The sequence below is a fragment of the Lacrimispora xylanisolvens genome, assembly GCF_002934545.1.
GTDB classification, from domain to species: Bacteria; Bacillota; Clostridia; order Lachnospirales; family Lachnospiraceae; genus Lacrimispora; species Lacrimispora xylanisolvens.
Map to the genome: position 1 here is coordinate 1 of NZ_PTJA01000005.1, position 230,686 is coordinate 230,686.

The 230,686-nt window shown below is 43.0% G+C and carries 200 protein-coding genes, 5 tRNA genes and 1 riboswitch; of the genes, 41 read left to right on the forward strand and 164 right to left on the reverse strand.

Annotated features, from left to right (window positions below):
* Positions 1–280 precede the first annotated feature (280 nt).
* The 7 genes from BXY41_RS10430 to BXY41_RS10460 form a co-directional block, all read right to left on the reverse strand.
* Complete coding sequence (locus tag BXY41_RS10430; RefSeq protein ID WP_104436789.1) at positions 281–1,753, reverse strand: LlaJI family restriction endonuclease; 1,473 nt, start codon at positions 1,751–1,753, stop codon at positions 281–283.
* On the reverse strand, positions 1,753–3,669 hold the full coding sequence (locus BXY41_RS10435) for an McrB family protein (protein WP_104436790.1): 1,917 nt from the start codon (positions 3,667–3,669) through the stop codon (positions 1,753–1,755). The genes BXY41_RS10430 and BXY41_RS10435 overlap by 1 nt, the downstream gene beginning before the upstream one ends.
* A 13-nt stretch (positions 3,670–3,682) precedes the next feature.
* Positions 3,683–3,922, reverse strand: coding sequence for a helix-turn-helix domain-containing protein (locus tag BXY41_RS10440; RefSeq protein WP_104436791.1), 240 nt, complete (start codon positions 3,920–3,922; stop codon positions 3,683–3,685).
* 67 nt (positions 3,923–3,989) lie between these two features.
* Positions 3,990–5,231 carry a DNA (cytosine-5-)-methyltransferase gene (gene dcm / locus BXY41_RS10445; RefSeq protein WP_104437093.1) on the reverse strand — a complete coding sequence of 414 codons (1,242 nt, stop codon included), beginning with the start codon at positions 5,229–5,231 and terminating at the stop codon, positions 3,990–3,992.
* Positions 5,232–5,323: 92 nt separating this feature from the next.
* The gene (locus tag BXY41_RS27005; protein WP_104436792.1) at positions 5,324–6,280 is read right to left on the reverse strand and encodes a group I intron-associated PD-(D/E)XK endonuclease; all 957 of its coding nucleotides are present in this window, start codon (positions 6,278–6,280) and stop codon (positions 5,324–5,326) included.
* A gap of 453 nt (positions 6,281–6,733) precedes the next feature.
* Positions 6,734–7,138 (reverse strand): hypothetical protein, encoded by a 405-nt coding sequence (locus tag BXY41_RS10455; RefSeq protein WP_104436793.1) that lies wholly within the window; start codon positions 7,136–7,138, stop codon positions 6,734–6,736.
* 541 nt (positions 7,139–7,679) lie between these two features.
* Positions 7,680–7,752: transfer RNA gene (locus tag BXY41_RS10460), tRNA-Ala, on the reverse strand.
* Positions 7,753–7,963: 211 nt separating this feature from the next.
* Positions 7,964–8,080: riboswitch (FMN riboswitch) on the forward strand.
* 84 nt (positions 8,081–8,164) lie between these two features.
* On the opposite strand from BXY41_RS10460, the gene BXY41_RS10465 reads away from it, so the two are divergent.
* Positions 8,165–8,833 (forward strand): ECF transporter S component, encoded by a 669-nt coding sequence (locus BXY41_RS10465; RefSeq protein WP_185140354.1) that lies wholly within the window; start codon positions 8,165–8,167, stop codon positions 8,831–8,833.
* A gap of 80 nt (positions 8,834–8,913) precedes the next feature.
* Here BXY41_RS10465 and BXY41_RS10470 read toward each other — a convergent pair whose 3' ends face one another.
* From BXY41_RS10470 to BXY41_RS10485, 4 genes are all read right to left on the reverse strand, one after another.
* Positions 8,914–9,885: a DUF4846 domain-containing protein gene (locus BXY41_RS10470; RefSeq protein WP_242980160.1), complete on the reverse strand. Its 972-nt coding sequence runs from the start codon at positions 9,883–9,885 to the stop codon at positions 8,914–8,916.
* A gap of 101 nt (positions 9,886–9,986) precedes the next feature.
* On the reverse strand, positions 9,987–10,862 hold the full coding sequence (locus BXY41_RS10475; protein WP_185140355.1) for a carbohydrate ABC transporter permease: 876 nt from the start codon (positions 10,860–10,862) through the stop codon (positions 9,987–9,989).
* 13 nt (positions 10,863–10,875) lie between these two features.
* Positions 10,876–11,805 carry a carbohydrate ABC transporter permease gene (locus BXY41_RS10480; RefSeq protein ID WP_104436795.1) on the reverse strand — a complete coding sequence of 310 codons (930 nt, stop codon included), beginning with the start codon at positions 11,803–11,805 and terminating at the stop codon, positions 10,876–10,878.
* 110 nt (positions 11,806–11,915) lie between these two features.
* Positions 11,916–13,361, reverse strand: a complete 1,446-nt coding sequence (locus tag BXY41_RS10485; RefSeq protein WP_170072312.1) for an ABC transporter substrate-binding protein — start codon at positions 13,359–13,361, stop codon at positions 11,916–11,918.
* A gap of 215 nt (positions 13,362–13,576) precedes the next feature.
* Between BXY41_RS10485 and BXY41_RS10490 the strand changes: the two genes are divergently transcribed.
* From BXY41_RS10490 to BXY41_RS10510, 5 genes are all read left to right on the forward strand, one after another.
* Positions 13,577–15,196, forward strand: a complete 1,620-nt coding sequence (locus tag BXY41_RS10490; RefSeq protein WP_104436797.1) for a response regulator transcription factor — start codon at positions 13,577–13,579, stop codon at positions 15,194–15,196.
* Complete coding sequence (locus BXY41_RS10495; RefSeq protein WP_104436798.1) at positions 15,196–16,983, forward strand: sensor histidine kinase; 1,788 nt, start codon at positions 15,196–15,198, stop codon at positions 16,981–16,983. The genes BXY41_RS10490 and BXY41_RS10495 overlap by 1 nt, the downstream gene beginning before the upstream one ends.
* A gap of 242 nt (positions 16,984–17,225) precedes the next feature.
* On the forward strand, positions 17,226–17,630 hold the full coding sequence (locus BXY41_RS10500) for a BlaI/MecI/CopY family transcriptional regulator (protein WP_104436799.1): 405 nt from the start codon (positions 17,226–17,228) through the stop codon (positions 17,628–17,630).
* A 1-nt stretch (position 17,631) separates the two neighbouring features.
* Positions 17,632–18,798 (forward strand): M56 family metallopeptidase, encoded by a 1,167-nt coding sequence (locus BXY41_RS10505; RefSeq protein WP_104436800.1) that lies wholly within the window; start codon positions 17,632–17,634, stop codon positions 18,796–18,798.
* Positions 18,782–19,042, forward strand: a complete 261-nt coding sequence (locus BXY41_RS10510; protein ID WP_104436801.1) for a hypothetical protein — start codon at positions 18,782–18,784, stop codon at positions 19,040–19,042. Before BXY41_RS10505 ends, BXY41_RS10510 begins: the two co-directional genes overlap by 17 nt.
* 61 nt (positions 19,043–19,103) lie before the next feature.
* Here BXY41_RS10510 and BXY41_RS10515 read toward each other — a convergent pair whose 3' ends face one another.
* Positions 19,104–19,529: a BlaI/MecI/CopY family transcriptional regulator gene (locus BXY41_RS10515; protein ID WP_104436802.1), complete on the reverse strand. Its 426-nt coding sequence runs from the start codon at positions 19,527–19,529 to the stop codon at positions 19,104–19,106.
* Between the two features lie 264 nt (positions 19,530–19,793).
* Between BXY41_RS10515 and BXY41_RS10520 the strand changes: the two genes are divergently transcribed.
* The 5 genes from BXY41_RS10520 (at position 19,794) to BXY41_RS10540 (ending at position 23,752) form a co-directional block, all read left to right on the forward strand.
* Positions 19,794–20,207: a hypothetical protein gene (locus BXY41_RS10520; RefSeq protein WP_104436803.1), complete on the forward strand. Its 414-nt coding sequence runs from the start codon at positions 19,794–19,796 to the stop codon at positions 20,205–20,207.
* 116 nt (positions 20,208–20,323) lie between these two features.
* Positions 20,324–21,469 carry a hypothetical protein gene (locus tag BXY41_RS10525; protein WP_104436804.1) on the forward strand — a complete coding sequence of 382 codons (1,146 nt, stop codon included), beginning with the start codon at positions 20,324–20,326 and terminating at the stop codon, positions 21,467–21,469.
* Positions 21,459–22,271, forward strand: coding sequence for a hypothetical protein (locus BXY41_RS10530; protein WP_104436805.1), 813 nt, complete (start codon positions 21,459–21,461; stop codon positions 22,269–22,271). Before BXY41_RS10525 ends, BXY41_RS10530 begins: the two co-directional genes overlap by 11 nt.
* A gap of 46 nt (positions 22,272–22,317) precedes the next feature.
* A complete protein-coding gene (locus tag BXY41_RS10535) occupies positions 22,318–23,118 on the forward strand; it encodes a hypothetical protein (RefSeq protein WP_146088570.1) in 801 nt (266 codons plus the stop codon).
* Positions 23,111–23,752 (forward strand): ABC transporter ATP-binding protein, encoded by a 642-nt coding sequence (locus BXY41_RS10540; RefSeq protein ID WP_104436807.1) that lies wholly within the window; start codon positions 23,111–23,113, stop codon positions 23,750–23,752. The genes BXY41_RS10535 and BXY41_RS10540 overlap by 8 nt, the downstream gene beginning before the upstream one ends.
* Positions 23,753–23,857: 105 nt before the next feature.
* Here the strand turns inward: BXY41_RS10540 and BXY41_RS10545 are convergent, their stop codons facing one another.
* Positions 23,858–25,147: an MFS transporter gene (locus BXY41_RS10545; protein WP_104436808.1), complete on the reverse strand. Its 1,290-nt coding sequence runs from the start codon at positions 25,145–25,147 to the stop codon at positions 23,858–23,860.
* A gap of 419 nt (positions 25,148–25,566) precedes the next feature.
* Positions 25,567–27,255 carry a BclA C-terminal domain-containing protein gene (locus BXY41_RS27480; RefSeq protein WP_104436810.1) on the reverse strand — a complete coding sequence of 563 codons (1,689 nt, stop codon included), beginning with the start codon at positions 27,253–27,255 and terminating at the stop codon, positions 25,567–25,569.
* A 352-nt stretch (positions 27,256–27,607) separates the two neighbouring features.
* Between BXY41_RS27480 and BXY41_RS10560 the strand changes: the two genes are divergently transcribed.
* Complete coding sequence (locus BXY41_RS10560; protein ID WP_104436811.1) at positions 27,608–28,060, forward strand: MarR family winged helix-turn-helix transcriptional regulator; 453 nt, start codon at positions 27,608–27,610, stop codon at positions 28,058–28,060.
* Between the two features lie 125 nt (positions 28,061–28,185).
* Positions 28,186–29,550, forward strand: a complete 1,365-nt coding sequence (locus tag BXY41_RS10565; RefSeq protein ID WP_104436812.1) for an MATE family efflux transporter — start codon at positions 28,186–28,188, stop codon at positions 29,548–29,550.
* Positions 29,551–29,662: 112 nt separating this feature from the next.
* On the opposite strand, the gene BXY41_RS27485 is transcribed toward BXY41_RS10565, so the two are convergent.
* From BXY41_RS27485 to BXY41_RS10595, 8 genes are all read right to left on the reverse strand, one after another.
* The gene (locus BXY41_RS27485; RefSeq protein ID WP_432765511.1) at positions 29,663–31,843 is read right to left on the reverse strand and encodes a BclA C-terminal domain-containing protein; all 2,181 of its coding nucleotides are present in this window, start codon (positions 31,841–31,843) and stop codon (positions 29,663–29,665) included.
* A gap of 306 nt (positions 31,844–32,149) precedes the next feature.
* Entirely contained in the window at positions 32,150–32,317 is a 168-nt protein-coding gene (locus BXY41_RS26735) for a hypothetical protein (protein WP_170072314.1), read from the reverse strand.
* Positions 32,318–32,329: 12 nt separating this feature from the next.
* Entirely contained in the window at positions 32,330–32,458 is a 129-nt protein-coding gene (locus BXY41_RS27335; RefSeq protein ID WP_278321419.1) for a hypothetical protein, read from the reverse strand.
* Between the two features lie 249 nt (positions 32,459–32,707).
* Positions 32,708–34,189 (reverse strand): L-fucose/L-arabinose isomerase family protein, encoded by a 1,482-nt coding sequence (locus BXY41_RS10575; protein ID WP_104436813.1) that lies wholly within the window; start codon positions 34,187–34,189, stop codon positions 32,708–32,710.
* A gap of 60 nt (positions 34,190–34,249) precedes the next feature.
* Positions 34,250–34,876 carry a DUF4867 family protein gene (locus BXY41_RS10580; protein ID WP_104436814.1) on the reverse strand — a complete coding sequence of 209 codons (627 nt, stop codon included), beginning with the start codon at positions 34,874–34,876 and terminating at the stop codon, positions 34,250–34,252.
* Positions 34,877–34,896: 20 nt separating this feature from the next.
* Positions 34,897–35,550, reverse strand: coding sequence for a fructose-6-phosphate aldolase (gene fsa, locus BXY41_RS10585; RefSeq protein WP_104436815.1), 654 nt, complete (start codon positions 35,548–35,550; stop codon positions 34,897–34,899).
* 38 nt (positions 35,551–35,588) lie between these two features.
* Positions 35,589–37,112 (reverse strand): xylulokinase, encoded by a 1,524-nt coding sequence (xylB, locus tag BXY41_RS10590; protein WP_104436816.1) that lies wholly within the window; start codon positions 37,110–37,112, stop codon positions 35,589–35,591.
* 101 nt (positions 37,113–37,213) lie between these two features.
* On the reverse strand, positions 37,214–39,070 hold the full coding sequence (locus BXY41_RS10595) for an ATP-dependent nuclease (protein WP_104436817.1): 1,857 nt from the start codon (positions 39,068–39,070) through the stop codon (positions 37,214–37,216).
* 128 nt (positions 39,071–39,198) lie between these two features.
* On the opposite strand from BXY41_RS10595, the gene BXY41_RS10600 reads away from it, so the two are divergent.
* The 3 genes from BXY41_RS10600 to BXY41_RS10610 all read left to right on the forward strand — a co-directional run bounded on the left by BXY41_RS10600 (position 39,199) and on the right by BXY41_RS10610 (position 43,347).
* Positions 39,199–40,569, forward strand: a complete 1,371-nt coding sequence (locus BXY41_RS10600; protein WP_104436818.1) for a citrate transporter — start codon at positions 39,199–39,201, stop codon at positions 40,567–40,569.
* A gap of 26 nt (positions 40,570–40,595) precedes the next feature.
* The gene (asnB, locus tag BXY41_RS10605) at positions 40,596–42,446 is read left to right on the forward strand and encodes an asparagine synthase (glutamine-hydrolyzing) (RefSeq protein ID WP_104436819.1); all 1,851 of its coding nucleotides are present in this window, start codon (positions 40,596–40,598) and stop codon (positions 42,444–42,446) included.
* 106 nt (positions 42,447–42,552) lie between these two features.
* Positions 42,553–43,347: a MerR family transcriptional regulator gene (locus BXY41_RS10610; RefSeq protein WP_104436820.1), complete on the forward strand. Its 795-nt coding sequence runs from the start codon at positions 42,553–42,555 to the stop codon at positions 43,345–43,347.
* A gap of 23 nt (positions 43,348–43,370) precedes the next feature.
* On the opposite strand, the gene BXY41_RS10615 is transcribed toward BXY41_RS10610, so the two are convergent.
* The 5 genes from BXY41_RS10615 to BXY41_RS10635 all read right to left on the reverse strand — a co-directional run bounded on the left by BXY41_RS10615 (position 43,371) and on the right by BXY41_RS10635 (position 50,477).
* Positions 43,371–45,263: a sialate O-acetylesterase gene (locus BXY41_RS10615; protein ID WP_104436821.1), complete on the reverse strand. Its 1,893-nt coding sequence runs from the start codon at positions 45,261–45,263 to the stop codon at positions 43,371–43,373.
* 6 nt (positions 45,264–45,269) lie between these two features.
* Positions 45,270–46,145, reverse strand: coding sequence for a carbohydrate ABC transporter permease (locus tag BXY41_RS10620; protein WP_104436822.1), 876 nt, complete (start codon positions 46,143–46,145; stop codon positions 45,270–45,272).
* Positions 46,146–46,156: 11 nt separating this feature from the next.
* Positions 46,157–47,029 carry a carbohydrate ABC transporter permease gene (locus tag BXY41_RS10625; protein ID WP_104436823.1) on the reverse strand — a complete coding sequence of 291 codons (873 nt, stop codon included), beginning with the start codon at positions 47,027–47,029 and terminating at the stop codon, positions 46,157–46,159.
* 80 nt (positions 47,030–47,109) lie between these two features.
* Positions 47,110–48,459 (reverse strand): ABC transporter substrate-binding protein, encoded by a 1,350-nt coding sequence (locus tag BXY41_RS10630; RefSeq protein WP_242980161.1) that lies wholly within the window; start codon positions 48,457–48,459, stop codon positions 47,110–47,112.
* A gap of 56 nt (positions 48,460–48,515) precedes the next feature.
* Entirely contained in the window at positions 48,516–50,477 is a 1,962-nt protein-coding gene (locus tag BXY41_RS10635) for a glycoside hydrolase family 20 zincin-like fold domain-containing protein (RefSeq protein ID WP_104436824.1), read from the reverse strand.
* Between the two features lie 299 nt (positions 50,478–50,776).
* Between BXY41_RS10635 and BXY41_RS10640 the strand changes: the two genes are divergently transcribed.
* Positions 50,777–51,586, forward strand: coding sequence for an AraC family transcriptional regulator (locus BXY41_RS10640; RefSeq protein ID WP_104436825.1), 810 nt, complete (start codon positions 50,777–50,779; stop codon positions 51,584–51,586).
* Between the two features lie 61 nt (positions 51,587–51,647).
* Here the strand turns inward: BXY41_RS10640 and BXY41_RS10645 are convergent, their stop codons facing one another.
* Together BXY41_RS10645 and BXY41_RS10650 are read right to left on the reverse strand one after the other, a co-directional pair.
* On the reverse strand, positions 51,648–55,397 hold the full coding sequence (locus tag BXY41_RS10645) for a phosphoribosylformylglycinamidine synthase (RefSeq protein WP_104436826.1): 3,750 nt from the start codon (positions 55,395–55,397) through the stop codon (positions 51,648–51,650).
* A gap of 173 nt (positions 55,398–55,570) precedes the next feature.
* Positions 55,571–56,818 (reverse strand): 6-phosphofructokinase, encoded by a 1,248-nt coding sequence (locus BXY41_RS10650; RefSeq protein WP_104436827.1) that lies wholly within the window; start codon positions 56,816–56,818, stop codon positions 55,571–55,573.
* A gap of 275 nt (positions 56,819–57,093) precedes the next feature.
* On the opposite strand from BXY41_RS10650, the gene BXY41_RS10655 reads away from it, so the two are divergent.
* On the forward strand, positions 57,094–57,411 hold the full coding sequence (locus BXY41_RS10655) for a hypothetical protein (RefSeq protein ID WP_104436828.1): 318 nt from the start codon (positions 57,094–57,096) through the stop codon (positions 57,409–57,411).
* 47 nt (positions 57,412–57,458) lie between these two features.
* Here the strand turns inward: BXY41_RS10655 and BXY41_RS10660 are convergent, their stop codons facing one another.
* Positions 57,459–58,073, reverse strand: a complete 615-nt coding sequence (locus BXY41_RS10660) for a histidine phosphatase family protein (protein WP_242980162.1) — start codon at positions 58,071–58,073, stop codon at positions 57,459–57,461.
* A gap of 15 nt (positions 58,074–58,088) precedes the next feature.
* Positions 58,089–58,688 (reverse strand): sigma-70 domain-containing protein, encoded by a 600-nt coding sequence (locus BXY41_RS10665; RefSeq protein WP_104436830.1) that lies wholly within the window; start codon positions 58,686–58,688, stop codon positions 58,089–58,091.
* A gap of 139 nt (positions 58,689–58,827) precedes the next feature.
* Between BXY41_RS10665 and BXY41_RS10670 the strand changes: the two genes are divergently transcribed.
* On the forward strand, positions 58,828–59,703 hold the full coding sequence (locus tag BXY41_RS10670; protein ID WP_104436831.1) for a LysR family transcriptional regulator: 876 nt from the start codon (positions 58,828–58,830) through the stop codon (positions 59,701–59,703).
* A gap of 45 nt (positions 59,704–59,748) precedes the next feature.
* Here the strand turns inward: BXY41_RS10670 and BXY41_RS10675 are convergent, their stop codons facing one another.
* From BXY41_RS10675 to BXY41_RS10685, 3 genes are all read right to left on the reverse strand, one after another.
* A complete protein-coding gene (locus BXY41_RS10675) occupies positions 59,749–60,258 on the reverse strand; it encodes a GNAT family N-acetyltransferase (RefSeq protein WP_104436832.1) in 510 nt (169 codons plus the stop codon).
* Positions 60,242–62,638 carry an ATP-dependent DNA helicase gene (locus tag BXY41_RS10680; protein ID WP_104436833.1) on the reverse strand — a complete coding sequence of 799 codons (2,397 nt, stop codon included), beginning with the start codon at positions 62,636–62,638 and terminating at the stop codon, positions 60,242–60,244. The genes BXY41_RS10675 and BXY41_RS10680 overlap by 17 nt, the downstream gene beginning before the upstream one ends.
* 100 nt (positions 62,639–62,738) lie before the next feature.
* The gene (locus tag BXY41_RS10685; RefSeq protein WP_104436834.1) at positions 62,739–62,981 is read right to left on the reverse strand and encodes an HPr family phosphocarrier protein; all 243 of its coding nucleotides are present in this window, start codon (positions 62,979–62,981) and stop codon (positions 62,739–62,741) included.
* A gap of 467 nt (positions 62,982–63,448) precedes the next feature.
* Here BXY41_RS10685 and BXY41_RS10695 point away from each other — a divergent pair.
* A tRNA-Trp gene (locus tag BXY41_RS10695) sits at positions 63,449–63,519 on the forward strand.
* Between the two features lie 162 nt (positions 63,520–63,681).
* Here BXY41_RS10695 and BXY41_RS10700 read toward each other — a convergent pair.
* The 5 genes from BXY41_RS10700 to BXY41_RS10720 form a co-directional block, all read right to left on the reverse strand.
* A complete protein-coding gene (locus BXY41_RS10700; protein ID WP_104436836.1) occupies positions 63,682–65,676 on the reverse strand; it encodes a glycoside hydrolase family 31 protein in 1,995 nt (664 codons plus the stop codon).
* A 37-nt stretch (positions 65,677–65,713) separates the two neighbouring features.
* On the reverse strand, positions 65,714–66,535 hold the full coding sequence (locus BXY41_RS10705) for a carbohydrate ABC transporter permease (RefSeq protein WP_104436837.1): 822 nt from the start codon (positions 66,533–66,535) through the stop codon (positions 65,714–65,716).
* Positions 66,532–67,407: a carbohydrate ABC transporter permease gene (locus tag BXY41_RS10710; RefSeq protein WP_104436838.1), complete on the reverse strand. Its 876-nt coding sequence runs from the start codon at positions 67,405–67,407 to the stop codon at positions 66,532–66,534. The genes BXY41_RS10705 and BXY41_RS10710 overlap by 4 nt, the downstream gene beginning before the upstream one ends.
* A gap of 16 nt (positions 67,408–67,423) precedes the next feature.
* Positions 67,424–68,677 (reverse strand): ABC transporter substrate-binding protein, encoded by a 1,254-nt coding sequence (locus BXY41_RS10715; protein WP_104436839.1) that lies wholly within the window; start codon positions 68,675–68,677, stop codon positions 67,424–67,426.
* Between the two features lie 145 nt (positions 68,678–68,822).
* Positions 68,823–69,833, reverse strand: a complete 1,011-nt coding sequence (locus BXY41_RS10720; RefSeq protein WP_104436840.1) for a LacI family DNA-binding transcriptional regulator — start codon at positions 69,831–69,833, stop codon at positions 68,823–68,825.
* A 245-nt stretch (positions 69,834–70,078) separates the two neighbouring features.
* Here BXY41_RS10720 and BXY41_RS10725 point away from each other — a divergent pair, with 245 nt between their 5' ends.
* Both BXY41_RS10725 and BXY41_RS10730 read left to right on the forward strand, forming a co-directional pair.
* On the forward strand, positions 70,079–71,863 hold the full coding sequence (locus BXY41_RS10725; RefSeq protein ID WP_170072316.1) for a sensor histidine kinase: 1,785 nt from the start codon (positions 70,079–70,081) through the stop codon (positions 71,861–71,863).
* 3 nt (positions 71,864–71,866) lie between these two features.
* Complete coding sequence (locus BXY41_RS10730) at positions 71,867–73,429, forward strand: response regulator (RefSeq protein ID WP_104436842.1); 1,563 nt, start codon at positions 71,867–71,869, stop codon at positions 73,427–73,429.
* Between the two features lie 8 nt (positions 73,430–73,437).
* On the opposite strand, the gene BXY41_RS10735 is transcribed toward BXY41_RS10730, so the two are convergent.
* The 23 genes from BXY41_RS10735 to BXY41_RS10840 form a co-directional block, all read right to left on the reverse strand.
* Complete coding sequence (locus tag BXY41_RS10735) at positions 73,438–75,195, reverse strand: extracellular solute-binding protein (protein ID WP_104436843.1); 1,758 nt, start codon at positions 75,193–75,195, stop codon at positions 73,438–73,440.
* A gap of 14 nt (positions 75,196–75,209) precedes the next feature.
* Positions 75,210–76,058 carry a carbohydrate ABC transporter permease gene (locus tag BXY41_RS27010; RefSeq protein ID WP_170072333.1) on the reverse strand — a complete coding sequence of 283 codons (849 nt, stop codon included), beginning with the start codon at positions 76,056–76,058 and terminating at the stop codon, positions 75,210–75,212.
* Between the two features lie 54 nt (positions 76,059–76,112).
* Positions 76,113–77,045, reverse strand: a complete 933-nt coding sequence (locus BXY41_RS27015) for an ABC transporter permease (RefSeq protein ID WP_207657067.1) — start codon at positions 77,043–77,045, stop codon at positions 76,113–76,115.
* Positions 77,046–77,214: 169 nt separating this feature from the next.
* Entirely contained in the window at positions 77,215–78,330 is a 1,116-nt protein-coding gene (locus BXY41_RS10745) for a glucuronyl esterase domain-containing protein (protein ID WP_242980163.1), read from the reverse strand.
* 23 nt (positions 78,331–78,353) lie between these two features.
* Entirely contained in the window at positions 78,354–79,127 is a 774-nt protein-coding gene (locus tag BXY41_RS10750) for a response regulator transcription factor (RefSeq protein WP_104436845.1), read from the reverse strand.
* A 19-nt stretch (positions 79,128–79,146) separates the two neighbouring features.
* Positions 79,147–80,883 carry a sensor histidine kinase gene (locus BXY41_RS10755; RefSeq protein ID WP_104436846.1) on the reverse strand — a complete coding sequence of 579 codons (1,737 nt, stop codon included), beginning with the start codon at positions 80,881–80,883 and terminating at the stop codon, positions 79,147–79,149.
* An 80-nt stretch (positions 80,884–80,963) separates the two neighbouring features.
* A complete protein-coding gene (locus BXY41_RS10760) occupies positions 80,964–81,788 on the reverse strand; it encodes a carbohydrate ABC transporter permease (protein WP_104436847.1) in 825 nt (274 codons plus the stop codon).
* Positions 81,788–82,642: a carbohydrate ABC transporter permease gene (locus BXY41_RS10765; protein WP_104436848.1), complete on the reverse strand. Its 855-nt coding sequence runs from the start codon at positions 82,640–82,642 to the stop codon at positions 81,788–81,790. Before BXY41_RS10765 ends, BXY41_RS10760 begins: the two co-directional genes overlap by 1 nt.
* Before the next feature lie 97 nt (positions 82,643–82,739).
* Positions 82,740–84,098, reverse strand: a complete 1,359-nt coding sequence (locus tag BXY41_RS10770; protein ID WP_104436849.1) for an ABC transporter substrate-binding protein — start codon at positions 84,096–84,098, stop codon at positions 82,740–82,742.
* Between the two features lie 199 nt (positions 84,099–84,297).
* Positions 84,298–85,689, reverse strand: a complete 1,392-nt coding sequence (gene radA, locus BXY41_RS10775) for a DNA repair protein RadA (protein ID WP_104436850.1) — start codon at positions 85,687–85,689, stop codon at positions 84,298–84,300.
* A 77-nt stretch (positions 85,690–85,766) separates the two neighbouring features.
* Positions 85,767–86,180 carry an endosialidase gene (locus BXY41_RS10780; protein WP_104436851.1) on the reverse strand — a complete coding sequence of 138 codons (414 nt, stop codon included), beginning with the start codon at positions 86,178–86,180 and terminating at the stop codon, positions 85,767–85,769.
* 96 nt (positions 86,181–86,276) lie between these two features.
* Positions 86,277–88,730 (reverse strand): ATP-dependent Clp protease ATP-binding subunit, encoded by a 2,454-nt coding sequence (locus BXY41_RS10785; protein WP_104436852.1) that lies wholly within the window; start codon positions 88,728–88,730, stop codon positions 86,277–86,279.
* A 16-nt stretch (positions 88,731–88,746) separates the two neighbouring features.
* Positions 88,747–89,781, reverse strand: a complete 1,035-nt coding sequence (locus BXY41_RS10790; RefSeq protein WP_104437098.1) for an ATP--guanido phosphotransferase — start codon at positions 89,779–89,781, stop codon at positions 88,747–88,749.
* Positions 89,774–90,334 (reverse strand): UvrB/UvrC motif-containing protein, encoded by a 561-nt coding sequence (locus BXY41_RS10795; protein WP_104436853.1) that lies wholly within the window; start codon positions 90,332–90,334, stop codon positions 89,774–89,776. Before BXY41_RS10795 ends, BXY41_RS10790 begins: the two co-directional genes overlap by 8 nt.
* Before the next feature lie 28 nt (positions 90,335–90,362).
* A complete protein-coding gene (locus tag BXY41_RS10800; protein ID WP_104437099.1) occupies positions 90,363–90,743 on the reverse strand; it encodes a GntR family transcriptional regulator in 381 nt (126 codons plus the stop codon).
* Positions 90,744–91,034: 291 nt separating this feature from the next.
* Positions 91,035–92,843, reverse strand: coding sequence for a cadherin-like beta sandwich domain-containing protein (locus BXY41_RS10805; RefSeq protein ID WP_104436854.1), 1,809 nt, complete (start codon positions 92,841–92,843; stop codon positions 91,035–91,037).
* A gap of 21 nt (positions 92,844–92,864) precedes the next feature.
* Complete coding sequence (locus BXY41_RS10810; RefSeq protein WP_104436855.1) at positions 92,865–95,222, reverse strand: dockerin type I domain-containing protein; 2,358 nt, start codon at positions 95,220–95,222, stop codon at positions 92,865–92,867.
* A 228-nt stretch (positions 95,223–95,450) separates the two neighbouring features.
* Positions 95,451–96,800, reverse strand: coding sequence for an aspartate aminotransferase family protein (locus BXY41_RS10815; RefSeq protein WP_104436856.1), 1,350 nt, complete (start codon positions 96,798–96,800; stop codon positions 95,451–95,453).
* A gap of 31 nt (positions 96,801–96,831) precedes the next feature.
* Complete coding sequence (locus BXY41_RS10820; protein WP_104436857.1) at positions 96,832–97,962, reverse strand: iron-containing alcohol dehydrogenase; 1,131 nt, start codon at positions 97,960–97,962, stop codon at positions 96,832–96,834.
* A 23-nt stretch (positions 97,963–97,985) separates the two neighbouring features.
* On the reverse strand, positions 97,986–98,894 hold the full coding sequence (locus tag BXY41_RS10825; protein ID WP_104436858.1) for a transporter substrate-binding domain-containing protein: 909 nt from the start codon (positions 98,892–98,894) through the stop codon (positions 97,986–97,988).
* Between the two features lie 42 nt (positions 98,895–98,936).
* Positions 98,937–99,632 carry an amino acid ABC transporter permease gene (locus BXY41_RS10830; protein WP_104436859.1) on the reverse strand — a complete coding sequence of 232 codons (696 nt, stop codon included), beginning with the start codon at positions 99,630–99,632 and terminating at the stop codon, positions 98,937–98,939.
* A gap of 12 nt (positions 99,633–99,644) precedes the next feature.
* Complete coding sequence (locus BXY41_RS10835; protein ID WP_104436860.1) at positions 99,645–100,367, reverse strand: amino acid ABC transporter ATP-binding protein; 723 nt, start codon at positions 100,365–100,367, stop codon at positions 99,645–99,647.
* 97 nt (positions 100,368–100,464) lie between these two features.
* The gene (locus BXY41_RS10840; protein ID WP_104436861.1) at positions 100,465–101,070 is read right to left on the reverse strand and encodes a cytidylate kinase-like family protein; all 606 of its coding nucleotides are present in this window, start codon (positions 101,068–101,070) and stop codon (positions 100,465–100,467) included.
* A 159-nt stretch (positions 101,071–101,229) separates the two neighbouring features.
* Here BXY41_RS10840 and BXY41_RS10845 point away from each other — a divergent pair, with 159 nt between their 5' ends.
* Positions 101,230–102,348 (forward strand): PucR family transcriptional regulator, encoded by a 1,119-nt coding sequence (locus tag BXY41_RS10845; protein ID WP_170072320.1) that lies wholly within the window; start codon positions 101,230–101,232, stop codon positions 102,346–102,348.
* 22 nt (positions 102,349–102,370) lie between these two features.
* Here BXY41_RS10845 and BXY41_RS10850 read toward each other — a convergent pair whose 3' ends face one another.
* The 12 genes from BXY41_RS10850 to BXY41_RS10905 all read right to left on the reverse strand — a co-directional run bounded on the left by BXY41_RS10850 (position 102,371) and on the right by BXY41_RS10905 (position 116,065).
* Complete coding sequence (locus BXY41_RS10850) at positions 102,371–102,820, reverse strand: MarR family winged helix-turn-helix transcriptional regulator (protein ID WP_104436863.1); 450 nt, start codon at positions 102,818–102,820, stop codon at positions 102,371–102,373.
* A 22-nt stretch (positions 102,821–102,842) separates the two neighbouring features.
* Positions 102,843–104,699 carry an ABC transporter ATP-binding protein gene (locus BXY41_RS10855; RefSeq protein ID WP_104436864.1) on the reverse strand — a complete coding sequence of 619 codons (1,857 nt, stop codon included), beginning with the start codon at positions 104,697–104,699 and terminating at the stop codon, positions 102,843–102,845.
* Positions 104,696–106,426, reverse strand: a complete 1,731-nt coding sequence (locus BXY41_RS10860) for an ABC transporter ATP-binding protein (RefSeq protein ID WP_104436865.1) — start codon at positions 106,424–106,426, stop codon at positions 104,696–104,698. Before BXY41_RS10860 ends, BXY41_RS10855 begins: the two co-directional genes overlap by 4 nt.
* Before the next feature lie 172 nt (positions 106,427–106,598).
* Positions 106,599–108,011 carry an oxaloacetate decarboxylase subunit alpha gene (locus BXY41_RS10865; protein WP_104436866.1) on the reverse strand — a complete coding sequence of 471 codons (1,413 nt, stop codon included), beginning with the start codon at positions 108,009–108,011 and terminating at the stop codon, positions 106,599–106,601.
* Between the two features lie 66 nt (positions 108,012–108,077).
* Positions 108,078–109,226, reverse strand: coding sequence for a sodium ion-translocating decarboxylase subunit beta (locus tag BXY41_RS10870; protein ID WP_104436867.1), 1,149 nt, complete (start codon positions 109,224–109,226; stop codon positions 108,078–108,080).
* Positions 109,227–109,282: 56 nt separating this feature from the next.
* A complete protein-coding gene (locus BXY41_RS10875; protein WP_104436868.1) occupies positions 109,283–109,675 on the reverse strand; it encodes a biotin/lipoyl-containing protein in 393 nt (130 codons plus the stop codon).
* 19 nt (positions 109,676–109,694) lie between these two features.
* On the reverse strand, positions 109,695–110,477 hold the full coding sequence (locus BXY41_RS10880) for an OadG family transporter subunit (RefSeq protein ID WP_104436869.1): 783 nt from the start codon (positions 110,475–110,477) through the stop codon (positions 109,695–109,697).
* Between the two features lie 17 nt (positions 110,478–110,494).
* Positions 110,495–111,949, reverse strand: a complete 1,455-nt coding sequence (locus tag BXY41_RS10885) for an acyl-CoA carboxylase subunit beta (protein WP_104436870.1) — start codon at positions 111,947–111,949, stop codon at positions 110,495–110,497.
* Positions 111,950–112,222: 273 nt separating this feature from the next.
* On the reverse strand, positions 112,223–112,807 hold the full coding sequence (locus BXY41_RS10890) for a hypothetical protein (protein ID WP_104436871.1): 585 nt from the start codon (positions 112,805–112,807) through the stop codon (positions 112,223–112,225).
* A gap of 136 nt (positions 112,808–112,943) precedes the next feature.
* Complete coding sequence (locus tag BXY41_RS10895) at positions 112,944–113,789, reverse strand: YitT family protein (RefSeq protein ID WP_104436872.1); 846 nt, start codon at positions 113,787–113,789, stop codon at positions 112,944–112,946.
* Positions 113,790–113,817: 28 nt separating this feature from the next.
* On the reverse strand, positions 113,818–114,660 hold the full coding sequence (locus tag BXY41_RS10900; RefSeq protein ID WP_104436873.1) for a tyrosine-protein phosphatase: 843 nt from the start codon (positions 114,658–114,660) through the stop codon (positions 113,818–113,820).
* Positions 114,661–114,742: 82 nt separating this feature from the next.
* Positions 114,743–116,065 carry a D-alanyl-D-alanine carboxypeptidase family protein gene (locus tag BXY41_RS10905; protein ID WP_104436874.1) on the reverse strand — a complete coding sequence of 441 codons (1,323 nt, stop codon included), beginning with the start codon at positions 116,063–116,065 and terminating at the stop codon, positions 114,743–114,745.
* 113 nt (positions 116,066–116,178) lie between these two features.
* Here BXY41_RS10905 and BXY41_RS10910 point away from each other — a divergent pair, with 113 nt between their 5' ends.
* On the forward strand, positions 116,179–117,423 hold the full coding sequence (locus BXY41_RS10910; protein ID WP_104436875.1) for a DNA polymerase Y family protein: 1,245 nt from the start codon (positions 116,179–116,181) through the stop codon (positions 117,421–117,423).
* A 30-nt stretch (positions 117,424–117,453) separates the two neighbouring features.
* On the opposite strand, the gene BXY41_RS10915 is transcribed toward BXY41_RS10910, so the two are convergent.
* Positions 117,454–118,332 (reverse strand): YitT family protein, encoded by an 879-nt coding sequence (locus tag BXY41_RS10915; RefSeq protein ID WP_104436876.1) that lies wholly within the window; start codon positions 118,330–118,332, stop codon positions 117,454–117,456.
* A 31-nt stretch (positions 118,333–118,363) separates the two neighbouring features.
* A complete protein-coding gene (locus tag BXY41_RS10920; RefSeq protein WP_104436877.1) occupies positions 118,364–118,633 on the reverse strand; it encodes a U-box domain-containing protein 56 in 270 nt (89 codons plus the stop codon).
* Between the two features lie 87 nt (positions 118,634–118,720).
* Here BXY41_RS10920 and BXY41_RS10925 point away from each other — a divergent pair, with 87 nt between their 5' ends.
* A complete protein-coding gene (locus tag BXY41_RS10925) occupies positions 118,721–119,644 on the forward strand; it encodes an RluA family pseudouridine synthase (protein ID WP_104436878.1) in 924 nt (307 codons plus the stop codon).
* Here BXY41_RS10925 and BXY41_RS10930 read toward each other — a convergent pair.
* Positions 119,607–121,010, reverse strand: coding sequence for an RsmB/NOP family class I SAM-dependent RNA methyltransferase (locus BXY41_RS10930; protein ID WP_104436879.1), 1,404 nt, complete (start codon positions 121,008–121,010; stop codon positions 119,607–119,609). The two genes, BXY41_RS10925 and BXY41_RS10930, sit on opposite strands and share 38 nt — an antisense overlap.
* Before the next feature lie 101 nt (positions 121,011–121,111).
* Here BXY41_RS10930 and BXY41_RS10935 point away from each other — a divergent pair, with 101 nt between their 5' ends.
* Positions 121,112–121,687, forward strand: a complete 576-nt coding sequence (locus tag BXY41_RS10935; protein ID WP_104436880.1) for a hypothetical protein — start codon at positions 121,112–121,114, stop codon at positions 121,685–121,687.
* A 12-nt stretch (positions 121,688–121,699) separates the two neighbouring features.
* On the opposite strand, the gene yedF is transcribed toward BXY41_RS10935, so the two are convergent.
* From yedF to BXY41_RS11035, 20 genes are all read right to left on the reverse strand, one after another.
* Positions 121,700–122,311 carry a sulfurtransferase-like selenium metabolism protein YedF gene (gene yedF / locus BXY41_RS10940; RefSeq protein WP_104436881.1) on the reverse strand — a complete coding sequence of 204 codons (612 nt, stop codon included), beginning with the start codon at positions 122,309–122,311 and terminating at the stop codon, positions 121,700–121,702.
* A gap of 95 nt (positions 122,312–122,406) precedes the next feature.
* Positions 122,407–122,745 (reverse strand): DUF1292 domain-containing protein, encoded by a 339-nt coding sequence (locus BXY41_RS10945; protein ID WP_104436882.1) that lies wholly within the window; start codon positions 122,743–122,745, stop codon positions 122,407–122,409.
* A 95-nt stretch (positions 122,746–122,840) separates the two neighbouring features.
* Positions 122,841–123,365 carry a cob(I)yrinic acid a,c-diamide adenosyltransferase gene (locus BXY41_RS10950; RefSeq protein WP_104436883.1) on the reverse strand — a complete coding sequence of 175 codons (525 nt, stop codon included), beginning with the start codon at positions 123,363–123,365 and terminating at the stop codon, positions 122,841–122,843.
* 13 nt (positions 123,366–123,378) lie between these two features.
* Complete coding sequence (locus tag BXY41_RS10955) at positions 123,379–125,211, reverse strand: ATP-dependent helicase (protein ID WP_185140357.1); 1,833 nt, start codon at positions 125,209–125,211, stop codon at positions 123,379–123,381.
* A gap of 81 nt (positions 125,212–125,292) precedes the next feature.
* Positions 125,293–126,753: a glutamate--tRNA ligase gene (gene gltX, locus BXY41_RS10960; RefSeq protein ID WP_104436884.1), complete on the reverse strand. Its 1,461-nt coding sequence runs from the start codon at positions 126,751–126,753 to the stop codon at positions 125,293–125,295.
* A gap of 95 nt (positions 126,754–126,848) precedes the next feature.
* Positions 126,849–129,398, reverse strand: a complete 2,550-nt coding sequence (locus BXY41_RS10965) for a transglycosylase domain-containing protein (protein WP_104436885.1) — start codon at positions 129,396–129,398, stop codon at positions 126,849–126,851.
* 79 nt (positions 129,399–129,477) lie between these two features.
* Positions 129,478–129,550: transfer RNA gene (locus BXY41_RS10970), tRNA-Thr, on the reverse strand.
* A gap of 193 nt (positions 129,551–129,743) precedes the next feature.
* Complete coding sequence (locus BXY41_RS10975) at positions 129,744–130,697, reverse strand: L-lactate dehydrogenase (protein WP_104436886.1); 954 nt, start codon at positions 130,695–130,697, stop codon at positions 129,744–129,746.
* Between the two features lie 56 nt (positions 130,698–130,753).
* Entirely contained in the window at positions 130,754–131,830 is a 1,077-nt protein-coding gene (locus BXY41_RS10980) for a type IV pilus twitching motility protein PilT (protein WP_104436887.1), read from the reverse strand.
* 19 nt (positions 131,831–131,849) lie between these two features.
* Entirely contained in the window at positions 131,850–132,272 is a 423-nt protein-coding gene (locus tag BXY41_RS10985; RefSeq protein ID WP_104436888.1) for a short-chain dehydrogenase, read from the reverse strand.
* A 16-nt stretch (positions 132,273–132,288) separates the two neighbouring features.
* Positions 132,289–132,696 (reverse strand): hypothetical protein, encoded by a 408-nt coding sequence (locus tag BXY41_RS10990; protein ID WP_104436889.1) that lies wholly within the window; start codon positions 132,694–132,696, stop codon positions 132,289–132,291.
* The gene (locus BXY41_RS10995; RefSeq protein WP_104436890.1) at positions 132,689–133,180 is read right to left on the reverse strand and encodes a DUF4860 domain-containing protein; all 492 of its coding nucleotides are present in this window, start codon (positions 133,178–133,180) and stop codon (positions 132,689–132,691) included. The genes BXY41_RS10990 and BXY41_RS10995 overlap by 8 nt, the downstream gene beginning before the upstream one ends.
* A 10-nt stretch (positions 133,181–133,190) precedes the next feature.
* A complete protein-coding gene (locus BXY41_RS11000) occupies positions 133,191–133,514 on the reverse strand; it encodes a hypothetical protein (protein WP_104436891.1) in 324 nt (107 codons plus the stop codon).
* A 9-nt stretch (positions 133,515–133,523) separates the two neighbouring features.
* Positions 133,524–134,576 (reverse strand): type II secretion system F family protein, encoded by a 1,053-nt coding sequence (locus BXY41_RS11005; protein ID WP_104437101.1) that lies wholly within the window; start codon positions 134,574–134,576, stop codon positions 133,524–133,526.
* A 29-nt stretch (positions 134,577–134,605) separates the two neighbouring features.
* On the reverse strand, positions 134,606–135,589 hold the full coding sequence (locus BXY41_RS11010) for a transglutaminase-like domain-containing protein (RefSeq protein WP_104436892.1): 984 nt from the start codon (positions 135,587–135,589) through the stop codon (positions 134,606–134,608).
* Between the two features lie 20 nt (positions 135,590–135,609).
* Positions 135,610–136,347 (reverse strand): 23S rRNA (guanosine(2251)-2'-O)-methyltransferase RlmB, encoded by a 738-nt coding sequence (gene rlmB / locus BXY41_RS11015; RefSeq protein WP_104436893.1) that lies wholly within the window; start codon positions 136,345–136,347, stop codon positions 135,610–135,612.
* The gene (locus tag BXY41_RS11020) at positions 136,344–136,802 is read right to left on the reverse strand and encodes a Mini-ribonuclease 3 (RefSeq protein WP_104436894.1); all 459 of its coding nucleotides are present in this window, start codon (positions 136,800–136,802) and stop codon (positions 136,344–136,346) included. Before BXY41_RS11020 ends, rlmB begins: the two co-directional genes overlap by 4 nt.
* The gene (gene cysS, locus BXY41_RS11025) at positions 136,787–138,190 is read right to left on the reverse strand and encodes a cysteine--tRNA ligase (protein ID WP_104436895.1); all 1,404 of its coding nucleotides are present in this window, start codon (positions 138,188–138,190) and stop codon (positions 136,787–136,789) included. The genes BXY41_RS11020 and cysS overlap by 16 nt, the downstream gene beginning before the upstream one ends.
* A gap of 21 nt (positions 138,191–138,211) precedes the next feature.
* Positions 138,212–138,763 (reverse strand): 2-C-methyl-D-erythritol 2,4-cyclodiphosphate synthase, encoded by a 552-nt coding sequence (gene ispF / locus BXY41_RS11030; protein WP_104436896.1) that lies wholly within the window; start codon positions 138,761–138,763, stop codon positions 138,212–138,214.
* Between the two features lie 34 nt (positions 138,764–138,797).
* Complete coding sequence (locus BXY41_RS11035; RefSeq protein ID WP_104436897.1) at positions 138,798–139,724, reverse strand: diacylglycerol/lipid kinase family protein; 927 nt, start codon at positions 139,722–139,724, stop codon at positions 138,798–138,800.
* Between the two features lie 243 nt (positions 139,725–139,967).
* On the opposite strand from BXY41_RS11035, the gene BXY41_RS11040 reads away from it, so the two are divergent.
* Positions 139,968–140,411, forward strand: a complete 444-nt coding sequence (locus BXY41_RS11040) for a hypothetical protein (protein ID WP_104436898.1) — start codon at positions 139,968–139,970, stop codon at positions 140,409–140,411.
* 122 nt (positions 140,412–140,533) lie between these two features.
* On the opposite strand, the gene BXY41_RS11045 is transcribed toward BXY41_RS11040, so the two are convergent.
* Both BXY41_RS11045 and BXY41_RS11050 read right to left on the reverse strand, forming a co-directional pair.
* Positions 140,534–140,607: transfer RNA gene (locus tag BXY41_RS11045), tRNA-Met, on the reverse strand.
* Positions 140,608–140,641: 34 nt separating this feature from the next.
* Positions 140,642–140,714 (reverse strand) — tRNA-Val (locus tag BXY41_RS11050).
* Between the two features lie 252 nt (positions 140,715–140,966).
* Between BXY41_RS11050 and BXY41_RS11055 the strand changes: the two genes are divergently transcribed.
* A complete protein-coding gene (locus BXY41_RS11055; RefSeq protein WP_104436899.1) occupies positions 140,967–141,956 on the forward strand; it encodes an FkbM family methyltransferase in 990 nt (329 codons plus the stop codon).
* A 106-nt stretch (positions 141,957–142,062) separates the two neighbouring features.
* On the opposite strand, the gene BXY41_RS11060 is transcribed toward BXY41_RS11055, so the two are convergent.
* Positions 142,063–142,977: an NYN domain-containing protein gene (locus BXY41_RS11060; protein WP_104436900.1), complete on the reverse strand. Its 915-nt coding sequence runs from the start codon at positions 142,975–142,977 to the stop codon at positions 142,063–142,065.
* A 196-nt stretch (positions 142,978–143,173) separates the two neighbouring features.
* Between BXY41_RS11060 and BXY41_RS11065 the strand changes: the two genes are divergently transcribed.
* From BXY41_RS11065 to BXY41_RS11075, 3 genes are read left to right on the forward strand one after another with little or no spacing between them, the layout of a single operon-like run.
* Positions 143,174–143,371: a spore coat associated protein CotJA gene (locus tag BXY41_RS11065; RefSeq protein WP_104436901.1), complete on the forward strand. Its 198-nt coding sequence runs from the start codon at positions 143,174–143,176 to the stop codon at positions 143,369–143,371.
* Positions 143,368–143,664 carry a spore coat protein CotJB gene (locus BXY41_RS11070; protein ID WP_104436902.1) on the forward strand — a complete coding sequence of 99 codons (297 nt, stop codon included), beginning with the start codon at positions 143,368–143,370 and terminating at the stop codon, positions 143,662–143,664. The genes BXY41_RS11065 and BXY41_RS11070 overlap by 4 nt, the downstream gene beginning before the upstream one ends.
* Entirely contained in the window at positions 143,664–144,281 is a 618-nt protein-coding gene (locus BXY41_RS11075) for a manganese catalase family protein (protein ID WP_104436903.1), read from the forward strand. The genes BXY41_RS11070 and BXY41_RS11075 overlap by 1 nt, the downstream gene beginning before the upstream one ends.
* A gap of 69 nt (positions 144,282–144,350) precedes the next feature.
* Here BXY41_RS11075 and BXY41_RS11080 read toward each other — a convergent pair whose 3' ends face one another.
* The 3 genes from BXY41_RS11080 to BXY41_RS11090 are packed head-to-tail and all read right to left on the reverse strand — an operon-like array spanning position 144,351 to position 148,949.
* Positions 144,351–144,659, reverse strand: coding sequence for a DUF3837 family protein (locus BXY41_RS11080; RefSeq protein WP_104436904.1), 309 nt, complete (start codon positions 144,657–144,659; stop codon positions 144,351–144,353).
* A gap of 14 nt (positions 144,660–144,673) precedes the next feature.
* On the reverse strand, positions 144,674–147,877 hold the full coding sequence (gene carB / locus BXY41_RS11085) for a carbamoyl-phosphate synthase large subunit (RefSeq protein WP_104436905.1): 3,204 nt from the start codon (positions 147,875–147,877) through the stop codon (positions 144,674–144,676).
* On the reverse strand, positions 147,870–148,949 hold the full coding sequence (locus BXY41_RS11090) for a carbamoyl phosphate synthase small subunit (protein ID WP_104436906.1): 1,080 nt from the start codon (positions 148,947–148,949) through the stop codon (positions 147,870–147,872). The genes carB and BXY41_RS11090 overlap by 8 nt, the downstream gene beginning before the upstream one ends.
* Positions 148,950–149,299: 350 nt before the next feature.
* On the opposite strand from BXY41_RS11090, the gene BXY41_RS11095 reads away from it, so the two are divergent.
* Positions 149,300–149,497, forward strand: a complete 198-nt coding sequence (locus tag BXY41_RS11095; protein WP_104436907.1) for a hypothetical protein — start codon at positions 149,300–149,302, stop codon at positions 149,495–149,497.
* Positions 149,498–149,602: 105 nt separating this feature from the next.
* Positions 149,603–150,865 carry a peptidoglycan-binding protein gene (locus BXY41_RS11100; protein WP_104436908.1) on the forward strand — a complete coding sequence of 421 codons (1,263 nt, stop codon included), beginning with the start codon at positions 149,603–149,605 and terminating at the stop codon, positions 150,863–150,865.
* A 79-nt stretch (positions 150,866–150,944) separates the two neighbouring features.
* Here the strand turns inward: BXY41_RS11100 and BXY41_RS11105 are convergent, their stop codons facing one another.
* The 11 genes from BXY41_RS11105 to BXY41_RS11155 all read right to left on the reverse strand — a co-directional run bounded on the left by BXY41_RS11105 (position 150,945) and on the right by BXY41_RS11155 (position 160,866).
* Entirely contained in the window at positions 150,945–151,847 is a 903-nt protein-coding gene (locus tag BXY41_RS11105) for a DUF368 domain-containing protein (protein ID WP_104436909.1), read from the reverse strand.
* A gap of 27 nt (positions 151,848–151,874) precedes the next feature.
* The gene (locus BXY41_RS11110) at positions 151,875–152,525 is read right to left on the reverse strand and encodes an HAD family hydrolase (RefSeq protein ID WP_104436910.1); all 651 of its coding nucleotides are present in this window, start codon (positions 152,523–152,525) and stop codon (positions 151,875–151,877) included.
* 129 nt (positions 152,526–152,654) lie between these two features.
* Positions 152,655–153,437, reverse strand: coding sequence for an N-acetylmuramoyl-L-alanine amidase (locus BXY41_RS11115; protein ID WP_104436911.1), 783 nt, complete (start codon positions 153,435–153,437; stop codon positions 152,655–152,657).
* Between the two features lie 80 nt (positions 153,438–153,517).
* Positions 153,518–153,973, reverse strand: coding sequence for an Lrp/AsnC family transcriptional regulator (locus BXY41_RS11120; protein ID WP_104436912.1), 456 nt, complete (start codon positions 153,971–153,973; stop codon positions 153,518–153,520).
* Between the two features lie 134 nt (positions 153,974–154,107).
* Complete coding sequence (locus BXY41_RS11125) at positions 154,108–155,337, reverse strand: LL-diaminopimelate aminotransferase (RefSeq protein WP_104436913.1); 1,230 nt, start codon at positions 155,335–155,337, stop codon at positions 154,108–154,110.
* A 15-nt stretch (positions 155,338–155,352) separates the two neighbouring features.
* Positions 155,353–156,165 (reverse strand): diaminopimelate epimerase, encoded by an 813-nt coding sequence (gene dapF, locus BXY41_RS11130; protein WP_104436914.1) that lies wholly within the window; start codon positions 156,163–156,165, stop codon positions 155,353–155,355.
* A gap of 15 nt (positions 156,166–156,180) precedes the next feature.
* A complete protein-coding gene (locus BXY41_RS11135) occupies positions 156,181–156,729 on the reverse strand; it encodes an ANTAR domain-containing response regulator (protein WP_104436915.1) in 549 nt (182 codons plus the stop codon).
* Positions 156,730–156,771: 42 nt separating this feature from the next.
* A complete protein-coding gene (glnA, locus tag BXY41_RS11140; protein ID WP_104436916.1) occupies positions 156,772–158,109 on the reverse strand; it encodes a type I glutamate--ammonia ligase in 1,338 nt (445 codons plus the stop codon).
* Positions 158,110–158,328: 219 nt separating this feature from the next.
* On the reverse strand, positions 158,329–160,206 hold the full coding sequence (locus BXY41_RS11145) for a heavy metal translocating P-type ATPase (protein WP_104436917.1): 1,878 nt from the start codon (positions 160,204–160,206) through the stop codon (positions 158,329–158,331).
* Positions 160,207–160,221: 15 nt separating this feature from the next.
* Positions 160,222–160,446, reverse strand: a complete 225-nt coding sequence (locus BXY41_RS11150; RefSeq protein WP_104436918.1) for a cation transporter — start codon at positions 160,444–160,446, stop codon at positions 160,222–160,224.
* 39 nt (positions 160,447–160,485) lie between these two features.
* Entirely contained in the window at positions 160,486–160,866 is a 381-nt protein-coding gene (locus BXY41_RS11155) for an ArsR/SmtB family transcription factor (protein ID WP_104436919.1), read from the reverse strand.
* Between the two features lie 362 nt (positions 160,867–161,228).
* On the opposite strand from BXY41_RS11155, the gene BXY41_RS11160 reads away from it, so the two are divergent.
* Genes BXY41_RS11160 through BXY41_RS11170 form a run of 3 tightly spaced genes read left to right on the forward strand, consistent with a single transcriptional unit; the run spans position 161,229 to position 163,642 of the window.
* On the forward strand, positions 161,229–162,029 hold the full coding sequence (locus BXY41_RS11160) for an ABC transporter ATP-binding protein (protein ID WP_104436920.1): 801 nt from the start codon (positions 161,229–161,231) through the stop codon (positions 162,027–162,029).
* A gap of 11 nt (positions 162,030–162,040) precedes the next feature.
* Entirely contained in the window at positions 162,041–162,844 is an 804-nt protein-coding gene (locus BXY41_RS11165; protein WP_104436921.1) for an ABC transporter permease, read from the forward strand.
* A 12-nt stretch (positions 162,845–162,856) separates the two neighbouring features.
* Positions 162,857–163,642, forward strand: a complete 786-nt coding sequence (locus BXY41_RS11170; RefSeq protein ID WP_104436922.1) for an ABC transporter permease — start codon at positions 162,857–162,859, stop codon at positions 163,640–163,642.
* A 75-nt stretch (positions 163,643–163,717) separates the two neighbouring features.
* On the opposite strand, the gene BXY41_RS11175 is transcribed toward BXY41_RS11170, so the two are convergent.
* The 9 genes from BXY41_RS11175 to BXY41_RS11215 all read right to left on the reverse strand — a co-directional run bounded on the left by BXY41_RS11175 (position 163,718) and on the right by BXY41_RS11215 (position 176,180).
* The gene (locus BXY41_RS11175) at positions 163,718–164,113 is read right to left on the reverse strand and encodes a NifB/NifX family molybdenum-iron cluster-binding protein (protein WP_104436923.1); all 396 of its coding nucleotides are present in this window, start codon (positions 164,111–164,113) and stop codon (positions 163,718–163,720) included.
* 59 nt (positions 164,114–164,172) lie between these two features.
* Complete coding sequence (locus BXY41_RS11180) at positions 164,173–165,540, reverse strand: MATE family efflux transporter (protein WP_104437102.1); 1,368 nt, start codon at positions 165,538–165,540, stop codon at positions 164,173–164,175.
* 11 nt (positions 165,541–165,551) lie between these two features.
* On the reverse strand, positions 165,552–166,511 hold the full coding sequence (locus BXY41_RS11185) for a glycoside hydrolase family 25 protein (protein WP_104436924.1): 960 nt from the start codon (positions 166,509–166,511) through the stop codon (positions 165,552–165,554).
* A 26-nt stretch (positions 166,512–166,537) separates the two neighbouring features.
* Entirely contained in the window at positions 166,538–167,668 is a 1,131-nt protein-coding gene (gene ytvI / locus BXY41_RS11190; RefSeq protein WP_104436925.1) for a sporulation integral membrane protein YtvI, read from the reverse strand.
* A gap of 54 nt (positions 167,669–167,722) precedes the next feature.
* Positions 167,723–168,775: a histidinol-phosphate transaminase gene (hisC, locus tag BXY41_RS11195; protein ID WP_104436926.1), complete on the reverse strand. Its 1,053-nt coding sequence runs from the start codon at positions 168,773–168,775 to the stop codon at positions 167,723–167,725.
* Positions 168,772–169,980, reverse strand: coding sequence for a pyridoxal phosphate-dependent aminotransferase (locus tag BXY41_RS11200; protein WP_104436927.1), 1,209 nt, complete (start codon positions 169,978–169,980; stop codon positions 168,772–168,774). Before BXY41_RS11200 ends, hisC begins: the two co-directional genes overlap by 4 nt.
* 76 nt (positions 169,981–170,056) lie before the next feature.
* Positions 170,057–173,872: an EAL domain-containing protein gene (locus tag BXY41_RS11205; RefSeq protein ID WP_104436928.1), complete on the reverse strand. Its 3,816-nt coding sequence runs from the start codon at positions 173,870–173,872 to the stop codon at positions 170,057–170,059.
* Between the two features lie 425 nt (positions 173,873–174,297).
* The gene (gene dapF / locus BXY41_RS11210; protein ID WP_104436929.1) at positions 174,298–175,158 is read right to left on the reverse strand and encodes a diaminopimelate epimerase; all 861 of its coding nucleotides are present in this window, start codon (positions 175,156–175,158) and stop codon (positions 174,298–174,300) included.
* Positions 175,155–176,180: a D-alanine--D-alanine ligase family protein gene (locus BXY41_RS11215; protein WP_242980166.1), complete on the reverse strand. Its 1,026-nt coding sequence runs from the start codon at positions 176,178–176,180 to the stop codon at positions 175,155–175,157. The genes dapF (BXY41_RS11210) and BXY41_RS11215 overlap by 4 nt, the downstream gene beginning before the upstream one ends.
* A 137-nt stretch (positions 176,181–176,317) precedes the next feature.
* On the opposite strand from BXY41_RS11215, the gene BXY41_RS11220 reads away from it, so the two are divergent.
* The gene (locus BXY41_RS11220; protein ID WP_104436931.1) at positions 176,318–177,172 is read left to right on the forward strand and encodes a helix-turn-helix transcriptional regulator; all 855 of its coding nucleotides are present in this window, start codon (positions 176,318–176,320) and stop codon (positions 177,170–177,172) included.
* A 78-nt stretch (positions 177,173–177,250) separates the two neighbouring features.
* On the opposite strand, the gene BXY41_RS11225 is transcribed toward BXY41_RS11220, so the two are convergent.
* The 22 genes from BXY41_RS11225 to BXY41_RS11330 form a co-directional block, all read right to left on the reverse strand.
* On the reverse strand, positions 177,251–178,543 hold the full coding sequence (locus BXY41_RS11225; RefSeq protein ID WP_104436932.1) for an O-antigen polymerase: 1,293 nt from the start codon (positions 178,541–178,543) through the stop codon (positions 177,251–177,253).
* A gap of 101 nt (positions 178,544–178,644) precedes the next feature.
* Entirely contained in the window at positions 178,645–180,360 is a 1,716-nt protein-coding gene (gene ptsP / locus BXY41_RS11230; RefSeq protein ID WP_104436933.1) for a phosphoenolpyruvate--protein phosphotransferase, read from the reverse strand.
* Between the two features lie 34 nt (positions 180,361–180,394).
* The gene (locus tag BXY41_RS11235) at positions 180,395–180,658 is read right to left on the reverse strand and encodes an HPr family phosphocarrier protein (protein WP_104436934.1); all 264 of its coding nucleotides are present in this window, start codon (positions 180,656–180,658) and stop codon (positions 180,395–180,397) included.
* A 46-nt stretch (positions 180,659–180,704) separates the two neighbouring features.
* Positions 180,705–182,015, reverse strand: a complete 1,311-nt coding sequence (locus tag BXY41_RS11240; RefSeq protein WP_104436935.1) for a CdaR family protein — start codon at positions 182,013–182,015, stop codon at positions 180,705–180,707.
* The gene (gene cdaA, locus BXY41_RS11245; protein WP_104436936.1) at positions 181,993–182,865 is read right to left on the reverse strand and encodes a diadenylate cyclase CdaA; all 873 of its coding nucleotides are present in this window, start codon (positions 182,863–182,865) and stop codon (positions 181,993–181,995) included. The genes BXY41_RS11240 and cdaA overlap by 23 nt, the downstream gene beginning before the upstream one ends.
* Positions 182,866–182,891: 26 nt before the next feature.
* Complete coding sequence (locus BXY41_RS11250; RefSeq protein ID WP_104436937.1) at positions 182,892–183,839, reverse strand: ABC transporter permease; 948 nt, start codon at positions 183,837–183,839, stop codon at positions 182,892–182,894.
* Positions 183,836–184,264, reverse strand: coding sequence for a hypothetical protein (locus BXY41_RS11255; RefSeq protein ID WP_104436938.1), 429 nt, complete (start codon positions 184,262–184,264; stop codon positions 183,836–183,838). The genes BXY41_RS11250 and BXY41_RS11255 overlap by 4 nt, the downstream gene beginning before the upstream one ends.
* Positions 184,265–184,384: 120 nt before the next feature.
* On the reverse strand, positions 184,385–185,596 hold the full coding sequence (locus tag BXY41_RS11260; RefSeq protein WP_104436939.1) for an ABC transporter permease: 1,212 nt from the start codon (positions 185,594–185,596) through the stop codon (positions 184,385–184,387).
* 9 nt (positions 185,597–185,605) lie between these two features.
* Positions 185,606–186,814 (reverse strand): ABC transporter permease, encoded by a 1,209-nt coding sequence (locus tag BXY41_RS11265; RefSeq protein ID WP_104436940.1) that lies wholly within the window; start codon positions 186,812–186,814, stop codon positions 185,606–185,608.
* Positions 186,808–187,626 carry an ABC transporter ATP-binding protein gene (locus BXY41_RS11270; protein WP_104436941.1) on the reverse strand — a complete coding sequence of 273 codons (819 nt, stop codon included), beginning with the start codon at positions 187,624–187,626 and terminating at the stop codon, positions 186,808–186,810. The genes BXY41_RS11265 and BXY41_RS11270 overlap by 7 nt, the downstream gene beginning before the upstream one ends.
* 12 nt (positions 187,627–187,638) lie before the next feature.
* The gene (locus BXY41_RS11275; RefSeq protein ID WP_104436942.1) at positions 187,639–189,018 is read right to left on the reverse strand and encodes an efflux RND transporter periplasmic adaptor subunit; all 1,380 of its coding nucleotides are present in this window, start codon (positions 189,016–189,018) and stop codon (positions 187,639–187,641) included.
* A gap of 156 nt (positions 189,019–189,174) precedes the next feature.
* Entirely contained in the window at positions 189,175–189,453 is a 279-nt protein-coding gene (locus tag BXY41_RS11280) for a hypothetical protein (protein WP_104436943.1), read from the reverse strand.
* Positions 189,450–191,015, reverse strand: a complete 1,566-nt coding sequence (locus BXY41_RS11285) for an ABC transporter permease/substrate-binding protein (protein ID WP_104436944.1) — start codon at positions 191,013–191,015, stop codon at positions 189,450–189,452. Before BXY41_RS11285 ends, BXY41_RS11280 begins: the two co-directional genes overlap by 4 nt.
* Complete coding sequence (locus BXY41_RS11290) at positions 191,016–192,149, reverse strand: ABC transporter ATP-binding protein (RefSeq protein WP_104436945.1); 1,134 nt, start codon at positions 192,147–192,149, stop codon at positions 191,016–191,018. It abuts the gene before it with no gap.
* 127 nt (positions 192,150–192,276) lie between these two features.
* The gene (locus BXY41_RS11295) at positions 192,277–197,889 is read right to left on the reverse strand and encodes an S-layer homology domain-containing protein (RefSeq protein ID WP_104436946.1); all 5,613 of its coding nucleotides are present in this window, start codon (positions 197,887–197,889) and stop codon (positions 192,277–192,279) included.
* Between the two features lie 174 nt (positions 197,890–198,063).
* On the reverse strand, positions 198,064–199,128 hold the full coding sequence (locus BXY41_RS11300; protein ID WP_104436947.1) for a response regulator: 1,065 nt from the start codon (positions 199,126–199,128) through the stop codon (positions 198,064–198,066).
* Positions 199,125–201,056, reverse strand: a complete 1,932-nt coding sequence (locus tag BXY41_RS11305) for a sensor histidine kinase (RefSeq protein WP_242980167.1) — start codon at positions 201,054–201,056, stop codon at positions 199,125–199,127. Before BXY41_RS11305 ends, BXY41_RS11300 begins: the two co-directional genes overlap by 4 nt.
* Before the next feature lie 78 nt (positions 201,057–201,134).
* Complete coding sequence (locus BXY41_RS11310; RefSeq protein WP_104436948.1) at positions 201,135–201,773, reverse strand: GntR family transcriptional regulator; 639 nt, start codon at positions 201,771–201,773, stop codon at positions 201,135–201,137.
* A gap of 79 nt (positions 201,774–201,852) precedes the next feature.
* A complete protein-coding gene (locus BXY41_RS11315) occupies positions 201,853–202,128 on the reverse strand; it encodes a hypothetical protein (protein WP_104436949.1) in 276 nt (91 codons plus the stop codon).
* A gap of 123 nt (positions 202,129–202,251) precedes the next feature.
* Entirely contained in the window at positions 202,252–202,839 is a 588-nt protein-coding gene (locus BXY41_RS11320; protein ID WP_104436950.1) for a flavodoxin family protein, read from the reverse strand.
* Positions 202,840–202,994: 155 nt separating this feature from the next.
* Positions 202,995–205,232 carry a glycoside hydrolase family 2 protein gene (locus BXY41_RS11325; protein ID WP_104436951.1) on the reverse strand — a complete coding sequence of 746 codons (2,238 nt, stop codon included), beginning with the start codon at positions 205,230–205,232 and terminating at the stop codon, positions 202,995–202,997.
* Positions 205,225–206,736, reverse strand: coding sequence for an MFS transporter (locus tag BXY41_RS11330; protein WP_104436952.1), 1,512 nt, complete (start codon positions 206,734–206,736; stop codon positions 205,225–205,227). Before BXY41_RS11330 ends, BXY41_RS11325 begins: the two co-directional genes overlap by 8 nt.
* Before the next feature lie 129 nt (positions 206,737–206,865).
* Here BXY41_RS11330 and BXY41_RS11335 point away from each other — a divergent pair, with 129 nt between their 5' ends.
* Positions 206,866–208,068: a helix-turn-helix transcriptional regulator gene (locus tag BXY41_RS11335; protein ID WP_104436953.1), complete on the forward strand. Its 1,203-nt coding sequence runs from the start codon at positions 206,866–206,868 to the stop codon at positions 208,066–208,068.
* Between the two features lie 91 nt (positions 208,069–208,159).
* On the opposite strand, the gene BXY41_RS11340 is transcribed toward BXY41_RS11335, so the two are convergent.
* The 10 genes from BXY41_RS11340 to BXY41_RS11385 form a co-directional block, all read right to left on the reverse strand.
* Positions 208,160–208,390, reverse strand: coding sequence for an oxaloacetate decarboxylase (locus BXY41_RS11340; RefSeq protein ID WP_104436954.1), 231 nt, complete (start codon positions 208,388–208,390; stop codon positions 208,160–208,162).
* Positions 208,391–208,504: 114 nt separating this feature from the next.
* Positions 208,505–209,536 (reverse strand): electron transfer flavoprotein subunit alpha/FixB family protein, encoded by a 1,032-nt coding sequence (locus tag BXY41_RS11345; RefSeq protein WP_104437104.1) that lies wholly within the window; start codon positions 209,534–209,536, stop codon positions 208,505–208,507.
* Positions 209,537–209,561: 25 nt separating this feature from the next.
* A complete protein-coding gene (locus BXY41_RS11350; RefSeq protein ID WP_104436955.1) occupies positions 209,562–210,344 on the reverse strand; it encodes an electron transfer flavoprotein subunit beta/FixA family protein in 783 nt (260 codons plus the stop codon).
* A gap of 12 nt (positions 210,345–210,356) precedes the next feature.
* Positions 210,357–211,508: an acyl-CoA dehydrogenase gene (locus BXY41_RS11355; protein ID WP_104436956.1), complete on the reverse strand. Its 1,152-nt coding sequence runs from the start codon at positions 211,506–211,508 to the stop codon at positions 210,357–210,359.
* A 37-nt stretch (positions 211,509–211,545) separates the two neighbouring features.
* Positions 211,546–212,985, reverse strand: a complete 1,440-nt coding sequence (locus tag BXY41_RS11360; protein WP_104436957.1) for an AMP-binding protein — start codon at positions 212,983–212,985, stop codon at positions 211,546–211,548.
* Positions 212,972–214,207, reverse strand: a complete 1,236-nt coding sequence (locus tag BXY41_RS11365) for an acyl-CoA reductase (RefSeq protein ID WP_104436958.1) — start codon at positions 214,205–214,207, stop codon at positions 212,972–212,974. The genes BXY41_RS11360 and BXY41_RS11365 overlap by 14 nt, the downstream gene beginning before the upstream one ends.
* Entirely contained in the window at positions 214,167–215,282 is a 1,116-nt protein-coding gene (locus tag BXY41_RS11370) for a LuxE/PaaK family acyltransferase (RefSeq protein WP_242980168.1), read from the reverse strand. Before BXY41_RS11370 ends, BXY41_RS11365 begins: the two co-directional genes overlap by 41 nt.
* 2 nt (positions 215,283–215,284) lie before the next feature.
* A complete protein-coding gene (locus BXY41_RS11375) occupies positions 215,285–215,521 on the reverse strand; it encodes an acyl carrier protein (protein ID WP_104436959.1) in 237 nt (78 codons plus the stop codon).
* A gap of 40 nt (positions 215,522–215,561) precedes the next feature.
* Complete coding sequence (locus BXY41_RS11380) at positions 215,562–216,284, reverse strand: MaoC family dehydratase (RefSeq protein WP_104436960.1); 723 nt, start codon at positions 216,282–216,284, stop codon at positions 215,562–215,564.
* A 20-nt stretch (positions 216,285–216,304) separates the two neighbouring features.
* Positions 216,305–217,195 carry a LysR family transcriptional regulator gene (locus tag BXY41_RS11385; RefSeq protein WP_104436961.1) on the reverse strand — a complete coding sequence of 297 codons (891 nt, stop codon included), beginning with the start codon at positions 217,193–217,195 and terminating at the stop codon, positions 216,305–216,307.
* A 114-nt stretch (positions 217,196–217,309) separates the two neighbouring features.
* On the opposite strand from BXY41_RS11385, the gene BXY41_RS11390 reads away from it, so the two are divergent.
* Complete coding sequence (locus tag BXY41_RS11390) at positions 217,310–217,597, forward strand: NifU family protein (RefSeq protein ID WP_104436962.1); 288 nt, start codon at positions 217,310–217,312, stop codon at positions 217,595–217,597.
* Positions 217,598–217,695: 98 nt separating this feature from the next.
* Here BXY41_RS11390 and BXY41_RS11395 read toward each other — a convergent pair whose 3' ends face one another.
* The 6 genes from BXY41_RS11395 to BXY41_RS11420 form a co-directional block, all read right to left on the reverse strand.
* Positions 217,696–218,028: a hypothetical protein gene (locus BXY41_RS11395; RefSeq protein WP_242980169.1), complete on the reverse strand. Its 333-nt coding sequence runs from the start codon at positions 218,026–218,028 to the stop codon at positions 217,696–217,698.
* A 21-nt stretch (positions 218,029–218,049) separates the two neighbouring features.
* Entirely contained in the window at positions 218,050–219,357 is a 1,308-nt protein-coding gene (locus BXY41_RS11400; protein WP_104436963.1) for an acetyl-CoA hydrolase/transferase family protein, read from the reverse strand.
* Positions 219,358–219,361: 4 nt separating this feature from the next.
* On the reverse strand, positions 219,362–220,678 hold the full coding sequence (locus BXY41_RS11405) for an acetyl-CoA hydrolase/transferase family protein (RefSeq protein ID WP_104436964.1): 1,317 nt from the start codon (positions 220,676–220,678) through the stop codon (positions 219,362–219,364).
* A 39-nt stretch (positions 220,679–220,717) separates the two neighbouring features.
* Entirely contained in the window at positions 220,718–222,166 is a 1,449-nt protein-coding gene (locus tag BXY41_RS11410; RefSeq protein ID WP_104436965.1) for a 4-hydroxyphenylacetate 3-hydroxylase family protein, read from the reverse strand.
* 81 nt (positions 222,167–222,247) lie between these two features.
* A complete protein-coding gene (locus BXY41_RS11415) occupies positions 222,248–223,363 on the reverse strand; it encodes a 4-hydroxybutyrate dehydrogenase (RefSeq protein ID WP_104436966.1) in 1,116 nt (371 codons plus the stop codon).
* Positions 223,364–223,374: 11 nt separating this feature from the next.
* Complete coding sequence (locus tag BXY41_RS11420) at positions 223,375–224,733, reverse strand: aldehyde dehydrogenase family protein (RefSeq protein ID WP_104436967.1); 1,359 nt, start codon at positions 224,731–224,733, stop codon at positions 223,375–223,377.
* 489 nt (positions 224,734–225,222) lie between these two features.
* Here BXY41_RS11420 and BXY41_RS11425 point away from each other — a divergent pair, with 489 nt between their 5' ends.
* Positions 225,223–226,116, forward strand: a complete 894-nt coding sequence (locus BXY41_RS11425; protein WP_104436968.1) for a LysR family transcriptional regulator — start codon at positions 225,223–225,225, stop codon at positions 226,114–226,116.
* Positions 226,117–226,312: 196 nt separating this feature from the next.
* Entirely contained in the window at positions 226,313–226,774 is a 462-nt protein-coding gene (locus tag BXY41_RS11430) for a DUF2798 domain-containing protein (protein ID WP_104436969.1), read from the forward strand.
* An 82-nt stretch (positions 226,775–226,856) separates the two neighbouring features.
* On the opposite strand, the gene BXY41_RS11435 is transcribed toward BXY41_RS11430, so the two are convergent.
* From BXY41_RS11435 to BXY41_RS11445, 3 genes are all read right to left on the reverse strand, one after another.
* Positions 226,857–228,311: a glycoside hydrolase family 1 protein gene (locus tag BXY41_RS11435; RefSeq protein ID WP_104436970.1), complete on the reverse strand. Its 1,455-nt coding sequence runs from the start codon at positions 228,309–228,311 to the stop codon at positions 226,857–226,859.
* Positions 228,312–228,323: 12 nt separating this feature from the next.
* On the reverse strand, positions 228,324–229,181 hold the full coding sequence (locus BXY41_RS11440) for an MBL fold metallo-hydrolase (protein ID WP_104436971.1): 858 nt from the start codon (positions 229,179–229,181) through the stop codon (positions 228,324–228,326).
* Positions 229,182–229,246: 65 nt separating this feature from the next.
* Positions 229,247–230,659: a PTS transporter subunit EIIC gene (locus BXY41_RS11445; protein ID WP_170072337.1), complete on the reverse strand. Its 1,413-nt coding sequence runs from the start codon at positions 230,657–230,659 to the stop codon at positions 229,247–229,249.
* Positions 230,660–230,686 lie beyond the last annotated feature (27 nt).

Sequence of the window (230,686 nt, forward strand, 5' to 3'; positions counted from 1 at the left end):
TTCTGTGTGAAAAGTTTGTTAGAAACTTTTCAACTTTACACCATTATCTCAATTTTATGAGGAATCCAAAAGTAGACGGGTTATTTACCATTTACCATCATAAGAACTTACCACCTTATATTTGATACTTTAATTATACCAAAAAATAGCTATAAAGTCTGTATCTAAAGAGACTTTATAGCTTCTAAAACAAATATCCAGGGCAAATGCCCAGGACTTTGTCTACATTCTGAATGGAAGCAAATATCCATTATTTGTTTCCACTGTTTTCCATACTTGTTTACAACTCTAGTAAAGCTATATCGATTTTTCGCTGTACAAGATAACAATCATATAACATCTTTGCCGGAATCTGCCTGATTTGAATATTCTCAAGACCAAGTGCCTCAAGCATAGGTATCTTTACTGTACCCTTCTTTATTATTTCATCTTTATCCGTAGGCATTAAGAAACAGTTCTTAACCACATCTATATTATGTGCCTTGATGAAGTCCTTGTATGCCAACTGATACAGATACTGTTTTGTTACATCACCAACACCCGGATTGCCTCGAAGGGACTTACCCTTTTCAAGCTGAATATTGTAATACTTGGCATCAAAAATAAAGAATTTATCCTCTGCACCTATCTGTAGAATACTTATAAGGTCAGGTATTAATGTATCTCCCGCCTCTTCAATTATATCATTACCTTCCCATATAGGCTTTTCTATAATATCTATTAAAGACTTATTCTTTCTGTCTTGGAATTTTTCTGCAAGTGGAACTGACATCTTAAGCTTACTAAGTTTGATATTAAGCTTATTATCAAATACCTCTGAACAGACTTCTTCCCAAACAGCATGGTAAGCGGTTGTTCCATACATACTGATGCCATTACTCTCCTCAAGCATTTTTCTATCCTGTGAAATATATGTATAGATTGTCTTAAGAAGAATCTGTCTGCGAGTATTAAATTGTATATTTAATTCTTTATGTATACGCTCAAGGATATAATCCTTATCCCCAAAATCCAACAGTGTCTCTTCCGTCAGTTCAAGAGTATCCATATCAAATATGGTATCTAACTGCGCATCATGAAGCTGCTTCGAACATTCTGTAAGAACACACTCATGTAATCTCTTGAAATAATCCATATCATCATCTACGGTCTTTTCAGTATACAACTCCATGTAATATGGACGATTCTCTTCGATAAGAGCAAAGCTCTCATCAATTGTCTTGCCCCAAAGGATTTCTCCGTCTCCATTTATTTCAATGATATCTTCACTGTTTGTATAAATATTATTTTCATAATAATCATTAAGCAGGAAAAGAATAACTGCCAGTATATTATAGCTACGGTTTTCGTCAACTCCGTTAAACACATTTATTATCTGCTCTTTGGAATGGCTATATTTCTCAAGTACCTTTACCACCTGTTTCATTTCTGTAAGTGGCTCATCCTTCTTGGATAACAGATACTTCGGATAAACTTTAATAATACGGCTACCATAAGTTAGGATTCCTACATATGTAAAGACATAAAAGCAATCACCACTCTCGGCTGTCTCATCCTTAATTTCAATATCATCGTCCATTAAATCAGACATTTCAAGCTGATCAATTTTGTTCTTTACACTCTTTAATACACCGTAGGATTTCAAACTCTTTATGAATTTTTCAACCCCTGCTTCATCATAGCGAAAGATACTCTTAAGGTCATTCTTGGTATAACGTTTCTGTTCTCTAATAAAGCTTGAAACTATCTTCATTATGCATCATCCCTTTGACTATCATAAAATGCTTCTCTGAAAGTTGTTCCAAAAATACCTATACCAATCTTATCGAAAGCCTCACATACGGATGAATACTTGCTACTGTCACAACCATCAAAGAATCTGTGTTTACCCTGTTTAACTGCATCTTCATAAAGATACATTATTACCTTACTCTTGAATGTATCAATAAATCCGGCTTTATCAATAATCATGCCATTCTCATTAGACGCAAACACCTTCTTTGCTAAGAAGAATGGTCCCATAAGCTTGTCTTCGTTAATCTTGAAATCACTTGAGGACATTTTTGCGTTGATAGCCTTACGGAGTACATTCCACTCAATCGGCTCATCTAATCCTGCAAGAATAATTTTTCCAATTCCGGCTATTTTATTATCGTTTTTATTTATTCCAAGATACTCAAAGTTCCACCTTCTTTTGAAAGCTGTATCCATAGGAAATACACCCTGATCTGCGCTGTTCATAGTTGCCCATATGAACATATTATTCGGTATTTTTATACATTCATAATTATTTGGATTTCCTCCTAACACATCCGGTCTTGAAAGATATCTTCTTATATCCTCCGATGCATGAATTTCATATACACTAACACCATCATCATCACGGTCTAGCAACTGAAAGACATCTCCAAAAACTACTGCCACTTTAGCTCTATTTATTTCTTCTATAAGGAGTAAATGTGGCTGGGGGCTTTGAGTTCGGCCGCTTTTAAGTGCATTAACTAAAATTCTTATGAAGGGTCCTGGAACAAAATCATATCTTATGTCTTTTCCGTTTGCATCCATCACTGGTTTATAAGTTCCAACAAACTGAGAGTAAGAATAATCCGGATAGAAAGTTACACGTTCATACGAACCACTTCTATCTTTCATCAACTGCTTACAATCGTCTTTCAACTGAAAACTTTTTCCTGTTCCCGGAGCACCAAAGACTATACGATTTCGTTCTTCTTTAATATCAATATCCGTATTAAACTTAATAGGAATATATTTATTCATTATAGTTTGTTCCACACCATTATTATTTTCTTCCAAATATTTGATATAAAGCTTTATTGCTGAACTCATTCTATTATGTGCTGTTTGGTTCACTTTAGCTTTTGTATCAACTTCTTCTAGTGTAGTAACTACATACATATCGGTTGTAGCAAAAATAGAATGTTCAACACCTTCTATATCAATTTTTATACTTGAAAGTGTTGAAACATAAGGTTCAACCGATTCATAAGATTCTCCGGCTCCAACTGTACCATTTGGTTTCTTTTGTTTACTCAACCATTTTTTAAATTGCTCTTTATTCTGTTTCTCAAATTCATTTATATTTTCTTTATTTTTACGATATTGTAAAACTTCTTCATATGTCATATTTTTCTCAAGCATACATGACATTTTTCCAAATATTTGATTGCAAATATTTTGTTCAAAAATTTCTTTTACCTTTTTTTCTAAATCATTCTGGTGCTCCACCATAGCACGAAGTATTGCATATGCTTGCTTATCTGTAAGTGATTTTATAGCTTGATTCTGCTCTCCTTTTGTGTTAGGCCCGATACCACCGGCATCATATGCATCAATGTAAAAGCGGAACTCTTCTCTTTTAATTACGCCTTTTAATACCAAAATCATCTTGAGTCCAAGTTTAAAGTTTCTTGCATTGTTTTCATCATAGCCTTTGTCAAAAGGGGGATTAATAATTTGTGCAAGACCAATCAAGCCTTTATCCCAACTTACCTTATCACCACCAAGCTGAATAAATACTTTTGTACCTACCGTTAATTCATTTTCAAGTTGATTAAGTTGTTGTACAACAAAATCTTCACTTCCATCTTTTATTATATTTACTAAATCCACAAATCCCGGATCTGATATTTTCAATGCAAAAAAGCTCATTTTTAGGTCCCTCCTAACTCATCTTAAATAAGACGTCCGGCTCTATTTCCAAAGCACGTGCTATATCAAAAATAACATCTAGTGAAACAGATGTAACTGTGTTCATTGCTTCTATATTACTAAGATGAGTTCTACTAATTCCAATTTTATCTGCTAAATCAGCCTGAGTCATCTTCTTAAGTTTTCTTTGCAGAGCTATATTCAATCCGAGTCGAACATAATAATTTGTTCGTTTTTCATTTTTCTCTCCCATTGATATTACCTCACATCTCCTTTAAACAAACAAAAGAGGATTGATCCCCTTTTCACAACACTTCTATTTACTGTATTATTTCAAGAATGGCTTGTGCTAACATCTGTATCATAGGTACTGAAACCGCATTACCTGCTTGTTTATATAAATGAGAATCAGAATATAATTTTCCGTTATATTTTGTTGGCAACTCATAACCATTTCCAATAGGAAAACCTTGAAGTTTAAAAGCCTCTTCTGGGGTGATCTTTCTTATTCCATCATTTACTCGAATAAGTGGTACGTTATGACCGCCGGTTCCCATATTAGCTGTTAATGTTGGACATACATCACTTTTATTTTTCCTAACATATTGTCCTCTTCTGCACTGATAAAACTGATACATTTCATCGACTTGTTCATCCAAGTTGACTCTAATCTCTTTATCAGAATGTGCAAACTCTTCTTCTGTCATAAAATAATGAGGATACTTCATTCTCGTATAATAGTACTTTTCAGAATCTGCCATAGTTCTTGTATAATCTATTATTCTTTGTACATCTACCGCACGTTCAGCAGACGTTTTATGTACTTTGTGAAGTGCCAATTGTTCCGGGTGAAAAAAAGTGAATCTTTCGGCATCAACCTTATCTCTAAATCCTACAATGTATATTCTTTCTCGATTTTGTGGTAAGTCAGAATAATCCATAGTATTAAGAACTTTTTCATAAATTGTATATCCGCATTCTTCCAGTCTTTGTCTTATAATCCTATACGTTCTTCCCCCATCATGATTCATAAGGTTTTTTACATTTTCTAGTAATAACACTCTTGGTATGTAATATCTTTCACCTAGTTGTTCAATCAAATTTACAATACTTAAGAATAGGTTGCCTCGTGGATCTCTAAAGCCTTGCTGCTCTCCAGCAATACTAAATGCTTGACATGGAAATCCTCCATTTAAGATATCTATCGGTTGAGCCAAAATCTGCTCATGCAGATTTGCATATCTTTCATATTCAATATCTCTGTTTTTGATAAGTATGCTAAGTTTATCCTCTAAAACTGATTTCTTGCTTTCAACTTTTTCCTTATCAATATTCAAATGCATATCAGCTATTTCTTCATCGATACGATTTGGACATAAAATTTTCTCTATATCACCTTGTAAAAGAAGATGGTTGAAATTAGTGCGATATGTTTCGCAAGCAAATTCATCAATTTCATTCGCCCATACTAAATCATAGTGTTCTCTATCTGTTTGTGCATTATGGAAACCTTCACAAATTCCACCAACGCCAGCAAATAAACTACCTACTGTAAATGGCATATTAATTATTCCTTTCTCTTTTTTCCTATTATACTTCATTTTTTTAACTTTTGCAATGATATAGTTTGCATACAAGGAATATTTATAATGAATTATGCATCTGCTTCCTCATCTGAATCTGCTTTTTCCATATAATCATATAATTCTGATACTATATTCCAATTTTCTCGGTACTTCTCCAATTGCGTAAGATTCACTGACTCAATACTTGCATCATCCCACGGATCAATATCCTTCATCGGAATGATGTAGCACATTCCAATCTGTTTGTCTACGGCAACATAAATATCACAATCTTCTGATGTAATTCTTTTACCAATATTCCTTTCATTATGACTATCTATTCCTTTTCCACCTCGGTCTCTATCTCTAAAACTAACTGTAGTTTTTGTAACGCCTTTAACTTGAACTCTAAATATTTTATTCTTATAATCAATAACAGCATCATATCTACTTGATCTAACATCAACATTCGAACAATTAAAACCAGCTAATATAGCTCTCGAAACGAATAAAAATTGTGCAGAGTCTCCTGCATTAGCTGTCATTACACCACTTTCAACATTGTTCAAATTTACAAGAAAACCGTTTTGCAAAAGCATATATAGAGATTTCTTTGTTATATTCTTAATTGAAGTTCTTAAGAATTTTTTTCTTTCATCTGATATACTTGTATTTTTAAAAATCGTCTCTACTACATTTTGTAACATCTTTTCTGAATATTCATCTTTTAATTCTGAAAAAACTATAGCTTCCAAAACTTCCGTCAAGTCCTTTTTGTAATAAATATAAGTGTTTGCTATATCTACAATTTTATTTTTTTTAAAATGGAAACTCTCAAAGTCTTTTACTAAGGAAATTTTGAAAGTTCCCAATTCTTCAAATAATTTATTTTTCAGATATGTTTTTATATCTGTATTATCAAAAATGGCCTTATTAGGATTATTTTGCGAATCTATTTTAAACTGATTAATTCTTGTATTTATTTCTTTAATATTATCTGCAACATATAATTTTAAGTTATCTTTGTTTGTATAATTTATAGCCATGGTAATTCCTTCCTTTATCTTAATTCTTCTACCTTCAAATTAAATATCAGCAAAATATGTTTGTTTATTTATTAAAAAATTTATACTTTCAATTGATTTATTACAACTATCTCTATCACAACCATATCTAGTTAGTAATTTTTTATCATATCATGAGGTAGTTTATATCATTTACAAACCACACCTAGCTAAAATTCACTTTATACCATGCTTTTAAGCTAAAACGTACCCGTAAAACCCAGAGATCCCTTTATCATTAATGATTATACACGCCACATTCTGCTAAAACTTTTTGTGCACAATACCACATTTCTCTTGTGTAGAATTATTAACTTCAAAAAAGAAGGTAGCATAAAAGTTACCTTCTCAGTAATTATGTTTAGTTTTTAATCTTGCTACAAGCATATTGTCTACATATTAAATTAGCCTGTGAATATTACTCTTAACGCACAATTAAAGTATTTCAATTTCAATTTCTGTTGGCGAAATCCATCTTACTTTAATGTTATCGCCTTCCACTACATCAATTTGAGAAAACCAAGTTCCTAATGATTTCAAATCCCCATCTCCTGAAAATTGTTTTGCATACTTATCTCCTGCCGTTCTACAACCTTGGGCTCTTAAAGTACCTTGAAATAAATTATCGGCTGACCGACACTTAAATATATTTTCACCTAATATATCTCTTGTTTTAGTTCCGTTACTATTTAACAATCCAAAACGATATGCATAAATTGACGGAATAGGGATATATCCTTCTCCATAAATCTGATCACGAGATCCCGTATAACGATGTGTACCCCATTCTAGATGTGTTTTACGCAATGTAACAATATAAAAATCTTCTGCTTTTGCCATATTAATAACCCCCACTTCATAAATTAATTGTATGGATATTAAACAAAAAAATTAATTAACATAAAAGCATTATATACCCAACCGACAATTTTCACAAGCGTATTATAAAGTTAATAATAATAGGACATCTAGACTGTTCCACGGTACATCTCTATAATATGAATCCTTCTTCTGGTGCTAATGATAAAGCTAGTAATTAGAATTTAAAATAATCATCCATCTGCCTAATCAATCAAAATATTGTGTCTTAATTAACGCCTGTTCTTTTCTTGTTAAAATATTTGCACTCCCCCATCTATATCGATTACCTTGCGCCTCTAAGATCGATTGAAAAAATAATGGTACTTGGATAGTAAAATTTTAATTAATAGATTAAGTGATTGATTTAATTTAATTTAATTAATATCTGCATAGAAAACTTTAAAAAGGCACATTCTCAAAACTGAAAATGTACCTTTTTGCCCTTGATTTACCAAGTGTCCCGTCCCTATAAGTTATAATTTAAGCCACAAGCATTCATGCCTGCGGCTTATTGTTTAAGTGGAGATAGTGGGATTCGAACCCATGACCTCTTGAATGCCATTCAAGCGCTCTCCCAGCTGAGCTATACCCCCATATGGTCGAAAACCCTTTATTTATCTGGGTTTCCAGCATTTTACTTCTTTAATTCTACTTCTTCTTTGAGGGGTCGCACACCCGACATCTCGCGCTCCCAGCTGAGCTATACCCCCATGACGGCTATTATAACAAAGAGTAAAAAAAATTGCAACTAGATATTGCATTTAATAAAAAAAATGTTATAATACATTCAGAACAACTGCATACAGATGTCTTCAGGGCAGGGTGAAATTCCCGACCGGCGGTAAAGTCCGCGAGCGCTCAGAGCGCAGAATTGGTTAGATTCCAATACCGACAGTAAAGTCTGGATGAAAGAAGATGTGTTAAATGATGATAATACACCTGTCTATTTTTAACACCTGAAAGACACTCTTTCAGGTGTTACTTATTTTTCAGGAGGTCTGTATCATGAATATGAGCAGAAAAGCAAACAAGTTAACTGTAATGGCAATGTTGTGCGCATTGGCATTTGTAGCCGTAGTGGCAATCCGGATTCCGTTAATCCCTATCGTTCCGTTTTTGGAATATGAGCCAAAAGATGTGATTATCCTGACCGGTGGATTCTTATTTGGTCCTATGTCCGCAGCTGTGATCTCCATCATCGTCTCTTTCATCGAAATGTTTACAATCAGCAGCACAGGAATCATCGGACTTATTATGAACATCCTTTCCACAGTAGCCTTTGTTTGTCCTGCTGCCTACCTCTATAAGAAACACCATTCCATGAAGGGTGCCTTCCTTGGTATGATTGCCGGAACACTTCTTATGACACTGATTATGGTACTGTGGAACTATTTAATCACACCGATTTATATGGGTTATCCCAGAGAAGCAGTTGCGAAGCTTCTGCTCCCTGCCTTCGTACCATTTAATATGTTAAAAGGCGGAATTAATACGGCACTTACATTATTAATCTATAAACCACTGGTTACCACACTGAGAAAATCAAATCTCTTAAACTTTACTGATACTGCAACCGAGAAAAAACGTAGTTTTAATCTTGGTATGACACTGATAGCCGGAGTCGTTTTAGCTACCTGCGTTATGATAATTATGGTAATGAAAGGCGCAATGTAAAGCAAAAAATATAAAGTAATAAATGAAAAAAGGTAAAAGGTCCGCCCGGTACAAACCGGCAGAATCTTTTACCTTTTTCTTTATCTGGTAAATTCTCTCCAACGCTTCAGACTGTCTGTGGAAAATGTATATTCCGGCGTTACAACAGTATCCTTAATCTCATTGCTATAATACCATGGATCTGAATCGTGAAGGGGATTATTGAGCACATGAAACTCCTGCGCCGGCATATACCCCTGTGCCAGTAAAAAGCACCGGTTTCCCAACTCATCTTCTGCCACATCCACAACCATAACGCAATGTCCGGGACTTCCTCCCCGAATGAGCAAATCACCTGCCAGCACCTGGTTTAAATCAGTTCTGGTACACTCTTTCTCAAGAGAAAGCGTTCCTGCATAAACCATAACCTGCCGTAAATATTTTACAAAGCTTTCTTTGCTGTCATCATAAGCTGCCTTTTGCACCCAGGATACCTTATTATTATCCACCAGCAGACGCTTTCCGGCTCTCCATGACGGATAGTCCATAAAAAAACCATTGGTCAAATGAAATGCGATACCATCATAGGCTCCCACCGACCATAAATATTCCCCGTACATTCGTATAACGCTATCAGCACATTGCTGTAAATCACCTTCTACCAAAGGCATGGAAAATACTGCAGCGTGGACATCCTGGCGTCTTTTCTCCTTGCCGTCATATAAAAGAACGGGACTCTTGTCCGGTTTCATGGAATACTGTCTTAAATATCCCTGTAAACTTCCAGCTGGTTTCTCCAGTCTTTTATACCCGGCGGGAACCAGAAAACGGCTCTCCAGCGTAGAACCGGCAGGATCTAAAAGCGAAACCTTACCGCCGGCCACAACGCTTTTAGCCATTGTATTTTCCTTTTGGCTCTCTTCCAGAGAAACCATAGAAAGATCTTGTTCAGGCGCAGACGCATGAGGCACAGGCAGCTCTTTCAGTACAATCCCCGAATGACCTGACTGCACCGAAACAGCTGCCATACAAAGTATCGCCCCGGTTATCAATAAACTGATGGTTCGCTTCATAATAAGACCCCCCTGCATACTGGTAGTGTTTCCCACACTCTTTTCTAACATTGTAGCATAGTCTTATTTTGATTACCAGAAGGAATCTTAATGCTTAACTCTTACCCCTTAACCGCACCTGCTGTCATTCCGCCCATAAACTGCTTGCTTGCTGCCATATATACCAGGATAATCGGAACAATGGCGATGGCAGAACCTGCGAACAGAATGTTCCACGCTGCCGCCCCGTCTCCGGCATTCTGAAGAGCAACCACTCCTACGGTCAGGGGACGAAGTTTTTCATTGGTCATGGTAAAGATTAAAGGAAGGATGTATTCGTTCCAGCCGCCGCGGAACGATAACAAGGCGACACTTGCCAACGCCGGTTTTATAACAGGTAAAATAACTCTGTAGTAAATTCCGAAAAAGCTGCAGCCATCTATTTTTGCTGCTTCATCCATTTCCTTAGGGATGCTGTTCATAAATCCATGGATCAGGAATACATACGTTGCCTGGCCGCCACCGGCTGAGATCAGTATAATGGAGATCAGTGACTTGTTCATGTGCAGTTTTACAGCCAGTTCAAACAAAGGACGGAGTGCAACGCTGCCCACATTGATAAACATGAACATTACCATGGAATTATAAATAAGGCTTTTCAGCTTGAATTCTTTTCTGGAAAATACATAACCTGCCATACTGCTTACGGTAAGGGAAACTGCCATTACTCCAAAGCTGAGTACGAGGCTGTTCATGGTGTATCTTGAGAAATTCGCCATTTGCCATGCCTGCTTGTAATTGTCCAGAATGAATTTCTGGGGAAGCAGATTTACGCCGCCGCGCACCAATTCGTTATTGGTTTTAAAGGAACCAAACAGGATATAAATAACCGGATAAACAGTGAAAAATGCCAGTGTTGCAAGAAGAAGAAAAATGACAACATTAATCATTTTAGTCTTTTGGGATTCTACGGAATGCCCTGTTCTTTCTTTTGCCATTGTCTTCTCCCTCCTATGAAATGTCATCCATTTTTTTGCTGATCTTCAGATATATGATGGTGATAACTCCTACGATAAGCGCTGAAACGATACTGAGAACGGAGCCGTATCCGATCTGCAGCGGGGTTTTTGCTCTTGAAGTGCCAAATACCATCTGGAAAATGTAGGAAAACATCACATGTGTCCGGTTATTGGGACCACCTGCCGTCAATACCAGTATGGATTCATAATCTTTAAATGCAGTGGTAATGGCAAGCATGATAACCACTTTTAATACAGGTCCAAGCATTGGGAGTGTGATCTTGAAAAAGGTCTGGATTCCGTTTGCCCCGTCAATCTGAGCACTTTCGTATACGTCTGAAGGAATGCCTGCCAGACCGGAAATCAGGAGGATCATGTAGTTACCAAAACCTCCCCAGACTGCTACTATGACCACTGCTGCCATGGCGGTCTTTCCGCTACCCAGCCAGTCAATTGGCTGCTGTATTACCCCTATGCGCTGCAGGAATGCATTTAAAACTCCGTTATAAGTTGCGAAGATAAAATACCAGATCAGACTGTATACCGCTGAGCTGATGACAGTCGGCAGGAAATAGATTCCCTGCATCAGTCCGCTTCCAAACCGTTTTCTCTGTAACAGTACTGCTGTCATCAGAGAAAGAGGCAGCAGAAAGACAAGCTTTAAAATAGCATATTCAAAGGTGTGAAGAACACTATTCCAGTATATTCCATCTCCGGTAATACGTTTGAAGTTTTCAAATCCTACAAAATATGCCTTAAAACCATTGTAATCATAAAAAACATATCGAATCAGCCATGTAAATGGATACACCGACATTACCAGGATAAAAAAGATGGTGGGAATCAGCATCAGCCACATGGGGATATCACCATGATCCCAGCTCTTTTTGAACCGGCTTCCCAAAGATTTGTTTGAATTCATTTCCTTCACTCCTTATTTTTATTCTATAATCGTTTTCCGCTCCTGCCCGCCCAGTGAAAGAAAGGCTGCTGCAAGACAGCAGTTCTGTTTGCAGCAGCCGTAATACCAATTTACTTATCCAGATATTCCACTGTGCCTGCGCCTGGATGAAGAGGATCATAATCCTTAATAACCACACGTTTTGTCTTGCCCATTTTTACTTCTTTTTCCAGAGCATCATTATAGGTCTGATTTAATTTTGCAATTGTTTCATCAATAGATGGTCCTTCCGGGAGACATGCATTCCAAAGTGCATCTCTGTAATTCTCGCCATCAGGTGTTACAGATGGAGCAACCGGATATACTGCTTCATAATCAGCACCTGCAAAATCTGCCATTCTTCCGGTTTTGCTCTTATCAATTTTTGAATCCATATAGTTAGAAATTGGCAGAGAATAACCGCCTTCTAAATAACCTTTTAATACTTTTTCAGAGCCAAAGTATTCAATAACTTCCCATGATTCCTTCGGATGCTCGGTAAATGCACTCATCATCCAGCCGGTATTTGGAGAGCAGGTTTCCGCGCCTTTGATCTGACCGTCTAAAGTTGGCAGCTGTGCAACGCCCCACTGAATCTTAGCCGGGAACTGCTCAGTTAAAACGGTTGCTTCCTGGGATGCATTGCCGTGGATTGCTGCATGACCTTCTGCAAACTGTACGCGGACCGGGTCAATCTTCATGGAAGCAGAACCTGGGAATACGCTCTGATCCTGGAACATCTGGCGTACTGTTTCAAGGTATGGTTTAAATCCGGTAAAATCAAATTTGCCTTCTTTGTAGTTATATAAAGTAACTCCGCTCATTTCGGCAGAATGCTCCAGCCAGCGTTCGAAGGGGCCGCTTGCTCCTGGGAAAATGATGCCGTAATAATCGCCTTTTCCAGCCTCTGTAATCTTCTTTGCAATTTCTGGAAGCTCACTGACTTTTGTTGGTGGTTTCAGTCCCAGTTTATCAAATACATCTTTGTTGTAGATCATTCTGGAACCACTTCTTTTGCCGCATGGTACCCAGTAAATTTTATCTCCTACTACGTTGCAGCCTTCGTATAAGTGCTGATCAACCTCATTTACCTTTTTGAATTCATCAGTCAGATAATCATTTAAAGGCTGGATAATTCCATTATCTACGAAGTTTCTGAAATCATCTCCGTTGATCTGAGAGAATATATCCGGTGACTGTCCGGAATTAGCCGCCATGGACAGTAAGTTTTCGTAGTTCTCTGTCTGTACCACATAATCCAGTACGATATGATCATTGGTTTTATTAAATTCATCAACTACCTTATTCATGTACTCCAGATCATGCCGGTTATCTGTCCAGATGGTGATTTTCACCTTATCTGAAGAAGCGGAATCCTTTTTTGTTTCTCCCCCCGCTGCTGCAGTTGTTGTTTCCTTCCCGCCTGATGCCGGTGCCGCAGTGGTTTGCTCTGCACTCTTTGCCCCACATGCTGTTAATGCAGATGCCGCCATCATACAGGCCATGCTCATTGCTGCCAGTCGTTTTGTTTTTCTCATAATTTCTGCTCCCTTCTTTTTGTTAACTATTACCTTCTTGTTGGTGATGTGCCTTAATAATAAATCATTTCCCCGAATGAAAACACCACTTTTTCTACTATGAATGTAACATTTTTTACGAAATATCCTACTCATGGCCTTTCGCCTTGATTTTCATTATGCACAATGCTATAATTGCCTTGCTTTTTAATACGAACTGAGGAAAGGATGCCGCTATGAACCCAATATCCATGATTACTTTGCTGATTGTAGACGATGAGGCGGAGATCCGTTCCGGTCTTAGGTCCATTATCCCCTGGGAAGATTATTCGATCACGCTGATCGGGACAGCTGCCAATGGTGCAGAGGCCCTGGATAAAATCCGCTATTATGAACCGGATATTGTAATAACTGATATTCAAATGCCAGGAATGAGCGGACTCGAGCTGGTACGGCGCGCAAAAGAGGAACAGTTTGACTGTTCTTTTGTTATATTAAGCGGTTATGATGAATTTGAATATGCGAGAAATGCGATTCGGTATGGGGTAAAGGAATATTTACTGAAACCCATTTCCATCAGGGATTTAACCGAACTAATCCAGAATTTAAAGGAAGAAATCTTAAGTAAACGGGACTATCACAGTGATCAGCTTTCCACACTGAGAAAACTGCGCAAAGCACAGGTTTCCCTGCGAAAACAAAACTTAATCCCCCAGCTTCTACGGGGAGAGCTTTCCGCCATGGAACTGAATAAGGTAATTGAGGAATATGGTCTTTCTATACGGGATAAGGAAAGCTGCGCCGTTTTAATCCAGGCATATTCCACGTATCAGTATGCAGAAGAAACGGCTGAACTGGCTAATACACTTGTCCCTTTAATGGAAGCTCTGGAAGAAGAATTAAGCGGGTTACCGGCACTGATCTCTGATTATCCTCCTGCAGGCCTTTTATTAATTGTTAACCTTCCGTTCCTGTCAGATCATTGGGAGTCTCTTCATAAAATGCTGGAACATTATATTAACAGAATAAACATTGACGGGATGGTCTGCGTTACAGCTGCCATTGGCAAACCCGTTTCTTCTCTCTGCGGGATCTCTGCCTCTATCCAGGATGCGAGGCATATCATTACCTGGCATATTTATCCGGAAGCTGGCGCCGTTCTTGATCTTGCTGTTCTTGAATCGGGACAGCCCCCGGTCATCATGCCTGGAGACGATCTTTTGGATGCCGTTTTAAAGGATGACAGAGATAACATACAGGCCCGTTTTAAACTTTATTTAGAGAAACTGACCACTCCTGTTCTTCCTCCGCCATCTTATCTTTACAGTATGTGCAATTATCTAATCATTACATTGCAAAGCCAGTTGTCCCGGTATCTTGACGGACCGCCGAAAAGCTATACCGGCAATTCCTTTGCGGCGTTGCAGAGTTTAAATTCTTTGGAGGATATTGAGATCTTTATGGTAAAGGTTCTCTCCGGATTTGCAGAGGAGCTGACCGTAAGCCAGGCTGCAAAGAACGATCCATTGATTCAGAAAGCCCTTGACTATATTAATAAGAATCTCTTAAAAAATCCCAGGACCGAAGATGTGTGCAATTATCTGGGACTGAGCAAAAGCTATTTCAGCACTTATTTTAAAAATAAAACACAGCTGAATTTTCGGGATTATACTCTGGATTTAAAAATCAACTATGCACAGGAACAGCTGAAATTTCAGGAACACACATCGGGAGAAGTCTCCCTGCTCCTTGGCTATGAAGATTACCGCTCCTTCAGCCGTGCCTTTAAGGCAAGAACCGGGCTTACACCTTCGGAATATCAAAAACAGTTTGCTGCCGGAGAAAGGAGCAGTTAATGATTAAATGGTTTGCCAATTTAAAATTCCGTTACCAGCTGGTGACCGGAATGATTTTTATTACATCGGCTGCTCTTTTTCTCATTGGACAGGTGTCTTATTTCTATTTTTACGAACGAAACACCAATGAAGTTTTAAGAAGGGCCAGAAGCTCCGTAGAAATGGCTGGAGAATCCCTTTCCTACCAGTTTAATTCTCTCTCGGCTGCTACCAATCATCTTCTGGTAAAGGAACCTTTCCCTCAGATGATCGCCGATATTAATAACTATAATTTTACTGGTTATGCCAGATATTTCACCACTGCCACTGCTGTTACAGATTCATTTCTGCAAAATCATGATCTTGTAACCAATGTACTGGTCTGCGGTGATGATCAAATACTGTTCAGCCCCACCTCCCTGGGTATCAGCAGTCATTTTGACAAGCTACTTCCAGAGAATATCTGGCAATATCCCCACATTACTGTCCTGCCCACCAGGTTCAGCAACATGTTTGGCAGAAAGGGAGTGATTCCGGTCTCCTATCCTGTCTCCAGTATTCTGTCGTCCAAGCATCTGGCTTATCAGGATATAACCAACTGCAGAAAAGTCCGGTTCATTCTTCTGGTTGACACGGAGCAGATCCGGGATTATTTTAACCGGATGTCCAACCGCTACACTTACTGTATGTATCTTGCAGATGAGAACGGACAGCCTCTGGATATTACGGAAAAAGAGTATCCCGATGCATTTCTGCCCCAAATCTGTAAGTGGGTCGCAGATGGTTCACCCGGACAGGAAGGGACGGTAAAAGCAGAGAACGAAGATCTGTTTCTAACCATGAACAAGATTAAATTTTGTAATTTAAATGTAGTTCACATGACAAAAAAATCGGCTCTTACAGGGGATATTAAAGAGATTCGTTCCTTTTTTATCCTTGTATGGATTGCCTGTTTTCTTGCGGCTGTTTTACTCAGCCTGGCTCTGTCCGGCCTTCTTACCAGAAATTTACGGGTGCTGGGAACAATTATTCGAAGCATTAACGACAAAACCTATACCAAACGAAAAGAATTTAATCATACAGACGAAATCAGCCTTTTGGGAGTCCAGTTAAACCAGATGTACGATACCATACAGCTGCAGCTTTTGCAGATTAAGGATGAGGAACAAAAAAAGGCAATGGCGGAAATACAGATGATGTCGGAGCAGATTAATCCTCATTTTCTTTACAATACCCTGGAATGTATTCATTTTCAGATATTAAATGGTCATTCGAAAACTGCAGAAGGAATGCTTGAAAGTCTGGGGAAATATTTACGGACCACTCTGAGTTTTGGAAAGACGATGATTTCAGTGGAAAAAGAAGTGGAACACGTCACTTCCTATATGGAAATCATGAACCGTCATTCTTCAAACGGGATTCAGATGGAAACACAAATTGATCCATTATTAAAAGACTGCCAAATCATGAAAATACTGCTTCAGCCCCTGGCGGAAAACTGCATACGCCACGGTTTCGACGGCTTCATAAGCGGACTTGAACCAGTTCCTCCCCGGATTGATATCCTGATATCACCAGCAGATCACAACAAAATCAGGATTGAAGTAACGGACAATGGCAGGGGAATTGATATAGAAGTGGCAAATGCCTGCATTACGGAGAATTCTTCAGAGTCACAGAAACATTTTGGATTATCCAATATACAAAAGAGACTGAAAGCGTGCTATGGGGATTCTTTTCGCATCACATTTCAAAGCATTCCTTATTTAAAAAACAGCGTTATTATTGAACTTCCCAGAGATATTTAAAAACCGGATCAGCGTGGTATTCCATGCTGATCCGGTTTTTTTACCAGTACGCCACGTATCTGGCAATTTTATTGTATTATATTACTATATCAATTAATTAAAATATTATATGTTTTATTATATTATAAAAATACATTTCTACATATATATCTTTATAATAGTTGACAACATTAATTATTACTTTTATAATCAATTTAACAATACTTCTAATTAAACATCCAGTTACTTCAAGGAGAGCCATTATGCCAAAACCAAAAAAAGTTTTAACTGACCGGGAAATGGATATATTAAATATACTTTGGTCATCAGAAAAACCCTTAATTGCATCTGAAATTGCAAGCAGCGATCCTTCTTTAACTATTAATACGATTCAGGTTGTTTTAAGGAATCTATTAAAAAAGAAACTGATTGAAGTAGCTGATATTGTGTATAGCGGTACTGTTCTATGCCGCAGTTACCGTCCCACAGCAGAATCTAAAGATTTTACACTGCAGAAATTCATTACAGAATTTAAAAATATGAAGAGCATTACTACCCCCAGACTGGTTGCATCACTTTTAGAGCATGAAAAGAATGAGGAAGCTGTTATCGCTGAACTTGAGAAATTATTAGAAGAAAGAAAACGTAATCTTAACAGGGAGGAGTAATATGGAATTCTCTATCCTTTCTCTTTTGACAATGACATTTTTCAGCAGTATCCTAATTGTCATAATTTATTTTGTCCTGAGAGATAATCGTATAATAGAACGGATTGGCATGGCTGCACTGACTCTGAGCATCGGTGCAACCATATTAAGATTATTTATTCCATTTGAACTGACCACATCAAGAAGCATGCCAATAGGAAAAATACTTCCTGCATTGATACATTTCCTTGAAATTCCGGTCATTCGATCAGGCGGTTTCTCCATAAGTCTGTTAGACGCCCTCTATGTAATTTGGATAACCGGCATCATCATACAGCTGGTAAAAACAATATTTATATACGCTCGTTTCACAAAGACAATAACAAATAGCCGTTCTGTTATAGATGAAGAAGTAAAAGAAGCTTTATATAAAATAAGTAAATATTATAATAAGCCTTCTTCAATACAAATTATACAAACTGATTTAGTATCTACGCCAATGGTATTTGGATTTTTCCGTCCCAGGATTATTCTGCCTGAGATTAAGCTTACAACCGATGAGTGGTACTGCATTTTAAAGCATGAAGTATCTCATTATATTTGTGGTGATTTATGGGTGAGGTTCCTGGTGGAATTTTTATGCTCCATCTATTGGTGGAACCCTTTTGTCTATTTGTTTAGAAATCAGATATCCAAAGCACAGGAAATACATATTGATCTTTTCGTTACTAAATCCATGAATGAGGCAGAACAAATAAAATATCTGGAATGTCTGATAAAAATAGCTAAGATTCCTGTCAGCAAGAAACTGAATAAATGGATTTTGTCTTTCAACGGAGACAGTGGAAATCTGTTATCCCAGCGTTTTAACATTATTTTAAATCGCCCTCTTTCATCGAATGAAACAAGGAGGAAGAAATTTTCAGCCTTATTATTACCGGTTTTAGTCCTGTTAGCCTTATCTTTCAGTATCGTTTTTGAACCCTATTCAATCAAACCACAGGATGCGGCTGATACAGTTGAATTGACAAATCAGAATACTTACTTAATACAAAATCCGGAAAGTGGCTACGATGTTTATTTAAATGGCCAGTTTTATGGACATATAAATGAAATCAAAGACTCATTTTCTGGTTTAGAAATTTATAAAAATATTACGGAGGTGTCCCAGATTGAAAAAAACAGGTAAAAAATTATTAGCTGCTATTGTAGTGAGTTTAAACCTTGCAGCGCTTGGTTCAGAGGTTGTATATGCAGAACCTTCTACCCAGCAGCCGGCTGTTCCACCAGTGTTAAGTACATATGATACCCAGTCTTACAGTCCATTATCAGATATCATTGGCTGGAGATACAAATCAGTAGATGGCCATGTATACCGGCGTCAATACAATTATTCCAAGGAAAAATGGATCGGTGATTGGGAAGCCTGCTAATGCTCAAAAAGCATCAAGAAACAGTCTTGATGCTTTTTCCTTTTATAAAAACCTTATCTGATCAGCTAATATCCGATTCATTCTTTTCATTAAGCAGCTTCTTTCTCTCTGCCAATAACAGTTCCAGTTCTTCTATCACTTCCTGCTCGTTTTTTTCATGTTTCAGTAAAGTAGCAACTAAATTAGGAATGGAAACCTTATCATTTTCCTGAAATTGCCCGATAAACCGCTGCACTGCCATCTCGTTTTTAGATAAAGCCGGCTTGTAACTGCGGGTTAAGACGGTACCGCTATAAACGATATCATCCACTTCAATGTATTTTTTATCCAACAGTTTTCGGATAACAGCCTGTACTGTGTTAATATTCAATGTTTCGTCGATTTTAGTAATCTCTGACGCAACCAATGGTCTGCTGCTTTCCCAAAGTATTGTCATTACATCCAATTCTCTCTTTGTTAATGATAGCTCCGTCTTTCTTCTGGGCATTTTAATTTATTACCTCCTGTTTGAAAAACCATATATATTTTAAAGATATACTTTTTTTTTTACTTTGTCAATATTCCTGCACTTATTCTTACTTTATCACTTGACAAATAATTTGTTTTTATGTTTTAATGGTATTGTAAAATAAATAATGAATCATTTTTTATTTTACAATAAAGCAAAGAAGGGGGGGGGGATTCCTTTGTTTGTTTAAAGTTTTACACAAAGATACCAATCGTTTAACACAAATTATTTGGAGGGTGAACAATGAAAACAGCTAAAAAAGGTAAAATACTGGTGGCATTGACATGTGCATTCCTGATGACGGCATCAGGATCTGCATTAGCAGCGAATCATGGCTTTACGTTTAAGTTTACTGATCTAACTAACAAGACTACATCCAGCTATGCAAAGAGTGATAATTCTCAAGTCTGGTATCTCTCATTGGATAATAGCGGATCTAACAACATGTCTTCTGCCAATATCTTTGGCTGCAAAATGAATCGTACAAGCAATAACAACGTAGATATATACCATACGTTTTCTAATTACGTAAGTGGTTATGGAATTAGTTACCAAAGTAAGGTATATAAAAACGATAATATGTACATGGGAGCAAAGAAAGATAGTGCCAGTACAAGTACTACGGCATTAACAATTTCCGGTAGATTTGCGCCGTAATACATACGAAATAGAATATCTGCAGGGAAAACCAGTGCTTTCAATATTTCAAGAAGCCGCCTACCATTGGGTGGCTTCTTGGTAGTGACGATTATGTAAGATAAGAGAGGTTAATTATGAAGAAAAAATTAAATACAATGGCAATATTATCGCTATTATTGCTTGTGACTGGCTGTTCACCAGTAACAAAACTGGCAGAAGAAAGCAATCAGCCATCCGATACCGTATCTGAGGATATCCAGAACAATAACACCGGTGGTATAAAACATATCAGCAAAAAATTATCCGATAATTTTTATATAGATGCAGATATTGAGGAGCCTGCAGCTAAAGAATATGGGATTTATTCTGTGAAAAATAAAGTATTTGATAAAGCTGCCTTAGACCTGTTTTTATTAAAAGATGATAACGACCGTACATTTACGGAGAATCCCAACAGGCCTCAGACGTTAATTGTAGATACCGGAAGAGGCAGCAGCCTTCTGATGGGGGACGGCAGTGTTAATTATCTGAAAAATAATGTAAGGGATTCAGAAATCCAATCATTGATTGAGAGTTATCTCCTAACCGGTGAAGTTAGCGAAGATACGAAAGAATTGGATTTCCAAAGCAAAGACGATGCAATTGCTTTGGGCATAAATAAGATCAAAGAGGTAGTGGATTGTCAGGCTGAGGCGGTAAGAGCCGTCGCAATCAGTCATGATCGCTTAGAACAGCTCCAGGACAGTTTATCTAAAAACGATATCTATCAGGCAGAGTTAAAGAACGGATCCTCGAATAAAATAGAGGAATTATCAGCTGCAGATGATTTGTACTACATCCAATATGCAATAAAGGTGGACGATTTGCCTCTGTATAATGCGATTCTGGAACCAGGCATATCCATGAATATTGATGCATTCTGGGACAATAAAGTTAATATCACAATTATGGCAGACCGTGATGGAATCCGCTATTTTAACTTCAACAACGTCTTTGACAGTTTTGATAAAATCAAGGAGAAAAAAGCAATTATTACCGCCGAAGAAGCATTACAAAAGGTGGAAGAAAAATATAATAATATGATTCTGACGGACAAAACTACCATATCAAAAATATGGCTGGAGTATATTCCCGTACCGGTAAGCTGGAAAGATCCGTCTGTTATTGAACTGAGACCATACTGGTGCATTCAGCTGGATATTACAGACAAAGACGGGCAGATAAGCAATGCGGAAAGAATAAACGCAGTAACAGGGGGAAATCTTGCCAATGGAGAATAAGCATAAATTATTCAGCATGGTTAGCCGGGGAATTGTAACTGCAATAAAAGAAGGGTTTTTACCGGCTGCAGCAGGGGTTGTTTTATGCATTTTTCTGGATACCTGGAATCAGCTTCCATTTCTCTGGAATGGTCGTGCTGACGTAAATTATTATTGGTTTAATTCCTTTTCATTTGGTGGGTTTTATAGCGTTTATATCATTCCCATGCTGGCTTGTATTCCTTATGCAGCCAGTTTTTGCGAGGAATACCGTTCTAACATGATAACCATTCTGGTGTCTAAAATAAATATTAAAACGTACTGTATGTCAAAAGTCATTACAACAGCAGTATCCGGCGGGCTATCATTAGCAGCCGGCGGAACTTTTTTTATTTTCCTTGCGTCAAGGTTCACAGTCCTGATAAACCAACAGACGTTGATAGAATTTCAGGGATTGCCATATTATGCCCTGATGAAGAACGGAAATGGTATTACATTTTTTGTAGTTGCTGTCTTTCTTCTATTCCTTTCCGGCGTATTGTGGTCAAGTGTTGCACTATTGGTATCGTCATATGTTTGTAACCGCTATATGATTTTTGTAACTCCGTTTATTTCATCATTTTTTCTGACGAGACTAAATGTGATTTTAAATGTACCTGCTATTTTTCGTTTAGATCTGCTGCTTCGCGCAAGAAGCAGCTTTGGAACAGATATGGAGACAATTTTTATTACGACTCTTATGGTCCTTGTCCTTGTTATTGCTTCTGGATTTTTATTCTGCAAAAGAGCAAAGAGGTTGATTAAAAATGAACAATTTATCTAAAGGATTTCGAATATTTTGGATACAGCTAAAACGGGAAGGGCTTCAAATGAGAGTTTTAAGTTTATTTATTATTATTGGGATTTTTATTTACTCTTACCTGGAGCCTGTAACAGTTTTTTCAAATACAGTAAATATAGGTATTGCGCCCTGGGCATTTTCTCATTTAACCAATGATTATATATGCCAGATTGTATTCATGAGTGGTGCTGTATATTTATTTTGTACAGCACCTTTTCAAGGTGAAAATTATTTCTATACCATATATCGTTCCGGCAGGATGTGGTGGCAGCTGGGTAATATTTTTTATATTATTTTTATGTCTTTTGCTTATGTTGGATTTATTCTGTTTACAAGTATGGTAAGCCTGCTTCCACACATCTGTTTTTCCAATGACTGGGGGAAAATATGGGGCACTCTGGCACAGACAAATGCAGCTGCGCAGTTTCAGATACCTTTTATCGTTGATCGTTATATTATAGGTGTCTTTTCTCCGGCGGAAGCAACCACCATAAGTTTTCTTCTGGAATTTGCCTGTGTGATATGGCTCGGATTAATTATTTATATTTTTAATTACATTACTCATAAACCTGTGGGTGTAATAATTGGAGCATTTTTTGTTCTTTTGGATGTAGTAATATCAAATTCATTTTCAGCTAAAACCTTTCTGATCTCTCCTGTAACACTGACTCAATTAAAAGCTCTATCCGGAGTTAATGTCCAATACGGTCTCACACTACGTTATGCTGCATTGTTTTTTGGTATATCACTAATTTGTCTGATTGGCATCTGCCTGACGCTTGGAACAGGAAAACGAAAGGTAGGGAGGAAGGGTAAAATCTATGGATAGATTTATACAAGTTATTGATGTCTGTAAGACACTGGAAGGTCAGGAAATATTAAAAAATATTAATCTGGAATTTGATTCTTCTAAAATACATGGAATTATTGGCAGAAATGGTTCCGGAAAAACTGTATTGATAAAATGCATCTGCGGATTCATGCCAGTTTCTTCAGGATCCATATTCGTAGATGAAAAGCGGATCGGTTACGATACCGAGTTCATTGAAAATACTGGATTCATAATTGAAAATCCAGGCTTTCTAAACAGATATTCCGGATTAAAGAACTTAAAATACCTGGCTTCTATCCGTAAGATTGCAGATGTTGACCGGCTACGTGAATGCATGAATATGGTTGGACTGGATCCGGATTCTAAAAAAACAGTTGGAAAATACTCACTGGGAATGCGTCAGCGACTTGGTATCGCCCAGGCGTTAATGGAATATCCGGATATTATTATATTAGACGAACCAATGAACGGACTGGATAATTCCGGAGTCATGGAAATACGGAAAATTCTTCTTCAGTTAAAGGCTGAAGGCAAACTTATCATTATAATCAGCCATAATCGGGAAGATATCAATTCATTATGTGATAAGGTATATGAGATGGATAAGGGCGAAATTAAGCAGGTCCTGTAATAATTAGTTTATTTTAGATAATCGTCAGCAGTCTTTCTTGTATAAGCGCTCAATAAGACCGGTACCCGCAGATACCGGTCTTATTTTATTTATGACCAATCAGATTTAAGTCGAGCTGGTTAAATTTCTCACAGACCGGTTCTTATAACCAAGCACCGAAGATAAGGCTCCCAGGAGACCTGTGCATAAAAACATAACTGCCATTCCACTTCCAGCACCTTTTCCAACGATATTTTGTAAGAAAACTGCTGCGGTGTAATCAGAGGCCATAAATGGCTCAAATACATAATCCGCCAGATATCCCCCAAGAAGCAGGCCGATGGGTACTGTGGAATATTGAATTCCATTTCGGATTGCAAAGATTCTTCCCTGAATGTTTTCTGGAACAGTGCGGTACAGCAGTGCGTTTTGACCTGCCATGATAAATGGTATAGGTAAGCTTGCAAAGATTCCGGCTGCAGACCACGCAAAAACATTCCTCCCTGCTCCCATGGTGAAATCTCCAAGTAAAAATGAAATTCCTGCTGAAAGATAAATCATCTTATAGGGGCTTTTTGTTTTTTTACCGGAAGCAACGATAATGCCTCCAATAATCCCTCCTGCTCCCATCATACTGTTTACCAGTCCAAAGACTCCTGCATTTCCTCCGCTTCTTGCCAAAATCATAGGATTAAGAATATTCTCATAGGTCAGTCTGGAGAAAAAGTTAATCAATGCAAGGCTGAGCATCAGATATAAAATACCTGGCTCTTTCTTTAAGAATTCTATATGCTCCCGATTTTTCCGTCCTGCATGTGTATGATGAGCTTTCGATCTTCCGGGGTTCTCCCTTGGCTTAACCAAAAACAGTGTAATCATACAAAACGTAAAGGTCAACAGATCAAGGGCAAGTACCAGCCGGACTCCAAAAAAGCCAACAAGTGTACCGGAAAGAACAGGTGCGGTAACCATGATTAAATTAGAAGAAAATGAATTCAGACCGCTTGCCTTTTCATAATTCCCATCTGTAATCAACTGCCCGGTGACAACAGCTGCAGCCGGTGACTGAAATGCATTCATAAACCCGATTACTGCATTTACAACATAAATCTGCGTCAATGCCAGGCTGCCCCGAAACAAACTAAAAAGTATACTGATTGTACAAACAGCTGCTATAGTATCAGAAATAATTAAAATTTTTTTCTTCGATGACCGATCAATAAATGCCCCCCAAAATATACTGACTAATATGTAAGGCAGATAATTACAGAAAGACATAAACGATACTGCCATTGCTGAATTGGTCTGTTGATAAGACCAGAAGGTCAGAGCCAGGGACGTCATAGAACTGCCCAGTTGGGATACTGCCTGCCCCAGCCAAAATATTTTATAATCTGTATTTATTTTTGATTTCATTGTATTCTCTCCTTATAAGTAAATTCCCTATAAGTACAAAATCCAATGAGGACGAGTTAATGATTAAATGTTATTCCTCTGTACAAGTCTCGTCCATTCATCAGACCTTGTACAGAGAAAAGTGCTCAAATCAATTGATTGATTTCCCATCATTTTTAGTTCCTCACTTTCCTGTTTTCAGAAACTGGTACATTGCTTATTGTAACATATGTTTTAATGCATGTGAAGCATTAAACGATCCGAATACACTGCTGAGAATTGAAGAAGCAGATTCCACGATCCAGACAGATTTACCCTGGCACAATTTATATTTGCTATTTTATACATACATGGTATCTTTATAACACCTTCTGACAGCAGTAGACGCCCCCACCCTTACTAATCAAAAGGGCGGGGGCGTTCTTTAGAAATATTTAAAATCAGATTACTCTTACAAGTGTCATATACGTGCTTGCGCCGCCCAGAAGCGTCGCCGCTCCCAGCAGGCCAAATAATTGCAGTGATAGCGTATCTCCAGCAGTCAGCGGTACAATAAATGTTGATTCCAGACTACTGGCAGCAACCGTCGGTGTAATAACAGAAGCTGCAATTGGTGCACCGTTCTGCGTGATCCGTGAGGATACCAGTAATGCCGCCGTTGTAGCAACAGCATAACTAATAAGATATTCTCCTGTGGCTGGTACCGTAAAAACAGTATTGGTTCCATCAACGGTAAACGTATTTAAGTTTTGGTTATCCGGAAGTGGTACATTGGTGCCGCCTAATACAACTGCTATTACTGTTGAAGTTGTATTAGCTGCCGACATACTGTCGCTAGTTACGGAAGTTCCTGTTGGGCCGGTTGGGCCAGTGGCTCCTGCAAGACCAGCGATTCCTGACGGACCCGTAGGACCGGTATCACCTGTTGGGCCAGTATCTCCGGTTGGGCCGATTGGGCCGGTTGGACCGGTATCTCCGGTTGGGCCAATCAGTCCTGCAATTCCTGTCGGACCCGTGGGACCAGTATCTCCAGTTGGTCCTATCAGTCCTGCAATTCCTGTCGGACCCGTGGGACCGGTATCTCCCGTTGGGCCGATTGGACCGGTATCTCCTGTCGGGCCGGTTGGGCCAGTATCTCCGGTTGGACCCGTGGGACCGGTATCTCCCGTTGGGCCGATTGGACCGGTATCTCCTGTCGGGCCGGTTGGGCCAGTATCTCCAGTTGGGCCGATTGGACCGGTATCTCCCGTTGGACCGGTTGGACCGGTATCTCCTGTCGGGCCGATTGGACCGGTATCTCCTGTCGGGCCGATTGGACCAGTATCTCCTGTCGGGCCGGTTGGACCGGTATCTCCTGTCGGGCCGATTGGACCAGTATCTCCCGTTGGGCCGATTGGACCAGTATCTCCTGTCGGGCCGGTTGGACCGGTATCTCCTGTCGGACCGATTGGACCGGTATCTCCAGTTGGGCCGATTGGACCGGTATCTCCTGTCGGACCGATTGGACCGGTATCTCCCGTTGGGCCGATTGGACCGGTATCTCCCGTTGGGCCGATTGGACCGGTATCTCCTGTCGGACCAGTAGCTCCGGTTGGACCGGTTAATCCTGCTGCTCCTGTTGGGCCGGTAGCTCCTGTCGGACCGGTATCTCCCGTTGGACCGGTTAATCCTGCCGCTCCTGTCGGGCCTGTCGGGCCAGTAGCTCCTGTTGGGCCAGTTGGACCAATATCATCTTGAACTATAACCAATGTTCCCTTTAATGGAACGATTAGAGAAAAGAATACAGTCGCTGTACTGATATTTACAAGAGATACCGTAACTGGAGCTGCAATTACATCAACAATTCCAATTCCATAAACTTCTCCTGTATTTATTGGTGAATTACCTTCCAGAAAATCTCCTTGTGAAGACGATAATGCAAAGGATGTCCCATTTGTCGATTGAGAAGATTGTGTTGCTAGCCACCAGTCGAGCACGTATCTGCCAGCCTCATTAAATGTAATTACCCCTGTAGCTGGATTGTAAGATATGGTTCCGGATGAATAGACTATAGTGTCAAAAAGGACATTGGCACCTGCAGCTACCGTTGTAGCTGTATTTAGTTCTATTTGCAAAGCATTATTAGCCATAAAAAAATCCTCCCATTTCTATATTGCAAGGCGCATCAGTCTGATAACGCCTATTAGTAATATATGTTGTGACAAGAATTTTCGATACTGAAGTTTTTCTTAGCTAATTACTGCAAAATATACTTTTGTAATTGTTTTAAAATAACCACATTATCATCATATATATTTCATTTACCATTTTATAAGTGAGCTTAGAACCATATTCTATTCCATATACCTACTATTTAACATTTACTTTAATCCACTTTTTCTTGTAAAAATAAATTACTAAACAAAAAATGAGATTGACAAAGTAGAAGTCTACTTATATAATAATAGATAGAAATCAACCTATTAGAAAGGAGTAAATAAGATGAACATAAATCGTCTACCGCCTCATGATTTTTATATTAAGAACATTGCTCATGTGTTGCGCTATAAAAATGACCAAAGATTGGCGGCATACGATATTACCGAGCCGCAAGTACGCCTTTTGGGTCACATAGACGGAGCTCACAAATCCAATCAGGAAATCAACCGCAGATATTTAAGCATGGCTATGCAAATATCCGGTCCGTCCGTGACAAGTTTGCTTAACAGTCTGGAAAGAAATGGATTTATAATACGCCGTTCAGGTAATGAAGACGGCAGGACAATAACCATTGAACTTACTGAAAAATCCCAAAAGCTTCTCAGTGAAATGTCTGGCATACTTAGCGAAATAACCGACGAGATGCTGACCGGATTTACCGAGGAAGAAAAAACTATTTATTTAAATTTTTTAAAACGGACATTTGAAAATTTAGGAGTAGAATCACATATATAAACCTTGTTTTATTTTAGGAAAATAGGTAGAACTTTACATAATTGTATTGACCTGTTTTCAGAGAACAAATAAAAGCTATCGGCAAATAGGTAGAAATCAACTTATATTTAACGGAGGTATTCCACATGGAAAACAAAGACGCAATGTACTATCTTGAAAAAGCACCAGTACCAAAAGCTATTGCACATATGGCTATTCCCATGATTTTAGGTATGGTTGTCAATATGATTTACAATATTACAGATGCTTATTTTATTGGAAGGTTGAACAACACATCCATGTTAGCGTCAATTACGCTTGCTCTGCCGTTTACAACTATTCTCATGGCGCTGGGAGAGTTATTTGGTACAGGTGGCAGCACATATATTTCAAGATTATTAGGAGAGAAAAAATTAGATTTCGTAAAAATAGTTTCATCTGTAACCTTGTATCTGTCATTAATTTCAGGGTTCTTATTTATGCTGATTTGTATTCCATTCCTATTTCCCCTATTAAAACTGCTGGGGGCTACGGGAGAAACTCTGCTGCATACACGTTCTTATATAATTGCATATACAATCGGAAGTCCGTTTGTAGTTGCTAATTTTGCTCTTGCCCAAATGGTTCGGAGCGAAGGTGCGTCCACCGAATCGATGATTGGAATGGTTATCAGCGTTATTGTAAATATTTTACTTGACCCGGTATTTATTTTTCTCTTCCACATGGATGTTATGGGGGCTTCTGTTGCCACTGTTATTGGTAATATAAGTGCCGTAGCCTACTATATATACTATCTGGAGAAGAAAAGTCCTGCTCAAAGCGTTCGTTTGAAATATTTTAAACCAAATCGAGTAATCCTTTTAAACATCTTTAAGATTGGTATCTCTGCGCTGCTGCTGTCTGGTTTTTTAATTGTTTCAAGTCTGATGTTTAATAACTATGCGGTCTTATATGGTGATCATGTTGTTGCGGCATTTGGCGTAGCAAATCGTGTATGTCAGATATCGGATTTTATCGGCATGGGTTTATATATGGGTGTTGTTCCGCTGATTGCATTTTCTTATGCCTCAAACAATATTGAACGATTAAATAAAGTTTTGAAAACAACAGCATTTTATCTTGTTACAATTATTTTTATGATTGCCGCTGTTTTGTTTGTGTTCCGGACACAGGTCCTTGAACTTTTTAGCTCCGATGAGACCGTGATAAAAGTTGGTGTCATTATTCTTACTGCACTATTGTTTTCCACCTTATTTGCAGGTATATCGGGACTTTTAACAAGTATGTTTCAAGCATTCGGAAAGAGCATTCAGTCTACTATAATGTCTGTATCCAGAGGCATTGCACTGATTCCCATTATCATTATTGGGAATAGTTTGTTTCAGCTAAATGGTGTAATATGGTCTATGACTGTTTCTGAAATATGTACCTGTTTCATTGGCCTTCTCCTGTGGTCTGGCTCTAAAAAAGAAATTTTAAACGGTAATTCGAAAGAATGTGCAGCCAGGTAAACTTATCATTATAATCAGGTGGAAATCAATTAATTAGGTGGTTTTATCCATAAAACGAATCCTGTGTGATTATTTAATATGGCCGGTATCCGAAGATACCGGCCATAGTTTATTAGCTTAACAGAATTGCATTAAATTGAGATCCTACACCAGGTGCCAAAGTCATTGTCAATGGTACGGCAGAGTTGTTTCTTAAAGTCAGCACATCTCCTCCTGCAAGCGTAAGCATTGCGGTCCCTGATATTTCTCCAGTAGCTACAAGAGCAGTAACATTAGTTGATGCCTGAACGGTTCCGTTTACTGCAATAGCAATCGCAGAACCTACGCCAGCCGTAATATCAATATAATAATCAATCTGATAAGTTCCGGGTAACGGTACTGTTATTGTAGTAGTGCCGGCAGTATGAGTTATTCCTGCTAATGGTCCATTATTGCTGAACGGTACATCTGCGCCACCCACTACGGTTGCATCAGCTAAAGTTGCAAGTTCATAAGCATATCCGAATGTTGTAACACCCACAGCTGGGCCGGTATCTCCTGTCGGACCGGTTGGGCCGGTATCTCCTGTCGGACCGGTTGGGCCGGTATCTCCTGTTGGACCGGTTGGGCCGGTATCTCCTGTTGGGCCGGTTGGGCCGGTATCTCCTGTTGGTCCGGTTGGGCCGGTATCTCCTGTTGGTCCGGTTGGGCCGGTATCTCCTGTTGGGCCGGTTGGGCCGGTATCTCCTGTTGGGCCGGTTGGGCCGGTATCTCCGGTTGGACCGGTTGGGCCGGTATCTCCTGTTGGGCCGGTTGGGCCGGTATCTCCGGTTGGGCCGGTTGGGCCGGTATCTCCGGTTGGGCCGGTTGGGCCGGTATCCCCTGTCGGACCGGTTGGGCCGGTATCTCCGGTTGGGCCGGTTGGGCCGGTATCTCCGGTTGGACCGGTTGGGCCGGTATCTCCGGTTGGGCCGGTTGGGCCGGTTGGGCCGGTTGGGCCGGTTGGGCCGGTATCTCCGGTTGGACCGGTTGGGCCGGTATCTCCGGTTGGGCCGGTATCTCCGGTTGGGCCGGTATCTCCGGTTGGGCCGGTATCTCCGGTTGGGCCAGTTGGGCCAGTATCTCCTGTAGGACCGGTATCTCCTGTTGGACCGGTGTCACCTGTCGGACCAGTATCTCCTGTCGGACCGGTATCTCCGGTTGGGCCGGTTGGGCCGGTGTCTCCTGTCGGACCGGTATCTCCGGTTGGACCGGTTGGGCCGGTGTCTCCTGTCGGACCGGTATCTCCTGTTGGACCGGTTGGGCCGGTGTCTCCTGTCGGACCAGTGTCTCCTGTCGGGCCGGTTGCCCCCGTTGGGCCAGTATCCCCTGTCGGGCCGGTATCTCCTGTTGGACCGGTTGGGCCGGTATCTCCTGTTGGACCGGTTGGGCCGGTATCTCCTGTCGGGCCGGTGTCTCCTGTCGGACCAGTATCTCCGGTTGGACCTGTCGGACCGGTGTCACCTGTTGGGCCGGTGTCACCTGTTGGACCGGTATCTCCCGTTGGACCTGTCGGACCGGTATCTCCCGTTGGACCGGTTGCTCCTGTCGGACCGGTATCTCCCGTTGGGCCTGTCGCTCCGGTTAGACCAGTTGCTCCTGTTGGACCGGTATCTCCCGTTGGACCAGTATCTCCCGTTGGACCGGTATCTCCCGTTGGGCCTGTCGCTCCTGTGGGACCAGTATCACCTGTCGGACCGGTTGCTCCTGTCGGACCGGTATCTCCTGTCGGACCGGTTGCTCCGGTCGGACCGGTATCTCCTGTTGGACCGGTTGCTCCTGTCGGACCGGTATCTCCCGTTGGACCGGTTGCTCCTGTCGGACCTGTCGCTCCCGTCGGGCCGGTATCTCCCGTTGGACCCGTTCCGCTAAAATCATCCTGAAAGACCACCAGGGTGCCTTTTAACGGAACTATCTGAGAAAAGAATACGGTAGCATTGCTGATATTCACGAGAGAAACCGTAACAGGGGCAACGGCTACTTCAATTATACTAACACCTACTACCTCTCCCGTTTTTATAGGGGAAGCTCCCTCTAAAACATCTCCCTGAGAAGAGGTTAAGGCAAAGGATGTCCCAATTGTTGATTGGGATGATTGTGTTGCCAACCACCAATCAAACACATATCTACCAGATTCAAGGAACGTAATGATTCCCGTAGCCGGATTGTAAGTGATATTGCCAGATAAATAAACAATTGTATCAAAAAGTACATTTGCACCGGAAGCTACGCTTATCGCTGCATTTAATTCTATCTGAAGAGCATTGTTAGCCATATAGAATCCTCCAATCGTATCAATAAGGCGTCCTATGGATTACGCCTATTAATAATGTATGTAGCTTAAATGCATTTCGATACTATTGGCATTGATTCTGCAAAAACATAAAAAGCAGAAAAATTCTATCCAAAACTGGGGGCTTTCCTGCTGCATTTTTATATTATTTATAACAATAAATAGACTTCGTCCAAATAATGGAGTAAACTGATTTTTTGCCATGTTACGCATTCTTTTTTAGTACCAAATAAACCCGTTTCATAGATGTAATTCTTAGATCTCCCTGAAAATAGCAGACGCCGTAATTTAAACTTCCGACTTTGTGACCATTGAGTAAATACCTAAAGGCAAAGTAATCAATATAACTGTCACATCACGCTCCTCCGGTGTTGTACCAGTCCATGCAAGTGCAATCACTGCAAAGGAGATAAGTATCAGGGTAAACCCTAAAAGTCGTTGTTTTATCGTTTTCATTGTCCGTCCTCCTTAGAGCATCATCATAGAGGGCGCCTGATCAATGAGCTTGTATGTAATCGTCCCTGCCATATTTCTCCATAATACGGAATGCATTGTAGAGTATGTGATGTTGATAATGTTATTTTTAGCTTGCTTCATATCCACTTAGCCTCCTATGTTTCGCGGATTTTCGCTATGAGAATACTCCTAAAAATACAAAAAATAAGCTTTTACACTTAAAAGACCCATTTTTACACTCAAAAAAGCGATTTAATTGAAATCAACCCTTGAACGTACCATATCAGAGGACACTACAACAATCAAAAACAGGAGGAAAGCCCTATCCGAAACGGATCGCTTTCCTCCTGCCTCTTTCTTCTTTATTATAACAAAATCGTTTCCGTCTGATTATAAAGAAAACGGATTTTCAGTCTTGTAAAGCATTCCCTTAGGCTGGTTAAATCCAATCTCTTCCACACCAAGGTATTTAAATATTTCAAATAAAGCTTTACCATAATGTCCAAATGCAACTGCTCCATGATGTGGGAAATTCTTTTCGATCAGCACATGGCGATAGAATCTTCCCATCTCTGGAATTGCAAAGATTCCAATGGAACCAAAGGAACGGGTTGCTACAGGAAGTACTTCACCCTGTGCAACATAAGCACGGAGAATATTATCTGCAGTGCTCTGTAAACGGAAGAACGTGATATCTCCTGGAAGAATATCTCCCTCCAATGTTCCCTGAGTCACCTCTTCTGGAAGGGTTCTTGCCATAATCATCTGATATTTCATGGAACAGGAGGAAAGCTTTCTGGAGCAGGTATTTCCGCAGTGGAATCCCATAAAAGTATCCTGGTGTGTATAGTTGTGCTTTCCTTTGATATCGCCTTCATACATATCATCCGGAACTGTATTGTTAATATCAAGAAGTGTTACGGCATCTAAGCTCACACAGGTACCGATAAACTCACTGAGTGCTCCGTAAATATCAACTTCACAGGATACAGGAATACCCATTCCGGTTAAACGGCTGTTTACATAGCAGGGAACGAATCCAAACTGAGTCTGGAATGCAGGCCAGCATTTTCCGGCAATGGCAACATACTTGCGATATCCTCTGTGCTGCTCTACCCAGTCTAATAAAGTAAGCTCATACTGAGCAAGCTTCGGAAGAATGTCAGGCTTTTTATTTCCTTCTCCTAATTCTGCTTCCATGTCTTTTACTACATCAGGAATTCTGGGATCTCCTGCATGCTTATTAAACGCTTCAAATAAATCAAGTTCTGAGTTTTCTTCAATCTCAACGCCCAGATTATAAAGCTGCTTGATTGGAGCATTGCAAGCCAGGAAGTTTAACGGACGCGGTCCAAAGCTGATGATCTTTAAGCTGGAAAGACCTACTAAAGATCTTGCGATTGGAAGGAATTCCTCTATCATGTCTGCACATTCTGCGGCTGTTCCAACCGGATATTCCGGGATATATGCTTTAATATTTCTCAGCTTTAAGTTGTAGCTTGCGTTTAACATTCCGCAGTAAGCATCTCCTCTGCCCTGGGTTAAACTGTCTCCGCTTTCCTCTGCAGCTGCAATAAACATAACCGGACCGTCAAAATGTTTTGCAAGAAGGGTTTCGGAAATCTCCGGTCCAAAGTTACCAAGATAAACAACCAGTGCATTACAGCCTGCATTTTTAACATCTTCCAATGCCTGTACCATATGTATTTCGCTTTCTACGATACATACTGGACACTCATAAATATTGGCTGCATCATACTTTGCTCCATAAGCTTCAACCAGAGCTTTCCTTCTGTTTACTGACAATGTTTCCGGGAAACAATCTCTGCTGACTGCAACGATACCTACTTTTAATTCCGGGATATTATTCATATTATGACTCCTCCTGTTATCTTAAGGCTTTCTTATAAGCCCAATCTTTTTTATCATTCTTTAAATAGTAAGATTTTCTCCTGTGATACCAATATAGGCTTCTTCTGGAAGACCGCCCTCTTCATGTCCGATCAGCCATTTGTTCTTTGCAAACAACAGCGTATCCTCTTTGTTTACTGTCTTATCAAGAGGTGATAGATCGGTATTGGTTCCCTGGGGGAGAATTACCACACAACGGAAACCGCCTTCCTCTGTATGGCAGGGTGCATAATGAAGGGTTGTCGCATAAACCTCCACTACCGTTCCCTTTGGAATAAGAAATGCTTCCATATTACCTGAATCATAGGTGTACTCCGGCGTAATATCCTGCTGTTTTCCAAGAATCAGCACCAGATCAGTGGCGGCAATGTTAATCTCGGAATTTCTGTGATACTCCGCAGCATTTAATTTCTTATTGTGACCGTTGCAAAACCCAACCTGGATCGGCATCTGTCCGTATAAATTCTTCTCCATCTCCTTGCAGACAGGAAGTGCTTCCAGTTCCTGTACGGAGGCAACGTAAGTCACATCATCGGGAAGGGGAGTATGCTCCATCTTCTCCAGAAGATCACTAATTTCATACCCCGTTACAATCTTTCCATAAGCACGAAAGGCCGGATCCGTTACTGGTTTTATGTCTAATCCCATAATAATCCCTCTCTTTTCATTTATTCTCCGAATACTGCCAGATAATCCTTCTTAAATTTCTCAATTCCCTGATCTGTCAACGGATGACCTGTCATCTGCAGAAGTACCTTATAAGGAACAGTCGCAATATCCGCCCCAGCCTTTGCACAGTCTATGACATGAATGGGGTTGCGCACACTGGCTGCGATGATCTCGGTTTCAATGCCATGAATCTGGAAGATCTCCATAATATCACTGATTAAATCAATTCCAGGCATGGAAATATCATCAAGACGGCCTAAAAATGGTGATACATAAGTAGCACCTGCTCTTGCAGCAAGAAGAGCCTGGGCGCAGGAAAATACAAGAGTAACATTGGTCTTGATTCCTTCGGAATGAAGAACCTTAACAGCCTTTAAGCCTTCCGGAGTCATGGGAATCTTCACCACCATATTGGGATGGATTGCCGCAATATCCCTTCCCTCATCGATCATACCCTTTGCATCCGTAGTTGTCGCTTTTACTTCCCCGCTGATGGGCCCATCTACGATAGAAGCAATTTCTCCGATTACTTCTTTAAAATTACGTCCTTCCTTTGCAATCAGGGATGGATTTGTGGTTACTCCGCATATAATTCCCATCTCATCTGCCATTCTGATCTCTTCCACATTTGCCGTATCAATAAAAAAACGCATATTCCAATCCTCCTGCTTTCTGTTGGTAAACCTATGATTTATAAACCTGCCAGTATCTTATAACTGCCTTTTAAATCCTCATAAAGCTTCTTGTAAAGCTGGTGATACTGTTTATATTTTTCTGATTTTTCTGCATCAGGCTCCGTTGACTTGTCTTCACAGATCAGCGCTTCACAGGCAGCTTCCACGCTCTCATATAAGCCGCACCCTACTCCGGCAAGAATCGCCACCCCTAAGGCCGGTCCTTCCGTCTGAGCCACTGTTTTTACACTGCACTCATACATATCTGCAAGCATCTGACGCCATACCGGACTTTTGCCTCCGCCTCCGCACGCCATCATCTGCTCCACATCGATTCCCATCTCTTTTAAAATGTCATTGCAGTCGCTTAAGGAATAGGAAACTCCCTCCATAACGGCACGCAGCATATTCGCTCTTGTGTGTATGGCAGAAAGACCGAAAAATACTCCTCTGCAGTCCGGATCAAGATGGGGTGTCCTCTCTCCCATCAGATAAGGAAGATATAAGAGCCGCCCGCTGCCGGCTTCCACCTGTGCAACTTCCTTATTGATAATGTCATAGACATCAATCTTCTCTTTCTCTGCTTCCTTCACATAATCCCCGCAGAACTGATCCTTAAACCACTTTAAAGAAAGACCCGCTCCCTGGGTAACCCCCATCACATGCCAGGCACCTGGTACGGCGCAGCAACAGGTATGAACTCTTCCCTTGGGATCAATGGTAACCTGGCTGCTGTGGGCAAATACCACACCAGAGGTTCCGATTGTCGTAAAGGCAGTTCCATCCTTAACCACTCCGGTTCCTACTGCCGCAGCCGCATTATCTCCAGCTCCGCCGACTACCTTGGTTTCCTCTGATAAACCGGTCTTCCCGGCAATCTCAGGAAGAACCGTGCCAGTCACTTCACAGGATTCATATACCTTACCCAAAAGTGCAGGATCAATATCCAGCTTTTCCAGCACTTCTTCTGACCAGCATCTGCCCGGTACATCTAAAAGCTGCATACCGCTGGCATCAGACACCTCTGTAGCGTAGTTCCCAGTGAGTACAAACCTTATGTAATCCTTGGGCAGAAGAATATGTCTGCACCGGCTGTAATTCTCCGGCTCATTCTTCTTAACCCACAAGATCTTGGCTGCTGTCCAGCCGGTTAGCGGCGGGTTTGCTGTAATCTCAATCCACCGTTCTCTGGGCATAATGGAAAGCATATCTTCTACCTCCGCACCAGTTCTCTGGTCGCACCAGATAATGGAGGGGCGAATCACTTCATTCTTCTCATCAAGCATGACAAGGCCATGCATCTGACCGGATAAACCAATTCCCTTAATGTCCTCTTTTGAAACTTTGGATTCCTTTACTACCTGGGAAATCGTCTCCAGAACTGCATCCCGCCAATCCTCCGGCTTTTGCTCCGCCCAGCCATTCTCCGGCTGGTAAAGCGGGTACTCTCTGGAGGCTGAAACCACTACCTGTCCCTTCTCATCAAACAGAACGGTCTTTGTTGCCGATGTTCCCACATCGATCCCTATCAGATAATTCATCCTCTTACCTCCTGGTAAAATCTCTTACCCTGATTATAATATAAATGACGTAAAAAAGCGTGCTTTTATTTGTCCAAGTAATAGCACTTTCTTGCCTTTTTTTATTTTTCCATTTTTCTGTTTTCAAAATATACGAACCGGTCCGTAGCATCCAGTATATCTTTAAAATCCTCTCTTGGAGCCAGATCAATATATCTTCTTAAAATCTCTCCCTCCTGTTTTTTATAGGGTCCGTAGAAGATGTCAAACAGATTGTGGCCGCGCATATATTGTTTGAATTCCTCCATATGCTCCTTTAATTCTTCCGGACTTTCCATGTTCTTTCCCACTGCCTCCAGAAACTGTTTCCCGCTTTTTAGCCGGTAAAGATACTCGTTCCATTTCTCAAATAATATCCGGTAAAATGCGTCCTCGCTCTCCACAATTCCCAGCTGTTCCATGATCTTTGGATTAAAGAAATAGTTTTCAAAGGAATAATATTTTAAAATAAGCACATTCCTTCTGGTCACCTTAGGCAGGCGGTCTATCTCATCCCTGCCTCTCTCATCGTAATACCGGCACAGTTCCCCGGCCAGCTCCTCCGGATCTTTTCCATCCCCATCCCGAATCATCAAAAACTGATCCCGTAAATAAACCTGATTCATGTATTTTAAATTGGCATAGGTTTTGATATTGGTGCAGCTGTTGGTGGTGATGATGGAAATTCTGGACAGATTCCCTTCTTTGTCATAGATCTCTGAATAATACTTCTCAAGCAATAGAGGAAGTCTGCTCTTGTCCTGCTTTCCTTCCACTATAAATACAAAACTAACACCTAAAAGATCGATAGCACCGTACCCCAGATCATCTAAAATTACATCAATATCCGTTTTCTCCTTTACCACCGAATATCCTCCCCGGTCAAGAACCACCTGCCGGATCTGCCGTCTGGTGAAATTAAAAAGCATATTGGGGGAATGAGTGGTGAAAATAACCTGATTCTTTTTGGACAAACGGTACAGGATCTCACTGGAAGCCTTCTGAAGCTGTGGGTGAAGAAAGATCTCCGGATCCTCTACAATGATAATATTGGGAATTCTCTTCCCATCCTCTGTATATGCTTCCAGAAGGGACAACATGTATAAACTTCGCATGCCGTTGCTTAAATTGCTGATGGGACTTGTTTTCTCCCGCTCCTCATGATAGGTTTCTGCCGTCACCTTAAACATTTCATTGGGGTCGCAGACCAGGGAAAACCGGATTTCCTCATACCCTCCGTTCTTTCTGTAATTTTCATTGACTCTGGCAGCAAAATCATTTAAATTCAGCTGGTACATCTTATACTCCAAAAGCTTGGCTGTTTCATACACTGCCAGTTCTTCCGGTTTCTTCTGATTAATCAGTCCGATACACTGAAAACACTGGCTGCACGCTCTGGCACTGTCAAAGATACAGACGTGATTTCGTAGCCTGGACAGCTGGTCATCTTCCTGGAAAAGCAGGAGATCATTCTGAAACTGATTCAGTTCTCTCTGGGAATCGATGTAGTACAGTCTGGGCATAACCTCTTTGATATACCGGTTGTTTTTATGATAACCATCAAAGAACCTGGTCTCTCCGTTCCAGCTGGCCTGAAAGGTAAAGGATAGTTTCCCTTCCTGATAAGAAGGAAGCTTCGTCATAAAATCGTGAAGCCAGGTATCAAACCGTTTATACTGACTGACAATTCCCGCGCGGTGAAATAATTCCAAATCTTCCTGGGTGATCGCAAGAGTCATAATAATCTCGATTTTCTGTTTTTTCTCGTTAAAATCCTCTTTTGTTACATCATACCCATTGGCTGCAGCCCTTATGGCATCCAGGATTCCTGTCTTTCCTGTATTGTTTTTGCCCACCAGAATCAGGGCATTTTCAATGTCCGTAATCTCCATGTCCTCAATTGACTTAAAATTCTTAATATGAACCGAAATAATCTGCATAAGATATCTCCTTTATAGAATCCAGTATAAAAGCCTGAACTGAAAAATTCAAGTTCCTCTTAAAAAATCACACTGGCCGTTGCCTTGCTTCATACAATAGATTATATTATTTCCCAGGAGTGATTCCTATGATTGATACCAATCTGGTTCTTACGCCCTTGCATTACCTTTACCTGGCAGGCGTTATTACAATACTCACAGTGATGATTTCACGGCGGGATACTCCTTTGGTCTGCATCGCCTTTTTATTCCTGATTGGCGTTGTAGGGCTCGGAACCATAACCGGCGGTATTATGACCGTATTTAAGGCCATTGTGTTTGCAGCAAAGGAATTTACGGAAATTATTGCAACCATTGCCTTAATTACCGCTTTGTCAAAATGCTTAAAGGATTTGGGCAGTGACTACATCATGATGATTCCCATGGCTAAAGTGATGAAATCTCCTTCTGTTACCTGGTGGATTCTGGGCTTTACCATGTTTCTTTTTTCCCTGTTCCTCTGGCCCTCTCCTTCCGTGGCTTTAATCGGCGCTATTATGCTTCCTTTTGCCTTAAAAGCCGGACTGGACCCTCTGGCTGCCGCCATGGCTATGAATTTATTCGGACACGGTTTTGCCTTAAGCTATGACCTGGTCATTCAGGGTGCTCCTTCCATTTCCGCAGGAGCTGCTTCTATCTCCGCTTCCGATATTTTAACAAAAGGCCGCCCCCTTTTCCTGGTTATGGGCATTGTCACCGCAGTCAGCGCATATCTGTTAAACAGGAAACAAATCTCCGCCTGCTGCAGCCAGGTAAGCATACAGGATACACAGCCTCAGCACATGCCCGGACTTTCCGGCATGATCATGGCATTTGTCACCCCCCTGCTCTTTGCTGCCGATATCATTCTGATGCTTGTCTTTGATCTGAAGGGAGGCGATGCTACCAGTCTGGTTTCAGGAACTGCAGTCCTTATTATGTGCATCGGCGCTTTCTCAGGTTTTGGAAGTCATGCACTGGAAAAGGTCACCCTCTATGTAACCGATGGTTTTCTTTTCGCTATACGGATATTTGCTCCCGTTATAATCATCGGGGCATTTTTCTTTTTAGGAGGAGACGGCATTTCTCAGATATTGGGTGATCAGTTCCAAAGGGGCATATTAAGTGACTGGGCAATCTGGCTGGCCCGCAATACACCTCTTAACAAATATATGGCAGCAGTCCTGCAGATGGCCGTTGGAAGCCTGACCGGTCTTGATGGATCCGGTTTTTCCGGTCTTCCCTTAACCGGCGCTCTTGCAGGAACTCTGGGCTCTGCTGTTCATGCCTCAGTGCCCATTTTAGCCTCTCTGGGACAGATCACAGCAATTTACGTTGGAGGCGGCACCATTGTTCCCTGGGGACTGATCCCGGTGGCGGCCATATGCAGCGTCAATCCTCTGGAACTTGCCAGAAAAAATCTGCTGCCCGTCTTCATCGGATTTGCCGCTACGTTCCTTGTTGCCTGTTTTCTCTTATAATCGATTCACCCAAAGGAGGAGTCATTATGTGTGGAATTTCCGGATTCTATAACTCAAACCGGGATTACTTAAAAGATAAATCCTATTACACCCACGTGCTGGAGGATATGGCTGCCATTCAAAGACACCGGGGACCGGATGCGTCCGGCACCTGGCTGTTTGAGCATGGAGGACTGTCCCATGCCCGTTTATCCATCATTGACTTAACAAATGGCAGCCAGCCCATGAAAAAAACGGAAGCAGGGAAAACGTTTTGCATTGTGTATAACGGAGAAATTTACAATACCGATGAGCTGCGCAATGATTTAATTAAAAAAGGCCACTCATTTGACACCACCTGCGACACGGAAGTCATCCTTACCGGCTACATGGAATATGGTCCTGACTTCGCCAGACAGCTAAATGGGATTTTCGCCTACGCCATACAGGATCCATACCGGGAATGCCTTTGCTTATGCAGGGACCGTGCCGGTGTAAAGCCCTTGTTTTATACCGTACGGGATGATGAAATTATCTTTGCATCAGAACTGAAGGGGATTTTTGCCTATCCGGGTATCCGTCCTTACCTGGATAAAAAGGGATTAAATGAAGTATTTTCCATCGGGCCTGCCCGCACTCCGGGCTGCGGAGTTTTCAAAGACATGAAGGAGCTGCTGCCGGGGCACATGCTGCTCTGCTCTCAGAAAGGCTTCCATTTAAAGTCCTATTGGAAACTGGAAAGCCATCCTCATGAGGACAGTTATGAGGAAACCATTGAAAAAACGTCATTTTTAGTCACAGATTCCATCAGACGGCAGATGGTTTCTGACGTGCCCATCTGCACCTTCTTATCGGGAGGCGTGGATTCCAGCATTGTCTCTGCAGTCTGTGCCGCAGAGCTGAAAAAACAGGGCAGAAGGCTAAATACCTTTTCCTTTGATTTTGTAAATAACGATCAGTATTTTAAAGCCAGTGCTTTTCAGCCCTCACAGGACCGGCCTTTTGTGGATCTGATGGTAAAATTTCTGGATTCTGACCATCACTATCTGGAGTGTGATAACCTAACCCAGGCAGACCGGCTTTACGATTCCGTTATGGCTCACGATTTGCCAGCTATGGGAGACATTGATTCCTCCATGCTTCATTTCTGTTCCATGGTGAAACCTCATAATAAGGTAACTTTGACAGGAGAATGCGCCGATGAAATCTTTGGCGGTTATCCATGGTTTCACAGAGAAGACTGCTTTAAGGCACATGCATTCCCCTGGACCATGGATTTGCAGCCCCGTAAATCACTGTTGAATGACGAATTTTTAAATTATTTAAATATGGATGAATATGTAATGGAAACCTATGAAAAATCAGTTGCTGAGACTCCCTTACTGGCGGAAGACAGTCCCACAGAAGCCAGAAGGCGGGAGATTTCCTATCTGAACCTGCGCTGGTTTATGCAGACACTGTTAAACCGTATGGACCGGGACAGCATGTATTCCGGGCTGGAAGCCAGAGTTCCCTTTGCAGATCACAGAATTATTGAATACGTCTGGAACGTTCCCTGGGATATGAAGACAAGAGACGGAGTGGTGAAGAACCTCCTGCGTCAGGCAGGCAAGGGACTTTTACCTGACGAAATTCTTTTCCGCAGAAAATCTCCTTACCCCAAAACCTATGATACCAATTACGAAGCCCTTCTTATAACCAGAGTCCGGGAAATGATGTCTGACAGCAAAGCGCCGGTCTTGGAATTCCTTGATAAGAATAAGCTGGAGCATTTTCTGGCAAAGCCTTCCGATTATGGAAAGCCCTGGTATGGGCAGTTAATGGCAGGACCCCAGATGCTTGCCTACCTTCTTCAGATTAATTACTGGCTGGAGATCTACTCCATTGGAATTGTATAGATTCTGTTAGTATTTTGTAAGCATAGAAAGAAAACCGTAAGGGAAATTTGTCACAATTTGTGGTAGAATAACAGTGGCAATAACAGACTGAACGCGAGGAATTAGCATGAAGAAGTACAGCATTGGAGAAGTCTCCCTTCGGTTAGGTTTAAGCCGCGATACCCTTCGCTTTTATGAAAAAAAGGGTATCATACAGCCGAAAAAAGAGGAAAATGGTTACCGAAGCTATACCTATGATGACATCAGCAGGCTGTTAAGCATTATGTATTACCGCAGACTTAATTTCAGCCTGGAAGACATTGAGCGGATTCTTTATAAAAGTTCCATTCATTCAAGCCGCTCCATGATTCAGAAGAAAATTACAGAAGAAAAACAACAGCTGGAACTTCACCGGCAGTCGCTGGTGCATTTAAACCTGTTGAAAATCACTTACGATAACGTGAAGCAGGGTCTGGATCAATACCAGACCAAACCGCTTCTCACCCATTACAGGATCAAGGACTGCGAAGAGATCAACCGTCTTGGAATCCCCGACTTATGTGCTCCATTCCAGGAATACATAATTAAGGGAAAACAAGCCAAACTCCGGGACGAATTCTTTCTTCTTTCAGAAGAAACTTCCTCAGTGATGAGGCTGAATCCTGATTTAAAACGCTTTCCTGTCCTGAAATGGGAAACCTGTGTTTACACCGTTCTTGCGTCCGATTCCCTTGTTCCTGATGAAGAGAAGATGCTAAAGGCAGCTGAGTGGGCTAAAGAACAGGGTTATTCTCTCACAGGAACTGCTTACTGCGGCCCTGTCATGGGCTGTGCTCCAGAACAGCAAAAAGAAGAGGAAGCAGAAGGGGATTCAGATAAAACCATTCATTATCTGGAACTGTATCTTCCTGTTTCTCAGTAATTCATACAAAAAGTCCCGTTTGGCTATTGGCCGGACCGGGACTTTCTGTATGATAACGTTGAAATTTCAAAAGGAGAAGCAGGCAGACCCGCTTCATTGTATAAAAGGCCCTTCTTTGGTGCATTGGACCAGCAGTACCGGAAGAAAACCGGCTGCTTTACCTCACTGCTGCGGATTCGGACCTGATTTTCGTTTATTTCTCCTGTCACAGGATAATAGACTCCGTCTGCACCTGCGATCTCAAACTCTTCCAGCCCTGTTCCTCCGCGGATAACAAGACCTTTTTTATCTTCTGTCTCAAAAATAAGAGTAATCCATTGCTCTGACACATCAAAATCCGAGAGCCATGGACCCCGAAAGATCACACGCTCCCCGTATATCATGGCTCTTACTGCCAGGGACATACGATAAGCTGCCTCCCGTTTATTAAGCGGGTGAAGGTCGTTATCTTCCCCTAAATCCAGATTTACCGTAACTGCCACATTCTTTAATCCGCCCGCTTTTCTCTGTGCTTCCCGGATTCTTGGCCAGGCATCGTTCTTATCATCCAGATCAATGGAAAAATTAGGGAGCTGGGCAATTACAAAGGGCAGACTCTCTTCCTTCCACATCTTTCTCCAAAGATGAATCATCTGTTGCAGCCGTCCCTCATAGGAATCCGGTCTCTCGTCATTGCTCTCTCCCTGATACCATAAAACGCCTTTAACCAGATAGGAAAAACAGGGCGCCAGCATCCCGTTATAAAGCCCGGTTGGTTTCTGGGACATTAAGTCCACTCTGGGCGCAGGTTCACCCACCGCCCTGCTTTGGTATTCCCATCTGCCATCTAAGACAAAGACCTCTTCCTCTGCAAATAAGGCGTAAATCTTATCAGGAGTGACTCTTCCTGCCCCATTTTCACACACCAGGCAGATACGGATCTCATTTTCCCCCGCTTTCAGCACACCTTCCGGAACGTTGTATTTCCTGGGCGGATACTGGTATCCGGTCTCTCCCACCAGAACGCCGTTTATATAAGTTCTGTCGCTGTCTACCATGGTTCCCAGCCAGAGTCTTGCCTTTTTCCCCTCCAGATGTCCGGGCAGCATAATCCGCTTTCGAAACCAGATGGTACCATAAAAATGATCCAGACCGAAATCCTTTAAAAATGCCGGAAGAGTTACTTCCTTCCAGCTGTTACCGTTCCAGTCCATGCTTTTTTCCAGATCTCTTACAGTCTCATACCAATCCTCATAAGCCTTTCTCTGCCCTGCCATTCTTTCCTCTAAAAGCTTCTGATTCTGACAAAGCTCCAGCTCTTTCCTCATATCGGGATACTGACTGACCTCTTCTTCTCCCATCCAGGCTTCAACAGAAGATCCTCCAAGGCTTACATTAATAAGACCAATGGGCACATTTCGATTCTCCCGCATGAATTTTCCGAAGAAATAAGAGACAGCGGAAAATTCTCCAATGGTATCAGGAGAACATTCCTTCCATGAAGCTTCCACGTGATCTTTTAAAGGCCCATGAAATTCATAGTTTTCTTTTACTTTATACAGCCGGAATCTGGCATCCCCCTGTTTTTCAAACTCTGTGGGATACCGGTCCTTTACCCGGTTCATGGGCAGTTCCATATTGGACTGGCCGCTGCAGATGAATACCTCCCCCAGATAAACATCTGCCACCCGAATTGTCTCACCGGATTCCCCGGACAATTCCAGGATAAAGGGTCCGCCTGGCTGTAGGTGATGAAAGTAAGCCTCCCAGTTTCCGTCCCCATCTGCCCTGCAGCTGATTTCCTGGTCCAAAAGACGCAAAGAGATGACTTCACCCGGAGCCGCAAGGCCCCAGATTCTTGTTCTCTCTCCAGTCTGCAGGACACAGCCGTGGCTGATCAGTTTGGGAAGCATAAGACGTTTTTCCTTATTTTGCATAGACACCTATCCTTTCGCACCGGTAGAAGTGATTCCTTCCACAAAATACTTCTGAGCTGCAAAAAACAGGATCAGAGCAGGAAGCAGAGCAAGAAATGACATGGCAAGAATCTGATTCCATTCCACAATTCCGCTGCTTTGATCGATAGACATCTTTAGTGCCAGCGCAACCGGATACTTGGATAAGCTGGTGACGTAAATAAGGGGTCCTAAAAAATCGTTAAAACTCCAGATAAACTGGAAAATGGTACAGCTGACAATTGCCGGTTTTAAGGCAGGCAGCAGAATGCGAATCAGGATCTCAAAGGAATTGCATCCATCCACTGTAGCCGCCTCATCAAGATAGGTGGGAATGGACCGGAGAAACTGAATCAGCATGAAAACAAAGAATGGTTCATTGGCAAATATAGTAGGTGCAATTAATGGAACATAGGTATCTAAAAGTCCAAGATTCTTCCAAAGCAGATAAAGAGGTATTCTTGTTACCACTGCAGGGAGAAACATGGTTGCCATAAGTAAAGAGAAGAAAAATTTCTTAAATGGAAACTGAAATCTGGCAAACCCATAAGCGACCAGGGTGCTGGATACCAGGCAGAACAGAATCTTTGGTATTACGTACTGAAACGTATTGAGAAAGAAGGTTGTAAATGTAAACTGGGTTCTCGTCTTCCAGCCTTCTATGTACGGAGTAAAGTCTATTCTTTTGGGAATAAAATTGACCGTCGTAAATATTTCATTATTGGTTTTAAAAGTCGCGCCTACCAGCCAGAGAATGGGATAGATCATGACAAGAGCCACTGCTGTCAATATCCCATAACGTATTAATGCACTGATTAAATTCCGACGGCGCCTGCGTCTTTCTAACTTACTTAACCCGTTCATATGTCCCCTCCTTAGTTCCCTTCGTCAGAATAAAATACCCATTTGTTCTGTGTGGCGAAGAGAATTGCTGTTACAGCCATGATAATGATAAATAAGAGCCAGCTGGCCGCACTTGCATACCCCATATTAAAAAACTTAAAGGCATTGTCATAAATATACATAGAGGTCAGATAAGTCGCATTTAGCGGACCTCTTCCGGTGACCAGATAGGGACCGTTAAATTCCTGGAAGGCATTTACCATCTGCATGACCAGATTAAAGAAAATAGTGGGTGTAATGAGGGGAATGGTAATCCGGAAAAAAGAGTAAAGCCGGGAAGATCCATCCACACTTGCTGCCTCGTACAGTTCCTGTGGCACATCTTTTAATGCCGCCAGAAAGATCAGCATAGAAGACCCAAACTGCCACACTTTCAATAAAACAATGACAGACATTGCTCCATTTGGTGAAGATAACCATGGTATGGGAGCCGCTCCAAAAATACCGATAAAACGGTTGATAAAACCATCTTGTTGAAATAAAAACCGCCAAAGCACTGCAACTGCAACATTTCCTCCCAATAAAGACGGAATATAATAAGCAGTACGATAAAAATTAATGCCCTTCAGCTGAAAATTCAGGATATAGGCAATAAACAAAGCAAAGGAAAGCTGAAGTGGTACGGTAAATATTGTGTACTTTATAGTGGCAGTCAGAGTTGACCGAAAATCAGCATTCCGGAACAGATCTATATAATTTCCAAATCCTACAAAGTTGGGTTTCCGTACAAGATTATAATCAGTAAAGCTGATAACAAGTGCATTCACAAAAGGATATAATGTTAAAAATATTATACCTGCCAGCCATGGAAGAATATATAACAATCCGATTTTACTATGTTTCAAAAAGCTCCCTCCTTCGATTCAGTCACGCAGAAGAATCTCATTCCTCTGCGTGACGACTTAACCAGCAGTTTTTTCTGCTATTATTTGTATTGCTCTTTCAGCTTGGCATTTTCCTCGCTGATAGCATCAAAGATTGCTTTTGCAGCATCATCTGCACTGCTCTGTCCAAATTCAAATTTCTCGTAATTTTTGTCGTATGCGTCTGTAAATTTGGCATTCTCAAAAATCGGAGAGTTATTGATTACTTTTGCGTTGGCAGTAAAGTCATAAGCATCTTTTACAACACCGGTAATCTGACCGTCTGCTTCCAGGGAGGCTTTTGCTGCCTTTGAAGCAACCATTCCTCTGGTGGAACCCATTAATTTTGTTCCTTCCGGATCGTTTAAAATGTACTGTAAGAATTCTGCGGCAGCCTTTGGATTCTTGGAATCCTTGGAAATTGCAAAGGTTAAAGATGGCTTTGCCATAGTTCCCTCAAATTTTGCACCATCAATTACTGGAAGCGGTGCAATTGCCAGCTGGTCGCCTTTATCTGATAAGGTCTTGGCATTGGAAGCAATTCCGCCGGTCCATTCTAAGACGCCGGCATAACCGCCGTTAATAAATTTAGCGTTCTGAGCGATACTAACAGGCTCATTGCCTACATTTTCAATGTAGTCTTTTCTGGAGCAGAATACATGGGCATCTGCCAGATCTTTATACCAGATCAGCGCATCTTTATAATCTTCCTGTGTATAATTCATGCTTAAATCATCGGCAAACTCTCCCTTGCCTGTCTTCTGCTGCAGATAGTAGATGGCAGCAAAACGGAATGTGGGGCTGACGATTAAATAAGAGTTGGGATCTGCTTTTGTAAATGCTTCTGCCGCTTTCTTATATTCGTCAAAGGTCTTTGGAAGCTCCTTGATTCCGGCTCTTTCAAATGCTGACTTGTTCAAATAAAATCCAAGGGTATTCTGACCGTATGGAATTGCCTGCATCTTGCCTGCTCTCTGACCAAATTTTAAAAACTCCGGATCATACTGGCTGAAATCAAAGATGTCCTTTACCTGATCCAGATCATAAAATCCTTTGCCGTCGGGGCTGTACTGAAGAACCCATGGATAGTTTACTGTCATGATGTCCGCTGCAGTCCCTCCTGCGTAACGGGTGGCAAATGTCTCTTCCAGATTACCAAAGCCGGATGGCTCTCCTGTTACTTTGATTTTTCCTGCATGAGCGGTATTAAACGCATCAATTGCTTTCTGAGTGGCCTGGTGACGGTCATCATTTCCCCACCAGGAAAAGTTTAAAGCCACCTCTCCCCCTGCATCTTTTCCTGCTGTTTCTCCTTTAGCCGGCTCTGCGGTCTTACTGCTGCATCCGGTAGCCAGCATACTGGCTGCAAGTAACGCAGCACACATCATACCTGTTGTTTTCCTCATACCCATTTCTAAACTCCTCCTTCTCATTAATCATTGATTTATTATGAAAAAACTAAGAACTGCTAATTGTAGATCGTTCTTCCTGCTTCATCCCCAATACCGGATTTCCGGAAGAAGTAAGTATTGACCTGATCCCGCCACTGCACTGCATTTTTAAGCTGCAGGTTCAGGCGTTCTCTTACGTTTTTATAACTGTCTTCATCAAGCACATCCCGAATGCTCTCCCACTTGGCCTGGTATTCCTTTACCTTCTCCACACCATCAAAATGGGTATCGTAGATATGCTGAATCACAGTCTTCCCTGAATGAAGCACATGGGTATAAGGTACATGATGAAAAAACAGCAATAACTGGTCAGGACATGTGTTAATATCTTCATACTCTTGAAATTTAAGAGGCGAATACTGCTTTGTATAACCAGTTCCGGTTGCTGCAGTCCGGTCTCTTCCCACTCCGTCCCTGTCGGCGTAGTGGTAAGTCCCCCAGCAGTCGTATTCATAGCCATCGATATCACATCCATAATGAATTCCCGGCTTACACATAAATCCTACAGCCAGAGGGCAGGTATAATCCTCGTACGTATCTCTGGAGGTAATGAGAATGGACAATGCTTTTTTCATTGCATCTTCCGTCAAATCAAAGCTTAAATGAAGCCACTCCTGGGCTATTTCCTCTGAAGTCAGATCGTTGTCCCATGCAAGCCGTCCATATCCGTACCAGTTGGCCTGTGCCATCTTATTTCCAGTCCAGTTCCGGTCCATTCCCACATTTCCCACTGCACAGATCCCGGAAAGCTTTTGATTGGGAGAATACTCCCTGACCGCATTTTTAACCAGACTTGATGCTCCATGCCTGGTGTCAAAATCCAGGACTTCCTTCCACATGGGAACCAGATAGCAGATATCTTTCTGGTGACCGGTGTACTCCTGGGTAATCTGGAACTCCAGTATCTGATTGGTCTCTTTTAAGGAGCCAAACAAAGGTGAGACCGGTTCCCTGATCTGGAAATCAATGGGACCGTTCTTAATCTGTAAAATAACATTTTCATCAAAACTTCCGTCTAATTCATGAAAGAGATCGTAAGCGGCCCGTGCCCGGTCAAGACTTCGGTCTCTCCAGTCCTGGGTGCAGTCATAAACAAAGCATCTCCAGATGATAATCCCTCCAAAAGGCCGGATTGCTTTTGCCAGCATATTGGCTCCATCTCCATGACTTCTTCCATATGTAAACGGACCCGGTTCATGTTCCGAATCGGCCTTTACAACAAATCCGCCAAAATCCGGGATTATGCTGTATAGTTCCTCTACCGTATGCCTCCACCAGGAAGCTACCTCCGGGCTCAGGGGATCTGCTGTAGAAAGCTTCCCTACTGAGATAGGTGCTGCAAAATCAATGGCAAGAAATATCCGGATTCCATATGCAGTAAAAATATCTCCTATTTTTTTTATTTCCTTTAAATTATCCCCAGTGATGAAAAAGCGTTCGTATTTCCTGACGTTTACGTTGTTGATGGAAACTGCATTAATTCCTACTGATGCCAGCAGTCTGGCATATTGACGGATCAGATCCATATCACCGCGAAACTTATTATGATCAAAAAAAATCGAGTTTCCAGAATACCCTCGTTCAATGGTTCCGTCAAAATTATCCCAGTGATTAATCATCCGGTAATTCTGATCCGGAATACTCTTATAAGGGAAGCTTTCTTTCTTACTCACCAGCAGACGATGTAAACCGAATATTCCGTAAAGGAGACCTTTTTGTGCGCTCCCTTTGATCTCATATCCCGCTTCTGTTTTATCTATGGAATATCCCTCATCTCCAAGGCCGGCTTCCTCTGCAAGGCTTAATACAATTGAGGCATCTTCCTTTTGTGAACGTGAAATTCCATCAAACAGAAGTGGCATCTCCCGTTCAATTGTCCGGGCTGTCACTGACGGGGCCCTGTCTTCCATAAACCAGGTTACAATTTGTTTTTTGCTTACCGGCTTGAGCAACCAGCATAAATCTCGTTTTTCAAACATCCCTATTCCTTCCTGCACTCAGTCCGACAATTATCATTTTTTACCATGTAAAACATTACAAACAAAGCTTCGTCCGATAGGTGTATCATAGCAAATTGCACAAAATATTAGAATGGAATGATTTAAGATTTTTGTAATTATTAAAGATTATTTTTTGATAAAATAGACTTGTATTGTAATTATCAATGCCCTATAATACGATTAAGCGCATAAATCGACAAATTTATAAAAATATTTACTTGTATTAATTTAATAATTATTTTAAATTGGGTTTTCCCATAGAAAAAGGAGCGTTTCAAATGACCGAGGAACTGGATTTTAACAATCTGATACCGGAACTTCATTACTACATTCACAGAAAACCTACTCCCGGCTGGAAGATTGAGCCCTGCATTACATCCTTTATTGATATCACCTATGTAATGGATGGGAAAGCCGAATATACCATTAATGATCAGACCTATATTGTGAATAAAGGCGATTTAATCTGCATTCCTCAAAACAGCTACCGGGCAGCCACCAGTATCCCTGATGATCTGATTGAGTGCTATGCCACAAACTTTCGTCTCCGCAACCAGACAGGTGAGTATGTTTCGCTGCCTCTGCCATTTATCAGCCACATCGGAAGCAATCCACAGCTGATCGCTCTTTATAATGAGATGCACAGTGAATGGCTGCAACAGAATTTTGGTTATATGCTAAAGGTAAGAGCCATTCTGTGCATGATACTTCACCTGATTTTAGACCAGCTGCTAAACAAAAATCACGCCAGCCAGGATGATCCCCGCATCAAAAGCAGCATTCACTATATGAGTGCTCATTACTGGGAGAACTTAACCACAGAGGAGATGGCAAAAAGATATCATCTTCATCCGGCATACTACGGGAATCTCTTTCAAAAAGTCACAGGAATGACCTTTAAACAGTATCTTATTTCAATACGATTGAACTATGCGGAAAATTTATTAAAAAGTGGGGAATACAGTGTGGGGGAAGTAGCTTTGCAATGCGGATTTTCTGATATTTTTTATTTCAGCAAGTTGTTTAAGGCAAAAAAGGGAATTCCACCTTCTGCCTGCTTTCTGGAAGAAAAGAATTCATTAAAATAAACCAAAAATCAGCCTGAACTGCGGGATCAATTCGCAGACCAGACTGATTTTTCTGACTCATTTATTTAAAATATTTTACTCCCGATTCAAAAACTAACATATCCTGTTCCCCATAGATATTCATGGCAACGCCGTCTCCCCGCCGCTCGGAATGCGCCATTTTACCAAGGATTCTTCCGTCAGGACTTGTAATACCTTCAATTGCCATATAAGAGCCGTTTGGATTCCAGTCCTCAGCCATGGTCGGGCAGCCAGATGCATCTACATACTGAGTTGCCACCTGACCGTTTTGAATCAGTTTCTCCAGCCATTCCTCATTGGCAACAAACCGTCCCTCGCCATGAGAAGCGGGATTGCAGTAAACGCCGCCTAATTGGGCGCCGGATAGCCATGGAGACTTGTTGGAAACCACTTTTGTATAAACCATCTTGGAAATATGGCGTCCGATGGTATTCATGGCAAGAGTGGGGGAATCCTCTCTCTGTTTTGTAACAGCGCCTTCCGGTACCAGCCCCAGCTTGATCAGAGCCTGGAAACCGTTACAAATGCCTAACATCAATCCGTCTCTTTCTTCCATAAGCTTTGTGATTTCTTCTTTGATTGCCTCATTTCTAAATACTGCTGCGAAGAATTTGGCAGAACCGTCAGGCTCATCACCGGCGGAAAATCCTCCGGGGAACATCACGATCTGGGATTTACTGATCTGCGTTTTGTAGCACTCGATTGATTCCCGGATATCACTGGCAGTTAAGTTTCTAAATACACGGGTAACTACATTGGCACCCGCTTTTTCAAAGGCTTTTGTGCTGTCGTATTCGCAGTTTGTTCCCGGAAATACCGGTATAAATACGATCGGCTTTGCAACCTTGTTTTTGCAGACATAGACATTTGATGCCTCATATAATTTCTCAGCAGCCGTTTCCTCTTTTGCACCGGAATTGGTTGGGAAAACCTCCTCAAGGGTCTTTGTCCATGCGTGAATTGCCTCCTCTACGGAGATTGCAACTGCTCCATATTCAAACACTCCCTGATCCGTTACATTACCGATTACGGTATGAGGAATTGAAAGCTCTGCCATCTTATCAGCTGGAATTTCACAGACCAGATTTCCCCAGCCTGCCTCAAAAAGCTGTTCTGGTTTCACAGTGTCTTCCAGCTTAACACCAAGCTTGTTTCCAAATGCCATCTTGCTTACTGCTTCGCAGATACCATTGCTTTCCACTGCATAGGCTGAAATTACCCGTTTAGCCTTAATATTTTCAAATAATTTTCCGTAAAGGCCCATCACCTGTTCATATACCGGAAGATCATATTGGTCCTTTTGAATTTCAATCAGAACAAGTCTATTTCCCGGCTGTTTCAATTCTGGCGTAATAATGTGCTTATGGCTGGCAATATCCACTGCAAAGGAAACAAGGGTTGGAGGAACATCCACATCCTGGAATGTACCCGACATACTGTCCTTTCCGCCGATAGACGGCAGACCAAATCCCATCTGGGCATGGTAAGCACCTAAAAGAGCTGCAAAGGGCTGACTCCAGCGTGCAGGATCTTCAGACATGCGGCGGAAATATTCCTGGAAGGTGAAACGGATCTTTTTGTAATCACCGCCTGCTGCCACGATTTTAGCTACTGATGACAAAACTGCATAGATTGCACCGTGATAAGGACTCCAGCTGGATAAATAGGGATCAAAGCCATAGCTCATCATGGTTACGGTATCGGTGGTTCCCTGTTCCACAGGAAGTTTGGCTACCATAGACTGCGTCTCAGTCAGCTGATATCTGCCTCCATAAGGCATAAAGACACTTCCTGCGCCGATGGAACCGTCAAACATCTCCACCAGCCCCTTCTGGGAGCATACATTTAAACCGGAAAGCAGATTAAGCCAGGTACTCTTTACATCTTCCACTTCCTTCTTACCAAACACACTGCCTTCTTTTGACGGAACTTCTACGATAACCGACGCTTCCTGATGAGCCCCGTTGGTGTCTAAAAACCCACGGCTGATATCAACAATGGTTTTGCCTCTCCAGCTCATCACCAGCCTTGGTTCTTCCGTTACAACCGCAACTTCAACCGCCTCTAAATTCTCCTCTGCTGCGTAGGAAAGGAACTGATCCACTTGTTTTGGATCAATCACCACTGCCATACGCTCCTGGGACTCAGAAATAGCGATTTCTGTGCCGTCAAGTCCGGCATACTTTTTGGGAACCTTGTCCAGATCAATTTTAAGTCCCTCTGCCAGCTCTCCGATTGCCACGGAAACACCACCTGCACCGAAGTCGTTACACTTTTTAATGATACGGCTGACTTCTGCCCTGCGGAATAACCTCTGGATCTTTCTCTCTGTAGGAGCATTTCCCTTCTGAACTTCTGCACCGCAGGTTTCAATGGAATCCTCTGTATGAACCTTGGAGGAACCGGTCGCACCTCCGCAGCCGTCACGTCCCGTTCTTCCACCAAGCAGGATAATAATATCTCCCGGATCGGAAGTTTCCCGGATCACGTTTTTTCTGGGAGCTGCACCCATAACCGCTCCGATTTCCATTCTCTTTGCCACATAATTGGGATGATAGATTTCCTTTACATAACCGGTTGCAAGACCGATCTGATTTCCATAAGAGCTGTATCCTCTGGCTGCTCCTGTCACGATCTTTCTCTGAGGCAGCTTTCCCTTTAATGTTTCCTTTAAGGATCTTGTAGGATCAGCAGCGCCGGTTACACGCATGGCCTGATACACATAGGTACGTCCGGAAAGGGGATCCCTGATGGCACCGCCAAGACAGGTTGCCGCTCCTCCGAAAGGCTCGATTTCAGTGGGATGGTTGTGGGTCTCATTTTTAAAGTTTACCAGCCACTCTTCTTCTTTTCCGTCAATCTCCACCGGAACTACAATGCTGCATGCATTGATTTCATCCGATACTTCCAGATCCTCAAGTTTTCCTTCCAGACGAAGCTTTTTCATAGCCATCAAAGCCAGATCCATGAGACAGACAAACTTTCCGCTCTTTCCCTTTAATACTTCCTCCCGGTCAGAAAGATAACGCTGGTAGGTTGCTTCCATTGGCTTTTTATAGTCCCCGTCCGTAAATACCACGTCCTTTAACTCGGTCTGGAACGTGGTATGGCGGCAATGATCGGACCAGTAAGTATCAAGTACCCGGATTTCCGTCATGGTCGGATCTCTGTGCTCTTCATCCCTGTAATAATTCTGAATGTGGAGGAAATCCTGAAATGTCATGGCAAGGTTTAAGGATTGATATAATTCCTTCAGCTTTGACTCTTCCAGACTTTCAAATCCTTCAAATACAATCACATCCGCTGGTATGTCAAATACAGTAACCAGCGTTTGTGGTTTTGTCTCTTCTGCCTGCCTGGAATCCACCGGATTAATACAAAAGGATTTCACTTCCTCGGTCTGAGCGGTTGTAAGAGCGCCGGAAATGACATAAGTAACAGCCGATTTAATTACTGGCTCCTCATCTTCTTTGAGAATTTTCACACACTGCTCTGCAGAATCTGCTCTCTGGTCAAACTGTCCGGGAAGATATTCCACGGTAAAAACGGTATCTCCTTCTTTAACCGGAACTTCCTCTTCATAAACCAGGTCAAGCGCAGGTTCTGAAAAAACGGTAGTGAGAGCCAGTTTATAGGTCTCCTCTGAAATATTTTCCACATCATACCGAATCAGAACCCGCACATCCGTTACTGTGCCGATTCCCAGATAATTTGCGATTTCCTCTTTCAGTTCTCCTGCTTTTACGGCATAAGCTGCTTTTTTCTCAACGTATACTCTTCTTACACTCATAATTTCCTCCTTGTAAAGAATCCTTATGATCTATCAGGTCAGACTTCCCTGTTATTATCGTACAAATATCATACCATAAAACATATCAATTAGAGAAATTAATATATCTTATGTCATTGATCACTTTTATTAATAAAACGACGCCGAAATCATCTGGTTTCGGCATCGTTTCTTTATTGATTCTTATTATTTTTGCAATACAGATGCCTTGGCAGGCCATCGGTCATGATAGGAGTCAGTTCTGCCTGAATCAGAGGCCGGAGATAGTTTAAAAATTCATCTGTCACATAATCACCTGCTTCATTGATCCACTCTCTTGGAACCTTTTTCTCAATGTTTGCAACCTTATGGACATCGTAAATATCGGTGACACAGATATAAGGATCATCCGAGATCCGTTTTAAAATTACCATTTTACCTGTCTCACCCTCAAATGCCGCTTTCACAGCTGCCCCGCCTACCTGATAGGCCTCGGTAATATCCACTCTGGACACCATATGGGAAGCACATCGCTGGAGAGAACTGAACTCAATGGCTCTGGTCTTACAGCCGGTTTCTCTTGCAATCCGGCTTGCAAGATATCTGGCTGCACCGGTAAGCTGCCGGTGTCCAAAGGCATCCACATAATCCACGTTATCGGTCAGTTCACAGACATATCTGCCGTCTTCCACCCGGATTCCTTCCGAAATGGCTGCTACCACTGATTTTTTCTGTTTGTGAAGCCCGGCTATCTTCTTCATAAACTCTTCGATATCAAAAGGAATCTCCGGAAGGAAGATCATATCCGGCCCCTCACAGTCCTCGCACTTAGCCAGTGCTGCTGCACCGGTAAGCCAGCCTGCATTCCGCCCCATAATCTCAATCAGGGTCACATTCTGCTGGTCATACACCAGGCCATCCCGGATTACTTCCTTTGTAATGGATCCGATATATTTTGCAGCGCTTCCATAGCCAGGCGTATGATCGGTGGCTGCCAGATCATTGTCAATGGTTTTCGGAACTCCCATAAAACGGATCCGGCTGCCATTTAAAATAGAGTAATCGGACAGCTTCTTAATGGTATCCATGGAATCATTGCCGCCTATGTAGAAGAAATATTCAATCTCCATGTCTTCAAGTATGTGAAATATCTTCTTGTAAATCTCCTGGTCTTCATGAATCTCCGGCAGTTTAAATCTGCAGGAACCAAGATAAGAGGAGGGCGTCCGCTTTAACAATTCAATATCCAGATCACTTTTTATGTGTTCAGACAAGTCCACCACCCGGTTTTCAAGCAATCCCTGGATTCCATGAAGCATTCCATATACAATCTTCGCTCCTCTGTCCCTGGCCGTTTTATAGACTCCCGCAAGGCTGGAATTAATCACTGCGGTGGGTCCTCCCGACTGACCAACAATCACATTACCCCTGATTTCCTTCATAATTAACAGTTTCCTCCCTGATACTCTTTTTTGTAAGTACTTACAATTTTCTGATAATCATATCATAATATAGAGGGGTCATAAAATCAACCTAAGATAAATGATTCACAATTTTTCATTGTCTTACAACAGGAACAAAATCTTCCATATCTTTTTGCAGAATTACAAAATGACATATTTCGACATTTATCGTCATTTTTCATAATACTGCTTGAAAAAAAACAGTTTTTACAATATAGTAGTAAAGGATTTTTTTACGAAGGAGCGTTAATTGAATGGAACTTGATCAGCAGTTAAAAGATTTATCCCAGAAATACTTATTTGAAAGCACTCAGTATCAGACCGACGGTCAGAGCCCTAATCTGGAAGTTTGCTTACAGCTCAGGGAAAGCCACATTGATACCTTTATCCAGAAAGCTGGACAGCTTAATTCCCTTGTGGAATCCTGCGCCAATATGGTTGGTATCTTTGATACCGCCGCAGCGAAGGAGGAAATGCTTAAGACGACCATCCGCTGCAGCGGACGTGATAAGCTTTTTATCCGCACTACCCCTTCCATGATGAAAATTCTGGTTGAAACATTGTTTGATTAAAGATCAGGGAAAGCTTTCAAAGGCTTCCCCTTTTTTTATAGGCAGTTTTATGACGTTAAATGGGATATATCATTCTTTTCCACCACAGTAAAAATTTCAGTGAGAGGACTGTAATGAACGGTGGTAATGCTGGCATTTTCCACTATAATGCTCTCATCTTCTTCATCCGGCCCCAGCATGACAGAAACCAGACAGGCAAGAGTCGCTCCATGGGAAACCACTGCAATATCCTCTCTTCCACCGGTTTGTGTTATGATCTCCCTGATTGCTGTCTTACATCGCCGGAAGATTTCTTTCTCGCTTTCTCCTCCAGGGGGTGCCGCATGAGAAGGATCCATGACCCAGTGTCTGTATTCGCTTGGATAATTTTCCTCAATCTCTTTCCATGTCAGGCCTTCCCATACACCAAACTCCACTTCCATAAGCCGGGGCATGGGGATAATTTCTGCCTCCTGTTTGTCCGCAAGCGCCTCTGCCGTTGCCATCGCACGTTTCAGTGTACTGGAAAATATTTTTTTTACCGGTCTGGATTCCATACCAGCTGCCAGTAACTTTGCCTGTCTCAGTCCTGTTTCATTGAGAGGGATGTCATGGCTTCCCTGAATCTTCCCCTGTATATTCCAATCTGTCTGCCCATGGCGTATCAGATATATCCTCATCATTTTTCTCCTGGTATATTAAACTTCGTAGTCGTAGTCCTCTGAGTCGGTAATTTCCATCTCACTCATCTCTGCCAATGCCTCTAAATCTGCATTTTCCGCATTCAGACTCACTGCATCCATAGCCATCTTCATAATTCCCCGAATCTCATCCACACTCATCTTCATCTTGTCCGCCAGTTCCTCTACCGTTGCCTCACGTCCAAGTTCTGCAGCAAGGGTCTGGGCGATTTGCTGAAGTACGTTCACTCTGGCTGCCAGTTCCTCACCGGTCTGATCTGCAGACGCTTCTTCTTCTACAGCCAGTTCCAGTGCCTTCTTTATCTTTTCAGCCACATAGCTGTCAAATCCGTTCTCTCCGCCTGCCTTTGCATATTCTTCCACTGCCATTAACAGTGCCATATTGGCTTCCTGAACAAGATCCGATAACAGCACGCCTTTTCCGTCATACTCCTTGGCATACTCCAGAGCGGCTCTTAAATTTCCTTCTATCAGTCTCTTTTTCGCTTCCTGATTTCCATCTCTTAATTCTGAAATCAGCGTTAACTGTTCTTCTCCGGTACAGGGAGTGATCTCTCCCATCTCGTCTAAATACATCTGGTAAAAATTATCATGCATATTTTTTTCACTCCTTTATTTATCCTCACTTAAATCCTGTGCCCGTTACTATACCGCAGTCCAATTAATTTGTCAATTTCCTTTACAAATCATTCAATATTGTGATAGAATATCCATATATTTATAAGGAGGGCTAATGATGGATATTAATTATGAACTGTACAAGGTTTTTTATCATGTTGCCGCAACACTTAGCTTTTCTGAAGCCTCAAAACAGCTCTTTATTTCCCAGTCTGCAGTCAGCCAGTCAGTCAAGGTACTGGAGAAGAAATTAAACCAGACGCTCTTTATCAGAAGCACCAAGAAGGTTCAGCTCACTCCCGAAGGGGAGATTCTTTTAAAACACATTGAACCTGCTATTAATCTGATCCAAAAGGGAGAAAATCAGCTGTTAGAAGCCAATACCTTAAACGGAGGCCAACTGCGTATCGGAGCCAGTGATACCATCTGCCGCTACTTCCTGGTTCCCTATTTAAACAGATTCCACAAAGCCTACCCCAATGTACACATTAAGGTTACAAACCAGACCTCCATTGAATGCGCTCATCTGCTGGCCAATGGTCAGGTAGATTTCATCATCACCAATTATCCCAACTCGGGTCTTCTCAGTTCCCAGAAGTTTCGGGTGATCAATGAATTTTCAGATGTATTTGTGGCAAATCAGGAATACTTTCCATTAAAAGGGGAGACGGTTAATCTTCAGAAACTTCAGACCTATCCCATTCTTATGCTGGACCGGAAAAGCACCACAAGTGAATTTCTCCACCATATGTTCCAGAAGGAGCAGCTGGATTTAGTTCCTGAAATTGAATTAAGCAGCAACGATCTGTTAATCGATCTGGCACGGATCGGACTTGGAATCGCTTTCGTTCCCGATTTCTGCATTCCAAATAACGACAGGGATTTATTTCAGGTAAGGCTGACAGAAAAACTTCCCATACGCCAGATGGTTGTGGCCTATAATGAAAATATACCCGTTTCTCAGGCTTCCAGACAATTTATGGACATGCTCTGATACAAAACCTGGCTGCCGGCTGAACCTTCCGGCAGCTTTTTATTTTCATTTATCATAAACCATCAGGTAGATCCCCCATTTTTCCTCTTCAAAGGCAAAATCTTCTTTCTTAAACTGTTCCTCATGAAATCCCACTTTCTCATAACATCGTTTTGCTCCGGGATTGCAGTCAAATACATTAAGCGTGATCCGTTCCATTCCCAGAAAATCTTTGGCGTAACCCACTGCAAGAGAAACCATCTGTCCGCCCAGTCCCTGGCCCCGCAAGCTCTGGTCAATGACGATGAAACCAAGGTGAACGCTCTTCTTTTCATAATCCACTCTGGACATGCGGAAACTTCCCACCGGAATTCCCTTTTCATTTAACGCGGTAAAACCAAAAGAACGGGAATCCTTTTCCAGATCCCTGTAATAACGGTCCAGCTGATCAGCAGACAGTGGAAATGCAAAATGATCTCTGCACCACATACCAAGCATCCGGCGGTCTGTGAGCCAGTTTAGCAGATACGTTCCATCCTCTCTTTTATACGGTCGTAATCTAAGTGTGTATTCCATCCTCTTTCTCCTCCACTAACCGGTTGTCCCAAAACTGTCTGGCAACCTCTTTGGCACTCTTTAATTTCACTTCATAAAAGCTGTCCCATTCCCGGGGAAATAACGCCTGATATTCAGGCCGGGTAAAACGTTCGTCTAAAAGGGCAATAATCCCCTCATCCCTTGCTGTTCGGATGACTCTTCCGGCAGCCTGCATGACCTTGTTCATGCCAGGATACTGATAGGCATAATCAAAACCCTTTGACGACTTTTCTTCAAAATAATTCTTTAAAATCTCCTGTTCCGTACAGACCATGGGGAGTCCGGTTCCCACAATGATCACACCAATCAGTCTCTCCTCCTTTAAATCAATTCCTTCGGAGAAAACACCTCCCATCACACACAGACCCACAAAGGAATCATCCCGCTCTTTTGAAAATTCCATTAAGAACGCCTCCCTTTCCTGCTCGTTCATATGGGATGCCTGTGCAGAGCAGGTAACCGAGTCTCCATGGCTGATCCGTTCCGGCAAAATGGTCTCGATTTCTTTTAAATACTGATAAGATGGAAGAAAAACCATATAATTTCCTTTTTTCGCAGATACGATCATACTGATGTAATCAGCTACTTTCCGGTATTCGTTGCGGTTTCTTCTTGTGTAACGGCTGCTTACATCTGTTCCTACCATCAATAGACGCTTATCCTGATCAAAAGGTGAATGAGCATAGACAGCATAATCCTCCTGATCTCCGCTTAGCAGTTCCTTATAATAGGAAACCGGAAGAAGGGTTGCAGAAAAAAACACGGTGCTGTTCCCTTTTTTCAGACACTCCTGCAGATTCTTAGACGGATTTACGCAAAAAAACCGTAGCATAAATCGCCCATCGGACATGAGTTCTGTATAAATCCGGTAATTCTCATCAAGACGGTCATAAATATTAAGAAGCTTCCTCAAATCAAAGAAGAAATCCAATACCAGATCCCTGTCTCCAAATTCGGAATTTTTCTCCATAAACAGTTCCATTTCCCCAAATAAACTCATGACACTGGTAATAAAGAAACGGACATCTTCCAAAATGTGATACCCCTCACACTGGCGTTTCATTTCCAGCAGCTCTTTGTTGCACCGGTCAAGTAAACGGCCTATTTTTTCGTTCATGGGCTTTATTATCTTTTTAATAAGAAGAAAGTCCTCTTTCCAGATGGATGCACTGTACATTTCCCTGGCTCTTGGAACCAGGTTATGGGCCTCATCCACCAAAAATAAATACTCTCCGGTAATCCCTTCTGAGAAATATCGTTTCAACCGGACATCAGGGTCAAAAACATAATTATAATCACAGATCACCCCATCCACCCAGTTGCTGATATCCAGGCACAACTCAAAAGGACAGACACGGAATTCTGTAGCATAACGCAATATTACATCTCTGGTAATGCCAAATTCGTTGTGAATGATATCATAGACACAATCACCTACACGGTCAAAATGTCCCTTGGCATAGGGGCATGCATCGGGATTGCAGTCCGGCTTATCCAGAAAACAGAGTTTTTCCTTGGCTGTAATGGTGACTGTACTGAAATAAAGGCCTTTTTCCCTAAGAATATCAAAGGATTCTTCCGCAACTCCCCTTGTAATGGTTTTTGCCGTTAAATAAAAGAGTTTATCCCCCAGTCCCTCTCCAATGGACTTTACAGCCGGAAAAACGGTGGAAAGGGTCTTCCCGATTCCGGTGGGAGCCTGAATAAATAAATTCCGTTTTCTTTGAATGCTGCGAAATACCGATACCGCCAATTCCCGCTGTCCCTGGCGGTAGGGATATGGAAACTCCAGTTCCCGGATTGATTCATCTCTTCTGATTCCATGGCTGTATAAATACCTGGCCCATTTCACATATTCATGAATCAGTCCCTGAAACCAGGCTTCCAGCTCATCAAAGGACTTCTCTGTCTGAAAGCGGCGGATCTCTTCTGTCTCTATATTGCAGTAGGTCACCTGCATCACTGCCCCGTCCCTCTGCTTATCAAAACAGTAAAAATATCCGTAACACATGACCTGGGCCAGATGAACAGGAAAGGGCTCCTCCAGATAAGACAAATCCAGATAGATTCCTTTGATTTCATCTATGATCAGCTCGTCCGGTTTATCAATGATCCCATCCGCTCTGCCTTCCACCAGAATCTGAAACTGATCTTCCTCTACCACATGTTTCAATGTTACCTCGGCTTTATAATCCGCTCCCATACGGCGCTGAATCTTTCTGTGAATCCGGCTGCCTTCCTGCATGGCATTCTTCTCCGCAGCAAAATTATGGCGGTTATCCAGGTCTCCGGAACGCAGCACAAATTCCACCAGATTCCTGACGGATATACTTAAGATCTTTTTTTCTTCCTGCTCCATTCCGGTTCCTCCTTCCTGCAATCCATACCCCGTTCACTGATGAAAAAAGGGAACTGCATACCATATGGCTGCAATTCCCTCTTTTTCGTTGCTTTATCGTTTATGCTGCTGAGCTGTTTTCCGGAGCTAATTTTTTTAAGTATTTTTCAAATTCTGCATCTGCTCCGTTTAACTGGACAGTAAGAATCTGGGATAAATCCAAGCTTAAAACACCTAATATAGACTTTGCGTCAATAATTACTCGATTGTAAAATACGTCTATGTCGAAATTACACCTGGAAGCAGCAGCAACAAACATTTTGGCCTCAGCAACTGTTGGCAATATAATCTTAAACTGTTTCATGAGCAGACTCCCTTTTCTATAATAGCTATGAAGTACTTATAACATGTTTGACGTCATTTGTCAAATTCTGTTTCATATAAGATTATATTGCATGTTTTTGTGCATTATTTGTAATTCGCACAAGAAAAACTTGTGAGAATTAAGCATCTTTTTACTAAGACAAATTATTTAGAAGGAATTTTCTTTGCATCGCCCTTTTTTCATAATTCAAATTCACTATTTTTATGTTATATTTTTATCAAAAACGCCAAACAAACCGCCTGGATTTAAGCGGATTAATAGATTCATTTTACCACAAACAATTATTTATGAACAGCAAAATTATTTTTTTATTCTCTTAATGAAAATGTGGAAAGTTAAGTTTGTTAAGTCTCAAATTTTTTATTTTTTTAAAAAAACTGTTGCAATATAAAATGTTCTATGCTATACTTTCAAAGTGCTCGAGTGAGCAGGTAATTCAACCATCTAGGGGAATAGTTCAATGGTAGAGCAACGGTCTCCAAAACCGTAAATGGGGGTTCGAGCCCCTCTTCCCCTGCTAAGTTATTATCGTAAAAAATCCTGAATCAATCATGGCAATAGCATTAAGTCAAGAAAATCCCACATCACAGTTTTGTGATGTGGGATTTTTTTGACTTAAAGATATTGATAGATAAATGAAAAAATGCGACATGGTTTAGAACTTCCGGTTAGTTGAAGCCTATGCCCGGATTAACCGGTAATTTTCCGGATTCTGATAATCCTTCCCGCAACCATCATCATGATAGTACTGATAAACTGCATCAGTCTTCACATAGGAAACCACCTGCAGATTTTCAAAATCAACTTCTTCTACATTTTCACCTCCTGTTGACAGCGGTAAGATATGATCCGGTCTAAGGAAAAACACAATGGAATCCATAGGAACATCAATATAATGCCAGCCTTTCTCTAAGACAGTACCATCAAGCTCTTCTCCTTCTCCCAGCGTAATCATCTTCATATCTTCGGGCAGATATACATTCCGGCCTTTCGCATTCTGTGTATAGACAGGCGCAATCATCACACTCTCTCCTACCATAAGCTGATCCTCAGATCGTACAGCCATCTCATCATCCGGGTAATCAAAGGACAACGGACGGAAGTAAAGCTCATCTTCTAGAGCTGCCTTCATATATTCACTGTAGAGATATGGAAGCAGCCGGTATCTTGCTTCAATTAGCTTTTTCATGCCTTCTGTCCCTATAAACTGATACAACTCCTGTTCTCTGGTCCCCTGGGCAGAATGATTTCTCATAAGCGGTGTGAATACACCAAATGCCAGCCAACGTTTAACCAGATCTTCTGTTGTATCCGATCCAAAGCCTCCTATATCTGCACCGGTATAAAGAATTCCGCACATATTTAAAGAAGGCATCATTTGAATATTCAAAAGCAGATGAGACCACCAGGACTTATTATCACCGGTCCATATACCGCCATAACGGTGCATCCCAATATAAGACGATCTGGAAAACATCAGAATCCGTTTGTCCGGTTCATACTTTTCAAAAGCTTCTCCGGCTGCTCTCGTCATATAATAGCCATACAGATTATGTACCTGGTCGTGTCGTACCTTTTTTCCATGAACGTTGTGGTAGAACCGTTTATAGTCCTCTTCACTGTTCGGAATTCCTTTGATCAGATCCTGGAATGCGAACCAATCGTTTAAATCCATATTATCGTTTTGCTTAAACAGCTCAATATCCTCAAAGACTTTTTTCAAATGCACATCGGTATAGAATATGGCAGGCTCATTCATATCATTCCAGAATCCCTCAATTCCCTGATCCATGAGATATTTGTATTTATCACCAAACCATTCTCTTGCTTTTTCATTGAGAACATCTGGAAAATGAGTCCTTCCCGGCCATACTGCCGTTACAAAATCATTGCCGTCTTCGTCCTTGCAAAAATAATTGTTGGCTGCCCCCTCTTCATAGACCTGGTATCCAGGCTCGATCTTTACACCTGCATCAATAATTGGAACCAGATGGATTTTCTGCTCCTTCATTTCTTTAACAAAGGCCGGGAAGTCTGCAAATGCCTTTTTATCTACCGTAAAATCTTTATATCGTTCCATATAGTCAATATCCAGATAGATACTGTCGATGGGGATGTTATTTTCCCTGTACCGTTTTGCCACAGTTCTTACCTCATCTGCCGTCTTATATCCCCAACGACTCTGACCGTATCCAAATGCCCATAATGGTGGAATATAACTCCGTCCGATCAGCTGACGAAATTCTTTTATTATAGAAGAAACAGATTCTCCATCTATTACATAGATATCCAGATCTGTTCTTTCCGGGATGATTCGGATTTCGTCCAGCCTGCTAAAACCAACATCGAAGGTTATTTTTCCTGGAAAATCCACAAAAATGCCAACAGCTCTTTTTCCCTTTAATACAAAAAAATTATGTGCTCCGTACAGACTATGTTTATCTTCCTGATGGAGCGGATCATCGTTGCAATTGCTGATATATTTCCAGCCCCGTTTATTGATACCCCGCACCTGCTCCCCAAGCCCGTAGACGATATCGTTTTCTTCCATATCAAAGCGAAAGATCAACGAATCCCCCTTCTGCTCATAAGGGCATAGTTCATTTTCTGAAATAATGTTCTTTACTACTGCTTCTGTCTGGAAAGGTGTTCCATATGTATATCTCTTTATCATATCCTTTACTCCTCATAATTCATTTGATATTCTGCACTTATTTTACTGCTCCTGCCACGACGCCGTTCATGATCCACTTTTGGCAGAACAGATACACAATTAAAATCGGCACGATCACCATCAGGTAGGAAGCAAATGCAAGATTGTAATTTACAGAGAACTGACTCTTAAACACAAACTGAGCCAGCTGCAAAGTCTGTTGATTCTTATCACTTAATAATACCAGGGGCATGGTGAAGTCATTCCACGTCCACATAAAGGAAAGGATGGCAACCGTAGCCGTAGTTGGTTTTAATACGGGAAAAATTACATAAGTGAATATTTGAAGCGGATTCGCTCCATCTATTTTTGCTGCTTCATCAAGGGCTTCAGGAATATTTTTTACTGCCCCGCTGTAAATAAAGGTATTCATTGGCAACCCAAATACAATATACAAAAATGTAATTCCAAAAATATTATCCAGGTGGAAATAATTAATCTGTACTACCAGAGGAAGCATTATGACACAGAAAGGGATAAACATGGCACTGACAAAATAGTAATACATGATGCCGAAAAACACATGTTTTTTTCTGTTTCGTGTTATGGCATACGCTACAAAAGAATTGGTAATCAACGTAAACATCAGGTTTATCAATGTGATAAATGAAGTATTAAAGAACTTACGCGGGTATTGTGTCATATTCCATGCATCAGAAAAATTCTGCAGTCTGATTTTCTTTGGCAGAGCCAGCACCTGATTCATATCTGACGGATCTTTAATTGCAATTATTAATGTCAGATAAAGGGGAAGCAGTATGATGATCAATGCGCCCACTAGCAACAGTACTGTTACGAAATCATTTGATTTACGCTTCATCCAATTTTATCCTCCCTTTTCTCCAGAATTCTTAATTGGAATACAGAAACGGCGACGACAACGAGGAATAATACGACTGCATTGGCCATCTGGTAGGAAAACTGACCTCCTCCAAATCCCTTTTTATAGATCAATACTGCGATTGAAGTAGTGGTAGTTCCCGGACCACCATCTGTCATTGCCATAATCTGATCGTATACCATCAGATAGCCTTTGGCCGCAAGAACCATATTAATGGTAAAGGATGGTGCCAGCAACGGAAACGTAATCCTGGAAAATCTTCGGAAACCATTCGCTCCGTCTAATGCTGCTGCCTCATATACATCTGTGTCAACAGATTGGAGACCGGATATGTAAATCAGCGTATTAAATGCACAGCCACTCCATATGGTGACTATAACGATTCCCCAGATTGCACTGGTGGTCCCCAGAATATTTACGCTAAGACATTCTATGCCCAGGGTCTGCCCCAGCGCCGGAATCAAATTTGCAAAAATAAAGTTGAAGATGAAGCCCACGATGATGCTTCCAAGCATATACGGTAGAAAGTAAACACCTTTTAAAAAGTCCTTGAACCGGATATTTGCATTTAAGGCACAGGCCAGAGCCAGGCTGATGACATTCACCAGTATGGTACAGATAATTGCAAATTGAAACGTAAATTCATACGCGTGAATGGTGTCACCATCCCGGAAAATCTGCAAATAATTGCGCAATCCAACAAAATTCCAGGCACCGTAACCCTTCCAGTCTGTAAAGCTGTAAAAAACGCCCTTCAGAAAGGATACGGTATGAAACAGGAAAAATAATCCTGCCATGACTCCTACGATGATAAAATATATTAGATCTACTGATATTTTTTCCTTTTTCATTTTAAGGCCTCATCTGCTATTCTACATTGGCTATATCATATTTTTTATCGCAATCAGCAAGAAAAGCCGCACTATTTTTTGCATCATCCATTCCATTTACATAGTTTAAAGAATATTCTGATAAAATGGCAGAAAGATTAAACGCCATTGGATAATAATGATCGGGGAAGTTTGCCACCTTTCCATTTTCGATATCCTTTTTCACACCTGCCACACGAGCATCAGTCTGTTCAATACCTTTTACTGCCGAGAATGCAAACTGATTCTCGATATAGGTTTGGGCATTTTTCTTCTCCAGTAAAAATGCCAGGAATTCCTTTGCAATATCCAGGTTTTTAGAATCTTTATTAACACAAAACAGCACATCTACACCGGAGGTCACATAATTCCTTGACTGATCATTGGAAGCAGGGAGGGCAAACATATCTACATGAAAACTGGAATTCGCATTGGTAAACTGATTAATCGCCCAGTTTCCATTGATCATCATAACACCTTTTCCATTGGCAAATGCCTTATTGCCATCATCATAGGTGGTTCCCATAAAATCCTTTTGTGCATGTTTTAACAATTCCAGATATTTTTCTGCAATTTCCTGATGGGTGGCTGCAAAGGTTGTTGTCCCTACACGCCGTTCATCGGTAAATCCTTTTGGCTGCAGGTCAGGTGCCATACTGTTCCATGGACAAAGTCCGGTCCAGGCATCTTTAAAGGTGAATAAAAACGGTTCCTCTCCGGCATCTTCAATCGTTTTGACCACCTTCATAAATTCATCCCAGGTCTTTGGTATCTCCAGATTCAGTTCTTTAAACTTATCTGTGTTATAGAGTACACCGGAGGCATTGGCCGCATAGGGGACTGCATAAGGGATTGCTTCTTTTCCCTTCTGTACATCGTAAACCATCTGCATATAAGATTCCTGAATGCCATCTATATAACTTTCACCGCTTAAATCTGCCAGCACACCAGCCGACTGTACCTCTGTATAATTATTATCACCGCCCAATGCCATGATATCCGGAACATCATTTTTCGCCAGCCTGGTCTTTAATACGGTTCCAGGATCGGCAGGTGTATTTAATACGATTTTTACACCACTGTCCGTATGCTCCTGATTGAACGTATCTACGAAGGATTGCAGGACAGCTGCATTTTCTGATTTGGATGAAAAAAATTCTATCTCTTTTTCTTTCTTCCCGCATCCGGCCAGTACCACAGAAGTTAAAGCCAACACAACCATAGTTCCCATTACAGTGATTTTACGTTTCATTTTGATAGTCCTCCCTTATATTTTAGTTATGCGCATAACCTACGGATATAAAATAACACAGGCATATTGCCTGTGTCAATAAGTTATGCGCATAACCATCAATTTAGCTTAATATACTATTTATATTTTGTGCACTTTTTTACAATTAAGGCTTAATGCGTTTCACGGACTCCCGCTCAATAAGCTGAACAGGAAGGATCCATTCCTGCCTTTCTTCCTGATTAATCAGGCTCAGCAGCGCCATAACCGCCATCTCTCCTTTTTTTTCTATGCTTTGATGCATTGTAGTGAGTCTGGGTTTTGCCAACCGTGCATATAAAAGATCATCAAATCCAGTTACTGAGATGTCTTCCGGAATCCGGAATCCCATATCCCGCAGAACCGAACAAGCTTCCAACGCATAGAAATCCGATGCAAAAAACAGTGCCGTGTGCTGTTGGAACAATGGCAGCATCTTTTCTATCTGTTCCATACGCTCCTGATAGATGGGGGATAAGATGATGTGCTGGTTCTGTAAAACCTCTATTGCGCTTTCCCGCAGCGCTTTCTTAAACCCAAGCCACCGGTAATGGTCTACTCCCCGGTCATTGTCAGCCAGCATTAGAATCTTTCGATGTCCCATTAAGGTCAGATATTTCCCTATCTGATAACCTCCATCAAAATCATCGGTCATGATATTAATATAATTGTTTTTTCTGTTAATATAGGTATCTACGGATACAATCGGCTTTTCACAGTGCTCATGAAGACTTATAAGAAAATCTTCCTGAAGATTACAGGCGATAAGACCATCCAGATTCCAGGCTATGGTCTGCCGGATAATTTCTTTTACATCCGGTACGGTAATCATCAACATGAAATGATGATTCAGTTTAATAAACTGATCCAGATATCCTACCAGTTCGCTATAATAAGGATCAGCCAGCGCAGGCCTGCTGTCCTCTTCTTTATTCTGAAGGATCACACCAATAATACCGGACCGTTCCTGTGCCAGCATCAGGGCGCTCATACTAGGCACATATCCCATCTTACTGACTGCTTCTTCAATTCTTTTTCTGGTTTTATCTGAAACTCTCTGTTCTTTTCCATGTATCACATTGGAAACGGTGGTGGTACTGACTCCCACGTACTCTGCTATATCCTTAATCCTGACCATAATAATTTCTCCAATTCTGCATTATGAGATTTATTCTTCAGATTGATCCCTCTTCCTGGTTTATAGAATCGTGCAACCAATACAGTTTCATTATAGAACAGAAGGTAAAATAAATAAATAACTTATATAACAATTTGTATTTTTTCCCAATATTCTATTCTTTCCTGGCAAATAGCGTTATAATATAATAATGGAGAAACATCGCAGGGGTTAAAGGATTGGAGTATATGACAGGGAAGCGGTTTATGGATATTTTTACTAAGGTGAGGGTACAGAAGCAACTGTATCTGTTCTTTTTTATTGCCATTTTTATTCCGGTTACAACGGTTGGCGGTTATCTGATCTGCCATACCCGAGCCCAGTTGTTCGATCACTATTCCAAGCAGACTTATTCCGATAATCTCCGTATAAAATCCCTAATCCTTGATCTGACAGGAAATATCTACAACAAGTCCCAGACACTGGTCTCTGACCAGAACTTAATCAAACTGCTAAGTACACAATACTCTACTCCAGACGAAAGCAGGACAGCTATTCATGCTTATAATGGGATTGAAACACTTCTTTCTGGTGACGCCTCACTCCGCAGCATTGACGTGTATACCTGGAATCCCACCATTGCAGACAGCACGCACATTCATCCCTTTACGGACACCAACCAGAAACAACCATGGTTTAAGCGTGCCTGTTCCTCCGTGACCCCTTTTTGGACAGAGGAACTGGAGAAAAGCAAGCGATATGGTACGGAGACGCAAAATCTATGCCTATATACCCGCATCTTTCTGCCAAAGAATCACAGCTATGCCATTTTAAAGCTTACAGTCAGCAGCAATCATATCCGAAACCGCATTGAAAACAGTTCCATGCATACCGTCATATGGCTTAATAACGAAGGCATATTCTATACCAGTGACAAGCAGGCAAAAACTGCCGGACTAGAGGGATACGGTTATGATACTGGAGGAACTGGCACGTATTCAGGGAATATTAAGTTGGATAATGAAATCGTCATCGGCACCATTTCATCACTCTCTGCGTTCTACTGTGAGGACAACTTTTATATGGCCTCCTTAAGCTATGAAGGTTATCCATATCTTAATCGGATTACCGGCATTTATATCGTAATACTGAGTATGGTCCTCATTATAACCAGTGTATTTATTTGTGTATTCTCTCATTATTTCAGCCTCCGTATTGTTACACTTCGGGAAAGCATGCATAAAGCCAGCCAGGGAGACTACGAAATTACAGACAGTTTCCACGGCACAGATGAAATCTCTGATGTATTTTTTGATCTGAAGCTGATGATACATGAGATTCTAAAAAAAGAGACTTCATTTTATCAGGCGCAGCTTAAAACTCAGGACTTAATTAATAAACAGCAGCAAATGGAATTTAAAATGCTCTCTTCACAGATCAATCCCCACTTTCTTTACAATACACTGGAAACCATACGCATGCGCTCACTGAAAGCCGGCAACACAGAAGTAGCAAATGGAATTAAACTCTTAGGTAAATCCATGCGCTATGTATTGGAAAATACCACTACTTCCGTCACTTCCCTTGCTGGGGAGCTGGATTACATCGAGACTTACCTGGGTATTCAGAAATTAAGATTTCATGACCGGGTCAATTATTTCCTGAAAAAACACCATGAATTAAATCTCCAGGATTACCAGATTATCCCCCTGCTCTTACAGCCAATTGTTGAAAATGCACTCCTTCATGGACTGGAGGATGTAGAACAGAACGGGAAAATCATTGTGAAGATCTGCCTGAGAGAGGAAAAACTGCGCATTCAGATATTTGATAACGGCTGCGGAATGACTGCAAAGGAACTGGAGCAGATCAACCTGGGGATCGGTCAGCCCCCCTGCGACTCTTCCCACGGGATCGGTCTTTATAATATCAATCAGAGAATCCAGCTTTACTATGGATCTGAATTTGGTCTGGACATCAAATCAAAGAAATCAATGGGAACCCTGGTAACAATGGTAATACCCGCACAAAAATATATGGGAGGGACTTAAATTATGAAGCTTCTAATTGCTGATGATGAAATAGATGTAAGAGAAGGCATTCGCTGCCTTCTAAACTGGTCCTTACTTGGCTTTACCATATGCGGCGAAGGAAAAAATGGTCAGGATACTCTGAATCAGATCCGCAGACTCAAGCCTGATATTGTGCTGATGGACATCCGCATGCCGCGTTTAAGCGGGCTGGAAGTAGTGAGGATTGCAAAAGAGGAGGGCTTTGCTGGTATATTTATCATTATCAGTGGTTTTTCAGATTTCACTTTTGCCCAGGAAGCCATGAGCTTTGGCGTTACCAGTTATCTCACAAAACCAATTGACGAAGAAGAGCTGGAAAAAGCAGTGCTGAACGCCAGAGCGCTTCTCACAGAGGAGCAAAAAAAACAAGAAAGGCTGGTTCAGTACCGAAATCGGGCGAGAGAATCTATTTTACATGACATTCTTAGTAATCAGGCCTCTTACCCACTGCCTGACTGCCATGATCTGCAATTAGAAGCCTCTGTTTATCAGGTTGTTCTCTATACCAGCTATCAGCAGGAATGCTCACAGTCCACCTGGGATTTTGCCGGAATCCTGCGTCTGGCAAACCATAACCACAATTCTCTGGACTATATCCGGATTGAAAACCATAACGTCATTCTTTTAAAGGGGGATTTTGCTCTTAAACGATTTGAAGAACTTGCAGACCGCTACATAAACCACCCCCAGAAAGGGTCTCCACTGGATGCCTTATTTCTTACGTACGGGCGTCCGGTCTGTTCCATTGAACAAATTCATATTTCTTACTATGATGCACAGCAGCTTATGAAAAGGCGCTTCTTTTGCAGTTTTAACCAGCATGTACTGTGTTATAAAGATATCCCCCACAGATTCCAGTCTCAGGAAACCGTTTTTAATACGGAAAATACATATTCACAACAGATTTCCAACTACATACAGTCTGGGAACCGCTGTATGATGCTGGAAGTTTTGGATCATCTCCGTCAGGTTTTCTACTGCTCTGACTTGGAAATATCCAGCATCAGACACTATCTGGCCGATATTATGATACAGGTAAAATCCAGTATTTTTTACGCTTATGGGAATCGTGAAACAATGTTTCCTAATAACGCAGCCATTATTAACACAATTGAAGAGAAATATTATCTTTATGAAATTCTGGATTACTTTGCTCTCCAGTTTGAGATGTGTATGAATGCCATTGGCTCTCCCACCCGGGACAGTATATTGGATAATATCCTTCAATATATCCGCAATAATTATAAGGAGAATTTAAAGCTGGGCATCATTGCAGAGCTGTTTGGCTACAACAGTTCCTATCTGGGAAAAGTCTTCACAAAAACCACAGGAAGGAGTTTTAACGCCTGGTTAGATGAAATACGTATCGAAAACTCAATGCGCCTTTTAATGGACGATCGTTATAAAGTCTATGAAATCGCCCAACTGGTGGGATACGGAAATGTGGATTATTTTCATAAAAAGTTCAGGAAATATACGGGTATCAGCCCAGCAGAATACCGGAGAACGCAAACCGGAGCAGACATAAAAATGTCCGCCCCGTGAACCATTTTTTAATTGCTGCGCCGGTTATACTCATCCATTGCGGTTTTTCTGGCAGCTGCCCGGTCTTTTGCATTCTTTAAATCCACTTCCAGCACCCGATCATAGCCCAGACCTCCCACTGTATCCTGCATATGCTGTAACGCAGAATCAAATTCGGCCTCATCTGCTGCAAAGACCATTTTCCAGGAATCATCCACAATTACTGCCTTGCACTGTCCCCGCAGCGTTGTGATGTCGGAGCTCTCCTTCGGCTGAATATAGGAAGTGCCTGGTGCTACCGCAAGAGCTCCTTTCTTTTCCAGTAATTCAATGGTTGTTTTTGCCCCTTGTGCATACGTCTGCCAGTCAGTATCCAGCGGTGTATCATTCATCTCAAGCACAGAACTCCACATCGTGGTTAAATAAGGCTCATTCGTCAGTGGGTCCGTATCCACCAATGCTAACGGTTTATAATTCAAAGCGCTCACACCGTCCTTCCAGCTGCCGCCTCCCCACTCTTCCGGCACGGGCACATCATTGTTAGGAAGAGCCTTCCAGCCATAATCCGTATAAACTGCCTTTTCGTCTTTCATCTCCCAGGTCAGTCCCTTGGGACCTGCGGCGCCGTTTGCCTGCCCTAACAGTTCCATTCCCTCCGGAGAATACATCCAATCGATAAAATCTGCTAGGCGCTCCGGGTCTTTCGTCTGACTGCCGATGGCAATAACGGCCTTACCGTTCCCCATAGAATAACAGCCATCGGTATAAGGTGCCATGTCTTCAATGAAAGCAGGCATGATGCCTTTTCCTTCTTCCTTTCGTTCCCGTGTATTATAGTAGCTCTGCCCCTGCCAGGACCATAAGGAGGTAAGCACCTGTCCATCACGGTATTTATCCGACAAAATATCATAGTTCTGAGTTGTGGATTCCGGATCGATCAGCCCTTCCTGATTGGCATTAAAGAGAAAATGCAGCGCTTTTACATAATAACTGTCTGAATCAACGATATTCTGGAAGTCACTTCCATCGTATTTTTCCATTACAAACCCTATTTCCTGATAACCATATAAAGAGGCATAATTCTTGGCAATCACCATCATGCTGTCATCCCAATCCTTAAACAGAGAAAGGGCATAAGTTTTCTTACCAGAATCACTCTTAGGTATCTGCTCCTGCAGCTGCTTCATCACAGGTATCATGTCTTCCAGTGTTTTCATTTCAGGGTAACCGATTGCCTTGTATCCGTCCCAGCGAAGGTAGGGTGCCACCAGCGGCTCAATTCCTTCTGCGGATACTTTGGGGGATTGACTGGAAATTTCACTGGGAATGGCATAAATGCCCTCCTTCACCAACCCCTTATTCATATTTAAAATTGCATCTTCATAATTTTTATATATATTTTTATCTTTTAAAAGCGGAGCCATATCCATTAAAAGTCCGGCTTTTACCATATTTTCAAAACGGCCGCTCTCGGTTTTAGTAATTATTAAATCTCCTAAATTGCCAGCTGCGGAACGTGTCTGGAACAAGGTATCTCCCCCGCCTGCCACATTGGGAGCAATGATATTTAATTCCATATTGAATTTATCTTTTACAACTTTTGCAAACCATCCGCTCTGGATTCCCTGATAATTTGCAAGCGTATCAAATACATCCACTGTAATTAATTTATCATAGCTGCTGTTGCCTGTCGTATTTTCTACAGACGCCTCTTTTTTGCACCCAGCTAATACAGCGATGACAGCCAGGACTGCACACAGGATCACACTGATCTGTTTCTTTCTCATCTTACCTCTCCTCCTTAACCTTTTATAGAACCAATCATAATTCCTTTTACAAAAAACCTTTGGAATATGGGATAAATAAATAAAATCGGAAGCACCACAATTACCGAAACCGTCATTCGTATGGAGGATGGCGTCTGCCTGCTGGCAAGAACTGCCCCGCTTATTGCACCTGTCCCTCCGCTTCTCACCATTGCCGCCAGGGAACTGGCCTGATTAATGTATGTATATAACAGATACTGCAGAGAATACAATCTTTGATCCGTTACATAGATTAGCGTATCCTGAAACGAATTCCATTGGGAAACCGCTGCAAAAATGGCCACAGTTGCCATAATCGGCTGAGCTGCTGGCAGAATAATTTTTGCAAAAACAGTAAGGATCCCAGCCCCGTCAATTTCCGCTGCTTCCTGCAGAGATTTTGGAATTGACTCAATATAAGTTTTAACCAGTATAATATAGAACGGCTGTATGATGGTGGGGATCACATACACCCAGAATGAATTGGTCAGATGGAGTGTCTTCATGGTAATAAACATGGGAATCAGACCTGCATTAAAGTACATGGTAATCACAAAAAAACGATACCAGAATTTCCGGTGCCACATTTTCTCCTGTGTAAACAGAAAGCCTAAATATGCCGAGGCGAACACGGTACATGCAGTTCCTAAAATCGTCCTGGCAACAGAAACCACAGCAGCTGCAGAAAGTCCACGCAGCCCCAGCACCTGTTTGTAGTTCTCCAGATGGAATCCTTTTGGCAGGAAATTAATGAATCCGTTGGCACTTAAATCATTGGCGCTGATGGTATTGATAATCATGTAATAAAACGGATATGCACAAATCAGTGTGATGATTCCGAACATCAGATAATTGACGATGTGAAAAATTCTTTCTCTTACTGTCACGGCTCTTCCCTCCTAAATAATGGCCTCACCTCTGGTTTTTTTGGAAACAAAATTCACAGTAAGCAGCAGGGTGACACTGACCAGACTCTTAAGCATACTGATGGCAGTTGCCAGTGATAAGCTGCTGCCTGTCATACCCACGTTATATACGTAAAGATCCAGTACCTGGATATGTGTCTTATTAAAAGAATTCTGAAATACGTAATACTGGTCCATACCGTTATTTAAAAAATTGGCGATTGACAGCATTAACAATACAAAGAACGTGGGAAGCAGACATGGAACCGTAATGCGTTTCATCAGCTGGAACCGATTGGCTCCATCCACACGGGCCGCATCGTAAAGCTCGGGGTCAATCCCTGCAATTGCAGCCAGATACATGATGGCTCCCCAGCCAAGCCCCTTCCAAAGATTCCACATCGTCATCCATAGATACGTATGGGCATCACTGTCAAGAAATTTAACCGGTGCCTGAATCATACCGTGGCTAAACAAAAAGTTATTGATCATTCCGCTGTCAGTAAACAGGCAAAACGCCACCGAGTATACTAGCACCCAGCTGATGAAATTCGGCAGAGTTGTCAGCGTCTGAACCAGATTTTTAAACCACTTGCATTGTATTTCGTTTAGAAAAACTGCAAATCCCATGGGCAGAATAGAAGTTGCAATACCAAGAAGACTCATTGCAAAGGTATTTTTCATAACCTGTATCATCTGCCCGATCTGCGTCTTGTTAGCAAACAGGGTCTTGAACCATTTCCAGCCAACAAAGTCACATTGTGACAGCTTTAACGGAGGCTTGTAGTCAAAAAATGCGTAAATCCAGCCATAAAGCGGGAAATAAGAAAATAGAAAACATAGAATGATAAATGGTAGAATGCAATAGAACAATCTGCGGCTCTGGACCGTGCTTCTTGGAGTTTTTCCAGATGGTAATGATCTCATAGTCCACATTTCCTCCTGCTTCTTACTTTAATAATACTATTATAGTAGAAGGGAGTCACTGGGTTAACCATCATAATCAGAGCAAAACTGCCCCACTTTTTAGAGGTTAAAAAAACAGAGTGAAAATCCATAGAATCAGATTTCCACTCTGTATTTTATTTACTGCTTATTAAAGATGAATGTCCGCATAATTCAAATAACAGTTCCAGTCATATTCATCCATATCGTGATCTCCTGTCTTATAATGATGCCCGATCCTTCCCTGATAAAGCGGCTGCTCCGGCAAAGGCTTTTTATTGGTCTCCAGTCCCTCAATTCCAAACAGGCGATATACCGGGTCTGCCTGCACCAGAGATTCAAACTGCCCCTCCGGGTCTGCCCATTTATCAAAGGTCTTGGAAGAGGTATAGATCAGCCTTGGGGCGATTAGCCCCAGCAGCATATGCTGGTCAAAAGGAAGTGTTTCTTCTTTATCTATGTACTTTTGATAATTCTTACTAAACCAGTATGGAAAGCGGGTTAAAATATCTTTAATCCTCTCCCCCTTTGCTCCTCTGGACAGCGCATCTCCGCTGTTTCCTGCACAGCTGCTGACAGCCATAGCAAAGCGTTCGTCCTGGGCAGCCCCCCAAAGAGCCGTTTTCCCGCCCCTGGAGTGTCCCACCAGTGCCACTCTTCTCTCATCGATCAAAGGCTCTGTTTCAAAGTAATCCATGATCCGGCTTGCTGCCCAGGACCAGGCAGTGATTGCCCCCCATGCATCGTCAGGCCTGTTGGTTACATACTCAGGAAACAGTCTTGAAAATCCAGTTGTAAAGCCTTCCTCATAATCAGGGGAGACCTCCTGGGTACGAAAGGCAGCACAGGCATATCCTCTGGAAATTATGGTCTCAACCGGATAAAAGGGGCTTAAAAAATGTCTTGCAGGGTCACTGTCCTTGATCCCGCGATTGCATACGGTCACAAATGCAGGCACTGGCTTTATGGCACCTGTAGGAATGAATACAACGAAACAGAAGCTAAAATGAATTCCCTTGCGGACAGCTAAAACCTCCACAGTTTTTCTCACCGCCCTACCCTGAAGAATCTCCTCAGACTGCCTGGAATCAGCAACCCGGATATGAAGTTCCATATCGCTTACATCTGGCAAACGACCGTATTCCTCGTTCTTAAACAGCTCAAGCAGCTCTGGTCTGCGTTTTGTCATCCAAATTTCCCAATCTGTCACCTCTGTTCCATCCATGCAAGTCAGAACAGAGGGTATATTTCTTTTATTTTCAGGCATATTCATTGAAATCTCCTTTTTTCTCACTTACTGTAAAGTTTGATATCACTAGGTGCATAGCCGAATTGTTTTTTAAACACCTGGAAAAAGTAGGAGTAATCCCGGTATCCCAGCATATGTGCCACCTCATTTACCCGGTTCTGTGGGTTCTTTAGAAGAATTCTGGCATTTTCCATTTTTACCATGGTGACGTAATTAACAAATCCAACCCCTGTCTCTTTCTTAAAACACTTGCTGAAATAAGAGGTGGATATTAACAGCTCACGGCAAATATTTCCCAGAGAAATATTATGGTTAATATGCTTATCAACGTAATCCAGTGCCTCTGATACTGCAGTTGAATACTCCTGGCTTTTCTGTCTGATAAAGCGGATCCGTTCCTCCAGAGTATCCGGCGTTTTTTCTGCTGCAAACCGTTCTTTCTTCATAATAGCCCCTACCGCTTTTTCAAGTGCCTGTTCCATCTCTTCCGTCATAACAGGCTTTAAGAGAAAATCGCTGGCTCCATACCGGATCGCCCGCTGCGCATACTCAAACTGATTGTATCCGGATATAATAATAAACTGCATGTCCTGTCTTTGCTGCTTGATCTTTTCTATAATATCCAGCCCGTTAAATCCCGGCATCTGTATGTCGATGATTACAATATCCGGATTCTTTTTATGAATCAGCTCCAGACCTGCAATCCCGTCATAAGCCACTCCCGTCACCTGGCAATGAAATGATTCCCAGTTGGTGGCTTTCACAATTGCTGTCACTGCTATTTTATTATCATCTATCACTACTACCGAGTACATAACGCTCCCCCTCCCCTTACTATACCAAAGGAATTTCCAGTCTGACTTCTGTATAATGAAGATACTCTGATTCGATCCATAAACCGTAATCAGGTCCGTACATCAGCTGAATCCGATCCTTTACATTCTTAATTCCAATCCGTTTTTTTTCTTCATTGCTCTCAAACAGTGTTACAAGCTTTTCCGGAGGAATGCCAAGCCCGTTATCCCAGACTTTTATGACAAGTCTTTCTTCCTCACTATAGACGGAAATACGGATTGTACAAAGTCCTATTTTGGGCTCCATCCCATGAACAAGTGAATTTTCTACAATCGGCTGTAAAATACAACTGGGCACCATCCTGTCAGGAAGTAAATCATCTACCTCCCACTCCACTTCCAGCCTGTCCGGATAAATATTTTTATAAAGTTCTGTATAATTTTTTATGTATTCCATCTCTGCATTTAACGTGCAGGTATTCTTGCTTCGCTCTATGTTTCTTCTGAAAAATCTCGCCAGCAGACCGATCAGCCTGCTCACCTGCTTATCTCCGTTAATTTGCGCGATTCCATGAATGGACTGAAGTATATTAAACAGGAAATGAGGATTGATCTGAGCCTGCAGCTCATGATATTGAAACTCCAGCAGCTTATATTCATTCTGCTGCTGTATCTCCTTTGCACTGCTGATCTGAGCCATTAATGACTGTATGTTGCCCGCCATCTCACTGATATGTTCAGAGATAAGGTCCATCTGGTCACCTTTTGAAAATGATGTGGGTTCCAGCTTAAAATCGCCTCTTGATACACGGGTAATGTTACGCAGCAGAATCCGGAGATTGCCTGCCATATTCCCAAACATCAGCCACAGAAAGATGATAATCAGCACAAAGATAAAGAGTCCGATGAACGATACAAAATAAAGTAAATCAGAAAACCGGCTGTTCTTTGCCTTTAAATCTACCTCGTGAGCAATTTTAATCCTTCCCCGGCTGACCTGATATTCGGCATATAAATAATTATTCTTTTCTTCTCTGTGGACTGTTCCTGCCTTTAAATGATCTCGTTCACTGGTGGTAAATAAAAGATTTCCGTTTATATCATAAAGTGCAAAATTTCCCACTTTACTGCTGTCTATATCCTGAAAAATCTCTTTTAACATTGTGTTTTTAAGTTCTGCAATCACACAGCCGCTGAATCTCATGGTAGTCTCATCAAATAAATAACGCATCAGAATGATACCATCATCACTGGCACTCCTGGTCCATATGGTATTGCCTGGGCGATGAGACACATCTTCTTTGTTATCATGATACAGCTTCAGAACAGATTCTTCACTGGGTCTTCCTTCCCTGGGTCTGCTGTCCCGGCATGCCAGATAAACGGTATCGGAAAGGTCGATTACAGATACCCAGTTGATGTCATAATTGGTACTGAGCATTTCTTCCAGCTGTTTTCTCAATCTGGGCTTTAAAAATGGGTCATCTGCTTTATCCGGTCCTGTAACCGTACGAAGCATGGGGGTCAGACGCTGATTCGTTGCCGTTAAAGGAATGGTACCCTCCATCAGTTCCGTCAGAGAGATGTCTACATTCCTGCAGATCTGTTCCGTTAATGTGTCGGACTGATAGGTCAGTTCTGTCTTAAACCATTTGCATGTCACGTGGTAAATACAAATGAGAGCAGCCAGAAATGTAAGTCCCAGCAGCGCCGTCACTGCAATCATTTTAAAATAAAGTGTCTTCCTGAACCGGATGCGTTCTTCTGCAGATTCCATAATATACCCCCTCGTCTTTTCCCACTATAGCAACTTGGCAAAAGAATGTCAACGCCCGATCAGGGGCAGATTTTTCCAGCTTAACCTTTCACCGCACCCTGGGTAATGCCACCGATAATATATTTTTGCAGCGTTAAATATAACGCTAATATGGGTATGACTGAAAGAATAAAGAGAGCAAATGCCAGCCCCAGCTCTATGCTGTTCTCACCAAAGAAGAAATACTGTGTCAGGGGGATGTTGCGTACCTGTTTCTGCTGAAGCAACGTCAAAGACATCTGAAAATCATTCCATACATTCAGTGCGTTTAATACAATAGAGGTCAAAACAATGGGTTTCATCAGAGGAAATACAATCTGAAAGAAAACTGAATACATGCCTGCACCGTCAATCGAAGCAGCTTCCTCTAATTCCTTTGGAATACTCTTTACAAAACCTGATACCAGCAGCACCGTAAATGCAATCTGAAAACCGATCTTTGCAAAGATAAAGCCGTGAAGGGTATTTAACAGCTTCCATCTGGTCATGTCAATGTAGAGCGGTGTCATAATTGACTGAAACGGAATAATCATGGCGCCTACAAAAAGGTAATAGATCAGATTATAAAAACGGTTGTTTTTTCTTGCAATAATATAAGAAGCCATGGTACAGATCAGTGTTATAAATATAACTGCAAGTACTGTTGTAACCAGACTGTTTTTCAGTGCCAGACCAAAATTAGAAGTTTCAATGGCTCTGGTAAAATTGTCCCAGTGGATGGTTTTTGGAAATGCCAGACGGTTTGTCACCATCTCCTGCTTGGATTTTACAGAATAGATCAGAGCAATATAAAATGGGCTGATCACAAGCAGTGTCATTGCAAGTTTTACAATCACAGACACATATTTCAATTGTTTCTTATTCATCAGATCTCCACCTCCCTGGCTCTTAAGGTTTTTGAAACCAGCGTGCTGACTACAAAAATGGATATGGTAAATACCACTGCAATCGCCTGTCCGTAGCCTGCTTTAAAGTATGTAAACAAGTTGTTGTAAATTAACATTGCCACTGTTTCCGACGCCCTTCCGGGACCGCCTGCCGTTGCTGCCATGGGATAATCAAATACCTTCATTCCCCATGCAAGTAAAAGAGTGAAATTAGCAGTGACTGCCGGAGCAATCATGGGGAACGTGATTGCTTTGAATTTCTGCCAGGATGTGGCTCCCTCCAACTCTGCCGCCTCGTAATAATCTTTTGATACTCCCTGAATTGCCGCGATGTAAACCACCATGCAGTATCCTGCATCCCGCCATACAGATATCACTGCAAGACCGATCATAACCCAGGTTGTGCTTCCAAGAGGGCTGGCAATTCCAAATTTATCATAAAACACATCACTGTACACATACCGCCAGATATAAGAGGAAAGCACAAGACTGAGGCAGTAGGGCATAAAGATGCAGGTTCTCAAAACATTATTCAGTTTTGATTTCTTTGATATCATCAGGGCAAACAGCAGACCGAGCAGATTGGAAAAAACCATTGTAACGGCCGTAAACAGCAATGTATTCTTAACGGCATTCATTACATTTGCATCCTGAAAAATTCTGATGTAATTTTTAAGTCCCACATATGCCTTGTTTGGACTCATTCCATCCCATTTGGTAAAAGAGATGGGAAACCCCTGCAGGAACGGATATGCGACAAAGATTGCAAACATAACCAGGGCTGGCATAATAAAAGTAAACTCCTGAAGCTGTTTTTTCATTTTTCGGTTCATACTGCCTCCAACTTGGATATAGAAAAGTCAGGGAGTCATATAGCTCCCGCTACACTGCCACCCTGACTTTCTGATTTTATGTCATCACTTCAAATAACTATTGTCGAATGGATGCGATCTCATAATCAATGTCCTGGAGCAGCTTGGTAACATCACGCTTACTGTCATCTAATGTGACAAATTCCTGAAGTTTGGTGCGGAACGCGGTGCTGTACTCAGATGTATAATCCGGAACCTGACTCTTAGATACTATCATATCGTTATCGATATAAGATTTGATTTCCTTAATGAATTCATCGGAATCATCCGTTGACACATTTACATTGCTTGTCATAAGCTTTGCTGTCTCCATCCAGATCTTGGAAGACTGCTCATTGGCGAAGAAGCTGAGTAACGCCATTACTTCGTCCTTATGCTCTGTCTGGGAAGATACAACGAATACATCGTCAATACCAACCCAAAGCTTATTATCTTCTGGCTTATCAGACCATGGAGTCGGGAACATACCAAATTCTCCGTCAGGGCTTGCAGCCATTACATCGCCCATAAGCCATCCGCCGTTCATGTACATCGGTCTCTGACCTGCTGCGAAGTTCTGAATTCCCTGTGTCTGGTCAACAGCGGTATCTCCCGCATCTTTATAGGATGCAAACTTGGAGAACATCTCCATTGCGTCTTTCACAACTGCATTATCAGATAATTCTTTGGTTCCCTCCTGGGAATCTTTCCAGACTGTCTTATTATCGGTACCAACAGCCATAGAAGTAAAGAAGGAATCTAACTCATGGAAGACTCCATGAATGAAATTGTATGGATGAATAAAGGGGTTAATTCCTTTTTCTTTAAAAGTATCCGCTACCTTAAAGAATTCTTCTCTGGTCTTTGGAACCTCAACACCCGCTTCTTTAAACATCTTTTTATTATAGAAGCATGCCTTTACCTGTGCATCCAGAGGGAAGCCGTAAACGCCACCGTTTACAGTACATTCATCTTTTAACATGGGAAGTACATTTTTCATGCACTCTTCATTGGAAAGGTCCATGAAATATCCGCCATCTACGAATTCTTTCATGGTCTGCGGTTTTCCAAACATGATGTCAGGAGCTTCTCCTGCTGCTATGTAGTTTTTATAAGTTGCAACATAGGAAGAGGAGGCTACTACCTCTACTTCAACATTGATGCTGGGATATTCTGCTTTAAATGCTTCCAGCATGGCATCCAGTGCATCTCGTTTGGACTGCTCTCCCATATAATGTACCAGTCGCAGTGTTACGGCATCCCCTCCCGCAGCCTGCTTGCTCTGGCTTTCTGATTCCTTTACCTCTGCTTTTGTGGTCTCTTCCGTTGCGGCCACGGTGGTTTCTTCCTTGCTGCCTTTTGAACATCCGGTGGCAGTTGCAGCCATCAGACCAGCGAGTAAAAGAGCAGAAACCCGCTTCAAATACATTTTTCTCATAATACATCCTCCTTGTAGACTATCATTTTTGATGTTGCATGATAGTTATATTTTAGCAGACCAAAGCGTCTGGTTATATATGAATATTTGGCTGTATTATTATATTTTTTGTCATTTTCTGTTATTATGTGACAAAAAAGGGCAGATTTTAGTAACTGCAATGCAGATACAAACCGCTGCCCTTAACGCCTTTTTCTTCTTAATTTGAAATTCCAGCAATCGCTTCTCTTACATTATCTACACCGATCAGCTTAATCTCATCGACAGCTCCCATCCTATCCAGGGAAATCCTTGGAAGGATACAGGTATGAAATCCCAGTTTCTTTGCTTCATTTACCCTTTGCTGTGCCATGGAAACGGCCCTTACTTCTCCGGATAATCCCACCTCACCAAATATGATGGTTTTGGAATCAATGGCCCGGTCCTTCATGCTGGAGACAATCGCCATAAGAATCGCCAGATCCAGTGCAGGTTCATTCATGCGGAGACCGCCGGTGATATTGACATAAGCATCAAAATGAGACAGATCATAGTGCCCTCTCTTCTCCAGAACTGCCATTAAAAGATTTACCCGGTTATAATCTGTGCCTGCAGCTGTTCGTCTTGGCATACCGAAGGCTGTTGGGGTAATCAGAGCCTGTACCTCAATCATAATCGGTCTGGTTCCCTCCATGGAACATGCCACCACTGCTCCAGAAGCATCTTCCGGTCTTCCGCTTAACATGAATTCAGAAGGATTTTTTACTTCTGCAAGTCCGCTTTCTATCATTTCAAACACACCGATTTCATTGGTAGAACCGAACCGGTTTTTTACTCCCCTGATGATTCGGTAGGATGCACTTCTCTCTCCTTCAAAATAAAGAACCGTATCCACCATGTGTTCCAGCACTCTTGGACCTGCCACAACTCCTTCTTTTGTTACATGTCCCACGATAAATATGGCAATTCCTTTTCCCTTGGCGATCTGCATCAGCAGATTGGTGGATTCCCTTACCTGGCTTACACTGCCTGGAGCAGATGATATTTCTTCCCGAAACATGGTCTGAATGGAATCGATTATCACCACATCTGGTTGTTCCTCCTGTATGGCAGCTTCTATGAGATCTAAATTCGTCTCACATAAAAACAGCAGATCTCCCTTCACTTCTCCGATGCGGTTTGCCCGCAGTTTAATCTGTTTTAAGGATTCTTCTCCTGATATGTATAAAACCTTCTTCTCTGCAAATGCCAGATTCCGGCATACCTGCAAAAGAAGAGTGGATTTTCCGATTCCCGGGTCTCCTCCAACTAAAACCAGGGACCCTCTTACCACGCCGCCGCCCAATACCCGGTCCAGTTCCTCGTATCCTGTTTTCATACGGTCCTGTTCATCAAGCTGGATTTCAGACAGTCTGGCAGGTTTTATTTTTACTCCTGTCACTCCCCCAGACCCAGTGCTTGAAATCCCCCGTTTTCCGGAAGCCTCCGCTTTCGCCACGGGTTCCTCCACAAACGAATTCCATTCCCGGCAGCCTGGACACTGGCCAAGCCATTTTGCTGATTCAAATCCACATTCCTTGCAAAAAAATGCTGTTGTTTTTCCTTTTGCCATAGGTTCCTCCTGGTCAGACAAAAAATCCGGATCCGAATCTCTTTTGAAAAAAGAGCCGGACCCGGACTTCAGTTACATTACTTTCTTCTGATGGTTACCTTCACTGGTGTTCCTTCATTTAGCTCCACACTGGCTGACAGTTTCCCGCTCATGTTGGTTCTCATGCCGCCTGCTGCTGCATCATTGACAAACACTTCATATTCGGTATCTTCTGCCAGCTGAACTGTCAGCTGGGCATCCTTATCGCCTTCTACTTCAAATTCCACGCCATCATCGGATACTGCAAACCTCTCCACTGCAGTTCCTGGTACAGATTCGTATACAAACATGCCGTTACGTTCAAGCTTGGTTATCTCATAAAATGTCTTTACTTTATATAAATCACCCTCGTGCTCAAAATCCTGTAATTTTGACTTTGTTTCTAATTTGTAATTACCAAAGCTAATTGTACCGTCCTGTTCTGTGCGGATTAATTCTTCAATTACCGGCATTGGTTTGCCCTCCTAGTATTTTCTTTACTTATCCCTGTTGGCGAAGAAAAAGATCCTTTCGCTTGTAGTTATTATACACGAATTGCTGAGAAATGGCTAGCTGTTTATCAGCTCTCTCACAGAAAATTTAAGTCCATCCTCACCAGCTGTGATCATAACCGTATCACCTGTTTTTACCGTTCCGGAAAGGATTTCTTCCGCAAGCTTATCCTCTAAGCTGCTTTGAATGGTACGCCGTAAGGGTCTCGCGCCGTATTTTTCATCGTAACCTTTCTGAATCAGATAGTCCTTGGCTGCCTCATCGATTTCAATTGTAATGCTCATCTGTTCGGAAGTACGTTTCATGATATCTTTCATCATAATCGTTACAATATCTTTCATATGAGTCTTGTTTAACGGATGGAACACAATGATCTCATCAATACGGTTCACAAACTCCGGTTTAAACAGCTTCTTTACTTCTTCCATAACGCGGTCCTTCATAAGCTTGTAATCCGCCTTTTCATCGGCTACTGCGCCAAAGCCCAGACGTTTGGGAGATATGATATTTTCTGCTCCTGCATTGGAAGTCATAATAATGACAGTATTTTTAAAGTCAATCTTTCTTCCCTGTGCATCCGTAATATGGCCGTCATCAAGGACCTGAAGAAGAATATTAAATACATCGGGGTGAGCCTTCTCAATCTCGTCAAAGAGAATGACGGAGTAGGGATTTCTTCTCACCTTTTCACTTAGCTGACCGCCTTCATCATATCCTACGTATCCTGGCGGGGAGCCGATAATCTTGGAAACGCTGTGCTTCTCCATATATTCAGACATATCAACACGGATCAGAGCACTGTCCATGCCAAACATGGCTTCTGCAAGGGCTTTGGAAAGTTCTGTTTTTCCCACTCCGGTGGGACCCAGGAACAGGAACGAGCCGATGGGACGTTTGGGATCCTTGAGCCCTACTCTGCCTCTTCTTATAGCTTTTGCCACTGCGGTTACTGCCTCTTCCTGACCGATTACCCGTTCATGAAGAATGGACTCTAAATTTCTAAGGCGCTCACTTTCTCCCTCTTCCAGTTTCTTTACCGGAATCTTTGTCCAGGTCGATACAACATCTGCAATCTCCCCTTCATCAACAGTGGGAATATTGGAGATTTTTTCCTTCTGCCATTTATCACGGATTTTATCAATCTTTTCCCGCTTTTTCTCCTGTTTTTTCTTAATAGCGCCAGCCTTTTCATAGGCCTCTGACTTAATGGCAGCTTCCTTCTGATCTTCTAAAAGTTCAATCTCTGCCTCCAGTTCCTTGATCTCAGAGGGTTCTGTAAAGGTAGCAAGGCGGACTTTAGAAGATGCCTCATCAATCACATCAATGGCCTTATCCGGAAGAAAGCGGTCATTGATATAGCGAGAAGATAATTTTACGGCTGCTTTTATGGCGTCATCTGTAATCATAACCTTATGATGATCCTCATATCTGCCTTTTAAGCCTCTTAAAATACCCACTGCCGCTTCTTCAGAAGGCTCTTCTACCTTAACTGGCTGAAAACGCCGTTCCAGAGCGGAATCCTTTTCAATGTATTTGCGGTATTCTTCAATGGTAGTCGCACCGATTAACTGTAATTCTCCTCTTGCCAGAGACGGTTTTAAAATATTGGAAGCATCAATGGCTCCCTCCGCCCCTCCGGCTCCGATAATGGTATGAATCTCGTCAATAAACAGAAGCACTTCGCCGTCTTCAATTACTTCTGCAATTACTTTTTTAATTCTTTCTTCAAATTCCCCGCGGTATTTGGAACCAGCCACCATACCGGATAAATCCAGAGTGAGAAGCCTTTTACCTGCTATTGTCTCCGGCACTTCTCCCGATGAAATCATCTGGGCAAGTCCTTCCACGACTGCAGTTTTTCCAACTCCTGGTTCTCCGATCAGACATGGATTGTTCTTGGTTCTGCGGCTTAATATCTGAATGAGACGTGTAATTTCGGATTCTCTTCCGATTACAGGATCTAACTTTCCTTTTACAGCAAGCTCTGTTAAGTCACGGCTATAGCTGTCCAGAGTGGGAGTACTTCCCTTTCCTTTGGGAGACTTCATAAGCTCTTCTTTATTGGCGGGTGCATCCTCTCCCATGGCAGCTAATACGTCAATGTACAGCTTCTGAACGCTGACACCGATGGTATTGAGCAGTCTGGAAGCAACGCAGTCATTATCCCGGATAATTGATATAAGAAGATGCTCCGTTCCGATTAAATTGGCTTTAAAACGGACTGCTTCCCGGTAGCTGTTTTCCAGTACTCTTCTGGCTCCTGGGGTGTAGCCTCCGTCTTCCCTTACTCTCACTGCCTGATCCGGTGCAATCAGCTGACTGATCAGACCAAGAACCTTATCTTCTCTGACGCCGTTTTCAATGAGTACTCTGGCTGCAACACCGCTGCCTTCTTCTAACAGTCCAAGAAGCAGATGCTCTGTTCCCACATAGCTGTGTCCCAGCCGTCCTGCTGCCTGCTCTGCCAGATTAATGGCCGTTCTGGCCTTTGTCGTAAATCTGTCTATCATAAATGCAATCCTCCTGTCAATTTAATTCCGGCAGTTCCTTCCGGATGAATTCCGCCCTTGCCATATCAAGCTCCTCCTTATTCAGAGGACGGTCAGAAATCTTTTGTAAACCTGCCGGCCAGATGCCAAGCATCAGGCGATAAACGTTAAACTCTTCCTTTGTATGAATCAGACCATCCTCCAGTCCTGCCATCATCTGTGACAAAAATATCATGGCATCTCTGGAAGTCAGCCTTCTGGCATATTTTAACACGCCATAAGACTTATAGATCTCATCTTCTCGTTCAACTTTACGCCGCTGCAGGGATAACTTTCTTACCTGCATCTCCTGATTGGTCAGCTGAATAGCGGCCTTTGTAACAGTATCTATAATTTCCCGTTCTGTCTGTCCCAGTGTTTTCTGGTTGGATACTTCATAAAGAGCTCCGAAATTATCTTCTCCTTCTCCGTAAACGCCCCGGATAGCCGCTCCAAAACGGCCCATCTCTCCAATGAGGCTGGAAAATTTGCGTCCCTGGGACAACATGGGAAGATGTACCACGACCGATGCCCTCATCCCGGTTCCCACATTGGTGGGAAACGCTGTCAGATAACCGTACCGATCATCAAATGCATATGGAAAACGTTCATTCAGGTAATCATCAATGCTGCTGGCCTGTTCCCACAGCTCTTCCAGATGAAGACCTGTCTTTAAAGCCTGAATCCGGATATGATCATCTCCGTTAAATACAATTCCTGTATCTTCATTTTCTGAAAGCAGGATCCCTACCGGGGTCTTTTTGCCGGCAATGGAAGAATTAATTGCTCTTCTTTCTTTCAGTGCAACCCGGTCCAGTTCGTTTAAATCACCCAGCATGGAAAAAGTAAGGGGGCTTGAAAGTTCCTCTCCCAAATCCTTTAAACCGAATTCCAGGCGGTGAATCATCTCGCTGCTTTCCTTTTCATCCAGTTTGGAAGGGAATTTATATTCCTTCCAGTTTCTGACCAGGCGGATCCGGCTGCTTATTACACCAGATCTGCCGTTGCCAGTCTGCTCATACCATTTAAGCATTGCCTTCATTCCCTTTCCTCAGTTCTTTTATCCGGTCTCTGCAAACTGCTGCAGTTTCGTAATCCTCAAACCGGAGCGCTTCCTTTAACCTGGCATCCAGTTCGTTGAGTTCGTTTCTGCTGCTGTCAGATCCATCTTCCTCTGAATCTTCATTCTGGCTTTCATGATCCATCCTTTGAAAAGCCGGTGTTTTTCCTGTATGCATCAGACTGCCCTGCAGCTGTTTGATGCTGTCCTCCATAAGGGGGCCAAAGACGCTGTAACAGTCTGCACAGCCAAAACGGCTGTCTTTTACAAACTCGCTGTAGCTTGTGCCGCAGGTGGGACAGGCAATCTGCTGAAGCTTATCCGGTCCTTTTTCGGTATCTTCAATTCCAAGAAGACCAGATAACAGCTTGCCAAGAGGAAACTCCCCGTCAAAAATAGCTGCATACACACCAAAATCCATCTCTTTTGCACATTGGGCACAAAAATGGTGTTCTTTCTTCACACCATTGACTACTTCCGTATATTGAATATTTGCTTCGCGAATCTTACACTTCTCGCACAACATATAGAACCTCCAATCCAGGGAATCACTGTTATCTCTGGCTTTTCATAAATGACTGAAAAATCTCATCAACCAGCTGGTGAACCTCATCACACGAAATATTTTTGCAGATGCCTCTTGCTAATACAACGCTTAAATCCCTGCGCATCTCATCAAGAACCTGTATTTTATCTACATCAAGGGAAACAACCGCTCCTTTCCGGCGGTCCAGTTTCACAAATCCCTCCTGTTTTAAAACAGAGTACGCCTTATTTACCGTATGCATATTAATGCCTATATTATCGGCCATCTGGCGAACGGAAGGCAAGGGGTCACCTTCTCTTATACTTTCCGTGGCGATTCCTATGATTATCTGGTTCCGAAGCTGAATGTAAATGGCTTCCTCACTGTTAAAATCAATTTGCAATATCATCTTTTCACCATCTTTCGTTATATCTGTTATACACATAATAGCACACGATAATGCATTTTTCAATATATAATATATGCCAGTATCTAAAACTCTGTATTCAAATGGGAAATTTTCTTTTAATCTCAGAAATTTATTATAACAAACCAATTTAGGCTTTTCAATAGAAGAGACTTGACAGGAACCTAGCTTTTTCCCTTTTCTAGAAAAAAATATCTAAAATTTTATGAGAAATAAAACGAAAGCACCTGTAAAACATGGCGCTCTCGTTGGTATTTTCACTTATTTTATTATTTAGTCATTAAGATCCATGAACTCAAAGTCATCATCGTCATTTTCATTCACTTCTCTGCTTCTTTTGTCATCGCCTGTCCGTTCCTCTGGCTGGGTCTGATGAACCCTTTTTTTCGGCATTAAGTTCTGCTCCATCTCTTCCAGGCTGGACTCTTCCATGAAGTCATCCTCTTCCTCATAAGCAGGGGTCTTGGGGATGAATGTATCAGGCCTGTCCATATCATCTTCTTCAAAATCGGAATAAAGACTTCCTGTCCGTTCCTTTTCGTCGAATTCCTCCCGGCTGTAACGCTTTACGTTTGCAGGCGGAGCGGCCTGTGCTCTGCTTTCCCTGCGGCTTACGGGCTCGTCCTTCTTCTTCGTGTCATGGAAGGGTTCTCCGGAATCATATGGCCTCATATCCGATCCGCCGCCTCTTTTGATCAGGAAAATTACAATGATCAGTAATGCCAGTGCCAACACGCTGATTGCGATTAATATATAGAACTGCAAATGATAATCCTTAAGCAGATCACTATAAGTTTTGGCAAGTTCCACATACTTATCATTGGTAACTCCGGAAGCAAAATATCTCTGAACGGTCTTCTCAGAAAGATCATACCGGTAGAAATTCTTTTCTCCGTTCCAGTTCATACCATAGAACAGACAGTATTCCGGCTTTGATTCCGAATCGGCAACCCAGCCGGTTACCTTGATTCCATCAATTTCAATCTGCTGCTCTTTAAAGCCTTCCGGAGCTGCAGTGTCTGTATCAAGAGGCATGATTACAACTGCTTTTTCAGTGGTTTTTACCTCAACAAACTGAGACCAGCTGTCTGCTGCTTCATTATAGATAAAGAATCCGCCGTTGCCGCCCTCATCTTTTAAATACAATAAGAGGATGTCTTTTTCAAGACCTTTTCCAGCCATCACCTCAGTACCTTTATACTGATAGGTTTTCGCTTCAAATCCCTCTGGCAGTGTAGCTTCGTCAAAGGATGAGGCAATGCTGTACACAACATCGTGAATGGTTACGGAAGCGGAGCTAAACTGAGCTTCACCAGTCTCCCCGCCCGCATTGGTTGCAGGAGTGGTTTCTCCCCCTTCCGGCTTGGTGACTTTAATCGTATAATTCTTAATCGTCTGACCGTCTTCTGCCGTTACTTTTACAACAACCTGATTCTCTCCGGCCTTTAATCCCTTTTCACCCTGGAGGGTTACATGGGCTCCTGCATTGGAAGCAACTGCGTTGACTACAAGGTCTGCTGTATCTTTATCAACCTCTGCCGTATAGCTGTCCACTGCTGCGGAAAAAGCAGGAGTTAAGGTTCCTGGTGAAATCTTCAGGGATTTTAATGTGGCATCCTTTGAGGTTGTTGCAGGAGATGTAACCTTTACAGTGGCGCTTCCCTGCTTTGATAATGATATGGCAGCGGAATTCACATCATAAATCTCCTGAGATGTAACACTTATTTTCGCGTTACCTGCCTTTAATGTTTTAAATTTCAAAGTGAAATTAAAGGCTTTCTGATCAGCAGAATTCATGGTTCCAAGGATCTTGATTGCTCCGGCTCCGCCGTTGGCGCTGGTTCCGCTTACAAATTCCAGAATTGCTGGGTCATAAGACAGCATGATTTCTGCGGTTCCCAGGGGTGTATCGCTGGTGACTTTCATATTCACAGTTACATCATTCCCAACCATGACGGAAGGGTCAGAAAATGAAATCTTCGCATCCGATGCCAAGGATACCATGCAGCCCCAGGGACTGGCGACTGCCATCATACAAACCAGCATAAGGCTGGTGATCAATCTTTTCAGTTTCCTATTCATATAGTCTCCTATTTCCTAAACTTACATTCCGAGTACTTTCTTCTGTAGCAGAAGAAGATCCTGGGAATTTACTTTTCCGTCTCCATTTAAATCGGCTGCTGCTTTTCCAGCATCTGATAAGTGTTCCAGACCCAGAAGATATCTCTGCAGCTTTAATACATCCAGACTGTTAATTTTTCCGTCACCGTTTACATCACCACTTCCCTTTGAGGCGGTATTAGCAGAGGTTGACTGGGTCTGGGCAGGCTGGGTCTCGGCCTGGGTCTGAGCCTGCGTCTGGGCAGGGCTACCCGGCCCCTGTGGAGCCCCGGCAGATGCCTGTACCGATATATTGGAAGATCCTTCGGGTACTATGGTAATATTGCTGCCGCCTGGTGTTCCGGCACTGGTTTCTGAGGATGGATTGGAAACTCCTGGTCCCCTGCTGCCGGAAGAACTGTTGCTGCCGGAAGAGCTGTTACTGCCGGAAGAACTGCTGCTGCCAGATGAGCTGTTACCACCGGTAGAACCGGGGTTACTTGGAGTACTGCTTCCAGAGTTATAAGTCGGTCCGTTTGCCTGTCTGACTACATGAAGAATATACTCCCTCACATTACCGTTCTGTGCTGTAACGGATACTTTAATATCATTATTACCATTTTGAAGTGCAATAGTCCCGGTTCCGCTAACGTTAGAAGCGGAATACAGTGCAGAAGCATTCACTTTAATACTGGTCACACCAGAATCCACAATCAGATTATATTCTTTTGTATCCCGGTCAAAGCTTGGTGTCATAACAAATCCATCTACACTAAGACCTGAAAGCTTGTTATTTGGATTACCATCACCAGTTGGCTGACTACAGGGATTTTCAGGCATATTATTATAAACCGGAATTTTAAATTCCAAACCGGTCTGTTTCATATCATTATTATAAGCCTTTGAATACACCGCAGCTTCGGATGCTGCACCCTGCACATTGGTCATATACTGATGTTTATACAGATTCGCCCCCTGTACATTAAATTTCTTCAGATAAAATGTATCCTGCCCAACTTTTACGTAGTTATTACCATAATATAATGCGCCGCCTAAAATTGATTTTTCCGGCGAATTCCACGGACGTTCATAATTGCCTGCCTGAGACGCCCACCATAATCCTCTTTGCACAGCAGTCATGTTTCCAGACTGATATGCTTCAATATTAAAGAAATTATAATACCCGGCATAGCCTGATTCTGTGCCGGAAATGCTTTTGCCGGTGCCTGCAGAACCCTGCTCCTGTATGATCATCGCTGCCAGAACATAAGGATTAACCCCGGACTGGGTGGCTGCATTCATAATCATATTGGTATAAGCACCGCTTCCAGTGGTAGTCCCAGTAGAAGGCGCAGAAGCAGAAGGTCCGGTCAGACTTGCTCCGGGCCCATAATCCATAAGAACGGCCGCATGGTTGGGTGTAATGGAGGCATGGGGTGATTCCTGGCTTACATTGCCGGAAGAAGAACCCTGTGTCTCGGTTTTTCCGCCAGGACCAATATTGGCTCCGGGACCTGAGGAATTACCTGAATCCGTAGACGTACCGCTCTCCTGTGAGGTGGTTCCGCCTGACTGGGAAATATCTGTATTAACGGTACCTCCTGACAGGAAGGTCCCCTTAACCATGGTATTTAATCCTTCCATTGTATGCTTGTTGCTGTCATAGGTATGTGTTAAAAACTGAAATACATTGGTTTCGTCCAGGAAATTCCTGGGATCCATATAATATTTTACAATATCCTCTGATGCCGTAACCCAGCTGCTCCCGTCAAATCCTACCCAGGTACTGTTGTTCCAGTCATAAGCACCGGTTTCCGTGGATTTCCAGGAAGACATACTGTTTGTATGGACCAGTGTCTTTCCTACCAGACTCTCTTCCTTTACTGCAGTATTCCAGTCTATATTGGTTTTCTGAGCAGTAAACACCCAATTGGGATACTGGGCATGAAGCGCCCTTAAGCGCACCTTATAGCTCTCTGGGAACCCCTGTTCAGACAGTCTTGACTCAAAATCAGCACTGCTGGTATAAACTGCGGCGAATTTTAAATAGCTTTTTGTAACATAGCCTGACACGGTTTGTCCATTGGAATTGTTAAAGCGTATCTCATACCAGAGGGCTCCATCCGATCCGTTCTTTTCATTGACCACAGTGACCGCTGCACCATTGGTCAGTTTTGTAACGATTGAATAGGAAGTACCCGGTCCGCTTCTCACATTCAGTGTTGAAGCATTGACCGTCGCCGACTTATTCGTATAAGCATACGTATCTATGTAAGGCGATATCGGTCCTACAAAAGAATCGATCACCATAATACTGGCAAGAATTGCTGCCATCCTGCCAGCTTTTTTATACTTTCTCATCTGTTTCTCCCATAATACCCTTAAGTATTTTCATTACCAGTTATATGTAAATCATACATTATTTTATTATAATGACAAATGATACCATGTGTCAACACAATCAGTTAATCTTCAATTAATTGGAAATATTTGTAAGAAAATCTTTCATTTTATCCACACGAGAAAAACAGCGGAATGCAAAAGCACTCCGCTGCCGGATAACCCTTATTTTATTCATCTGATTCCTTCTTACCTGCATGCGTCAATGGCAGATTCCAATATGGAAAGTCCGCTTTCAAGCTGAGAATCTGTCACTACTAATGGACAAAGGAAACGGATTACATTGGAATACGCACCTGCATTCTCCACGATTAACCCGTGGTTTACGCAGTATTCAACCACATTTTTTACCAGCACCGGATTGGGGCGTTTACTCTGTTTATCAGTCACAAATTCAATTCCCATCATGCAGCCAATTCCTCTGACATCTCCCACCTCTTCAAACCGCTCCTTCCACGATTCGAACCGGCTTTTGCACACACCGGCAATCTTAAGGGAGCGGGAACACAGATCATCCCGTTCCATAATTTCAATTACTTTTAAGGCAGATGCGCATGCAAGGGCATTTCCTCCAAAGGTTCCTCCTATAATGCCGCCTTTCACTCCATCAAATATTTCCGCAGCTGCTGTGACTGCACTTAACGGCAATCCCCCTGCGATTGACTTGGCAGAAGCCAGTATATCCGGTGCACAGCCGGCGTCTTTCCAGTAATCTGATACAAACATTCGGCCGGAGCGGGCAAAGCCGGTCTGAACCTCATCAGCGATCAGCAGTATTCCATTTTCATCACAGATGTTTCTTAATGCCTTTACCCATTCCATAGGAGCTGGTACAAATCCCCCCTCTCCCTGAACCGGTTCCACCACCACTGCTGCCACATATTCTGCAGGAGACGCCTCCTCAAACACCTTTTTAAGCTTATCTATATAATATCCCATTGTTTCGCTGTCGCTTAATCCTTCTGGCTTTCTGTATAAATAGGGGAATTCAGCACGGTAAATTCCATCTGGAAACGGTCCAATTCCAAATGCATAGGCTTTTTTTGCTGTCATTGTTGCAGCAAGAAGTGTTCTGCCATGAAATGCACCGGAAAATACAATAATATTTGGTCTTCCTGTGTAGGATTTTGCAATTTTTACTGCATTTTCTATTGCTTCCGCACCTGAATTGGCAAACATGGTTTTCTTTTTATCCGATTTGAGAGGGACAATTTCATTCATTTTTTCAGCAAGGGCTATGTATCCTTCGTGAGTGACTATATTCATCATTCCATGAAAATACTTTTCTGACTGTTCCTTCACTGCTTCAACAATTTCCGGGTGGCTGTAGCCAATGTTTAATACACCCACACCGCCAACCCAGTCAAGGAACCGGTTTCCGTCCAGATCTTCCACCATGGCACCCTCTCCTCTGCCGATTACACAGGGATAGACCGATTTAATGGCTCCGGGCACCGCTTCCTCTCTCCGTTTTAAAACTGCTCTCGCTTTCGGCCCCGGCAGTGGCGTTTTTATTTCTGGCAATGCATCTCTCAGCATAAGTTCCTCCTTTTTTGCCCTGATCAGGCATTTAAATTGATTTTGTATAGATATCTCGGATCTCCTCCCGGCTAAAAACAACCGGATGATTTGCAATACTGGCGGCAGAGATCTTCATACAGTTTTCTGTCAGCCAGGGTACGTCGGTTTCTTTGATTCCCATATCTCCCAGGGTTTCCATCAGCTTTAGTTCTCCAATCAGATTTTTAATCCGATCCACAAAATCAGATTCGTCTTTCCCTCCCAGAATTTTTGACATGGCTGCAATTTTTTCCGGTGAACCTTTTATAGAAGCTTCATATACAGATGGTGCAAGAGCTGCCAGCCCTTTTCCATGGATCGCATTTTTAAGCCCGCTGACCGGATGCTCCATTCCATGGAGAGCAGTCACTCCCGCTGTGTTGATTACCATTCCGCCCAGGGTACTGGCAAGGCAAAGCTTCTCCCAGCTGTCTAAATCCTGGCTGTCTTTGTAAACCTTTATTAAACTGTCTGCGGCAAGCCGGATTCCCTCCAAAGCCATTATGTCTGTAAGGGGCTGGGATATGGCAGATATATAAGCATCCATATTATGGCAAAGTGCATCAAATCCTACCGACGCTAAAACCGGCTTGGGCATCGTGGTCATCAGCAGGGGATCAATGATAGAGCAGGCCGGAACAATGGCACTGCACCGTAGTGATTTTTTATCCAGTGTATCCGGGTTTGTCATCACCGCAAATCCATTTCCTTCACTTCCAGTGCCGCAGGTAGTGGGAACCGCCAGCACTGGAAGAGCCTTATCACTCACCTTTTTTCCGAAAATATACTCATTGATATCCCCGCCGTTAACCGCCTGAAAAGCAATTCCCTTAGCCGCATCCAGACTGCTTCCTCCTCCAAGAGCCACCACCAGATCGCAGCCTTCCCCGGAGGCGATTTCTGCGCCTTCATATACAGTCGTTGTAAGAGGATTAGGCTCCGCCCTGTCAAACAGCACACTGGATACCCCCTCTTTTTTAAGCTGTTCTTCCGTTCTGGCAAGGAGACCGGATTCTTTCGTACTTCTCCCTCCCGTTACAATAAGAGCACGCTTACCAAGTGATGCCGCTTTTTCTCCGATTAAATCTGCTTTTCCCCGTCCAAATACCAGATTGACCGGCAGGTAATATTGAAAATTCATATAAATGCCTCTCTCTTTCCCGACTATTTTACATTCTTTGTTTTTCCATCCTCAGCTCCCACGAAATAATCATCGGTCAGTCCATAGGATTTCAATATTTTAGATAAGGTACCATCTTCCTTCATTTCATTCAGGGACTTGTTGATTTCATTTAAGAAATCCTTATCCTGGAAACGGACTGCTGCTCCTATCTGTCCGCTTGCCTCCGCTTCATAAGGAGCTAAAAGCTTCAGCTTTAAAGAACTGTCTGCTGAAAGCGTAAAGCCGGCGACAATACCGTCGGTCACAACCGCATCCACCTTGCCTGTGTTAACCGCAGTCATTAATGTGGCCTGATTGTCGTATGCCAGAAGTTCCCCTATTTTTCCTTCATCCAGCCATTTCTGCGCAGTTTCATAAAATGCAGTTCCTGGCTGAGCTCCGATTGATTTGCCTTTTAAATCCTCTTTGCTTTTAATTGCTGAATCTGCGGGTATCACAACTGCCTCTCCCTCCTGATACCACTTATCTGTAAATGCTGCAATCTGCAGTCTTTCGTCCTTCACATACATGCCGTCTACAACCATATCCACATTGTTATTATTCAGTTCTACCAGAAGGTTGGAAAAATCAATCTCTTTCATTTTAATGTCCCCGATTCCCAGACGCTTGCAGATTTCTTTTAAGATCTCGATATCAATTCCCTTTAATTGTCCGCTCTCCACATCCATATAGCAAAATGGTGCATCATTGGAAGAACCAATCAGTATGGACCCCTTTTCTTTTATCTTCTTTAACAAGGCGGACTCTCCTGTCCCCTGGCCAGTAGCGGTATTTTCTGTTTTGCCTGCATCAGATTTTTTTTCTGCAGCCTTCTGACTGCATCCGGTGAGTACAATTGCAGCCATCACGGCCAGCGCAGCGATTCTTTTTCCTGTTTTCCTTTTTTTCATAATTCTCCTGCCTTTCATTCTTTGTTTATAGGTTCAATTCAGTTACGGCATACGTTTCAGTCTGCGTTCTAAAATCCCGGTCAATTGGGAAAGTGGAATACTGAGTAATAAGTAAACAACTGCCAGAAGTGTATAGGCTTCTACGGTAAGAAATGTCTGGGAAGCATAGGTCTTAGTCCGAAGAAGCAGTTCCTGCACAGAGATCATTGCTAACAGCGAGGTATCCTTAATAAGCATTACCAGATAATTTCCGAATACGGGGACTGAATTCCTAAGAGCCGGAGGTATGATAAAATGAAGCATTACCTTTGCTTCGCTGAATCCCAGCGCCAGCCCCGCTTCTCTTTGCCCGGAATCAACGGCCAGAATTGCTGAACGGATAACTTCTGACATGTAACACCCGTAATTCACTGCAAATCCGATGATTCCGCAGGTAGAGGCTTTCAGCTGTATATTGGTTTCATACCCTGCCATGGAGAGAATTCCATTTAACAAAGTGGGAATAACATAATAGATATAAAAAAGCTGCACCAGCAGCGGTGTTCCTCTGATCAGCTCAATTAAAACCGACAAAATCCGGCTGAGCACCTTATTTTTTGAAAGGCGTCCGATTGCAATTATAAGTGCCGCAGCTAAGGCACAGAAGAAACCGGAAAGGGTGATATAAAGAACAATTCCCACTCCCCCTAGAAGGCTGGGTCCCAGGGTATCAATCGCTTTTCCAAAATTCAATTCCATTCCTGCACCTCCCTACAGTACTCTGGACAAGAATGTCCTGGTTCTCTCATTTTTAGGACTCTTAAATATATCCTGTGGGGCTCCCTCTTCGATTACATAACCGCCATCCATAAAGATCACACGATCTGCCACATCTTTTGCAAACCCCATTTCATGAGTGACCACAATCATGGTCATGCCCTCTTTTGCCAGCTGTTTCATTACCTCCAGTACATCCCCCACCAGTTCAGGATCCAAAGCAGAAGTGGGTTCATCAAAAAGAAGGATCTCCGGCTTCATCGCCAGTGCTCTTGCAATGGCTACCCGCTGCTGCTGTCCTCCTGATAAAGCGGACGGATATGCATGCGCCCTGTTTTCCAGCCCCACCTTTTTGAGAAGATCCATTGCCTGTTCTTTCGCATCTTTAACGGGGATCTTATTAAGTTTCACTGGTGCATACATTACATTCTCCAATGCATTTTTCAAGGGAAATAAATTAAATCTCTGAAATACCATTCCCACCTGTTTCCTGTAATCTGTAACCTTCTTTCCCAAATGTGTAATATCCTCTCCCTGATACAGAATTTCTCCTCCTGTAGGGGTCTCTAATAAATTAACACATCTTAGCAGCGTACTTTTACCGGAACCGGAAGGCCCTATAATCACCACTACTTCACCCTTTGCCACGGACAGATTCACATCTTTTAACACTTCCAGATCTTCAAAGCATTTAGACAGATTTTTTATTTGCAGCACGTTGTAAGCCTCCTTTTCTCCTTTTTGATACAACAAAAAGGCAATGTCTTTTTTTCAAAAGCTCCATTGCCCGGAATGTGATATATAAATAATTTTTTTACAGCATATTGGAAAATCTCTTACGGATTATCTCAGTTAAAATTTCACAGGTACCCTCCACGCCCAAAAGGCTGGAATCAATCATTACATGCTTATGTTCCTTATCCGACATGACATAACCGCAATAATGCCTGTGGTAGGATTCTCTTGCTTTGTCAACGGAAGCAATCATCTTCTTCGCCTCATCTGGTCTCATGTTCAGACGCTCAACGCAGTTTTTTAACCTTGCCTCATAGGGCGCGTAAATGAAAATGTGAATGATATTTTTATAATCTTCCAAAATATGATCTGCACATCTTCCGACAATAATACATGATTCTCTCTCTGCCAGATCAACAATGATCTTTTTCTGGACTGCAAATACTGAATCCTGAATGCTGGTGGTTCCCATTCCAAGAGGATAGTTCATATTAAAGAATGCTGATTTGGCACTTTCTTCCACATCACTGACTGCTGAAACAGGAAGATTTAAATCTTTGGAAGTCATTTCAACAATATCTCTGTCATAATATTCGATACCAAGATTCTCACTGACCATTCTGGCTATGGGTCTCCCCAGACTGCCGAACTGTCTTGTTATAGTAACAACAAACTTTTCTTTCATATGGTACACCTCTTTTCTAAAGGTATTTGTTATAGCGCTTATTATACTCCCCCCCTGTATGCCCTGCAATGGTTACAGATTCCAATCTTTTTATTAGTTATTGTACTTTGGGTACAATGTATGATATACTACTCCACAATCAGAAGGGAGGTAACTATTATGAGAACGAGAGTTTCTGATCTTTATCACTCTGGCATTGATCCATACAGTCTCATCCTTCACAGCGGAGAAAACGGATTATCCAATTCCGTTTCCTGGATCTATCTGGCAGAGGATATACAGAATATGTCCTTTTTAAAGGGCGGTGAACTGGTTATTACCACCGGACTGTTTACGCAAAGCGGAACCTGCCTCTTTGATTTTATCCGATCCCTGGTAACGTACAACTGCAGCGGACTTTTTATTAATGTAGGCAAATATCTGGAAACGGCAGATATCACACCTGAAATACTGGAATTTTGCAAAACGAATAAATTCCCATTAATTACCATGCCCTGGAAAGTTCATCTGGTGGATATCATGCAGGATTACTGTAAAATTCTCCTTCAGAATACCCAGAGCATGGACCATTTAAGCGCCGCATTTCAGGGGGCTCTCTATCAGACCAGTCTTCATGAGACCACACTTATGACCTTAAATCAGAATGGTTTTCCGACTGTAGCAGATTACCGGATCATTGTGATCCTGAATCTGCGCAATGCCACCAGAATTACCTTTTCTTTAAACCGGCTTCAGTTAAAATACCATCTGTTTGAGCACGACAATCTGCATCTGTTAATTTATCTCTCTTCCCAGCCTGCTCCATCACTAAACGAGATCATGGATATTCTTATGTACTATGATGGGATAACTCTGGGTATCAGCAATGTATTTCATTCACTGGAAAAAACAGGAATCTGCTATAAACGCGCCCGGTTTGCACTGGCTGCCTCACTGTTCTGGAGTATTCCCTCTGTTAATTTTGATGAACTTGGATTTTTTCAGATACTTTTTTCATCCTCTGATCCTGAACTGCTGCAGTCTGTATACCAGCACAGCCTGGGAGTGCTGGAAGACTTTGACTCAGCCCATGATACCGATTACATGGATACCTTAAAAGTCTTCCTGCTGTCCGACTGCAATCTGCTTAAAACAGCCGACAAAATGCACACCCATAGAAACACAATCATATACCGAATGAAAAAAATCAAAGAATTGTTAAAAACTGAACTGGACGATTCCAAGATAAAATTCGATTTATTAATGGCTTTTTATATCAGAGAATATTTTGCCATATGATCACAGCGAAGAAACAGCTTTGCTATTCTTCACCGTCTCTGTCATTATAACGTTCCAGATTGATACACATAGTTTCCATCACTCTGTAAAATACATCAATATCCTCCTGAGAGATTCCCTGGCTGACAATCTCCTCGAACTGCTCAAATACTTTCCGTATCTCCTTCGCTTCCTTATATCCCTTATCTGTCAGGCAGATGGAAAAGGATCTTCTGCAATCGGGATTGCTTTCCCGGACAAGAAGCCCCAGACCCTCCAGCTTATCGATGTTTCTGGACATGGCTGCTGCATCGATTCTGCATCGGTCTGCCAGCTCTTTCTGGGTAATGCGGTCCTCTTGCTGAAGATGGTACAATATTTTTGCCTGCCCCTGTCCGGGCGTCAGTCCTAAATCAGACAACAGAGGGAAAAAAATCTGTTTTCTTGCTTTTTCACCCCGCACCATCAATTCCCTGATACTTTGTTTCTTCACAATCTGCCTCCTTCTTTCTTATTTATTCCAATTCAAACTGCCCTGTATAAAGCTGATAATACTTGCCCTGCTCTTCAAGAAGTTCTTCATGGTTTCCACGTTCAATAATCTCTCCCCGTTCCAGTACTAAAATGGCATGGGAGTTTCGGACGGTTGAAAGCCTGTGGGCAATGACAAACACGGTCCGCCCTTTCATCAGCGTATCCATCCCTTTCTCAATCAGCTTTTCCGTCCGGGTATCAATGGAACTGGTGGCTTCATCCATGGCCAGTACCGGCGGACGTGAGATGGCAGCTCTGGCAATGGCAATTAACTGTCTTTGTCCCTGGGATAAATTACTTCCATCATTTTCAAGCAGTGTATCATATCCGGCTGGAAGTCTCCTGATAAAAGAATCCGCATTGGCAATTTTTGCAGCCTCCCGAACATCCTCCTCAGTCGCATTCAGCCTTCCATATCTGATATTATCGGCAATGGAACCGGTAAATAAATGTGTATCCTGCACAATTAGTGAAATAGACTGCCTTAAATCATCCTTTTTAATCTGCCGGATGTCAATTCCATCATAGGTAATCAGTCCTCCATTTAATTCATAGAACCGGTTGACCAGATTAATGATGGTAGTTTTTCCCGCTCCTGTAGATCCCACAAACGCAATTTTCTGACCGGGCTTTGCATATAAAGTAATTCCATTCAATATGGTGTGTTCTGGATTATAGCCAAAAATCACATCGTGAAAACGAACATCACCCTCCAGCGGGATCAGCCGGTAACCTTCTTTCTCATCTGGCACCTTCCATGCAAATCGCCCTGTATAAGTCTGGGATTCCTTTAAAATACCAGGTTCCCCCTCCTCAGCTTTGACAAGTGTCACATCTCCCTCATCCACTTCCTGCTCTTCTTCCATCATCAGAAAGATCTTCTCCGCACTTGCCAGAGCCACCATCAGGAAATTAATCTGCATGGTAAACTGGTTCATGGGCATGGCGCTCTGTCTTACATACACCAGATAAGAGGCCAGGGTACCCAGATTAATCAGCCCGGCGATAGCAAACAGACCTCCCACACAGGCAGAGACTGCATAATTAAAATAAGACAGTGCAACAATTGTAGGTACTGTAATTCCTGTATAGATGGATGCCTTGGTAGCAGAAAGCCGGAGTGCTTCATTTAATTCACAGAACTTCTCAAAATCCTGTTTCTCATGGCGGAAAATCTTTTCCTCTTTCTGCCCTTCTACCATTTCTTCTACAAACCCATTGATGCTTCCCAGATTCCTCTGCTGCTTTGCAAAATAGTTCTTACTTATCTTTCCGTTGTGCCGGATATAAAGAAGCATAACCACAAGAAAGAAAACAACAATCATGGAAAGACGCACATCCAGGATCAGCAGCATGATGATGGTTCCGGTTGAAGTAATGAAACTTTGAATCAGCAGGGTAAAGCTGTTGTTTAACGCTTCTGATATGGTATCCACATCATTGGTAAAATGACTCATCAGTTCTCCATGGGTATGAGTATCAAAATAAACCAATGGAAGCTTTTGTGTATGGCGGAATAAATCCATTCGGATCTCACTCACTACCTGCTGGGAAACATGGACCATCATTCTGCTGTAAATCAGACAGGAAAGTGCCCCTGCCAGATAGATACCGCCCATAATAAAAATCATGCGGATGAGACCAGGAATATTCCCTGGCAGAATATAGTTGTTAATCACCGGCTTCAAAAGATAGGTTCCCATAATTCCCGAACATGCACTGATGCATACCAGAACTGCTATGATTAAAATGGAGATCCTGTAATGCCCGATGTACTTTAAAAGATGGAAAAGGGTCTTTTTTGCATCCTTTGGTCTTGCACGTCCTGTCTGTTTCATGCCAGAAGCCCCCCTCCTTTCTGCTGGGATTCAAAGATATCCCGATATATTTCATTATGGTTTAAAAGTTCATCATGGGTACCCACTGCATTCACTCTTCCGTCATCTAAGATAATAATCTGGTCTCCATGGGAAACGGAAGAAATTCTCTGGCTGATTATAATCTTGGTCATATCAGGAAGTGCATCCTTTAAGCCGTCATTGATCTTTTGCTCTGTAGCTGTATCAAGCGCACTGGTTGAGTCATCCAGTATGAGAATTCTGGGTTTTTTTAAGATTGCCCTTGCTATGCACAGCCTCTGTTTCTGTCCGCCGGAAAGATTCACACCTCCCTGTCCGAGGACTGTATTAAGCCCGGCATCCAGACGGTCAATAAATTCGTCCACGCAGGCAATCCGGCATGCCTCCCTGATCTCTTCATCGGAAGCATTCTCCTTTCCCCAGCAGAGGTTTTCTTTCACTGTTCCAGAAAATAACGTATTTTTCTGTAAAACCATTCCAATGGCTTCTCTTAAATGATCCTGGGTATACTTGTAAATCGGCTGCCCATCTATTAGAATTTCTCCGGAGTTTATCTCATACAGCCGCTGGATCAGCTGAACCAGCGTGCTTTTTGCAGCACCAGTCTGTCCGATAATCCCTACTGTCTGGCCCGGTAAAATCTGAAAGGATATATCAGAAAGCACATATTCTTTTGCAGTCTCCCTGTATTTGAAATATACATGATCAAACTGTATGCCTCCCCTGGTTATCTCAATATCAGTTGCACGGTCATCACGGATTTCCGGCTCTTCTGTAAGAACTTCTGATATTCTTCTCCAGGAGGTTAAGGATCTGGTAAACAAAAGGAATACATTGGAAAACATCATAAGAGAATTCAGCACCTGAAGCACATAGCTTAAAAAGCTGGTGAGGGCACCCACCTTCATATGTTCTCCAATTACAAGATTTCCGCCAAACCAGAGAATGCTTAAAATAGTTCCGTACATAACAAACTGCATGGCAGGCATGTTGAGAGCTGCCAGTGAAAAAGAGCGTTCGGAGGTGTTCTTTAAATATGTATTGACCTCTCCGAATTTATCTGTCTCATACTCTCCCCGGACATAAGCCTTTACTACACGAATTGCTCTTAAATTCTCCTGTATGGCACGGTTTACCAAATCCATGGCGCCCTGCATTTTCCCATAAAGGGGTCTTACATTTTTAATAATAAAAAATAAGATTACTGCAAGCAGGGGGGCAGCAATAAAAAATACCATCGCCAGGCGGGCATTCAGCCGGAAGGATACCACCAAAGCGGTCAGCATCATCACCGGCGAACGAAATCCGGGACGCATCCCATTGGTTATGGAATTCTGAATGGTGGTAACGTCACTGGTGAGTCTTGTTACCAGGGAAGATGTGCTGAATCGGTCTGTATTGGCAAAGGAATAGGTCTGCATCTTTTGAAATTCTGCTTTGCGGATCTCCGCACCGATTCCATTTCCACAGATTGCCGTAAAACGTGCGCAGGCATGCCCCAGTAAAAGAGCAACTGCTGCAAAGGCAATCATCTGTCCTCCCTTCATTAAAATATAACTTTTGTTGCCGTTTGCAACTCCGACATCAATAATATCTGCCATAATCATTGGTATGATCAGTTCAAATATGGTCTCGGCCTCGATGCAGATAATTGCAAGAATCAATTCTTTTTTGTACTTCCTGGCATAATGCAGCAGATTATTCATTTTTTCTTCTCCACATTGATTATTACAATAATTGTATTTGCAACTATTGACTATACAACTATTATATTCTCTTTCATGGAAAAGTCAACGAAATCCCTGTGGTTAACAAAAAAAATCAGGCCTGGCGTCCCCGTAACAGGGACAATCCAAGCCTGATTTTAAATCTGGTTTATTATACCGGATAAGTCTTATTCTGCTTGTCAGCCAGAGTGGAATCCACACCTGTCTGCTGCGCTGCACGGTATTCAAAGAATTCCTTTGCAACATTTGGGAACAGGGCATAAGAAAGAACATCCTCATCCTGCTGCTTCCACTGTGCACACTCTTTCTCAAACTGAGGAAGCTGTGGTGCGATTAAGTCAGCCGGACGGCAGGTAATCGGTGTTTCATCACCAATGATCTTTTTCTGCACTTCCGGGTTAAAGGGTTTTACGGTCTGTCCGAATTCACCCATAAGAATCTTCTTGGTTTCTTTGGTTACCATCTTGTAACGCTCACCGCTGATAACGTTTAATACAGCCTGAGTTCCCACAATCTGGGAAGACGGAGTAACCAGAGGCGGCTCACCAAAGTCAGCTCTTACTCTTGGAACCTCTTCTAATACCTGTAAATATTTATCTTCCTGTCCTGCTTCCTTTAACTGGCTTACAAGATTGGAAAGCATACCGCCTGGTACCTGATACTGGAGTGTCTTAATATCCACACCAAGCACTTTAGGATTTAACCGGCCGCTCTTTAATGCCTCATCCCTGATAGGCTGGAAATAAGCTGCAATTTCAGCCAGCAGGTTCTGATCATATCCTGTGTCATATGGTGTTCCGCGGAAGGTTTCAACCATAACTTCAGTGGCTGGCTGGCTGGTGCCTAAAGCCAGAGGTGACATCGCTGTGTCAATAATATCACAGCCTGCTTCCACTGCCTTTAAATAGGTCATGGAAGCAACACCAGAAGTATAATGGGTATGAAGGTCAATTGGAAGTTTGGTAGACTCCTTTAATGCGCGAACCAGCTCATCTGCATGATACGGTGTTAAAAGTCCTGCCATATCCTTAATACAGATAGAATCTGCGCCCATATCCTCGATTCTCTTTGCAATGTCTTTCCAGTAATCCAGAGTATAGGAATCACCCAGTGTATAGCTTAATGCAACCTGAGCATGACCCTTTTCTTTGTTACAGGCTGTAACTGCAGTCTGTAAATTGCGCATATCATTGAAGCAGTCGAAAATTCTTATAATGTCAATTCCGTTTGATATGGATTTCTGAACAAAATATTCCACCACATCATCTGCATAATGATTGTAACCCAGAATATTCTGACCACGGAACAGCATCTGCAGCTTTGTATTTTTAAATCCGTCTCTTAATTTTCTCAGTCTCATCCAGGGATCTTCTTTTAAGAAGCGCAGGCATGAATCAAAGGTAGCACCGCCCCAGCATTCAACTGCATAATAACCAACCTGGTCCATCTTCCCAATGATGGGAAGCATCTGCTCAGTTGTCATTCTTGTAGCAAGCAAAGACTGATGAGCATCACGAAGAACTGTCTCTACAATCTTAACCGGCTTTTTTTCTATATCTGCCATTTTCTTACCTCCTGGTTATTGTTCATTTACTTTGCTTATTGGGTATCGTAATGATATCCATTCCAATTATTTCACTCCGAAAATAGCCATGAATGTACCGGCTGCAACTGCAGTACCGATAACACCGGCTACGTTTGGTCCCATGGCATGCATCAGCAGGAAGTTTGTCGGATCAGCCTCAGATCCCACCTTCTGGGACACACGGGCCGACATGGGAACTGCGGATACACCGGCAGAACCAATCAAAGGATTGACCTTACCTCCTGAAACCTTGCACATAAGCTTGCCAAACAGTACACCGGCAGCTGTTCCAAATGCAAATGCAACCAGTCCCAGAACAACGATTTTAAGTGTATTGGAATTTAAGAATGCTTCCGCACTTGTGGTTGCTCCAACGGATGTACCAAGAAGAATAACCACGATATACATCAGTGCATTGGCAGCCGTTTCCGTTAACTGTTTTACCACTCCGGATTCTTTAAATAAGTTACCAAGCATCAGCATACCGATCAAAGGAGCAGTGGTCGGCAGAATCATACATACAACGGTAGTTACGATGATCGGGAACAGAATCCGTTCCAGTTTGGATACCGGGCGAAGCTGTTCCATCTTAATTTTACGTTCCTCTTCTGTTGTCAGAAGCTTCATAATCGGCGGCTGGATAATCGGTACCAGCGCCATATAAGAATAAGCGGCTACTGCAATGGGTCCCATCAGGGAAGTCATTCCCAGTTTACTTGCCAGGAATATCGAGGTAGGGCCATCTGCTCCTCCGATAATGGAGATCGCCGCTGCTGCCTTATCGCTGAATCCCATAAAAATTGCCAGAAAATAAGCGGTATAGATACCAAACTGGGCAGCTGCCCCTAATAAAAAGCTCTTAGGGTTGGCAATCAGGGGACCAAAGTCTGTCATAGCCCCTACACCCATGAAAATAAGCGGAGGAAGAATCCCCCATTCATCCATTTTAAAGAAATATTGCAGCAGTCCGCCGCCGGAACCATCCGCTCCAACCTCTTTCATAATATCCGGATAGATATTTACCAACAGCATACCAAAGGAAATCGGCACCAGAAGCAGGGGTTCAAATCCTTTTTGAATCGCCAGATATAAAAACAGAAAAGCGACCAGGATCATAAGCATATTACCTGCAGTCAGGTTAAAGAATGCGGTCTGCTGAAGAAGATTGGTGAATGTATTACTTATATACTCCATGTTAATCCCTCCATAAGGAATCCGCGCTATTTATTGTTATAGCGGATCTTTCCGTACTAGTTTAATGTAGCCAGTGTTGCGCCTGCTTCTACGGAATCACCCACTGCTACCTGAATACCCGCAACTGTTCCATCGGAAGGTGCTACGATTTCGTTTTCCATCTTCATGGCTTCCAGAATAACCAGGACTTCGCCCCGTTTTACAGCCTGTCCAGGGGTAACCTTAACACCAAGAATCTTACCAGGCATAGGTGCAGTTACCTTAACAGAACCTTCTGTTCCTTTTGGTGCTTCTTTCTTTGGTGCGGGAGCCGGTGCCGGTGCCGGTGCTGCAGGTTTAACGGCTGCAGGTGCTGCTGCCGGGGCAGTTACTGCTGCGGCTGTACCTGTTGTTTCTTCTACGGTTACATCGTAAACATTACCATTCACTGTAATTTTATAATTTTTCATGATGACAATCCTCCTGATTTTATGCTTTTTTCCAATTACCGGCTGCTGCACGTTTAATGGAACGGACAACCAGACCGCTGGGTGAAACTCCTTCAGATGCTGCAATTGCCGCTGTTATTACAGCTGCCAGTTCCAGATCATCTTTTAACTCTTCTTCCTCTTCGAACGTCTCTATAACCATTGGTTCTGGTCTGTCCTGTGCCTGTGCCTCAGAAACCTTTCCCTTATTCAGCATTTTTTCTTCAAATATGCTGATATAGCGGAATGCTCCAATCAGCATGCTGATGAAGATTAACACAACAAACACGGTTCCCATACCCATCAGTGTATTAAAACCGGCTTTTTCCATCTTCTCACTTGTTGTGTATTCAGGGACAAAGGACACACCGGTTATCTTGGAAAGCTTGTGGTCAAAGTTTACGGTGAATTCCATATTTCTTTTTTCAAATACTGTACTGACCGTAGCACTGTATCCACTTTTGCTCTCTTCTAATTTTAAAGAATCCGAAGCTGATACAAAGCCGCCTAAATCACCTTTTATATTCTTCCAGGAATCGATCCCCTCTGCAAGTGCAGCCAGCTCATCCTTTTTAGCCAGGTTCTTTTTCATCTGATCGCTGTCTTTATCCTCGAGACCGGTGTACAGCTCCAGATACGAGGCGACGGGAATCTGCTCAAGCTGCGCCTTCATATCAGCATCTATGCCTTCGGCCTTTTTACTGGCAGAACCGCATGCAGATAATGAAAAGAGGCAGACTGCCATAGTAAGACCCACTACTGCTCGTTTCAAATTTAATTTCATATGCCTGTCACCTCATTCTATATCGTGCCATGTTTTTTCGCCGGACGATCCTCTCTCTTTGTGAATAACATCTCAAATGCAGCGATTACTCTGGCTCTGGTTTCACTGGCATCAATAATGTCATCAACATATCCTCTTTTTGCTGCAGAAAGCGCGCTGGACTGAAGAGCCCGGTAGCTTTCCGCCTTTTCTTCCATCACAGTCTTTCCATCTTCTGACTTTGCAATCTCATCTGCATACATGATCTTTGCTGCCTGAACGGGGTCCATCATTCCTATGGCTGCCTCCGGCCATGCATAAACAATATCAGCGCCAATGGATTTGCTGTTCATGGTCAGATAAGCGCTTCCCAGTGCCTGACCAACTACAACTGTCACTTTCGGAACTGTTGCATTGGCAAATGCATAAGTCAGCTTTGCAGCTGCTTTCGCAATTGTTTTTTCAGATCCGGTTGTGCTCTCATAGCCGGTTACGTTCACCAGAGTGAGCAGCGGAATATCAAACGCATCACAGAAACCAACAAACTCTGCAGCCTTCTCACAGCCTTGTCCCGTTAATTTTGCTTCACAGGACATGGTCTTTACTCCACTCTCGTCATAGGATTCTGTTCGATTGGCAACGCAGCCCACAGTGATTCCGTTTAAACGGATAAAGCCGGTAACCATAGAGGAGCCATATTCTTTTCCGGTCTCCATAAAGAAATGATTATCAGAAATCTGTGTGAGCGCAATTTTCGTATCACCAACATAGTTTGCTAAATCGGAGCATACGCGGTTTAAATCATCCGTGCACTCATCGTAAGACATGTCATCCTCGCTATTGGCAGGTAAAATCGTGACAAGAGTTCTGATATGATCAAAAATCTCTTCTTCCTCTCCGATAAAATCTACCAGTCCTGCTTCCCTGCTCTGAAAACTTGCGGAAGCGGTATTTAATTTTTCTGTATAGTTATCCTGAATGGCATTGGGTGAATTAACAAACAGCTTTGCAGACTTTCCTTCCATAAAAGTAAAATCTGCCATAGCTGCAGAAACAGCCATTCCACCGCCGCAGGTACCAAAAATCGCTGTGATCTGCGGTACCACTCCTGATGCTAAAGTCTGGCTCATATAAATTTCACCAAAGCCGTTTAAGGCATCTGTTGCCTCCTGAAGTCTTAGTCCGGCACAATCGATCAGACCGATCACCGGTGCTCCCATTTTCATTGCCATGGCATAAAGTCTTGTGATTTTTTTAGCATGCATTTCTCCTACAGCCCCGCCAAAAACAGTTGAGTCCTGACTGTAAACATACACAAGGCAGCCCCCAATGGTTCCATAGCCGGTAACAACACCGTCAGAAGGAGTTTCCCTTGCTGTCATGTTAAAGTCTGTATTTCTCGCTGTTACATAGCTTCCGACTTCAACAAAACTGTTTTCATCAAGCAAAGCGTGAATTCGATTACTTGCTGATGTCTGTGTTGAATTACTCATTTTGCAATCCTCCATTTTGTAATATTTGCATAGTCTCTGTTAAAAAAACAACGATAGGACTATATAATAACACCAATTTCTGCCAATTATAATTGTATAATTAATTTCAACTTATTTCAAGTTCTTTTTAGTAAAAAAAGAGCAAAAAACTATGGATTTCTTACAATCCATTGTCTCTTGCTCCTAATTTTTGCTGGCATAATATCGATTCGTGTAAATTTTTCCGGCATTTTGTATGATTTTGTCGATTATTTTTGTATGTTGTATACAATGTTATTCTTTCATTTCCGTAATCCCAATGCTGCCATCTGCTGTTTCCTGGAATACGATCCTCGATGGGCCCTCTCCCATTACGACTCCTGCTTCCGATTTCTTTAAGGTAGCTGTGTCCACCTTGGCGATGGATACCATTAAATCATCCCCAAATACCATATCCGGATTCAGCTTTAATAAATCTTCCTGCTTTTTTAAAATAATTGTTTCCTGATCCCCGTTGATAAACACGCATGGATAGGCTATAAGCTCCGCCAGTTCTTCTAAATTTTTATCCGAAACTGCTTCCTGTATTTTTTCCGCAAAGGCTTCCGCCTGCTTTCCCGGTCCCTGGTAGGTCTCGTCAGCCTGCGTCTCTTCCTGATCTTTCATTGGTGAATCCGGTTCCCCATCTTCTGATGAAACCGTCCCGTCTGTGCTGCTTTCCGATACGGACTTTTTCATATTACTGTCCGCAGCCTCTGATTCAGTTATCTGCCCGGCCCCTGAACCAGCGGCAGATTCACCCTTTTTCCCGCAGCCAGCTGCAAAAAACACAGCCAGTGCAATGATAAAACAAACGATACCGAATCTTTTCCTGAGCATCTTTTTTTTCGTTCCTCCCTGCGTCCATTTACTGCTTCGGGCACAGTATAGCACCGGTAAAGATTGGAAGTCAATAGAGTTCCCAAAACCGTAAACCTTAGTCATTTTTCCGTAAGATATTTGTCCGCATTTTTAATTATTTATATTCTTTATGAAGAGTAAAGCCTCGTCCACGCACCTCTGTAACCTGATTGATAATTATAAAGGCATTAGGATCAATTTCAAGAACCAGTTCATTGAGTTTGGGCAGCTGCCTCCCTGATATTACAGTAAGAACAGCAAAGGATGATTCTCTTAAATGTCCTCCTTCACTGGCAAGTAAGGTTGTCCCCCTGTCCATTCGCCGCTGTATCTCCTGACTGATCTGGTCATACTTATTGCTTATGACCTTTACCTGCATCTGATTACGGCCTGTCATAAGAACTTTATCCAGAACCATTGTGTATAAAAGAACAAGAAGGATTCCGTAAAGAATCTGTTCCATACTGGAAAAAATCATCTGGGAAAGGAGAATCAGGCAGTCAAAAACCGACATGGTCTGGGAAATCGACAAATTCCACTTTTTATTCAGTATGAGCGGCGGAATATCCATTCCTCCTGTAGACGCGCCGGCCCGTATCACCATCCCAATGCCGGCACCGATTAAAAGACCGGAAAATACAGTGGCAAGCATACGGTCCTGGGTTATGACCATATTACCGGACAGCTTCTCAAATACCCCCAGAATAAAGGGATAATAAAATGTGCTGATTAGGGTTGTCAGGGCAAACGCCTTCCCCAGTACGAAAGCCCCTGCAGCGAACATAATGATATTAAAAACTCCTATAAAAAGAGCTATGGGAATCCCCAGTTTTGCATGGGCTACTAAAGCGAGACCTGTCGTACCTCCTGTAATCAGTCCATTTGGAAGAATAAACAGGGAAACAGCAAGTGCATATACGGTGTTTCCTGCCAGCACCGTCGCTATTTTTTTTAAATTCATACTTCAGTAACTTCCTTTCAACTTCTTATTATGCTAAAAATTTTGCTCTCAGCTCATTCCTTTTTTCCGGAGTTACAAAGAGTCGTTCTGACAGGTAATGGTCTATGGTTCCATAAGACTGTTCGATGGCAGAAAATGCACGGAGAATGTAGGCCTCTGAAACAGTAAATAATACACGGACACAGTCTGCAAGACCCTTATCCCCGGTCTGCTGTTCAATCAAAGAACAGGTCTGGTTTACCTGGGCTATTACATAATCATTGGTTTTTACGAAATCCCTGATAATGGTTTCCCGCTGTACCCCCAGGGCAGTCAGAAGAAGGGCAGTTCCAACTCCTACCCGGTCCTTTCCCGCCGTGCAGTGCCATAAAACCGCTCTGTCATCTGCTTCCAGCAAAAGATCAAAAAAACGGGAATAGGACTCCGCAGCATGGTCATTTAAAACAAGATCCTCATAAAGCCTGTCCACATATGTTTCCGGTTTCCCGCCTAAGGAAGAGGCATGGAGAAGGATTGACTTTATCGCATCTGGTTCCCCTTCCTCTGCCTCTTGTTCTTCCTCTTCAAAGGTGATTCCCACTGTCTTCTCATCCAGAATGGGATTGAATATATTACGGACTCCCGGCATGTCAGGATCCGGCTTTTGTTTTCTTTCCGTTGCCGTTCTAAAATCAATCACTGTTCCAAGACCGCAGCGGTCGGATAATATCCGGATGTCCTCTCCGGTTGCCTCGTAAAGGGTACCACTCCTGATCAGCCTGTTAGGCAGTATCATCTTCCCATCCTGAGTCCTTAATCCGCCTAAATCTCTGGTATTATGCAGCTTTTCAAGCTTTATTCTTCCCACGAAACCGGTATTTTTCTCATTCATTTTTATTATTTCCTCCCATTCCTTTTGCGGTATATCTCATCAAAAGGAATTGTATTTTTGTCAAGTATATCATAAGATTCCTTTAAGAGGAAGTCAGTATTTGGGAAAAACCAGGCATGGAAAGATAACGGGTAACCATATTTTTAAGGCACCAGATAACAGTCAGACGTTTGGTTCCTTCCGTTAAATAAACCGGATATTCTTTCACCGGCTGGTTGTTTAACCAATATGTAACGGACCCTATTTTTTGTCCTTTTTTAACAGGAGCCTCTATCTTATCCGGAATGCTGGTCTTCACAGTGACCTTCTCATCATCTGCTAACAGGAGTTTAAGACTCTTCTCCCTGTCTTCTGCCATGGAGCTGGCGATGAGAACCGGCTTGTCAAGCCCTCCTGATATTGGTATTCCCTCATTAATCAGCACGTCTTTCATTGGTACTTCTTCATATACATCCCGGTAATGAAACCGATCCATTCCGTACTGAAAGAGTTTTCTGGCATCAGACCATTTCCAGGTTTTGTGAGGAGGCCAGCCGCAGCCTAACAGGGCGATGGTAAAAATCCTCCCGTCACTTTCAACTGATCCCACATAGGAATAGCCTGCACCACCGGTAAACCCTGTTTTTCCTGAGAATGCCCCACTCATGGAACTTAAAAGGGCGTTGTGATTTGTGCAGCTGAAGGATCTTTTCCCATCAACATCTGTAAAATAATAGTTCTGGGTTCCGGTTATTTCCAAAAACACTTTGCTCTTTGGAGAATTTCCAATGCAGTAATTCATAATCCTGGCTAAATCGGCTGCTGTGGTAGAATGTTCTTTTATTTCACCGTCATTCTCCTCCTTGGCATCCAGACCGTTGGGAGTAATAAAGTAAGTATTGCTGCACCCCAGCTCCCTGGCTTTCTGATTCATGAGTTTCGCAAACCCCTCTCTGCTTCCTCCTACATGCTCTGCTATCATCATGGCTGCATCGTTGTGTGATTCAAGCATCAGACTGTAGAGCAGATCCTTTAAATAGATGGTCTCTCCTTTATAGACTCCCAGATGAACCTTGGGCTGGTTTGCTGCATTCTGGGAGGCAGCAACCGGATCAGACAGATTTCCATTTTCAAGAGCGATAATACAGGTCATGATCTTAGTTGTACTGGCCATGGGGCGCACCAGCTCCTCATTTTTTCCATATAGAATCCGGTTGGTTGAGGCATCCATTAATACTGCTGACTGAGCATAAAGATTGAGTTCGTCGGTTGTCTCAACTGGTGTCTTATGATCCAATTTTTCTGAAGTCACTGATGTATGGTTTTTAATGGTCTCTTTTTCTGCCAGCTTCACCGCAAATGTTCCGATAAAGGAAATAATGGCGATTCCTGCTGCTGCCAGGAGTATTCCTTTGGCATGCCTCATAAAAGAGCCTCCCCCTAGACTTTATTTTATCCTATTCCGCGTATTTTTTAATTATTCCCCTTTACATTTCGAACGTATTTTCGGTATAATAAAAGAAAAAAGGAGAATCGGATATGTCAACGGAGCCTCTTATTTTCCATATTGATGTTAACTCCGCATTCTTAAGCTGGGAATCTGCAGACCGCTTAAGGCAGGACCCGGAAGCTCTTGATTTACGCACCATCCCCTCTGCAGTGGGCGGTGATGCCCAGTCAAGACACGGGATTGTGCTGGCGAAATCCACGCCTGCCAAAGAATATGGAATTACAACCGGAGAGCCCATTGCCCAGGCTCTTCGCAAATGTCCGGGGCTTACAGTGGTTCCTGCCCGCTTTGATATTTATCTGGAATATTCCAAAAGACTGATGGATCTTTTGTCTGACTATACACCGGATATTGAACAGTTCAGCATTGACGAAGCCTTTCTCGATATGACTTCCACCATCCATCTGTTCGGATCTCCCATTGATACAGCCAATCTCATACGGGAGAGGGTCTGGCAGGAACTGAAATTTACGGTGAATATCGGAATTGCACCCAATAAGCTGCTGGCCAAGATGGCTTCGGATTTTAAAAAGCCCAACCTCTGCCACACTCTGTTTGCCCATGAGATTAAAACCAAGATGTGGCCTCTTCCTGTGGGAGAGCTGTTTTTCGTAGGACATTCCGCAAAGCAGAAGCTTGTAGGGATCGGCATTCATACCATCGGACAGCTGGCAGCCTGTGATGTAAAATATTTAAAGCACCTGCTGGGAGAAAAATATGCAGTATTAATTCACGACTATGCCTGCGGGATTGATTCCTCTCCGGTTGGGTACCGGGAACCAGTGAATAAGGGGTACGGAAACAGCACCACTTTGTCAAGAGATGTGGAAGACATGGAAACAGCCCGTTCTATTCTTTTATCCTTAAGCGAAACAGTGGGAGCCAGACTGCGCAGAGATCATGTGTTGTGTGACTGTGTCTGTGTGGAGATTAAGGATTGGGATTTTCATACCACCACCCATCAGACTACCTTAAAATGCCCCACGGATTCTACCACTCTTATTTATGAACACGCCTGCCGACTGCTGGAAGAGTTCTGGGACCGGACGCCCCTTCGTCTTTTGGGTGTGCGCGCCACGAAGATTTCGGATGAGGGATATTTACAGATGAACTTATTTGAATCGGAACAATCAAAAAAGATGAAAGAGATGGAAAAAGCTGTGGATCATATCCGCAGCAAATTTGGTACTGACAGCGTAAAAAGAGCCAGTTTTTTAAAGAAAGACCGGATGGTGGATCATGCAGCTGGAAAGGAGAAGCACATGAAGCAGTGATGTTCTCCTTTCCTCTCTGCTTTTTATCAGTTAAAACTGTCCGCTAATGGGTTTAAAGCCTTCCCCATAAACTTCGTTGGAATCGGTTATGATCAGGAATGCATCCTTGTCCGTTTCATGAATGGCTCTTCGGATGGAGACGACCTGAGAATTGTTGCATGCGCACATAACCACATTCTTTTCATCTTTGGTAAAAGACCCCTGGCCTTTAAAAAAAGTACAGCCTCTGCCCGTTGCTTCTTCGATTTTACATGCTACCTCCTCTTCATGAGAGGTAACTACAAATACCAGTTTGCCGGCGCCCAGACCATACATGATTTTATCAATTACCATGGTCGTCACGATGGAAGAAACCAGACCAAGTATGACCGCATCCACATTGCGAAACACCAGCCCGCCCGCTATGATTACTACGGCGTCCACCACAAGGGAGATCTTGCCGATGGTAAGATGAGGAAATATCTTTCTGATTGCCATAACAAGGAAATCAGTTCCTCCAGTGGAACCGTTTCTTAAATATACCAGGGTTAAACCAAGCCCGGAAAAAATCCCGGTACACGCCGATGCGTAGAGAGGATTGCCCTGATAGGCAGGAAACATGGGAACAACATAATCCAGTACCAGTGCAAAGATCAGCATGCTTTTCATAGAACGAAGAAGAAAGCCTCGTCCCAAAAGCTTATAGCTGACCAGTATAATGGGGATATTTAAAACAATGCTGGTGATACCCATAGGCAATCCGAACAGATAACGCAAAATTAATGCAATACCTGAGACTCCTACCGGTGCAAACTGTGCATTAACAGCAAAGTTATAGATTCCCACATTAAATAAAAGTGCTCCCACAAGATCACACAGCAAATCGATGCCAAGCTCTTTGGGGGAGTATTTATCACGGTCTCCCATCATGTTGTACTGCCTCCGTTTCTCTTTCGATTATTTATAGAAAATAATCATTGATTTCAAATTCTTTTTTGCCAATCTTTATGTGTTTAATCAAAACACTGACCTCACCATCTTCGTCCGTGCAGATTCCGGTTGCATAGATCTGTGTCTTACCATAGGATTCCGTCAAATTCAATTCTTTATCCAGAATTCCCTTATCTGCCAGCGCTTCTGCAAGATCAAGCAAAACCTCCTCTACTTCTTCCTCAATATGGTATTTCTCAAACTCTGCTTCTAATTCCTCATACGTTTCTTCATTAAACATCTGATAGCCCCCTTTCCATTTTTACAAATTAATTATACACGCAAGTTGCTTCTTGTCAATCATGTTCCCTCATGATAGAATCGGTTTATGAAAATGACCATAAATTACTTAATCACAGAAGCGTCCGACCAAAAAACCATAGGGCAGTTTCTACTAGACCAGGGGTATTCCCAAAGCCTGATCCGGCGCTTACGCAATACGGAGAATGCAATCACAGCCGGAGGCAGGTCCGTATACACCACATACAGACCAGCAACAGGAGAGGTACTTACCATCACGTTTCCCCAAGAGAAAGATTCTGAAAATATCGTACCCACTGAGATGTCAATGGATATCTTATTTGAGGATGAGCATCTTCTGGTTATCAACAAAGCGGCGGGCGTTCCCATTCATCCCTCCCAGGGGAATTTTGATAATACCCTGGCCAATGGACTGGCATGGTATTTCAAAAAAAGGCAGGAGGCTTTTACCTTTCGTGCCATTAACCGACTGGACCGTGATACCACCGGTCTCTTAATTATTGCCAAAAATCCATTAAGTGCCTGTATCCTGTCTGACATGGTGAAAAAGCATGAAATACACAGAAGGTATCTGGCAGTGGTTCAGGGTGAACTTCCAAAGGAGGGAATCATTGACTCTCCCATAGCCAGAACCCACGATTCGACCATTGAGCGTTGTATCGACCCGGTTAACGGCGATCCGGCAAGAACCTTTTTTTGCCGTCTCTTTTATGATCCCGTCACAGGACACTCCCTTGCAGGACTTCGGCTGGAGACCGGACGAACTCATCAGATCCGGGTTCATCTAAAATCCATTGGGCATCCTCTGCCAGGTGATTTTCTTTACAATCCGGATTACCGCTACATAAACCGGCAGGCACTCCACTCCTTCCGTCTGGATTTTATCCATCCGGTCACCAGAGTTCCCCTGTTTTTTGAGGCAGCTCTTCCGGAAGATATGCGGTTTATTGGTGTTACATCCACCGAAGGCCTTTGGGATAATGATTTTTAAGTATTCCAGCGGCCAGTTTTGCAAACCCAATGGAATAACCATCTGTCACAACCAGCACCCAGCCTTTCTTATCCAGCCTGACTGGCCAGGAAAAGGGGGCTGAAAGCGTCTGTCCTTTTAAATATTTCACTATATCCTCATGATTTGCAGGTATCTCCGCCCAGGAAAGAACCTCCTCTTTTCTTAAGGAAAGAGCCAGTGCATGGGAAGGCTCAAACCGGTTCTTTTTTATGGTACCCATGTGAAGTCCGGGACGGATTACTTTAATTCCCTTTAAATCAATCATCTCCGGCGGAAGCAGATAGAGCTGTTCTCCAAACAGGATATATTCTTTTCTGTCTAAAAAAACTTCCGGATCAGCAAGCAGTTCCTTTAAAAATAACTCTACTTCTTTCCAGATAACTTTATCCTTTAAATAGGCAGGAGAGGATCTTTTTCTTTCAGAAACCATATCCCCTTCTTTTTTTAATACAGCCAGATAATGACCTTCCCCCTCTGACTGATGAGGCCAGATGCGGAATGTCTTCTTTAAGTCTTCTGATCCGTACTTACTCCACTTTGGCATGCCATGAGAAAGTCCCGGGCGCTCCCCCTTATCCACAACGGAAAAATCAGGGTGGGAAATCAGAAACGATTCAATCACCTGCTCATTTTCCTCGGGAGAAAAGGTACAGGTGGAATAGACCATGGTACCCCCTGATTTTAACATCCCGGCAGCATTTTCAAGAATTTCTCTCTGCCTCCGGGCGCAGACTTCTACGTGATCCGGGCTCCATTCCAGTCTGGCAGCCTCGTCCTTTCGAAACATTCCTTCTCCGGAGCAGGGAGCATCCACTACAATCCGATCAAAAAATTCAGGAAATTTAAGGGACAGTGAATGAGAATCTTCATTGGTAACAACAGAATTCCCAATTCCCATTCGTTCCACATTCTGGGCAAGAATCTTCGCCCTGGCAGGATGAATCTCGTTGCTCAGCAAAAACCCTTTTCCTTTTAATTTACCAGCAATATGGGTTGTTTTACCGCCGGGGGCGGCACACAGATCAAGAATCTTCTCTCCTGGCATCGGATCTAAAAGCTCTACCACTGCCATGGCACTTGGTTCCTGAATATAATATACACCGGCTTCATGATATGGATGCTTTCCGGGGCGCTGTCCTGCCTGATAATAAAAGCCTTCCGATGCCCAGGGGACTGGTTCAGATAAAAAAGAAGATTGGCGGACAAATTCACCCGGATCTGCTTTTAATGGGTTAATCCTGAGTCCCAAAGCCCGGTCCTCCTCATAGCTTTTTAAGAAAGCATCGGATTCATCCCCCAGCAATCCTTTCATCTTTTCCACAAATTTATCCGGTAATTGAATCATTTTAATTCCTCTTCCTGTCTATTTTTAAAATCCCCATAATTTTATGTTATTTTTTCAAGTTAGTGGCAAACTAAATAGAAGAAATATCCGGGAGGTGCCATATGACTTTATTAACCATAACCGCTTATATTATCATCCCTGTCTATACCATACTGTTTGCCTGGGGAACCAACTGGTTCACCCTTAATTTTTCCGTTCTTGGAAGCCTGGCAGACAGAAAAAACCTGTTTCTTTTATGGGGTATTATTGTTGGTGCTTATTTTTATTACGTTTTAAAAAAGATTATCCGTACACTTCCCAGAAATAAAAAGGAGATGGTATTTACTACATTAGCCCTCCTTCTTTTAGGCCTGGCAGTTACCATCCCTTATCTGCCTGATTCACAGCCCTTTCATGCCGTTCTCCATGTGTTTTTGTCATTTGCTGCTTCCATCTCTCTCATGATCAGTCTTTATCTGGTGACATGGAAGCTTACCTGCATGAATCAGTCTGTTTATCGCCCTTATTTCATCAGTCTGATGGGAATCACGGTGGTATCCGTGATTCTATTTTTCCTGACTGGAATTGTCAGCTCCGCTCTTGAAATATTCTTTGTTATTTCAAGTACTTTTTTGCTGCATAAGCTCTATTTAAAGGTATGCAGTCCGGCTATCTCCCTGAGATACCAGAGATTTTAAAGAAAAGGGCTTCTATGGCCGGATAACCAGGCGGGCACCTGCCATCTTTTCCGCAATCTCATACATGTTGGTCACGGTTCCTACGCTGAGTTTTTCTGTTAATTCATAAAAATTCAGACAGGTTCCACAGGTTAAAATCTCAACTCCCTGAGCTTCCAGCGTCTTTAAATCTTCCAGAGAGGCAGAGCCCTCGGTCGACAGCCTGGCTCCTCCATTGTAAAGCAGTATGGTTTCAGGGAGTTCTTCCAACTGGGTCAGAGCATATACAAAACCTTTCATCAGAATACGGCCTAATTCTTCACTTCCGGTTCCCATCTGGTCAGAGGATAGTACGGCGACCAGACCTTTTTTTCGGCTGTCAGGTTCACATTCTTCTAATGTATTCTTCTGTACAGACTCAGCTCCTTTTTCCATGTAAAACAGGATCTGATATTCTTTCTCTGACAGCTTTGCGGAAGAAGGATTCACTCCTGAATAATTTCCCAGTTTCATCACATTCTGAACAGCAATCTCATTATCAACGAGAATGGTCAGAATTCCTTCCGTCATATCTTTCATGGCTTCCTTTGCTCTGATAACCGGCTGGGGGCACGCCAGCCCTCTGGCATCAACTGTTCGGTCCATACTTCCTTCTCCTTTTCTTCTATGCAATAAAATCAAAAGCCGGGACCGGCTCCATATCCCGGACCTTTCCCGACTTTTCATTCTTAATTCACTTTTTACTCTTCTTCCTCGTCTTCGCCGACAAGCTCATCATATTCTGCTTCGTCTAACATCTGATCAAAGGCATCTGCAACGATTTCATATTCCTCGTCATCTTCGATATTTTCAAGATTTGGCTGTCCGTCTTCGCTTTCGGAATAACGATACAGATAAACTTCTCCCTCTTCTGCCTCAGCGCCTTCCATAGGAAGCAGAGCGATATAATCTCTCTCGTTTGCTGTGAAAATTGTAAGTACAACGCACTCCAGTTCCGATCCATCATCCAGGGTCAGTGTTACTGTCATCTCCTCCTGGGGTTCCATCTCATCGTGCTCTAAATTAGGATCCTGTGCCATCCTGATACCTCTCTTTTTCCATCTTAATATAGGTGTCTGTTTACACCTTTCTTCACTCTATCAAACAATTGGCTAAAAATCAAGGGATTTTGTCCTTAATATTCAATTCCTCTTCTGGCATTGATACCCCGGTCATAGGGATGCCTGATCTTTTTTATTTCAGATACGTAATCCGCCTGATCAAGGAGCTGGCTGGAAGGATTTCTGCCTGTAAGCACTACTTCCAGATTCTCTGGCCTGCCGGAAATAAACTGAAGTACCGTTCCCTCATCCACCAGTCCGTAATTGCATACAGCCATAATTTCATCTAAAACCAGCAGGTCAAAGGGTTCGTTCACCGCTTTTTCCAGCACGCGGTCCAGAAGACCGGAATAATAAATTCTGGCTTCCTTTTTTTGTTCGTCTGTCATATTGGTGAAAAACCCAAAGCTTTTCTCACAGGGCATGACTGTGATACCGGAAAGGGTTTGAAGGGCCAGTACCTCTCCGGAATGATCGGTTTTGAGAAACCGGGCAATGAGTACCTTTTTATTACAGCCGCTGGCACGGACTGCCAGACCGATGGCTGCCGTTGTTTTTCCTTTTCCATCTCCACAGTAAATGTGAACACAAGATTCCATAACCATTCCCTCCTTAATTTTTCTCCAGATACTCCCTGACAAAACGGGATACATCCTGTTTTTTTCCGTATCGTTCCTGAACATAGTTTACATGAAGCCGTTCCTTGGCCCTTGTCATCGCCACATAAAACATCCGTCGCTCCTCTTCTAAATCAGCTGGAAGAACCGCCTTCTGATGTGGGGTCACGCCTTCATTGGCATCTAAAATATAGACAATTTTGTATTCCAGACCTTTGGAACTGTGCATGGTCATTAATGCCACGCCCTCTGCTTTTGTCTGCCCGGATTTAGCCCGGTTATTTAACTCTTCCCCATACTCTTTCATATGCACCAGCCACTGGTCAAAGGACTGAAATCCTGCCGCACTTTCTGAAAGCTGATCCGCCACCTCAAGAAGTTCCTCCGGTTTCATCCTGCGGTACTGGGCATATTCCCTTAAATAATCATCATACCCAATTGCTTTCCTGATATAATTAACTGCTGCCACTGGCGCCATGTTTTTTAACATCCGCAAATCATATTCCAGCTGTTCCACCCGTTCCACCATGAAACTGCGGTCCTGGTAGAAGGATTTCACAGACTCAAAGTTTACCGGATTGCCTTCCAGCGAATCCCTGCTTATGTAGCGGTTGGGGCGGTTGATGATTTGGAGAACGTTGGCCCTCTGACGGTCACCCTGTGCCGTTTTCATATAGGAGACCAGATTCTGGGCAATCCAGTGATCGTATAGATTGGGAACAGAATCCCGGGTGATAAACGGAACATTATATTCCATAAATTTCTCAATTAAAAGTCTGGGACCCAGATTAGTCCGGTATAAAACAGCGATATCACTAAGTGCATATCCTGCTTTCCCATAATTAAGAATCTCCTCCACAATTTCCATGGTTTCTTCCTGTGGATCCTTCCACAGTCTGGTAACCACTGGTTTTCCAGAGCCTTTGTCTGTTACAATTTTCTTCTGGAATCGCATTTCATTGTGGGCGATCAGTTTCCCTGCTGTTTCCACAATGTCTCTGGTGCTTCTGAAATTGATATTTAAAAGAACCTTCTTCGCATTCTTATAATCTTTTTCAAAACCAAGCATGATTTCCGGCTTGGCTCCCCGGAACCGGTAGATGGACTGGTCATCGTCTCCCACAATAAAAAGATTATCCTCAGGTGCCGCAAGCATACGGACAATTTCGTACTGTACCCGGTTAATATCCTGAAACTCATCCACCAGAATATACTGGTATTTTCTCTGCCACGCTGCCAGAATATCTTTTCTCTGGGTAAAAAGTTCGTGGCACATGACCAGCATGTCATCAAAATCAATGAGATTGGCTTTTCTCAGCCTGTCCTCATACCCCAGATACAGCTGTTTGAATATTTCTTCTGAGCAGTTTTTGGAGTAATAATGATCCAGTGAGATCATATCTCCCTTCACAGAACTGATCTCTGATAAAATAGAGGCAATAAAATCCCCTTCATCTTCCACTTCCACGCTGCAGCGGTCCATTTCTTCCTTTACGAACCTGGTTTTCTGGTCTTCTCTGATAATATTCCTGGCATCGTAGCGATAGGCGAATTTGAGAATACGGAAAAATATGGCATGAAAGGTACCGAAGCTGACAAAGGGAGCGGGATCTCCCATCAATGCATCAAATCGTTCCTTCATCTCTGTGGCTGCCGCCTTGGTAAATGTGATGACCAGAATGCGGGAGGGATCCACGTGATATTCCTCAATCAGATGGCAGACTCTGTGTGTAATGGTAAATGTCTTTCCTGATCCCGGCCCGGCCAGCACTAACATGGGTCCATCCCGGTGAAGGATTGCTTCCTTCTGGGCGCCTTCATAGGTCACTTGTTGTTTCATGTTATCCTCCCAGTGAAACAAAGAAGCAGGAGTCCGGTTTTCTGCCATTCCCCTGCTTTCATCTACTTTTTATAAAGTCTCTTTGCTTAAAAGTTCGATTCCTTTTCTGATTCGATCTAAGGATTCTTCTTTTCCAAGGACCTCCATGATTTCTGTTGCACCTGCCGGAGTCATCTGCTTGCCGGAAACTGCAGTGCGGATGGGCCACATAACATAGCCGGTTTTATATCCTTTTTCAGAAACAAATGTGGAAAGCGCAGCATAGAGTGCATCGTTGCTGTAATCTTCCTGTGCTTCCAGAATGGGAAGTATCTCCTGTAACAGAGAAAGAGAGGTCTGGCTGTCCGTCTTCATCTTCTTATTAAAATACATGGAGCAGTCATATACCGGCAGTTCCTCAAAGAAATCAATATGATTGGCGATATCCGGGAACACTTCGATTCTGGTCTTAACCATGGCAGCGATCTTTCTTAAATCCAGATCCTTTTTAATGACTTTCCTGATATAAGGTTCTGCCATTCCATAAAATCTGTCAAAGTCCATCGCTTTCATGTATTCACTGTTCATCCACTTTAACTTGGTCATGTCGAACACAGCCGGGGATTTACTGATATTGCGGAAATCAAATTCCTGAATTAATTCTTTGAGTGAGAAAATCTCCTGGTTTCCAACTGGTGACCAGCCAAGCAAAGCCACATAATTGACCACTGCCTCAGAAATAAATCCCTGCTCAATTAAATCCTCATAGGAAGCATGGCCGCTTCTCTTGCTTAATTTTTTATGTTCCTCATTGGTAATCAGAGGACAGTGTACATAAACCGGAACTTCCCAGCCAAACGCGTCGTAAAGACGGTTATATTTGGGAGAAGAGGATAAATATTCGTTGCCTCTTACCACATGAGTGATTCCCATCAGGTGATCATCCACTACATTGGCAAAATTGTAAGTTGGGTATCCATCGGACTTAATCAGTACCATATCATCAAGCTCTGAGTTATCTACTGTGATATCACCGTAAATTTCATCGTGAAATGTGGTGGTTCCGTCAACCGGATTATTCTGGCGGATTACGTACGGCATCCCTGCCGCCAGATTAGCCTGTACCTCTTCTTTCGTAAGGTGAAGGCAATGCTTGTCATATACCATGATCTCCTGACCGTCTACAGTTCTCTTTAAAGAATCCAGACGTTCCTGGGTACAGAAGCAGTAGTAAGCCTCTCCTTTTTCCACCAGCATTTTCGCATAATCAAGGTACATTCCCAGAGCGTGACGTTCACTCTGTACATAGGGACCAACTCCGCCATCCTTATCAGGACCTTCATCATGAACAAGTCCTGTCTCTTCCAATGTTCTATAAATAATCTCCACAGCACCTTCTACAAAACGTTCCTGGTCGGTGTCTTCAATGCGGAGAAGGAAATCTCCTCCCTCATGTTTTGCAATCAGGTACGCATACATAGCTGTTCTTAAATTGCCTACGTGCATGCGGCCTGTGGGGCTTGGGGCATATCTGGTTCTAATTCGATTCATTATAAACACACTCCTATATCTTCATTCTCGTGATGTTTCAGACAAATTTTATTATATAACGAACAACTGGAAAAAACAATGACTTCACTCGATTTTTATTCCATTCCAGGTCCCACCGCTTCTGCCTGGGTGTCATCATCGCCTGGCCCGTTGCCAACTGCACCCCCGGTCTGAGGGTCACTATCTCCAGGGAATACCGGAGCTGTGGTCTCTCTTGGTTTCGTCATACCAGGTCCGATCTCCTGAGGTTTCGACGAATCATCCTGTTTAGGAAGAGCAAGAACACGGTTGACAGCATCATCGAGTGCCTGTTTTAAGCTGTCATAAGTTTCCGTTCCGTTTAACTGCTCCAAAAATGTTTTAGCGGAAGCAATTTTATCATCGGTAGTGCTGTCACGGTGATTCAGTCCGTTAAATTCAGCTATAAGAGCCTGCAGGGAAGCTGCTGCCTGTTCCTGGGTCTGTCTGGCTGCATCCTGTGCTGCCTGATTCATCTGTGATTGGGCTTCCTGCTGCTTACGGGCTTCTTCATCTTTCCATTTCTTTGTATCTGCCATTGCTGCAGCTTCTGCCACGGAGGAGAATAAATCCTTATTGCCGGTTTCCTGATCCGTTTTCTCTCCTCTGGAATCCACATTATAAGCGGAAACGGTAGAAGGCATATCCCAGTCCAGGGGAGGCAGATCCTTATTAATTTCAGCCATAAAATCATGCCACATCTTACCGGAATAAGTCTTTCCGTAAACTCCCGGCATCGCTCTTGGAGTATCATATCCCACCCAGATGGCAGTGGTATAATATCTGGTATAGCCGCAGAACCAGGTATCCTTGCTGCTGTTTGTTGTTCCCGTCTTTCCTGCTGCCGGAACACCAATTCCCAGTCCGGAACCTGTTCCGTAAGGCTTATCCAACGTTCCTTTCAGTACATCGGTGACCATGTATGCCGTATCTTCTGTAAAGATTCTTTCATCAGCCTGACTGCCTTTATAAATCTCTCCGTCATACTGGCTCTTAATGCTTGTAATGCAGGTTTTATTGCTGTATTTTCCCTGATTGGCAAGAACGGAATAGCCTTTTGCCATATCCACAACTCTGGCTCCTTCAGTAAAACCTCCGATACTCATACTGCTGTTTCCATTGTCCATATTGCTTAAGCCTACAAAGTGCATTTTCCCCAGATAGCTGATCCCTTTGTCGACTCCGATATCCGTCAGAACCTGCCAGGCGACTGTATTTAAACTCCGGTTTAATGCTTCTCTTACAGACACTTCACCAAAGTACTTGCCTCCGCTGTTTTTGGGCCCTTTGTCAAACAAATGGTCATTGACCAGTCTGGAAGGATAATAAAAGCCGGTTTCAAATGCAGGAGCGTAATCAATCAGCGGCTTAATGGTAGAGCCTGGCTGCCTTCTGCTTAAAAATCCACGGTTATATTCATCATCGGTTCCCCGTCCGCCTACTATCGCCACCACATATCCGGTCCGGTTGTCTACGCAGACAGCCGCTCCCTGTAGTGCGAATTTTCCGTTCTCCTGAACTTCCGTAAACCCTTTTAAATGGGTATCGATGTTGTTTTGCAGCGCTGTCTGCAGTTTGGAATCCAGGCTGGTATGAATTTCAAATCCTCCCTTGCGTACCATATCGCTTTTTGCCTGATACTGCTCCTGATATTCTTCCTTATAGGAATCATAGGAACTTTTACTGTGAAAGACATACTGGAATACAAAGTCATCGTTCTTCATCAGTTCCAGAACGGCAGAATGTATGGCGTAGCTGGTCTGATAATTCTCTGTGGTTCCGCCTTCATAAACCTTGGCGACTGTAAGGGGCTGGGCTTTGGCATTCTCCTGCTCTTCCTTTGTGATGAACTTACAAAGCGCCATATTGTCAATCACCTGATCCCGCTTCCATTTAGAGGTATCGGGATGTGCCACCGGGTCATATCTGGAAGGATTGTTGCTGATTCCCGCAAGAGTTGCTGCTTCCCAGATGGTCAGATCCTTTGCTTCCTTATCAAAATAATAACGGCTGGCCTCGGATACACCATAACTGCGGTTCGCATAATAATTGGTGTTGCAGTAGAATTCCATAATATCCTTTTTGGAATACTTGTCCTCCATCCGGGGAGCAGCAAAGAATTCTGTGATTTTTCTCTGAATGGTTCTCTCCTGAGTTAAATAGGTGTTTTTGATCACCTGCTGGGTGATGGTACTGCCGCCCTGGGTCGCCACACCTTTGTTTTTTATGAAAACCAGACCAGCTCTTAAAAGCCCCTTGTAATCAATTCCATGATGTTTATAGAATCGCCTGTCCTCCTGGGCTATGTAAGCATTCTGAAGATTTTCGCTGATGTCCTTAATTGACACATATTCGTAATGACCGGAATTAATGGTTCCGATTAAGTTTCCTTCAGAATCATAAACTCTTGTATCCATTGGCTGTGAGAAATCAGTTTTGGAAGTCTGACTTATAATGGTGTCAGCCTTTTCCTTACATGTCGTGATCTCATCCTGATATTTTATAAATACGACGCCTCCAGCCAGGCCCCCTATTACCATCGCCAACAGAAATACAAAGAGTATGACCTTTATGGGACGAAAAAATATATTCCATGCACTTTTTCGTTTTCTGCTTTTCTTCCCCATAACAACCTGCCTCCTTCTCTTCTTTTTATGATATAACAAAAACGGGAAGTCTCTTGAATAAGACTTCCCGTTTGTTATAAGCTGATGACGGGACTCGGACCCGTGACCTCCTCACTACCAATGAGGTGCGCTACCACCTGTGCCACATCAGCATTTCTTTGGTTCGTCGCTCGAACCTCGTATATCATAGCATGGGAAAATCTATTTGTCAACGTTTTTTATAAGTTTTTTATAATATACATGAAACTGCAAAAATTCTACAAATACTTCACAAAAAAGTCCTTTATTGAGATGGAAACAGACCAGGAAAGAACAGGATTTTTCCCATTCTTTCCCGTTATATTTTTATAAAATACCCTGGAAGCTTTCCCGTAACGTATCACAGGAATGGCCAAACTGTTTCATCTCTTCTTCTGTAAGGGAGAGAGTTAAAACCCGCTGAATGCCGTTCTTATTTATGATACAGGGAACTCCCGCATATACGTCATTCTGACCGTATTCCCCTCTTAGCATGGTTGATACGGTAAAGACACTGTTCTCATCTCCAAGTATTGCTTTTGTAATTCTGGTTAAAGCCATTCCGATTCCATAGTAGGTTGCCTGCTTTGCATCGATAATACGGTACGCCGCTCCCCGCACTTCATCTTCAATCCGCTTTAACTCTTCCCTGCATACCATATCATCTTCACCGCCGCTTCCGCAAAGTGACAATATGGGTTTGGTAGCAATCATGGCCTGACTCCACGGTACAAATTCACTGTCTCCGTGCTCTCCCATTACGTATGCATGAACATTTCTTGGATCCACACGAAGTGATTCCCCAAGGAGATACCGCAGTCTCGCTGTATCCAGGGCTGTGCCGCTTCCTAAAACCCGTTTGGGATTAAAGCCGGAAAGAGAATAGGTAATCCTGGTCATAATGTCTACGGGGTTGGTTGCAACCAGAAAGATTCCGTTAAATCCGGACTCTGTAACGGGCTGCACAATGGACTCAAAGACGGAGGCATTGCGCTTTAACAGATCAAGTCTGGTTTCTCCCGGTTTCTGTGCCACACCTGCACAAATTACCACAATATCCGCATCGGAACAGTCCCTGTATTCTCCTGCATAAATCTTCATATGGTAACCGGAAAAAGCAAGCCCATGATTTAAATCCATGGCTTCTCCCTCTGCTCTTTTACGATTAATATCAATTAAAACAAGTTCATCACAAATTCCCTGGTTTAACATGGAATAAGCATAGCTCATTCCAACCATTCCAGTCCCTACAAGCGCAACTTTTCTTTTATCTGTTCTCATATTTTATGCCACTCTCCTGTTCGTATTATAGATAGTGTTACTGCATGAAATGGAAACTATGCGTTTGATATTCCCCGTTCGATTTTTTTTGACATCAATTCACTGTTACTGCTGTAAATAATTGCATTTTCTTTAGAAATTCTGCCTTCCTTGTACAGGTTCAGCAGGCTGGAATCCATGGAACGCATTCCTTCTGCCTGACCAGTGGCAATGACAGAATCAATCTGATGTGTCTTGGATTCCCGGATCATATTTCGGATTGCATTGTTAAAAAACATAATTTCAAATGCCGGATAAACACCACCGTCTACGGTAGGGATCAGCTGCTGGGAAATCACAGCCTGCATCACCATGGACAGCTGCATTCGAATCTGCTGCTGCTGATTAGGCGGAAAGCTGTCGATAATGCGGTCAATGGTATTGGCTGCCCCCACAGTATGCAGAGTGGAAATCACCAGATGACCAGTCTCCGCTGCAGTCATGGCAATCCGGATTGTCTCGTAATCCCTCATCTCTCCAACCAGTATGACATCAGGAGCCTGACGCAGTGCCGAACGAAGTCCGGTCACATAGCTGTCTGTATCCGTAGTCACTTCCCGCTGGGTTACCACGCTCTGTTTATGGCGGTGTAAGTATTCCAGGGGATCTTCCAACGTAATAACATGGGCATTTCTTGTATTATTAATCTTATCAATAATACAGGCAAGGGTGGTTGTCTTTCCGCTTCCCGCCGGTCCTGTTACCAGTACAAATCCTTTTGTCAGTCTGGCTGCATCGATTACACTTTCCGGAATATGAAGCTCCTTATAGTCAGGGAGATCGAAGTTCACCACACGAATCACTGCAGCCAGAGAGCCTCTCTGTCGGAATACGCTGGAGCGGAATCTGGAAACTCCAGGTATGGCAAAGGAAAAATCATCATCACCATGTTCCCTTACTTTTCCCATGTCCCGTTCTCCTGCCAGCTGGTAAAGCTCCGTGATCAGCAGCTCCATCTGGGCGGGGTACAGCTTTTCCTCACTCTGGTAAACAATTCTGCTCCCGATCTTATACGAAAATGGCATGCCTGGCACAAGAAAGATATCAGATGCCTTCTGTGCCACAGCAGAACTCAATAAATCTACTACCTTCATCTTCCAATCTCCTGCTCTGTCAATTCCCACCCTTAAAAACCGGCAGGGATTGATCAATTTCATAATCTTCTGTCTGTATGACTTTCCACTGGGATATTTCAATTTTCCCGCTCTGATCCGGTGGTACATGAAGCTTTATGGAAAGAGACTGGGATCGTTTCATGGGAATCTGAGTGGATGCGATCCCGGTCTGTGAATCATAGTAATCCCCCAGATTTCCGGAATGTGAATTTTGCAAAACCATCTGATAAAAGACTTCTCCCTCTTTATCTGCCCTGTAATACTCTGCAACGGAATCTGCATTCCGCTGTGCAAGATTCCATTCACTTTTGGCAGTACTAAGAGAAAGCATCCCAAAAGTAACCAGACAGAGAATCATAAATATCAGAATAAGAGTAGGAGTTCCCATATTGGCCCTGTAGCCAATCTCCTGTTTCGCCATATGATTTCTCCTTCACTCAAGGGTTTTCGTGCCGGCTTACCGCCAGGGTATAAAGCGTATTTCCGCCTTTTGATACAGTCACTTCCGCTTCCAGTTCACTTATAAGTTTAACCTCTCCATAATAAACTGCATGGGACTGGTCAGTGGCATTTCCTTTTTTATCAAACATCATGGTATAGGTCTCCTCCGAGGAATCCTTTTTCACACCATTTAAACGTTGAATCAGCCCTGCTTCTCCTTCTGCCTTCCAGATCTCAGCTGCACTTTGGGCAATCAGAACACTCTGATTTAAATCTGCTGCTCTTTTACTCAGCAAGTCCGCCTTTACAAATGCCTGAATGCAGACTGCTGCACACAGCAGAAAGAAAAATACGGCGACAATCATCTCCATCATCATTACATTGGATCTGTTTTTTCTATTCATCTGCAGCTCCTTTGCTTCTTAAAGAAATAAAGAGCTGGCTTCCTGTTTCACCTTCCGATTTCAAATGGAGAAGGTGGTCCTCCATATCCATGGTGATTTCTTTGCATTCCAATATCTGATTTCCGTCACCAATGGATAATCCACTGTTCTGATCTGCAAACAGCTCCCATAAGCTTCCGTCACGGTAATAAATCTGTGTCACATACGAAGTGTCTTCTATGTTCTGCTTTAATGTAAGTACCTGCACTCCATCCACATCGGTCAGTGATACAGCACCGGCTTCATCTGCCTGCCTGACCTTATTGGCAATATAACTGAAAGCAATATCTTTCTCATAGGTCAGTTCCGATCTGTTATTGATGTTTTCATAAACTCTGCCACCGATCAGGATCAGAAACAGAGCACACATCACAAACACGAGAAATAAAAGGAGGGGAAAAACGATAGTTCCCAACCGGCTTTTTGGTAATTCTTTTCCTGCCATGGCTACCTCTCTATGGATTTTGTAAGTTAACCGTAATATCCGGCATGAAATTTGATGCGAATCCGCTGTAAAATACATCGTAGCGGTCCCGATCTATTTTAATACCGTAATTTTCTTCTAAATACTCCACACTGGGTGGATATCTTCCTTCAATGGCATAGCACTGAACCGATGCCCTGCGTATGGCATCCCGTAAAGTTTCTGCGCCTCTTTCTCCAGACCGCTTTGAAAAAGTCAGAGCGGAAGAGACAAAAAGCACAACGGCGAGAGAAAACGCCCCAAGGGATACAAGCTGTCCTAACAGCTCTTTTCCTGAACCATTTGGTTTTTTCATAGAGACCTCCTAGCCGATGGCAGACAGGACACCGATTAACGGCAGCATGACTGACAGAAGAATCATTCCCACAGAAACTGCCAGAACTGCTATCACAGTTGGTTCAAACCGGCCAATCATCTGCTCTGTGGCAAGATCAGCCTCTTCCTCATAGCTTTTTGATATCTCTGACATCACACTGTCCAGACGGCCGCTTCTTGTTCCCACTTTAATCATCTGGATATAAAACCCGTTGAAAAGGCCAGTATCTTTCATTGCGCTGTAGTAGTCGCTGCCAGCTTCCAGCTGACTGGCACACTGACGTATTTTCTCTTCCACTGCCGGATTTTCTACCAGCTCACCTGCAAGCTCCATACCCTTTTCCAGATCCAGCCCGCTTTTTAAAGTAAGGGAAAGAACTGCAGTAAAGCGGCGGTTTGCTATGGATTTTGCTATTTTACTTCTTCGTTTGATCCAGTTAAGTAATCGTTCTGCAAGAAGGAATCTTCTTCCGTTCCTCCCCAGAATCCAGACAAAAAATGCTGCAATCCCAAGGAGAAGAATGATTACCAGCGAAATGGCACAGAAGATTCCTCCCAGTCTTGTTGCAGCAACTGATACCGGCGGCATCTGGGCCCCCAGCTGTTTATATACCTTTTCAAATACAGGCATTACCCTGGTAAACAGTACAAACAGAACAATCAAAAGCATCCCGATCATCATTGCCGGATAGGAAACCGCATTCTTCATGTTCTTCTTCATAATATGTTCTTTTTCATAATATCCGGCTAAAGACTCCATAATCTGATCCAGAGTTCCTGTCTCTTCTCCAAGTCTTGCCATCCGGACCAGATAAGCCGGAAATGCGCCGGTTTCTTTCAATACTTTGGAAAACGGATTTCCCAGCTCTGCTTCCTCTGCCATGGATAAAAGCAGCTTCTTTTCTTCCTGATGCTGCGCATCCTCCGCCATAACAGACAATCCCTCATCAAGAGGGATTGCTGCATGAAGAAGAATGGATATCTGAAGGCAGAATGCAGAAAGTTCCCGGGCAGAATACTGTTTTTTCTCTACTTTTGCCATCTGTCCTTTCTCCCTTTTCATTCCATTCATTAATATGTATATTTCGCCTTATAATTGGAGCTGTTTGTAATATAATCCTTAATGGAAGGATCATTTTTTCCCGATGAGGCAAAGGTGGGATCCATCAGCTTCCACTGAGTACCGTCAAAATAAATGATATTATCCACCCAGCCCTGTCCTTCTATGTACACGCTCACCCATGCGTGGTAAAGACTGCCCGTATATCCCACCACCAGTTTGGTTGGGATATTCTGAGAACGAAGCATGGCTGTCATGACAGCTGCATAGTCAAAACAGATTCCCTTTTTCACAGACAGAACGTGATCCACATTAGGTAAGTAACCGGACTGGACTGAATTGGCAAGTGCGGTATCGTATGTAAAATTCTGTACAACGTAATTATATACATTGCTTACAACTCCCAGTGCATCTGCTGCAGAAGCAGCAACTTCTGCACCTTTAGCAACCACGGCGCTGCCGGCAGTAAAGTTCACATACTGGTTGGGATATAAAAATGGTTCATACTCATTGGACAGCGTTACGTTTAAGCTGTTATTGGATTTTACCGCATACTGGTTTCCGGAAACCTGTTCCAATACCCGAACGGTATAGGTTCCGCTTCCTTCAGTGAGAGGAAATACTTCATATGCCGATCTGGAATTCAGATCATAGGTATATGTCTCGCCCCCGCTTTTTATAACCTGAACCTTAATTTTAGCTGAATTACCGGTATACTGCACCATCACATAACCATGGCTGGTATTGGATGCATCTAAAAGAACGGAATTGCTGTTGTAAGTAACCGTTCCTGACGCCTGGGGAACCTTAACACTGCTTCCCGCAGGTTTGGAATAAAGAGGAACTGCCTCATCTTTAATTGTAACAACCGTTTTCCACTCTGTGGCTTCTGCTGTCTGATCAGCAGAAGCAATCCGGTTTGCCGGAGCACAGCCGTTTAAAGAAAACAACAGGGCTGCACTGACGGCGGCGGCAGCCATACCTTTTTTTCTCATGCTCATCATCTCCTAAATGGTTATCCCAGACGCTGCCTTACAATCTCATAAGCCAGCACTCCTGCAGCTACTGAGGCATTGAGAGAATCAATGTTTCCCTTCATCGGAATGGAAGCGACCATATCACAGGTTTCTTTGACCAGTCTGCCCACTCCGCTTCCCTCACTGCCAATAACAAGACCAATGGGTCCTTTTAAATTCAGGCGGTACATGCTTTCTCCATCCATATCCGCACATACGAACCACATTCCCTTTTTCTTTAAATCTTCCATCACAGCAGTTAAATTGGTTACTTTCGCAACCGGTGTATAATTAAGTGCACCTGCTGATGTCTTTGCCACTGTAGCCGTTAAACCAACTGCTCTCCGCTTGGGTATAATAACACCGTGGGCTCCTGCAAGGTTGGCTGTACGGATAATGGCTCCCAGATTGTGAGGATCTTCAATTCCGTCAAGCAGGAAGAGGAACGGCGGTTCTCCCTTTTCTTCTGCTGCTTTTAACAAATCTTCCACTTCTGCATATTCATAAGCAGCAGCATGGGCGATCACACCCTGATGGTGGCCTTCCTCAGACATCTGATCCAGACGTTCTCTTTCAACAAAGTTGACTATGGTATCTGTCTTTTTGGCTTCCCTTAAGATGGATTGAATGGGGCCATCGGATACACCTTTCTGCACATACAGCTTGTCAATGGTCTTTCCGGAACGGAACGCTTCAAGAACTGCATTCCTTCCTTCTATTGTAAATTCTTCTATCATTCCAGTTCTCCTATTCTGTTAAGCCCCCTGCTTACCACCCAAATCAAACGTTCCAGCTTTCCGCTTAAATAGAGATAACCGCATAAAGCTTCAAATCCGGTTGCGGTTCTGTAATCTGCCACTGTTGCATGTTTGGCTGTTGTGGCAGATTTGGCATTTCGCCCCCGTTTGTATACGGCAATCTCCTCCGGAGTCAGTTCTTCCCCTTCCACCAGACTTCTGATGATGTCAGCCTGAGCCTTTGCATTCACCAGTCTGGCGCTTTTCTTATGCATGTTATTTACCTGGGTGCTTCCATGATTCATGACTTTCGTCCGGATAATCAGTTCATACACCGCATCTCCGATATAGGCCAGTGCAAGAGGAGAATAACTGGTAATATCCACGTTCTTTAACTGAAGTGTATCTGCAAAATAATCGGTAAATGCAGACAGTGAAATTATACTCTCTTCCATTTTACACCTTCCCTGGTGTCCTCCAGTACAATGCCCTGATCCAACAGTTTACCCCTGATTTCATCAGCCAGTGCAAAGTCCTTGTCTTTTCTTGCCTGCTGTCTTGCAGCAATCATGGCTTCAATCTCTTCCGCAAGAATCACTTCTTCCTTTTCTGTAATAATTCCCAGAATACCGCAAAGCTTTTCGATGGTATTTTTCAGCAAAGTAACATACTCCAGAGAGCTTTCCTCATCAGTAGTGGAGTTGCTTACCTTTACCAGTTCAAAAATTGCGGAGATGGCATCTGCCGTATTAAAATCATCATCCATGGCGGCTTCGTATTTCTCCACCAGAGCATTGACCTGATTTATGTCTTCCTTCTCAAGCAGCCCCTCAGTTTTAGCTGAAGCTTCCAGGCCCTTTAACTTATCAACTGCAGTCAGGATGCGCTCCAGACCATTTTTAGAGGACTCCATTAAATCAGCACTGAAATTTAAAGGACTTCTGTAATGAGCACTGAGCATAAAGAAACGAAGTACCTGAAGATCATATTTTTCACTGATATCGCGAACGGTAAAGAAGTTGCCCAGAGACTTTGACATCTTCCTGTTATCAATATTAAGAAATGCGTTATGCATCCAGTATTTTGCAAACTCTTTTCCGTTGGCTGCCTCACTCTGTGCAATCTCATTCTCATGATGGGGGAAGATTAAATCCTCACCGCCTGCATGAATATCGATCTGGTCACCCAGATATTTCTTGGACATAACCGAGCACTCAATGTGCCAGCCGGGACGACCGTCACACCAGGGAGATTCCCAGTAAGGCTCCCCTTCTTTCTTCGGTTTCCACAGCACGAAATCGGTGGGATCTTCCTTTTCCTCTTCTCCGGTTACTTTCAGTTCACGAAAACCGGACTGCAGATCCTCCAGGTTTTTATGAGACAGTTTTCCATACTGATCAAATGATTTGGTACGGAAATAAACGGTACCATCCTTGGCTGCGTATGCATGACCGGACTCAATTAAATGTGCAATCATATCAAGCATTCCGCAGATCTCTTCTGTAGCAAGAGGATTCTTGGTTGCCGGCTTTACATTCATGGCCTCCATATCCTTTTTGCACTCATCAATATAGCGCTTTGAAACGGTATCCGCATCAACGCCTTCTTCAATGGCTTTTTTAATAATTTTGTCATCCACATCGGTAAAGTTGGAAACAAAATTTACATCGTAGCCCTTATATTCAAAATATCTCCGTACTGTATCAAATACGATCATCGGACGTGCATTTCCGATGTGGATCAGATTATATACCGTAGGACCGCAGACATACATCTTCACCTTCCCTGCCTCTAACGGTATGAATTCTTCTTTTTGTCTGGATAATGTGTTAAATATTTTCATGCTGTCTCCCTTCTTCTCCTGTTATTCCTGTTTGCAGCAGCCTTTACAGCCCTGACAGCCGCCTTCGCTTTGCATGATTCTGTCATCATAACAGTAATCTCCGACAGAAGTCAAAAGAACAACGGCCTGTGAGGATATTCCTTCTCCTCTTCCGGTAAATCCCAGTCCTTCCTCTGTTGTCGCTTTCACATTCACCTTGTCAACCGGCAGATTCAGCGCGTCAGCCATATTCTGCGCCATAAGCGGCCTGTATGACAAAAGCTTTGGTTTTTGGGCGATCACAGTGGAATCAATATTCTCCACAACATATCCGTTCTCTTCCAGCAGACCCGCCACATTCTTTAACAGTTCGATACTGGAGACTCCTTTATACTTAGGATCTGTGTCAGGGAAATGTTCCCCGATATCTCCTAATCCGGCTGCTCCCAATAAAGCATCTATCACTGCGTGGGTCAGCACATCTGCATCTGAATGGCCCAGAAGTCCCATCTCATATGGAATGGTCACTCCACCCAGAATCAAATCTCTGCCTTCTGCAAATTTATGAACATCATATCCCTGTCCAATTCTCATTATTTTTTCCTTTCCTATATAAATAAATCAGATCTTAAACGATCATTCGAAGTTTCTTACTGATACACCGGATCTCCACGTCATTCTGGCAAAAACAGCTTTCTCCATCAACATGAACCGCCATGGGGCGATCCATATGAATGTGAATCTCTTCGCAGGTATAGAAACGGATCCCTTTGTTTACAGACTTTTTTCCCATAAGGGAATTAAGCAGTACACAGATAAGCTTACTCTTCTTCCGGTTATTCATCACGCAGACTGACAGTTTCCCGTCTTCAAAATCTGCATCGGGAGCAAATTTAAATCCTCCGCCTTCATATGGATGAATATGGGTCGAAATGAAATAAGCATGGTTAAACTCAATCTTTTGTACTCCGTTCAGCACGATATATCCCTTGCAGGACTTCGCTGATATAAGCTGTCTGACGCCTACAAGCAAATAGGCCAGTTTTCCAATTCTCAGTCTGTGAAGCAGCCCTTTGGTTCTGGAATACAACAGATTATGACAGACAGCCGCATCCATACCGATACCGGAGCTGACCATAAAGCGGCGATGGGAAATCTCACTGTCTCCATATGATAATACTCCATAGTCCATCAATTTATAATATTTGGGATGCAGAATCTTATTCAAACATCGGATGGGATTCTTCGGAAGTTTTAAGCTTCTTGCCAGATCATTGCCAGATCCTGCCGGAATATAACCAAGTGTAACACAACTGCACATGGAATATCCATCAAGAATCTCATTGACTGTCCCATCGCCACCGACTGCGATGATTACATTGGATTCTTTACACCCTTCTGTTAAATTTTTTGCAAATATCTTTGCGTCCCCTGGCTTTTCAGTTAAATATGCCTGATATTCCACACCGGAATCGTTTAATGTCCGTTCCAGCTTATCCCAGATAATTTTACCCCGTCCGCAACAGGAGTTCGGGTTAACAATAAAATAGTACATGGAATCCCTCCGCTTTTTGCTATTTGTAAGTATAACATAAAAGAACAAAAATGAATATAAAAAAAAAGGAAAAAGGTCTGGGTGTCATATCGAAAAAGAAAGAATTTTGTATTTTATGAGTTTTTTTATCCAAATATTATATTTTAATTGCATTTTTTGCACACTTTTTATATAATATTTTAAAATTTATCAGTCAGGCTTGAGGGTAACTGCAAGTAAATTAAACTATCGGGGGTATTTACCATGAGAAAAGTGCAATTATTTCTAGCTGCTATGTTATTGGCGACAGCATTCAGTATGACTACTTATGCTGCTGAATGGAAAAGCAACGACCAGGGGTGGTGGTATGAGAAAGATGACGGTTCCTATCCGGCTAACAAACTGGAAAAAGTTGGAGAATACTGGTACTATTTTAACGAAGCTGGTTACGCTCAAAGCGGCTGGGTAAAGCTTGATACCGGTTGGTATGAGCTGAACGACTACGGAATCTGCCAAAATCCCATCGATCCTGCAACACAGCTACCAGCAGGTGCTCCTTATGGCGGTTGGATTAAATATGTTGAATTGTTTGGAACTAAGGAAGAGCTAGGCGCTGTATCATACAATAACTTTTACTGGATCAAGTTTTATGATGTGCCAGAGGCAGATACTACCAATGCATATCAAACTGATTTTAACCAGGTTTAATCACCTGATGTGACTGGTCAGCACCACTCATGCTGGCCAGTATTTTTAATTCATGAAATTGCTGCAAATAAAAAAACACATCAGATCCGACTCATATATCAGATTACCGTGTGTTTTTTAAGTAGCGGAAGGGAGATTCGAACTCTCGACACCACGGGTATGAACCGTGTGCTCTGGCCAACTGAGCTATTCCGCCATATTTAATTGTTTGACAAGCGCTTGCTTATCAGTGGGACCTACAGGGCTCGAACCTGTGACCCTCTGCTTGTAAGGCAGATGCTCTCCCAGCTGAGCTAAGATCCCAGTGCTTGTCAGGAGCTTTTATTTTCTCTCGTTCCCGACTGCTTCATTAGTATAATATGAATTGTATTAATTGTCAACACTTTTTTGTCAATTTTTTTCTTTTTTTACAATGTCTTGTAAAACCCTGATTCCTGCGAGGTTTTTCCCACTTATCCCCCTAAAAAAATATTTATAATTCGGAACTATTTCACTTTTTTTATGAAATTGAATAATATGGTAAAAGGAATATAAGTAATAATTAGAGGAGAGATAATGTCAAAGCAAAGCACTGCTACTGAAATAAAAGATGATGAATCCATATTAATCCAGGTAGATAAATATTTTGAGCGACTGATGAATTTTATAGAAGAGCGAAACCTGGAAGATATAAAAGCAGGGATTAAACAAAATTTACACTACGTTGAGGAAAAAGATGCCCCCGCCTATCATTCAATTATTAATTATTACAACCATTTCAGCAGCTTATGGGGGGCCTATGACCCGGATAAGGAAATATATGATCTTGTAAACAACCGTGCTGATGCATTAGTGAATCATAAAAAAGATTTTGAATGGCTATATGGGCAGCTTAGTGATTATAGATCTAAGAAAATTTTGTTAAATATTCTTTCCTATTGGCTTAAGACCGATAAAACGTTAATCGATGATATCTGTGATAAATGTTTTAGCCAATATTTTGATTTTGATTTGATACACTGCGATCACAACGAAGTTTTCGTGGATATGGGAGCTTATATAGGGGATACTCTCATACAATATATAAATATGTTTGGTAAAAATTGTTATAAGCAAATCTATTGTTATGAAATTGTCCCCAAAAACGTACAATTTATTTATAAAAATATAGAATTATTTAAACTAAATAATGTTTTAGTGCGTGAGAAGGGCGTAAGTGATAAGACTGGTTTCATGTATTTAGAGGAAGATGGTATTTCTTCTGTCCGTCAACTTGCAGATAATGGTACTCTTAAAGTTCCGACAGTTTCAATAGATGAAGATATTGAGGGTAAAGTAACTTTTATTAAAATGGACATTGAGGGTGGAGAAGAAAGTGCATTATCAGGGTGCAAAAATAAGATTGCCCAATATCATCCCAAATTAGCATTGAGTGCTTATCATAATCATAAAGACCTGTGGAAATTAGCACGTATTATTAATGAAATTGACCCGTCTTACCGCTTCTATCTGCGATATTATGGCTATGCTCTGGTTCCCACAGAATTCGTATTGTATGCATTGTAATAACCAGATGCCAGACGGTTGGAATAAATTATATAAACCTTCAGTCTGATGTAAATAAAATTACACAGCCTGAAGGTCTATTATTTTCTTATCCCAGTCGTTTTCTTTATTTTAAAAATACGGAATTACTGTTATTTTTATTCTCCCTCACTTCCAGCTGGGAAATGCTGTGTACAAACTTGGAAAACGTGGAGTAACCGTAATCCTTTACTTTAAAATCAGTAAATTTACGATGCATTCCATTTCCAAGAGCAGCCAGCTCCATTCCATTTTTACCACTGCCTTTTACCAGTTTTACAGCATAATCATCAAGTTCCTGCTTTCTGGTACGATTATCCTTCATACGGACAGTCACCACATTGCTGGTCTTTCTCAGTTCAAAACTATCCATCTCTTCCAGAAATTTGGACAACGAGCTGTATCCGTAATTTCTCACGTCAAAATCCGAATATTTTTTAACCAGACGGTTACCGATTTCTCCCAGGCCAGTTGCCTTGTTCTTATCTTCATTCTCCAGAATAATGGAAGCAATATCCTGTTCAATCACTTCTTTTCCAATGGCGCCACCGCCAGTTCCCTCTTCGTCCTGATCCAGTAAAACTTCAAGATTGGTAAATACGGTACAGGCAGCACGGAAAGACTTGGGTGTTTTTTCCTCTCCCATTCCAATAACTTCCTTACCTGATTCCCGCAGACGGCTGGCAAGACGGGTAAAATCGCTGTCACTGGAAACAATACAGAATCCATCTACGTTATCCGTATAAAGCAAATCCATAGCATCGATAATCAGAGCGGAATCAGTTGCATTCTTTCCTACTGTATTGGAAAACTGCTGAATCGGTGTGATGGAATTCTCAAGAAGCTCCATCTTCCATTTGCCCATCTGGGCGCTTGTCCAGTCACCGTAGATTCTTTTGTATGTAATTACTCCGTATCGGGTCATCTCATCCAGAATACACGTAATGTACTTGGCGGATATATTATCCGAATCAATCAAAACTGCAAATTTCTTATCACTCAATCGTCTGCTCTCCCGTCATAATTGTTTTAAATTTTATGTCAATTCCCTTGACTTTGTCTCTATTATATTTCATTTTCCTCATTATTACAATAACATCACAATGGGTAATCTGGGATAATTTTTGCAAAGTAAATTTTTAATTTTACTCCATAATAAAAAAGAGTTAAAGAATTCATCAAAAGAAGGGAGTGTTACTATGAATTCAGTAGCTGTAAAGGAATGTGAATGTGAATGTGAAACTGCAACACCCAGCAAAACCGTAGCATTAGCCATAGCAACCGTTCCCATGCAGCCTTGGGAACAGCCTTACGATCCTAAAACTGCTTTAAAACACGGAACCATATTCCCCAGTCTTGATTTGCCATTTTACGTAACAGGAGGGGAACAGCCATGATTGATCAAAAGAACCTGCTCAGTCAGATAACTGAAATCAGCTTTACCGTAAATGATTTAAACCTTTATTTAGATACCCATCCTCTCGATGAAAACGCTCTGAACGCTTTTAAGGACGCGATGACCCAGAGGAAACAGCTTCTTCAAACCTATGCAGATAATTTTGAGCCCCTCACCATGAACTGTATCTGCCCTGACAGCAACAATAAGACTAAATCACACACAAAATATCCGGATCAGAGACATTTTACCTGGAGTGACGGACCTCTTCCATGGGAAGGAGGTGTATTCTGATGTGGACCTATGAAAAAAGACTGCAATTTCCTGTAAATATAAAAAATACCTGTCCCAAAACAGCTTCTCTTATAATCAGCCAGTTTGGCGGACCTGACGGAGAACTGGCAGCTTCCATGCGTTATCTTTCCCAAAGATATACCATGCCATGCAAGGAAGTGGGAGGACTTTTAACCGATATCGGAACGGAAGAGCTGGGGCATTTGGAGATGATCTGCTCCATTATTTACCAGCTTACAAAAAACCTGACCATTGAACAGGCAAAAACGGCTGGTTTTGATGCTTATTATATCGATCATACTACCGCTTTATGGCCTATGGCTGCCGGAGGAGTTCCATTTAATGCCTGTGAATTTCAGTCAAAGGGCGATGCCATCACGGATCTGATAGAAGACCTTGCTGCAGAGCAGAAAGCCAGAACCACTTACGATAATTTGATTCGTATGATTGCAGATCCAGATGTAAGAGAGCCCCTTAAATTTCTGCGGGCACGGGAAGTAGTTCACTTCCAGAGATTTGGTGAGGCTCTGGAAAATATAAAGACTACGTTAAATCCGAAAAACTACTATTATTATAATCCTGAATTTGACAAGCAGTTTGTAAAGAAAGAGATGTAAGATTCTATAATCAAAAAATCACCTTTCGTTGCTTATTAGTAGCGAAAGGTGATTTAAATCTATAGAATGTTAACGCTGTTCTTCATAGCTGTATTTCAACAGCTCATATATTTCATCTGTTACCCGATCATCTTTATAATACTCATCAAGAAGGCTGATGATTTTTGCTGCATATTCCGACGGAACCGGACATGCTGCAACTGCCTCATGAAAATCCTTCTTCATATCACTGACCATTTCCTTTTTTTCCGGAACAGGCAGACCGTAGATCTTATAAAGCATTCCCATGGCCGCACACGCCTCATTGGGGGATGTTAAAGGCGCGTTTTCAAACCTGGTTTTAATTTCTACAGCCTGTTTATTAATATAAAATACCATAATATTTTAATTCCTTATACATTTTTCACTAACGCAATGTCAATCAGGGTGAGTTCCTTCGCTCTGTTCTCCATACTGGTTACAAGTGCTGCTGCCGTATCCAGGGACGTAAGCACGGTTACTCCGGTTTCAATGGCATTTCTTCGGATCACAAATCCATCCTTGCATCTGTCTGCGCCCTGAGGCGGTGTATCGATAACCAGGTCAATCTCATGACCCAGAATCAGATCCAGGAGGTTGGGGGACTCCTGCTCCAGCTTGCGCACCTGGAATGCCTTGATTCCGTTATCGTTTAATACTTTGGCGGTACCAGCAGTAGAGAAGATCTTGTAGCCCTGATCTTTAAATCTGCGGGCAATGTCGATAATTTCTTCTTTATCAGAATCTTTTACGGTTATGATCATGTTCTTATGCTTTGGAAGCTTGATACCTGATCCTGCAAATGCTTTATAAAGTGCCTCATTAAAGGTCTTTGCGATTCCCAGGCACTCTCCGGTGGATTTCATCTCAGGTCCCAGGCTGATATCTGCGCCACGGATCTTTTCAAACGAGAATACCGGCATCTTAACCGCGATATAATCTGCTTCCGGCTGAAGTCCTGGCTTATAACCAAGCTCTTTTATGGTATGACCGCAGATAACTCTGGTTGCCAGGGGAACAATGGGGATTCCAGTCACCTTGCTGATATATGGCACCGTACGGGAAGAACGTGGATTTACTTCGATGACATAAACATCTTCTCCGCTGACAATAAACTGAATGTTGATCATTCCCTTTACATGAAGTGCTCTTGCAAGTCTTCTGGTATATTCTACAAGCTTGTCCTTGATGTCTTCATTTAAGCTCTGAGCCGGATATACAGAGATACTGTCGCCGGAGTGAACGCCTGCACGCTCGATGTGTTCCATGATTCCCGGTATGAGTATATCTTCTCCGTCACAGACTGCATCTACCTCGATTTCTTTGCCTACGATATATTTATCTACTAAAATCGGGTGTTCCTGAGCAATCTGGTTGATGATGGCGATAAATTCATCAATATCCTGATCGGAAATAGCGATCTGCATTCCCTGACCTCCCAGTACGTAGGAAGGTCTCACGAGAACCGGATAACCAAGTTTTGCAGCTGCCTTCTTAGCCTCTTCTGCTGTATAGACGGTCTGGCCTGCAGGCCTTGGAATCTGACATTCTTCCAGAATCTTATCAAACAGTTCCCGGTCTTCTGCCGCATCCACATCTTCTGCTGCTGTTCCAAGAATGGGAACTCCCATCTTCATCAGCGCCTCTGTCAGCTTGATGGCTGTCTGGCCGCCGAACTGTACCACTGCTCCGTCTGGTTTTTCAATATCAACAATGCTCTCCACATCTTCCGGAGTAAGGGGCTCAAAATACAGCTTATCTGCAATGTCAAAATCCGTACTGACTGTTTCCGGATTGTTATTGATAATGATAGTCTCATATCCTTCTTTGCTGAAACTCCAGGTACTGTGAACGGAACAGAAGTCAAATTCAATTCCCTGACCGATTCGGATCGGACCGGAGCCTAATACCAGAACCTTTTTTCTTCCTGTTGTCTGTTCTGCCTCATTTTCACTTCCAAAGCAGGAGTAGTAATATGGTGTCTCAGCCGCAAACTCTGCCGCACAGGTGTCTACCATCTTAAAGGCAGCGGTTATCCCGTTTTCTTTTCTGGTCTGATGGATTTCTTCTATAGATATACCTGTCAGCTTTGAAATGACTGTATCCGGGAATTCCAGTCTCTTTGCTTCTTTTAAAAGCTCGGTGGTGAGAGGTCCCTTCTTTAAGGCTTCCTCCATCTCCACCAGAATTGCCAGCTTATCAATAAACCACACATCAATCTTTGTGATGTCATGAATGAGCTCATAGGTAAAGCCTCTTCTTAATGCTTCTGCAATCACCCAGATTCTTCTGTCATCTACCAGATGAAGGGTTTCTGTCAGCTGATCATCGGTAAGCCCTGTAAAATCATAAGACATTAAGCTGTCTACATGCTGCTCCAGGGAACGGATTGCTTTCATTAGGCCGCCTTCAAAATTGGTACAGATACTCATTACCTCACCGGTTGCCTTCATCTGGGTTCCAAGGGTTCTCTTGGCACTTAAAAACTTGTCAAAGGGAAGGCGTGGCATCTTAACCACACAGTAATCCAGCATGGGCTCAAAACTTGCATAGGTTTTCCTGGTTACGGCATTTTTAATCTCATCAAGAGTGTATCCCAGAGCGATCTTAGCTGCAACCTTGGCGATGGGGTATCCGGTTGCTTTGGAAGCAAGAGCGGAAGAACGGCTCACTCGTGGATTTACCTCGATTACACAGTATTCAAAGCTTTCCGGGTGCAGAGCATACTGAACATTGCAGCCTCCTGTTATGCCTAATTCGCTGATAATCTTTAATGCAGAGGTACGAAGCATCTGGTATTCCTTATCTCCCAGTGTCTGGGAAGGAGCCACTACGATGCTGTCGCCTGTATGAACCCCTACCGGATCCAGGTTTTCCATGTTGCAGACGGTAATTACATTGCCTGCACCATCCCGCATTACTTCATATTCAATCTCTTTCCAGCCTGCGATGCAGCGTTCCACAAGAACCTGACCCACACGGGATAAACGGAGTCCGTTTTCCAGGATTTCCCGGCACTGTGCCGGATTTTCAGCAATTCCGCCGCCTGAGCCTCCCAGTGTATATGCAGGACGTAACACGATGGGATAACCGATCTGCTCGGCGATTCTTAATCCATCTTCCACATTTTCAACGATATCCGAAGGAGCTACCGGCTCACCGATCTTCTCCATGGTTTCCTTAAACATCTCCCGGTCTTCTGCCTTTTTAATGGTCAGGGCAGTGGTTCCGATGAGGCGGACATTATTCTTTTCAAAAAATCCCTTATCTTCCAGCTCCATGGCAAGGTTTAAGCCTGCCTGGCCTCCCAGTGTAGGGAGAACGCTGTCTGGTTTTTCTTTTAAAATCAGCTGTTCCACAACCTCTACTGTCAGCGGCTCGATATAAACCTTATCTGCAATATCTTTATCTGTCATGATGGTCGCAGGATTGGAGTTTAAAAGCACAACTTCAATTCCTTCTTCTTTTAAAGAACGGCATGCCTGGGTTCCGGCATAATCAAATTCTGCTGCCTGACCGATGATAATCGGACCGGATCCAAGGACTAGTACTTTTTTGATCTCCTGATTCTTAGGCATTCTTTCCCACCTCCATCATATTAATAAAACGGTCAAATAAGTAGCTGGAATCCTGAGGTCCGGGGCAGGCTTCCGGGTGGTACTGTACGGTAAATATGTTCTTTCCGGTATATTTCATGCCTTCGTTTGTTCCGTCGTTGACGTTAACAAATGCAGGAACTGCCACAGCCGGATCCACAGTATCCTCATCTACCACATATCCGTGGTTCTGAGAAGAGATATAGACTCTTCCGGTTTCCAGATCTTTAACCGGGTGATTGCCGCCTCTGTGTCCGTATTTCAGCTTATGGGTATCAGCGCCTGTGGCCAGTGCCATCAGCTGGTGTCCCAGACAGATTGCAAAGATGGGAACCTGTGATTCATACAGCTTGCGGATTTCCTTAATAATCTCCGTACACTCCTTTGGATCTCCAGGGCCGTTTGACAGCATAATTCCATCTGGATTTGTGGAAAGAATTACTTCTGCTTTCGTATCCGCAGGATATACAGTAACCTCACAGCCTCTTTCATTTAAAGACCGTGCAATATTCTTTTTCGCTCCTAAATCTAACAGCGCCACCCGCTTGCCTTCACCGGGAAGCACATAAGATTCTTTACAGGTGGTTGCTTTCACAACGCCCGTTACGGAATAAGTTTTCATACGCGAAATGACTTCGTCAAGATCAAATCCTTCATCGGTTGTGATCATGCCGTTCATTGTACCTTTTTCTCTTAAGATTTTTGTTAGGGCTCTCGTATCGATACCACTGATACCTGGAATGTCGTTAATTTCTAAGAAATGCTGAATGGTATCCTCGCTTCTAAAGTTGCTGGGGATTCTAGATAATTCTCTGACAATGTAGCCATCCGGCCAAGGTTTGTATGACTCCATATCTTCCTGACAAATGCCGTAATTACCAATTAGCGGATATGTCATCACAACTGCCTGTCCCGCATAGGATGGGTCGGTGAGGACTTCTAAATAACCCGTCATGGAAGTATTAAATACGATCTCACTGATCACTTCCCGTTTTGAACCAATGCTCGTGCCTGTAAAAACAGTGCCGTCTTCCAGTATTAAAAAAGCTTTCATACGCAAAGTCCCAATCCTTTCTTAATATTTGTCCACGTTCTTTGGACATCAAGGGATACCCGTAAGGGTGTTTCTTAATATTTGTCCACGTTTTTTGGACATAAAGGGATACCCTTTAAGGTTTAATTTTGAACTGACTGGTATCAGACCAAATTGAATAGATTATACATTATACCGCGACATTTTTCAACTGTTTTTTTATAATTTATTTATCTACTTTTTATGCATTATTTTTCTGTTTTCAGATATTTTAATCGGCATATTTGTATATTTATGCAAAATGATTAATATTATACATTTCCGTATACTTTGCATCAACTTCGAACAAACTATACATGAGGTGATAAATCATGATTGATAACAGCGAACTTCCCATTGGATTTACCATGGAACTGGCACAGCATTCAGACATTATGATACAGTTTGCCGGACTCTCCAAAGAGGATCAGAACCGCATCATCAATGGTGCAAGAGAAATTGATAGCCGCGATGAAATGAGAAGCTATGTAGAGTCCATGTTCCATGAACCCAAAACTTCATTCTTTTAAAAAAGCCCCCGCAAAAACTTATTTATTTAGTTTTATGCGGGGCTTTTGTAATCATTGCCCGGAGCAGCTAATATATTAATAATAATCATTCAATAAGGGGCTATTATGAATCCATATATGACCACTGCCCAGGAAACGGCTGCTACCGGCTCTCTTCAGGTAGATGTGGTATCTAATGAGAACAACCACCCCATCGGGGACGCAGAAGTTACCATTTCCTACACAGGAGATCCAGACAGCATATTAGAAAAGGTTACTACTGACAGTTCCGGTCAGTCCGAAACCGTAAGTTTATCCGCGCCGCCTGTCGATTTAAGTCTGTCTCCCGGACTGGCACAGCCGTATTCAGAATATTCACTTTTTATTACTGCACAGGGTTATGAACCAGTGGCTATCTCCGGAACTCAGATCCTGGCAGATACGGATGCCATTCAGCCTGTCCGCATGACTCCTGTCAAAGACGAGACAACTCCCGATACGCCCATTACCATTCCGGATCATACTTTGTACGGCGATTATCCTCCAAAGATAGCAGAGGCCGAGGTAAAGCCTGTTGCAGAAACCGGCGAGATCGTATTAAGCCGGGTTGTTGTTCCACAGACAATTATTGTACATGACGGTGTACCCACAGATCCCACGGCCACCAATTATTATGTTCCTTATAGCGATTATATTAAAAATGTGGCCTCCAGTGAAATTTACGCTACCTGGCCCAGAGAAACAATTATTGCCAATGTTCTGGCAATTATGAGCTTTACGTTAAACCGCGTTTATACGGAATGGTACCGGAATCAGGGTTATGACTTTACCATCACTTCCTCTACTGCTTTCGACCATAAATGGATACACGGCAGAAATATTTTTGACAGCATTTCCCAGGTTGTGGATGAAATCTTTAACAGCTACTTATCAAGGCCCGGAATCAAACAGCCCATTTTAACCCAGTACTGCGATGGCCACCGGGTAACATGTCCTAACTGGATGTCACAATGGGGAAGCTGCACCTTAGGGGAACAGGGCTATACTGCCATTGAAATTCTCCGCAACTATTACGGAAGCAACATGTACATCAATACTGCGGAACAGGTTTCCGGTGTTCCTTCCTCTTTCCCCGGTTATAACTTAACTATAGGTGCCTCTGGAGACAAGGTACGCCAGGTCCAGGAACAGCTTGATACCATTGCCGGAGTTTATACCAGAATCCCCAGAATCACAGCAGACGGAGTGTTTGGAGAAAACACAGCAGAGGCAGTCCGTCAGTTCCAGTCCATATTTAAACTTCCTGTGACGGGAGTCATTGATTTTGCTACCTGGTATAAGATCTCTCAGATCTATGTGGGCATTACAAGAATTGCCGAGTATTCTTAAACTAAATAAAAGAGGGATTTTCCGTCAGTTTATTGATGAACCGACCGACGAAATATCCCTTTTTTTATTGCTGAAGAAATTATCCCTCGCCTCCCAGCAGATCTGCGATCACGTATCCCAGAAGTGCCAGTGCAATTCCTCCCAACAGCTCATATATTGCCACGGTTTTCCACGGCACATCCCAAAGAATAACAAAGGGAGAAGAAATCACAAGACCAATGATCACCCGGTACATCTGATGCTCATAACGGGTCAGAAGCTGCTCCACCACTCTGGCAAACAGAAGAACGCCTGTCAGCATACCCAGAAAATATGGGAACAACACCATAACATTTTTCATAAGACCTTGAAAATCAAGAGCACAGGCTGCCCGGATACAGGCATTATTGGTCTGCAAAACAGGCTCATAAAAGCCCAGCATCATCATGATCATGGACCCGCTTACCCCTGGCACGATCATAGTGGCTGCTGCAAGAAGCCCCACTGCAAAAAGAGTAACTACCCAGTATTTCCCCGATGATAAATATGCCGCACCGGAAGCCATGGCAAATCCTTCTCCGCTATGGCCGGAAGCGATCGCTGTTTCAGCCACATATGTAATGAGGATTACGATGCCGCATGTGATTCCAGCAGTTATAATTCCTTTCCATAAGTCATTTTTTTCTCCAGAAAAAGCTTTGCGGCCAAGAGCCGGAAGACCGCCTCCGATTAGTCCCAGAAACGATAGTTTCGTCTGAAGAGGATATGTATGAAACAGATATTCAAACACCAGTGACAAAAAAATGATGCCTGCAACTGCACCAATTCCATAAGGAAGAAGGATCCTTATACTTTTTACCGGCTCTTTAAAAAGCCGGTTTACCGCATGGATGATCTTATCATAGACACCCATGGTAATGGCCAATACTCCTCCGCTGATGCCCGGCAGAATATTTGCCACACCAATAATTAAACCTTTTAAAAGCTCACCGATATACTTCAAGCAATTCCTCCTGCATTAATCCGTATATCAAATCCTATGCACTTTTACTGCTTCTAATACGTCTTTTACCGTATTCAGCTTATAATCTGCAAGACTCTGGTCAAATCCATATCTTGTATCAATGACTGCCGCTATTTTAAGCCCTGCCCGGTGTGCTGCCGTTATCCCAATGGTGGAATCCTCTACTGCCAGACATTCCCCGGGCTCTAATTTCAGCTGCCCGGCTGTATATAAATAGATCTCTGGATCAGGTTTGCTCTTTTTAAACTGTTCTCCGCTGACCACAGCTTCAAAATAGTCCCGGATTCCATTTTCCTCAAGAACACGTTCCACCAGTTCTAAATGGGTGGAAGAAGCTAGAGCCAGACGAAAACCAGCATCTTTCAGCTGTTTTAATGTATCAGTTACCTCCGGCCGGTAAATGTTTCGGTAATCTATTTCACTATAGATATCTCTCTGCCGGAACTCATTCCTTAACTCTTCCCAGGTCTGCCCATTGGAAACAACCCTCTCCACTACTTCCCAGCACTCCTGCTTTGTTGCTCCAACCAAAGGATACAGATCCTCCAGTTTTACATCTGGATTTTTCTTTTTGGCAAATTCCAGCTGATATTCCAGATATACACCCTCGCTGTCAATAATAACGCCATCCATATCAAATATCACTGCCTTAATCATAATTCTCTCCTCTGTATTCATTCTGATTAAGACCATACGACAGTAAAAGGTATCTTGTCAAGTCAAAGTTCATAAGAGATGGCCGGAAAAGGCTCTTCTTTACCGCCCCTTCCGGCCTGTTTCCCCGACTCAATACACAGCCGGGCGTTTCACCATAAATGTGTTATGCCCCAGCTGCCTGAGAGCCTGCTCCATTTTAACAGCATTGTCCATATTTCGGAATGCACCGACTCGAACCTTATATAAACCATCTTCATAAACTACGAAAGCCGGAAATCCCTGGGATTTCAGCATATTGACCTGGTCCTCTGCCAGAGAGCGCACCCGGAACGCACCCGTCTGTATCTGATAGTACTCAACCTGATTTTCTTCCTGCTGCTGAATGGTATTTAAAATACCAGTAGCAATTGCCTGGGCTATCTCATCAAAGTGATCGTCAAAAAGATAATTATCCGCTTCATTATCTATAAACCCAACCTCTATTAAGACAGATGGAATCTTTGTTCTTCTCAACACTACAAGCCCCGGACGCTCCACAGTTCCTAAATTGGTGAAGCCCATTGCTGCAAGTGCTTCTCCGATATTCGCTCCAAGCATTCCCTCAATGCCTTTGTTTTCAAAAACAACCGTTTCGACTCCCGATCCTGTTCCTGGAACCGGCATGGCATTCCGGTGAATGGAGACGAATAAATCTGCTTCTGCATCATTGGCCATCATGGCTTTTTCCAGGGGTGTATTATAGGTATCGTCAGTTCTTGTATACCTGACATCAACTCCGTTGTCTGCCAGGATTTTCCCAACAGCTAACGCAAGTTTTAAGTTATCATCTTTTTCCTGCCGCCCATTATAGACTGCACCCGGGTCCGCACCGCCGTGACCGGCATCTATTACCACGATCTTTCTCTCAGCCAAAAGAAAAACTCCTTTCACATACCTCTATTCTATAAAGTATGTAAAAGAAGTGTTCTCCGTACCATATTTCAGACTATGATTTATTCATTTTCTCCTAATTCTGCCATAACATCCACTCCCCTTGGACCAACCGGTGTGGAAAAGACAATCTGAGTACTGGTCTTTCCGTATTTCTGGAGCTGTCCGATGAAAATATCCAGCTCCATGGTGCTTTGAAATGCCACCTTAATCAGCATGGAATAATCTCCGGTAACGCAGTTGCATTCCAGCACATTGGGTATGGAATCCATGTAGGAATAAAACTGGATTTTATCAAGAGGTGATACATCCAGATTTACAAAAGCAATGATATGGTATCCCAGCTTCATGGGGTCCACTGACGCATGGTACCCGGTAATGATTTTTTCCCGCTCCAGCTTTTCAATTCTGGAGGAAACAGCAGGCGAGGACAAAAAGGTATTTTCTGCTATGTTTTTTAAAGATGCCCGTGCGTTCTTCTGCAGTGTCTGCACTATTTTCTTATCAATATCGTCCATATCTTCCTCCTTGAATTAAAAAAAGCGCCAGTACCACTAAAGTACTGAACGCTTTTGTTCTAACAAATTAAGCTTAAACCTTATTAATCTTTTCTTATCAATATCATAACCAATTATCAAATACTTGTCAACGTTTATTTTATTAAGGATGGCATCTTTTTCATCCGTTCAATGGCTTCCACTGTATTTTCATAGGTACCAAATGCTGTAAGGCGGAAGTAACCTTCTCCGCTGGGACCAAATCCGCTTCCAGGAGTTCCCACAACGCTGGCTTCCTCTAAAAGCCGGTCAAAGAAGTCCCAGGAAGTCATTCCTTCCGGTACCCGCAGCCAGATATAAGGCGCATTCACACCTCCATATACTTCACAGCCAGCTTCTTTTAATCCGTCATAGATCACCTTTGCATTTCTCATGTAATAGGCCACCTGTTCTTTTAACTGAGCCTTACCTTCTTTGGAATAAACCGCTGTTCCAGCCTTCTGAATGATGTAGGGAGCACCGTTAAACTTGGTTCCGTGGCGTCTTGCCCATAAAGAATGAAGCATGACTCCGCCTCTTACCAGAGATTTGGGGATCACAGTAAAGCCAAGACGTACACCGGTAAAACCGGCATTTTTGGAAAATGAGCGGAATTCAATGGCGCAGGTATTGGCCCCTTCTATCTCATAGATGGAGTGCGGCACATCATCCTGAGCAATGTATGATTCATAGGCGGCGTCATAAAGTATGACTGCACCTGTCTCATTGGCATAATCCACCCATACCTTTAACTGATCTCTGGTGAGAGTGGTTCCGGTGGGATTATTGGGAACACATAAGTAAATAAGATCTGGAGTTTCCTCTGGAAGTTCTGGAATAAAATGATTCTCAGCGGTACATGGCATGTAAATAACATTGCTCCATTTCCCTGTGGTTTCATCATATTCACCGGTTCTTCCAGCCATGACATTGGAATCCACATAAACAGGATAAACAGGATCACAGACAGCGATTTTACAGTTCTGATCGAAAATTTCCTGAATATTTCCGCAGTCACTCTTCGCTCCGTCGGATACAAATATTTCATCTGCTGTGATCTCACATCCTCTTGGAATGTAATCTTCACTGGCAATCAGTTCTCTTAAAAAACCATAACCAAGATCCGGTGCATATCCGTGAAACGTTCCCGCTTCCCCCATCTCATCCACTGCTCCATGAAGCTCCTCAATAATTGCCGGTGCAATGGGCTGGGTTACGTCACCAATTCCAAGACGAATCACCTTTTTATCGGGATTTGCCTCTATATAAGCACTGACCTTTTTCGCAATGGTGGAAAACAGATAACTTCCAGGTAATTTTAAGTAGTTTTCATTGATCTTAACCATAGGTTCCTCCTGTTTTTAAAGATTATTTATGTCCAACTCTCCTGCAAACACTTCCACAGCAGGACCTGTCATAAATACGTGACCGCTTCCCTCTCTGTCCCAGTGAATCGTTAAGTTGCCGCCTTTTAATGAAACCTTCACCGTATTGCCGGTGCGTCCGCAAAGCGCCGAAGCAACTGCACTGGCTGTTGCTCCAGTCCCGCATGCCCAGGTCTCTCCGCTTCCTCTCTCCCACACCCGCATGCGGATGTGCTCCGGACTTACAACCTGAATAAATTCAGAGTTGGTACGTTCCGGAAAACGCTTATGATGTTCAAACCCAGGTCCAATTGCCTCTAAATCCAGGCTGTCAATGTCATCCATATAATAAACTGCATGGGGATTGCCCATGGAAATTCCAATAAACTCATAATCCGTGCCATTCACACAAATAGGCTCCGATACCTGGCTTGTCACTTCCGGGATCCCCATATCAACCGTTAAAAGGACTGCTTTCCCATCTTCCTCAGTCACTTTTAAATGCTTGATTCCAGCTGCCGTTTCCACATCAAACTCTGTCTTTTCCACCAGATGATGATCGAACACATATTTACCCACACAGCGGATCCCATTGCCGCACATGGGGCTCTCTGAACCGTCAGCGTTAAACATGCGCATACGGCAGTCTGCCACTTTAGACGGGCAGATCAGAATCAGACCGTCCGATCCGATTCCAAAATGCCGGTCACTGACTTTTTTTGAAAGCTCTGCAGGATCCTCAACGGATTCCTCAAAACAGTTGATATACACATAATCGTTTCCGATTCCCTGCATCTTTGTAAATTTCATCTTAATCCCCCACTGTTAAATATTAATAAGGCTCATGATCATCTGTGCAGTCTCCACCATGTTGGTTCCGCTGTCCATACTGCATTTTTGAATGTAACGGTGCGCTTCTGCTTCTGTCATATGATTCCGTTCCATTAAAAGTTCCTTGGCCTGCTTAATCAGCTCCTGCTCTTCTCCGCTTCGTTCCTTCGGCTGACTCTTTAACTTCTTCCGCCTTTTTGCCAGAGACTCCATCATCATCTCCAAGGTGCTTAAAAGATCCTGAACCTTTAAAGGCAGACCAAGACAGACCACATCATCCGGTGCCTTGCCGCTCCACTGGCTGGGAGACGCTACCAGAAGCATGGGCATCCCTTTGGGAAGACATTCATAAAGCTCCTGATATACCATATCTGCAAACCTGCATCCGCATACTACAATTCCGCTGCCCAGCTCATCTGCGCTGTTTACCGTCTGAGCGCCGGAGGTGCAGACTGCCGAGACCGTAAAGCCGTTTTTCATAAGAATATTCTTTATATTTTTCGCATCCTCTGCTTTTGAAAATGCCACAATCACATTGGTCAAACACTCTCACCTCCAGATAACAGTATCAGGGAACGGGATCTATCAATACTTGTATAAGTATTCTTCCACTTCCCAGTCCGTTACCTGCGCACGGAACATACGCCATTCAGCTTCCTTTGCCTCTAAGTATTTGGTATAAATGTGCTCGCCCAGCACTTCCTTCATAAACTCATCCTTACGGAACATTTCAATGGCCTCTCCCAGAGTTTCCGGAAGCTGCTCAATTCCTTTTGAAGCCATCTCCTCTACCGACATGGAATAACCATTGCAGTCCACGCTTTCCGGCGGAGTCATCTTCTTCTCAATTCCGTCAAGACCTGCTGCCAGACAGGCTGCAAGTGCCAGATAGGGATTTACCGCAGAATCCGGGCTGCGCAGCTCGATGCGTGTACTTTCTCCTCTCGCACAGGGAATCTTAATCATAGAGCTTCGATTGGACCGGGCTGACCATGCCACATAAACCGGAGCATCATATCCGGGAACAAGACGTTTGTAGGAATTGACAAGAGGATTGGTTAAAATAGTCATTCCCTGCATATGGTGAAGAATGCCTGCCATAAACTGGTAAGCCGTCTGGCTTAATCCCAGCTTATCTTCCGGATCTTCAAACATATTCTTACCTGATAAATCAGAAAGGGACATGTTAATGTGCATTCCGGAACCATTGACACCAGCCTTGGGTTTTGGCATAAAGGTGGCATGAAGACCGTGGCGCTTTGCAATTGCCTTAACAGCCATCTTAAATGTCATGATGTTATCAGCCGTCACCATACCTTCTGCATACTGAAAATCAATCTCATGCTGACCCGGGGCGATCTCGTGGTGGGATGCCTCGATCATAAAGCCCATCTCTTCCAGAGTGAGGATCATGTCTCTGCGGACATTCTCCGCCTGGTCAATGGGGGCTACATCAAAATAGCCTGCCATTTCATGGGTATCTGTGGTGGGCTGCCCTTCCTCATCCATGTGAAAAAGGAAAAATTCGCATTCCGGACCTGCATGAAATACAAACCCCATATCACTTGCTTTTTTTAATACTTTTTTCATTACAAACCGGGGATCTCCTTCAAAAGGAGTCTGGTCCGGGCAGTGTACATCGCACATCAGCCTTGCAACTTTCCCCTGCTGGGGACGCCATGGGAATATCTCAAAGGTATCCAGATCCGGATAGAGATACATATCAGATTCTTCACTTCTTACAAAGCCCTCTATGGAAGAACCATCAAACATACAGCGGTTATCCAGGGCTTTTCCCAGCATATTCTTTGTGATTGCAACATTTTTTAACATGCCGAATATATCGGTAAACTGAAGACGGATAAATTCCACATCTTCTTCTTCCACAATGCGGAAAATATCTTCTTTGCTGTACTTGCTCATAAAACACTCTCCTTTTCTCATGATTGAATAAAGAGCCCCGCCTTATGGGACTCTTTGCCACTTATGCGATCCTTGCAAAGCGTCTCTGCTCTATGGGGAACGAGGTTCCTGAAGATAATAATACCTGGAAAAAGGGTGGGCAAACACAGCCTCACTTCATGGACCATCTTCGCACCACCCCGTCATATGTGTAAAATATAACAGCTTAAAAAAAATTTGTCAATGTGTTTTTTCATTCCTGTTTTGATACCGGAGCGCCCGGACTGCATTTAAGATCGCCAGCACAGAAACGCCTACATCTCCAAAAACAGCAGCCCACATGGTAGCAATTCCTGCTGCTGAAAGAATCAGAATCAGCACCTTCACACCGATGGCAAAAATAATATTCTGCTTTACAATTCCCACAGTTTTTCTGGCAATCAGGATTGTATCAACCAATTTCGTAAGCTCATCGGTCATGATTACCACGTCTGCTGCTTCCACGGCTGCATCAGAGCCAATCTGCCCCATGGCAATTCCTACATCGGCACGGGCAAGAACCGGTGCATCGTTGATTCCGTCTCCAACAAATGCCAGCGCTGCATCCTTATGTTTCTTAGTCAGCAGCTCTTCCACCTTACCTACTTTATCACCGGGAAGAAGACCTCCATGAACCTCATCAAGTCCAAGCTTTTCTCCCACCAGTTTTCCAACCTCAGGTTTGTCGCCGGTAAGCATCACCAGCTTTTTCACTCCAGCTGCCCTTAAGCCCTTTAAAGCTTGCGGAACATCTTCCCTGATGGTATCTGAAATGGTTACACTGCCCAGATACGTGTTCTTATCTGCTATATAAAGCGTTGTTCCTGCCATGGAATCTGCTGCATTTACAGCAATTCCCTGTCTTTCCATGAGTCTGGCATTCCCAATATAAAGTTCTGTTTCCTTATTCTGTGTATAAACGCTTGTTTTTACTCCAAATCCTGCAATTTCTTCCGCAGCCCCTACCATTGACGGATCAAGCGCTTTCCCGTAAGCTTCTTTTACCGAATGGGCAATTGGGTGATTGGAATGAAATTCACCATAGGCAGCAAGCTCTAAGAGCTCTTCTTTTGTTCCCGCAAGCGGATCCACACTGGTAACCTGGAATTTTCCGGTTGTTAACGTTCCTGTTTTATCAAAAACCACTGTATCCAGATTTGCCATGGCTTCCAGATAGTTGCTACCCTTTAACAGAATTCCCTGCCCAGAGGCCGCTCCAAGTCCTCCAAAAAAGCTTAATGGAACGGATATTACCAGTGCACAGGGACAGGAAACAACTAAAAAGCTGCAGGCACGGTAAATCCAGGTTCCCCAGTCGCCGGTGAATAAAGGCGGAATAACTCCAAGCATTAAGGCAAGCACTACGACGACTGGCGTATAGACTCTTGCAAATCTGGTGATAAAGTTTTCTGCCCTGGCCTTTCTCGAGCTGGCGTTCTCCACCAGTTCCAGAATCTTGGCAACCGTGGAATCATCAAAAAGTCTGGTAACACGAACCTCCAAAACACCGTTCAGATTGATGGATCCGCTTATAACCGGTTCATTCTCTTTGATCTCCACAGGCATGGATTCCCCGGTTAATGCTTTGGTATCAAGACTGCTGCTGCCTTTTACCACAACTCCGTCAAGGGGCACTTTTTCTCCTGGCTTTACTACGATGATATCGTCAACTTCCACCTCATAGGGATCTACCTTCTCCTCCGCTCCATCACGAAGCAGATTGGCATATTCCGGGTTAATGTCCATAAGATCTGTTATGGATTTTCTTGACCTGTTTACTGCATAATCGTTAAACAGCTCACCGATCTGATAAAACAGCATAACACCCACTGCTTCTTCCAGAGCTCCGATCCCGATTGCACCAAAGGTTGCCACTGACATTAAAAAGTTTTCATCAAAGAACTGACCGTTTTTTATATTTCTGACTGCTCGTAAGGGGATATCATAACCTGCAGCCAGGTAAGAGATTATAAATAAGATCCAATACCAGAAAACTTTTCCCTCGGCTGCCATGGCAAGAGCAAAGAATACGGCACTTATGACCAGTCTGATTCCCATGATTTTCTGTTTCTTTGTCATAACTGCTCCTTTTGCTTACCGAAGAACTTTAAATTCTGCTTCCGGTTCAATCTTATAGGCTGTTTTTCTGGCTGCTTCCATAATCTCATCCACTTTTTCTTCTAAAACTTCCATGGTTAATCTCTGGGTCATAAAGCTTAAGGATGCGCTTTCCACACCATTTAATTTTTTAACCTCTTCTTCAATTTTAGCTGCACAGTTTGCACAGCAAAGGCCCTCTAACTTAACTATTTTTTTCATCTTTCCTCTTCTCCTTTTCTCTCTATTTAATGTGAATCCTTATTCGCTGATATGCTCCATTCCCTGAGCCAGAATGGTTTGTATATGACCATCTGCCAGAGAATAAAAAACGGTCTTTCCTTCTCTTTTAAATTTCACCAGACGCATCTGCTTTAACACACGAAGCTGATGGGAAATTGCCGACTGCCCCATGGAAAGCAGATTGGCAATATCACAGACACACATCTGGGACTGGCTGAGCACATAGAGAATTCTGATTCTCGTTGGGTCGCCAAAAATTTTAAAAAAATCTGCAAGATCCATCAGCTGCTGCTCTTTTGGCATGGCTTTTAACACCTGATTTACAACATTCTCATGGACACAGATAAAATCACACTGATCAATGTCCCCGTCACGAACGGTTTTCTCTTCTTCTGCCATCTCATACCTCCTTATATATTAATATGTGAATAACTGTTCATATGTTAATATTAATCACTCTTTAATAATTTGTCAAGTACCTTTTGCCAGGGTATTGACACTTTTTTCCTATGATGATAGACTATAAGTCCTTTTCCATATCTAAACTCACATCTAAATTCAGGAAAAGAGAATATTGATACCACGGTAGAGTCCCCGGATGGAATTCCGGAGAGCTGTGCTGGCTGTATTGCCTGCACTGACCGCTTGGAAAGATATTAGAACGTTCTGACCAGTTATGACAGACCTCTTCCCTCTTACGGAAAGAGCTGCCCGCTGCAGGAATGAACCGTTCACAAATATTACTACCAGGAGGAATTTTTATGATTCAAGTGGAACACATGAACAAGACGTTCAAAGTCACAAGAAGAAGTGCCGGATTTTCCAATGCGGTAAAGGCGCTTATTCACAAGGAGACCGACACGATCCATGCTCTGTCCGATATATCCTTTTCCATCGGAGACGGAGAGATGGTAGGCTATATTGGCCCCAACGGTGCCGGAAAAAGCTCCACCATTAAAATTTTAAGCGGCATTTTAACTCCGGATCATGGGTCATGCCTGATTAACGGCCGGATTCCATGGAAGGACAGAAGGGAACATGTAAAGGACATCGGCGTTGTATTCGGTCAGCGCACCCAGCTTTGGTGGGATGTTCCTGTAATTGATTCCTTTGAACTGCTCCGCGACATCTACGAAATCCCCAGAAACCAGTACTTAACTACATTAGAAGAGCTCATTGATCTTCTTGCACTGGAAGAGATTATTAAAACTCCGGCAAGACAGCTTTCTCTGGGTCAGCGCATGCGCTGTGAAATCGCAGCCTCTCTTCTCCATACCCCAAAGATCCTTTTTCTTGATGAACCAACCATTGGACTGGATGCCGTATCAAAGCTGGCAGTCCGGGATTTTATCAGAAAGCTGAACCGGATCCACAAAACCACAGTGCTTCTTACCACCCATGACATGCAGGACATTGATGCACTTGCAGACAGGGTTCTGCTGATTGGGAAAGGCCGGCTTTTATTGGACGGAACTCTTTCCGATTTGAAATCCCGGTGTGAGCCCCCATGCGCCACCCTGGATGAGATTGTCGCCTCCCTTTACCGGGAATTTCAGATTTAGGAGGGGGCAAGATGAAAAAATACTGGTCTTTTTTCCGCATCCGTTTTATTCGGGGATTGCAATACCGCACTGCCGCCCTTTCCGGAATGGTGACGCAATTTGTATGGGGATCCATGGAGATCCTTTTATTCCGGGCGTTTTATCAGGCTTCCCCCGAAAGCTTCCCCATGACCTTTGAAGCGCTGTCCACTTATGTGTGGCTCCAGCAGGCATTTCTTGCTCTTTATATGGTCTGGTTCTGGGAATCAGAGCTTTTCAATTCCATCACGACCGGAGATGTGGCCTATGAATTATGCCGTCCGGTCCGCCTTTACGATATGTGGTTTGTCAGAGGTCTGGCAGTCCGGCTTTCCAAAGCGGTGCTGCGCTGCATGCCCATCCTGATATTTTCCTGGTTTCTTCCTGCTCCCTACGGACTTACGCTGCCGGGAGATGTGAAAATCTGGGCAGTTACAATTTTGTCCATGACACTGGGACTGCTTCTCATTGTGGCCTTTAACATGATTGTTTATATGTCCGTATTTTACACCGTTTCCTCACAGGGGATTAAACTGTTTGTTACCTCGCTGGCGGAATTTTTAAGCGGTTCCGTTATACCGCTTCCCTTTCTTCCCGACCATGTACGGACGATTGTGGAATTACTACCTTTTGCCTCCGCACAGAATGTTCCGTTCCGGATTTTTGCCGGTGATATAACTGGACCTGATCTTACCATCAGCATCTTAAAACAGACATTCTGGCTGTTTGCATTTGTACTCATCGGACGGTATTTAGAAAAGCGGGCTTTAAAACGGGTTGTCATACAGGGCGGTTGAAAGGAGGATACCATGAATTCAGTCAGGCTTTACTTTATTTTTTTTCTCATGCATTTAAAAAGCATGATGCAGCACAAAGTTTCATTTTTTATAACATTAATCGGGCAGTTTTTAATCTCCTTTAATGTCTTTTTAGGAGTCTATTTTATGATGACCCGTTTCCACCAGGTGAACGGATTCTCTTACAGCGAGGTACTTTTGTGTTTTTCCATTACTCTTATGGCTTTTACACTGGCAGAAACCGTTTTCCGAAGTCTGGATACATTTGAAACCATAATTGGAAACGGAGAATTTGACCGTATTTTACTCCGTCCGAAAAACAGTCTGTTTCTGGTTCTTTGCAGCAAGGTGGACTTAACCAGATTCGGACGGCTGATTCAGGCTGTTGTCATGCTGGTTTATGGGATTTGCTACAGCTCCATAAACTGGACACCCCTTCGGTGCATTCTGGTAGTATTGATGATTTTAGGAGGCGTCTGTGTTTTTGGAGCCATTTACCTGATTTTTGCATGCTTATGCTTTTTTACTCTGGAGGGACTGGAATTTATGAATGTATTTACAGACGGAGCCAGGGAATATGGAAAGTATCCCATCGGGATCTATGGGAAAACCGTTCTTTTTATCTGTACTTACCTGGTTCCCTTTGCTCTGTTCCAGTATTATCCTTTTTTATATCTGACAGGAAAGTCAGACAACCTGTGGTACAGCCTGCTGCCACTGTTTAGTGCCCTTTTTCTCATTCCTGCATTTCTTTTATGGAAATTAGGGTTAAGGCACTATCAGTCCACCGGCTCCTGATTCAATAAAAATGCATCCCCGCGGCTTTTACAGTCCGCGGAGATGCATTTTTATTATCCCATATGTTTTGTTGCATTAATCATGGCAGCTCTCTCCATGATGGTGATGACCACAATCGTGATCTTCACCTCCCTCATGATGATGGCTGCATTGTGTCTCAGGATCAAACTGAAGGCTTCCTGACAGCAGGGAATTTACCGCCTCATCAGCATTTCCTTCCACTCCCGGATATAACTTAATTCCAGCTTCTGACAGTGCATTTCTCGCTCCTGCTCCAATCCCTCCGCAAATAAGAGTTTTTACACCCAGTCTGGTCAGAAAACCTGCCAGGGCACCGTGACCGTCTCCATTGGTATCCGCAACATCCTGTGATATTACATGTTGGTCTTCCACCTCATAGATTTTAAACTGTGTGGTTTGTCCAAAATGCTGAAATACATTACCTCTGTCATAAGTAACCGCAATTTTCATAGCAAGACCTCCTGTTATTTAGTCAATGACTCACTATGGATATCATAGAATTATTTTCGTCATATGTCAATAACTTTTGTCCCTTTCTGTATGATTCGTCCAAACAAAGTTGTAAAAACCAGTATGGATACCATTACGCTTATGAAATCTGAGATTGGCTCTGTGTAAAAAATATAATTAACCCCCAGCCATGCAGGCAATAATACCGCTCCAAGAAGGAAAATTGTCTTTCGGAACATGGATAGGGAAATTGCTGCCTTTGCAGCTCCCAGACCGGTGAATCCGTCTACAATTACGTACTGTAGTGCCAGAGGGATTATCCCCATGGTATAGATCTTTATCCCGCTGACAGTCAGATCAACATAGGATTGATCCCTGGTAAAAATATGTACAAAGATCTGAGGAACCGTATGGGCAATCAGGAACATTACTGTGGTAAAACCAACTGCAAGAAGAGCAATATAGCGCTCTGCCTGCCTGATCCGCTCCGGTCTTCCTGCCCCTAAATTATAACCCAGAATGGTCTGGGTTCCTGTTGTAATACCTCCAAGAGGCATGGTTACCATTAACATAAAGCTTTGCACAATGGTCATACAGGTGAGAAGCTTTTCTGCACTGCCCTCACCCCCAAAATGCATGATCACTGTATTTAAGGAAATGATAAGCACGTTATCAAATGCAATGATAAGGAACGGGGAAAGCCCCAGTGTAAGGATTCTCTTCATCACCTCTGAGTCATACCCCTGAAAGGTTATGCGAATGGGAGGGATTTTTCCAAAAAGAAACCGAAGAACATAGATACAGGATATCACCTGGGACAGTACGGTTGCGATAGCAGCACCTTTTACCCCCATTCCGAAAACAAAAATGAAAATAGGGTCCAGGATTATATTGCTCACCGCTCCACAGAGAACGGATTTCATGGCTGTGCCGGCATATCCCTGGCTTACAATGAACGGATTTAATCCTGCAGAAAGCAATGCAAACACGGTCCCGGTAAGATATACGGTAAGATATTCATCTGCATAGGGAAATACGGTCTTCCCCGCGCCAAACCACATGAGAAGGCGGTCTTTCAACAGAAAGGATACTGCAGTGATAAGAACGGAAAAAATCAATAAGAGCAAAAAGCAGTTGGCCAGAATCTGGCTGGCAGCTCTCTGGTTTTTTTCTCCCAGTCGAATGCTCATAAGGGGAGATCCTCCTGCTCCCACCAAAAAAGCAAAAGAAGAAATCAGGGTCACAATGGGACCGCAGATTCCAACTCCTGCCAGGGCGACTTCCCCGATCGCCGGGATATTTCCAATATACATACGGTCTACGATACTATATAATACACTGACAAACTGAGCCAGCATGGAGGGTACCGCAAGCCTCCATACCAGCCCTTTTATATGATCTGAATTTAAATCGTTTTCTTTTTTCACCTGTAACTCCATTATTTTGACTGATTTGTTATCTCTCCCTGCGAACCAAAGGTATAAGATACATTGTCTATTACCATGGTCTTATCATGAACTACCATTCCATTGGAATCCAGATAATACCACACTCCATCCGGTTGAATCCAGCCGGTCTGTCTTTCATAATTTTTCATGTAATACCGTTCCCCATCAATGGTTTTAAAGCCATCTGACGGAATCATGGAACCGTAATCTGCAAAGGATAATTCGATCGTAACATCTCCATCAATTCCTGCCACTCTTCCTTTATCCGTACACTGCCAGATGGTTCTGTTTTGATAATCATTGACCGTTCCGTATCTGGCATACCATACATCATATGGAACCTGGCTCATATCGATATGAAGAGACAGCCATTTATTATTTGCATAGACAATGGGACGATAGCCTGCATCTGCAATGGTTTTGCAGAATGCATTGATATTATCCGTAATCTGCTGTTTAGAAAGCTTATTATCAAGCAGATACTGGGATTCCACATCATAGGCGATGGGATAAGATATCCGGTAATCCTTAACCTGACGCAGCACATACCTGGCCTCTTCCACTGCAGTCTGGGTATCAAGCGCCTGGGTATAAAAAAATACCCCGGTCTTAAGACCGTTTTCCGAAGCATGCTTCATATTCTCTGAGAAATAGGGGTCCATATCATTGAGGTAACCGATCCGCACCATGGCAAAAGAAACTCCGTCCTCTGCCACCTTCTTCCAGTCAATCCCACCGTTTGCCTCATTCTGTCTGTTCTGGTATTTGGTCACTGTAATTCCCTTTGCTAAAACTCCTGTAATGGGATTACCGGATGCATCGATATATTGTCCATTCTCCAGTTTCCAGGCTTCTGCCGAATAACCATTTAAAGGGGTAGCAAATGCCTCAGAAGCCATAAGACAGGCAATCAGATAAGCGGCGATCCTCAATCTTATGTTTTTTTTCATTGTATCCTCCAATTACTGCTTTTAATCTAATCATCTTTCTCTTTTCGAAATCCATCGATGTCTTGAACCAAGGTCTTTATGCTGTAAAAGAACCGGTCGAAGGCACCGAACTTATAAATGCTGATCACCAGCATTCCAATGGGAACAGCCAGTATCATTCCGGCAATCCCGCTTATTTTAAATCCCAGATATAAAAATAATAATGTCATTAACGGATCAAGACCCATGGTATCTCCTACGATCTTCGGCTGAATGATCTGTCTTAATACCAGTGTCAGTACGTAAATCACAATCAGACCTACGCCAAAGGCATATTCTCCTGAAACAATCCTAAGAATCGCCCAGGGAATCAGGATGGTTCCAGTCCCAAGGATAGGAAGGAAATCAAGAATGGCAATAATGACAGCAAGCAAAAGTGCATACTTCACTCCCAGAACCAGAAATCCTGCTGCCAGTACACCTGCGATAATGAACATGATCTTAAACTGAGCAAGAAAGTAGCCTCCTACCAGACGTTTTACATCCTTTTTCAGATAATTATAATATTCGGAAAATCCATCAGGAGTATACCGGTCTAAAATAACAAGAATTTTATCCCGGTCCACAATAAAAATATAGGAAGAAAATATGGTTACAACCGTGTAAACCAATGCTGCAGGAATACTCTTTACCACATTGCCCGCAGCCATAAAGGTGGGCGATGCGATCTTCTGCACCATAACATTTAAATATTCTCCAATATGTGTTACAAATACATTCACCGAATCCTGAATTCCACTGGGAAGAAAACGCAGCAGATTTTCTGCTGTCAGAAGCATCTTCTGAACCTCCACCCAGGCCGAATCATAGTAAAGGGGGATATCTTTCACAAATCCTGCTGCTTCCGAAATCAGTTTTGATATGATTAAATAAAAAGCACCAATAATAAGAGCCAGTACTGCCACCACAATCAGCACAGAGCTGTGCTTTCTCACCAGCTTCAGGCGTTTCTCCAGCAAACGCACCAGAGGATTGGCAATGACTGAAATCACCCAGCCAATTACGAATGGAAGAAAGAAATTCAGTATTCTTGGTCCCCAGATGCAGATTAAATAAGTAAACATAATAGGGATAATAATATTTAATAAAATTCTGCTATATTTTTTTACAAATTCCATGCTTATCTCCTGTCTTTATAATACCCGAAAAAGTCCAAGTGATAAATAGTCTGATCAAAGAAATTTCTCCAGGAAATCATAAAGCTTTTCCATCTCCTCATCCGTACCAATGGTGATCCTTAAATAATTATCAAGCCTTGGCTGTTTAAAGTAACGAACGAAAATCTGTTTTTCTCTCAGCGCCAGGTAAATATCTTCCGCTTTTTTCTCCTTATGACTGGCAAAAATAAAATTAGTCATGGAATCAGGAAATACAAACCCAAGTTCGCTGAGACGTTCTTTCGCTTTCTCTCTTGTGGTTATAATTTTTTCAACCGTCTGTCTGAAATAACAGTCATCCTTTACCGCTTCCGCTCCCAGAACCTGGGCTGGCATATTCATAGTATAGGAATTATAAGAATACTTTACATCGTTTAAAGCCCGTATCAGTTCTTTGTTACCCATTGCAAAACCAATCCGCATTCCTGCCATAGACCTGGATTTGCTAAAGGTCTGCACTACCAGAAGATTCTCATATTTTTTAATCAGCCCGGCCGCACTTTCACCGCCGAAATCAATGTAAGCTTCATCCACAATCACAACCGACTCCTGATTGTGGGCAATGATGTCTTCCACTTCACTTAATGGCATAAATACGCCAGTGGGTGCGTTGGGGTTCGGAAATATGATTCCCCCATTCTCTTTATAATAATCTTCCTTACGAATGAGAAAATGCTCATTCAGAACAGGTGTCTCAAAAGGAATATGGAACAGCTCCGCCCATACCTGATAGAAGGAATACGACACATCGGGAAATAAGACTGGTTTTTCAGAATTAAAAAATGTGAGAAATGACATGGCAATCACATCATCAGACCCGACTCCCACAAAAATCTCATCTTCCTCCATCTGATAATATTCACACAGTGCCTTTGTCAGAACGGTAGAAGACGGATCCGGATATTTGCGGAACGTATCATAATCCATCTCATCAATGGCTTTTTTTACCAGAGGTGACGGAGGATAAGGATTTTCATTGGTATTCAGTTTAATTAAGTTCCCGCCCTTTGGCTGTTCGCCTGGAACATATGGGGTTACTGTCCGGATATTCGCCTGCCATGCTTTCATCTTATGCCCTCCCTGTCTGCGGTAAGTCCATATTCCTGTGCAATCTCATGGAATGCAGGAAGTGAACGTTCAATCTGTTCATAAGATACACAATAAGCAATCCGCGCGTAACCAGGACATGCAAAAGCACTTCCCTGCACCAGAAGAACCCGGTGTTTTTTACAATATTCACAAAACAGTTTGTCATCTTCCGGAGTTTTTATAAACAGATAAAACGCACCTTCCGGTTTAATACATTCAAATCCGTATTCTGTTAAACGGTTGTAGAGAAGTTCCCTGTTTTTATTATAAGCAGACAAGTTCACTTTTTCATCCACGCAGCGAAGAATCACCCTCTGCATCAGAGACGGAGCATTGACACATCCCAGAACACGGTTTGAAATGCTGGCGGCCGCAATCACAGCCTTTGAATCCTCCACCTCATCAGGAATGACCAGATAGCCGATTCTTTCCCCTGGCAGAGATAAGGATTTGCTGTAGGAATAGCAGACCACTGTATTTCTGTAAAACAGCGTCACATAAGGAACCTCAACACCGTCATAAGCAAGCTCTCTGTAAGGCTCATCTGAAATCAGGAGTATGGAAGATCCATACTCTTTTTCTTTCCGCTCCAGAATGGCACCAATCTCCCGAAGGGTTTCAGAAGAATAAACCACGCCGGTTGGATTATTGGGAGTATTTATAATGACTGCCTTAGTCCTGTTTGTGATTCTGCTTTCAAATTCCAGGAGATTTGGCTGAAAAGTTTCTGTATTGGGAGGAACAACAGTAAGCACGCCGTCATAATTACGTACGTAAGAACCATATTCCATAAAATAGGGTGCGAATACGATTACCTCATCACCAGGATCTAATATGGTCTTTAAAATCACGTTCAGACCGCTGGCGGCCCCTACCGTCATAAGGAGATTGCCTCCATGAAAATGAGTCCCGAACCTTCGGTTGATGGACTGTGCGATGCCTTCTCTTACGTCATCAAAACCTGCATTGCTCATATATCCATGAACCATGGTTGATTCTTCCTCATTCATAATATCAAGGATTGCCTGCTTTACTGCATCCGGTGCAGGTACGTTGGGATTACCGAGGCTGAAATCATAGACATTTTCTGCACCATATTCGGCAGCCATCTTCTTTCCCTCTTCGAACATGGCGCGGATGGCGGAATTGTTTTCTACAAGGGGTCTCATCTTGTCTGCTATCATATCATTATTCCTTCCTTTATCCTGAAATGGTTTACGTGGATTATAACACATATGAAAAAAGAGGTCTATTCTTTCTTTACAATTCCTGATCTGTGCTAAGGGCATTTTTTAACAGGGAAGCTTTCACTCTGTCATAGCATTCCTCAAAATCGTCATCCTGAACCCGGATTACGGTCAGACCTGCACGGACAGGAAGCAGTGCCTTGGATACCTGGCTCATCATCTGATATCTTAATTCCTTTAAAATGCGCCTGCATTTTACCTTCATATCTTCTTCTTTGATATTCCGGCACAGAATCAGGATTTCAAAATCCCCATCCAGGCACATGATATCGTCTTCTCTGAAAAACCGCTTCATGAACAACGCCTGTTCCAAAAATACCTGTCTTGCCGAATTTCCTGCCGGATAAGTGCTTCCACCGTGAAAGGAAAACAGCAAAAGACCTGAAGTTAAAAATCTGTGGCGTGACAGATAATTCTGCATCCTCCCCACTGCTGCATCACGGTTCTGGAAGAACCGTACTCCCTCTGGCAGTACCGGAGTTCTGCATTCCTCCACCTGACTATACAACTCGCCAAGCTCCTCAATATCCAGCATCACTCCATAAAGGAAGCTGTCCCCTGATTTCACGGACAATCTGGAATGGCAAAGAATCCATTTGTACCCGTTGCGGGTCAGGATCCGGTACTCAACGCCCTTTAAGCTCTCATCAGGACTTAAGGTCTCCGTCATGAGCCTGATTTTTTCCCTATCACCCGGGTGTATCATATTTAAAAGACGATTTTGGAAGAGCTCATTCAGCTCATTACTGCTATAGCCGAGTATCTCAAGGAATCGGGGGCTTGTATACAAAAACTCCATATCTCCGGTTTTTCTGCAGCGGTAATATCCCCCCAGCATACCAGAGCTTAAAAATTCCAGCTCGTCATTTTTAAACCGCAGGGTTCTGTTGGCTTCCTGAAGACGCTTCTGTGCCAGTACGGTATCGGTAATATCCATGCAGGCGCTTACAATTGCAAATCTTCCGTCTTCCGCCTGTACCACCCGGCCCTTGGCCACCATCCACAGCCAGGTTCCATCTTTTTTTCTCAGCCTGTGACGGAACGTGTATTCCATTCCCGGAGCCATAAAACGAAGGGTATTCCCCTGTATCATGTTTAAATCTTCCGGGTGCAGAAGGTTTCTTCCCAGCCCATCAGTCTCCCTGGCAAATTCCTCATAAGAATCGTAATTTAAAATACGAAGCATCTCATTATTGGCAAAATACAAAGGCAGCCCCTTATCACAGTAAACTCCGATTAAACCGCCTGGTGCCATCTGGGCAAAAACCGCGCTGGCTGCCCATTGATTCTCTTCTGCAATATTATTAAAGGATATATTCTTACCGGCAATCTTCAATACATCTCTTAACATATTCTGGGAATCTTTCAGCTTCTGCCTCTGTTCCATCTGCTCTGTGGCATCCCTTACCGCTCCATAGTAAAGGCGGTGATCATCCTGCTCCCGTAAAAAGAAGACGCGCAGATGCACCCACATTAATTCTCCGCTGGTGCGGTAACGGCGAAACGTTCCTTCCGCCCCCTGAAGAGGATTGTTATAGGCCTCCTCAAAAATATTCAGGACCCAGTCCATGTCCTCTCTGTATACCTTGTTTAACACATACCGTTTCCGTTCTTCCATATCAATTGGATTATCTCCGGTCACACGGTAATATTCCTCATTCACACGGAGAATCTCACAGCGGTCCTCGTAGATCTCATACAATGCAATGGCGCCAAGCATGTTATTAAGCATGGCTTCGCTGATGATATTCTCGTTAAACAGATCTTCCAGCTTCAGCTGCTTTAGCTGCCGTGCCTGAATACCTCTGTAATCTAAATTGTTGTCTTCATCCAGTAGTTTTTCTAATACGTGTACCGGCAGGGGCTCATGGTAATAAAAGCCCTGTCCGTAAATGCAGCCGATATTGATGAGAAAATCAACCTGTTCCTTTTCTTCCACACCCTCTGCTATGACCTTTAACTGCATCACTCTGGCCATACGGACAATGGTCTCTAAGATTCCCATCCCTCTTCCCTTGCTGTTCTCGTTCATATCAAGGAATTTGGTATCAATCTTGATTACATCCACATTCACATCCTTTAACATGTTTAAGGATGAATACCCGCTTCCAAAATCGTCCATGAACACGGGGAAACCGGCCCTGCGCAGATCTTCCACAACTTTTCGGATCAGATCATAATCTTCCGCATAGGCACTTTCCGTAATCTCAATCTCCAGATATTTGGGATCGATCTCGTAGCGGCTTACCAGCTGTTTAAACTTCTCTACAACATCAATGGCATAAATATCCATGCGGGACATATTTACCGAAATGGGGATGGGACGCCTTCCTTCTTTAATCCAGGTGCTTAGCTGTCTGCATACCATCTCCCACACATACACGTCAAGATATGTAATAAAGCCGTTCTGTTCCAGCAGCGGAATAAATTCTCCGGGTGATATCACCCCTCTCTGGGGGTGCTGCCATCTGACCAGGGATTCCAGACCGATAATCCTGCCTGTCAGCATATTGCACTGGGGCTGGGCATAGAATATAAATTCCTTCTTCTCAAGTGCCCGCTGAATTTCAGAAAGCAGAACCTGGTCACTTTCCATCTTCCGCTTCATTCCCGGATCATACCAGCCCACTCGTTTCGTATAATTGCCCTTCACAGAATTAAGCGCTATGGCAGCCCTGTCGTACATCATGCTTACCGGGAGACTTAAATCCTCAACCCGGTACACACCAAACGCAGGCATAAATCCCGCGTTGCCCCCATACTGCTTGGCATAGATGTTAATCACATCCTCCAGTTCTTCCAGCACGGACAAATCTTCGGGAATGAGGATAACAAAATCATCTCCGCCCATATAACCGGCGACAGAAGAGTAAAACTTCTCGATCTCTTTTAAATAATCGCCAATTCTTATTAGGAAACGATCCCCTTCCTCTTCTCCGTACCATTCATTAAACAGCTTAAAATGTTCAATATCGATTGCCACCATAAAGAATCCGGTAGAATCTGTATTTTTTAAAAGATAATCCGCCTTCTCAAAAAATGGACCATAACGGTAAAGACCTGTCATGGAATCCGTCTCTTCCCTTATCTCCCTGAGCCGTCTTTCCTCTTCTTCATCCTTTTTCTTTCGCTCATCGATATCCTGGATATAACACATAATGATGGCATCTTTATCCGGCTCTTCCCCGCTGCGGAATAAAACAAGAATCAGATTCATCCAGCAGTATCCGTCACCTGGCATCTTCCTGCGGAACTCTCCCCTTAATACCCGGTCACTGTCCCTCAAACGAGAGGCCATGGATGATAAATCCCAAAATTCTTCAAAGCTCTGCTTTTCATCGGGATGCACCATGAAATTCAGTGTTTCCGTGAGAATCTGATCCAACCGGCCTTCCTCAGGAGACAATTCAAGCTTTTCACTATCATGAAATAAAACTTTATAAGTATTCGCTAAAAAATTAAGTTCCAGCAATCCGTCATATACCGTTGACTCAGTCAGATAATAGAACAGATTTTTATTTTTTTCATCTACCGGCCGTGACATAATAAGCCTGCAGTTTTCACTGCCCGGCCAGTCAATCTGCCCGGAAGAAATTGCCATCCAGGCCTGAGAGGCAGTATTATAAGAAATCACCGGACCGCTGTTCTCACCTGTCCAGGGGCAGTCCGTACAGGGAGCTGATTTTACTCCTATTCCTTGATAGCAGTGCATTCCTACCTGTAAATTCGGATAATATAATTTTGCCATATCATTCAGATATACAATCTTGTAATCCTGGTCAATTATGTAAATACCAGCTTCTCCGTTTTCACACGACATACGCTTCATAAGCTCCCGCCTCTCCTGCAATATATCTTCTTTGCAGTAACTAAATTAAGGTATATTATAGTATGAAAATGTAGTTTTCGTCAACACGTTAGCAATATACCGCAGCAGAATTTTTATTCATAACAAATCATAATTATTCACATTTTATCAAATACCCGCACAATTCTTTTAATAATACTAAAATTTTTTTAGGCAATTTTTTCCTGTTTCCATGATAAACAGGGAATTTTACGTTCCTGGAAATTAAGCCTGTCTTGGATTATGTGACGAAATATTTTTAATTTCAGGGTTTAATATGCAAGGAATTTTTCTTATTTTATTAATAAATATTTTTATGGGATAAGCAAAAAGCATGACAGCCGCTTCTGCTGTCAAATTTACTCAGACGGCTTTCTGCGACGGCTGTCATGCCCAATTATCTCTTTTTACTGAAGTGCCTTTACCTGTTCTGCAAATTCATGAGACAGGGTAAATCTGCCTACATAACCCACTTCTCCTGTCATGAGAACACTGTAATCTTCCTTGATTTCCACTTCCAGAACCCCGCCTGGCATATGCACATACATCTTCGGGTCTGTCAGCCCCATACGGTATGCAGCTCCAGCTGCTGCGCAGCCGCTGGTTCCGGAGGCAAGGGTATAACCAGCTCCTCTTTCATAGATCTCGATCTCAATGTTGGTGCGGTCCAGCACCTTTAAAAGCTGGGTATTAATCCGTTCCGGAAAATACCCGGCATTTTCAGAATGTTTCCCGATCCGGCATACAAGATCCTTTGATATATCATTTAACCAGATTACACAGTGAGGATTTCCGATGCTTACACAGGTAACGCGGTAAGGGATGCTGCCAAACAGCATGGTTTCATTTAAAACCTCTCTTCTTGGGCCTGTAACAGGTATTTCATCGCTGTAAAAGCTGAGTTTACCCATGGAAACTTTAATCTTGGTTCCCTCTTCGTTTAAATACTGGATGGTCTGCTCTCCGCTTAAGGTGTTGATTACAAACTTATTTTTCTGGACATAACCGGCATCCTTTAAATATTTTCCGAATATCCGCACACCGTTTCCGCTTAACTCCGCTTCACTTCCATCGGGATTTAATATTTTTACTTCCAGCTTATCCTGCCCCATGATGGGTCCAACCAGCAGCCCGTCTGAACCTACACCAAAATTCCGGTCACAGATCAGCCGGATATTTTCCTTTGTCAGTTTGCATTCATTTTTATTGGGATCAAAAATAAGATAATCATTTCCAAGACCATGATATTTTTCCAAAGTTATATTCATTCTAATGCCCCTTTCCCATGTCTGACTATTAAGTCACACAGTTCCTGATAAGAGATTCCTGCAGCTTTTGCTTCCTGGGGAAGTAAGCTGTAAGGTGTCATCCCCGGTAATGTATTTGCTTCCAGACAGTAAATACTGCCATCTTCTTTCATCATAAAATCCACTCTGGAGTAATAACCAAGTGAAAGAACCTTATGTACTTTTACAGCCAGATCCGCCAGATGATCCGCTTCCTCTTTTGAAAGACTGGCAGGACAGATCTCCTCCGTCTTACCCGGCTGGTATTTGTTCTCATAATCATAAAAGCCGCTTATGGGCTTAATCTCAATAGCCGGAAGTGGTGTTCCTCCAAGTATACCCACTGAAAATTCCCTGCCGGTAATTTTCGCCTCTGCAAGCACCGTGTTTTCACAGGAAAATGCAGTCTCAAGTGCCTTCTTCCACTGCTCTTCCTCTTCCACCATGGTTACTCCAATGCTGGACCCGCAACCGCATGGTTTGACAACACAGGGATATACAAAAGGCTCTGTCCCGGCTCCTTTTTCATAAAGTCTCCATTCGGGAGTTGGAATATTCTCCTCCCGCATTAAAAGCTTAGCCAGATGCTTATCCATGGCTTTTAAGCAGCCCTCGAATCCGGTTCCCGTATAAGGAATCCCAAATCCGTCCAGAATTGCCTGAATCTGGCCGTTTTCTCCTGCTCCTCCATGAAGTGCCAGAAAAACCATCTCCGACTCCATACATGCTTCCATCACCCGGTTTCCCATAATTCCACGTAAGCCGCCCTTCCGTCTCACATGTTCTAAATCGGGAGCACTCTCGCCAATGTGACTGGAAAATTCCATGCCGTCTTCTAAACGGTAAAACCGGATTTCTTCCCCGTCCGGAATTCCCAGATAAGAATCTATCAGACATACTTCATGCCCCTGCTCCATCAGTGCATTTGTAATCATGGCTCCTGAGGATAAGGACACTTCCCGTTCCGGGCTGTATCCGCCCGCCAGTACTGCTATTTTCATCATTCATTCCTTTTCATTCCAGTATTTGATTGATACTATCTATTATAGACAGCACTTTCCAGCATTTCTATTAATATAATGCTTTATATATTGCAAATAGTGTTGTATTATAAAACGGAAGGGAGGTGTCACCTGCCACAATGATTAACTATGAAAAACGGGGCTATCTAAACAGCAATTTTAAACTGTTCCACCTTATGGACGAAGGTAAGCAGAGCTATGATTACCACTATCATGATTTTGATAAAATAATTATTTTTATCCAGGGATCTGTTACATACCGGATTGAGGGCTGCGCCTATTCTCTGGAACCATATGATATCATTCTGGTAAGCCATAACGACATACACCGGCCGGATATAGCAGCTCACATTCCTTATGAACGAATCATTGTCTATCTTTCACCGGGATTTTTAAACGCATATCAGTCAGATGACTATGATTTAAGCGCCTGCTTTCAAAAATCCAGAGAGCTCCATTCCCATGTACTGAGAATCCACTCCATGGAAAAGAGCAGTTTGTACCGGACATTAACCAATCTGGAATATGCCTGCACTCATGACGGCTATGCAAAAGATTTATACTGCCAGGTAGTCTTCCTCGAATTTATGATTCAGTTAAACCGTGCCTCTCTGACAAACAGAGTCCAGTATCTGCCACCGTCTACCGGAGATGCCAGGATTTTAAGTATCATGGATCACATTAACAGCCACCTGACAGAAGACATGACCGTGGATTTAATTGCAGAATCATTTTTTATCAGCCGCTATCATCTGATGCATCTTTTTAAAGAAGAGACAGGCTATACCCTCTTCGATTATATTACGGAAAAACGCCTTCTGCTGGCAAGAGAACGCTTAAGAACCGGCATTTCCGTTACCGACGTATGTTTTTCCTGCGGATTTAAAAATTATTCTACGTTCTCCAGAGCTTACAAAAATAAGTTTCACATCTCCCCATCAGAAACCATAAAAGAGGATACCATTTTATTATAATATAACTGCCAGACATAAAACATGCGCATGAATCCGGTCATTTGCCAGATCCATGCGCATCTTCCTATGAGTATTCTTTTATTCATGCCTTCCGTTATTCTTCCAGGAACAGAACACATACAGTGCACCAGTCAGTGCGAAATAAAACCAGGTTGCAGGGTTGCTGTACCAGGTTGTAAAAAATGACAGAATTAAATACATGGCAAACTGGGCATAAAACAGATAGCCGATTGGATTTCTTACCCGCTTTACAAGCCGCATCAGGAAAAATGCCACGGCTCCCAAAATACAGCTGAACAAGATGACTCCCACGATGCCAAAATCATAGAAGGAATCGTAAAAAAGAGTCACTGTAGTCAGTTCTTCTTTGGTTACATAAATAGGAAAATCCACCAAAGCAGGTACCAGGAATTTTAATCCGGAAAGCGCCCATAAAGGAAACAGCATTCTAAGTCCAAAGGTATGGGATGGAAGCCATTCCACCAGGCAGTTAAAATTCTCATAGTTATTGGCAATATACATATATGGCTGTGTGATGAAAATAGGCATCTGACTGTATTTCATCTGAAAAATACCGTTTAAGTAGGTAACATCATGACCTCTTGCTATGGTAAGAATCACATAAATAGGGATCATTCCAAGTAAAAGCCCCACTCCGTATATGATCTTCAGCCTGTGCTCCATGGCAATATAGGTAAGAATCGCCAGACCTACAGCCAGGATCAGCTGAAAACGGGAAACACATAATACCGGAATCGCACAGGCGATTAAATCCATCAGCACAGTAATAACCAGCCTGAATCCGTTTCTTCCCTGCTCAATGCTGAAATACAGCACAGAAAGAGCCGGTACCAGAACGCAGGACACAGTAAAATAATGAATTCCCGTGATGTGGAATGTGGAATAGGCATGAGGCATTCCCTTAATGAAAAATGGGATAAATCCCAGGACAGCAGCCTCAATTAAAAATGCACCAAGGGACAGTACCGTGGTCAGCAGCATAGCCAGAAACAGAGGTTTTTCGTATCCTTTAAAACTAAACCAGCTGGAACGCTGTCCTCCTGCAGAGCCCTGTGTTCTGATCATGAATTCAAAGGTCATATAAAACCCTAAGTAAGCCACCAGAAAACAAAGCCAGGTAATGATACTCCAATCAGAAGAAAGCTCTGAAAGCTTTAAGCAGGCAACGCCCTCTCCGCCTACCCAGAACAAGGAAAACAATCCCCGTAAATGAATGATATTCTCCGTTCTCCTGTAATCATACCAGTAGAGAAAGAGTGCCGCAAGCATGAGGATTAAACCGGAAAGCCAATAATAACCGGCTCTTGCAAATAGATAAGATGCTGCATAACTGATCAGATAAACGCTCATCGTAACATATCCCCTTTAGTAAATAATCGCCTTTTCACCTTTTTTCGGAAAAAATGCAGCCGCCTTAACGGCAACAGCTGCATTCTTTCCCATTCATTCCATTAGGAACGGCTAATAAAATCTTTCATATAATCTTCTACTTCTTTTACAGTAACGAACGTCATGGCCTGCTCGGCTACTTCCTTAAGCTCCTGTGTGCTGTATCCGGTAATCAGCTTTCTTGCATTTAAAATAGCAGAAGCACTCATACTGAACTCATTTAAGCCAAAAGCAAGAAGAAGGGGGATCAGCATGGGATCGCTTGCAGCTTCCCCGCACATTCCTACCATAATTCCTTCTTTTCTTCCGCACTCAATCACATGGCGGATGCTTCTTAAAACAGCCGGATTCAGAGGTGAGTAAAGGTAAGATACCTTGTCATTACCACGGTCTACAGACATGGTGTACTGTGTCAGATCGTTGGTTCCGATACTGAAGAAATCAACTTCTTTTGCAAATACATCTGCCATCAGCGAAGCTGCGGCTGTTTCCACCATAATTCCAACCTGAATATCTTTTTTATAGGATATGGATGCTTCATCCAGTTCTTTCTTAATCTCTTCAATCAACGCCTTTGCTTCCCGGTATTCCTCAAGACAGGTTACCATTGGCACCATAATGCGGATATTACCAAATGCGCTGGCTCTTAAAAGGGCACGAAGCTGGGGACGGTAAACATCATCCTTGCGGTCCAGGCAGAAACGGATTGCACGATATCCAAGGAATGGATTCTCATCCTTTTCCAGACCCATATACGGAATCTCCTTGTCTCCGCCGATATCCAGAGTACGGATAATAACCGGCTTGCCGTTCATGGCTGATGCTACCTTGCGGTATGCTTCAAACTGTTCCTCTTCGGTAGGCATGCTGGTCCGGTCCATAAAAAGGAATTCCGTACGGAACAGGCCAACGCCTTCTCCGTCATACTGAAGAACTTTATCCACATCTTCCGGTTTTCCAATATTTGCAACCAGTTCAATGGTCACTCCATCTTTTGTCACTGTTGGTTTTCCAATGTACTGTTCCAGTTCTTTCTTTTCTTTTAAGAATACATCTCTTTTTGCGGTATACTCTTCTCTTACTGCCTGATCCGGGTCTGCAAATACCACTCCCTCTGATCCATCTAAGATAAGTTCTGTACCGTCTGTAATCTGGCTCATGATGCCATCTAATGCAACAACTGCCGGAATCTCCAGGGCTCTTGCAAGAATCGCACTGTGTGAAGTCTTTCCACCCAGTTCTGTCACAATACCAGTTACATTGGCAGGATTAATTCCAGCTGTCATGGACGGAGTCAAATCTCTTGCCACAATTACACTTCCTGCCGGAAGAGCTCCGATATCTACGGAACTGACTCCCAGTAATATCTTTTGCATACGGGTCTTGATATCCCTCATATCGGTAGCACGCTGCTGCATCAGTTCATCTCCCATGGAGGCAAACATATCTGCATACGTGTTGCATACAGTCTCAATTGCAAATTCGCTGTTAACCATCTCCCCGGTAATGGAAGTTTCAATTTCACCTACCAGCATGGGATCTGAAAGCAGCAGAAGATGTCCGTTAAGAATCTCCGCCTCCTTTTCTCCCACTCTTGTGGCAAGATCCTTTGCCAGAGCGTCGGTTTCCTCCATCGCCTGGTTTACAGCCCTCTGAAAGCGGGCTTTTTCCGCATCCACATCTGTGATTGTGTCTTTTTTGATCTTCAGTTCTGTCTCTTCTACGATAACGGCTTTCCCAATTCCGATTCCCGCAGATGCGCTTGTTCCTTTAAACATAAAATCCTCCTTATTAATTAAAAAATGATAAAATCTATTCGCCAAGGCCCCCCTCAACAGCCTTGATCATGGTAGCCAGAGCTTCCTCTTCATCTGCTCCCTCACAGACAAAGGTAATCTCATCGCCGCTTTTTACGCAGGCTCCCAATACGCTGAGTACACTCTTTGCATTGGCAGTGGTGTTCTTAAATCGAAAACTCACCACTGAATTAAAGTTCATGGCTTCCCTACAAAGAATCCCTGCCGGTCTCAGGTGCAGACCGGTAGGATTCTTTATAACAACTTTAGCACTGACCATACTGAATTCCTCCAACTTTTCTTCATAATACCTCAAAAGGCCCTTTTTACTGTGACGCACTTTCTGATGTGCTTGACACAGTGGTTTCCTGCGTCTGTGCAGGTCCTGTGTGCTCCGGCTCAGTAGCTACCGTTACATTAAAAGGCGTGTAAACGGTAATTTCAAACCCTTCCGCAATTTCAAAATGAAGCTGTCCGGGATATGTGCCTGGATTTAAATCGGAGACTTCAAGTACTGCATTTAGATTTTCTTCTTTCAAAGCATCCAAGTCTTCTTTGAGCCCCTTTACGGTAACATCACAGGTCTGTTTATCGAAACTATAGCTGTAATCCGCAGACATGCCCTTTTTATCAAGCTCATTCAGCTGAAGGGTAAATACTCGGGTGGTCAGCGGCTCCACCTTCAGCTTAACGGATACATCTTTATATTTATCACCTGCTAGGGTGGTATTCGGCGGCAGATACTGGCTTAAATCCAGCTGTACCACTTTATCCTTTGTGGCACCGTCAATATTAAGTTTATCAGAAGATACTGCAATGGACGTAAGAGAGGCAAGCACCGATTTGGTTCCTACCACTGAAACAGACTTAACATCTGTCTCAAGTCCTGTATAGCGGTATCCTTTGGCAACCTGACCCGTAACCTCGTAATTAAGAGGGAGCTCCTTTGCCTTTAACATCTGGACATAATAATCAATCTCCGGTTTATTAACAGTCACCTTGTTTGCAAGATCCAGCTTATTGCCATTTGCATCATAAAAAAGAGGTGTCCCTGAGGAACTGAAATCCGAACTCACATTATTGTTAATCTGGATCTCCACTCCCATGTGATTAATCAGTCCAATTACCGATTCCGGCCCTTCCACTGTTACATTATCCGGTACCAGATTAATGGTGCCAGGTCTGTAACCTTCTTTTCCTGTTCCTTTGGTATCCACCTGCAAATCAAACTTTTTGGTCTGCAGCTGTTCCGCTTTAATCCGGATTACCATGGGCTTCGCCGTAATGGTATCGCTTTTTACCAGACTTTCTTTATCTTTATTGATCTCTACTGTAATAGGAATAGCACCCGTTACATTATAATCCTTTAAATCAACGTACGCATGAAAGTCTGATGCTTTTACCAGAGAACGGTCTCTGGTTCTCACCTGATAGCTGACTGCCACAACATCCTTGCCATCAATTTCATAGGTTAAGTTTGCCGCCTTTAAAGCTTCCTCGTTACGGACTTCAACCGTAACAAGCTGGGAATCGTTAATGACCGGGTTTGATATATTCACCACTGCCATCCATACCCCAAGCGCAAGCACCAGCGACGCAACTTTCAGTCCAAGGTTATTTAACAGCTTTTCCTTCATTCTTACGCCTTCCCTTCAAAATCCTGAACCTGCTTCCTTCCTCTCCCGCCTGCTTGACTCCTGCCAGAATGGTTCTCAGCATATCTGCATCTGCTATCCGCTTTAATCCTCCCTCTAACGCAACCGTTACCCGTCCGGTCTCCTCAGAAACCACGATGGTCAGGCTGTCACTGACTTCACTGACTCCAACCGCTGCCCTGTGTCTGGTTCCCAGATCTTTACTGATGGTCATGTTATCAGACAGAGGAAGATAACAGGTCGCTGCTGCTACCCGGTTTCCCCGGACAACTACAGCACCGTCATGAAGAGGGGTATTATGCTCGAAGATATTAATAAGAAGCTGGCTGCTGACAACTCCGCCCACTTCGATTCCAGTCCGTTCAATCTCTTTTAAGGAATCGCCGCGTTCGATCACAATCAGGGCTCCTGTCTTAACTTTCGCCATCTCAAAGGTGGCTTTCACCAGTTCATTAATGGTCTTATCAGTAAATCCGGAATTGTCTCTTCCATCGTCAAACGTAAGAATTCCGGTAAATGGATTCTTGCTTCCCAGCTGTTCAAGCGCCTTGCGAAGTTCCGGCTGGAAGATCACAATTACCATGGTTACTGCCGGAGCAGCAATCTTATTGAGTATCCAGAAAATATTATCCAAACGAAAAACATAAGCAAAGACATAGAAAACAAAGATTACTATGATCCCTTTTAACAGGGTCCAGGCTCTTGTATTCATAATCCAGGTCAGAAGCTCATACAGCAAAACAGCTATGATAATAATCTCAACCAGATTCGTCTTTGAAATTCTGGGAAGGAATGATACCCAGGAATACATCTTATCTAAAAAATTTGCCATGTGATCCACCTCCCTTTTTGTTCTTCTTACCTTTGCGGTCTCTGGAGCTTTCTGGCATTTATTTTTTGAACTTTTACATCAGGGGTGCTGACTGTCAGCTTTGGAACCGCCTTGACATAATAATAATAGTCATCATCTTCAAACTGTACGTACTCCGTACGCGTATAATCCACTGTAAAAACGAAAAAAGTATAAATCCCTGCCAGTATGAGGGAAACAAGCACTCCTCCAAAGAGCCCAAGTACCGATACCGACACATCTGCAGTGATATCCCCGATGAAAATAACACTTAGCTGTGCTATTGTACCGGCGATAATCGCCACTACCCAGGAATAATCCATAGACAGCCCTTTGATTATCACCACAATTAACAGTGCCAAAACAAAAGCAAGCACCATAATTAACATCAGTTTATTGGCCAGCAGGCTTTTCATCAGCTGCATGAACTTCTGCATCTCATCCGTGGACAAATCATTGGTCAGAACTCCTGCATTCTGTTTTACATACAGAAGGGTGAAATAGATAAAAACACCGCATCCCACCGGGATAACGGAAACAATTCCTCCGGAAAGCCCTACAATCAGTGGGATCGCATAGGGTATCTTTAACAGGAAAAATACCGGTGTCAATACCAGAAGATAGCTGTCTCCCGGCTGGAAGCCATAATACAAAAGTCCAACCACCAGTATAAACACAGCCATAACCAGAGTAACTTCCAGTGAAATACCTGATAAATGGGCGAGCATAAAGCAGGCTGCCACAAAAGAAATAGCTCCATAAGGCAGAAATGAGCAGACCAAAGCCAGAACCAGTGGTATCAACGGTTCTGTCAGTTTCGTCATAAATCCAATATTCTTGTTCATTAAAGAAAATGCCAGGAAACTGAATATAAACTTGATAACAGGAGTGATATAGATTCCATACCTTGCATAAAACTCTTTCAATCGTTCTCTTAACACAAGAAGGCCCATCATGATGTACGCCCTCCTTTTATTCTTTTTATTGATCTGGTGTTTCCATCATAGCGCTTGTCCAGTCTCTTTAATTTTGCCAGATAAACCTTCATTCCCCGGCTTGCATATTCGTAACGCTTCATATATATATAGATGCTGATCCCAAGATATGCCCCGAGACCGACAGCATAAATGATACCAATTCTGATACCCGTTCCTGTCAGGCTCTTTAAATCCATGGTATTCAGCCACCGCTCCATGTAATAAAGTCCCCATAAAAGAAGACAGGATAAAAAACTAAAGGTGTAGCTGAAAAAGGAGCGGAACAGCTTGCTGCTGACATAGTCACTTTTGAAGTACCGGTTAATCGGAAATATTCTCTTACCTTCATGTTTCTCAAACATCGCGAGATTAGTCATGATTTTAATTTTTTCTTCACTCAGCATATAGTCTCCTCACTATACCATAAGATATCACCCTATTATAGCATAGAACCTTTTACTTTGCGAGCCTTTAAGGAATTTTTTATTTTCCGAAAAAAAAGCACAGCATGCCTGCTGCGCTTTTTACTCATATCGTAAGGCCTCAATGGGATCTTTCCCTGCCGCTTTGGATGCCGGGTAAATTCCAAAAAACACACCCACCAGCGCAGAAAATCCAACCGCAATAATAATTACCATTGGTTTGATGACTACTGTCATTCCAAGAAGGGTGCCTCCAAGAAAAACAAGTCCTGCCCCCGTTATAACACCGATGATTCCCCCCATTGCAGAAAGTATGGCCGATTCAGTGAGAAACTGGACCATAACATCCCAGGTTTTTGCTCCAAGAGCCTTTCTGATACCGATTTCCCGGGTCCGCTCTGTAACAGAAACCAGCATAATATTCATGATTCCGATTCCGCCTACCAGAAGGGAAATTGCTGCAATGCCTCCTACGGCTGCAGACAGACCGCCCATAATCTGGTCCACGCTTCCCATTTCGCTGGATACGGAATAAAAGGTAACATCTTCTCTTTTTCTATTTTTGCTCTTGGCTATATACTGGGAAAAACGTTCAGAAAAAGAGCTCATATCAGTCCCTTCTTTTGCGTAAAGCCTGATATTGTAAATTGTATCATTGGGCCATACCAGAATAGACTCAGGCAGATAACCTTCTTTATTCTCACCAGAACCACCTACCATGGCTAAGAATGGATTTTCTTCTTTGCGGTAAACTCCTACCACATCATAATCATCCGTATCTCCGTAAATCGTTGTCCGAAAAGACTTACCTACTGCATTCTCCGTACCAAACAGCTCTTTTGCCCCTTCTGCTTCCAGAACAACATGATTTTTTCTTCCTTTTATATCTCCCTCATTTAAATTCCTGCCGTATATGATGTTAATCTTATGAACGTTTGGATAATTGGAACCAATCCCCTCCAGCGCGAATTTCACCTTGTTTCTGCCAAAAACAGCTTCCACATTTTGCTGCGAACTACTGTCTATATATGTGATCTCATCTTTGTAAACTTCCCTGATGCGGTCAACGTCATCCACGCTGAAATAATCGCTTTGTCTCATATCACTGCCGTCAGAGGGCCAGATGTAAACATACGCCAGGGTTGTTCCCACATCTTTATAGATATCAGAAATCATAAACCGCATGGTATCACCAATGGATACAATGGCAATCACCGATCCGATTCCAATGATAATCCCAAGCATGGTAAGAAGAGATCTCATTTTGTTCGCCTTTATGGCATGAACCGCCATCGTCATATTTTCAAACAGCATGCTTCCCTCCTATTCATACCTCAATGCCTCGATTGGATCTGCCTTAGCCGCCTTTGAAGCCGGGTAAATTCCGAAAAATATACCTACCAGCCCGGAAAATCCCACTGCCATAACAACCACGGATGGTCTTACGATTACGGTTGTTTTTAAAACCGCTCCTCCAATCATTACAATCGCCACTCCAAGAATGATGCCAATCACACCACCGCATGCCGACATCAGTGCCGATTCCGTCAAAAACTGAATCATAATATCCCTGGTTCTGGCACCAAGCGCTTTCCGGATTCCAATTTCTCTGGTACGCTCAGTTACCGACACCATCATGATATTCATGATCCCGATTCCCCCTACTAAAAGAGAGATGGCGGCAATTCCTCCTACCGCTGCTGACATAGCTGAAAGCTTGGAATCCACGTCACCCATCTGATCCACGACAGACATCACACGGATGTCTGATTCTTTGCGGCCTTTTGTCTTTGCAATGTATTTGACGATTTCAGGCTGAAATTCTTTCATATTCACTCCATCACGAACATAAAAATTCAGCAACTGAAACCGGTCGCCTTTTGGACTTACCACAGTGTCAGGGATAAATCCGGCCTGCTTTTGCCCGTTGTTCAGAAGCATGGCAGCCAGGGGAGACAAATCCTTGTGATATACCCCCACCACAGTAAACTCCTGAGTATTCTTGTTGACAGTCATGCGGAAAGTACGTCCTACGCAGTCGGCCGTTCCAAAAAGCTGCACTGCCCCCTTATCCTCCAGTACCACATGGTTTGCCGCTTTTTTTACATCTGCCTCATTGATAAATCTGCCGTAAATAATATTCTGGGGCTGAACATCCGTATAATTATAGTCTACCCCCTGAAATTCGAATTTCACCTTTTTTAAGCGGTTTATCGCTTCTGTATCAGCGCTTGAATTGGTATCAACGTACGCTATCTTATCATGAAAGACCTCTTTCACCCGTTCCATCTCATCTCTGTCAAAATAATCGGAACTGCGGAAATCAGTCACCTCCCAGGATACCAGAATAAGGGCCCTGTTAATACCAACATCTTTATACGCATCTGTAAAAACATTTCTCATGCTGTCTCCAACAGATACAATGGCAATCACTGCGCCGATACCGATAATGATGCCCAGCATAGTGAGAAATGAACGCATTTTATTGGATCTAATGGCGTGTAACGCCATACTCATATTTTCTCTCAGCATAATGCATCCCCACTCTGATACTCTGGTTCTTCCGGCTCTTCCGGCTCTTCCAGCTCTTCCTTCTCCCGCTTTGATATGGGAATATTAGGTGTATCACTGACCAGATTTCCATCCCGGAAACGGATGATCCGATTGGTAAACGCGGCAATATCTTCTTCGTGAGTAACCAATACTACCGTTGCTCCCTCGTTATGCAGCTTGGAAAACAATTCCATGATTTCCACTGATGAAGCCGAATCTAAATTACCAGTGGGCTCATCTGCAAGTATCAGGGGCGGCTCGTTTGCCAGCGCTCTGGCTATTGCAACCCTCTGTCTCTGACCTCCGGATAATTCATTGGGCATATGTTCGTATCTGGTTCCCAGACCTACCCGTTCCAAAAGCTCAAGTGCTCTTTTTTCCCTCGCTTTTTTAGAGATGTGGGCATAGGTCATGGGAAGCTCCACATTCTTTAAAGCCGATGTTCTGGATATTAAGTTAAAGGACTGAAAAACAAATCCGATTTTACGATTTCTGATGGCAGATAAATCATCTGACGGAAGATCCGCTGTATCAATGCCATCCAGAAAATAATGTCCCATGGTTGGCCGGTCCAGACAGCCAAGTATATTCATCAGTGTTGATTTTCCTGAACCTGACTGCCCCATAATGGCGACAAACTCGCCCCGCTTTATTGTTAAGTTTACCCGCTTTAATCCCAGTACCTTAATGGAACCGGTATCATAAATCTTTACCATATCAACCAGTTTAATCAGATCTTCGCTGACATTCTGGGTGATATAGTCAGGTATCACTTCTTTCTTTTTCCACATATAACATCCTCCCTATTGCTGAGACGGAAGCACGTGTACCGTCATTCCATCTGTAATCATAGGGGATGGTGCTTCAATCAGCTGCAGACCTTCTGTTAAGGCGCCCTCTTCGTCCGGTATGATCTCCGCTTCAATATCGCTTTCTACACCGGTCTTTACAGGTATGTATTTGACAGTGTTGTTAACAACGGAAGCTACTGCCATGGTTCCGTCGGGATTCTGAATCAGCGCCGAAATAGGAACGACCCATACATCTTCGGCTTTTTGCAGTTCGATTTTAGCCTTTGCCGTAATTCCTGCAATCAGCTTTGTATTCTGGTCAATGATTCGAATGGTGGTTGGGATGACACGTTCCGTAGAACCGCCTCCCTTTTCTTCTCCAGTCGGGGAAATATCCGTTACTTCACCGTTTACTGTATCACCATTTAAGATGTCTGCGTTAATCGCTACCGGCTGCCCTACTTTTACCTTGCCGATGGAATATTCACTTACGTTAATTTTCATCTCAAGGACATCCAGGTTATTAATGATAAACATGGGCTTATCGTCATCGGTTTTATCCGCAAAACGCCCCACCTTGCAATTTACCCTTACAACAGTTCCTGCGATAGGACTGGTTACTTTTGTATTCTCCAGCGCTTCCTTTTTCTGCTCCAGCTCAAATGCTTCTTTTTCAATCTGCAGAGAATAGGATTCATTGGCTACCGGTTTCCCATCCTTAATCGTATAGGTGGTAAGCTCCCTGGCCGCATCATTCATGGTATTGGTGGCAGTCTCCAGCTCAACTCCCGTGGCACTTCCACCCTGATAAAGAAGAAGGGTTCTGTTGTAATTTGCTTTTGCCGTCTCAAACTCCTGCTTTGCCTTGGCATAACCATTTTCTGCTTCCAGCTGTTTATCTTTATATGTACTGACAGCAAGATCATAAGCATTCTGAGCTATATCCACTCCTTTTTTCGCGTCCTTATCATCAAGGGTGGCCAACAGCTGCCCCTTCTCTACCTTGTCACCCTCTTTTACCTTTAGTTCCAGGATCTCAGCATGTAAATTTGAAACCACCTCCACACTGTCCGTACCCTGTACCGGACCGCTTACAGAAAGGATTTCCGTAACTTCACCTTTCTTTAAAGGTGTTGCTGTAACCGGCATAGCTGCACTTTTTCCGCCTGCCACACTTTTAAAGGCAATAAAAAGGAACACTACAGTAACTGCAGAGCCCATAATAATTTTCTTTTTTCTGCTCCATTTTTTCTTAAAAAGCTTTTTCTTCTTTTTACCCCCGTGCTCCTCAGTCATCAGATGCTCCAATTCTTTTTCAAAGTCATCATCGGCCATAGGACCGGCTTGCGCCACTTGCATTTCTTCTTCTATTTTCTTCCTGAAAAATTTCATGCTCGTACCCTCCATATCAATTTCTGTCTCTATCCTATTATAGCGGGGTGTTATAATGATTTAAATATTAAAATTCTTATAATTTTCTAAATTTTTCCAAATAAATCGTAAAAACTGCTGTAAGAACGAATTTTCCTTACAGCAGTCTCCTGTTAATCATTGTAAATTTAAAATTTTTATCATCTTTTTAAGGAAAAGAACTGTAACAAACAGAAAAAGCATTCCAGCTCCCTGATAAAGATAAGGGATTGAAAAAAAGCTTAATGTCCATAAAAGAAAAAGAAGTAATGCATCTGCCCTTAAATACGTTCCAAACGCATAACTAATCCCTGCTTCCTTCTGTGTCAGTTCCTTCTCTCCAGCGATCAGCCGGCATATACCGGGGCTGCAAAAGCAATGGGAAAGAATGAAAAACAACACAAAAGAAAAAATCATGATATCAGCCCGCTTTCTCTTAAGAAATCTCCAGCCACCTTTTCCGGGGTCTGCTGCAGTTCATCCACTTTATAGTTCAGTTCCGCCATGACATCGTCTGTGAGCAACACTCCCAGTTCTTCTAACAATCCTGGTAATTCCGGACATTCTTCCAGTGCTTCTTCCCTTACCACAGGCATGGCAAAGTAAGGAGGGAAAAAGTGTTTGTCATCAGTCAGTGTCTTTAGCTGAAATTTCTTTAAGAGTCCGTCCGTGGCAAATGCATCCACCACATCCACCTCTCCACCAGCCAGTGCGGTATAGCGGGGTGAGCCGTCAATGGTAAGTTTATTACCCATTTTAAATCCATAAGTATTTTCTATTCCAGTCAATCCGTCTTCTCTGTTGGAAAACTCAAACGTAGTGCCAGAAGTCATAGTACCTGCTATCCTGGATAAATCACTGACTGTCCCGATTCCATATTTCTTAGCAGTCTCCTGGCTGACTGCAAGTACATAAGTATTGTTAAACTGCATTTGTTTTAAAACCGCCAGATCAAAACGCTCTCCATATTCCTTTTTCACGGTTTCATAAACCTTTTCCATATCACTGATTGGCGGATATTTTAACATATCTGTATATGCAGTTCCGCTGTATTCAATATAAAGATCAATATCTCCGCTCTTTAGTGCGCCTGCACAAACCTGAGTTCCACCCAGACTCAGCCTGCGGTTCACTTTTATATCAGTTCTTGCTTCTACTAAATCCGCCACCAGATTCCCCAATATTTCCTGTTCCGTAAAATCCTTAGAGCCGATGGAAATAGTCCTGCCCTCCTGATTGCCGGTGCCGATTGAAGTAAATAAAAATACGGCTGCAAGCAGAACTGCCGCTGCACCAAGCCCCGCTTTCTGAACGGTTCTTTTCTTTATTTTCTCTGCTTTATCTCCCTTTTGCAGACTGATGGGGGTAACCAGTTTTTCAACCAGTCCGATGATAAAGTCAACCGTTAAAGCCAGCATACACGCTGGAATGGCTCCTGCCAGAATCTGGTTGTTATTCACTGTCCTGATTCCGGAAAAGACCAGATAACCCAGTCCGCCCGCTCCGATAAATGCAGCCATGGTCATAAGTCCTACTGCTGTGACAGATGCAATTCTCACTCCTGCCATAATTACCGGAAGGGCAAGAGGGATCTGAACCTTTGTCAGAACCTGTAAGGGCGTCAGGCCAATTCCTCTGGCTGCTTCGATTGTCTGTGGATTTAAATTTTCGATACCTGTATAGGTGTTTTTTATGATGGGAAGCAGAGAATAAAGAACAACCGCAACAATAGCGGGAACGGTACCAATACCAAGCAGCGGAATCATAAATCCCAGCAATGCCATACTTGGAATGGCCTGAATAATATTTGCTGCTGTCAGCACTGGTTTATTGGCTTTTGATGCATAGGCGATTAATATTCCGAGAGGCACACCAATTAAGATTGCAAGCCCCACGGATATTGCTGTCAGCTTCACATGTTCAATCAGCAAGGTTATGATCTGCGGGTAACTGTCTCCAATATAAGTCCAAAAATTCATTTACGCATCTCCTCCTTCATACTCAAAATATTGCTGACTTAAGGTGGTTACCAGACTGCTTTTTGTAATCAGACCTTTTAAACGTCTGCTTTCATCCACAACCGGGACGGCAGATACTTTATAATCGGTAACGATCTTCAAGGCATCCAGAATATTCTCATCTGGCTGCAGTACTTTAAAATCCTGGGTCATATATTCTTTCGCCTGTTTTGACTTATCTTCCACGCTTCTTAACACGCTGGCTTTTACCATGCCTTCCAGGCGCCGGCTTTCCCTGTCAATAATCAACAGCGTGTCTACTTTATTCTGACGCATCTTATCCACACATTTTAATATGGAAAGATCTTTTGCTGCTGTAACCGGCTGGTCAATCATAATATCAGATACCCGGATAAATTCCGGAGAGGACCAGATTCTGTTTTTACCCACAAAGTTTGATACAAATTCATCTGACGGATTATTTAAAATATTCTCTGGTGTATCATATTGTAAAATGTCTCCGTCCTTCATAATACAGATCATGTCGGCAATTTTAATGGCCTCATCCATATCATGTGTAACAAAAATGATTGTTTTTTTCAGCTTGCCCTGAAGCAGCACCAGTTCATCCTGTAAATCGGAACGGGTCATGGGATCCAATGCGGAAAACGGTTCATCCATGAGAATAATATCCGGGTCTGTAGCAAAGGCTCTGGCTACACCCACACGCTGCTGCTGTCCTCCACTGAGCTCCGTAGGATACCGGTCTAAAAACTCACTGCAATCCAGCCCGACCATCTGCATCAATCTTTTTGTATTCTCTTCCCTGTCCTTTAACGGCATTTTCTCAAGCCTGGGGATCAGCTCTATGTTCTCTCTTATGGTCATATGGGGAAAGAGTCCTGTCTGCTGGATGACATAGCCGATTCTTCTTCTCAAGGTAACTTCATCCATGGCAGCAGTATCTTTGCCGTCAATACAAATCGTTCCGGAGGTAGGTTTTATCAGGCGGTTTATCATCTTTAAAAGCGTTGTCTTTCCACAGCCGCTCTCTCCAATAATTGCCACCAGGCTTCCTTTTTGTACGGTAAAGGTAATATCATTGAGAACCTTTTTTGTCTTATACTGTTTTGAAATATTCTCAAATTTTATCATCAATTACGCTCCTTTCTTATTTAGTGACAACTTATATTATATGTTAAAGTTGTCACTTTGTCAAATCACGAAATAAGACCACAGGATTTTGTACGCTTCCTGCGGTCTTATTTTCAAATGGTTTTATTTATTTTCTTACGCCCTTTTCATCCACTTCATAGTCATCTACTTTCGTGCTTCTGGCAAGGGAGCCGTCAGCGTTAAAGTAGTACCATTTTCCCTGGATTTCAATCCAGCGGCCGGATACCAGGATACCACTGCCATCGAAGAAATACGTTACATCATTAATGGTCTGCCAGTCAGTGACGGCTTTTCCTTCTCTGTAGAACAGGTACTGACCGCTGTCATTTTTCGCCCATTTTTCGGCAGTGGAGGGATCAATGGTCAGCTTGATGTAGCGGTGAAGCATAGCGGCAATCTCAGCGCGGCTTGCATTGGCCTTTGGATTAAAGCTGCTTCCTTCTTTTGACAGGATAACACCTGCCTTCTGCATTGCTGCTACTGCTTCCTGATATCCGCTCTGAATCTTTGCTGCATCACTAAAGACTACGGCACTGCGGACCTGAGGAAGCTTATATTCTGTTGCTTTCGCATAGTTTGCCAGGATGGCTGCTGCCTCTTCACGGGATAATGAATGATCTGGGGCAACCTGGCTGTTTTCCCAGTTTCCTGTTATCCCATTTTCTTTCGCCCACTGAATATATGGGCTGTATTCGCTGTCTGCCATTCCATCTTTTAAATAAGCATTTGGATCAATGTCCGCCAGTTTTCCAAGAGCTTTTGCCAGTACTTTCAGGGTAATGGCATTGTCCGGAGAAAATTCGTTTTCGGATATACCGTTGATCAGACCTCTGCCAACTACATAATCAATGGAATCCTTGGCCCAATGACTGCTGGTATCCTTTAATTTTGCTGCCGGGGTTTCATAACCCAATCCATATACAGAAAAATGGTTTGTGGTAAAAATCACGCTTCTGCTGTTTCTGTCATAGGCAGAACCTTTCACACGGGCTGGATTTCCCTGCTCATCCACATAAACTGCATACAGTCCTCCAATTGCTTCCTCCGATGTTGGAGTATAAGGAATACTTACGAAAACAGAACCAGTACCAAAGTTAGAAACATGTTTTGTTCCGCTTTCATAGCTTGCCTTTAAATCATAGACAGGGCGTGTGCCGATCTGGCTTCTTGCCGCTCCGCTAAGTGTGGTTGGCTCCACTTTTTTTGCCGTAAGCTGTACATCTGCATTGGCCTGGCGGTTAATTTCCGTGACTGCAGCCAGATTAATTCCGATTGTGATATCCGGCCGGTCAATCATCATTTCTACACTGGAAATTTTATTACTTATTACCTGCTGCTGTATGTTTTTCGGTAAGTTTACTGTTACGGCAGAGGCGTCCATGCCACCTGTAGATACCTGGAGTGCTACTTTTATATCTCCTGCATTTACACCTTTTTTCGCTGCGTTTGCTCTGGCGTTAGCGATTGCGTCCGTAATATTTTTGTCAGTAACGCTTACGGCTGCATTTCCACTGTTGTCAACGGTTGCCGTACTCTGGGCCGCTCCTGTAATCGCCTGGGTGGGGATAGAGGAAGAACCGCTTGTGGAAGAGGAGGAATCACCGGAGCTATTGCCGGAATTTCCGCCTGTGTTTCCGCCTGTGTTTCCGCCTGTGTTTCCACCGTTACTTGTGCCTGGCTGTCCGATTGTTATAGTCATAGAATCAGCGCTGGCGAGAAACAGTTCAGTTTCTGCAAAACGTACCACATAAGAACCAGCGGACAGACCCGTGATTTCTCCGTTTTCATTGGAGATTACCTCTTTGTATGATCCGTTGTCTTTCTTATACTCATATCTGGTATTGGGAATCAGTCCAGTGATCTTACCGTTATTGCCGCCATTTTCAGTGGCATTTGTCACATCGGGCTTTGCTGGAGCGCTTGCCTTCGTGCCTTTGTTAACCGTAAGGATACCAAATACTTTCTGACCAGCTGCATGAGTCTGTGTTTTTTCTGTTGTAAGACTGATTCGAATGGTTCCTGCTTTGGTAACCGTAAGTATATTACCTGAAATGGTACCAGCACCCGTACTTTCTTCCTCAATGGCATAAATCCGTTTTCCTGCATTCTTATCTACAGTAAACAATGAGGTGATTTGTGAGAGATCTATGGTTGTTCCGCTGAAAGAAACAGTTGCTTTTCCCCCCACATTTTTAATTGCTGTTTTTCTGCTGATTTTTAAATCAGATGCAACTATATCATCTGCAAAAACATAATTAACACTTGCATTTCCATTTCTTACAATTGCGGGTTCCGTGAATTCTCCCTCAACCTTCTGGAGAATAACCATCCCATCGTCAATGATTCCATATCTGGCATGTATGGCAGTGGCAATTCCATCAAGACTGCTGACAGAACTGCTTTTGGCAAATACAGTGCCGTCTGTAATTTCAATTCCACTGTCTGATACAATACCAACGCTTCTATAATAAGCATCTCCTGCTATGGAAGTAATTTCGCCACCGCTGATATAAAGAATGCCCACTGCATAAATGCCGGCACTATACGTTCCAAAGGTATCTCCTGCTGAAATCTGAAGTCGTCCTGTATTGCCAGCCATTTCCATGTCACCGGTGCAATAGATACCTGCGAAGTTAGAATCACTATTTGTATCTGAAACACTTACATGGTTGTCGCTGTCATCAGCCAGAAGAACTCTTGTTCCAGCGGGAAGTTTAATTCCAATCTCATCAGAACTGATTATATTAATCCCCTCTAATAAAAGTACACCTTGGGAATGAAACCATTTCCAGCCCTCGGAAGTATCATCGATGTCACTTATTATTGGATTCTTACTGACTAATTCTCCATTTAAGTCCCGGTACCAGACGAGGTCTGATGTTAAATCCAGCATGTCACTTCGAAGCCCTGCCTGTTCAATTTTAAACCTGGCGTCGCTATTCTTTGCAACGGATAATGCCTGTGCACTTTCCAGCTTATCGGCCGGAATAGTAATACTCATGGTTTCATATGATTTCCGGGTTGGAGTGCCGGAAAAAGCGATGCTTACTTGTCCGTCAGTGTAAATATTTTCTATCTTTGCAATAATTCCCTCTGGAAGATTCTGGAACCAGTCAGATACATTCTCATCTTTATGCAAATTGGAAAATACTTCATTTGCCAGAGTGATGGTGATGGAATTATTTCCTGAGAGTGCAGTTCCAGTCATACCAGAGACGATCTGACTGTTCACCGAAGCGGACTTAACTGGCGGAGATACGGTAAATTTCAGATCATATGCCACTATGCCATCTCCATACAGGTATTGATGACCATAAACATATTTACTCACTGCCTCTGTATATTCATCCCCCTTCTTATGCAATATGGTAAGCTCATCGGGATAATTAGCGGAAAAATATGCAGCTGTACTGCCGCCGTAAGGACCTGACTTCGCGTAAAGTGTTCCCCCTGTCATATCCAAAGTACTGACTCTGATTCCATAACTCATGTCGTTTGACAGAGCAGAAGCTGTTATCGTTCCATCTTCAATTAACAGACCTGCACAAAATAAGCCAACACCTCTTAAACCCGATGGAACAATCGCAGAAAGTTCTCCAGATCCTTTTACGGTTATTTTCCCCTTACCCCATACAGCAATTGGAGCCGATATAAGATTGTCGCTTCCATCTGCCAATACTATGGTTGTATTATCCGGAATTATAAGGCCACTTCCTGAAGTATCAACTGTCTGAATTGTAACTCCATCTAATACAAGTGTTTTTTTAGGGTAACCCGCCTCCATATTTCCGTTCAGATACCAGGTCCACCCCTCTCCGGAATTAATAATGTCATTATCGAGTGGAGATGCACTGGCTTCTTCTCCCAGTGTATTTATATAGGGTACCACCTCTCCGGTCAAATCCAAGAAACTGGAACGAGTATGTAAACCAGTAATGCTAAACTTAGCATTACTATTGGTTTTTACGGATAATGCCTGTCCAAGTGTCAGATAATCAGCAGGGATTACAATGGCCATTGCTTCATTTGACAGCACAATTGGAGTACCGGAAAATGTAATGGTCACAGTTTTGTCTGAAGCGCTCTCCACTCTTGCGGTAAGTCCAATTGGCAGATTACTGAACCAGCTGGAAACATCCCTGCCCACTTCTAATTGAGTAAAGGAATCGTTCAAAACTGAGATAGTGACTGTATTATCCCCCGAAAGCGGCTTTCCCCCTCTGCCGGATACTGTCTTATCAGAAATGGCTGCAGATGCTTTTGGCTGTGAAGGCGTACCCTCTACAATCATAACCTCGGTAACTGCCGTGTCACCACTATAGATAAACGTATTCCACCTCTCATCCCAGGTAGCTTCTATGGTGTATTCACCCTCTGTATCCCTCTGGTATACAATAATTCCTGAATTTTCACTCTCAGTTAACAGAGGGAAATTAACATTCATTTTATAGTTGTTAAATCTGATATATAAGGTTGCATCATCCAGAGTAAAATCTGAGGAAGCATTGATTCCTACACTTCCGTAGCTATTCTCAGTACCGGCAGTAACATATAAATCGCCTTTTCCGCAGACTTTGAGAGAAGGTGCATTGATACAAGTGTTTTTTTCTTCAGGATCAGTATAGGTATTATTTATGAAATTGCTGCTGTTATCGGCAAGCATAATGGTGGAGCCTTCCGGCAGATTGATACTCACAGGATCCTCATTTACATCAAAGCTTACATTGTCCAGTAAAAGAGTCTTTTCAGGATAGCCCTTATCCGGGTCTCCATTCAAGTACCAATCCCAGCCCTCTCCCGTACCAATAATATCTGAACTGGTAGGGTCGGCAAAAAGCGAGTCTTCCTCACTAATCTGATACGAAACCAAATCCACAGTAAGATCCAGTATTTTGGTACGCTCAAGCGGATTAGTTCTTGCTCCTCGAAGCATCATACCCACATCACCAACAGTTACAGTAATGACCGGCAATTCCACACCATATGCCAGCGTATATCCTTCCGGTAGCGTTGGTTCAAAGACATATTCTCCTGCCTCTTCTCCGTCATACTCCGGATCAGAACTCCATGTTACCGGAATGGATGTCATTCTCTCTTCCACCTGGCTTTCCTGGAAATCTGTTTTATCCATATCACTTACATTGATTAAATCGACACTGGCCACCCGAAAAGTATTGCTGCTGGTCACTTCCAAATCTTCCAGTTCCTGAGATGTCTCCGGTTCCTGCTGGATTTCCGATTGCTGAGATGCCTCTGGTTCCTGCTGTGTCTCAGTCTCCTGCTGGGTCTCAGTCTCCTGCTGCGTCTCCGGCTCCTGCTGCGTCTCAGCCTCCTGCTGGGTCTCCGGCTCCTGCTGGGTCTCAGTCTCCTGCTGCGTCTCAGTCTCCTGCTGCGTCTCCGGCTCCTGCTGCGTCTCTGGCTCTATGGTAGTGCCATCCTCTGGCGTTTCATTGGTTGGATCTACAGCCGGACTGTCAACTTTTGTCTCCGTTGCAATGACTGCTGACAGTTGCTTTGGCAGATTCAGCTCGCTAAGGGTTGTACCAATCGGCACAGATTGAGTTTGTGTCTCGTCTGCCAGCGGTTCAAATGCCGTTATTTCCATTTCGCGATCCGAAGTCTGAATATCCGCTGCTGCCGGAAAAGGCATTGCCCCCAACGCCACAACCATTGACAATACCATTGCCAAAGAGCGTTTTAAAGGTTCGTGTTTTTTCATATGCTTTCCTCCTAATGTATTGATGTTGTATTTCCTGCCCGAGCCTTTCAACAGTTTTCCCCCTGTTGTATTACTTGCGATATTATACAACACTCCAATAAACGGAGAATAAACGAAAAAATCCGGCTTCTGTATAGGAACGCAGAAAGCCGGATTATAATAGTGTGTATTTTATTAATAATGTTTTTTCAAAAATAATAGCGGGTGGGGCACTTCATCGGAGAGCAGCAGGCCTATCTCTTTGCGCAGCTGTTTCTCTTTTTTCTTCCTCCCGGTTCTGTTATAAAAATCCAACAGTTTGTCAGAAGCACCTTCATGATATGGATCCAGTTCCAGTGCATGCAGATACAGCCGTTCTGCGTCTTCCGTCCGCTTCTGATCTTCTCTCAGCTCTCCCGCTTTCAGAAGATTGGATATCATGTTTTTTTCCAGAGTATGGGCTTTTGGGAAGGACCATTCATACGTCTTTCCCTGGAACAATTCTCCACGGTAAAGCTCTTTCAGCCGTTCCATTTCCTTCTCTGTCTTCCATGCCAGGTTCTGCATCTGCTGGAATTCATATAAATCACAGTAAATCCGCTTGGTATCCAGAGAAATCTGTTTTCTGGTAGTAATCAGGCATTCTTCCATGCCAAACTGCTGCAATGCCTTTCGTACATAATAAACGGTGGAGTTTAAGTTTTTCATTGCCTTGTCTAACGGGAAACCCTCCCACAGCGTGTCCGCGATTTCATCCCGGCTGACGCTGACCTTACAGACCAGATAAGCAAACAGCTCCTCCACCTTGGGAGAACGCCAGCTGATCGCCTGTCCGCCCTCGTCCTGGACCAATACCCAAAAACCCCCGAAACATTTAATATATAACTGCTGTACTTCCCTGTAATTCTTTCTGGCAAGCCGGTCGATTGTCTTGACCAGACGATCCCTCTTAATTGGTTTTAAGAGATAATCCACTGCTTCCAGCTCAAAAGCTTCCACTGCATATTCCCCGTATCCGGTAACAAACACCACACTTGCGCTGCTTTTTTTGTCGATCAGAAGATTTGCAAACTCCATGCCATCCATTTCGGGCATGGTTATATCGAGAAATATCACATCCACGGGATTTTCATCTATGTATTTTAGCGCATCCAATGCTGTAGCGAAGGAACCGCACAGTGTGATCTCCTGGATTTCCTCCAATAAGATGGTAAGCCGGCAACGGGCCAGTTCCTCGTCGTCTACTATAATTGCTCTCATACCGATCCGTCTCCTTTCTTACAGTTCCATCTTCCTGTCTGTTTTATATCTGTGAAAGGCAGACCAAATACCACCCTGGTTCCTTTTCCAACTTCACTTTCTATGGTTAATCCCTTTTTATAGAGCATCATAAGCCTCTGGTTAATATTCCAGATTCCAATCCCCCCTGATTCTGGTTTTTCCTCCAGCAACCCGCTGATTCTCTCTTTTTCTATCCCAATTCCATTATCCTCAATTGTAAAAACCGCCTCCGTCCCCTGACGTTTTACAGATATAATAACGGTTCCTCCCACAATTGCTTTCATTAATCCATGGCGTACTGCATTCTCTACAAGTGGCTGCAATATCAGATGGGGTATGGGAAGATTTATGGTTTCGTCAATATCGTACACAACCTGCAGTCGATCCCCAAAGCGGGTCTTTTCGATGTAGAGATAGGCTTCTAACAGCTCCATCTCCTTTGCAAGTGTCGTCATTGCGTCGATCCGTTTGAAATCAAAGCTGCGGCGCAGGTATTGTGACAGTTCTATCACTACTTCTTCCGCTTTCTGCGGTTTCGTTGCACACAAAGCCGCAATGGAATTAAGTGCATTATAGAGAAAATGGGGATTAATCTGAGCGCGTAAAAATGCAATTTCCGCTTCCTGTGTTCTCATGACTGAGGTCTGAAGCTGACGGATCGCATTTAAGTAATGCATGGATAACAGAAAAATCATTACGATTGCAAAAATCATCATAAACACCTGGGAAAATCCAGAGTCAGTTTTAAATCCCAGGGAAAACAATATACAGTCGAACGAATAAAAATTAACTGCCAATACAGAAACAAATAAAAGCAGCCCTTCCGCCTTCTCAACAAATAAAAGAATGGCCCTGATCAGCAGCACCAGAAGAATGATGGTGTTGCTGACCATCACCAGCTGATGAATTTTATAATATTCATAGATGGGAAATGTCAGTATCACCAATAAGTAGCCTCCATACACACAGGAAATGATCTTCGTGGGACGGAGCGGAATCAGACCATTCTTAAACTCATGAAAGACCCAGAGAAGCGTGATAAAATTTACTGACAGGAACAAATCTTTCATTTTAAAAGCCATGGTGAACGAAATTTCAGGTAAAATGAGAAGCAGGGGACGCTGGTCTGACAGTCCGTTGCCGATTGCGAACAGGGAGCAAAACAGAGAAAACAGGGGAAGTATGTACTCCTTAATTCCTTTCATCCTGGCAACTATAAAAAAGATCAGGTACAAAAAGGCGATTGTCAGCAAAACTGCAAAAATGGCCAATGCCAGCATAAGATCTCTTTGATGCTGATGAAGCATCACATCTTCACTGCCAAGTTCTATGGAAACAGGGATACCGGAATTCATATACTCATAATTGGCAACCTGGATTAGAATTTCTATTTTGTCACTGTCACTTTCAAAAAAACCAAGCTTTGGTGAATTGCCCGAACGATAATCCTTTGAAGTTTGCCCAGGTAAACCATCGGAAATTAATTCCTCCCCATTTACATATACTTTACTGGAAAATCGGGCATTTCCTTTTTTCAGAGCCATCACTTCTCTCGCCGGTACGTGATCTAATACCAGGCGATAGGTAGCACAACCGAATGCCGGAAGTTTTTCCCCTTTTATAAACTTCCCGTTCCACAAACCTGGTACCTGCATATAGACTTTGTCAAACGTTTGGACCTGTGACTGAAAATCCTGTGGGATAAGCAGCTGATTCCAGTAAAATTCCCATTCTCCATCCAGCCGGAGAATCTTTGTCTTATCCATATTCCAGTCTGATAAGTCAATCTTCCCTTTCACTGCATGAAATTCATTTGGCGACTTCACTCTCTTTTCAGGCATTGATAGAAAAAGCAGTAAAAGAAATGCAAACAGGATGAAAAATACCGTAATTGATCGTTTAACCAAGCTGTCACCTCCGTCATTGGAATCTTTTAAAACCTTAAAAAGCCCAAAGAATTATCCTTCAGGCTTCTGGTACTAAATCTATCGATTGGGATACAAAAATCCCTTTACACGGTCCGCAGTATCATCCTGCGCAATAAAATAAATGGTATCGCCCTCCGTCAGCGCCACGTAGGGTCCCGGGGACTTCATCACCAGATCCTTTCTGCTGACAGCGATCACAGTCGCACCGGTATGCTGCCAGAATTGTATCTCGGTAACTGTCTTATTCAGATAAGCGCAGTCCTTTGTGATCCGAATCTCAAATGGCATAAACGGATTCATAGACCGGAAATGGACCGAAGCTTCTATGAGGTCATTCATACACTCATTTAAATAGTCCATCTCTTTCTTCTGACGTGATACACTCTTTAACAGATTCTCTTTAATGGTATCAATGGTCTCCAGTTTGCTGTTCTGCTGAATATAATCCGCTGCCTTTTTCTGGGATCGGATTATAATACCGCTGCCCTTTTCCGATGATACAATACCCAGATCACTGAGTATGCAAATAGACCTGCGGGCAGTTTCCGGCGAAACGCCATACTGGCTCGCAAGGGAAGAACGGGCATATATCTTCTCACCTTCTGCGTACTCCCCATTGGCAATGCGGGCTGCCACCTCGATTGCAATCTGCTGGTAACGGGGAATAACGGTTCTGGTCTTTGGCTCTATGTCCATGTGATTATCATTTCCTTTTCTGAATTATAATATAAAACAGATTTAGTATAGCCTAAAACCAGACGAAAAACAAGCCATGTTAATTCTCTGTCTCACCATCAGCATCCATGAGAATTTCCAGAATCTTAACAGCCTTCTGATAACTGATATCTTCTACCTGATGGAGCCGGTTCACTACCTGTCTTGTAATCAGCCCTCTCTCTCCCTCAGCCCCAGAAGCAGAATCTCTTTCCTTGTAATAATATGTAATGCCATTCGTCAGTTTCACATAATCTTCTGTAATTTCTTCCACACTGTAATTGTTTTCATGATCTCCCTCACAGACCGTAATCTTGTCACCAATACAAAGATTCATACCAAAACCTCCCACAGAATAATTAGAATAAAGATAACTATTACTATTATAGCATAATTATATAGAAAAATATAGTATTGTCTGCCTTGTTTGTTTTTTTATACAGCTTTTTAATTTTGCCCTTTAAATGCACATTCCGCAATGTATACACGGTTCCCCATCCATGCATACAGTTTCGCAGGCAGCTGCATATTCCGTAATCTTCTTCTCCAGATATGACCTTGCACATTCTATATCAGCCTCATCGGGATGCTTACGTGACTCCTCATGACGCCTGATCCCCTTTTCATCTAAAAAATGGGGGTGTTCCGGAGGCAGCTTCTTTCTAAATTCCGTCCGCTGACTGTCAATTTTCCCCTGAGATATAAATACTCCCATGCAGATGTTGTTCTCTGAGATTGATTGAAAAACGGCTTTTTTCACCTTATTACCATACTCACTATGGGGATAACCTCCCATGGTTCCTACAGCAATTATCTTTTTATTTTTACAGTGTTTTAAAAACATCTGGCTGTTATAATCTAAATTACCCCGCCGACACCAGAAAAACAGAATAACCAGTTCTCCTATACCATCAGAAGAGGTAAGGAACTCATTATCATGCAATGTAAATGAACCATTTTTTCTGCTCAATTTCTCTAATACGCCCTTTGCAAGCTTCTCCGTATTTCCAGTCAGCGATGATAAATAGACGTATATGTTGTCGTTCATTTTAATCACCTGTTATTTATACTTTTTTTACTTTATCATATATTTAAAAATGGTATGTTGCACACGCAACATACCAAAGATAAAATGGTTAAAATAATTATAATCTTAATTGCCAAATTTGTAAATGCCCCTGTTTTTAAGGCTCTATAACTTATCTAGTACTTTTTTATCTGATTTAATGCATGGTTCAAATCTTCCATTTTAAAATCAGGGTTACGGTCTTTATCACGGCCAAGAATACTAAGTAAAGAGAGTCCTAAGGGAATTCCTTCATCCTTTTCTACTGTTTCCGCAGTTGCAGGGGCAAATTCGTAAAATATCTTCATGGCCTCCTGATTTTGTGTAATATCATAAGCACTGTCCTTCAATGAAAAATAACCTTCTCTGATGAGATCATCTTCTTTTAAGAACCAGTTTCGTACTGCTTTACCAGCACCGGAATCAGGCAATTGATAGGAAGATTCTTTTTCATCTACTTTTTCAAAAGTTACCTCATCCTCTGGACTATCCGTTCCCAAACTCCGGACCACAAAAGAATTTTTTCCCGGTAGCAACTCAATATCTTTGAAAATAACCGTACCATTTCCATTGTTATGAGCAGAGCAGATTAATTCATTCCCCTGATTTCCATACAATGCAGCTTCTTTCTGGTTTGTATATGCTTTTATATCAACGGCATTTTCTGCCCTTTTAATAAAACGTTTGGAGCAGATATGGATAAACGGTTCTTTCGACCACATTGCTTTATAATAATAGAAAGCATCTTTTCTCACTTTACGGTCATATGTTACAAGACCTTTCTGATTAATATACTTCTTACCCCCCTCATTCCTTCTGGAGCTGGAAAAGTCAAACATATTCCATACAAAGCTGCCCCACAGATAATCCTTGCTTTCAAAAATACGATACACAGTTTCACTATACAAGGCCTGATATTCCTCGGAGTAATCCCTCACTGCCGGCTGGTCGGAATGAAGCGCTGTGTTTGTATCAACTCCATACTCGCTGACACCAATTGGTATATCAGGGCAGGCAGCATGAAACTGATCCAGAAAATGATCGTAATCATTCATCTCACCGTAATACCAACCAAAATAAATATTATAACCAACCATATCCGTAATCTTGTTTAATTCACTTTCAAACTTTACCGTATAGAGATTTGCTCCCGTTATCAGTCTTGTATCATCTAATTCACGGGCATACGAATATAATTCACGGCACATTTCATGCATATAAGGTGCATCCTTAAACATGGCTATTTCATTTTGTATTCCCCAGAAGCAGATGGATGGATGATGAATATTCTGTAAAATTAATTCTGTAAGCTGGTACTTTGCGTTTTCAAACAGTTCTCTGTCCTCTGTCATTTTAAGCATGGGGATCTCTGCCCATACAATATATCCCTCCTCATCGCATCGATCGTAATGATACTGGGGATGCTGATAATGGGACAGACGTAGGGAGTTTGCTCCAATTTCCTCAATTAACTTAAAATTGATATCCTGATGCTCTTTTGTCACTGCTGAAAATACTTCTGCAAAATCCTGATGCATGGATACACCGCGAATTTTTTCTTTTCGGCCATTTAAATAAAAACCAGTATCAGCCTCCATTTTTATGCTGCGGAAACCAATTCTTTCACAAACCTCATCTACCTCTTTCCCATTCACAAACAAAGTTGCACGCAGCACATAGAGTCTGCTTTCTCCTTTTCCATTCCATAAGTAAGGATGTGGGATCTGAATTCTGACTGTTTTATTTGCCAGTTCTGTAATCTGGGTTACTACATTGCCATCATCATTTATAACCTGATAATGAATCATTGCTCCATCTGGTGCAATTACGTGAGATTCAATCTCCAGTAATCCAGTTTCACCCTCCAGACTGGAACTGGCGATTATTCCATTGGTTCCATAATACAAATAGTCAAAATGCTCTTTTTCTGTAATTAATAAATTCACATTGCGATAAAGGCCCCCAAAAATGGTGAAGTCACCAAAGATAGGCGATATTGTCTGGTTTTCAGCATTACTGACATATACTTCTAAACGTAGTGCCTTTTCTGTCAAAAACGGGCCAGGTAACTCAACACGGAAACAGGAATATGCTCCCCGGTGCTCCCCAATCTGTATTCCATTCACAAAGACTTTGCAATGCTGATCCGCACCTTCAAATTCCAGAAATACGTTCTGCCATTCTTCCGAGACCTGAAGCATTTTCCAGTAAACAGCCAGGCCCCGGTACTGATCTTCGTCTGTATACCATGTATGAGGGAGTATGACCTTGCAATAATCCTTCTCACTAAAGTTCTCCGGTTTATAAGGATTCAATATATTACCATCCGGTAATTTTAAGAATTCCCACCCCTCATTAAATGATAATTTATTCATTCGATTCCCTCATTTTATAAATAGTTTCTTCAATACTTTTCATCTTTTCCGGTGTCAGTTCATAAAACTTCATGGCACCAATATTAAATAACGCTCCGATTAATTCCAGGCCATAGTAGAATATAACCGCGATTATTAACAGAGAAGTGCTATAAGGTGTATTAAGATCAGGAAATTTATCAGCAAATCCAATGGCAGCAAAACCAACACCTACTAAAAGCGGACCAAAGGAAGAAATCATCTTATCCATAAAACTGAATAACGTTCCTACCATTCCAGGAATGTACTTTCCACTTCTGCTTGCCTCATAGTCAGTAACGTCCGCAATCATAGGAGGAATAATAGAACTTGTAATCATCTGGAATCCTCCGCCTATAACGGAAACGAAGAACAGCATAATTGTAAAGAAAGAAAATCCGGTAAATGCCTGACCATAGCCATTGGTATAACCTGGAAGATTTAAGGTTTTAGGATCACAAAGCAGCCATAAACCAATTGCCAGTACATCCATAATAACCACACCCCAGCTTCCAAGCTGCATGGCTTTTTTCAAACCGAGTTTTCTGCCTATGGTGCCAATTCCCAAAGTCATCATCACCAGTCCGATTACTGTGGTGTACATGGTCCAGCCACCGGAAAGCTTATAATTACCTGCAGCAATTCCATAAAGAACCAGTACAATGGCACTTGTCTTACAGGTGTTTGCAAGCATATCTGTAGATCTTGTTATAATCATCATCTGAAGGGGACGGTTCTTTAAAAGTACCTGAATATAATCCGACATTTTTACCTGAGACGCTTTTTTTGTACTTGTGTCACTGAAAAAACGAATGTCCTTTGGTGCAATTGATATGTAAGCAATGACAATACCAAGTGTCGCAAGAAGTGCAACAATCAGCCAATACTCATGGAATAATTCTGCGCTTTTAAGAGACCCATACTTTACGGCCAGTGATGCGACAACAACTGTCATCACAGCCCGCATAACACGCACAATCACAGTTCCCACTATGCTGAGTATTGGCCTTTGAGACGGATCGTTTGTCAGACACACATTTCCAACATGATTACTGATATTCAAAAAAGTATAACCAATGTAATATAAAAGAGTGAATACAACAAAAAATACTGTTCTGATGCCAGTTTCCGGTAAACGGTCCGTTACATTGAACATTAGGAAACTGTTAACGAACAACATTGTTCCACCGATTACAAGACATAACCTGGTTTTTCCAAACCGTCCGCCGAACTTGTCAATTAAAAAACCTGCAATAGGATCTGTTATCCCGTCCCACAAACGCATAATTGTTGTAAAGCTGGATGCCAGTACAACTGCCATCCCCACATATCCATTGAGATAATATGACATAATCATAGTAATACCCATATAAAGGTTTACTGCCATATTTGCTCCGCTGAATCCGAAAATCCGCCAAATCGGAACGAAATGTATTCCATCCTCCTTCATATACCTTTTAATCTTTTCATTTGAGCTGCTATCCATAATGTCCTCCCTGTTTTCTTAAACTTGATCAGCTGCGCGTATTTAAGATAGCATATCTATTATTTTTATGATAGAATAATATCATTCATAATAGTAATTTATCACAATATTATTGGGAAAGGAAGAAAAATGAGAAATAGTACTTACGAAAGATATAAAGTTGCATCCTCTCTGATTCAGGATTTTTATCATTTGCAGATTAACATACTTGAACAGGATGATCAGATTGAAGAATTTATATATAAAAATCGAATGCACAAAGTGCAGGCTTTTTTTACCAGTGAAATACTGAAACTTTATACGGAACGATTTACTCCGGACAGTATCTATTATCTTACGGATGCGTTTATGGTGCATTTGGTTATTTTTTTTATTGAAGAAAACCCAATCGTATTAGGCCCTTTTTGTACTCTGCTTATGACGGACAAAGATGCACGTACTATTTTTGAGCAATACAAAATAACGAACCTCAGTAAGACAGACTTTTTTTCTTATTTAAGCTCCCTTCCTGTCATAAAAGAATCTGAACTTTTTCGTATGGTCACCTCGCTGATTCATACGGTCTGCCCTTATGCACCGGAAAAACAGATTCAGCATGTGAATTTTTTTAATCTTCCAGAGATAATCTCAGAGGAATATATAACCAGAGAACATTATACAGAACTTCTTGAAAAACGCTACACCTATGAACAACACTTTATTCAGGCGATTGAAAACGGAAACTCCAGATCGGCTATTTTTAATCTTCATAATATGCAGATGGATGTGGCCTATTTAAAACGCATTGGTACTACCCTGGAAAATGAGCGAATTGGAGCAGCGATTACTCGAACAACCGTAAGGCTTGCGGCACTGCGTGCGGGTCTTCCGGCAATTGTTGTAGACAGACTCTCGTCTCAGAATACTGCGGTCACCCATAATGCAAAGAGTGTAGAAGAAATACTGACTGCAAAGGAAAAAATGATACGTGAGTTCTGTAATGCAATCCATCATTACAAAGATGAGAAATACAGTTTCCTGGTACAAAGTGCTTTATACTTTTTTGACCATCAATACTATAAAGATATAAAACTGAAAGAACTGGCAGATGAATTAAATGTATCTCTCAATCATCTGATTTCCGTATTCAGGAAAGAAACCGGAATTACGCCAAATTCATATCTGCAAAAAAACAGAATGAAACAAGCCTCTATTCTGCTTTCCAGCACCGATATGACCATGCAGGAAATCAGCAGTTCCGTAGGCGTATCTGATGCTAATTATTTTATAAAGGTATTTAAAAAATATTATGGGGAAACTCCAACAAATTACAGAAAAAGATACAGGGCATAGTTGATAACCAGGTTCTTATAGAAAAATGATTCAGGATATTTGAATTTACAAAGACCAGCAGGCACAAATCCTGCTGCCCGCTGGTCCATATTTATGATTTGCGATTTTTAATTACTATCATTATGGTTCCCAGAATGATGATGATTCCACTTACCAGAAGAACCGTGGAAGTAACCGGACTGGGCTTTGCTGCTATAAACACAGACGTTGGACCATCTGCTCCTCCAATCACTGCAACCGCCTTATTTCTTGTAAACAATGCACCGGCTATTATCAGAGCACCCCCGGCTAAACCTGTAAAACCGCAAATCCATTTTATCATTTCTACTCGCCCCTTTGTTTTGAATACAATTTTTATCGTTTTTTAATTATACCAAATTTCCGGAGGTAAGGCTAGTCACCAGATGTTTACCCTTAGGAAAGCAGTATGGATTTTTCAATCCTTTCGAATCTTTTTTATCAGCTCAGGTACAATCTTTTTCCAGTCCCCCACAATTCCATAATCCGCCACATCAAAAATGGGAGCCGTTTCATCCTTATTAACAGCAATTATGATATCAGACTCTTCCATACCCGCTACATGCTGGATCGCTCCTGAAATACCAATGGCAAAATATACATTTGGCCTCACTGTCTTGCCGGTCTGTCCTACCTGCATATCCTTGGGCTTCCAGCCCGCATCTACAACGGCGCGGGAACAACTGACCTGACCATTAAGGGCAGAAGCCAGTTCTTCCAGTAAACCAAAATTTTCCGGTCCGCCAATGCCCCTTCCGCCTGACACCAGTATTTTGGCATCCATGATGTCAGCGCACTCCGCTACCGATTTTACAATATCCAGTATCTCAACATATTTATGATCGGTCGTGAATCCGGGATTAAATTCTTCCACGATTGCTTTCCGGTCTTTTATGGGCGTGATGGCCTGCATTACACCGGGGCGTACAGTAGCCATCTGGGGGCGGTGATTGGGGCACGCTATAGTGGCTATGGTATTGCCCCCGAAAGCCGGTCGGGTCATCAGAAGCTGGTTGTGCTTCTGTTCTCTTCCTGCCACCGGATTAAGCGGGAAATCCCCGATCTCCAGTTTGGTACAGTCTGCAGTGAGTCCTGTCGCAACCCTGGCTGAAACTCTTGGTCCCAGATCGCGGCCAATTGCAGTTGCACCCACCAATACAATCTCAGGTTTGTATTTCTCAATCACACCGGAAAGAGCATGGGTATATGGTTCTGTCATATATTCCTTTAACGCCGGATTATCAACCACAATAACATGATCCGCCCCATATTCAGCCAGTTCATCTGCCATCTGTTTTACACCGGAGCCTAACAGGACCGCCGTAACATCAGTCCCCAGATTCTCTGCCAGTTCCCTTGCTTTACCCAGCAGTTCCAAAGCAATTCGGCTAAGCTGATGATCCACCTGCTGGGCAAATATGTAGACACCCTTATATTCTTCTAAACCCATTTTATTCACCTCTTTTCCTTCCATATCAGATGATATGTCTTTCTCTTAGTTTTTTCATAATATAATCAACTGACTCCGGCACGTCCAGATTCACAACCTCTCCGGCACCCTTTCTTACCTTGTCAGACGCCTTTGCAATCTGGGTAGGGGAACCTTTCAGACCTATATTGCTGTCATCAACCTCTTTTAAATCCTGTCTCCCCCACACAGTAATCTCTGCATCATAGGCATCAAATATGCCGCCCGGGGTCATGTACCGGGGAGAGTTAAGCTCAGAGAGAGCGGTAATTAAGCACGGCATCTTTACCCGGAGGAGATGATATCGGTCCTCAAACTGACGCTCTGCAACCACATATTCCCCATCGATCCTTAAATTCTGTACATAGGAAATGACCGGGATATCAAGATGCTCGGATAACTGGGGTCCCACCTGGGCTGTGTCGCCATCAATGGCCTGACGCCCGGTAATAATCAGATCATAGTCAAGTCTTTTCAGTGCTCCTGCCAAGGTGGAGGAAGTTGCCCATGTATCTGCGCCTCCCAGTACCCGGTCTGTGACAAGAATTCCGTTGTCTGCCCCCATAGCCAGAGCTTCTCTTAAAACCTCATCTGCTTTGGGAAGACCCATGGTGATAACTGTCACCGTTGCGCCGTACTGGTCTTTTATTTTAAGCGCCGCCTCAAGCCCCGCCTTGTCGTCCGGATTCATGATTGCCAGCATGGCACTTCTGTCAAGTGTCCCATCCGGATTAAATTTTACACCGCCTTTTGTATCAGGCACCTGTTTTATGCAAACAACAATATTCACTGTGTATCCTCCTTATTTTAGCACGTCGCTGGAAATCACCATAAGCTGTACCTCGCTTGTTCCTTCGTATATCTCCGTAATTTTCGCATCACGCATCATTCGTTCCACATCATATTCCCGGATATATCCATAACCTCCATGGAGCTGAACTGCTTTTTCCGTTACTTCCATGGCAGTCTTTGATGCATAGAATTTGGCCTTCGCAGCTTCCACACTGTATGTCTTCTGGGTTTCCTTTGCCAAAGCAGCTTTGTATACCAGCATTTTTGCCGCCTCAATTTTAGTCGCCATTTCCGCCAGCTGAAACTGGGTATTCTGGAACTGTCCCAGCGCCCGTCCGAACTGTTTTCTTTCCTTCACATATTTTACAGCGGATTCAAAAGCCCCTTCTGCAAGACCGAGAGCCTGAGCGGCAATGCCGATTCTTCCGCCGTCCAGTGTATGCATGGCGATACCAAACCCCTTGCCCTTCATTCCCAAAAGATTTTCCTTTGGTATTCTGCAATCATCAAATATAAGTTCGTAGGTAGCAGATCCCCTGATACCCATCTTCTTTTCCTTGGTTCCAAAAGAGAAGCCAGGTGTTCCTTTTTCCACAATAAAAGCGGATATTTCCTTTGACTGTTTCCCCCGCTTTTCAACGGTTCCTGTCACGGCTATGATAATATAGATATCTGCTTCCTTTCCATTGGTAATAAAGCACTTGGAGCCGTTAAGTACCCACTGTTCCCCGTCTAGAACCGCCTTTGTCTGTTGGCCCTGTGCATCGGTTCCAGCCCCCGGTTCTGTCAGAGCAAACGCTCCAAGCTTTCGGCCTGCCGCCAGATCAGGGATGTAGTTTTGTTTCTGTTGCTCTGTCCCGTATGTAAGAATGGGATCGATACAAAGGGAAGTATGGGCTGACAGAATTACCGCTGTGGTTCCGCATGCCTTTGCCAGTTCCTCCACGCACATGACGTAAGATAATACATCACAGCCCTGCCCGCCGTACTCCTTTGGAACCGGTATTCCCATGAACCCGCATCTGGCCATCTTTTCTACGGTTTCCCTGGGAAATAGTTCTTTCTCGTCCACCTCATGCGCCATTGGCTTCACCTCATTTTCAGTGAAACTTCTGTACAGCGATTGTGCCAGAAGATGTTTTTTTGATAAAGTAAAATCCATATTCTGCTTCTCCTTTTACACACCGGCATAAATGCCGTTATTTACATTCCATTCTGTTATCAGTTGTTGTTTCCAGTTCCTGATACAGGGTTTTTCCTGATTCATTTTTGGGGATTTTATTCCGATACCTTACAGCTGCTGCCCTGCCGATTCCAGTTACGCGGTATAAGTAATCCAAAATCTCCTTCCCTGCATCTGGTGAAGAGCAATCCGTGTAAATCGTAAGATTGTCATCGGTTCCCACACATGCAAAATTAAATCCTTCATATTGCTCCTTTAAAAGACGTTCCACTTCATCCAGATTCACCCTGCTGCCATACACTTTGATAAAGCGTTTCTTTCTGCCAGTTATATAGTAATAACCCTCGCTGTCCCGACTGGCTATATCCCCGGTATGCAGAACGCCCCTCCGTTCATCCGGTTTAATAAGGTCGTCTATGCAACAGGCGTAACCAAGGGTTACATTCTTCCCCTGATATACCAGTTCTCCCGGGCTGTCTGGCTCGATAATCTCATTGCCCTGTTCATCCTCCAGCCAGAATCTGCCGCCCGGTATGGCAATCCCCATGCTTCCGCACTTCTCCAGCGATTTATCAGCTGGAAGATACCCCATTCTGGCCGTCGCTTCCGTCTGACCATACATAACAATGAATTTCCTGTTGGTCCGTTTCGCATATAGGGCAAATTCTTTGTGGAGACTGGTCGGCAGCTTACCGCCTGCCTGTGTCATGGTTTTTAAATCTGGCAGATCCATTTCCATAAAGCCAATCCGTTTTAAAATTTGATATGTGTAGGGCACACCGGCAAGGGACGAAGCCCTTTTCTTTCTTGCGAAATTCCAGAATTCAGGCTCCAGCACTCCATATTTGGTGATCAAAAGTGTGCAGCCCATTAAAACATGGCTGTTAATTATGGATAGACCATATGTATAATTCATGGGTAATGTGGTGATTGGCCGCTCATTGGCATCAATCTCCAGATAGGAAGCTATGGATCTTCCATTGGTTTCAATATTCACGCTGCTTTGTCTGACAAGCTTGGGGCTGCCTGTACTTCCTGATGTAGTCAGCAGAAGGGAGAGTTCACTGTAAAGGGCTGGAAGCAGTTTTTCATTTCTTCTGCAAAGGCAGTAACTGCCTGACTTCCATATGACTTCGCTGTCTTCTGCCTTCTCAATACAATTTTCCGGGACGTACAGGAAGGCGGGATGATATTCCCCTATGAGACTATTTAAAAGGCTTGAGTGGATACGGCTTTCCAGCATTAAAGGGACAATGCCGGTTTTCAGACAACCAAGATAACCAAACAGTGATTCTATGGTATTCTCACAAAGAATAAAAATCAGCCTTTTTCCACCGACTTTACTGTACAGTTCTCCTGAAAATGCATCCAACTGATCATATGTAACCTTACTGTCCTTATCATTCACTGCCAGAATTTTGTCTCCATATATCTTTTCCTTTTCAAACAAAAGCATCTTGTGCCTCCCTTCCGATCTGTCTGGACAGCACAGCGATGAAATCATGACCATCCCATACTGGATCCATAACCGCCGCCCGCCCGGCCGGCACGATCCGATGGACTCCAAAGAGATGATTTTTTATTACAAAATCCACTATTTTCTGTTCTTCTATTCCATGGTATGTTATGGTCTGAAGACGGCCTGATGCCAGATGAGTGAGGGCCTTTCTCCAGTCTCCCCGGTATTCGAAAAACATACCAAAAGCGCCCCGAAGCTGATCAATGTCTGAGGGAATATCCCCCAGCTCCATTGTATACAGGCGGTTCCCATAACAGCTGATCTTCGTTTCCACGTCCAGTGTCATGGCATATCTGCACAGCAGTTCATATTTGGCCATTGCTTTATGGGCTGTCAGATCATAAGACCGGGCTTCCTCATCAACTGCATTCCACCAGCGCACTCTGGCGTTCTCTGCTTCTTTTGATTCTTCCTCCTGATTCCATATGACAATTGCAGGGCTGGAACAGGCATTCTGATCCAAAAGATAGGTGTCGTTGTAAAACCTGTGGGCGAGATTCTTTAATTCTTCCTCTGTTATATTTCCCAGCTGCAAGGTATCCAGGATGCAAATAGAATACCGATCCGGAAAATTCAGCTGCACTGCATCTGGCCTGATGCGCATGCATCTGATTTCCATTATGGTCCTGTCACCGCCCCACACCACACAGCCTGCGCAGTCCGAAAGCGCCTCTCTCACTGCCAGGGAATACCTCTGACAGGAAAAGACTGAGATCCGCCTCCTTATTCCCTTATATTCAGGGCGGGTCAGAATGCGATCCATGATACGGCATAGGATTTGATCCTGCTCCCGGCTTTTAGAAGAGATACGGACAGAACAGCTGTTGCCTGCCAGCAATCCCATGACAAGGCTGTATCCAAACAATACCGGAACATTTGAGGCTGTTATGTGAAAAACAACTCCCCGGCCCAGACGAGAACGCCCATCTTCATACCGTTTTCTGAATTCCTCCATATGAGATCTGCGGCACCAGAAACCAAAGGCCGCCAGCTGTTCATATTTTCTTCTCTCCCTGCGTATTTCCCTGGACAGCTGCTCCAGAAAATCCAGTACCGGAGCCGCAAAGGGTTCCCACGGCTCTTTCTCCGGTTGTCTTACCCCTGCCAGAATAACCACTTCATCCTTCATAGGTATCACTGCACCCCCTGACCGGGGCATGTTTGATTCTCCCCGTCACCTTAAAATATTTCCCCAGGCGTCCGCACAGGCAGTCATCTTCGCCTATGATAATCCCTTCATCCTCTGTGAGTATGGAATGTCCCGGATAGGACCGGGGCAGGGGGGATAAAATCTGAATGATACCTTTTTCTCCATATTCACAGGGAGTAAAATCGGCTGCCCTTCTTGTTATAATGTCCGAATAAACACTGGCATGAAGATTGCCGCACGGGCATTCCATGTAAATACAGCCCGTTTGTTCGGCCATTCCATAATAATTATGGATGCGGCTGATCCCTGTTACCGAATATATCCGCTTTTTAAACTCATCCGAAGAAACCGACTGGCTTATCAGCTTCTTCCAGCCTCCGCCATGGACAAGAACAGCATTATCCAGTTCCAGCTTCTTTCCCTGTATGGCAAGGGCTTCGTAGAAGTATTTCCAGATTATATATGTAAATCCAAAGACGAGTACCCGTGTATCTTTGTATCGTTTCAGGAACCCTTCTACAGCCTCCGTATCCAACTCCATGTCACTGGTAAGGGCATAGCAGATGTGGGAGGAAAAAATAGAAAACCCCAGTATCCCCGCCCCTCTGGCAGAAAACATCTTCCTGTCTTTCAGTACATCCGGACTGTCAATCACAAGAAGCGGAAGCCGTTGATCTCCGAAGAAATCTTCCCCTATGCCGGCCAGCGCAAGCTGCTGGTATCTGGCAGTGTCTGTATCCAGAAAAACCTTTGATACCTCCTGCCCCTTTGTTCCGGAGGAGGTCATAGTTTTAAAAATATGACCGGGGTGAACGCTCATCAGTTCCATACTCTTAAAAAGACCAATTGGGAGCATGGGGATATCCTCTTCCTCCATGCTTCTGCCTGAAGGAATTTCCAGAGCTTTTAAGAGCTTCTCATATGGCGGGCAGTGCTGTCTGTGGTATTCTGTCAGTTCTGTCAGCCAATCCCCGAACAATTCCCTTTTTTCTGCCCTGCAAAGGGAATATGGTTTCCTTGCCAGAATCATTTCATAATCCATGTCAATCTTCCCCTTTTCTTCAGACATCTCTCCAATCATCATACTTAAATCATCACACCATATTTTTTCATTACTTCTTTCCCCTTTTCATAGGAAGAAAAATTCATAACATCTGCTGTATTAAAGTGAATATCAAACACTTCTTCCAGATCAGTAACCAGATCCATATGTCCCATAGAATCCCAGGTACTGATTCCCCTGTATTTCAAATCTTCTAAATCTTCCTTTTTCACCCTTAAATCCTTTATAAACAACTGATCATATTTTTCCAAATTCGTCATCGTCTGATCCCTTTCCTCTGAGGTGGCATTGAATCCGTCTTCAAACAGATCCGGTTGCTGTGAATAAGCGTTTCATCATCATCTGGCTGCAGCTGGACGTCAACACCCGTTCCCCGTACTGATTTTTGCAGGTTCCCCGAAACAATCCCACATAGCAGTCATCCCGTTCCTCATAGGAGAGGAATTCCACTGTAATTTCTATGGTATCTCCCTGATAAACCGGGCGGATGAATCTGGTGGTATGTTCCATATACAACGTGCCGCTGCCAGGAAGCTCCGTTCCCATGACAGAGGAAACCAGAGAATCCAGAAACATGCCGTGAACCGGAGGGCCTTTAAATCCAGCCATCTGTGCAAATCCAGAATCCAGATGCAGCAGACTTTCATCTCCTGTAAGCGCTGCAAAGCGATGTACATCCTCGCTGGTCACCAACCGCCGCCTCACTGCCTTCTCGTTGAGGTGGAGAACTTTCTTTTCCCGGTTATCAGAGGAAGCGCTTTTTTCCTCAGCCCGGATCTCCTGTTCCAGACGTATAAAACCTGTCTCATCCCACAAAAGCACCACCTTTTTGCAGTCCTTAAGACCGCTCACATCTGCGCACCTGCGGCTGCACCCGCAAACCACCATCCAAATATCGCATACGGCTTCTGTATCTGAGGTAACATACTCATGTCCGGGGTTGGCTTCTCTGAATTTGCGGACCCTGCTGCATCTGTCATATACCGGATTACAGCCGCCGCAGAATTTAATTCCGATTTTCATGTCATTCCTCCCGCATCATTCTATTCCCGGGATTCCAGCATACACTGCAGCTTCTTTGCGGCTGCACTCAAAGGCCGTTTGCTGTCACTGACAATGCATATATCCCGCTGGGGTATGTGCTCATACAGTTTTATCTCCACAATTTCCCCCTTTTCAACCAGAGGCCGCGCAAATTCCTCTGGCACAAATCCGATCCCAAGATTCTTAAGGATAATCGGGAGAATCAGATCCATGGACGCTACCTCGATGGATGGACGCATGGTCAGACCGCAGGAGCGATAAAATTCCTGAAAAAACTGAAATGTGGTGGTGTTTTCAGACATGGTGATTAGCGGCAGTTTTCCCACCTCTTCCAGATAAACAACCCTTCCCTCATACTCTTTGTACATGGGACCGCCCACCAGTACACTGTTAAAATCCTTTACCTTTACCACTTTCAATGACTGTTCATGGTCAAAGGGTGTGGTGATGATTGCCAGATCGATCTTTCCGGCTTTCAGCTCATTGAGAGTCTGGGGCGTATTATAGTTGAAAATATTTATTTTTACCTGAATATACTGCTCCTGGAACTGCTTTAAGCTGGCTACCAGATAAGAAAGCATAGCCATCTGTGTAGCCCCCACATTGATGTACTCATGCTGCTCCCCAAGGAGTTCTCTTAGTTTTTCCTCTCCCTGTATCAGCTGCTGGCAGGCAGGTGCAACATAACTGTAAAGCATTTCTCCTTCTGCAGTCAGCGTAACCCCTTTTCTGGAACGGATAAATAACTTGCACCCTAATATATTTTCAAGATTCTGCATGCAGTAGGTTACTGATGGCTGGCTGGTCACCAGGGCATTGGCGGCCCTGGTAAGGTTTTTATATTTTGCTACGTAATAAAAAATCTTGTAATGTTCAAAATTTGCAGTCATACCACTACTTCTTTCTAATCATTTTTTATCTTTATCCATCAAGTTTTCATATCATGGCATCAATTGACAAACCGCCTGCCCGCTGTTAAACTACAAGGCATAGGAGGGTTACCAATGGAGATCACAATTCAACAAATAGAAGCGATTCTTGATACAAAAGTGCGTCCGGCATTAGCTGAGCACAATGGCGATGTGATGATACAAAGCCTGGAAGATCATGTTTTAAAGGTCAGGTTAACCGGAAAATGTTCCGGCTGCCCGGCTGCCCACAGTACCAATGAGGAACTGATCACCGCCGAAGTCCAGTCTGCTTTTCCTTCCATTCAGGATGTCATTCTGGTAGAAGAAATCAATCCGGAATTAATTGATATGGCCCACAAGATACTGAATCATGAAATCTAGGGGGAAACAAAGCGGATTATGGCAAAACAACCATATCATTCTGACCCGGGGACACCCCGGGTCCCTGACGCAGTGGAATACGTCACAATTGGAGCGTACTATAATAAGTCTGCCGTTTCTCCCTCTCTAACCTTATCAAGTTTTACATTTCTTCCATAAAGCCACATATCAAATGATATCTCAGCAAAATTAAGCACATAGAAAAACCACGATAGAAAGAACAGCCAGTCGTAATTGGATGCATATTGATACTGAATAAACTTCCTTGCTATGCCAAAGATATATCCCAGCCATATAAAAAATTCAAACTGAAGGCTTTTGCCTTTGGCCGTTTTTGATACATAAGATTTATAAACGGAAAACGGCCAGGACAAACCAAACCCTACGATCATGAGCGTTTCCAGCAAATCTGAGATCATCGTTACAGTCATATATTACCCCCTTGTACATTGTTATAGTGCTTCCCCAAAACGCTTCTCAAATTCCACTGACAGATCATCCCGGAATGCAGGTGCTGCAATATTGATTAAAGCCCTTGCCCTTGCTCTTAAGGATTTTCCTTTCAGATGAGCGACCCCGTACTCTGTCACAATATAATCCACATCATTCCTGCTTGTGGTGACAGCTGCCCCCTGTGTCAGAAATGGAACAATCTTTGATATGGTTCCTCCCTTGGTGGTGGCTCCAAAGGCAATGATTGACCTTCCGCCTTTGGAGGCGGACGCCCCCCTTACAAAGTCCATCTGTCCGCCCACTGCCGAGTACTGCTTCAGCCCGATTGTCTCCGCACAGACCTGCCCCATTAAATCCGTCTGTAAGGCTGAGTTAATAGATACCACATTGTCATTCTGGCTTATGATGAACGGATCATTGACATAACTCACCGGTTTCATGCAGATGGCAGGATTATCGTTGACAAAGTCATACAACTCCTTTGTGCCCATCATAAAGGTAATGACCATTCTTCCTTTATCAATATTTTTCCGTTTACCGGTAATTGCCCCTGTCTCATACAGATCCATCAGCCCATCGGAAATCATCTCTGAATGGATTCCCAGATCCTTCTTATCACCGAGAAATTTAAGTACCGCATCAGGAATTGCACCGATTCCAAGCTGCAGGCAGTCCCCATCCCGTACCAGCGAAGCGATATTGGCGCCTATTTTTTCCTCAACCTCTCCGATTTCCGGACGGCCATGTTCGTGGATTGGTTCATCGCTCTCTACAATTGCTTCCAGATTACTGACGTGAATGAAATTATCACCCATCACCCTTGGCATATTGGGATTTACCGCACCAATTACCTTTGTCCCCGGCCGCTCTCCTGCTTCCTTGGCAAAATCGCAGGACAGCCCATAGCTGCAATAACCATGCTCATCCGGTTCAGACAATGTTACAAGGAATACCTGTGCCGGGTCCATATTGGTCACATAGTCAGGGATACGGTTGAAGAAAACCGGAACAAAATCCCCTTTTCCCTCTGCAACATAATTCCTGCTGCGGGCACCTATGAAGAGGGAGGAGTATTTAAAATGCTTCTCCAGCCCCGGCTCAAAAAATTTACAGGTTCCCATATCATGCTGCTGGACAATATGTATCTCTCTTAAATCCTGTTCCACCGCATAATCTACCATTGCGTTTACAAGACAATCCGGCTCCGCAGCTGCATGGCCAATCAGAACCGTATCTCCCGAGTGGATTATCTTTACAGCCTCCTGAGGAGTTTTCAATTTTGAAGCATAGATTTCTCTCCAGTTCATACGGCTACACCTCCTTATATTTTTCTGCAAAACGCCTCTCAAATTCTTCTGCAAGAACGTCCTGGAACTGGGGTGCCGCAATGCGGATCAGCTGCCGCGCCCGTTCTCTCAGCGTATTGCCCTTCATCTTAGCAATTCCATGCTCTGTAACGATATAGTCAACGTCATTTCTGGATGTGGTTACGGTTCCTCCCTGGGTCAGATAGGGGACAATCCTGGAAACCGTTCCCTTCTTTGCAGTGGAAGGGAATGCGAGAATTGACCTGCCGCCTTTTGAGAAGGAAGCTCCTCTGATAAAGTCCACCTGTCCGCCGATTCCGGAAAACTGTTTCAGCCCCATAGCCTCAGAGCACGCCTCCCCCATCAGATTCACTTCAACCGAAGAGTTGATGGATACCATATTATCATTCTGTCCGATAATGACCGGGTGATTGACATAATCCACCGGTGCCATGTAGACACTGGGGTTATCGTCTGCAAAATCATACAGTTTGCGGCTGCCCATGAGAAATGACACCACTATTTTTCCTCTGTTATAATTCTTGGCTGCACAGTTAATGACTCCCTTTTCATACAAATCAATCACACCGTCTGATATCATCTCAGAATGAATGCCCAGATCTTTTTTGTTATCAAGAAATTTAAGGACTGCATCGGGAATCGCTCCGATTCCAAGCTGCAGACAGTCCCCATCGTTCACCATGGAAGCAATGTGCTCTCCAATTGCCATTTCCACATCCCCAATCTGGGGAAGTCCCAGCTCCGGTATGGGGGTGTCGTCTTCCACAATCACATCAATATCGGATACATGGATAAAGCTGTCTCCCAGCGTTCTTGGCATATTGGGATTTACTGCGGCTACCACCTTGGCGCCCTCAACTTCTGCTGCCGGTTTTGTATAGTCACAGGATACACCGAAACTACAGTAGCCGTGCTCATCCGGCAGGGATAAGGTGACGAAAACCACATCTGGTTTCTTTGTGCTGCGGTAAAATTCCGGTGCCTGGTAAAAATAACATGGGGTAAAATCTCCCCGGCCGCTGTTCACACAATCTCTGGTCTTTGCTCCAAGAAACAAACTGTTCTCCCGGAAATGTTTCTCCATCCCCGGCTGTGCATAAAGGGAATGCCCCATATCCACCTGCTGGTATATTTCTATATCCCTTAAATCCGCCTGCACCGCGTACTCAGTCATTGCATCCACCAGTTTAATGGGTTCGCCCACTGCGTGGCCAATCACCACTTTGTCACCGGATTTTACCACCTTAACAGCCTCTTTTATTGGCTTCAATTTTGAAGTATAGATTTCTCTCCAATTCATACCTGCATATAACCTCCCTCTTAGGTCTAAAATGGGTTTTTAATCCTTTATTTTCGCAATTGCTTTTGCAAGCTCTTTTTTTCTTCCTATATTACCCTGACGGGAAATCATAATCCTCTGTGCCTGGGGCGAGCCAGCTCCATGGAGGGATTCGGTCCTGTATCCCACTGCAGCGGTTCCAAGGGTCAGATTTTCAATTAAACGCAGGATCCTGAGACGGTTTTCGGTGGAGACACCTTCGATTCCCTTTAAATATTTATCCACATAGCCCCCTATAACCGGATCGTTTAAATCCTTCTCGGATGGAGCAGTTACCATAAGACCTCCTGCAATATCCTCTGCCAGACGTGCAATCTCATAGGGATATCTGGTCACATTCTGCTTACATACATTGGCAAGTAACAGGTCGATGATATAATTACCGGAATCGGTGGGTGTCCCTTCCGCGGAACATGCAATGCCGCAGCAGTAAAGTGTTTCATTTAAATGAGTCATCTCAATCAGTTTATCCTTAATATGGGAAACCTTGGGTACGCCGTTATAATCTGCTGCCAGGGCTGCCGCTCCAATTAAAACATCACCTACGCCAACCTTGCATCCGCCGTAGGACTGCCTGTGGTATCCGGCGAACCGTTCCACCAGCATACCGGCATACTCAAATTCACCATTGAGGAAAATGCGGTCGTTGGGGACGAATACATCATCAAATACAACCAGTGCCTCTACGCCTCCGAATTCACTGTTGCCCACATCCATCTGGGACCCTTCCAGCTTCCTGGTATCGCAGGACTGCCTTCCGATAATCATTACGATTCCCTCAGCATCCACAGGAACTGCAAAGGATACTGCGTAATCCTTATCATCCGGTCCCATGGCAACAGTAGGCATGACAATCACTTCCTGTGAGTTAATAATACCTGTCTGATGTGCCTTTGCGCCTCTGACTACGATTCCGTCATCTCTGCGCTCCACAACTCTTAAATACATATCTGGATCTGGCTGCGCATGAGGTGCCAGCCCCCTGTCGCCCTTTGGATCCGTCATTGCTCCGTCTACAGTCAAATCCTTATCCTGAACCATACGGAGATACTTTTTAAAATTCTCATGATAACTGGTGCCGTATTTTGCATCAATTTCATAAGTAGTTGACCATTCAGCATTAAAGGCATCCATTCCCACGCATCGCTGGAAGCAGGCAGCCGTCTTCTGTCCGCAAAGCCGTTGCATTTTAACCTTTTTAATTAAATCATCCGTACTTCTGTGAATGTTGGCAAATCGGTTGATTTTACGTCCATCCTCTAAAGTTACTGTCATCAGATCCTCGTATTCCGGAAGTTGAGCCAGATCGTAGGTAGCTTTCACAGAATTAAGGGACGGTCTTAAAATCGGATGATCAATTGGGTTTTCAATCTTCTCCCCAAACATGTAAATATTAAGTTTCAGTTTCCGCATACTTTCCACATATTCTTCACCAGTCATTAATGCCATAATCTTCTTCTCCTTTTCATGCGCTCCGACCCTCGTCACCCATCTGGGAGCGCAGTTTTATTTCAATCATTGACAGCCTGATTAATAAAGTTCCTGATAAATTTTAAGCACCCGGTCCGCATCAAGGGGTACAAAGTTATTTGCCATAAGACGTCCCTGCCGTTCCATGACGCTCTTTGTAAATACCGCAAGTTCTTCCTGCTTTACACCATACTGGCGGAGCGCCTTCTTTGGGAGAATTGTTCCAAGCAGTTCATCAAGCTTGTCATAAACCACTTCATTATCGCAACCCAGCAGACTTCCTAGAAACTGATTCATCACTGCAATCTCGCCATCCTGCCTGATCTCCATGTAATTTTTAAGCACCCCTGTAAACATGGCATAGTTGCTCTCCCCGTGAGCGACGTGATAGGTTCCTCCCAACGGATAGCTGGTGGCATGGACAGCCGCACAGCCGGCCGTTCCGAATGCAATTCCTGCATAATTGCTTGCAATCAGAAAATCTTTCATGAGGGGAAGCCTTGCATCGATTCCTTCGGCTGCAATCTTCTGATAACCCCTGATGATCATTTCAATGGCTTTGTAACCAAAAAGCTTTGTAAATGGCGTTGCCTTGGGAGACAGGCTGGACTCCACCGCGTGAACCAGAGCATCAATAGAGCTGGTGGCAAACACGGCAAATGGCAGTCCGTTTAATAGTTCCGGAACCAGCACCGCCTCATCCGCATACATATGGGGTGACACCAGTCCTACCTTGGTTCCCAGCCTGGTCCGGTTGATAATAGAAATATTGGTGACCTCACTTCCAGTTCCGCAGGTCGTGGGCAGAATCACAAGTTCCCGTTTCTTTTGGATTTTTTCAGGTTCGGCATAAAGGGAATCCAGCGGGTCCCCTGCAGACACTGCCATAACTTTGGCAATATCAATCACCGTGCCGCCGCCTATGGCTATAATCCGCCTGCAGTCTGTCTTTGCAGCCGCATCAAGGATGGCGTCCACCATGATATCTGTAGGCTCTCCCGTCCCGTATTCCTCCTGAAAAATGGTATGGACATTCAGCCCAAGTGTTCCGAAATATGGTTTGTATATGTATTCGTTGGTCAGTATGAGGTCACCGCTTCCAAGGTGGAACTCACTGGCAAATTCTTTACAGGTATCGTAGTAGGATATCTGGGATTTTAAAATAATTTCCTTCATTTCAAGCCTCCCTATGCAAAAATCTCTTCATCCGCAGGCTGTTTCCAATCCTTTTTTACAAATGCAATCCGGCTCTTGTTCATCAGGTGGGTATAGAACAGGTTCTCGCTGATCGCATTGTTGCCCCAGCTGCCGCACCCCAGTGTAGTGGTGGGATTGAGGGAGTTTGCAAACGCACCGCCTGCCATGCTGGAACAGGTCTGATTGACTACAACCCGGCTTACGGGAAGCTTTAATCCTGCATATTCAATGTGATTTTTATCGTTGGACTGAATATCTGCTGAATGGCCCTCACCTTCATATACCAGATTGTCATATGCAATCTGAACTGCCTCTTCCCATGTCTGATAGCTGTATGCAGCCATCATCGGACACATCTTCTCCTTGCTCCATACAACTCCTGCTCCATGTTTCTCAGGTTTTACAATTATGACCTTTGTGCCCTGGGGAACGGAAATCCCGGCAAGGTCTGCGATGGTCTTGACTGACTGGCCAACCACTTTTTTGTTGATTACTCCATTGGGAAATACCACTTCTGCCAGTTTATCAATCACCGCTTTGTCATCAATGTAGAAGGCTCCCTGTGATACAAATTCCTTTATTACCGTATCATAATCCTTCTCCGGTGCTATGATTGTCTGGGTTCCGGAACAGATAATGCCATTGTCAAAGATACGGCTGGCAATCATTCTTCCTGCTGCAGCCTTGTAATCGATTCCTTCATCAATCAGTCCCTGTACATTGCCGGGACCCACACCGTAACTTGGTTTACCGCTGGAATAAGCGGACTTTACAACACCCGCACCGCCGGTCGCCAGTACAACATCACAGGCAGCCATCAGTTCGTTGGTAAGTTCAATCGACGGTTCCTCGATTACCAGAAAAATATCTCTTGGGACTCCCATGCGGTCCAGTTCTTTGTAATACAGTTCCGCTACTGCCATGGCACATTTTTTGCTGCGGGGGTGAGGTGCAATAATAATCGTATTCTGGCATTTTACGGCATACATGGCATTACACATGGGGGTAACAATGGGGTTGGTGCACGGCGTGGCAGCTGCTATGACACCCATTGGCTTTGCCACCTCAATCAGCCCTGCTTCCTCATCTGTGCCAATGATGCCAATGGACCTTTTGGCCTTTAATGCATTCCAGATGATTCTGGATTTTCCTCTATTCTTAGTGACCTTGTCTTCGTAAACTCCCATCCGGCTTTCCTCAACAGCAAGCTTTGCAAGCGGTTCTGCATTGTCAAAAATAACTTTTGCAAACATCTTTACAATGGCATCTGTCTTTTCCTGGTCATAGGAACGCAGAACCTGCTGTGCATTTCTGGAACGTTCTACTAATGATTGGATTAATTGGTTCATTTTTGTTATCTCCTTTGATAGTGATTTTTTTAACATTGTTTCTATGGTTCATTCTAATTCCTTTTGCCTGCATTTAAAAATACTAATAACTTATTATAAACAATAGGATTTTTTATGGTTCATTTTTGGTACTTTTGCCAGTATTCTAGTTGAAACAGGAGATCGTCATATGATTTAGGTGGGAAAATTCCAAAATTTATCGTTAATTTATTAACTTGAAAACAATAAAAAAAACCGTATATAAAGAGATACAATAAACGGATCAGGAAGGTTATTTTTGAAAGACGGATATGATATGTGGATTGTGAATGAAACGATATAAATTTGTATTATTAATAAAAGACCGGGAAACCATTGGTCCTGTGGTAAAATATGGGGTTGCACTTTACTTCTTATATATAGAAGTATATAATAGCTGTTAATATATGTAAAATGTATTTATTGTATGTTAGTTATCTAATATTTATATAGCAGATAAAAGGGGGATGTATGGATATTACATATGACTATTACAGAATTTTTTATTATGTCGCTACATGCAAAAGCTTTTCCAAAGCCGCCGGGCTCCTTTCAGCCAACCAGTCCAATATTTCACGTTTCATAAATAATTTAGAACATCAATTGGGGTGTAAGCTTTTCGTGCGATCCAACCGAGGCATCTCTCTGACACCAGAGGGGGAGAAGCTCTATTCCCATGTTAAAATTGCCCAGGAACAGTTCAGAGCGGCTGAGCTGGAACTGATTAATGACAAAAACTTAAGCGGTGGTACGATAACCATCAGTGTCAGCGATACTGCCCTTCACGGTCATCTCCTCCCCATACTTGGGGCATTTCACAGCACCCATCCCGGTATCCATCTTCGCATTCTTACCCACTCCACTCCACAGGCAATTCAGGTTTTAAAGAACCGGCTGGTTCACTTTGCAGTTGTGACCACTCCTTCTAATATCAAACCCCCACTGAAAGAAACATGTCTGAAATCGTTTCAGGAAATATTGATTGGGGGCAGACATTATTCCTTTTTAAAAGACACCCCCCACCATCTGTCGGAGCTGGTTCAGTACCCATTTGTCTGTCTCGGTAAGGATACCGTGACTTATGAGTTTTTTTCAAACCTGCTCCTAAAATATGATCTGGTTTTTAAGCCGGATATAGAAGTGGCATCAACCAATCAGCTGATGCCTATGATTAAAAATGACCTGGGTATCGGTTTTATCCCGGAACGCTTCGCCAGAGAAGCCCTTGAAAACGGGGAGGTTTTCTCCATCCCTCTGGAAGAGCCCATTCCCAGACGCAGCATCTGTCTGGTGGAAAATACAAGCCGCTGCCTGAGCATTGCTGCAAATGCATTAAAAGAGATGATTCTATCCCCAGAGTTCTGACACGGTAAGCGGTGATAAAACCTGAAACCGGGCTGGGGAATATGAATTTATTAAAATACAAATAAAAGCTTACATCCTATTAATTTTTGTGATATACTAACTGAGCTAATTTTAAATATGGTACATAATTGGAAACGCACACTCCTCCCGGATGATAACGAACAACACATTCATAATCATTAAGGAGGATTTTTTTATGCCAAAAAACAAATTTCAAGACGTCATTTTTACTGCTATCATGGCAGTTGCAATGGTATATGGAATGATTGTTTACAACGTCGCCCTGAATATGAGGGGGATTACAGCCGGGACATTTACTGCAGCACTTCATGAATTGCCTGTCATGGCTCCAATCGCATTTATTCTGGAATATTTTGTGGTAGGGAAAATAGCAAAGAAGCTTGCTTTTAAAGTGATAAGACCAGATGACAGACCTCAATTTATTACATATGCTATTTCGATCTGCATTTGTTGCATTATGTGCCCGGTTATGAGTCTGATCGCAACAATACTTTTCAAAGAGCCAGGGATTGGGACCTGGTTACAGACGTGGGCAATGAATTTCCCAATGGCTATTTTATATCAGATGTTTTATTGCGGACCAGTTGTCAGACTTATTTTTCGATTTATTTTTAAGGAAACAGAGAACATACAATAAGCCATTGGTTGAGAAAAAGCAGACAGTAATTTTTCACTGCCTGCTTTTTCTCAATTTTATCTAAATAGAATTCTTATGTTCTCTATTCAAGATTTCCCCCATTGGACTCAATACACTTCTTATACCAATAAAAACTATCCTTGGGAATTCTCCTGAAGTCACCAGTTCCATCATCATGGCGGTCAACGTAGACAAGTCCGTATCGTTTGTACATTTCACCTGTTCCTGCACTGATTAAATCCAGGGCAGACCATACGGTATAGCCCATGACATCAGCGCCCTCACTGATCGAAGCACCAATCGCTTTGATGTGATCGGTAAGGTAGTTTATACGGTAATCGTCGTGTATTTTTCCATCTGGGGATATGACATCCGGCGCGCCAAGGCCATTTTCCACAATCATAAGGGGGATATGGTATCTGTCCCAAAGATTATTTAAAGTATACTGAAGGCCGGAAGGATCGATCTGCCACCCCCATTCACTGGCTTTTAAATATGGGTTTCTCGCTCCGCCCATCAGATTTCCATTCACTTGTTCCACATCAGTCCGGATCGTAGAGCAGTTGGTCATATAATAGCTGAACGCGTAGTAATCAACACAGCCATTCTTCAGGATCTCCGCATCCTCTGGCTGCTTTTCAATTTCTATTTGATTATCACACATATAGGTTTCCATGTATTTGGGGTAGCTGCCCCAGACCATCACATCTCCGCAGAACTTGTTCAGTATTCTGTCCTTTTTCTGAGTTTCAAGAATGTCCTGTGGATGGCAGGTCAGAGGGTATTGGGTGATGTGACTTATCATACACCCCACTTTATTTTGGGGATCAATCTCATGTGCCAGCCGGGTTACCATGGCACTTGCGATAAACTGGTGATGCAGTGCCTGGAATTGCTGCTGTCTATTCCTTTTTAACCTGCTTTTTGGTATAAAATAATCGTTTTCCATATCTTCTGGCTGAACAATCCCAAGTGAATTGTAAGCTCCCATTTCCAGTATCCCAAAATTAATTTCATTAAACGTCAGCCAGTAGCGGACCTTTCCTTTATAATAATTCATAACACACTCTGTATATCGGACAAAATCATTAATTGTATCCCGTGACAGAAAGCCATTCTTTCGGACGGTTAAACTCCATGGCATATCAAAATGACTTAATGTGACCATTGGCTCGATCTTATATTTTCTGCACTCATTAAAAATATCGTCGTAGAACTTAAGGCCTTCTTCATTTGGCTGGATGTCATCTCCATTTGGAAAGATTCTCGCCCAGCTTATGCTCATTCGATAGCATCGAAAGCCCATTTCACCAAAATATTTTATATCCTCTTTATAATGGTTGTAAAAGTCTACCGCCTGATGACTGGGATAGAACTGATCGGCTTCTATCCTGCTTTTAAACATTCTTGGAGAGTTCCTGCTGCCGCCTTTTACAAGGTCCTGGATGGTAATCCCCTTACCACCCTCCTGGAACCCGCCTTCACACTGGTTTGCTGCAGTTGCTCCGCCCCACAAAAAATCTTCCGGAAAAATCATATTGCTGTCCTCCTATCGTTGAATTCTGTGTCCCAGGAAATCAGCCAGGCGTTCGTCGGAATAGATTAAATCAACGGTCTTATATCTATGTTTATATCCTTCACCTATTGGTGACTGAAACGGCACGTCTTCTTTGTAGTTTTCTTTCAGCTCATGGTCAAAGCATTCTATTAAATCATCCAGATACTCAATCCCAATGGGGAATTTATTATGCGCGGGATAAAGAGCAGTGATCCGGTCTCTGTCTTCTCCCAGACGTTTCAGGCTGTTGAAGGTCTCTGAAAATGCAGCCTGTTCGTCGCTGCTTAAAAAATGCCAGATATTATTTGCGGTAAGCTGATCTCCTGAAAAAAGTCTTCCTGTTTCCTGTTCCAGAAACATAATGTGACCATAGCTGTGACCTGGTGTGTGGAAAATCTCCACATGCTTTCCGCCCAGATCAATCACATCATGGTTTAACAGAAAATGAGGATTCAGTTTCTGGGAAATAGGCGTATTGATATAGGTATCTTCCTCTATTGCCCCTTTTAGCCGGGGCATCTTATTGAGGCGGTAAGTGAGCATCTTACTCTTTACAGTCGGATTGTCGTTCATCAGAAGTTTTCCATAATCCAGCGGGTGAATCCAGAGATCCCCAAAGTGTCCGGCCCCTAATGCGTGATCCGGATCTCCATGGGTTACTGCCAGGATGACGGGCAGCGTTGTAATTGACTGAATAATTGGATGAATGTCCTCATATCCATAACCGCAGTCAATTAACAATGCTTTTTCTTCTCCAATCAGAAGATAGCAATGAACGCTCTCTGTCTCGGTAATAACATATAAATCATCTGCTATTTTTTCTGTTTTGTTAATTCTGGTTGAAATCATTCACTCAACTCCTTTGTTGAAAAATGCCAGTCCTGCAAAGAAACTGGCATTTTCCTTATTATTCATTATGAAGCAGCCGTTTCTTCCCCGTATACACTGTCATCAAATCCAAGAATCCATGTTGCCGCAAAGCTCACTGCAATTGTAATAACAACAGCTGCAACCGCAAAATAGAAATTGTTCATACTTCCGTCCGGATTCATGAATATAGGCATGGTAAAGAAGGATGGGGCTCCAAAATTAAATACTTTAACGGAAAAGATGGCACAGAATACGGCATTGGCAACGCAGGCGATCCAGGTTGCGATCAGCGGTCTCTTCATTCTTACGCAGATACCATATAATGTGGGTTCCGTAACACCTGCCAGAAATGATGTGATTGCACAAGATGAGGCAAGTGTCCTTAAATTTTTATTTTTTGTTTTGAACAGGCAGGCCAGTGCAACGCCAAACTGGGAAAAATTCATTCCGATAAATGCTGTAAATAACATATTGTCATATCCCACTGTTGAAAACATTGTCATGACCAGCGGAATCAGTGCAAGATGCATGCCGGTTAATACAAGAAGTGGTGCGAGACTGCCGATTACTAATACAGTCGCCCAGGGTGCTGCACTGTTAACTGCTCCCATAACTGCAAGAAGAGCATCTCCCAAATAGCTTCCAACAGGTCCTGTGACACACAACATAACAGGCATCATTATAATTACACACAACAGTGGTTTAAAGACAAACTTAATGGCCGACGGTACTATTTTTTCAACAAATCTCTCCACATATTTAAATACCCAGATTGTGAAAATAACAGGTATTACCGTTGATGAATAATCTACCGCCTTCACCGGAAGTCCGAAAAGATGTACGGGGGTGCCAAGGCTGGTAAACCCAATCAATGTGGGGCTGATAAAAACAACACCAAAGAATACACTCATCATGATATCGCAGCCAAATTTCTTCGCTGAAGTGTATGCCAGAAATACAGGGAGAAAATAAAGTGCTGCATTGCCAAACATTTTGATGATGGTATAGGTTGTACCCTCTGTACTGAGTCCCAGTTTTGTCATAATCACAAGGATTGCGGAAATAAGACCGCTGCACATGATCAGAGGAATCGCAGGGCCAATGATTGCTGACAACACGTTTAGAAACATGGATAAGATACCCTGCTTCTCTGTCTTATCTCCTGCAGGTGCATTTAGCTTCTCACTCTCTGCTTTATTTTCCTTTATATTAAATTTATTGATTATAATATCGTATACCTTTGCCACATCATTTCCGACTACTACCTGTACACCTCCAGCGCTTTCCACCACGCCAAGTATATCCGGATTCCTTTTCAGTGCGTCTAAGTCTGCCCGATCCATACTTAATAATTGAGTACGAACTCTGGTTGCACAATGAAAGATTTTGGTAATGTTATCCGCTCCCCCAAGGCCTTTCACAATATCATCAGCTAGTGCATTATAGTTTTTTGCCATACTAAACTCCTCCTTTTTCTCGTACAT

Excerpts from the sequence above, each read along its gene's own strand:
- BXY41_RS11040 (WP_104436898.1), top strand. The coding sequence starts at position 139,968 with ATGAGAAAAGTGCAATTATTTCTAGCTGCTATGTTATTGGCGACAGCA.
- BXY41_RS10995 (WP_104436890.1), bottom strand. The coding sequence starts at position 133,180 with ATGGCAGGAAAAGAATTACCAAAAAGCCGGTTGGGAACTATCGTTTTT.
- BXY41_RS10750 (WP_104436845.1), bottom strand. The coding sequence starts at position 79,127 with ATGTACTCGGTAGTAGTGATAGATGATAATAAAATAGCAGTGACAGCA.
- BXY41_RS27335 (WP_278321419.1), bottom strand. The coding sequence starts at position 32,458 with ATGAAGCAAGCTAAAAATAACATTATCAACATCACATACTCTACAATG.
- BXY41_RS10755 (WP_104436846.1), bottom strand. The coding sequence starts at position 80,883 with ATGGAATCTGCAGAAGAACGCATCCGGTTCAGGAAGACACTTTATTTT.
- ptsP (WP_104436933.1), bottom strand. The coding sequence starts at position 180,360 with ATGTTTAAAGGAACAAGCGCATCTGCGGGAATCGGAATTGGGAAAGCC.
- BXY41_RS11440 (WP_104436971.1), bottom strand. The coding sequence starts at position 229,181 with ATGATTTCAACCAGAATTAACAAAACAGAAAAAATAGCAGATGATTTA.
- BXY41_RS10620 (WP_104436822.1), bottom strand. The coding sequence starts at position 46,145 with ATGAACGGGTTAAGTAAGTTAGAAAGACGCAGGCGCCGTCGGAATTTA.
- BXY41_RS10505 (WP_104436800.1), top strand. The coding sequence starts at position 17,632 with ATGGAATTCTCTATCCTTTCTCTTTTGACAATGACATTTTTCAGCAGT.
- BXY41_RS10820 (WP_104436857.1), bottom strand. The coding sequence starts at position 97,962 with ATGAATTTTCAATATTACCTGCCGGTCAATCTGGTATTTGGACGGGGA.
- BXY41_RS10645 (WP_104436826.1), bottom strand. The coding sequence starts at position 55,397 with ATGAGTGTAAGAAGAGTATACGTTGAGAAAAAAGCAGCTTATGCCGTA.
- BXY41_RS11335 (WP_104436953.1), top strand. The coding sequence starts at position 206,866 with ATGAGAAATAGTACTTACGAAAGATATAAAGTTGCATCCTCTCTGATT.
- BXY41_RS10565 (WP_104436812.1), top strand. The coding sequence starts at position 28,186 with ATGGAAAACAAAGACGCAATGTACTATCTTGAAAAAGCACCAGTACCA.
- BXY41_RS10715 (WP_104436839.1), bottom strand. The coding sequence starts at position 68,677 with ATGAAACGTAAAATCACTGTAATGGGAACTATGGTTGTGTTGGCTTTA.
- BXY41_RS10560 (WP_104436811.1), top strand. The coding sequence starts at position 27,608 with ATGAACATAAATCGTCTACCGCCTCATGATTTTTATATTAAGAACATT.
- BXY41_RS11065 (WP_104436901.1), top strand. The coding sequence starts at position 143,174 with ATGAATTCAGTAGCTGTAAAGGAATGTGAATGTGAATGTGAAACTGCA.
- BXY41_RS11005 (WP_104437101.1), bottom strand. The coding sequence starts at position 134,576 with ATGGCAAAAGTAGAGAAAAAACAGTATTCTGCCCGGGAACTTTCTGCA.
- BXY41_RS11290 (WP_104436945.1), bottom strand. The coding sequence starts at position 192,149 with ATGATAAAATTTGAGAATATTTCAAAACAGTATAAGACAAAAAAGGTT.
- BXY41_RS11285 (WP_104436944.1), bottom strand. The coding sequence starts at position 191,015 with ATGAATTTTTGGACTTATATTGGAGACAGTTACCCGCAGATCATAACC.
- BXY41_RS11275 (WP_104436942.1), bottom strand. The coding sequence starts at position 189,018 with ATGAAATTTTTCAGGAAGAAAATAGAAGAAGAAATGCAAGTGGCGCAA.
- BXY41_RS10980 (WP_104436887.1), bottom strand. The coding sequence starts at position 131,830 with ATGAAGGTAGTAGATTTATTGAGTTCTGCTGTGGCACAGAAGGCATCT.
- BXY41_RS11175 (WP_104436923.1), bottom strand. The coding sequence starts at position 164,113 with ATGAAAATTGCGGTTACTTATGACAGAGGTAATGTATTTCAGCATTTT.
- ytvI (WP_104436925.1), bottom strand. The coding sequence starts at position 167,668 with ATGGAATTTGTAAAAAAATATAGCAGAATTTTATTAAATATTATTATC.
- BXY41_RS10630 (WP_242980161.1), bottom strand. The coding sequence starts at position 48,459 with ATGGGTATGAGGAAAACAACAGGTATGATGTGTGCTGCGTTACTTGCA.
- BXY41_RS10890 (WP_104436871.1), bottom strand. The coding sequence starts at position 112,807 with ATGCTCAGGAAAAGATTCGGTATCGTTTGTTTTATCATTGCACTGGCT.
- BXY41_RS10925 (WP_104436878.1), top strand. The coding sequence starts at position 118,721 with ATGAAAATGACCATAAATTACTTAATCACAGAAGCGTCCGACCAAAAA.
- BXY41_RS11200 (WP_104436927.1), bottom strand. The coding sequence starts at position 169,980 with ATGATAGCAGACAAGATGAGACCCCTTGTAGAAAACAATTCCGCCATC.
- BXY41_RS11000 (WP_104436891.1), bottom strand. The coding sequence starts at position 133,514 with ATGAAAAAACCAAATGGTTCAGGAAAAGAGCTGTTAGGACAGCTTGTA.
- BXY41_RS11270 (WP_104436941.1), bottom strand. The coding sequence starts at position 187,626 with ATGTGGAAAAAGAAAGAAGTGATACCTGACTATATCACCCAGAATGTC.
- BXY41_RS10440 (WP_104436791.1), bottom strand. The coding sequence starts at position 3,922 with ATGGGAGAGAAAAATGAAAAACGAACAAATTATTATGTTCGACTCGGA.
- BXY41_RS10790 (WP_104437098.1), bottom strand. The coding sequence starts at position 89,781 with ATGCTTAAATGGTATGAGCAGACTGGCAACGGCAGATCTGGTGTAATA.
- BXY41_RS10540 (WP_104436807.1), top strand. The coding sequence starts at position 23,111 with ATGGATAGATTTATACAAGTTATTGATGTCTGTAAGACACTGGAAGGT.
- dapF (WP_104436914.1), bottom strand. The coding sequence starts at position 156,165 with ATGAAATTTACAAAGATGCAGGGAATCGGAAACGATTATGTGTATATC.
- BXY41_RS11315 (WP_104436949.1), bottom strand. The coding sequence starts at position 202,128 with ATGAATCTTTGTATTGGTGACAAGATTACGGTCTGTGAGGGAGATCAT.
- BXY41_RS10860 (WP_104436865.1), bottom strand. The coding sequence starts at position 106,426 with ATGAATAATCTGCTGCATTATGCCAGGAAGTACAAAAAAGAATTGATT.
- BXY41_RS10990 (WP_104436889.1), bottom strand. The coding sequence starts at position 132,696 with ATGAATAGAAAAAACAGATCCAATGTAATGATGATGGAGATGATTGTC.
- radA (WP_104436850.1), bottom strand. The coding sequence starts at position 85,689 with ATGGCAAAAGGAAAAACAACAGCATTTTTTTGCAAGGAATGTGGATTT.
- BXY41_RS11375 (WP_104436959.1), bottom strand. The coding sequence starts at position 215,521 with ATGACGAATTTGGAAAAATATGATCAGTTGTTTATAAAGGATTTAAGG.
- BXY41_RS10430 (WP_104436789.1), bottom strand. The coding sequence starts at position 1,753 with ATGAAGATAGTTTCAAGCTTTATTAGAGAACAGAAACGTTATACCAAG.
- BXY41_RS10735 (WP_104436843.1), bottom strand. The coding sequence starts at position 75,195 with ATGAGAAAGAAACAGATCAGTGTGATCCTGTGTGCAGTCCTGGCTGTC.
- BXY41_RS10915 (WP_104436876.1), bottom strand. The coding sequence starts at position 118,332 with ATGATGGGAGACCGTGATAAATACTCCCCCAAAGAGCTTGGCATCGAT.
- BXY41_RS11260 (WP_104436939.1), bottom strand. The coding sequence starts at position 185,596 with ATGCTGTTTGAAAATATGACGATGGCGGTTCATGCCATAAAGGCGAAC.
- BXY41_RS10910 (WP_104436875.1), top strand. The coding sequence starts at position 116,179 with ATGTCAACGGAGCCTCTTATTTTCCATATTGATGTTAACTCCGCATTC.
- fsa (WP_104436815.1), bottom strand. The coding sequence starts at position 35,550 with ATGCGTTTTTTTATTGATACGGCAAATGTGGAAGAGATCAGAATGGCA.
- BXY41_RS11150 (WP_104436918.1), bottom strand. The coding sequence starts at position 160,446 with ATGAAAAAAATAGTTAAGTTAGAGGGCCTTTGCTGTGCAAACTGTGCA.
- BXY41_RS10545 (WP_104436808.1), bottom strand. The coding sequence starts at position 25,147 with ATGAAATCAAAAATAAATACAGATTATAAAATATTTTGGCTGGGGCAG.
- BXY41_RS11110 (WP_104436910.1), bottom strand. The coding sequence starts at position 152,525 with ATGATTAAGGCAGTGATATTTGATATGGATGGCGTTATTATTGACAGC.
- BXY41_RS10865 (WP_104436866.1), bottom strand. The coding sequence starts at position 108,011 with ATGGCAGATATAGAAAAAAAGCCGGTTAAGATTGTAGAGACAGTTCTT.
- BXY41_RS10730 (WP_104436842.1), top strand. The coding sequence starts at position 71,867 with ATGAAGCTTCTAATTGCTGATGATGAAATAGATGTAAGAGAAGGCATT.
- BXY41_RS10800 (WP_104437099.1), bottom strand. The coding sequence starts at position 90,743 with ATGATATTGCAAATTGATTTTAACAGTGAGGAAGCCATTTACATTCAG.
- rlmB (WP_104436893.1), bottom strand. The coding sequence starts at position 136,347 with ATGATAGAAGAATTTACAATAGAAGGAAGGAATGCAGTTCTTGAAGCG.
- BXY41_RS11165 (WP_104436921.1), top strand. The coding sequence starts at position 162,041 with ATGAAAAAATACTGGTCTTTTTTCCGCATCCGTTTTATTCGGGGATTG.
- BXY41_RS11090 (WP_104436906.1), bottom strand. The coding sequence starts at position 148,949 with ATGAAAGCTTTTTTAATACTGGAAGACGGCACTGTTTTTACAGGCACG.
- BXY41_RS11430 (WP_104436969.1), top strand. The coding sequence starts at position 226,313 with ATGCCAAAAAACAAATTTCAAGACGTCATTTTTACTGCTATCATGGCA.
- hisC (WP_104436926.1), bottom strand. The coding sequence starts at position 168,775 with ATGAAAGCATGGCAGGCGAATATCCGGACAGTAACCCCATATGTTCCA.
- BXY41_RS10575 (WP_104436813.1), bottom strand. The coding sequence starts at position 34,189 with ATGAATAATATCCCGGAATTAAAAGTAGGTATCGTTGCAGTCAGCAGA.
- BXY41_RS10490 (WP_104436797.1), top strand. The coding sequence starts at position 13,577 with ATGAACCCAATATCCATGATTACTTTGCTGATTGTAGACGATGAGGCG.
- BXY41_RS10815 (WP_104436856.1), bottom strand. The coding sequence starts at position 96,800 with ATGCTGAGAGATGCATTGCCAGAAATAAAAACGCCACTGCCGGGGCCG.
- dapF (WP_104436929.1), bottom strand. The coding sequence starts at position 175,158 with ATGAATATAACTTTGGAAAAATATCATGGTCTTGGAAATGATTATCTT.
- BXY41_RS10950 (WP_104436883.1), bottom strand. The coding sequence starts at position 123,365 with ATGGAATCTTGTGTTCACATTTACTGTGGAGATGGAAAAGGAAAAACA.
- BXY41_RS27010 (WP_170072333.1), bottom strand. The coding sequence starts at position 76,058 with ATGTTCGGAATCATCACACTGATTTGTGCATATCCGTTTTATTACATG.
- BXY41_RS10520 (WP_104436803.1), top strand. The coding sequence starts at position 19,794 with ATGAAAACAGCTAAAAAAGGTAAAATACTGGTGGCATTGACATGTGCA.
- BXY41_RS11330 (WP_104436952.1), bottom strand. The coding sequence starts at position 206,736 with ATGGATAGCAGCTCAAATGAAAAGATTAAAAGGTATATGAAGGAGGAT.
- BXY41_RS10905 (WP_104436874.1), bottom strand. The coding sequence starts at position 116,065 with ATGAGGCATGCCAAAGGAATACTCCTGGCAGCAGCAGGAATCGCCATT.
- BXY41_RS10975 (WP_104436886.1), bottom strand. The coding sequence starts at position 130,697 with ATGAGAACAGATAAAAGAAAAGTTGCGCTTGTAGGGACTGGAATGGTT.
- BXY41_RS11225 (WP_104436932.1), bottom strand. The coding sequence starts at position 178,543 with ATGAGCGTTTATCTGATCAGTTATGCAGCATCTTATCTATTTGCAAGA.
- BXY41_RS11220 (WP_104436931.1), top strand. The coding sequence starts at position 176,318 with ATGATTAACTATGAAAAACGGGGCTATCTAAACAGCAATTTTAAACTG.
- BXY41_RS11320 (WP_104436950.1), bottom strand. The coding sequence starts at position 202,839 with ATGAACGACAACATATACGTCTATTTATCATCGCTGACTGGAAATACG.
- BXY41_RS11405 (WP_104436964.1), bottom strand. The coding sequence starts at position 220,678 with ATGAATTGGAGAGAAATCTATACTTCAAAATTGAAGCCAATAAAAGAG.
- BXY41_RS10870 (WP_104436867.1), bottom strand. The coding sequence starts at position 109,226 with ATGGAGTATATAAGTAATACATTCACCAATCTTCTTCAGCAGACCGCA.
- BXY41_RS10795 (WP_104436853.1), bottom strand. The coding sequence starts at position 90,334 with ATGTTGTGCGAGAAGTGTAAGATTCGCGAAGCAAATATTCAATATACG.
- BXY41_RS10635 (WP_104436824.1), bottom strand. The coding sequence starts at position 50,477 with ATGTTTGAAAAACGAGATTTATGCTGGTTGCTCAAGCCGGTAAGCAAA.
- BXY41_RS10515 (WP_104436802.1), bottom strand. The coding sequence starts at position 19,529 with ATGCCCAGAAGAAAGACGGAGCTATCATTAACAAAGAGAGAATTGGAT.
- BXY41_RS11435 (WP_104436970.1), bottom strand. The coding sequence starts at position 228,311 with ATGATTTTTCCGGAAGATTTTTTGTGGGGCGGAGCAACTGCAGCAAAC.
- asnB (WP_104436819.1), top strand. The coding sequence starts at position 40,596 with ATGTGTGGAATTTCCGGATTCTATAACTCAAACCGGGATTACTTAAAA.
- BXY41_RS10840 (WP_104436861.1), bottom strand. The coding sequence starts at position 101,070 with ATGAAAGAAAAGTTTGTTGTTACTATAACAAGACAGTTCGGCAGTCTG.
- BXY41_RS10475 (WP_185140355.1), bottom strand. The coding sequence starts at position 10,862 with ATGGCAAAAGAAAGAACAGGGCATTCCGTAGAATCCCAAAAGACTAAA.
- BXY41_RS11205 (WP_104436928.1), bottom strand. The coding sequence starts at position 173,872 with ATGAAGCGTATGTCGTGTGAAAACGGAGAAGCTGGTATTTACATAATT.
- BXY41_RS11035 (WP_104436897.1), bottom strand. The coding sequence starts at position 139,724 with ATGTACTATTTTATTGTTAACCCGAACTCCTGTTGCGGACGGGGTAAA.
- BXY41_RS11385 (WP_104436961.1), bottom strand. The coding sequence starts at position 217,195 with ATGACTGCAAATTTTGAACATTACAAGATTTTTTATTACGTAGCAAAA.
- BXY41_RS11445 (WP_170072337.1), bottom strand. The coding sequence starts at position 230,659 with ATGGCAAAAAACTATAATGCACTAGCTGATGATATTGTGAAAGGCCTT.
- BXY41_RS11355 (WP_104436956.1), bottom strand. The coding sequence starts at position 211,508 with ATGGATTTTACTTTATCAAAAAAACATCTTCTGGCACAATCGCTGTAC.
- BXY41_RS10495 (WP_104436798.1), top strand. The coding sequence starts at position 15,196 with ATGATTAAATGGTTTGCCAATTTAAAATTCCGTTACCAGCTGGTGACC.
- BXY41_RS10745 (WP_242980163.1), bottom strand. The coding sequence starts at position 78,330 with ATGCCTGAAAATAAAAGAAATATACCCTCTGTTCTGACTTGCATGGAT.
- BXY41_RS11240 (WP_104436935.1), bottom strand. The coding sequence starts at position 182,015 with ATGAAGGAAAAGCTGTTAAATAACCTTGGACTGAAAGTTGCGTCGCTG.
- BXY41_RS11170 (WP_104436922.1), top strand. The coding sequence starts at position 162,857 with ATGAATTCAGTCAGGCTTTACTTTATTTTTTTTCTCATGCATTTAAAA.
- BXY41_RS10610 (WP_104436820.1), top strand. The coding sequence starts at position 42,553 with ATGAAGAAGTACAGCATTGGAGAAGTCTCCCTTCGGTTAGGTTTAAGC.
- carB (WP_104436905.1), bottom strand. The coding sequence starts at position 147,877 with ATGCCTAAGAATCAGGAGATCAAAAAAGTACTAGTCCTTGGATCCGGT.
- BXY41_RS11095 (WP_104436907.1), top strand. The coding sequence starts at position 149,300 with ATGATTGATAACAGCGAACTTCCCATTGGATTTACCATGGAACTGGCA.
- BXY41_RS27480 (WP_104436810.1), bottom strand. The coding sequence starts at position 27,255 with ATGGCTAATAATGCTTTGCAAATAGAACTAAATACAGCTACAACGGTA.
- BXY41_RS11120 (WP_104436912.1), bottom strand. The coding sequence starts at position 153,973 with ATGGACGATATTGATAAGAAAATAGTGCAGACACTGCAGAAGAACGCA.
- BXY41_RS11055 (WP_104436899.1), top strand. The coding sequence starts at position 140,967 with ATGTCAAAGCAAAGCACTGCTACTGAAATAAAAGATGATGAATCCATA.
- BXY41_RS10935 (WP_104436880.1), top strand. The coding sequence starts at position 121,112 with ATGACTTTATTAACCATAACCGCTTATATTATCATCCCTGTCTATACC.
- BXY41_RS10920 (WP_104436877.1), bottom strand. The coding sequence starts at position 118,633 with ATGTTTAATGAAGAAACGTATGAGGAATTAGAAGCAGAGTTTGAGAAA.
- BXY41_RS10680 (WP_104436833.1), bottom strand. The coding sequence starts at position 62,638 with ATGGAGCAGGAAGAAAAAAAGATCTTAAGTATATCCGTCAGGAATCTG.
- BXY41_RS10650 (WP_104436827.1), bottom strand. The coding sequence starts at position 56,818 with ATGAAGGAAATCAGGGGTAATGTGATTGTTGGTCAGTCGGGAGGACCC.
- BXY41_RS11265 (WP_104436940.1), bottom strand. The coding sequence starts at position 186,814 with ATGCTGAGAGAAAATATGAGTATGGCGTTACACGCCATTAGATCCAAT.
- BXY41_RS10830 (WP_104436859.1), bottom strand. The coding sequence starts at position 99,632 with ATGGAATTGAATTTTGGAAAAGCGATTGATACCCTGGGACCCAGCCTT.
- BXY41_RS11390 (WP_104436962.1), top strand. The coding sequence starts at position 217,310 with ATGGAGATCACAATTCAACAAATAGAAGCGATTCTTGATACAAAAGTG.
- BXY41_RS10480 (WP_104436795.1), bottom strand. The coding sequence starts at position 11,805 with ATGAATTCAAACAAATCTTTGGGAAGCCGGTTCAAAAAGAGCTGGGAT.
- BXY41_RS11250 (WP_104436937.1), bottom strand. The coding sequence starts at position 183,839 with ATGATGGGCCTTCTTGTGTTAAGAGAACGATTGAAAGAGTTTTATGCA.
- BXY41_RS10760 (WP_104436847.1), bottom strand. The coding sequence starts at position 81,788 with ATGAATAAGAAACAATTGAAATATGTGTCTGTGATTGTAAAACTTGCA.
- BXY41_RS27005 (WP_104436792.1), bottom strand. The coding sequence starts at position 6,280 with ATGGCTATAAATTATACAAACAAAGATAACTTAAAATTATATGTTGCA.
- BXY41_RS11010 (WP_104436892.1), bottom strand. The coding sequence starts at position 135,589 with ATGAGAAAAAAAGGTATGGCTGCCGCCGCCGTCAGTGCAGCCCTGTTG.
- BXY41_RS10900 (WP_104436873.1), bottom strand. The coding sequence starts at position 114,660 with ATGAATGAGAAAAATACCGGTTTCGTGGGAAGAATAAAGCTTGAAAAG.
- BXY41_RS10855 (WP_104436864.1), bottom strand. The coding sequence starts at position 104,699 with ATGAAACAGACAGGACGTGCAAGACCAAAGGATGCAAAAAAGACCCTT.
- BXY41_RS10675 (WP_104436832.1), bottom strand. The coding sequence starts at position 60,258 with ATGGAATACACACTTAGATTACGACCGTATAAAAGAGAGGATGGAACG.
- BXY41_RS10525 (WP_104436804.1), top strand. The coding sequence starts at position 20,324 with ATGAAGAAAAAATTAAATACAATGGCAATATTATCGCTATTATTGCTT.
- BXY41_RS11425 (WP_104436968.1), top strand. The coding sequence starts at position 225,223 with ATGGATATTACATATGACTATTACAGAATTTTTTATTATGTCGCTACA.
- BXY41_RS10725 (WP_170072316.1), top strand. The coding sequence starts at position 70,079 with ATGGATATTTTTACTAAGGTGAGGGTACAGAAGCAACTGTATCTGTTC.
- cdaA (WP_104436936.1), bottom strand. The coding sequence starts at position 182,865 with ATGGCAAATTTTTTAGATAAGATGTATTCCTGGGTATCATTCCTTCCC.
- BXY41_RS11125 (WP_104436913.1), bottom strand. The coding sequence starts at position 155,337 with ATGGTTAAGATCAATGAAAACTACTTAAAATTACCTGGAAGTTATCTG.
- BXY41_RS11160 (WP_104436920.1), top strand. The coding sequence starts at position 161,229 with ATGATTCAAGTGGAACACATGAACAAGACGTTCAAAGTCACAAGAAGA.
- BXY41_RS26735 (WP_170072314.1), bottom strand. The coding sequence starts at position 32,317 with ATGAAAACGATAAAACAACGACTTTTAGGGTTTACCCTGATACTTATC.
- BXY41_RS10655 (WP_104436828.1), top strand. The coding sequence starts at position 57,094 with ATGGAACTTGATCAGCAGTTAAAAGATTTATCCCAGAAATACTTATTT.
- BXY41_RS10895 (WP_104436872.1), bottom strand. The coding sequence starts at position 113,789 with ATGAATTTAAAAAAAATAGCGACGGTGCTGGCAGGAAACACCGTATAT.
- BXY41_RS10595 (WP_104436817.1), bottom strand. The coding sequence starts at position 39,070 with ATGCAGATTATTTCGGTTCATATTAAGAATTTTAAGTCAATTGAGGAC.
- xylB (WP_104436816.1), bottom strand. The coding sequence starts at position 37,112 with ATGAATTATCTGATAGGGATCGATGTGGGAACATCGGCAACAAAGACC.
- BXY41_RS11365 (WP_104436958.1), bottom strand. The coding sequence starts at position 214,207 with ATGCCCCGGTCAGGGGGTGCAGTGATACCTATGAAGGATGAAGTGGTT.
- BXY41_RS10535 (WP_146088570.1), top strand. The coding sequence starts at position 22,318 with ATGAGAGTTTTAAGTTTATTTATTATTATTGGGATTTTTATTTACTCT.
- BXY41_RS10930 (WP_104436879.1), bottom strand. The coding sequence starts at position 121,010 with ATGATTCAATTACCGGATAAATTTGTGGAAAAGATGAAAGGATTGCTG.
- BXY41_RS11235 (WP_104436934.1), bottom strand. The coding sequence starts at position 180,658 with ATGGTCAGTGCTAAAGTTGTTATAAAGAATCCTACCGGTCTGCACCTG.
- BXY41_RS11325 (WP_104436951.1), bottom strand. The coding sequence starts at position 205,232 with ATGAATAAATTATCATTTAATGAGGGGTGGGAATTCTTAAAATTACCG.
- BXY41_RS27485 (WP_432765511.1), bottom strand. The coding sequence starts at position 31,843 with ATGGCTAACAATGCTCTTCAGATAGAATTAAATGCAGCGATAAGCGTA.
- BXY41_RS10660 (WP_242980162.1), bottom strand. The coding sequence starts at position 58,073 with ATGATGAGGATATATCTGATACGCCATGGGCAGACAGATTGGAATATA.
- BXY41_RS10665 (WP_104436830.1), bottom strand. The coding sequence starts at position 58,688 with ATGCATGATAATTTTTACCAGATGTATTTAGACGAGATGGGAGAGATC.
- BXY41_RS27015 (WP_207657067.1), bottom strand. The coding sequence starts at position 77,045 with ATGAGATCATTACCATCTGGAAAAACTCCAAGAAGCACGGTCCAGAGC.
- ispF (WP_104436896.1), bottom strand. The coding sequence starts at position 138,763 with ATGAGAATTGGACAGGGATATGATGTTCATAAATTTGCAGAAGGCAGA.
- BXY41_RS10435 (WP_104436790.1), bottom strand. The coding sequence starts at position 3,669 with ATGAGCTTTTTTGCATTGAAAATATCAGATCCGGGATTTGTGGATTTA.
- BXY41_RS10580 (WP_104436814.1), bottom strand. The coding sequence starts at position 34,876 with ATGGGATTAGACATAAAACCAGTAACGGATCCGGCCTTTCGTGCTTAT.
- BXY41_RS10845 (WP_170072320.1), top strand. The coding sequence starts at position 101,230 with ATGAGAACGAGAGTTTCTGATCTTTATCACTCTGGCATTGATCCATAC.
- BXY41_RS10805 (WP_104436854.1), bottom strand. The coding sequence starts at position 92,843 with ATGAATAGGAAACTGAAAAGATTGATCACCAGCCTTATGCTGGTTTGT.
- BXY41_RS10780 (WP_104436851.1), bottom strand. The coding sequence starts at position 86,180 with ATGCCGGTAATTGAAGAATTAATCCGCACAGAACAGGACGGTACAATT.
- BXY41_RS10720 (WP_104436840.1), bottom strand. The coding sequence starts at position 69,833 with ATGGTCAGGATTAAGGATATAGCAGAGTACGTGGGAGTCAGTACCACC.
- BXY41_RS11020 (WP_104436894.1), bottom strand. The coding sequence starts at position 136,802 with ATGGAAGAGAGTATAATTTCACTGTCTGCATTTACCGATTATTTTGCA.
- dcm (WP_104437093.1), bottom strand. The coding sequence starts at position 5,231 with ATGCCATTTACAGTAGGTAGTTTATTTGCTGGCGTTGGTGGAATTTGT.
- BXY41_RS10770 (WP_104436849.1), bottom strand. The coding sequence starts at position 84,098 with ATGAGAAAAATGTATTTGAAGCGGGTTTCTGCTCTTTTACTCGCTGGT.
- BXY41_RS11300 (WP_104436947.1), bottom strand. The coding sequence starts at position 199,128 with ATGAGAGCAATTATAGTAGACGACGAGGAACTGGCCCGTTGCCGGCTT.
- BXY41_RS10710 (WP_104436838.1), bottom strand. The coding sequence starts at position 67,407 with ATGAAAAAGGAAAAAATATCAGTAGATCTAATATATTTTATCATCGTA.
- BXY41_RS10985 (WP_104436888.1), bottom strand. The coding sequence starts at position 132,272 with ATGGCGAAACAGGAGATTGGCTACAGGGCCAATATGGGAACTCCTACT.
- BXY41_RS10885 (WP_104436870.1), bottom strand. The coding sequence starts at position 111,949 with ATGAGTAATTCAACACAGACATCAGCAAGTAATCGAATTCACGCTTTG.
- BXY41_RS11080 (WP_104436904.1), bottom strand. The coding sequence starts at position 144,659 with ATGGTATTTTATATTAATAAACAGGCTGTAGAAATTAAAACCAGGTTT.
- BXY41_RS10670 (WP_104436831.1), top strand. The coding sequence starts at position 58,828 with ATGGATATTAATTATGAACTGTACAAGGTTTTTTATCATGTTGCCGCA.
- BXY41_RS11310 (WP_104436948.1), bottom strand. The coding sequence starts at position 201,773 with ATGGACATAGAGCCAAAGACCAGAACCGTTATTCCCCGTTACCAGCAG.
- BXY41_RS10455 (WP_104436793.1), bottom strand. The coding sequence starts at position 7,138 with ATGGCAAAAGCAGAAGATTTTTATATTGTTACATTGCGTAAAACACAT.
- glnA (WP_104436916.1), bottom strand. The coding sequence starts at position 158,109 with ATGAGCAAGTACAGCAAAGAAGATATTTTCCGCATTGTGGAAGAAGAA.
- BXY41_RS10685 (WP_104436834.1), bottom strand. The coding sequence starts at position 62,981 with ATGAAACAGTTTAAGATTATATTGCCAACAGTTGCTGAGGCCAAAATG.
- BXY41_RS11370 (WP_242980168.1), bottom strand. The coding sequence starts at position 215,282 with ATGATGATTGGAGAGATGTCTGAAGAAAAGGGGAAGATTGACATGGAT.
- BXY41_RS10825 (WP_104436858.1), bottom strand. The coding sequence starts at position 98,894 with ATGAAAAAAAGGAAAACAGGAAAAAGAATCGCTGCGCTGGCCGTGATG.
- BXY41_RS10600 (WP_104436818.1), top strand. The coding sequence starts at position 39,199 with ATGATTGATACCAATCTGGTTCTTACGCCCTTGCATTACCTTTACCTG.
- BXY41_RS11410 (WP_104436965.1), bottom strand. The coding sequence starts at position 222,166 with ATGGCATTAATGACTGGTGAAGAATATGTGGAAAGTATGCGGAAACTG.
- BXY41_RS10700 (WP_104436836.1), bottom strand. The coding sequence starts at position 65,676 with ATGATAAAGAGATATACATATGGAACACCTTTCCAGACAGAAGCAGTA.
- BXY41_RS10470 (WP_242980160.1), bottom strand. The coding sequence starts at position 9,885 with ATGAAGCGAACCATCAGTTTATTGATAACCGGGGCGATACTTTGTATG.
- yedF (WP_104436881.1), bottom strand. The coding sequence starts at position 122,311 with ATGGACCGAACAGTTGATGCCAGAGGGCTGGCGTGCCCCCAGCCGGTT.
- BXY41_RS10485 (WP_170072312.1), bottom strand. The coding sequence starts at position 13,361 with ATGAGAAAAACAAAACGACTGGCAGCAATGAGCATGGCCTGTATGATG.
- BXY41_RS11100 (WP_104436908.1), top strand. The coding sequence starts at position 149,603 with ATGAATCCATATATGACCACTGCCCAGGAAACGGCTGCTACCGGCTCT.
- BXY41_RS11070 (WP_104436902.1), top strand. The coding sequence starts at position 143,368 with ATGATTGATCAAAAGAACCTGCTCAGTCAGATAACTGAAATCAGCTTT.
- BXY41_RS10705 (WP_104436837.1), bottom strand. The coding sequence starts at position 66,535 with ATGAAGCGTAAATCAAATGATTTCGTAACAGTACTGTTGCTAGTGGGC.
- BXY41_RS11280 (WP_104436943.1), bottom strand. The coding sequence starts at position 189,453 with ATGATTTTTTCTTTTGTGTTGTTTTTCATTCTTTCCCATTGCTTTTGC.
- BXY41_RS10785 (WP_104436852.1), bottom strand. The coding sequence starts at position 88,730 with ATGATAGACAGATTTACGACAAAGGCCAGAACGGCCATTAATCTGGCA.
- BXY41_RS11145 (WP_104436917.1), bottom strand. The coding sequence starts at position 160,206 with ATGACAAAGAAACAGAAAATCATGGGAATCAGACTGGTCATAAGTGCC.
- BXY41_RS10765 (WP_104436848.1), bottom strand. The coding sequence starts at position 82,642 with ATGAACCGAAAAATGAAAAAACAGCTTCAGGAGTTTACTTTTATTATG.
- BXY41_RS11380 (WP_104436960.1), bottom strand. The coding sequence starts at position 216,284 with ATGAAAATCGGAATTAAATTCTGCGGCGGCTGTAATCCGGTATATGAC.
- BXY41_RS11345 (WP_104437104.1), bottom strand. The coding sequence starts at position 209,536 with ATGGGTTTAGAAGAATATAAGGGTGTCTACATATTTGCCCAGCAGGTG.
- BXY41_RS11340 (WP_104436954.1), bottom strand. The coding sequence starts at position 208,390 with ATGATAAAATGGATTTGCGGTTTTACAGGTTTAGCCGGGGGTGCTCTG.
- BXY41_RS11255 (WP_104436938.1), bottom strand. The coding sequence starts at position 184,264 with ATGCTGAGTGAAGAAAAAATTAAAATCATGACTAATCTCGCGATGTTT.
- BXY41_RS11185 (WP_104436924.1), bottom strand. The coding sequence starts at position 166,511 with ATGAAAAAAAACATAAGATTGAGGATCGCCGCTTATCTGATTGCCTGT.
- BXY41_RS10880 (WP_104436869.1), bottom strand. The coding sequence starts at position 110,477 with ATGAAATTAAATTTGAAACGAGCAGTAGTGGGTCTTACTATGGCAGTC.
- BXY41_RS10640 (WP_104436825.1), top strand. The coding sequence starts at position 50,777 with ATGACCGAGGAACTGGATTTTAACAATCTGATACCGGAACTTCATTAC.
- BXY41_RS10875 (WP_104436868.1), bottom strand. The coding sequence starts at position 109,675 with ATGAAAAATTATAAAATTACAGTGAATGGTAATGTTTACGATGTAACC.
- BXY41_RS11400 (WP_104436963.1), bottom strand. The coding sequence starts at position 219,357 with ATGAACTGGAGAGAAATCTATGCTTCAAAATTGAAAACTCCTCAGGAG.
- BXY41_RS10530 (WP_104436805.1), top strand. The coding sequence starts at position 21,459 with ATGGAGAATAAGCATAAATTATTCAGCATGGTTAGCCGGGGAATTGTA.
- BXY41_RS10615 (WP_104436821.1), bottom strand. The coding sequence starts at position 45,263 with ATGCAAAATAAGGAAAAACGTCTTATGCTTCCCAAACTGATCAGCCAC.
- BXY41_RS10500 (WP_104436799.1), top strand. The coding sequence starts at position 17,226 with ATGCCAAAACCAAAAAAAGTTTTAACTGACCGGGAAATGGATATATTA.
- BXY41_RS10465 (WP_185140354.1), top strand. The coding sequence starts at position 8,165 with ATGAATATGAGCAGAAAAGCAAACAAGTTAACTGTAATGGCAATGTTG.
- BXY41_RS11075 (WP_104436903.1), top strand. The coding sequence starts at position 143,664 with ATGTGGACCTATGAAAAAAGACTGCAATTTCCTGTAAATATAAAAAAT.
- BXY41_RS10810 (WP_104436855.1), bottom strand. The coding sequence starts at position 95,222 with ATGAGAAAGTATAAAAAAGCTGGCAGGATGGCAGCAATTCTTGCCAGT.
- BXY41_RS11155 (WP_104436919.1), bottom strand. The coding sequence starts at position 160,866 with ATGGCAGAAGAAGAGAAAACCGTTCGTGACGGGGACATTGATCAGTGT.
- BXY41_RS10965 (WP_104436885.1), bottom strand. The coding sequence starts at position 129,398 with ATGGGGAAGAAAAGCAGAAAACGAAAAAGTGCATGGAATATATTTTTT.
- cysS (WP_104436895.1), bottom strand. The coding sequence starts at position 138,190 with ATGAAAATATTTAACACATTATCCAGACAAAAAGAAGAATTCATACCG.
- gltX (WP_104436884.1), bottom strand. The coding sequence starts at position 126,753 with ATGAATCGAATTAGAACCAGATATGCCCCAAGCCCCACAGGCCGCATG.
- BXY41_RS11215 (WP_242980166.1), bottom strand. The coding sequence starts at position 176,180 with ATGATGAAAATAGCAGTACTGGCGGGCGGATACAGCCCGGAACGGGAA.
- BXY41_RS11360 (WP_104436957.1), bottom strand. The coding sequence starts at position 212,985 with ATGCTTTTGTTTGAAAAGGAAAAGATATATGGAGACAAAATTCTGGCA.
- BXY41_RS11415 (WP_104436966.1), bottom strand. The coding sequence starts at position 223,363 with ATGAAGGAAATTATTTTAAAATCCCAGATATCCTACTACGATACCTGT.
- BXY41_RS11420 (WP_104436967.1), bottom strand. The coding sequence starts at position 224,733 with ATGAACCAATTAATCCAATCATTAGTAGAACGTTCCAGAAATGCACAG.
- BXY41_RS10945 (WP_104436882.1), bottom strand. The coding sequence starts at position 122,745 with ATGGCACAGGATCCTAATTTAGAGCACGATGAGATGGAACCCCAGGAG.
- BXY41_RS11395 (WP_242980169.1), bottom strand. The coding sequence starts at position 218,028 with ATGACTGTAACGATGATCTCAGATTTGCTGGAAACGCTCATGATCGTA.
- BXY41_RS11295 (WP_104436946.1), bottom strand. The coding sequence starts at position 197,889 with ATGAAAAAACACGAACCTTTAAAACGCTCTTTGGCAATGGTATTGTCA.